Annotated in this window: 245 protein-coding genes, 12 tRNA genes, 3 other RNA genes and 4 pseudogenes (2 of these 264 cut by a window edge); 157 read left to right on the top strand and 107 right to left on the bottom strand. The window is 49.7% G+C overall.

Annotation, left to right across the window (positions count from 1 at the left end):
* The 7 genes in view from citT to citC are tightly spaced (at most 37 nt apart) and all read right to left on the bottom strand, a layout consistent with a single transcriptional unit that may run on beyond the window.
* Positions 1-39, bottom strand: the start of a protein-coding gene (citT, locus tag LDB27_RS15800) for a citrate/succinate antiporter CitT (RefSeq protein WP_000059039.1). The gene continues 1,425 nt to the left of window position 1, outside the view; only the first 39 of its 1,464 coding nucleotides appear in the window; its start codon is at positions 37-39; its stop codon lies beyond the left edge, outside the window.
* 37 nt (positions 40-76) lie between these two features.
* A complete protein-coding gene (gene citG / locus LDB27_RS15795; RefSeq protein WP_000982652.1) occupies positions 77-973 on the bottom strand; it encodes a triphosphoribosyl-dephospho-CoA synthase CitG in 897 nt (298 codons plus the stop codon).
* The gene (citX, locus tag LDB27_RS15790; protein ID WP_001238277.1) at positions 945-1,496 is read right to left on the bottom strand and encodes a citrate lyase holo-[acyl-carrier protein] synthase; all 552 of its coding nucleotides are present in this window, start codon (positions 1,494-1,496) and stop codon (positions 945-947) included. The genes citG and citX overlap by 29 nt, the downstream gene beginning before the upstream one ends.
* Before the next feature lie 3 nt (positions 1,497-1,499).
* A complete protein-coding gene (citF, locus tag LDB27_RS15785) occupies positions 1,500-3,029 on the bottom strand; it encodes a citrate lyase subunit alpha (RefSeq protein WP_000192323.1) in 1,530 nt (509 codons plus the stop codon).
* A 9-nt stretch (positions 3,030-3,038) separates the two neighbouring features.
* Positions 3,039-3,947: an aldolase/citrate lyase family protein gene (locus tag LDB27_RS15780; RefSeq protein WP_000622354.1), complete on the bottom strand. Its 909-nt coding sequence runs from the start codon at positions 3,945-3,947 to the stop codon at positions 3,039-3,041.
* On the bottom strand, positions 3,944-4,240 hold the full coding sequence (gene citD / locus LDB27_RS15775; RefSeq protein ID WP_000700679.1) for a citrate lyase acyl carrier protein: 297 nt from the start codon (positions 4,238-4,240) through the stop codon (positions 3,944-3,946). The genes LDB27_RS15780 and citD overlap by 4 nt, the downstream gene beginning before the upstream one ends.
* A complete protein-coding gene (gene citC / locus LDB27_RS15770; RefSeq protein WP_000467874.1) occupies positions 4,237-5,313 on the bottom strand; it encodes a [citrate (pro-3S)-lyase] ligase in 1,077 nt (358 codons plus the stop codon). Before citC ends, citD begins: the two co-directional genes overlap by 4 nt.
* Positions 5,314-5,698: 385 nt before the next feature.
* Here citC and dpiB point away from each other — a divergent pair, with 385 nt between their 5' ends.
* Positions 5,699-7,360 carry a sensor histidine kinase DpiB gene (gene dpiB / locus LDB27_RS15765; RefSeq protein WP_000121807.1) on the top strand — a complete coding sequence of 554 codons (1,662 nt, stop codon included), beginning with the start codon at positions 5,699-5,701 and terminating at the stop codon, positions 7,358-7,360.
* Positions 7,329-8,009, top strand: coding sequence for a two-component response regulator DpiA (gene dpiA / locus LDB27_RS15760; protein WP_000138778.1), 681 nt, complete (start codon positions 7,329-7,331; stop codon positions 8,007-8,009). The genes dpiB and dpiA overlap by 32 nt, the downstream gene beginning before the upstream one ends.
* Before the next feature lie 53 nt (positions 8,010-8,062).
* Here the strand turns inward: dpiA and dcuC are convergent, their stop codons facing one another.
* A complete protein-coding gene (gene dcuC / locus LDB27_RS15755; RefSeq protein ID WP_000958619.1) occupies positions 8,063-9,448 on the bottom strand; it encodes an anaerobic C4-dicarboxylate transporter DcuC in 1,386 nt (461 codons plus the stop codon).
* 378 nt (positions 9,449-9,826) lie between these two features.
* Between dcuC and pagP the strand changes: the two genes are divergently transcribed.
* A complete protein-coding gene (gene pagP / locus LDB27_RS15750) occupies positions 9,827-10,399 on the top strand; it encodes a lipid IV(A) palmitoyltransferase PagP (RefSeq protein WP_072101546.1) in 573 nt (190 codons plus the stop codon).
* Between the two features lie 187 nt (positions 10,400-10,586).
* Positions 10,587-10,796, top strand: coding sequence for a transcription antiterminator/RNA stability regulator CspE (gene cspE, locus LDB27_RS15745; RefSeq protein ID WP_000034826.1), 210 nt, complete (start codon positions 10,587-10,589; stop codon positions 10,794-10,796).
* A gap of 58 nt (positions 10,797-10,854) precedes the next feature.
* Here cspE and crcB read toward each other — a convergent pair whose 3' ends face one another.
* The gene (gene crcB / locus LDB27_RS15740; protein ID WP_000939753.1) at positions 10,855-11,238 is read right to left on the bottom strand and encodes a fluoride efflux transporter CrcB; all 384 of its coding nucleotides are present in this window, start codon (positions 11,236-11,238) and stop codon (positions 10,855-10,857) included.
* A gap of 90 nt (positions 11,239-11,328) precedes the next feature.
* Here crcB and LDB27_RS15735 point away from each other — a divergent pair, with 90 nt between their 5' ends.
* Positions 11,329-12,117, top strand: a complete 789-nt coding sequence (locus LDB27_RS15735; protein ID WP_060646972.1) for a deaminated glutathione amidase — start codon at positions 11,329-11,331, stop codon at positions 12,115-12,117.
* A gap of 128 nt (positions 12,118-12,245) precedes the next feature.
* Positions 12,246-12,449: a twin-arginine translocase subunit TatE gene (gene tatE, locus LDB27_RS15730; protein WP_000503938.1), complete on the top strand. Its 204-nt coding sequence runs from the start codon at positions 12,246-12,248 to the stop codon at positions 12,447-12,449.
* An 85-nt stretch (positions 12,450-12,534) separates the two neighbouring features.
* On the opposite strand, the gene lipA is transcribed toward tatE, so the two are convergent.
* The 11 genes from lipA to LDB27_RS15675 form a co-directional block, all read right to left on the bottom strand.
* The gene (lipA, locus tag LDB27_RS15725; RefSeq protein ID WP_000042640.1) at positions 12,535-13,500 is read right to left on the bottom strand and encodes a lipoyl synthase; all 966 of its coding nucleotides are present in this window, start codon (positions 13,498-13,500) and stop codon (positions 12,535-12,537) included.
* A 205-nt stretch (positions 13,501-13,705) separates the two neighbouring features.
* Complete coding sequence (locus tag LDB27_RS15720; RefSeq protein ID WP_001282817.1) at positions 13,706-14,659, bottom strand: YbeF family transcriptional regulator; 954 nt, start codon at positions 14,657-14,659, stop codon at positions 13,706-13,708.
* A gap of 301 nt (positions 14,660-14,960) precedes the next feature.
* The gene (gene lipB, locus LDB27_RS15715) at positions 14,961-15,602 is read right to left on the bottom strand and encodes a lipoyl(octanoyl) transferase LipB (protein ID WP_000284012.1); all 642 of its coding nucleotides are present in this window, start codon (positions 15,600-15,602) and stop codon (positions 14,961-14,963) included.
* Between the two features lie 99 nt (positions 15,603-15,701).
* Complete coding sequence (gene ybeD, locus LDB27_RS15710) at positions 15,702-15,965, bottom strand: DUF493 family protein YbeD (RefSeq protein WP_000850547.1); 264 nt, start codon at positions 15,963-15,965, stop codon at positions 15,702-15,704.
* A gap of 108 nt (positions 15,966-16,073) precedes the next feature.
* Positions 16,074-17,285 (bottom strand): D-alanyl-D-alanine carboxypeptidase DacA, encoded by a 1,212-nt coding sequence (dacA, locus tag LDB27_RS15705; protein WP_225519869.1) that lies wholly within the window; start codon positions 17,283-17,285, stop codon positions 16,074-16,076.
* Between the two features lie 139 nt (positions 17,286-17,424).
* Positions 17,425-18,558, bottom strand: a complete 1,134-nt coding sequence (gene rlpA / locus LDB27_RS15700) for an endolytic peptidoglycan transglycosylase RlpA (protein ID WP_001231286.1) — start codon at positions 18,556-18,558, stop codon at positions 17,425-17,427.
* A gap of 10 nt (positions 18,559-18,568) precedes the next feature.
* On the bottom strand, positions 18,569-19,681 hold the full coding sequence (gene mrdB, locus LDB27_RS15695; RefSeq protein WP_000131713.1) for a peptidoglycan glycosyltransferase MrdB: 1,113 nt from the start codon (positions 19,679-19,681) through the stop codon (positions 18,569-18,571).
* A 2-nt stretch (positions 19,682-19,683) separates the two neighbouring features.
* Positions 19,684-21,585: a peptidoglycan DD-transpeptidase MrdA gene (mrdA, locus tag LDB27_RS15690; protein ID WP_000828700.1), complete on the bottom strand. Its 1,902-nt coding sequence runs from the start codon at positions 21,583-21,585 to the stop codon at positions 19,684-19,686.
* A gap of 30 nt (positions 21,586-21,615) precedes the next feature.
* Positions 21,616-22,083, bottom strand: coding sequence for a 23S rRNA (pseudouridine(1915)-N(3))-methyltransferase RlmH (gene rlmH / locus LDB27_RS15685; RefSeq protein WP_000776107.1), 468 nt, complete (start codon positions 22,081-22,083; stop codon positions 21,616-21,618).
* A 3-nt stretch (positions 22,084-22,086) separates the two neighbouring features.
* The gene (gene rsfS / locus LDB27_RS15680; protein WP_001161670.1) at positions 22,087-22,404 is read right to left on the bottom strand and encodes a ribosome silencing factor; all 318 of its coding nucleotides are present in this window, start codon (positions 22,402-22,404) and stop codon (positions 22,087-22,089) included.
* A gap of 327 nt (positions 22,405-22,731) precedes the next feature.
* The gene (locus tag LDB27_RS15675) at positions 22,732-23,340 is read right to left on the bottom strand and encodes an adenosylcobalamin/alpha-ribazole phosphatase (RefSeq protein WP_001241925.1); all 609 of its coding nucleotides are present in this window, start codon (positions 23,338-23,340) and stop codon (positions 22,732-22,734) included.
* Between the two features lie 96 nt (positions 23,341-23,436).
* Here LDB27_RS15675 and cobD point away from each other — a divergent pair, with 96 nt between their 5' ends.
* Positions 23,437-24,531: a threonine-phosphate decarboxylase CobD gene (cobD, locus tag LDB27_RS15670; RefSeq protein ID WP_001173242.1), complete on the top strand. Its 1,095-nt coding sequence runs from the start codon at positions 23,437-23,439 to the stop codon at positions 24,529-24,531.
* Here the strand turns inward: cobD and nadD are convergent.
* From nadD to leuS, 4 genes are read right to left on the bottom strand one after another with little or no spacing between them, the layout of a single operon-like run.
* Positions 24,506-25,147: a nicotinate-nucleotide adenylyltransferase gene (gene nadD, locus LDB27_RS15665; RefSeq protein ID WP_001518902.1), complete on the bottom strand. Its 642-nt coding sequence runs from the start codon at positions 25,145-25,147 to the stop codon at positions 24,506-24,508. The genes cobD and nadD overlap by 26 nt on opposite strands.
* Position 25,148: 1 nt before the next feature.
* Positions 25,149-26,180 carry a DNA polymerase III subunit delta gene (gene holA / locus LDB27_RS15660; RefSeq protein ID WP_000620490.1) on the bottom strand — a complete coding sequence of 344 codons (1,032 nt, stop codon included), beginning with the start codon at positions 26,178-26,180 and terminating at the stop codon, positions 25,149-25,151.
* Positions 26,180-26,770 carry an LPS assembly lipoprotein LptE gene (gene lptE / locus LDB27_RS15655; RefSeq protein WP_001269950.1) on the bottom strand — a complete coding sequence of 197 codons (591 nt, stop codon included), beginning with the start codon at positions 26,768-26,770 and terminating at the stop codon, positions 26,180-26,182. Before lptE ends, holA begins: the two co-directional genes overlap by 1 nt.
* Before the next feature lie 14 nt (positions 26,771-26,784).
* On the bottom strand, positions 26,785-29,367 hold the full coding sequence (gene leuS / locus LDB27_RS15650; protein WP_001157919.1) for a leucine--tRNA ligase: 2,583 nt from the start codon (positions 29,365-29,367) through the stop codon (positions 26,785-26,787).
* Positions 29,368-29,603: 236 nt separating this feature from the next.
* Here leuS and LDB27_RS15645 point away from each other — a divergent pair, with 236 nt between their 5' ends.
* The 5 genes from LDB27_RS15645 (at position 29,604) to LDB27_RS15625 (ending at position 34,699) form a co-directional block, all read left to right on the top strand.
* A complete protein-coding gene (locus LDB27_RS15645; protein WP_001574029.1) occupies positions 29,604-29,945 on the top strand; it encodes a UxaA family hydrolase in 342 nt (113 codons plus the stop codon).
* 16 nt (positions 29,946-29,961) lie between these two features.
* Positions 29,962-31,134, top strand: coding sequence for a UxaA family hydrolase (locus tag LDB27_RS15640; protein ID WP_001670689.1), 1,173 nt, complete (start codon positions 29,962-29,964; stop codon positions 31,132-31,134).
* 49 nt (positions 31,135-31,183) lie between these two features.
* Positions 31,184-32,137 (top strand): 2-keto-3-deoxygluconate permease, encoded by a 954-nt coding sequence (locus LDB27_RS15635; RefSeq protein ID WP_000694477.1) that lies wholly within the window; start codon positions 31,184-31,186, stop codon positions 32,135-32,137.
* A gap of 67 nt (positions 32,138-32,204) precedes the next feature.
* On the top strand, positions 32,205-34,133 hold the full coding sequence (locus LDB27_RS15630) for a sigma-54 interaction domain-containing protein (RefSeq protein ID WP_001044186.1): 1,929 nt from the start codon (positions 32,205-32,207) through the stop codon (positions 34,131-34,133).
* A gap of 92 nt (positions 34,134-34,225) precedes the next feature.
* Entirely contained in the window at positions 34,226-34,699 is a 474-nt protein-coding gene (locus LDB27_RS15625; protein ID WP_001044886.1) for a zinc ribbon-containing protein, read from the top strand.
* 85 nt (positions 34,700-34,784) lie between these two features.
* Here the strand turns inward: LDB27_RS15625 and rihA are convergent, their stop codons facing one another.
* From rihA to miaB, 10 genes are all read right to left on the bottom strand, one after another.
* A complete protein-coding gene (gene rihA, locus LDB27_RS15620) occupies positions 34,785-35,720 on the bottom strand; it encodes a pyrimidine-specific ribonucleoside hydrolase RihA (RefSeq protein WP_001207417.1) in 936 nt (311 codons plus the stop codon).
* 116 nt (positions 35,721-35,836) lie between these two features.
* The gene (gene gltL, locus LDB27_RS15615) at positions 35,837-36,562 is read right to left on the bottom strand and encodes a glutamate/aspartate ABC transporter ATP-binding protein GltL (protein ID WP_000631369.1); all 726 of its coding nucleotides are present in this window, start codon (positions 36,560-36,562) and stop codon (positions 35,837-35,839) included.
* Positions 36,562-37,236, bottom strand: coding sequence for a glutamate/aspartate ABC transporter permease GltK (gltK, locus tag LDB27_RS15610; RefSeq protein ID WP_000272799.1), 675 nt, complete (start codon positions 37,234-37,236; stop codon positions 36,562-36,564). The genes gltL and gltK overlap by 1 nt, the downstream gene beginning before the upstream one ends.
* The gene (gene gltJ / locus LDB27_RS15605) at positions 37,236-37,976 is read right to left on the bottom strand and encodes a glutamate/aspartate ABC transporter permease GltJ (RefSeq protein ID WP_000020930.1); all 741 of its coding nucleotides are present in this window, start codon (positions 37,974-37,976) and stop codon (positions 37,236-37,238) included. Before gltJ ends, gltK begins: the two co-directional genes overlap by 1 nt.
* A gap of 159 nt (positions 37,977-38,135) precedes the next feature.
* A complete protein-coding gene (locus tag LDB27_RS15600; protein ID WP_001530371.1) occupies positions 38,136-39,044 on the bottom strand; it encodes an amino acid ABC transporter substrate-binding protein in 909 nt (302 codons plus the stop codon).
* A gap of 354 nt (positions 39,045-39,398) precedes the next feature.
* A complete protein-coding gene (lnt, locus tag LDB27_RS15595) occupies positions 39,399-40,937 on the bottom strand; it encodes an apolipoprotein N-acyltransferase (RefSeq protein WP_001530416.1) in 1,539 nt (512 codons plus the stop codon).
* A gap of 19 nt (positions 40,938-40,956) precedes the next feature.
* Entirely contained in the window at positions 40,957-41,835 is an 879-nt protein-coding gene (gene corC, locus LDB27_RS15590) for a CNNM family magnesium/cobalt transport protein CorC (RefSeq protein ID WP_001278612.1), read from the bottom strand.
* 157 nt (positions 41,836-41,992) lie between these two features.
* Positions 41,993-42,466: an rRNA maturation RNase YbeY gene (gene ybeY, locus LDB27_RS15585; RefSeq protein ID WP_000084477.1), complete on the bottom strand. Its 474-nt coding sequence runs from the start codon at positions 42,464-42,466 to the stop codon at positions 41,993-41,995.
* A complete protein-coding gene (locus LDB27_RS15580) occupies positions 42,463-43,509 on the bottom strand; it encodes a PhoH family protein (protein WP_001018045.1) in 1,047 nt (348 codons plus the stop codon). The genes ybeY and LDB27_RS15580 overlap by 4 nt, the downstream gene beginning before the upstream one ends.
* Positions 43,510-43,713: 204 nt before the next feature.
* On the bottom strand, positions 43,714-45,138 hold the full coding sequence (gene miaB / locus LDB27_RS15575) for a tRNA (N6-isopentenyl adenosine(37)-C2)-methylthiotransferase MiaB (RefSeq protein ID WP_001519200.1): 1,425 nt from the start codon (positions 45,136-45,138) through the stop codon (positions 43,714-43,716).
* A 143-nt stretch (positions 45,139-45,281) separates the two neighbouring features.
* On the opposite strand from miaB, the gene ubiF reads away from it, so the two are divergent.
* The gene (ubiF, locus tag LDB27_RS15570; RefSeq protein WP_000184643.1) at positions 45,282-46,457 is read left to right on the top strand and encodes a 3-demethoxyubiquinol 3-hydroxylase; all 1,176 of its coding nucleotides are present in this window, start codon (positions 45,282-45,284) and stop codon (positions 46,455-46,457) included.
* 132 nt (positions 46,458-46,589) lie between these two features.
* Here ubiF and LDB27_RS15565 read toward each other — a convergent pair.
* The 13 genes from LDB27_RS15565 to nagB all read right to left on the bottom strand — a co-directional run bounded on the left by LDB27_RS15565 (position 46,590) and on the right by nagB (position 54,829).
* A tRNA-Gln gene (locus tag LDB27_RS15565) sits at positions 46,590-46,664 on the bottom strand.
* Positions 46,665-46,707: 43 nt separating this feature from the next.
* Positions 46,708-46,782, bottom strand: a tRNA-Gln gene (locus tag LDB27_RS15560).
* Positions 46,783-46,828: 46 nt separating this feature from the next.
* Positions 46,829-46,905: transfer RNA gene (locus LDB27_RS15555), tRNA-Met, on the bottom strand.
* Between the two features lie 15 nt (positions 46,906-46,920).
* Positions 46,921-46,995: transfer RNA gene (locus LDB27_RS15550), tRNA-Gln, on the bottom strand.
* A gap of 35 nt (positions 46,996-47,030) precedes the next feature.
* Positions 47,031-47,105 (bottom strand) — tRNA-Gln (locus LDB27_RS15545).
* Between the two features lie 23 nt (positions 47,106-47,128).
* Positions 47,129-47,213, bottom strand: a tRNA-Leu gene (locus tag LDB27_RS15540).
* A 9-nt stretch (positions 47,214-47,222) separates the two neighbouring features.
* A tRNA-Met gene (locus tag LDB27_RS15535) sits at positions 47,223-47,299 on the bottom strand.
* A 184-nt stretch (positions 47,300-47,483) separates the two neighbouring features.
* Positions 47,484-48,739 (bottom strand): IS3-like element ISSen1 family transposase gene (locus LDB27_RS15530; RefSeq protein WP_086011181.1). Its coding sequence is split into 2 segments (ribosomal slippage): positions 47,484-48,388 and positions 48,388-48,739, totalling 1,257 coding nucleotides; the frame shifts between segments, so codons are not numbered across the junction.
* A 97-nt stretch (positions 48,740-48,836) separates the two neighbouring features.
* Positions 48,837-50,501 carry an asparagine synthase B gene (gene asnB / locus LDB27_RS15525; protein ID WP_000337032.1) on the bottom strand — a complete coding sequence of 555 codons (1,665 nt, stop codon included), beginning with the start codon at positions 50,499-50,501 and terminating at the stop codon, positions 48,837-48,839.
* A gap of 289 nt (positions 50,502-50,790) precedes the next feature.
* The gene (nagD, locus tag LDB27_RS15520) at positions 50,791-51,543 is read right to left on the bottom strand and encodes a ribonucleotide monophosphatase NagD (protein WP_000153143.1); all 753 of its coding nucleotides are present in this window, start codon (positions 51,541-51,543) and stop codon (positions 50,791-50,793) included.
* A gap of 46 nt (positions 51,544-51,589) precedes the next feature.
* Positions 51,590-52,810 (bottom strand): DNA-binding transcriptional regulator NagC, encoded by a 1,221-nt coding sequence (gene nagC, locus LDB27_RS15515; protein ID WP_000187578.1) that lies wholly within the window; start codon positions 52,808-52,810, stop codon positions 51,590-51,592.
* Between the two features lie 4 nt (positions 52,811-52,814).
* A complete protein-coding gene (gene nagA, locus LDB27_RS15510) occupies positions 52,815-53,969 on the bottom strand; it encodes an N-acetylglucosamine-6-phosphate deacetylase (RefSeq protein WP_000271186.1) in 1,155 nt (384 codons plus the stop codon).
* A 59-nt stretch (positions 53,970-54,028) separates the two neighbouring features.
* Positions 54,029-54,829, bottom strand: coding sequence for a glucosamine-6-phosphate deaminase (gene nagB / locus LDB27_RS15505; protein ID WP_001237059.1), 801 nt, complete (start codon positions 54,827-54,829; stop codon positions 54,029-54,031).
* 326 nt (positions 54,830-55,155) lie between these two features.
* On the opposite strand from nagB, the gene nagE reads away from it, so the two are divergent.
* The 4 genes from nagE to chiQ all read left to right on the top strand — a co-directional run bounded on the left by nagE (position 55,156) and on the right by chiQ (position 61,435).
* Positions 55,156-57,108 carry a PTS N-acetyl glucosamine transporter subunit IIABC gene (gene nagE / locus LDB27_RS15500; RefSeq protein WP_001023069.1) on the top strand — a complete coding sequence of 651 codons (1,953 nt, stop codon included), beginning with the start codon at positions 55,156-55,158 and terminating at the stop codon, positions 57,106-57,108.
* A gap of 210 nt (positions 57,109-57,318) precedes the next feature.
* Positions 57,319-58,986, top strand: coding sequence for a glutamine--tRNA ligase (gene glnS / locus LDB27_RS15495; RefSeq protein WP_001287186.1), 1,668 nt, complete (start codon positions 57,319-57,321; stop codon positions 58,984-58,986).
* Positions 58,987-59,646: 660 nt separating this feature from the next.
* On the top strand, positions 59,647-61,053 hold the full coding sequence (gene chiP / locus LDB27_RS15490; RefSeq protein WP_001258803.1) for a chitoporin ChiP: 1,407 nt from the start codon (positions 59,647-59,649) through the stop codon (positions 61,051-61,053).
* Between the two features lie 49 nt (positions 61,054-61,102).
* Complete coding sequence (gene chiQ, locus LDB27_RS15485) at positions 61,103-61,435, top strand: ChiQ/YbfN family lipoprotein (protein WP_000722260.1); 333 nt, start codon at positions 61,103-61,105, stop codon at positions 61,433-61,435.
* A 48-nt stretch (positions 61,436-61,483) separates the two neighbouring features.
* Here chiQ and tcuC read toward each other — a convergent pair whose 3' ends face one another.
* The 9 genes and pseudogenes from tcuC to ybfF form a co-directional block, all read right to left on the bottom strand.
* On the bottom strand, positions 61,484-62,788 hold the full coding sequence (gene tcuC, locus LDB27_RS15480) for a tricarballylate/proton symporter TcuC (RefSeq protein ID WP_000057014.1): 1,305 nt from the start codon (positions 62,786-62,788) through the stop codon (positions 61,484-61,486).
* Positions 62,789-62,838: 50 nt separating this feature from the next.
* Positions 62,839-63,978 (bottom strand): tricarballylate utilization protein TcuB, encoded by a 1,140-nt coding sequence (gene tcuB, locus LDB27_RS15475; protein WP_000811152.1) that lies wholly within the window; start codon positions 63,976-63,978, stop codon positions 62,839-62,841.
* Positions 63,965-65,368 (bottom strand): FAD-dependent tricarballylate dehydrogenase TcuA, encoded by a 1,404-nt coding sequence (gene tcuA, locus LDB27_RS15470; RefSeq protein ID WP_000228705.1) that lies wholly within the window; start codon positions 65,366-65,368, stop codon positions 63,965-63,967. The genes tcuB and tcuA overlap by 14 nt, the downstream gene beginning before the upstream one ends.
* A 97-nt stretch (positions 65,369-65,465) precedes the next feature.
* Positions 65,466-66,392 carry a tricarballylate utilization LysR family transcriptional regulator TcuR gene (gene tcuR / locus LDB27_RS15465; RefSeq protein ID WP_000423377.1) on the bottom strand — a complete coding sequence of 309 codons (927 nt, stop codon included), beginning with the start codon at positions 66,390-66,392 and terminating at the stop codon, positions 65,466-65,468.
* A 114-nt stretch (positions 66,393-66,506) separates the two neighbouring features.
* A complete protein-coding gene (gene fur, locus LDB27_RS15460) occupies positions 66,507-66,959 on the bottom strand; it encodes a ferric iron uptake transcriptional regulator (RefSeq protein ID WP_000131699.1) in 453 nt (150 codons plus the stop codon).
* A pseudogene (locus LDB27_RS15455) lies at positions 66,952-67,037 on the bottom strand (ryhB-regulated fur leader peptide). The gene fur and the pseudogene LDB27_RS15455 overlap by 8 nt, the downstream one beginning before the upstream one ends.
* Before the next feature lie 203 nt (positions 67,038-67,240).
* A complete protein-coding gene (fldA, locus tag LDB27_RS15450; RefSeq protein WP_001018621.1) occupies positions 67,241-67,771 on the bottom strand; it encodes a flavodoxin FldA in 531 nt (176 codons plus the stop codon).
* A gap of 150 nt (positions 67,772-67,921) precedes the next feature.
* Positions 67,922-68,215 (bottom strand): LexA regulated protein, encoded by a 294-nt coding sequence (gene ybfE, locus LDB27_RS15445; RefSeq protein WP_001040939.1) that lies wholly within the window; start codon positions 68,213-68,215, stop codon positions 67,922-67,924.
* 133 nt (positions 68,216-68,348) lie between these two features.
* Entirely contained in the window at positions 68,349-69,119 is a 771-nt protein-coding gene (gene ybfF, locus LDB27_RS15440; RefSeq protein WP_000773256.1) for an esterase, read from the bottom strand.
* A gap of 184 nt (positions 69,120-69,303) precedes the next feature.
* On the opposite strand from ybfF, the gene seqA reads away from it, so the two are divergent.
* Both seqA and pgm read left to right on the top strand, forming a co-directional pair.
* Complete coding sequence (seqA, locus tag LDB27_RS15435; protein WP_000848395.1) at positions 69,304-69,846, top strand: replication initiation negative regulator SeqA; 543 nt, start codon at positions 69,304-69,306, stop codon at positions 69,844-69,846.
* Between the two features lie 24 nt (positions 69,847-69,870).
* Complete coding sequence (gene pgm, locus LDB27_RS15430) at positions 69,871-71,511, top strand: phosphoglucomutase (alpha-D-glucose-1,6-bisphosphate-dependent) (RefSeq protein WP_000974372.1); 1,641 nt, start codon at positions 69,871-69,873, stop codon at positions 71,509-71,511.
* Positions 71,512-71,625: 114 nt separating this feature from the next.
* Here the strand turns inward: pgm and LDB27_RS15425 are convergent, their stop codons facing one another.
* From LDB27_RS15425 to kdpF, 10 genes are all read right to left on the bottom strand, one after another.
* Positions 71,626-72,111, bottom strand: coding sequence for a pyridoxamine 5'-phosphate oxidase family protein (locus tag LDB27_RS15425; protein WP_000070056.1), 486 nt, complete (start codon positions 72,109-72,111; stop codon positions 71,626-71,628).
* A gap of 64 nt (positions 72,112-72,175) precedes the next feature.
* Complete coding sequence (gene potE / locus LDB27_RS15420) at positions 72,176-73,495, bottom strand: putrescine-ornithine antiporter (protein ID WP_000042658.1); 1,320 nt, start codon at positions 73,493-73,495, stop codon at positions 72,176-72,178.
* Positions 73,492-75,690 carry an ornithine decarboxylase SpeF gene (gene speF, locus LDB27_RS15415; protein ID WP_001292402.1) on the bottom strand — a complete coding sequence of 733 codons (2,199 nt, stop codon included), beginning with the start codon at positions 75,688-75,690 and terminating at the stop codon, positions 73,492-73,494. The genes potE and speF overlap by 4 nt, the downstream gene beginning before the upstream one ends.
* A 380-nt stretch (positions 75,691-76,070) precedes the next feature.
* A complete protein-coding gene (gene speFL, locus LDB27_RS15410) occupies positions 76,071-76,175 on the bottom strand; it encodes a leader peptide SpeFL (RefSeq protein WP_015632840.1) in 105 nt (34 codons plus the stop codon).
* A gap of 277 nt (positions 76,176-76,452) precedes the next feature.
* Positions 76,453-77,130, bottom strand: coding sequence for a two-component system response regulator KdpE (gene kdpE, locus LDB27_RS15405; protein ID WP_000186053.1), 678 nt, complete (start codon positions 77,128-77,130; stop codon positions 76,453-76,455).
* The gene (gene kdpD, locus LDB27_RS15400) at positions 77,127-79,811 is read right to left on the bottom strand and encodes a two-component system sensor histidine kinase KdpD (RefSeq protein ID WP_000997487.1); all 2,685 of its coding nucleotides are present in this window, start codon (positions 79,809-79,811) and stop codon (positions 77,127-77,129) included. Before kdpD ends, kdpE begins: the two co-directional genes overlap by 4 nt.
* On the bottom strand, positions 79,808-80,392 hold the full coding sequence (gene kdpC, locus LDB27_RS15395; protein WP_001531010.1) for a potassium-transporting ATPase subunit KdpC: 585 nt from the start codon (positions 80,390-80,392) through the stop codon (positions 79,808-79,810). The genes kdpD and kdpC overlap by 4 nt, the downstream gene beginning before the upstream one ends.
* Positions 80,393-80,400: 8 nt before the next feature.
* On the bottom strand, positions 80,401-82,449 hold the full coding sequence (kdpB, locus tag LDB27_RS15390) for a potassium-transporting ATPase subunit KdpB (protein ID WP_000088039.1): 2,049 nt from the start codon (positions 82,447-82,449) through the stop codon (positions 80,401-80,403).
* Positions 82,450-82,469: 20 nt separating this feature from the next.
* Positions 82,470-84,149, bottom strand: a complete 1,680-nt coding sequence (gene kdpA, locus LDB27_RS15385; protein ID WP_000730068.1) for a potassium-transporting ATPase subunit KdpA — start codon at positions 84,147-84,149, stop codon at positions 82,470-82,472.
* A complete protein-coding gene (gene kdpF / locus LDB27_RS15380) occupies positions 84,149-84,238 on the bottom strand; it encodes a K(+)-transporting ATPase subunit F (RefSeq protein ID WP_001670793.1) in 90 nt (29 codons plus the stop codon). Before kdpF ends, kdpA begins: the two co-directional genes overlap by 1 nt.
* Before the next feature lie 336 nt (positions 84,239-84,574).
* Between kdpF and LDB27_RS15375 the strand changes: the two genes are divergently transcribed.
* Together LDB27_RS15375 and phrB are read left to right on the top strand one after the other, a co-directional pair.
* Positions 84,575-84,781 (top strand): YbfA family protein, encoded by a 207-nt coding sequence (locus tag LDB27_RS15375; RefSeq protein WP_000401437.1) that lies wholly within the window; start codon positions 84,575-84,577, stop codon positions 84,779-84,781.
* Between the two features lie 110 nt (positions 84,782-84,891).
* Positions 84,892-86,313: a deoxyribodipyrimidine photo-lyase gene (gene phrB / locus LDB27_RS15370; protein ID WP_001142020.1), complete on the top strand. Its 1,422-nt coding sequence runs from the start codon at positions 84,892-84,894 to the stop codon at positions 86,311-86,313.
* A 38-nt stretch (positions 86,314-86,351) separates the two neighbouring features.
* On the opposite strand, the gene LDB27_RS15365 is transcribed toward phrB, so the two are convergent.
* Positions 86,352-87,833 carry an MFS transporter gene (locus LDB27_RS15365; RefSeq protein ID WP_001041124.1) on the bottom strand — a complete coding sequence of 494 codons (1,482 nt, stop codon included), beginning with the start codon at positions 87,831-87,833 and terminating at the stop codon, positions 86,352-86,354.
* Positions 87,834-88,161: 328 nt separating this feature from the next.
* On the opposite strand from LDB27_RS15365, the gene ybgI reads away from it, so the two are divergent.
* The 18 genes from ybgI (at position 88,162) to nei (ending at position 104,830) form a co-directional block, all read left to right on the top strand.
* Entirely contained in the window at positions 88,162-88,905 is a 744-nt protein-coding gene (ybgI, locus tag LDB27_RS15360; protein WP_000798844.1) for a radiation resistance protein YbgI, read from the top strand.
* A gap of 15 nt (positions 88,906-88,920) precedes the next feature.
* Positions 88,921-89,577, top strand: a complete 657-nt coding sequence (gene pxpB, locus LDB27_RS15355) for a 5-oxoprolinase subunit PxpB (protein WP_001188367.1) — start codon at positions 88,921-88,923, stop codon at positions 89,575-89,577.
* On the top strand, positions 89,571-90,503 hold the full coding sequence (gene pxpC / locus LDB27_RS15350) for a 5-oxoprolinase subunit PxpC (protein ID WP_000932044.1): 933 nt from the start codon (positions 89,571-89,573) through the stop codon (positions 90,501-90,503). The genes pxpB and pxpC overlap by 7 nt, the downstream gene beginning before the upstream one ends.
* On the top strand, positions 90,493-91,227 hold the full coding sequence (gene pxpA, locus LDB27_RS15345; RefSeq protein WP_001017904.1) for a 5-oxoprolinase subunit PxpA: 735 nt from the start codon (positions 90,493-90,495) through the stop codon (positions 91,225-91,227). Before pxpC ends, pxpA begins: the two co-directional genes overlap by 11 nt.
* Positions 91,228-91,550: 323 nt before the next feature.
* Positions 91,551-91,682 (top strand): hypothetical protein, encoded by a 132-nt coding sequence (locus tag LDB27_RS15340; protein WP_001528846.1) that lies wholly within the window; start codon positions 91,551-91,553, stop codon positions 91,680-91,682.
* A gap of 59 nt (positions 91,683-91,741) precedes the next feature.
* Complete coding sequence (locus tag LDB27_RS15335; RefSeq protein WP_000824704.1) at positions 91,742-92,308, top strand: tyrosine-type DNA invertase; 567 nt, start codon at positions 91,742-91,744, stop codon at positions 92,306-92,308.
* 459 nt (positions 92,309-92,767) lie between these two features.
* Positions 92,768-93,103 (top strand): hypothetical protein, encoded by a 336-nt coding sequence (locus LDB27_RS15330; protein WP_077906418.1) that lies wholly within the window; start codon positions 92,768-92,770, stop codon positions 93,101-93,103.
* A gap of 1 nt (position 93,104) precedes the next feature.
* Positions 93,105-93,845, top strand: coding sequence for a hypothetical protein (locus LDB27_RS15325; RefSeq protein ID WP_001194233.1), 741 nt, complete (start codon positions 93,105-93,107; stop codon positions 93,843-93,845).
* Positions 93,846-94,130: 285 nt separating this feature from the next.
* The gene (gene glf, locus LDB27_RS15320; protein ID WP_001531005.1) at positions 94,131-95,282 is read left to right on the top strand and encodes a UDP-galactopyranose mutase; all 1,152 of its coding nucleotides are present in this window, start codon (positions 94,131-94,133) and stop codon (positions 95,280-95,282) included.
* Positions 95,279-96,175, top strand: coding sequence for a glycosyltransferase (locus LDB27_RS15315; RefSeq protein WP_000973917.1), 897 nt, complete (start codon positions 95,279-95,281; stop codon positions 96,173-96,175). Before glf ends, LDB27_RS15315 begins: the two co-directional genes overlap by 4 nt.
* Positions 96,176-96,187: 12 nt before the next feature.
* A complete protein-coding gene (locus LDB27_RS15310; protein ID WP_000824903.1) occupies positions 96,188-97,321 on the top strand; it encodes a glycosyltransferase family 4 protein in 1,134 nt (377 codons plus the stop codon).
* A gap of 128 nt (positions 97,322-97,449) precedes the next feature.
* Complete coding sequence (locus LDB27_RS15305) at positions 97,450-98,220, top strand: ABC transporter permease (RefSeq protein ID WP_000998822.1); 771 nt, start codon at positions 97,450-97,452, stop codon at positions 98,218-98,220.
* A gap of 3 nt (positions 98,221-98,223) precedes the next feature.
* Complete coding sequence (locus tag LDB27_RS15300; protein WP_000702852.1) at positions 98,224-98,934, top strand: ABC transporter ATP-binding protein; 711 nt, start codon at positions 98,224-98,226, stop codon at positions 98,932-98,934.
* A 93-nt stretch (positions 98,935-99,027) separates the two neighbouring features.
* Positions 99,028-100,806, top strand: a complete 1,779-nt coding sequence (locus tag LDB27_RS15295) for a glycosyltransferase (RefSeq protein WP_000273738.1) — start codon at positions 99,028-99,030, stop codon at positions 100,804-100,806.
* A 192-nt stretch (positions 100,807-100,998) separates the two neighbouring features.
* Positions 100,999-101,832 (top strand): glycosyltransferase family A protein, encoded by an 834-nt coding sequence (locus tag LDB27_RS15290; protein ID WP_023207388.1) that lies wholly within the window; start codon positions 100,999-101,001, stop codon positions 101,830-101,832.
* 57 nt (positions 101,833-101,889) lie between these two features.
* Entirely contained in the window at positions 101,890-103,785 is a 1,896-nt protein-coding gene (locus LDB27_RS15285; protein WP_077906419.1) for an HAD family hydrolase, read from the top strand.
* A gap of 67 nt (positions 103,786-103,852) precedes the next feature.
* Positions 103,853-103,990, top strand: a complete 138-nt coding sequence (locus tag LDB27_RS15280; protein ID WP_001519950.1) for a hypothetical protein — start codon at positions 103,853-103,855, stop codon at positions 103,988-103,990.
* Positions 103,991-104,038: 48 nt separating this feature from the next.
* On the top strand, positions 104,039-104,830 hold the full coding sequence (nei, locus tag LDB27_RS15275) for an endonuclease VIII (protein ID WP_001113961.1): 792 nt from the start codon (positions 104,039-104,041) through the stop codon (positions 104,828-104,830).
* A 54-nt stretch (positions 104,831-104,884) separates the two neighbouring features.
* On the opposite strand, the gene LDB27_RS15270 is transcribed toward nei, so the two are convergent.
* Positions 104,885-105,931 carry an AbrB family transcriptional regulator gene (locus LDB27_RS15270; protein WP_001122054.1) on the bottom strand — a complete coding sequence of 349 codons (1,047 nt, stop codon included), beginning with the start codon at positions 105,929-105,931 and terminating at the stop codon, positions 104,885-104,887.
* Positions 105,932-106,067: 136 nt separating this feature from the next.
* Positions 106,068-107,351 carry a citrate synthase gene (locus LDB27_RS15265; protein WP_000785811.1) on the bottom strand — a complete coding sequence of 428 codons (1,284 nt, stop codon included), beginning with the start codon at positions 107,349-107,351 and terminating at the stop codon, positions 106,068-106,070.
* A gap of 100 nt (positions 107,352-107,451) precedes the next feature.
* On the opposite strand from LDB27_RS15265, the gene LDB27_RS15260 reads away from it, so the two are divergent.
* The 30 genes from LDB27_RS15260 (at position 107,452) to pnuC (ending at position 131,955) form a co-directional block, all read left to right on the top strand.
* Positions 107,452-107,697 carry a hypothetical protein gene (locus tag LDB27_RS15260; RefSeq protein WP_001539488.1) on the top strand — a complete coding sequence of 82 codons (246 nt, stop codon included), beginning with the start codon at positions 107,452-107,454 and terminating at the stop codon, positions 107,695-107,697.
* Between the two features lie 393 nt (positions 107,698-108,090).
* Entirely contained in the window at positions 108,091-108,495 is a 405-nt protein-coding gene (sdhC, locus tag LDB27_RS15255) for a succinate dehydrogenase cytochrome b556 subunit (RefSeq protein WP_000263340.1), read from the top strand.
* A complete protein-coding gene (gene sdhD / locus LDB27_RS15250) occupies positions 108,489-108,836 on the top strand; it encodes a succinate dehydrogenase membrane anchor subunit (protein WP_000254356.1) in 348 nt (115 codons plus the stop codon). Before sdhC ends, sdhD begins: the two co-directional genes overlap by 7 nt.
* Positions 108,836-110,602, top strand: a complete 1,767-nt coding sequence (gene sdhA / locus LDB27_RS15245) for a succinate dehydrogenase flavoprotein subunit (RefSeq protein ID WP_000775561.1) — start codon at positions 108,836-108,838, stop codon at positions 110,600-110,602. Before sdhD ends, sdhA begins: the two co-directional genes overlap by 1 nt.
* Before the next feature lie 16 nt (positions 110,603-110,618).
* Positions 110,619-111,335: a succinate dehydrogenase iron-sulfur subunit SdhB gene (sdhB, locus tag LDB27_RS15240; RefSeq protein ID WP_001537859.1), complete on the top strand. Its 717-nt coding sequence runs from the start codon at positions 110,619-110,621 to the stop codon at positions 111,333-111,335.
* Between the two features lie 523 nt (positions 111,336-111,858).
* On the top strand, positions 111,859-114,660 hold the full coding sequence (gene sucA / locus LDB27_RS15235) for a 2-oxoglutarate dehydrogenase E1 component (protein WP_001181500.1): 2,802 nt from the start codon (positions 111,859-111,861) through the stop codon (positions 114,658-114,660).
* Positions 114,661-114,674: 14 nt separating this feature from the next.
* Positions 114,675-115,883 (top strand): 2-oxoglutarate dehydrogenase complex dihydrolipoyllysine-residue succinyltransferase, encoded by a 1,209-nt coding sequence (gene odhB, locus LDB27_RS15230; protein WP_000099858.1) that lies wholly within the window; start codon positions 114,675-114,677, stop codon positions 115,881-115,883.
* A gap of 141 nt (positions 115,884-116,024) precedes the next feature.
* Positions 116,025-117,191, top strand: coding sequence for an ADP-forming succinate--CoA ligase subunit beta (gene sucC / locus LDB27_RS15225; protein ID WP_001048590.1), 1,167 nt, complete (start codon positions 116,025-116,027; stop codon positions 117,189-117,191).
* On the top strand, positions 117,191-118,060 hold the full coding sequence (sucD, locus tag LDB27_RS15220) for a succinate--CoA ligase subunit alpha (protein WP_000114631.1): 870 nt from the start codon (positions 117,191-117,193) through the stop codon (positions 118,058-118,060). Before sucC ends, sucD begins: the two co-directional genes overlap by 1 nt.
* Positions 118,061-119,641: 1,581 nt before the next feature.
* Positions 119,642-121,210 (top strand): cytochrome ubiquinol oxidase subunit I, encoded by a 1,569-nt coding sequence (gene cydA, locus LDB27_RS15215; RefSeq protein WP_000884369.1) that lies wholly within the window; start codon positions 119,642-119,644, stop codon positions 121,208-121,210.
* 15 nt (positions 121,211-121,225) lie between these two features.
* Positions 121,226-122,365: a cytochrome d ubiquinol oxidase subunit II gene (cydB, locus tag LDB27_RS15210; protein WP_000568258.1), complete on the top strand. Its 1,140-nt coding sequence runs from the start codon at positions 121,226-121,228 to the stop codon at positions 122,363-122,365.
* 14 nt (positions 122,366-122,379) lie between these two features.
* The gene (gene cydX / locus LDB27_RS15205; protein ID WP_000270278.1) at positions 122,380-122,493 is read left to right on the top strand and encodes a cytochrome bd-I oxidase subunit CydX; all 114 of its coding nucleotides are present in this window, start codon (positions 122,380-122,382) and stop codon (positions 122,491-122,493) included.
* Entirely contained in the window at positions 122,493-122,786 is a 294-nt protein-coding gene (gene ybgE / locus LDB27_RS15200) for a cyd operon protein YbgE (protein ID WP_000148790.1), read from the top strand. The genes cydX and ybgE overlap by 1 nt, the downstream gene beginning before the upstream one ends.
* Positions 122,787-123,014: 228 nt before the next feature.
* Entirely contained in the window at positions 123,015-123,419 is a 405-nt protein-coding gene (gene ybgC / locus LDB27_RS15195) for a tol-pal system-associated acyl-CoA thioesterase (RefSeq protein WP_001046240.1), read from the top strand.
* Positions 123,416-124,108, top strand: coding sequence for a Tol-Pal system protein TolQ (gene tolQ, locus LDB27_RS15190; protein WP_000131318.1), 693 nt, complete (start codon positions 123,416-123,418; stop codon positions 124,106-124,108). The genes ybgC and tolQ overlap by 4 nt, the downstream gene beginning before the upstream one ends.
* Positions 124,109-124,111: 3 nt before the next feature.
* A complete protein-coding gene (gene tolR / locus LDB27_RS15185) occupies positions 124,112-124,540 on the top strand; it encodes a colicin uptake protein TolR (protein ID WP_000124676.1) in 429 nt (142 codons plus the stop codon).
* Positions 124,541-124,604: 64 nt separating this feature from the next.
* Positions 124,605-125,777 carry a cell envelope integrity protein TolA gene (gene tolA / locus LDB27_RS15180; RefSeq protein ID WP_001531001.1) on the top strand — a complete coding sequence of 391 codons (1,173 nt, stop codon included), beginning with the start codon at positions 124,605-124,607 and terminating at the stop codon, positions 125,775-125,777.
* 123 nt (positions 125,778-125,900) lie between these two features.
* Positions 125,901-127,193: a Tol-Pal system beta propeller repeat protein TolB gene (gene tolB, locus LDB27_RS15175; protein ID WP_001562341.1), complete on the top strand. Its 1,293-nt coding sequence runs from the start codon at positions 125,901-125,903 to the stop codon at positions 127,191-127,193.
* Between the two features lie 34 nt (positions 127,194-127,227).
* Entirely contained in the window at positions 127,228-127,752 is a 525-nt protein-coding gene (pal, locus tag LDB27_RS15170) for a peptidoglycan-associated lipoprotein Pal (protein ID WP_001176621.1), read from the top strand.
* Positions 127,753-127,761: 9 nt separating this feature from the next.
* The gene (gene cpoB / locus LDB27_RS15165) at positions 127,762-128,550 is read left to right on the top strand and encodes a cell division protein CpoB (RefSeq protein ID WP_000097551.1); all 789 of its coding nucleotides are present in this window, start codon (positions 127,762-127,764) and stop codon (positions 128,548-128,550) included.
* Positions 128,551-128,714: 164 nt separating this feature from the next.
* Positions 128,715-128,790, top strand: a tRNA-Lys gene (locus tag LDB27_RS15160).
* Between the two features lie 137 nt (positions 128,791-128,927).
* Positions 128,928-129,003, top strand: a tRNA-Val gene (locus tag LDB27_RS15155).
* Between the two features lie 3 nt (positions 129,004-129,006).
* Positions 129,007-129,082: transfer RNA gene (locus LDB27_RS15150), tRNA-Lys, on the top strand.
* A 142-nt stretch (positions 129,083-129,224) separates the two neighbouring features.
* Positions 129,225-129,300 (top strand) — tRNA-Lys (locus LDB27_RS15145).
* A gap of 33 nt (positions 129,301-129,333) precedes the next feature.
* Positions 129,334-129,409, top strand: a tRNA-Lys gene (locus tag LDB27_RS15140).
* A gap of 29 nt (positions 129,410-129,438) precedes the next feature.
* Positions 129,439-129,564, top strand: a non-coding RNA gene (locus LDB27_RS15135) — RtT sRNA.
* 29 nt (positions 129,565-129,593) lie between these two features.
* Positions 129,594-129,719, top strand: a non-coding RNA gene (locus LDB27_RS15130) — RtT sRNA.
* Between the two features lie 29 nt (positions 129,720-129,748).
* A non-coding RNA gene (locus tag LDB27_RS15125) (RtT sRNA) lies at positions 129,749-129,874 on the top strand.
* Positions 129,875-130,167: 293 nt separating this feature from the next.
* Positions 130,168-131,211 carry a quinolinate synthase NadA gene (nadA, locus tag LDB27_RS15120; RefSeq protein WP_000115352.1) on the top strand — a complete coding sequence of 348 codons (1,044 nt, stop codon included), beginning with the start codon at positions 130,168-130,170 and terminating at the stop codon, positions 131,209-131,211.
* A 24-nt stretch (positions 131,212-131,235) separates the two neighbouring features.
* Positions 131,236-131,955, top strand: coding sequence for a nicotinamide riboside transporter PnuC (gene pnuC / locus LDB27_RS15115; RefSeq protein WP_000345365.1), 720 nt, complete (start codon positions 131,236-131,238; stop codon positions 131,953-131,955).
* On the opposite strand, the gene zitB is transcribed toward pnuC, so the two are convergent.
* Entirely contained in the window at positions 131,952-132,890 is a 939-nt protein-coding gene (gene zitB, locus LDB27_RS15110) for a CDF family zinc transporter ZitB (protein ID WP_000951247.1), read from the bottom strand. The two genes, pnuC and zitB, sit on opposite strands and share 4 nt — an antisense overlap.
* 110 nt (positions 132,891-133,000) lie before the next feature.
* Complete coding sequence (locus LDB27_RS15105; RefSeq protein ID WP_000784380.1) at positions 133,001-133,387, bottom strand: YbgS-like family protein; 387 nt, start codon at positions 133,385-133,387, stop codon at positions 133,001-133,003.
* 319 nt (positions 133,388-133,706) lie between these two features.
* Between LDB27_RS15105 and aroG the strand changes: the two genes are divergently transcribed.
* From aroG to LDB27_RS15090, 3 genes are all read left to right on the top strand, one after another.
* Positions 133,707-134,759, top strand: coding sequence for a 3-deoxy-7-phosphoheptulonate synthase AroG (gene aroG / locus LDB27_RS15100; RefSeq protein ID WP_001109234.1), 1,053 nt, complete (start codon positions 133,707-133,709; stop codon positions 134,757-134,759).
* A gap of 153 nt (positions 134,760-134,912) precedes the next feature.
* The gene (locus tag LDB27_RS15095) at positions 134,913-135,992 is read left to right on the top strand and encodes a FecCD family ABC transporter permease (protein ID WP_052940442.1); all 1,080 of its coding nucleotides are present in this window, start codon (positions 134,913-134,915) and stop codon (positions 135,990-135,992) included.
* The gene (locus LDB27_RS15090) at positions 135,992-136,768 is read left to right on the top strand and encodes an ABC transporter ATP-binding protein (protein ID WP_001214714.1); all 777 of its coding nucleotides are present in this window, start codon (positions 135,992-135,994) and stop codon (positions 136,766-136,768) included. Before LDB27_RS15095 ends, LDB27_RS15090 begins: the two co-directional genes overlap by 1 nt.
* Positions 136,769-136,858: 90 nt before the next feature.
* Here LDB27_RS15090 and gpmA read toward each other — a convergent pair whose 3' ends face one another.
* The 8 genes from gpmA to modE all read right to left on the bottom strand — a co-directional run bounded on the left by gpmA (position 136,859) and on the right by modE (position 145,726).
* Complete coding sequence (gpmA, locus tag LDB27_RS15085; protein WP_000301554.1) at positions 136,859-137,611, bottom strand: 2,3-diphosphoglycerate-dependent phosphoglycerate mutase; 753 nt, start codon at positions 137,609-137,611, stop codon at positions 136,859-136,861.
* Between the two features lie 223 nt (positions 137,612-137,834).
* On the bottom strand, positions 137,835-138,875 hold the full coding sequence (gene galM / locus LDB27_RS15080; RefSeq protein ID WP_000931425.1) for a galactose-1-epimerase: 1,041 nt from the start codon (positions 138,873-138,875) through the stop codon (positions 137,835-137,837).
* Positions 138,869-140,017 carry a galactokinase gene (gene galK, locus LDB27_RS15075; RefSeq protein ID WP_001049372.1) on the bottom strand — a complete coding sequence of 383 codons (1,149 nt, stop codon included), beginning with the start codon at positions 140,015-140,017 and terminating at the stop codon, positions 138,869-138,871. The genes galM and galK overlap by 7 nt, the downstream gene beginning before the upstream one ends.
* Positions 140,018-140,019: 2 nt before the next feature.
* Positions 140,020-141,066, bottom strand: a complete 1,047-nt coding sequence (gene galT / locus LDB27_RS15070) for a galactose-1-phosphate uridylyltransferase (protein WP_000187473.1) — start codon at positions 141,064-141,066, stop codon at positions 140,020-140,022.
* Positions 141,067-141,076: 10 nt separating this feature from the next.
* A complete protein-coding gene (galE, locus tag LDB27_RS15065; RefSeq protein WP_001265457.1) occupies positions 141,077-142,093 on the bottom strand; it encodes a UDP-glucose 4-epimerase GalE in 1,017 nt (338 codons plus the stop codon).
* Between the two features lie 222 nt (positions 142,094-142,315).
* The gene (locus LDB27_RS15060; protein WP_000885524.1) at positions 142,316-143,224 is read right to left on the bottom strand and encodes a DUF2167 domain-containing protein; all 909 of its coding nucleotides are present in this window, start codon (positions 143,222-143,224) and stop codon (positions 142,316-142,318) included.
* Positions 143,225-143,394: 170 nt separating this feature from the next.
* The gene (modF, locus tag LDB27_RS15055) at positions 143,395-144,870 is read right to left on the bottom strand and encodes a molybdate ABC transporter ATP-binding protein ModF (RefSeq protein ID WP_000096921.1); all 1,476 of its coding nucleotides are present in this window, start codon (positions 144,868-144,870) and stop codon (positions 143,395-143,397) included.
* A gap of 67 nt (positions 144,871-144,937) precedes the next feature.
* A complete protein-coding gene (modE, locus tag LDB27_RS15050) occupies positions 144,938-145,726 on the bottom strand; it encodes a molybdenum-dependent transcriptional regulator (protein WP_001147418.1) in 789 nt (262 codons plus the stop codon).
* Between the two features lie 128 nt (positions 145,727-145,854).
* On the opposite strand from modE, the gene LDB27_RS15045 reads away from it, so the two are divergent.
* From LDB27_RS15045 to modC, 4 genes are all read left to right on the top strand, one after another.
* Entirely contained in the window at positions 145,855-146,004 is a 150-nt protein-coding gene (locus LDB27_RS15045; protein ID WP_000891513.1) for an AcrZ family multidrug efflux pump-associated protein, read from the top strand.
* Positions 146,005-146,170: 166 nt separating this feature from the next.
* Positions 146,171-146,944: a molybdate ABC transporter substrate-binding protein gene (gene modA, locus LDB27_RS15040; RefSeq protein ID WP_000951416.1), complete on the top strand. Its 774-nt coding sequence runs from the start codon at positions 146,171-146,173 to the stop codon at positions 146,942-146,944.
* Positions 146,944-147,633: a molybdate ABC transporter permease subunit gene (gene modB, locus LDB27_RS15035; RefSeq protein ID WP_000604026.1), complete on the top strand. Its 690-nt coding sequence runs from the start codon at positions 146,944-146,946 to the stop codon at positions 147,631-147,633. The genes modA and modB overlap by 1 nt, the downstream gene beginning before the upstream one ends.
* A 2-nt stretch (positions 147,634-147,635) precedes the next feature.
* Positions 147,636-148,694 (top strand): molybdenum ABC transporter ATP-binding protein ModC, encoded by a 1,059-nt coding sequence (modC, locus tag LDB27_RS15030; protein ID WP_000891710.1) that lies wholly within the window; start codon positions 147,636-147,638, stop codon positions 148,692-148,694.
* Here modC and LDB27_RS15025 read toward each other — a convergent pair.
* Positions 148,695-149,309: pseudogene (locus LDB27_RS15025) on the bottom strand (pyridoxal phosphatase); the annotation flags it as partial. It abuts the gene before it with no gap.
* Positions 149,310-149,378: 69 nt separating this feature from the next.
* Here LDB27_RS15025 and LDB27_RS15020 point away from each other — a divergent pair.
* The 35 genes from LDB27_RS15020 (at position 149,379) to LDB27_RS14850 (ending at position 180,188) form a co-directional block, all read left to right on the top strand.
* A complete protein-coding gene (locus LDB27_RS15020) occupies positions 149,379-151,253 on the top strand; it encodes a recombinase family protein (RefSeq protein WP_000597961.1) in 1,875 nt (624 codons plus the stop codon).
* 438 nt (positions 151,254-151,691) lie between these two features.
* Positions 151,692-151,844, top strand: a complete 153-nt coding sequence (locus LDB27_RS15015; RefSeq protein WP_001537402.1) for a hypothetical protein — start codon at positions 151,692-151,694, stop codon at positions 151,842-151,844.
* Positions 151,845-151,981: 137 nt separating this feature from the next.
* Positions 151,982-152,377 carry a hypothetical protein gene (locus LDB27_RS15010; protein WP_223152473.1) on the top strand — a complete coding sequence of 132 codons (396 nt, stop codon included), beginning with the start codon at positions 151,982-151,984 and terminating at the stop codon, positions 152,375-152,377.
* A gap of 405 nt (positions 152,378-152,782) precedes the next feature.
* Positions 152,783-153,286, top strand: a complete 504-nt coding sequence (locus LDB27_RS15005) for a hypothetical protein (protein WP_001064751.1) — start codon at positions 152,783-152,785, stop codon at positions 153,284-153,286.
* A 264-nt stretch (positions 153,287-153,550) separates the two neighbouring features.
* On the top strand, positions 153,551-153,862 hold the full coding sequence (locus LDB27_RS15000; protein WP_000768095.1) for a hypothetical protein: 312 nt from the start codon (positions 153,551-153,553) through the stop codon (positions 153,860-153,862).
* Between the two features lie 45 nt (positions 153,863-153,907).
* Entirely contained in the window at positions 153,908-154,309 is a 402-nt protein-coding gene (locus LDB27_RS14995) for a hypothetical protein (RefSeq protein ID WP_001536992.1), read from the top strand.
* Between the two features lie 66 nt (positions 154,310-154,375).
* Complete coding sequence (locus LDB27_RS14990) at positions 154,376-154,954, top strand: hypothetical protein (protein WP_000643709.1); 579 nt, start codon at positions 154,376-154,378, stop codon at positions 154,952-154,954.
* Between the two features lie 489 nt (positions 154,955-155,443).
* Positions 155,444-156,136: a hypothetical protein gene (locus LDB27_RS14985; protein ID WP_225519868.1), complete on the top strand. Its 693-nt coding sequence runs from the start codon at positions 155,444-155,446 to the stop codon at positions 156,134-156,136.
* Between the two features lies 1 nt (position 156,137).
* Entirely contained in the window at positions 156,138-156,500 is a 363-nt protein-coding gene (locus LDB27_RS14980) for a hypothetical protein (RefSeq protein ID WP_000719895.1), read from the top strand.
* Positions 156,501-156,518: 18 nt separating this feature from the next.
* Positions 156,519-156,848: a hypothetical protein gene (locus LDB27_RS14975; protein WP_000722133.1), complete on the top strand. Its 330-nt coding sequence runs from the start codon at positions 156,519-156,521 to the stop codon at positions 156,846-156,848.
* 311 nt (positions 156,849-157,159) lie between these two features.
* Entirely contained in the window at positions 157,160-157,888 is a 729-nt protein-coding gene (locus LDB27_RS14970) for a methyltransferase (protein ID WP_000135033.1), read from the top strand.
* 637 nt (positions 157,889-158,525) lie between these two features.
* Complete coding sequence (locus LDB27_RS14965) at positions 158,526-159,068, top strand: hypothetical protein (protein WP_001094742.1); 543 nt, start codon at positions 158,526-158,528, stop codon at positions 159,066-159,068.
* Positions 158,968-160,959 carry a terminase gpA endonuclease subunit gene (locus LDB27_RS14960; protein ID WP_001537313.1) on the top strand — a complete coding sequence of 664 codons (1,992 nt, stop codon included), beginning with the start codon at positions 158,968-158,970 and terminating at the stop codon, positions 160,957-160,959. Before LDB27_RS14965 ends, LDB27_RS14960 begins: the two co-directional genes overlap by 101 nt.
* A gap of 12 nt (positions 160,960-160,971) precedes the next feature.
* The gene (locus tag LDB27_RS14955; RefSeq protein WP_000124480.1) at positions 160,972-161,490 is read left to right on the top strand and encodes a hypothetical protein; all 519 of its coding nucleotides are present in this window, start codon (positions 160,972-160,974) and stop codon (positions 161,488-161,490) included.
* Complete coding sequence (locus tag LDB27_RS14950; protein WP_000264270.1) at positions 161,490-163,022, top strand: phage portal protein; 1,533 nt, start codon at positions 161,490-161,492, stop codon at positions 163,020-163,022. Before LDB27_RS14955 ends, LDB27_RS14950 begins: the two co-directional genes overlap by 1 nt.
* Positions 162,970-164,910 (top strand): HK97 family phage prohead protease, encoded by a 1,941-nt coding sequence (locus LDB27_RS14945; RefSeq protein ID WP_000031283.1) that lies wholly within the window; start codon positions 162,970-162,972, stop codon positions 164,908-164,910. Before LDB27_RS14950 ends, LDB27_RS14945 begins: the two co-directional genes overlap by 53 nt.
* A 4-nt stretch (positions 164,911-164,914) precedes the next feature.
* Complete coding sequence (locus LDB27_RS14940) at positions 164,915-165,238, top strand: hypothetical protein (protein WP_001201093.1); 324 nt, start codon at positions 164,915-164,917, stop codon at positions 165,236-165,238.
* Positions 165,239-165,243: 5 nt separating this feature from the next.
* Positions 165,244-165,645 carry a hypothetical protein gene (locus tag LDB27_RS14935; protein WP_001054520.1) on the top strand — a complete coding sequence of 134 codons (402 nt, stop codon included), beginning with the start codon at positions 165,244-165,246 and terminating at the stop codon, positions 165,643-165,645.
* A gap of 12 nt (positions 165,646-165,657) precedes the next feature.
* Positions 165,658-168,462: a tail fiber domain-containing protein gene (locus LDB27_RS14930; protein ID WP_001749692.1), complete on the top strand. Its 2,805-nt coding sequence runs from the start codon at positions 165,658-165,660 to the stop codon at positions 168,460-168,462.
* Positions 168,463-168,521: 59 nt separating this feature from the next.
* The gene (locus LDB27_RS14925; RefSeq protein WP_000224410.1) at positions 168,522-168,995 is read left to right on the top strand and encodes a phage tail tube protein; all 474 of its coding nucleotides are present in this window, start codon (positions 168,522-168,524) and stop codon (positions 168,993-168,995) included.
* 57 nt (positions 168,996-169,052) lie between these two features.
* Positions 169,053-169,352, top strand: a complete 300-nt coding sequence (locus LDB27_RS14920) for a hypothetical protein (protein WP_001053108.1) — start codon at positions 169,053-169,055, stop codon at positions 169,350-169,352.
* Between the two features lie 140 nt (positions 169,353-169,492).
* Positions 169,493-169,753, top strand: coding sequence for a hypothetical protein (locus tag LDB27_RS14915; RefSeq protein ID WP_223152474.1), 261 nt, complete (start codon positions 169,493-169,495; stop codon positions 169,751-169,753).
* Positions 169,737-171,959 (top strand): hypothetical protein, encoded by a 2,223-nt coding sequence (locus LDB27_RS14910; protein ID WP_000101572.1) that lies wholly within the window; start codon positions 169,737-169,739, stop codon positions 171,957-171,959. Before LDB27_RS14915 ends, LDB27_RS14910 begins: the two co-directional genes overlap by 17 nt.
* A 68-nt stretch (positions 171,960-172,027) precedes the next feature.
* Positions 172,028-172,594, top strand: coding sequence for a hypothetical protein (locus LDB27_RS14905; RefSeq protein WP_000002330.1), 567 nt, complete (start codon positions 172,028-172,030; stop codon positions 172,592-172,594).
* Positions 172,594-173,217: a hypothetical protein gene (locus LDB27_RS14900; RefSeq protein WP_000991131.1), complete on the top strand. Its 624-nt coding sequence runs from the start codon at positions 172,594-172,596 to the stop codon at positions 173,215-173,217. Before LDB27_RS14905 ends, LDB27_RS14900 begins: the two co-directional genes overlap by 1 nt.
* A complete protein-coding gene (locus LDB27_RS14895) occupies positions 173,217-173,612 on the top strand; it encodes a DUF6950 family protein (RefSeq protein WP_001009734.1) in 396 nt (131 codons plus the stop codon). Before LDB27_RS14900 ends, LDB27_RS14895 begins: the two co-directional genes overlap by 1 nt.
* A 2-nt stretch (positions 173,613-173,614) precedes the next feature.
* Positions 173,615-176,818 (top strand): fibronectin type III domain-containing protein, encoded by a 3,204-nt coding sequence (locus tag LDB27_RS14890; protein ID WP_000534918.1) that lies wholly within the window; start codon positions 173,615-173,617, stop codon positions 176,816-176,818.
* Positions 176,819-176,830: 12 nt separating this feature from the next.
* Complete coding sequence (locus LDB27_RS14885; protein WP_033904751.1) at positions 176,831-177,127, top strand: hypothetical protein; 297 nt, start codon at positions 176,831-176,833, stop codon at positions 177,125-177,127.
* Between the two features lie 9 nt (positions 177,128-177,136).
* Positions 177,137-177,793, top strand: a complete 657-nt coding sequence (locus tag LDB27_RS14880) for a hypothetical protein (RefSeq protein ID WP_000718760.1) — start codon at positions 177,137-177,139, stop codon at positions 177,791-177,793.
* Positions 177,794-177,826: 33 nt separating this feature from the next.
* Positions 177,827-178,090 carry a hypothetical protein gene (locus tag LDB27_RS14875; protein WP_000455003.1) on the top strand — a complete coding sequence of 88 codons (264 nt, stop codon included), beginning with the start codon at positions 177,827-177,829 and terminating at the stop codon, positions 178,088-178,090.
* Positions 178,090-178,542 (top strand): glycoside hydrolase family protein, encoded by a 453-nt coding sequence (locus tag LDB27_RS14870; RefSeq protein ID WP_000364297.1) that lies wholly within the window; start codon positions 178,090-178,092, stop codon positions 178,540-178,542. The genes LDB27_RS14875 and LDB27_RS14870 overlap by 1 nt, the downstream gene beginning before the upstream one ends.
* A gap of 1 nt (position 178,543) precedes the next feature.
* On the top strand, positions 178,544-178,975 hold the full coding sequence (locus LDB27_RS14865) for a hypothetical protein (RefSeq protein WP_000263509.1): 432 nt from the start codon (positions 178,544-178,546) through the stop codon (positions 178,973-178,975).
* Positions 178,975-179,544: a hypothetical protein gene (locus LDB27_RS14860; RefSeq protein WP_001107525.1), complete on the top strand. Its 570-nt coding sequence runs from the start codon at positions 178,975-178,977 to the stop codon at positions 179,542-179,544. Before LDB27_RS14865 ends, LDB27_RS14860 begins: the two co-directional genes overlap by 1 nt.
* A 1-nt stretch (position 179,545) precedes the next feature.
* Positions 179,546-179,881 carry a hypothetical protein gene (locus LDB27_RS14855; RefSeq protein WP_001192450.1) on the top strand — a complete coding sequence of 112 codons (336 nt, stop codon included), beginning with the start codon at positions 179,546-179,548 and terminating at the stop codon, positions 179,879-179,881.
* 10 nt (positions 179,882-179,891) lie between these two features.
* Positions 179,892-180,188, top strand: a complete 297-nt coding sequence (locus LDB27_RS14850; RefSeq protein WP_000253632.1) for a hypothetical protein — start codon at positions 179,892-179,894, stop codon at positions 180,186-180,188.
* A 434-nt stretch (positions 180,189-180,622) separates the two neighbouring features.
* On the opposite strand, the gene LDB27_RS14845 is transcribed toward LDB27_RS14850, so the two are convergent.
* Positions 180,623-181,465, bottom strand: a complete 843-nt coding sequence (locus tag LDB27_RS14845; RefSeq protein ID WP_000143911.1) for a pyridoxal phosphatase — start codon at positions 181,463-181,465, stop codon at positions 180,623-180,625.
* Between the two features lie 160 nt (positions 181,466-181,625).
* Positions 181,626-181,850, bottom strand: a pseudogene (locus LDB27_RS14840) (HAD-IIB family hydrolase); the annotation flags it as partial.
* 163 nt (positions 181,851-182,013) lie between these two features.
* Here LDB27_RS14840 and pgl point away from each other — a divergent pair.
* Positions 182,014-183,009 (top strand): 6-phosphogluconolactonase, encoded by a 996-nt coding sequence (pgl, locus tag LDB27_RS14835; protein ID WP_000815468.1) that lies wholly within the window; start codon positions 182,014-182,016, stop codon positions 183,007-183,009.
* A gap of 143 nt (positions 183,010-183,152) precedes the next feature.
* On the opposite strand, the gene LDB27_RS14830 is transcribed toward pgl, so the two are convergent.
* The 21 genes and pseudogenes from LDB27_RS14830 to LDB27_RS14730 form a co-directional block, all read right to left on the bottom strand.
* Entirely contained in the window at positions 183,153-184,436 is a 1,284-nt protein-coding gene (locus LDB27_RS14830; RefSeq protein WP_001094763.1) for a putative acyl-CoA thioester hydrolase, read from the bottom strand.
* A 134-nt stretch (positions 184,437-184,570) separates the two neighbouring features.
* A complete protein-coding gene (locus LDB27_RS14825) occupies positions 184,571-185,641 on the bottom strand; it encodes a tyrosine-type recombinase/integrase (RefSeq protein ID WP_225519867.1) in 1,071 nt (356 codons plus the stop codon).
* Positions 185,619-185,837 carry an excisionase gene (locus LDB27_RS14820; RefSeq protein WP_001556007.1) on the bottom strand — a complete coding sequence of 73 codons (219 nt, stop codon included), beginning with the start codon at positions 185,835-185,837 and terminating at the stop codon, positions 185,619-185,621. The genes LDB27_RS14825 and LDB27_RS14820 overlap by 23 nt, the downstream gene beginning before the upstream one ends.
* 20 nt (positions 185,838-185,857) lie before the next feature.
* Positions 185,858-185,944, bottom strand: a pseudogene (locus LDB27_RS14815) (DNA-binding protein); the annotation flags it as partial.
* A gap of 2 nt (positions 185,945-185,946) precedes the next feature.
* Positions 185,947-186,087, bottom strand: coding sequence for a hypothetical protein (locus LDB27_RS14810; RefSeq protein WP_157747414.1), 141 nt, complete (start codon positions 186,085-186,087; stop codon positions 185,947-185,949).
* A 68-nt stretch (positions 186,088-186,155) separates the two neighbouring features.
* Entirely contained in the window at positions 186,156-186,833 is a 678-nt protein-coding gene (locus tag LDB27_RS14805; RefSeq protein WP_001060562.1) for a DUF551 domain-containing protein, read from the bottom strand.
* The gene (locus LDB27_RS14800; protein WP_000185077.1) at positions 186,830-187,180 is read right to left on the bottom strand and encodes a DUF551 domain-containing protein; all 351 of its coding nucleotides are present in this window, start codon (positions 187,178-187,180) and stop codon (positions 186,830-186,832) included. The genes LDB27_RS14805 and LDB27_RS14800 overlap by 4 nt, the downstream gene beginning before the upstream one ends.
* Complete coding sequence (locus tag LDB27_RS14795) at positions 187,181-187,453, bottom strand: hypothetical protein (protein ID WP_000206020.1); 273 nt, start codon at positions 187,451-187,453, stop codon at positions 187,181-187,183. It lies immediately after the preceding gene.
* A 37-nt stretch (positions 187,454-187,490) separates the two neighbouring features.
* Positions 187,491-187,790 (bottom strand): hypothetical protein, encoded by a 300-nt coding sequence (locus LDB27_RS14790; RefSeq protein WP_000661511.1) that lies wholly within the window; start codon positions 187,788-187,790, stop codon positions 187,491-187,493.
* A 3-nt stretch (positions 187,791-187,793) separates the two neighbouring features.
* On the bottom strand, positions 187,794-188,384 hold the full coding sequence (locus LDB27_RS14785; RefSeq protein WP_052942525.1) for an ead/Ea22-like family protein: 591 nt from the start codon (positions 188,382-188,384) through the stop codon (positions 187,794-187,796).
* Between the two features lies 1 nt (position 188,385).
* Positions 188,386-188,685 (bottom strand): hypothetical protein, encoded by a 300-nt coding sequence (locus LDB27_RS14780; protein ID WP_000118152.1) that lies wholly within the window; start codon positions 188,683-188,685, stop codon positions 188,386-188,388.
* Positions 188,682-188,849, bottom strand: a complete 168-nt coding sequence (locus LDB27_RS14775; protein ID WP_072104056.1) for a DUF2737 family protein — start codon at positions 188,847-188,849, stop codon at positions 188,682-188,684. Before LDB27_RS14775 ends, LDB27_RS14780 begins: the two co-directional genes overlap by 4 nt.
* A 10-nt stretch (positions 188,850-188,859) precedes the next feature.
* Positions 188,860-189,156 (bottom strand): phage anti-RecBCD protein, encoded by a 297-nt coding sequence (locus LDB27_RS14770; RefSeq protein ID WP_225519866.1) that lies wholly within the window; start codon positions 189,154-189,156, stop codon positions 188,860-188,862.
* A 46-nt stretch (positions 189,157-189,202) separates the two neighbouring features.
* Positions 189,203-189,487, bottom strand: coding sequence for a sigma-70 family RNA polymerase sigma factor (locus LDB27_RS14765; RefSeq protein WP_052945355.1), 285 nt, complete (start codon positions 189,485-189,487; stop codon positions 189,203-189,205).
* Positions 189,487-190,194 (bottom strand): Rad52/Rad22 family DNA repair protein, encoded by a 708-nt coding sequence (locus tag LDB27_RS14760; protein ID WP_225519865.1) that lies wholly within the window; start codon positions 190,192-190,194, stop codon positions 189,487-189,489. The genes LDB27_RS14765 and LDB27_RS14760 overlap by 1 nt, the downstream gene beginning before the upstream one ends.
* A complete protein-coding gene (locus LDB27_RS14755) occupies positions 190,191-190,334 on the bottom strand; it encodes a hypothetical protein (protein ID WP_170873650.1) in 144 nt (47 codons plus the stop codon). Before LDB27_RS14755 ends, LDB27_RS14760 begins: the two co-directional genes overlap by 4 nt.
* Positions 190,324-190,512 carry a DUF5444 family protein gene (locus LDB27_RS14750; protein WP_000156731.1) on the bottom strand — a complete coding sequence of 63 codons (189 nt, stop codon included), beginning with the start codon at positions 190,510-190,512 and terminating at the stop codon, positions 190,324-190,326. Before LDB27_RS14750 ends, LDB27_RS14755 begins: the two co-directional genes overlap by 11 nt.
* Positions 190,493-190,651: a protease FtsH-inhibitory lysogeny factor CIII gene (locus LDB27_RS14745; RefSeq protein ID WP_006831706.1), complete on the bottom strand. Its 159-nt coding sequence runs from the start codon at positions 190,649-190,651 to the stop codon at positions 190,493-190,495. Before LDB27_RS14745 ends, LDB27_RS14750 begins: the two co-directional genes overlap by 20 nt.
* Positions 190,652-190,859: 208 nt before the next feature.
* Positions 190,860-191,060: a hypothetical protein gene (locus tag LDB27_RS14740; protein WP_001539177.1), complete on the bottom strand. Its 201-nt coding sequence runs from the start codon at positions 191,058-191,060 to the stop codon at positions 190,860-190,862.
* A gap of 68 nt (positions 191,061-191,128) precedes the next feature.
* Positions 191,129-192,193, bottom strand: coding sequence for a hypothetical protein (locus LDB27_RS14735; RefSeq protein WP_225519864.1), 1,065 nt, complete (start codon positions 192,191-192,193; stop codon positions 191,129-191,131).
* Positions 192,194-192,271: 78 nt separating this feature from the next.
* Positions 192,272-192,634 (bottom strand): antitermination protein, encoded by a 363-nt coding sequence (locus LDB27_RS14730; protein WP_225519863.1) that lies wholly within the window; start codon positions 192,632-192,634, stop codon positions 192,272-192,274.
* Positions 192,635-192,965: 331 nt separating this feature from the next.
* On the opposite strand from LDB27_RS14730, the gene fumD reads away from it, so the two are divergent.
* On the top strand, positions 192,966-193,175 hold the full coding sequence (gene fumD, locus LDB27_RS14725; protein WP_023229427.1) for a fumarate hydratase FumD: 210 nt from the start codon (positions 192,966-192,968) through the stop codon (positions 193,173-193,175).
* Between the two features lie 141 nt (positions 193,176-193,316).
* On the opposite strand, the gene LDB27_RS14720 is transcribed toward fumD, so the two are convergent.
* The 3 genes from LDB27_RS14720 to LDB27_RS14710 all read right to left on the bottom strand — a co-directional run bounded on the left by LDB27_RS14720 (position 193,317) and on the right by LDB27_RS14710 (position 195,356).
* Positions 193,317-194,075 (bottom strand): DUF1828 domain-containing protein, encoded by a 759-nt coding sequence (locus LDB27_RS14720; protein WP_031608838.1) that lies wholly within the window; start codon positions 194,073-194,075, stop codon positions 193,317-193,319.
* Positions 194,072-194,608: a hypothetical protein gene (locus LDB27_RS14715; RefSeq protein ID WP_024140157.1), complete on the bottom strand. Its 537-nt coding sequence runs from the start codon at positions 194,606-194,608 to the stop codon at positions 194,072-194,074. Before LDB27_RS14715 ends, LDB27_RS14720 begins: the two co-directional genes overlap by 4 nt.
* Positions 194,609-194,702: 94 nt before the next feature.
* Positions 194,703-195,356 carry a LexA family protein gene (locus tag LDB27_RS14710; RefSeq protein ID WP_079918903.1) on the bottom strand — a complete coding sequence of 218 codons (654 nt, stop codon included), beginning with the start codon at positions 195,354-195,356 and terminating at the stop codon, positions 194,703-194,705.
* A 109-nt stretch (positions 195,357-195,465) separates the two neighbouring features.
* On the opposite strand from LDB27_RS14710, the gene LDB27_RS14705 reads away from it, so the two are divergent.
* The 44 genes from LDB27_RS14705 to LDB27_RS14485 all read left to right on the top strand — a co-directional run bounded on the left by LDB27_RS14705 (position 195,466) and on the right by LDB27_RS14485 (position 227,915).
* A complete protein-coding gene (locus LDB27_RS14705; protein ID WP_001059982.1) occupies positions 195,466-195,675 on the top strand; it encodes a helix-turn-helix transcriptional regulator in 210 nt (69 codons plus the stop codon).
* A gap of 130 nt (positions 195,676-195,805) precedes the next feature.
* On the top strand, positions 195,806-196,096 hold the full coding sequence (locus tag LDB27_RS14700; protein ID WP_080187966.1) for a CII family transcriptional regulator: 291 nt from the start codon (positions 195,806-195,808) through the stop codon (positions 196,094-196,096).
* Positions 196,097-196,106: 10 nt separating this feature from the next.
* Positions 196,107-196,535 (top strand): HNH endonuclease, encoded by a 429-nt coding sequence (locus LDB27_RS14695; protein ID WP_080187965.1) that lies wholly within the window; start codon positions 196,107-196,109, stop codon positions 196,533-196,535.
* A gap of 215 nt (positions 196,536-196,750) precedes the next feature.
* A complete protein-coding gene (locus LDB27_RS14690; protein ID WP_225519862.1) occupies positions 196,751-197,449 on the top strand; it encodes a helix-turn-helix domain-containing protein in 699 nt (232 codons plus the stop codon).
* A 107-nt stretch (positions 197,450-197,556) separates the two neighbouring features.
* The gene (locus LDB27_RS14685; protein WP_225519861.1) at positions 197,557-199,437 is read left to right on the top strand and encodes a toprim domain-containing protein; all 1,881 of its coding nucleotides are present in this window, start codon (positions 197,557-197,559) and stop codon (positions 199,435-199,437) included.
* Positions 199,438-199,514: 77 nt separating this feature from the next.
* Positions 199,515-199,955 (top strand): recombination protein NinB, encoded by a 441-nt coding sequence (locus LDB27_RS14680; protein ID WP_225519860.1) that lies wholly within the window; start codon positions 199,515-199,517, stop codon positions 199,953-199,955.
* On the top strand, positions 199,952-200,479 hold the full coding sequence (locus LDB27_RS14675) for a phage N-6-adenine-methyltransferase (RefSeq protein WP_152652517.1): 528 nt from the start codon (positions 199,952-199,954) through the stop codon (positions 200,477-200,479). The genes LDB27_RS14680 and LDB27_RS14675 overlap by 4 nt, the downstream gene beginning before the upstream one ends.
* A complete protein-coding gene (locus LDB27_RS14670) occupies positions 200,476-200,652 on the top strand; it encodes a NinE family protein (RefSeq protein ID WP_043856233.1) in 177 nt (58 codons plus the stop codon). The genes LDB27_RS14675 and LDB27_RS14670 overlap by 4 nt, the downstream gene beginning before the upstream one ends.
* Positions 200,649-200,828: a protein NinF gene (locus tag LDB27_RS14665; RefSeq protein WP_023217803.1), complete on the top strand. Its 180-nt coding sequence runs from the start codon at positions 200,649-200,651 to the stop codon at positions 200,826-200,828. Before LDB27_RS14670 ends, LDB27_RS14665 begins: the two co-directional genes overlap by 4 nt.
* Positions 200,803-201,411: a recombination protein NinG gene (locus tag LDB27_RS14660; RefSeq protein WP_080187658.1), complete on the top strand. Its 609-nt coding sequence runs from the start codon at positions 200,803-200,805 to the stop codon at positions 201,409-201,411. Before LDB27_RS14665 ends, LDB27_RS14660 begins: the two co-directional genes overlap by 26 nt.
* Positions 201,408-201,611, top strand: coding sequence for a phage NinH family protein (locus LDB27_RS14655; protein ID WP_080187657.1), 204 nt, complete (start codon positions 201,408-201,410; stop codon positions 201,609-201,611). Before LDB27_RS14660 ends, LDB27_RS14655 begins: the two co-directional genes overlap by 4 nt.
* Positions 201,592-201,771, top strand: coding sequence for a hypothetical protein (locus LDB27_RS14650; RefSeq protein ID WP_000219139.1), 180 nt, complete (start codon positions 201,592-201,594; stop codon positions 201,769-201,771). The genes LDB27_RS14655 and LDB27_RS14650 overlap by 20 nt, the downstream gene beginning before the upstream one ends.
* A complete protein-coding gene (locus LDB27_RS14645) occupies positions 201,768-202,541 on the top strand; it encodes an antitermination protein (protein ID WP_001047567.1) in 774 nt (257 codons plus the stop codon). Before LDB27_RS14650 ends, LDB27_RS14645 begins: the two co-directional genes overlap by 4 nt.
* Before the next feature lie 424 nt (positions 202,542-202,965).
* Positions 202,966-203,238 (top strand): hypothetical protein, encoded by a 273-nt coding sequence (locus LDB27_RS14640; RefSeq protein ID WP_000781414.1) that lies wholly within the window; start codon positions 202,966-202,968, stop codon positions 203,236-203,238.
* Positions 203,238-203,735, top strand: coding sequence for a lysozyme (locus tag LDB27_RS14635; RefSeq protein WP_088389705.1), 498 nt, complete (start codon positions 203,238-203,240; stop codon positions 203,733-203,735). Before LDB27_RS14640 ends, LDB27_RS14635 begins: the two co-directional genes overlap by 1 nt.
* On the top strand, positions 203,732-204,193 hold the full coding sequence (locus tag LDB27_RS23840; protein WP_263857410.1) for a lysis protein: 462 nt from the start codon (positions 203,732-203,734) through the stop codon (positions 204,191-204,193). Before LDB27_RS14635 ends, LDB27_RS23840 begins: the two co-directional genes overlap by 4 nt.
* A 378-nt stretch (positions 204,194-204,571) precedes the next feature.
* Positions 204,572-204,781, top strand: coding sequence for a head fiber protein (locus tag LDB27_RS14620; RefSeq protein WP_088389707.1), 210 nt, complete (start codon positions 204,572-204,574; stop codon positions 204,779-204,781).
* Complete coding sequence (locus LDB27_RS14615; RefSeq protein WP_088389708.1) at positions 204,781-205,437, top strand: putative metallopeptidase; 657 nt, start codon at positions 204,781-204,783, stop codon at positions 205,435-205,437. Before LDB27_RS14620 ends, LDB27_RS14615 begins: the two co-directional genes overlap by 1 nt.
* Positions 205,438-205,466: 29 nt before the next feature.
* Complete coding sequence (locus LDB27_RS14610; RefSeq protein WP_088389709.1) at positions 205,467-205,952, top strand: DUF2280 domain-containing protein; 486 nt, start codon at positions 205,467-205,469, stop codon at positions 205,950-205,952.
* A 4-nt stretch (positions 205,953-205,956) separates the two neighbouring features.
* A complete protein-coding gene (gene terL / locus LDB27_RS14605; protein WP_088389710.1) occupies positions 205,957-207,615 on the top strand; it encodes a phage terminase large subunit in 1,659 nt (552 codons plus the stop codon).
* Entirely contained in the window at positions 207,616-209,130 is a 1,515-nt protein-coding gene (locus tag LDB27_RS14600) for a DUF1073 domain-containing protein (protein ID WP_088389711.1), read from the top strand.
* A gap of 52 nt (positions 209,131-209,182) precedes the next feature.
* Positions 209,183-209,872: a phage minor head protein gene (locus LDB27_RS14595; RefSeq protein WP_088389712.1), complete on the top strand. Its 690-nt coding sequence runs from the start codon at positions 209,183-209,185 to the stop codon at positions 209,870-209,872.
* Between the two features lie 12 nt (positions 209,873-209,884).
* On the top strand, positions 209,885-211,210 hold the full coding sequence (locus LDB27_RS14590) for a DUF2213 domain-containing protein (RefSeq protein ID WP_088389713.1): 1,326 nt from the start codon (positions 209,885-209,887) through the stop codon (positions 211,208-211,210).
* 2 nt (positions 211,211-211,212) lie between these two features.
* The gene (locus LDB27_RS14585; RefSeq protein WP_088389714.1) at positions 211,213-211,695 is read left to right on the top strand and encodes a hypothetical protein; all 483 of its coding nucleotides are present in this window, start codon (positions 211,213-211,215) and stop codon (positions 211,693-211,695) included.
* The gene (locus LDB27_RS14580; protein ID WP_088389715.1) at positions 211,695-212,729 is read left to right on the top strand and encodes a major capsid family protein; all 1,035 of its coding nucleotides are present in this window, start codon (positions 211,695-211,697) and stop codon (positions 212,727-212,729) included. Before LDB27_RS14585 ends, LDB27_RS14580 begins: the two co-directional genes overlap by 1 nt.
* Positions 212,730-212,732: 3 nt before the next feature.
* Positions 212,733-213,059, top strand: a complete 327-nt coding sequence (locus LDB27_RS14575) for a hypothetical protein (protein ID WP_088389716.1) — start codon at positions 212,733-212,735, stop codon at positions 213,057-213,059.
* A 2-nt stretch (positions 213,060-213,061) separates the two neighbouring features.
* Entirely contained in the window at positions 213,062-213,505 is a 444-nt protein-coding gene (locus tag LDB27_RS14570) for a DUF4054 domain-containing protein (RefSeq protein ID WP_088389717.1), read from the top strand.
* 2 nt (positions 213,506-213,507) lie between these two features.
* A complete protein-coding gene (locus LDB27_RS14565; RefSeq protein WP_088389718.1) occupies positions 213,508-213,960 on the top strand; it encodes a hypothetical protein in 453 nt (150 codons plus the stop codon).
* Positions 213,957-214,325: a hypothetical protein gene (locus LDB27_RS14560; RefSeq protein WP_088389719.1), complete on the top strand. Its 369-nt coding sequence runs from the start codon at positions 213,957-213,959 to the stop codon at positions 214,323-214,325. Before LDB27_RS14565 ends, LDB27_RS14560 begins: the two co-directional genes overlap by 4 nt.
* Positions 214,322-214,873 carry an LIC_12616 family protein gene (locus LDB27_RS14555; protein ID WP_176394089.1) on the top strand — a complete coding sequence of 184 codons (552 nt, stop codon included), beginning with the start codon at positions 214,322-214,324 and terminating at the stop codon, positions 214,871-214,873. Before LDB27_RS14560 ends, LDB27_RS14555 begins: the two co-directional genes overlap by 4 nt.
* Positions 214,874-216,352, top strand: a complete 1,479-nt coding sequence (locus tag LDB27_RS14550) for a DUF3383 domain-containing protein (RefSeq protein WP_088389720.1) — start codon at positions 214,874-214,876, stop codon at positions 216,350-216,352.
* Positions 216,353-216,793, top strand: a complete 441-nt coding sequence (locus LDB27_RS14545; protein WP_225519858.1) for a phage tail fiber protein — start codon at positions 216,353-216,355, stop codon at positions 216,791-216,793.
* An 8-nt stretch (positions 216,794-216,801) separates the two neighbouring features.
* Entirely contained in the window at positions 216,802-217,206 is a 405-nt protein-coding gene (locus tag LDB27_RS14540; RefSeq protein WP_088389721.1) for a hypothetical protein, read from the top strand.
* A 14-nt stretch (positions 217,207-217,220) separates the two neighbouring features.
* Positions 217,221-217,418: a transglycosylase gene (locus LDB27_RS14535; protein WP_088389722.1), complete on the top strand. Its 198-nt coding sequence runs from the start codon at positions 217,221-217,223 to the stop codon at positions 217,416-217,418.
* Positions 217,418-219,196 (top strand): hypothetical protein, encoded by a 1,779-nt coding sequence (locus LDB27_RS14530; protein ID WP_088389723.1) that lies wholly within the window; start codon positions 217,418-217,420, stop codon positions 219,194-219,196. The genes LDB27_RS14535 and LDB27_RS14530 overlap by 1 nt, the downstream gene beginning before the upstream one ends.
* Before the next feature lies 1 nt (position 219,197).
* A complete protein-coding gene (locus LDB27_RS14525) occupies positions 219,198-220,001 on the top strand; it encodes a hypothetical protein (RefSeq protein WP_088389724.1) in 804 nt (267 codons plus the stop codon).
* Entirely contained in the window at positions 220,001-220,306 is a 306-nt protein-coding gene (locus LDB27_RS14520; RefSeq protein WP_088389725.1) for a phage baseplate plug protein, read from the top strand. Before LDB27_RS14525 ends, LDB27_RS14520 begins: the two co-directional genes overlap by 1 nt.
* Positions 220,303-221,157 (top strand): hypothetical protein, encoded by an 855-nt coding sequence (locus LDB27_RS14515; protein ID WP_088389726.1) that lies wholly within the window; start codon positions 220,303-220,305, stop codon positions 221,155-221,157. The genes LDB27_RS14520 and LDB27_RS14515 overlap by 4 nt, the downstream gene beginning before the upstream one ends.
* Positions 221,157-221,858, top strand: coding sequence for a Gp138 family membrane-puncturing spike protein (locus tag LDB27_RS14510; RefSeq protein WP_088389727.1), 702 nt, complete (start codon positions 221,157-221,159; stop codon positions 221,856-221,858). The genes LDB27_RS14515 and LDB27_RS14510 overlap by 1 nt, the downstream gene beginning before the upstream one ends.
* Before the next feature lie 36 nt (positions 221,859-221,894).
* Positions 221,895-222,251 carry a hypothetical protein gene (locus LDB27_RS14505; protein ID WP_088389728.1) on the top strand — a complete coding sequence of 119 codons (357 nt, stop codon included), beginning with the start codon at positions 221,895-221,897 and terminating at the stop codon, positions 222,249-222,251.
* A gap of 8 nt (positions 222,252-222,259) precedes the next feature.
* Complete coding sequence (locus LDB27_RS14500) at positions 222,260-223,492, top strand: baseplate J/gp47 family protein (RefSeq protein WP_088389729.1); 1,233 nt, start codon at positions 222,260-222,262, stop codon at positions 223,490-223,492.
* Entirely contained in the window at positions 223,489-224,076 is a 588-nt protein-coding gene (locus tag LDB27_RS14495) for a DUF2612 domain-containing protein (protein WP_088389730.1), read from the top strand. The genes LDB27_RS14500 and LDB27_RS14495 overlap by 4 nt, the downstream gene beginning before the upstream one ends.
* Before the next feature lies 1 nt (position 224,077).
* Positions 224,078-225,313, top strand: coding sequence for a hypothetical protein (locus LDB27_RS14490; protein ID WP_225519857.1), 1,236 nt, complete (start codon positions 224,078-224,080; stop codon positions 225,311-225,313).
* Positions 225,314-225,350: 37 nt separating this feature from the next.
* On the top strand, positions 225,351-227,915 hold the full coding sequence (locus LDB27_RS14485) for a hypothetical protein (RefSeq protein ID WP_225519856.1): 2,565 nt from the start codon (positions 225,351-225,353) through the stop codon (positions 227,913-227,915).
* A gap of 30 nt (positions 227,916-227,945) precedes the next feature.
* Here LDB27_RS14485 and LDB27_RS14480 read toward each other — a convergent pair whose 3' ends face one another.
* On the bottom strand, positions 227,946-228,985 hold the 3' portion of the coding sequence (locus LDB27_RS14480; RefSeq protein ID WP_001531176.1) for an O-antigen polymerase. 184 nt of this gene lie beyond the right edge of the window; only the last 1,040 of its 1,224 coding nucleotides appear in the window; the start codon falls outside the window, past its right edge; it ends in the stop codon at positions 227,946-227,948.

Here is a 228,985-nt window from a genome sequence, read left to right as displayed (position 1 = left end):
GGCCAACAACTTCCATATATTATCTTTGGATAAAGACATAAATGACTCTCCGGAAAGGATATTTTCTATAATTGTGTTAATGATTAACTTGCGAAATTTGCGCTAAAAACCAGGTCACGATCAGCAGATCGGCGCTACCGCCTGGGCTGAGATTGCGTTCAATGCATTGCTGATCGAACCGGTGGAGATAAACGAGATCGTCAGGCGTCCGTATGCCGCCCTGATGTAATAAGAAAGCCGCCTGCTGCTGTAACCAGCGCAGACCGTCCGCCCCGCCGCGCGACGCGACGTTGGTATCGCCGTTAAGCGACATCAGCAGCAGTAAGGTATCAAGCAGCGCCAGTTCGGGATCGCGCCCCTGCGCCAGCAATGCGCGGTAGTGCGGCAACGCGTGGCGGATGACCAGCGGATAGCCTGCTTCCGCTTCGCCGCGCGCGCCGGTTAATCCCAGTTGCTGATACAACCGCTGACCTGCGGTGAGCTGTAGGTTGTTCTGGCGCAGTTCGCGCGTGGTCAGGCCGCGGCAAAAATCGGCGGCGGTAGCGCAGAGTGTTTCTGCGGCGATCGGCTGGCGTAGCTGATACAGGCGGCCAATGGCGGCGCACAGTAACCCCAGCGAGAAAATGCTGCCTTTATGGGTATTGACGCCCGCCGTTGCGCGAAACATCGCTGCTTCACAGGCCATCCCCAATGGACGCAGGCCCGCCAGAACCGACTCTGGCGGCAGGCGCGTGCAGCTGGCGCCATATTCCATAAAGCGCGGCAGCCAGTGTCGAATCGCCTCCGCGCTGCGGTGAAAATCCGCCAGCGCCATATCTTTGTGCGCGCCGCAGTTTAGTCGGTCTACCAGACCGGGTTTTGGCGATAAATTTACCTCGGTCAGCATGGCGCGCCAGGCCAAATCGGCCCAGGCGTCATACAGCGACTGAGGCTGAATGGAGGCGTTAGTCGGGTTGGCGGGAATCGGCATCATGCAGCAGCGCCTCCATATGAGTCAGTAAATCAGTCAGCGCGTGGGTTTTACCCCGCGCGCATTCAGCCGCGCTTTGCCCGCACAGCAGACAGCGGCGGGCGGGAAGCGCGAAATGGCGGCGGGAGAGTATTTCGCCTTCCGCCGTCAGGACATCGATATCCCACAGGCGCCCCAGTGGATAACGCTGTTCAAGCGCGATGGTCGCCTGTTTGAGCGCCTGAGCGGGCGCGTCAATCGCCAGCAGCCCTTCCGGCCCGCTGGCGGAAACCAGTGCAGCCTGCTCCCGGATAGTCCAGCCATACTCTTCTGCCAGCGTGTGCAGGGCAGCCACGCCGTGATTAAAGATCCGGCGGGTTAACGCGCTGTCTTTCATCGGGCCTGGCGCCACCACGGTAAAGGAGACCAGCGGAGTGGCGTGGCGCGTTAGCCAGGCGCGCTGTCTTGCTTGTCTCTCATCCCGGCTGGCGAGCAGCTCAGGAATAGAAACGTCGTGACAGGTGGCGAGTTCCGGAAGCAGGCGCATGGCTTATTCCTTCACCTGATGCACCACATCGATCACTGAACCGTCGCGATAACGCACGACAGCAATCACGCGGTCAGTGAATTCGATAGGGCGGGGCTGACCGGTAAGCAGTTGCGCGCGTTCGCGCAGCCACTCAATCGATACCACTTTCATTCCCGCTGCTTTCAGGCGTTCAGCCAGCTCCGGACGCGCCGGATTGACGGCGATACCGTGATCGGTGACCAGAATGTCAACGCTGGAGCCTGGTGTGACGCAGGTGGTGACGTTATCAACCAGCGTTGGGATGCGACCGCGCACCAGCGGCGCGACGATGATGGACAGCGCCGCCGCGACGGCGGTATCGCAGTGACCGCCGGACGCGCCGCGTAGAACGCCGTCGGAGCCGGTCAGCACGTTAACATTAAAGTGGGTGTCAACTTCCAGCGCGCTCAGTACCACCACGTCCAGACGGTCGACGGAAGCGCCTTTAGAGCCCCAGTTGGCGTACTGGTTAGCGCTGATTTCGATATGGTTCGGGTTGCGGGCCAAAGATTGCGCAGCGTTGCGATCGAAGCTCTGCACGTCAAGCAGTTTGCGGATTAAACCCTTTTCATGCAGGTCGACCATGGTGGCGGTGATTCCGCCCAGCGCGAAATTAGCCACAATGTTGCGGCTACGCATTTTGTCTTCCAGGAAGCGGGTGACCGCCAGCGATGCGCCGCCGGTGCCGGTTTGTAGGGAGAAACCTTCGTTGAAGTAGCCGGAGTGAGCAATGACTTCCGCCGCGCTGCGGGCGATCAGCAGTTCACGCGGATTAGTGGTCATGCGGGTCGCGCCAGCGCCGATTTTGTTTGCATCACCGACTTCTTCGATTTGCACGATCAGATCAACCTGATCCTGAGCGATGCTTGCCGGGTTATGCGGATACGGCAGCAGTTGCTCCGTCAGCATTACGACCTGTTTCGCGCTGTCGGCATCCACCATCGCGTAGCCCAGTGAACCGCAGCAGGCCTTGCCGGTATAACCGTTAGCATTACCGAATTCATCGCAGGAGGGCACGCCAAGAAACGCAACATCAATATTGAGTTCGCCGCTTTGTACCAGATGTACACGACCGCCGTGGGAGTGAATCTGAACCGGCTCAGCCAGCAGGCCGCGAGAAATTTCTTCCGCCAGCGGGCCGCGCAAGCCTGACGTATAGATGCGACTGACCACCCCGTTACGAATGTGTTCAACCAGCGGCGCATGGCAGTCGCTTAGCGAACTGGAGGCCAGGGTCAGGTTTTTGAAGCCCATCTTCGCGATGGTTTCCATCACCAGGTTAATCGTCAGATCGCCGCCGCGAAACGCGTGGTGAAAAGAGAGCGTCATGCCGTCGCGTAAACCGGAACGGCGGATGGCCTCTTCCAGGCTGGCGCACAGTTTGTGGTCGCGCGGTTTTTGCGCTTGTAGATCCAATTTTGCCGCACTTTGGTAAGCGCTCAGTTCGCTTTCAGCGTGGCGGCTCCAGGCTGCTACGCGATCCTGGCGTTGAGATTCATTTTTCTGCGTCATTGTTTTGCCTTATTCTTCGCGAATACCGGAAAGTTCTGCACGGGAGAGCACCAGACGGGCGCGTTCAATCACCGGACTGTCGACCATCTTGCCGTTAAGGGAAACGACGCCAAGACCTTCGCGGGCGGCGGCTTCTGCGGCTTCAACGACCAGACGCGCATGGACGACCTCTTTACGCGTCGGCGCATAAAGGTTGTGCAGCAGCTCTATCTGGCGGGGGTTGATCAGTGACTTACCGTCAAAGCCCAACTGTTTAATGTGGGCGGCTTCTTGCAGGAAACCGGCTTCGTTGTTGGCGTCGGAATAGACGGTATCGAAGGCCTGAATGCCGGCGGAACGCGCAGCCTGCAAAATGGCGCAGCGGGCGAACAGCAGTTCGGTGCCTTCCGGAGAGCGTTCGGTGCGCAGGTTGCGAACATAGTCTTCCGCGCCCAGCGCAATCCCGATCAACCGTTCAGAGGCGTGGGCGATTTCTACCGCGCGGGTAATACCCAGCGGCGATTCCACGGCGGCTAACAGGCCGGTACTGCCCGGTTCGCGACCGCAGGCGTTTTCAATGCGCAGAATTTCGTTTTCGATATCAATGACGTCCTGCGCGGTGTCGGTTTTCGGTAAACGCACCACGTCCGCGCCGCCGCGCACGACCGCTTCCAGATCGTTGACGCCCCATTCGGAGTCCAGCGCATTCACGCGGACGATGGTTTCGACGTCACGGTAAAGCGAGTGTTGCAGCGCGTGATATACCAGACGGCGCGCCGCGTCTTTTTCGCGTAATGCAACGGAGTCTTCCAGGTCGAACATCAGCGCGTCGGCCGGGTAGATAAACGAATTGCTCACCATCGCTGCGTTGGCGCCCGGTACGAATAACATACTGCGGCGGGTGCGGGTTTTACGTTGTTGCAGAGAGGCGGAAATCATTGGCGATCCTCCCAGGGCAGAGCGGCAATACCGCTGGCGCGCGCCAGTAGCGTTTCCAGTCGGGCGCGCAAAATGCAGTCCAGAGCGCCTTTATCATCGACGTTCAGTTGTACGCCGCGCACGTCGTAGCGAGAAAGCACCTCCAGGATGGTGGCGCGAATGGCCTCGCCAAACTGTTTTTCAACGCTACTGTTGATTTGCAGGTCAATATCCTGCGTATCGAGCGGCGCAATGCGTATCATCACATCGCCGGACTCAAGCGTGCCTGCGACGGCTAGCTGGTTTATTTTCATTTTTCACCTGTTGCTAATACGGGGGACTTTTGACGGGCTGCCGCGCTGCCCGGATGGCGTTCGACCATGCCCTGCAAATAGCGCAGGGTGGCGTCGGGAACCAGCGGCGCGATAGCCGTGAGATCGTGTTTAACCAGCAGCTTGCGTACCCAGGAGGCGGATATCGGCGTCTCCTGGAAGCAAAGCCGCTCTATTTCCACCAGCGTAATGGGTGGGGCGGGAAGCGTTGGCGTCTCCAGCCAGAAACGCATATCAAGGTTGTACTGGGCGGTAACGGTGCAAAACGGCTCCGTACCGACAAAGCGGTGTGTGATGCCAAGCGCGGGCGCCAGATACTGGCGGAAAATCTTCAGGTCGATTTCGGTATAACAGTGATTAATGACGCTCTGCTCTTTAATGAAATAGCAGGGGAACGTTGCCCGAGAGATAATGTATTCGGAGCCGCGGTGAACGGTTAAGCGCGGGATATCGGTGGTCCCTTTAAGGACCAGATCGAGTCGGTCTTCATAGGGAAAGCGTGACGTATCTTCTTTGACCAGGAACAGATGCAGCCAGTCGCACTGCGCAGCCGCCTGTTGGATCAGATAGCGGTGGCCGTTCGTGAAAGGATTGGCGTTCATCACAATACAGCCAATTTTCTTTCCCTCGTGACGTAATGTCGCCAGCGATTCCGCATACCGTTTCAACCGGGTCGCGCTATTTTCCATTAAGACCATCACGCCGGGGACGCTGGCTATCGTCGAAAAGCTGCACTGTTTAAACAGCGCTTCGTATTCCGTTTTGGTATAAATAAAAAGATGGGTGCAGTGCCGTTCCCAGGCGAGATTAATCAATTCCGTCGCTAGCGTTAACGCTAAGCCTTCGCCGCGTACTGATTCGCTAATGGCCACGCATTTAATGATATTTCCGGCAATACCGCCGCAGGCAATAAGACGGTCATCACGGCTGACGGTAATAAACACCTCTACAGTGGTATCGACGCTTAAATCATTCTCTTTGAGAAAGTGAGCGATCTCCGCCATTTTTTTATTTTCAGAGCGTTTTACCCGAGTGAATACATTATTGCCAAACATAGTAAGAAATATCCTGGTGATATGCTTGTTGCCACTTTTCTGTATATGTTGCGCTGTGTTGCAACTTGATAACTTTTTCTTTTCAGTCAGAGTAGGAGTGTTTTTATGACGAGTTATTTATTTTTTCTCACTGACGTATACATCGTAAGGAGTATTTTAGTGGTAAATTTTGATTTATTTCACAAAGCGTTAGATGGTTTTTAAGTGTTTTATGGTTTTAAGTTTTTTAATTAATTTAATCGCCATTCCGGCGATGGGTTTTAGTTGTTTAATTGATTTAATGTGGGGAATCTGTAACGATTGGTTTTTATAGGCTTCAAGATGCTCAAAACATTTTTATTACATTTGCGATAAATCTGCAGAGAAATACCCATAAGGAACCTTAATGTCCTATCAGAAAAATAAAAAGCTGTTTCCTTTTTTTCGGCAACTCGCGTTTCCGTTACGTATTTTTCTGCTCATTCTGGTGGTTTCTGTTTTCATCGTGGCAGCGTTAGCACAATATTTGTCTGCCAGTTTCGAAGATTATCTGGCGTCCCATGTTCGTGATATGGCGATGAATCAGGCAAAAATTATTGCTTCTAACGACAGCATTATCGCCGCCGTAAAAAACCGGGACTATAAACGCCTGGCGATAATTGCGAATAAACTGCAGCGCGGGACGGATTTTGACTATGTGGTGATAGGCGATCGCCACTCGATCCGGCTTTACCATCCGAATCCGGAAAAAATCGGCTATCCCATGCAGTTTACGAAACCCGGCGCGTTGGAAAGAGGAGAAAGTTATTTCATTACCGGTAAGGGCTCAATAGGGATGGCGATGCGCGCCAAAACGCCTATCTTTGACAACGAAGGCAACGTGATCGGCGTTGTTTCAATTGGCTATCTGGTCAGTAAAATCGACTCCTGGCGGCTGGACTTCTTATTACCGATGGCGGGGGTTTTTGTCCTGTTGCTGTTGGTATTAATGCTGCTTTCCTGGTTTTTCGCCGCGCATATCCGCCGACAAATGCTGGGCATGGAGCCGAAACAGATTGCGCGCGTGGTACGCCAGCAGGAGGCGTTGTTTAGCTCGGTTTATGAAGGGCTGATCGCCGTTGATCCGGAGGGACATATCACCGCGATTAACCGCAATGCGAGAAAAATGTTGGGGCTGCCGTCGCCGGGGCGTCAGTGGCTGGGCAAGCTGATAGCGGAAGTCGTCAATCCGGCAGACTTTTTTACCTGCCAGATCGCAGAAAGACGCCAGGACGTGATGGCCAACTTCAATGGCCTGAGCGTCATCGCCAATCGTGAAGCTATCCGTTCCGGCGAGGAGTTGCTGGGCGCTATTATTAGTTTTCGCAGCAAAGATGAAATCGCGACGTTGAACGCGCAGCTAACCCAGATTAAACAGTATGTTGAGAGCCTGCGCACGCTACGCCATGAGCACCTGAACTGGATGTCGACTCTGAACGGCCTGCTGCAAATGAAGGAGTATGATCGGGTCAGAGAGATGGTGCAGGGGGAGTCGCAGGCGCAGCAGCAACTTATTGATAGTTTACGCGGCGCCTTCGCCGATCGTCAGGTGGCCGGTTTGCTGTTTGGCAAAGTTCAGCGCGCGCGTGAACTGGGGCTCAAGATGGTGATTGTTCCCGGCAGCCAGCTACATCAACTGCCGGAGGGGCTGGATAGCACGGAGTTCGCCGCCATCGTCGGGAATCTGCTGGATAACGCGTTTGAGGCGAGTTTACGTACACAGGAAGGCGACAATACCATCGAACTTTTCCTGAGCGACGAGGGCGACGAGGTGGTGATAGAGGTCGCCGACCAGGGCTGCGGAGTTCCTGAAGCGCTGCGGGAAAAAATTTTTGAGCAGGGCGTAAGTACCCGAACCGACGAACCCGGTGAGCATGGTATCGGGTTATATCTGATTGCAAGTTATGTGGGGCGCTGTGGCGGGGTCATTACGCTGGAAGACAATGATCCTTGTGGCACCTTATTTTCTTTATTCCTTCCGAAAGTGAAAAAAAACGATGACAGAACCATTAACCCTATTGATCGTTGAGGATGAAACGCTGCTGGCGGAGATGCACGCAGAATATATCCGCCATATTCCTGGCTTTAAGCAGATATGGCTGGCGGGCAATCTGGCGCAGGCGAGAATGATGATTGACCGGTTCAAACCTGGATTAATTCTGTTGGATAATTATCTGCCGGATGGGAAGGGGATTACGCTGCTGCATGAATTAATGCAGTCGCGCTATCCCGGCGGCGTCGTGTTTACGACCGCCGCCAGTGACATGGAGACGGTAGCGGAAGCGGTACGTAGCGGCGCGTTTGATTATCTGGTCAAACCTATTGCTTATGAACGTTTGGGACAGACGCTGACCCGCTATCAACAGCGCAGACGTATGCTGGCGAGCGCGGATAGCGCAAGCCAGAAGCAGATAGATGAAATGTTCAACGCCTATGCGCGCGGCGAACCGAAAGGGGATTTGCCGACCGGTATTGATGCCTTAACCCTTAATGCGGTGATGAAGCTGTTTGCCGATCCAACCGTACGCCACACGGCTGAAACGGTCGCGCAGGCCTTAACAATAAGCCGCACCACATCCCGACGCTACCTGGAATATTGCGCGAGTCAGCACCTGATTGTCGCAGAGATTATTCATGGCAAAGTGGGCAGGCCGCAGCGTATTTACCACGGCGGCTAAGCTTGGTTTAAGATGCCGGGGCGACGTTTTCCCTCGCCCCGGCTTACTGGCTATCAGCCGCCAGTAACGGCGGAAGAGGCGCCTGGCACCATAATTTCCGTGGCGATAATGACGATCAACAGACCGACGATGACCGGAACGGACGTGCGCTTCACCACTTCAAACGGTGATATTTTAGCCATCCCGGCGACAGCGACCACCACGCCGGAGACCGGCGAAATCGTGCGCCCCAGGTTTGAGGCTTGCAGCATTGGGATGGATAAATAGGCTGGGTTGATGCCGGAGGAGTGCGCCAATTTAGGGATCATCTCAACAAAGGCGTAAAAAGGCGCATTGCCTGAACCGGTGGTCATCGCGGCCAGCATGGTTAAAATCACTAATACCAGCATCAGAATAATGCTGGCGGAGCCAAAAGAAGTGGCAATCGAGATCAGACTTTGGATAAAGCCAATGGTGCTCAGCCCCTGGGCGAAAACGCCCGCCGCGACCAGCAGCATCACGACGCCGGCAAACGCATCCGCCATGCCGCGATAAGCCACTTCCAGGCCGGAAAACACATTTTGCGTGTTGAAGCCGCGCACGAATTCCAGCACGGCGGCCAGCAGCATACAGATCACCAGGATGGTAATAATGTGCAACTGCGGCCCCCATTTACCGTCAAAAATCAGTACGCCGATAATGGGCGTGAACGGCAAAAGGGCATAAAACGCCGGGGCCGTGGTGGTAATCTCCGCAACGTCCAGCATCTCATGTGAAATGTTCTCTTTTTTATCCAGATAGCGTTGCCAGAAAAAGTGCGCAATCGCCATACCGATAATTGCGGCGATGGAAATCGGCAGCGTGGTTTTGAACGCGAAATCGATTAACGGCATCTCCGCCGCTTTTGCGGCTAAAACCACATCGCCAGACGTTGGCGAGAGGATGATGGCGGCCGGAGAGGCGCAAATAGCCGCCGCCGCGCCGCGGCTAATGCCGACGTTGACCATCACCGGGAAGAGAGTAGCCATGAGCAGTACGCCAAGCCCCGTCGCGGAAGAGACGGCCAGCGACATCAGGCAGGCGACAAAATAGGCGGCAATCATCAACAGGTAGGGCGAGTTTATGTACTGTAAAGGTTTCGACGCCAGCTTCACGACCATATCATTCGCGCCGATATGCGTCATATAAGCGGCAAAGCCGCACAGCATCATGATCATCATGCCAAGATCGCCGCCGCGACTCATGAGCAAAATTTTGATGTATTCAACAATATCTGTTGCGGTATAGCCGGTACTGGTTTCGCTGGCAGGTAATACCTTATGCCCCATCAGTGCGCTGATAATAAGCAGAACCAGACCGCCGACAAATAAAACGCCAGTGGCGGAATATCCCTTAATGATGTAGCGCGCTACACCCACAATAACGACGACTCCGATAAGGAGCTCTATAACTGTTAGCATTGTTTCCCCTGTCTTATCGACACCCAGAGTAAAAATAAGAACCACAAAAGTGGTATAAAAATGTACCGAATAAAGGATGGCGCCTTACTGATTAAAATCACGGCGCGGTTATTTTTTCATGTCATCGCTAAAGATGAAATATGCTTATACGAATTTTCTGTAGCGCTATAAGTATTAATTTATTGTTATTTTATTGTTTTGTTTGTTGTGCTTTGTTTTGTGTTTTTTGTGAAAACTTAGTAAGGAGAGCGCGACGGTTCTGAGTGCTAAATCAAACGCCGTTAACCCGATACTTTCTCAGATTATTCTCTGTTTATAGTTTGTTAAGATTTTATTCAGGTTAATGTTGTTATTATCACGGTCGAATTTTTGAACGGTATGGCTGTTGTGATGATTATCAGAAAGTATTTTCTTATTATTGCTCTCCTTGTTATGCCATGGCTGGCTATTCCTTCAGTCTCTGCGGCGGATAAAGGGTGGTTTAACACGTTTACCGATAACGTCGCAGAAACGTGGCGACAGCCTGAGCATTATGATTTGTATGTCCCCGCCATTACCTGGCATGCGCGCTTTGCCTACGATAAAGAGAAAACGGATCGCTATAACGAGCGGCCGTGGGGCGTTGGTTTTGGTCAGTCGCGCTGGGACGAAAAAGGCAACTGGCATGGCCTCTATATGATGGCCTTTAAAGATTCATTTAACAAATGGGAACCCATAGGCGGTTATGGCTGGGAAAAAACCTGGCGACCGCTGGAAGACGATAATTTTCGTCTGGGACTGGGCTTTACCGCAGGCGTTACCGCGCGCGACAACTGGAATTATATTCCCATCCCTGTACTGTTGCCTTTAGCGTCGATAGGCTATGGTCCCGCTACCTTTCAGATGACCTACATTCCGGGTTCGTATAACAACGGAAACGTCTATTTCGCCTGGATGCGTTTCCAGTTTTGACGGGGAAGGGCATTCTTCAGTTGTGAATAAAAAAGCCTTAAAAAACAATAAGTAGACAGGGTTAGCTAAAAATTAACGCGATATTTATCACTTTTTCGCAAAGTTCGACTGGACAAAATGCATCACAATTGTTGTACTGGTATCCGACACAGCATTTGTGTCTATTTTTCATGTAAAGGTAATTTTGATGTCTAAGATTAAAGGTAACGTTAAGTGGTTTAATGAATCCAAAGGATTCGGTTTCATTACTCCGGAAGATGGCAGCAAAGACGTGTTCGTACACTTCTCTGCAATCCAGACCAATGGTTTTAAAACTCTGGCTGAAGGTCAGCGCGTAGAGTTCGAAATCACTAACGGTGCCAAAGGCCCTTCCGCTGCAAACGTAACTGCTCTGTAAGCATACGTCCGACAGCAAGATTTCAAAACCCGCCCTTTCGGCGGGTTTTTTTTTGCGCTTAACGCGCCGCTGCGGCGGAAAATAGCCAGAATGCCAGCGCTGTCATGGCAAACGAACCCAACAGGTTAATCAGCACATTCAGCAGCGCCCAGCCAAAGCGCCCCTCTTGCAGCAAGAATACCACTTCAGCAGAAAAAGTAGAAAAGGTCGTCAGGCCGCCGCAAAAGCCGGTCGTAATGAGCACTTTCCACATCGGATCGATATGTGTCATGCGGTTAAACCAGGCGAACCCCATGCCGATAATAAACGCGCCAAGCAAATTTGCTGTTAGCGTACCGATGGGAATCGCCTGATGAAGCGGATTAAAACGCATACTTAGCATCCACCGGGCTACGCTCCCCGTTCCACCGCCGATAAAAACTGCTAAAAGAAGCTGTAACACTGCCGAATCCTTTATTTAATTGCTATACAGGAGGAGTGTAACGCCGAACACGCATAATTGGCGAGTCCTGACAGAGGTGTGGGAGGGGATATGTTCGTTGCAGCCGGGCAGTTTGTGGTGAGTTCTGTATGGGAAAAGAATGCGCAAGTTTGCGTTTCGTTAATGGCTCAGGCGGCGGGCCGCGGCGTATCGCTTCTGGTGCTGCCTGAGGGGATATTAGCGCGAGATGACATCGACCTTGACCTGCCGATTCGCGCCGCGCAGCCGCTGGATGGCGCGTTTATGACGCGGCTTCAGGAAGAAAGCGCTCATAATAATATGACGACGATATTCACTATCCTTGTCCCGTCAACGCCTGGACGGGCGGTTAATATGCTGGTGGCGCTACGGGCAGGTCACATTGTCGCGCGTTACGAGAAGCTGCATCTCTATGATGCGTTTTCGATGCAAGAATCCCAAAGTATTGATGCCGGAACCGCTATCGCGCCTGTGCTGGACGTGGAGGGGGTTAAGGTGGGGCTTATGACCTGTTATGACCTGCGCTTTCCTGACATGGCGTTAGCGCTGGCTTTACAGGGGGCTGACGTATTGGCGCTGCCGACGGGCTGGGTTCGCGGCCCGTTGAAAGAGCAGCAGTGGTCGACGCTGCTGGCGGCGAGAGCGCTGGATACCACCTGCTATATGATTGCGGCCGGGGAGTGTGGTAATCGTAATATTGGTCAAAGTCGTATTATCGATCCGTTGGGGGTAACGATAGCCGCAGCAGCCGATCGTCCGGCGCTGATCGTCGCGGAAATATTCAGAGAACGAATAGACCAGGTGCGGGAGCAACTTCCTCTTTTGCAGCAACGACGATTTGCGCCACCGCAATTATTATGATGTTTTTTTACGCAAAGCTTGATTCACCTTGTTACAGATTGCTATTGTGTGCGCGCGTCGAAAGACCGTTAATATTCTCAGGTTAATCCGGCGCGTTACGCAGCCTGTTTTTAGTGAAGAAGGTATCTATGGGTGAGATTAGTATTACCAAACTGCTGGTGGTTGCCGCACTGGTTGTTCTGCTGTTTGGTACCAAGAAGTTACGTACGCTGGGCGGAGACCTGGGCACGGCGATTAAAGGATTCAAGAAAGCAATGAACGATGAAGACGCGGGCGTTAAGAAAGACGTCGACGGTAGCGTTCAGGCTGAAAAACTCTCGCACAAAGAGTAATAGCGCGATGCGCTTGCTCCGCAGAGTAAAAAAACCGGCAAGTTGCCGGTTTTTTTTGCCTGAAATGTAAGCGTCTATTACACGATCATTTCACTTCCATGCCTTTGGCCTGGAGATCAGCATGGTACGAAGAACGTACAAAGGGGCCACAGGCGGCATGGGTAAAGCCCATCGCCAGGGCTTCCGCTTTCATCTCGTCAAACTCTTCCGGGCTGACATAACGCTGTACCGGCAGGTGATGGCGGCTTGGCTGTAGATACTGACCAAGCGTCAGCATGGTGACGCCATGACGGCGTAAGTCGCGCATAACCTCAATGATTTCCGCATTGGTTTCGCCTAAGCCCACCATCAGACCCGATTTTGTCGGAATTTCCGGGTGCGCTTCTTTGAAGCGTTCCAGTAATTTCAGCGACCAGTTGTAATCGGCGCCCGGACGAACCTGGCGGTAAATACGCGGCACGTTTTCCAGGTTGTGGTTAAACACATCCGGCGGCGTCGCGTTAAGAATATCCAGCGCGCGATCCATACGTCCACGGAAGTCTGGCACCAGGGTCTCTATTTTTATCTCCGGGCTTTTGGCACGGATAGCGGTGATGCAGTCAGCAAAATGCTGGGCGCCGCCGTCACGCAGATCGTCACGGTCGACAGAGGTGATGACCACATAGCGTAGCGCCATGTCGGCGATCGTTTGCGCCAGTTTCTGCGGCTCTTCCGCATCCGGCGCAACGGGGCGTCCATGGGCGACATCACAGAACGGACAGCGGCGAGTGCAAATGGCGCCAAGGATCATAAACGTAGCGGTACCGTGGTTGAAACATTCAGCCAGGTTTGGGCAAGACGCTTCCTCGCAGACAGAATGCAGGCCATTTTTGCGCATTGCGGCTTTGATGCCCTGGATACGGGTAGAATCCGCCGGAAGTTTTATTTTCATCCATTCCGGTTTACGTAGTAGAGCGTCGCGCTCTGTGACCACATTTTTAACCGGGATAAGAGCCATCTTATCGGCATCGCGGTATTTTACACCGCGTTCCATCACAATGGGTTTACTCATAGCGTGCGTGTTCCAGTTGCGAATAACGAAGGAAAGCGTTTCAATTCAAGGGAAAGTTGTATTTATCAACTATTTTTGAATTTGTGACACGCAGTATATCATTGATAAGGGCCATAAAGCAGCCTGACAGCCCGGCAAAATGTAAAATAGTTGTTGTTTTGTGCTGTTTGCCCATATCTTCCGTGACCTGAATGCAACATTTTTGTCAGAACGCCTCACGAATGATATCAATGACGTTCTCCAGCACCGGATCGCGCAGACTCAGTTTATTGTAATGCAGTGAGAACTCGACCTGTTCACTATTCACCGGCGCGTAGGGAAGGCGTTCAAGCGGCCAGCAGCGGCTAAATAAGTCGTAGAAGCGGGTGGGCATCAGTCCCAGCAGATCGCTGCTGGCGATCAGCGAGGCAATGGTAAAAATATTGTAGCTGCTAAAACTGATTTGCTGATCGGGAAATGTCTCCTGCAGTCGCTGGCGCAGGAGGGAAAGATGTTGTCCCTCCAGCATCAGAAAGGTGTGATCCGCGCTGTTCAGTCTCTCTTCAGTAATGGCGTTCGCCAGACACGGGTGATGCTGGCGGCAGACAATCTCAAGCGTATCGCTAAACAGGACGTGATGCTGGATGCTCCGGTTGTTATAGCTATGGGTATTGATAATGAGATCGGTCTGAAACTGACTAAGCTGGCTTTCGGCATCGTCTACCGGAATGTTGCGCAGCAAAAGCTGAGGATAACGCGGCCTGATGGCCTGGTAAATAATCGGCATCACTAGCGCGCCGACCGAAGGCGTCGTGCCAATCGTAATGGTGCGTTGCTTATCATAGCTGCCCGTAAGATCCAGGGCGCCAAGAATAGATTCCAGCCCCTGGCTGATGTATTCGTGCAGATGCGTAGCATACGTCGTGGGCGTTACGCCCTGGCCTTTGCGAATAAACAGCGGATCGGGAAATATAGTCCGTAATTTTTGAATGGACTGGCTGATGGCTGACGGCGTCAGGTTAAGAATTTTCGCGGCATTGACGATCCCTTTATGGACATATACGGCCTCGAAAATCGTCAACAGATTGAGGTCAATATTTCTCAGTGTTCTGAAAATTTGCGGTTTGTCTTGTAGATGTTGATCGGCCGGTTGTCTTTCTGCCTGATTATTATCACTCACGCTCTGGCTCCGAATTCATTCGTATTATGAATAATAGATGAAATAGTATATTTTGCATTTATGAGTTGGTTTTAAAATTACTCTTATGAATGTATTTTAAGTCATTTCAATAAGATAAGTAACAGCAAGGCCGGGATTTTGTTCACGGAAAATTCCTCATCATGAGGACTGAAGAGGCCATGCCGCCTGGCGGCTACAGCAGGGATATAACGAAAATATAGAAAGCGGGGGGAGAAGTAAAGCATTCAAATCATATATGATTAATGACCCATAAATTTCTTGGGCCATTATATTTTACGCATTAAGCAGCAATATATTCATACGGTGGATTATTTAGCAGAGCTAAAATATTCGCCAGCAAGCGGGGCGCAATATTATCTGTGGTAGCGTCTTTCTTCCACTGCGTTATTTTAGCCATTTCCATGCCGGCATAACCACACGGGTTGATACGCAGGAAAGGAGAAAGATCCATGTTAACGTTTAGCGCTAAACCGTGGAATGAGCAGCCGCGACGGATACGTAAACCCAGCGAGCAGATTTTCTTTTCACCCACATAGACGCCCGGCGCATCGGCGCGCGGATGCGCCTCAATACCAATTTCAGCCAGCGTATTCACCACGGTCTGTTCAAGTAGGGTGACTAAATCACGCACGCCCAGTTTACGTCGTTTCAGGTTAAGTAAAACGTACATTACCTGTTGGCCCGGACCATGATAGGTCACCTGTCCTCCACGATCGCTCTGCACAACGGGAATATCGCCAGGCATCAATATATGTTCCGCTTTACCGGCCTGGCCCTGGGTAAACACCGGGTAATGCTCAACCAACCAGATTTCATCATGGCTGTTTTCATCGCGCATATCGGTAAAGTTATGCATGGCCTGAGAGATAGCTTCATAGGGCTGAAGGCCGAGCTGGCGGACAAGGATTTTATCCTGATACAAAACGGCATCTCCGTAGAGAATGAAAAAAGAGAGGAAAGTATATCACAGCGGGGGAGGCGGGGAGTTACCCGGATAAGACCGGGTAACCGTCTGGATGTATTACAATACCATTCGCACGATATCAATATTGCCCAGTTCTTCGTACAGCGTTTCAACCTGTTCAATATGGGTGGCATTAATGGTGATAGAGACCGAGTGGTAGTTGCCTTTGCTGCTCGGTTTTACCGTCGGAGAGTAATCACCAGGCGCATGGCGCTGTACCACTTCAACCACCTGATCAACCAGCTCAGGTAACGCCTGCCCCATTACTTTGTAAGTAAATGGCGTAGGGAATTCAAGCAGTTCGTTAAGTTTGGTTTTCATGTCAGCTCCGGCATTACGTAAAAAAAATAACAACTCCCGCCACAGGGCGGGAGTTTTACTGATGCATAGTATATGGGGACGAAAATCACACTTTCAAGCGTTCAATTTTTATCCAAACCAGTGATGGAACATTAATTTAATGTAATCAATGCTTTTACCGAAGAAGTTCCCTTCCGGGATCTCTTGCAGTACGACCAGCGGACGCTGCTCGATGGTTTTACCGTCCAGCTGGAAGTTGATGGTGCCGACCACCTGGTTTTTCTGCAGCGGCGCGTGCAGTTCTGCGGTATTCAGTACATAGCTCGCTTTCAAATCTTTCATGCGACCACGAGGGATCGTCAGGTAAACGTCTTTATCGACGCCCAGCGAGGCGCGATCGGTATTACCAAACCAGGCGGGTTCAGAGGCGAACTCTTTACCAGCCTTCAGCGGATTAACGGTTTCAAAGAAACGGAAGCCCCACGTCAGCAGTTTTTTGCTTTCTGTTTCACGGCCTTTATAGGTCCGTCCGCCCATCACGGCGGAAATCAATCGCATCTGGCCTTCGGTTGCGGAAGCGACCAGATTATAGCCCGCTTTGCTGGTATGGCCGGTTTTGATGCCGTCCACATTCAGGCTGTTATCCCACAGCAGACCGTTACGGTTTAACTGGCGAATGCCGTTAAAGGTGAACTCTTTTTCTTTATAAACGGCATATTCGTTAGGCACATCGCGAATTAACGCCTGACCAATCAGCGCCATATCGCGAGCTGAACTGTATTGTCCGTCGGCGTCCAGGCCGTGTACGGTCTGGAAGTGGGTATTTTTCAGCCCCAACGCGTTCACATAGCTATTCATCAGCCCGACGAAAGCATCCTGGCTACCGGCGGCGAAATCAGCCATTGCCACACAGGCGTCATTGCCGGATTGCAGATTGATGCCGCGTATCAACTGAGAGACCGGTACCTGCATTCCCGGCTTGAGGAACATCAGCGAGGAGCCTTTAAATACCGGATTGCCGGTGGCCCAGGCGTCATTACCGACGGTAACCAGGTCGGTTTCTTTAAATTTACCCGCTTTCATTGCCTGTCCGATGACGTAACTGGTCATCATCTTCGTCAGACTCGCCGGGTCGCGACGTTCGTCAGCGTTTTGTTCCGCCAGAACTTTACCGGAGTTGTAGTCGATCAGGATGTAGGATTCCGCATCGATCTGCGGAACACCCGGGATCATAGTTTTGATATTCAGGTCATCGGCATGTGCGGTTGAGATAAACGCGGCACAAAGCGCCGTGGTGAGCGCCATGCGCTGCATAAAACGAGCGGAAAAAGTGGTCTTCATGGTCTGAACTACGACGTCCGTGATGAAATTAAAAAAAGAGCCCTACTATAGCAAAAGCATAACTGGCAGGCATCTGACTTTCCGCGTGACTTTGTTAATGTCATTTACAGAAATTGACAGTACAGATACCTGCGATCGGTTACTGCGCGCTGGCGATAAAGGACTGTAATTGTGCTTCTGTTTGCAAACGTTGCTGTAACGCGCTGGCTTCGGCTTTACTGGCAAAAGGCCCCAGTTGAATACGCCAGACCGCGCCGTTTTGTATTACGCGTCCTGGTACGCTGAACTGCTGGCTTAAACGCTGTTGGTACTGCTGCGCGCGCGTTTGATCGCTGACGGCGCCGACCTGGACGACGAAACGACCGCTCGCCGCGGCGGCAGGCGCGCTCACCGGGGCAGATACCGGGGCTGCGGCGGCAGGCGCGCTCACCGGCGTCGCAGTCGCTGGAGCCGTCACTGGCGCGGAAACCGGCGCTGGCTGTGGCGCCGGCGTCGGTTCATTACTCTCCAGCACGCCAGGCGCCAGCGTGGTCGGCGCGCCGAGGAAGCCGCTGCTGCTCACTGGCGCACCGGTGGTATCGTCACTTTTCAACGTGGAATTACTGACCGGAAGAACGTCGCCTTGCGGTTGCGCAGGCGCTGAAGAGGCGCTTCCCATTCCGCCGCTTAAATCAGGGCGCGGGGGCAGAGCGTAGGTCTGTTTCGCCACCGTCGTACAGGCCATCCCCGGGCCGGAGAGCGAACCATCCGGCGCCACGATAATAGGGTCAATCCGTACTTTAGTATTATTCGAGGTATTCAGACGATCCGCCGCCGCGCGGGACAGGGAGATGACCCGATCGGTGCCATAGGGGCCGCGATCGTTAATACGCGCGACGATCATGCGACCGTTGGCCAGGTTGGTGATTCGCGCATAGCTGGGGATAGGCAGTGTCGGATGGGCGGCGGTAAGCTGCATCGGATCGAACATCTCCCCGGAGGCGGTTAAATTACTGCCGGGTTCCGCATCATAAATAGCGGCCAGGCCAGCCTGGCTAAAGCGGGACGGGTCCTGAACGATTTTATAACTTTTACCGTCACGCTGATAATCCTGGTTTGCGGTCGGATTCAGAGGTTCATAACGCGGTTCCGCTCCGCTGATTTCCACAGTCGGACCATTACATACCGCAGGTTGCGGCGCGACGGTGGTTTGCTGCTGACCGCCGTCATTAGTACATGCCGCGAGTAGTACTATCCCTGCCGCGACGCAGATTACAGGCAACTGCTTACGCATTGCGCACCCCTTATACGCTTTTCGACAACATTTTTCTGTGGGTGTGGATCGACATCACAATCCCGAACCCGGCCATCAGCACAATCAGTGCGGAGCCCCCGTAGCTGACCAGGGGTAAAGGTACTCCAACCACAGGCAGAATACCGCTCACCATACCAATATTTACGAAGACATAAACGAATAATATTAACATTAATCCGCCAGCCATCACGCGACCAAATGTAGTTTGCGCTCTGGCGGCAATCCACAGACCGCGCATTATTAGCAAAATATAGAGCGCGAGCAGAATCAGGATGCCCACCAGACCGAGCTCTTCCGCCAGTACCGCGAAGATAAAGTCGGTATGGCGTTCGGGTAAAAACTCCAGCTGCGACTGGGTGCCGTGGAGCCAGCCTTTACCGCGCAGGCCGCCTGAGCCAATGGCGATTTTAGACTGAATAATATGATAGCCCGCGCCCAGCGGATCGGTCTCCGGATCAAGGAGCATCATGACGCGCTGGCGTTGGTAATCGTGCATCAGGAAAAACCACAAAATAGGAATAAATGCAGCGATCAATACAATGGCGACCCCAATTAAGCGCCAGCTCAGACCAGACAAAAATAGGACAAAGAGACCGGAAAGGGCGACCAAAATAGACGTCCCGAGGTCCGGCTGGGCGGCAACCAGCAGGGTAGGCATAAAGATTAATACCAGGGCGATGGCGGTATTTTTCAGCGAGGGCGGGCAGACGTCGCGGTTAATAAAGCGGGCGACCATCAGCGGCACGGCGATTTTGGCTATTTCCGAAGGCTGAAAGCGAACGATTCCCAGATCGAGCCAGCGCTGCGCGCCTTTGGATATTGCGCCGAAGGCATCAACGGCGACCAGCAAAATGATACAAATGATATAGAGATAGGGCGCCCAGCCTTCATATACGCGCGGCGGGATCTGCGCCATCACCACCATAACCACCAGCCCCATCGCAATCTGACCGATTTTACGCTCCATCATGCCGATGTCCTGGCCGCTGGCGCTCCAGATGACCAATGCGCTGTAAACCAGTAACGCCAGCAGAATGAGTAGCATCGTGGGATCGATATGAATTTTATCCCAGAAGGTTTTTTTGTTCGGATTATCCGTCATGATTATTGGTCCTCCGCCGCTGCAACCACCGGGTTTTCCGCAGGCAAATGGGTGTTGTTGTCGCCCAGCATGATGTGATCAAGGATTTGGCGCATGATCGTGCCTACTGCCGGGCCTGCGCCGCCGTTTTCAAGGATGATCGCGACGGCGACCTGGGGATTGTTATACGGCGCAAAGGCGGTCATTAATTTATGGTCGCGCAGGCGCTCGGCGATTTTATGCGCATTGTACGTTTCGTTGGCCTTCAGGCCAAAGACCTGCGCGGTGCCCGACTTCGCCGCGATTTTATAGGGCGCGCTGGCAAAATATTTATGAGCCGTGCCGTTAGGGCGGTTGGCGACGCCATACATTCCATCTTTCGCAATTTCCCAGTAGCCGGAGTGAATATCGCCCACCGGCGGCTCATGCGGCTGTACCCACGGCACCTGTTTACCGTTTTCCGCGGTGCTCATTAACAGATGCGGGACTTTAACTACACCGTCGTTAATAAGGATCATCAGCGCCTTACTCATCTGAATCGGCGTTGCCGTCCAGTAGCCCTGGCCGATGCCCACCGGAATCGTATCGCCCTGATACCACGGTTTTTTAAAGCGTTTCTGTTTCCACTCGCGGGTCGGCATATTACCAGAGCGCTCTTCTGCGAGATCAATTCCCGTATAGTGCCCATAGCCAAACTTACCCATCCATTCTGACAGGCGGTCGATTCCCATGTCATAGGCCACCTGATAGAAGAAGGTATCCGCCGACTCTTCAAGGGATTTGGTGATATTCAGATGCCCGTGGCCCCATTTTTTCCAGTCGCGGTAGCGTTTCTCAGACCCCGGCAACTGCCACCAGCCAGGGTCGAAAAGACTGGTGTTACGGGTGATGACGCCAGCGCTTAACGCCGATACGGCGACGTAAGGCTTAACGGTAGAAGCGGGTGGGTAGACACCCTGAGTCGCGCGGTTCACTAATGGCGTGTTCGGGTCGTTAAGCAGCCCGGAGTAATCTTTGCTGGAGATGCCATCCACGAAAAGGTTAGGGTCGTAACTTGGCATGGAGACCAGCGATAGCACGCCGCCGGTACGCGGATCGGTGACAATCACCGCCGCGCGACTGCCTGCCAGCAGCGTTTCAATATACTGCTGGAGCTTGAGATCCAGCGTCAGGTAGATATCGTGTCCGGCCTGCGGCGGCACCTCTTTGAGCTGGCGAATGACGCGGCCGCGGTTGTTGACTTCAACCTCTTCATAACCGGTTTGCCCATGCAGAATATCTTCATAGTAGCGCTCAATGCCCAGCTTGCCGATGTCATGGGTGGCGGCGTAGTTTGCCAGTTTGTTTTCTCTGTCGAGACGCTCGACGTCTTTATCATTGATTTTCGATACGTAGCCGATAACGTGGGTCAGCGCCGATCCGTATGGATAATAGCGGCGTTTATAGCCTTTGACTTCAACGCCCGGAAAACGGTACTGGTTGACGGCAAAGCGCGCGACCTGAACTTCCGTCAGGTTTGTTTTCACCGGAATAGAAGTAAAGCGATGGGATCGGGCGCGCTCTTTTTTAAAGGCGGCGATATCGTCGTCGTTTAAATCGACCACACTGCGTAGCGCATCCAGCGTTTGCTGAACGTTATCCACCTTTTCTGGCATCATTTCAATCTGATAGATAGTGCGGTTCAGCGCAAGGGGAATGCCGTTACGGTCGTAGATTATCCCGCGGCTTGGCGCAATTGGCACCAGCTTGATACGGTTTTCGTTCGAGCGGGTCTGGTAATCGGTAAAACGGAGGATTTGCAGATTATACAAATTGGCGATCAGTACGCCGGTCAGCAGCAAAATACCCAAAAAGGCGACCAGCGCCCGACGCACAAACAGTGCGGACTCAGCCGTATAGTCACGAAAAGAATTTTGTCGTTTCATCCGCTGCTTAATCTTCTCAAGACTTCACGATCACTCACGGTGATAAGGGTGGTTGGTTGTGATGCTCCACGCCCGGTACAAACTCTCCGCGACCAGAACCCGAACCAGTGGGTGAGGGAGCGTTAACGCCGAGAGCGACCAGCTCTGTTCCGCTGCCGCTTTGCAGGCGGGAGATAATCCTTCCGGGCCGCCAATCAGCAAACTGACGTCGCGCCCGTCCTGTTTCCAGCGCTCCAGCTCATTGGCTAACTGCGGCGTATCCCACGGCTTGCCTGGAATATCCAGGGTAACAATGCGATTCTTACCGGCGGCGGCCAGCATCTGCTCGCCCTCTTTGTCGAGAATGCGTTTGATATCCGCGTTCTTGCCGCGTTTGCCCGCAGGGATTTCGATCAGCTCAAAGGGCATATCTTTCGGAAAACGACGCAGATATTCCGTAAATCCCGTTTGAACCCAGTCGGGCATCTTCGTGCCGACAGCGACAAGTTGCAGCTTCACGCATTAACTCCAGAGTTTTTCCAGTTCATACAGGCGGCGACTTTCTTCCTGCATGACATGCACAATCACATCGCCCAGATCGACGACAATCCAGTCAGCCGCATTTTCGCCTTCGACGCCCAACGGCAGCATACCGGCCGCGCGCGACGACTGCACCACGTGGTCGGCAATAGACATAACGTGACGGCTGGAGGTGCCGGTACAAATAATCATACAGTCGGTGATACTGGATTTACCCTGAACATCTAAGGCGATGATGTCCTGACCTTTCAGGTCATCAATTTTGTCGATAACAAAATCCTGGAGTGCTTTACCCTGCAAGTTTTCCCCCTGGGTGAATAATTGCGTTATAACGATAGAAAAAGGCCAACAGGCTGGACCGGTAAGGCGTTGCGAGTTAACGCTAACCTTCCGGCGGGACGCCGTGTAGTATACCTGAATCAGCGGCGATACCGGGACTTATGTCGCCGGATCGGCGTTTAAAACCAGATTATCATCCCATCCCACGTCACAGAAAGCATCGCCATTTTTGTAAAACAATTTCTGCAAAGCTCTGCAAGGTGAAAAAAGCCTGGCTGCGGAGAATAACAGCCTGTTGGGGGCTGTCAATGGGCGAAACCGCTGCGGCGAGAAAAAACGGAAAATTCATCACTCAGGCCGCCAGACGGCACGACTATTTAATACTTTCAGGGTGGCGAACCCTTCGCATATGTCGATTGCGCTCCAGCATCCCTGTTCTACCCGGAAATGCCATAGCGAGGCGGCGGGCATCGCGAGCAGACGGGCAATCAACAGGCTGAGTACGCCCTGATGGCTGACGATCAGCAGGTTCTGGCAATCGCTAAACGCGTCGAGTCGCGAGATAAAGCGCTCTACGCGCCGGGTAAAAGCCTGAAAACCCTCGCCATTGGTCGGAACCGCATTCTGCCAGTCCGTACACCAGGCGGCATAGCTTTCGGCATCTTCATGGGTGAGGTCGCGGTGATGGCGCATTTCCCAGTCGCCAAAGTACATCTCATTAAGCTCAGGTAAGATGTGTTGCGGCACATCCCGGCCCTCCAGTACGAGCCGGGCGGTATGGCGCGCGCGCTCCAGCTCGCTGCATAACACCCTGTCAAATGGCACGTGGCGCAATAAAGTATGTAGCGTTTTCGCCTGGCCAATCCCTTTTTCCGTTAACGGCGTGGGAGCATGTCCGCTATACAACCCGGCGACATTGGCCTCGGTTTCGCCATGACGCACTAGCCACAATCGCATGGTATTCCTCATGAGGTTAAATGCGCAAAACATGATAATGCCCCTGATTGCGCAACGTTTTTTTCACTAAAATAGCGTTTTTTGACCGGAGGCATAATGGCGTTATTCAACAGCGCGCATGGCGGTAATATTCGGGAAGCCGCGACGGTGTTGGGCATCTCGCCTGACCAGTTACTGGATTTTAGCGCAAATATTAATCCGCTGGGTATGCCTGTCAGCGTGAAACGCGCGCTTATCGACAATCTGGACTGCATTGAGCGCTACCCGGACGCCGATTATTTTCATTTGCACCAGGCGCTGGCGCGTCATCACCAGGTGCCGGCATCGTGGATACTGGCGGGAAATGGCGAGACGGAGTCAATCTTTACCGTGGCGAGCGGTCTTAAACCGCGTCGTGCAATGATTGTCACGCCAGGTTTCGCGGAGTATGGCCGGGCGCTGGCGCAAATTGGCTGTGAAATTCGTCGCTGGTCTCTACGCGAAGCGGATGGCTGGCAGCTTACCGATGCCATTCTTGAGGCGTTGACGCCCGATCTGGACTGCCTGTTTCTGTGTACGCCCAATAATCCTACCGGCCTGCTGCCGGAGCGGCCGTTATTACAGGCCATTGCCGATCGCTGCAAATCGCTGAGCATTAACCTGATCCTGGATGAGGCGTTTATCGATTTTATTCCGCATGAGACGGGCTTTATTCCTGCTCTTAAAGATAATCCGCATATCTGGGTGCTGCGTTCGCTGACCAAATTTTATGCCATTCCCGGCCTGCGGTTGGGATATCTCGTCAATAGCGATGACGCGGCGGTAGCGCGGATGCGTCGCCAACAAATGCCGTGGTCGATTAACGCGCTGGCGGCGCTGGCCGGTGAGGTAGCGTTACAGGATAGCGCCTGGCAACAGGCGACCTGGCATTGGTTACGGGAGGAGGGCGCCCGGTTTTATCAGGCGCTTTGTCAGCTCCCCCTGCTGACGGTCTATCCCGGGCGGGCAAACTATCTGTTGTTACGCTGTGAGCGAGAGGATATTGATCTGCAGCGACGGTTGCTGACGCAGCGGATTTTAATCCGTAGCTGCGCTAACTACCCGGGGCTGGACAGCCGCTATTATCGTGTGGCGATACGCAGCGCTGCGCAAAACGAGCGTCTGCTGTCGGCGCTGCGCAATGTGCTTACCGGTATAGCCCCTGCTGATTGATGTAGTTCAGCACGTTTTCCGGCAACAGATCGTCGCAGGATTCGCCTTTTTCCAGCCGTTCGCGGATGAGGGTTGCGGAGATATTAAGCCAGGGCGTTTCCGCCAGGTAAATTTTACCGGCTGGCAACTGGTGCAGATCGTCCGGCGTATGGGTCAGATGCTGTTCCAGCCACTGCTGGTGTTGCGCCTGCGTCATTTCAAGGGGATAGCCCGGACGACGACAAACGATCAGGTGAGTGTTATCAAGGATGGTGTCGTAATCATGCCAGGTGGGGAAGTTAAGCAGAGAGTCCTGGCCGATAATAAACGCCAGCGGCGCTTCGGGACCCTGTTCTTCGCGCCATGCTTTCAACGTTTGCGCAGTGTAAGAGGGCGCGTTTCGCTGTAGCTCGCGTTCATCCAGCGTAAAAAGCGGCTTATCGGCGATAGCCAGCTCCAGCATATATTTACGCTGCGCGCTGGAAGCTTCCGGCTGGGGGCGATGCGGCGGCACATTGTTAGGCATAATAATCACCCGCGATAAGCCGATCAGATTCGCCAGCGTTTCAACAGGTTTAAGATGTCCATAATGCACCGGATCAAAGGTGCCGCCGAATAAAGCCTGTAACGATTTCATATCACCCATCAATAAATACGTCTGCCAGCGCCTTATGGCAGAGCAGGAGCGATAGCCCTTCAAGATCTGCCCATACTGACTGACCATAATCCTGTTTGAGCGTAATTTCTGTACGCGTCAGTAACTGCACGGCCTGGCGAAGCTGTGCAGGATGGAGACGCTGCAACGCGTCGCCGATCATGGGGCGACGGTTTTGCCAGACCCGGTGTTTATCAAACAGCGCGCGTAACGGCATATGCGCGGACTGACGTTTGAGATTTACCAGTAGCAGCAGCTCTCGCTGGAGGGTCCGCAGCAGAATAACCGGCTCGCTGCCTTCAAGGCGTAGCTGTTGCAGAATATGCAGCGCGCGTTTGCTTTTCCCCATCAGTAACGCATCCACCCAGTGGAAAGGGGTAAAGTGGGCGGCGTCATTGACGGCCTGCTCCACGCGAGGAAGCGTTAACTTACCGTCAGGCCAAAGCAGCGACAGCCGTTCCAGCGCCTGCGCCAGCGCCAACAGATTGCCCTCATAGCAATAGCACAGCAGTTGGTTCGCGGCGTCATCCAGTTGCAAATTCTGTGCTTTCGCTCTGGCGGCAACCCAGCGGGGAAGCTGCGCCTGCTCCGGCGTTTGACAACTGACCTGAACGCTACGGTCTGCCAGCGCGGTATACCAGGCGGCGTTTTCCTGCGCTTTGGTGAGCTTGTTTCCGCGTACTATTAATAACAGGTCGTCATGCAGCAGCTCGCTCAGCGTGGCGAGTTGCTCATTCATTGCCGCGTTAGGCCCGTTTTCCGGCAGTTGCAGCACCAGCGTTTGACGACTGGCGAACAGACTCATCGCCTGGCAGAGTGAGAAAAGCGATCCCCAGTCGGTACTGGGATCGAGAGTAAAAGCGTGGTGCTCTTCGAAGCCTTGCGACGCAGCCGCCAGACGAATAGCGTCCTGACTTTCCTGCAGCAGCAGCGGATCGTTGCCCAATAATAAATATGCCGCACGCAGCCCTTCGTTGAGCTGCGCGCGGAGTTGTTCAGGATACAACCTGATCATTAGTTACTCAGCGTAGTGGAGACGCGTGCTGGCGTAGAGGCGGGCGCCGCCGTCTCATTGTCGGCGGTAGCCTCCTCTTTCGTCGCCTGAATATCCGCCGCGCGGACGCTGGTCAGCTTACGAATCAGCTGTTCAGCGGCTTTGTCGTACATCTCCTGAACGATCATGGCCTGCTCGTTATCCTTCGCCAACGCCATCTGCGGGTTATCGAAGAACGAACGGTACACTTTCGTGCTGATAGGATAGATGTCATGGCCCGGAATCAATACCGAGGCATTGACGGTCATCACCATCTGATATTCCGCCGTCTGGCCGTCCTGGAACACTGACGCCGTATCCTGCGAAATAGTCACCGTTCCAAGCCGCAGAGACGGAACGTCTTTGCGCGTTGTGTCTTTATCAAGCAGGTTTACGTTATTCAGCCGTAACTGATTACGTACCGCACGACTTAGCGGACCGTTCGGATCGCCGGAATCGAGGATCATCGTTTTCATTGAAGCCGGAACCTGCGTAGTGCTACGCAGATGCCAGCCGCATCCGGCGGTGACCAGCACCGCCAGAGATAACAACAGTGTTACCAGATATCGCACGCTTCCTCCCGCGCTTAGCCAACAACCAGATTGAGGAGTTTACCCGGAACGTAAATCACTTTACGCACGGTAACGCCATCAAGATATTTTGCCACCAGATGTTCCTGGCCTGCACGTTCACGCACCTGTTCTTCGGTGGCATCCACCGCAACGGTGATTTTCCCGCGAACTTTACCGTTAACCTGCACGACAACCAGCGTGGTGTTTTCCACCATTGCCTGCTCGTCGGCAACCGGCCACGGCGCGTTGTCGATATCGCCTTCGCCACCCAGTTCCTGCCACAAGGTAAAGCAGACGTGCGGGGTGAACGGGTTAAGCATACGCACGACGGCCTGCAGCGCTTCCTGAAGCAGTGCGCGGTCTTGTTCGCCTTCCTGCGGGGCTTTCGCCAGTTTGTTCATCAACTCCATGATCGCCGCAATGGCGGTGTTGAACGTCTGACGGCGGCCGATATCATCGGTCACTTTGGCAATGGTTTTATGCACATCGCGACGCAGCGCTTTTTGATCTTCGCTCAGCGCATCGACGTTCAGCGCCGCGACAGAACCTTTAGCGGTGTGTTCGTAAACCAGCTTCCAGACGCGTTTAATAAAGCGGTTTGCGCCTTCTACGCCGGACTCCTGCCATTCCAGAGTCATATCCGCCGGAGAAGCGAACATCATAAACAGGCGTACCGTGTCCGCGCCATAACGTTCAACCATTACCTGCGGGTCGATACCGTTATTTTTCGACTTGGACATTTTACTCATGCCAGTGTAGACCAGCTCATGACCCGCTGCGTCTTTTGCTTTGACGATGCGGCCTTTTTCATCGCGCTCGACGATAGCGTCAACTGGCGAAACCCAGTTACGTTCGCCGTTCTCGCCGACATAATAGAACGCATCCGCCAGTACCATGCCCTGGCACAGCAACTGTTTAGCCGGCTCGTCAGAGGTGACCATGCCCGCATCGCGCATCAGCTTATGGAAGAAGCGGAAGTAGAGCAGGTGCATGATGGCATGTTCAATACCGCCGATGTAGATGTCGACCGGCAGCCAGTAGTTTGCCGCTTTCGAATCCAGCATTCCTTCCTGATACTGCGGGCAGGTGTAACGCGCGTAGTACCATGACGATTCCATAAAGGTGTCGAAGGTGTCGGTTTCACGCAGCGCCGGCATCCCGTTAACGGTGGTTTTCGCCCACTCAGGATCGGCCTTGATCGGGCTGGTGATGCCGTCCATGACGACATCTTCCGGCAGAATAACCGGCAGTTGATCTTCCGGCGTCGGCAGCACGGTGCCGTCTTCCAGGGTGACCATCGGGATCGGCGCGCCCCAGTAACGCTGACGGGAAACGCCCCAGTCACGCAGACGATAGTTCACTTTACGTTCGCCGACGCCTTTTTCCGCCAGTTTATCGGCAATTGCGTTAAACGCCGCTTCAAAGGCCAGACCGTCGAACTCACCGGAGTTAAACAGCACGCCTTTTTCGGTCAGCGCCTGTTCGGAAAGATCCGGCTCGGAACCGTCGGCGGCCAGAATCACCGGCTTGATGGTCAAACCGTATTTGGAGGCAAATTCGTAGTCGCGCTGATCGTGACCCGGAACGGCCATCACCGCGCCAGTGCCGTACTCCATCAGCACAAAGTTTGCCGCCCAGACCGGGATCTCTTCGCCAGTTAACGGATGAATCGCTTTATAGCCGGTGTCGACGCCTTTTTTCTCCATGGTCGCCATTTCGGCTTCGGCCACTTTGGTGTTACGGCATTCGTCGATGAACGCCGCCAGCTCGGCGTTGTTCGCCGCCGCTTTTTGCGCCAGCGGATGACCGGCGGCCACTGCCAGGTAGGTGGCGCCCATAAAGGTATCCGGACGGGTGGTATAGACGGTCAGGGTGTTATCGTAACCCTTCACATCGAAGGTGATTTCCACACCTTCAGAGCGGCCAATCCAGTTGCGCTGCATCGTTTTTACGGTATCAGGCCAGTGGTCCAGCTTATCCAGATCGCGCAACAGCTCGTCTGCGTAAGCGGTGATTTTGATAAACCACTGTGGGATCTCTTTACGCTCAACTTTGGTGTCGCAGCGCCAGCAGCAGCCGTCGATCACCTGTTCGTTGGCGAGAACGGTCTGATCGTTCGGGCACCAGTTAACGGCAGAAGTCTTCTTGTACACCAGGCCTTTTTTATACAGCTCGGTGAAGAATTTCTGTTCCCAGCGGTAGTATTCCGGGGTGCAGGTCGCGATTTCACGGCTCCAGTCATAGCCAAAACCCAGCGTTTTGAGCTGGTTTTTCATGTACGCGATGTTGTCGTACGTCCACGGCGCCGGCGCGGTGTTGTTCTTCACCGCCGCGCCTTCCGCCGGCAGGCCGAAGGCGTCCCAGCCGATTGGCTGCAGCACGTTTTTGCCCAGCATACGCTGGTAGCGGGCAACCACGTCGCCGATGGTGTAGTTACGTACGTGGCCCATGTGTAGTCGGCCAGAAGGATAGGGAAGCATCGACAGGCAGTAATACTTCTCTTTGCTCTCGTCTTCGGTCACTTCAAATGTGCGCTTCTCATCCCAGTGAAGCTGTACTTTGGATTCTATCTCTTCCGGGCGGTATTGCTCTTGCATGGCAGCCAGTAGTCCTGTTTTCGATACAGCTACAAATGTAGCTTTAGAGGTGGTGTTTAGATCCGCATAGCATAGCCCAAACACGCACGTCAAAACAGGGGGTAGAACATTTGTCGCGCCAGGCGTTCATGAGGAGGTGACGCAAAATGCGACACGACTGAGGCAAATTACCGCAGTTCCTGTCACCGCCAGATCGGTCTGTGAAAATAAAGTCATATAAACCAATAAGTTAAAAAATGGCACGCCTTTTGATTAGGGAAGACAGGACTAAAGCAAAGGAGTTAATCGTGAAAAAAAATGCAGTGGTGATTCACCCTCAGGATTGCGTCGCGACGGCTATTACGGCGCTCAAGGCCGGCGAAACCGCCACAATGTTCATTGGCGAACGCGAGATAAGCGTTGTGTTACATCAGGATGTGCCATTTGGCCACAAATTCGCCATCTGCGATGTGCCTTTTCATGGCGAAGTTTATAAATATGGCGAATCCATTGGCCGCGCCACTCAGGAAATAAAAAGTGGCGACTATGTGCACGTCCACAATGTGGAAAGCGAACGCGGACGTGGTGACTGGAAATAATATAAAACAAGGAAAAATGATTATGAGCAATGAGACTTTTTTGGGTTTCCGCCGCCCTGACGGCCGTTTTGGCATCCGTAATTATGTACTGATTTTACCTACCAGCGTTTGTGCGAATAAAGTTGCCCAGGATATTGCCCGGCAGGTAAAAGGCGCGACATGGGTGAATAACGATTTTGGCTGCTGCCAGGTGGCAGGCGATGCGCGTCTGACGGAAAAGACATTGATTAATGTGGCGAATAATCCCAACGTCGGCGCTATTGTGGTTGTGGGCTTAGGCTGTGAAGGCGCGGAGCCGCTGCGCATCGCAGAAGAGATTACCGCATTTGGCAAACCGACTTCCTGCATTACCATTCAGGAAGAGGGCGGCACGCTTAAATGTCAGGCCAGGGGGATTTCGCTGGCCCGCGACTATGCACAACAACTCTCCATGCAAAAACCGCAGCAAGCACCGGTTAGCGAGCTGCTGCTGGCGATGGAGTGCGGCGGGTCAGATACGACATCGGGGCTGGCGTCTAACCCTTCCTGCGGGGTCGCCTCGGATAAGCTGATACGCTGCGGCGGAAGCTCAATTCTTTCTGAAACGACGGAATTTATTGGCGCCGAGCATGTGATGGCGAAACGTGCGGTGACGCCGGAGGTTGGTCAACAGCTCATTGATTTAGTGGTCGGCTGCGAGGCGCGAGCAAAAGCGCTGGGCGAGGATATTCGCGGGGGACAGCCGACGCCGGGCAATATTAAAGGCGGGTTGACTACCATTGAAGAAAAATCGTTAGGCTGTATGCATAAAGCGGGTCATGCGCCGCTACAGGGTGTACTGGAATATGCCGATAGCCCAACGCATCCGGGCCTGTGGATTATGGATACCCCGGGGCAGGATATTGAATCTATTTCCGGCATGGTGGCGGGTGGAGCGCAGATCGTTATTTTTACTACCGGTCGCGGAACGCCTGCCGGTAACCCAATAGCGCCGGTAATAAAAATTACGGGTAATAAAGCAACGTGGGAAATGATGCAGGACAATATTGATATTGATGTGTCCGCCATTATGTCTGGCGAGGCTTCTATTACGCAAATGGGCGAGGAAATTTATCAGGAAATTTTACGCGTCGCGAATGGGAAAACGACTAAATCAGAAGATTTAGGTCATAACGAATTCTCTATTTATAAGATCGCGCCGACGTTCTGATACCAAATCGGGCAGCACCAGCTGTCCGGTTATCTCCTGGGAATAAGCTATGAAAATTAAAAAAACACTGGAACGTTTTCCTGGTGGTATGATGGTTGTACCGCTAATCATCGGCGCATTGTTTAAAACTTTTGCGCCGGAGGCGCTGGAAATAGGCGGTTTTGTCACCTCTATTTCGCATGGCGCAATGGCGATTTTAGGCATGTTTTTAGTCTGTATGGGCGCGGATATCCAGTTTAAAGCCGCGCCGAAAGCGCTGAAAAAAGGCGCTGCGATCACCTTTGCGAAATTTGCCAGCGGCGTGATTATTGGCATTCTGGTCGGAAAATTTTGCGGCCCGGATGGGTTATTAGGTCTGTCGGCTTTAGCGATTATTTCGGCGATGACCAACTCGAACAGTGGGTTATATGCCGCGTTGGTGGGGGAGTACGGCGATGAAACCGACGGCGGCGCGATTGCGGTAATATCGTTGAACGATGGTCCCTTTTTCACCATGCTGGCGTTAGGGTCGGCAGGCATGGTGTCGATACCCTTTATGAATCTGGTGGCGGTTATTATTCCCATTATCATTGGCATGATTTTGGGTAATCTGGATGAGGACATGCGCAAGTTTCTTAAACAGGGCAGCGTGGTAACGATTCCCTTTTTTGCCTTTGGGTTAGGATACGGTATTGATTTCGCAAGACTTATCACGGCAGGTTCTTCAGGCATTTTACTGGGACTCATGACGGTGGCGATTGGCGGATTTTTTAATATTTTCGCCGATCGTCTGACGGGAGGCAGCGGCGTGGCAGGTGCGGCGGTATCCACTACCTCTGGCAACGCCGTCGCGACGCCAGCGGCAATCGCGCTGCTCGATCCGCATTTTACCGACCTGGCGTCGACGGCGGCGGCGCAGGTGGCGGCCTCGACGATTATTACCGCTCTGTGCGCCCCCTTCCTGACCGTATGGATAAAAAAACGCTACGATCGTAAACTGAACCCAGCCGCCGCAGGCGGTTAGCGTTTCGGCGGAAAATAAATCACGACGGGCGGTCTCGCCCGTTCATAAACCAACAGGATGGTGAGTGATGAATAAGACGAAAGATATAGCCGCATCTCCTCTCTGTTTTGTCTCTCCTTACCCTCAACTGGCAAAGGCTGCCGAGGCGCTGGTCGCGCAGTTGGATTACGCCGTCACTATTCATCAAACGACGCTTAATCGTATCCTGGATGAGCTACCTTTATTAGAGTCCCGTGGGCACCAGGTACTGATTAGTCGTGGCGGCTGTGCGGAAATATTAAAAAAGCACAGTAAATTACCGGTAGTCGAAATTAAAATGTCCGGCTACGACATTCTTGATGCGCTTATCCCTTTTAAAGGACAAAAAGGCACTGTCGGTATTGTCGGCTTTTCCAGTGTGATCAAAGGATGCGCGCGCGTAGCGGAACAGTTAAATATTAACTATAAAATTTTTACCTTACAGGGAAATGATAAAGAAACGATTTCTTGCCTGAAGCGGCAATTAGCGTCCACGCCATTAGATTGCATTGTTGGCGATACCGTTTGTCAGGATTATTTTTCACCGCTGGGCTCGCAATTCCGTTTACTTGATTCCAGCCCCGCCTCAATAACCGAAGCTCTGGAAGAAGCCCGCTCATTATATCTGGCTTTTCGCAGCCAATTACTGGAGCGCCATCATCTGCAGCTGATTCTCGATCAGTTTGATAAAGCTGTTATCACGCTTGATGATACCGGCGCGTTACTGCATTACAATAAATATGCGAGCCAACTTTTTAAAGTTAACGCCTCCGGTGAAATTTATGACGCGTCTTTCCTGAAACAGGTATTGCACCAGGAGCGGCATACATTACGCGAGGGAAAAACCGTCAGCGCGAAAGTCGTCGATACGCCGCAAGGCGCGATGGTGGTTAATCTGTATCCGGTATTTGCGGCCAGACAGTTAAGCCGGGTAGTGTTGACGATGCAAACCGTCTCCAGTTTACAGGGGGCGGAACATCATGTTCGCCGCCAGGAACTGTCTCGCCGCGGCTTGAGCGCCCGCTATCATTTCGACGATCTGCTTACCGAAAACCCGGAAATGCTGCGTCGTCTGGCGATCATTAAAAATTATGCCGGTACGGACGCGACTATCTTAATTAATGGCGAAAGCGGGACGGGGAAAGAGGTGCTGGCGCAAAGTATTCATAATGCCAGCCAACGCGTTAACGGCCCGTTTGTCGCCATTAACTGCGGCGCGATGGCCCCTCAGATTCTGGAGAGCGAACTCTTTGGCTATGTCGCCGGCGCATTTACCGGCGCGTCGCCGAAAGGCAAAATAGGCCTGTTTGAATTAGCGCACCACGGTACCATTTTTTTGGATGAGATTAGCGAACTGGATAAACCGCTACAGACGCGCTTATTACGGGTATTGCAGGAGCGGCAGATTATGCGGCTGGGCTCAGACCAGATGATACCTGTTGATATTCGCGTGATTGCAGCGACCAATCAGACATTAACGAAGCTCATTGCGGACGGGACATTTCGCGAAGATCTTTACTATCGGCTTAACGTATTAAAAGTGACCACCATCCCGCTACGCAAACGTCCGGAGGATATCAAAGCCATCGGCCTGTCGCTGCTTACCAGTTTCAGCCAGCATTATAAACGCCCGGCACTAACGTTAACCCCGGCGCTGTGGCAAGAGCTTCAGCGCTTCGCCTGGCCCGGAAACGTCAGGCAGTTAAGCAATATTATCGAACGGCTGGTGCTCTCTATTGATCACTCCCCGGCAACGCTGGATGAGGGCCGCCTCTTGCTGGACGATCTGGAAGAGGGGAGCCGACGCGAGCCAAGTACCTGCCACGACTGCCAGATGCTGGCTGGCGATTATAAAACGATTCGCCTGCGTATTTTGAGAAAATTATTAGAGGCGGAAAGGGATAATAAATCGTTAGTGGCGAAACGATTAAATGTCGATCGTACCTCGCTGACGCGCTGGATACGTGAGTCGGCCTGACAAGAATTTACAGACTCTGTGGGCAGCCTTGCAAAGCGTAACGCAAATAACGTCTATTATTATAGACAGTTAACGATCCAAGAGGTGAAGTGATGAACAAGGTTGCTCAATATTACCGTGAACTGGTGGCCTCATTAAGCGAGCGTTTACGCAATGGCGAGCGCGACATTGATGCGCTGGTGGAGCAGGCGCGCCAGCGCGTGATGCAAACAGGGGAGTTAACGCGAACCGAGGTGGACGAACTGACGCGCGCTGTCAGACGCGATCTGGAAGAGTTCGCCATGAGCTACGAAGAGAGCCAGGAAGATAGCGTCTTCTTGCGGGTGATTAAAGAGAGTCTCTGGCAGGAACTGGCGGACATTACCGACAAAACCCAGCTGGAATGGCGCGAGGTGTTTCAGGATTTGAATCACCACGGCGTGTATCACAGTGGCGAAGTGGTGGGATTGGGGAATCTGGTGTGCGAGAAGTGCCACTATCATCTGGCGGTTTACACGCCGGATGTGTTGCCGCGCTGCCCGAAGTGTGGTCATGACCAGTTTCAGAGAAGACCGTTTGAGCCGTGAGTGGAAGAGCGCCGGTGCGTCTTATCCGGCCTACCAAAAATCGTTCACGTAGGCCGGATATGGCGAAGCTGCCATCCGGCAAATATTACGCGTAAAACTTCAGCCGTTCCGCCAGTAAATCGACAAATCCCTGGCGGTCTACATCGACCATCACCGTCGCATTCGGCTTATTCCCCGTCAGGAAATAATAATCCACCACCGTCATCCCCTGGGTGTATTTCCCCTGAGTTTCCACGCCAACCCAACGCTCAACGGTGGTGAAAATCTCCGGTTTCAGCAGCCAGGCGATGGTGCATGGGTCATGCAGCGGCGCGCCGACAAATCCCCATTTTTCGTCTTTGTGGTACTCCATAAAGAAGTCCAGCAGTTCGGCAACGATGGTGGAAATCGGGTTGCCAATAGCGCGAAAGCGTTCGATATCGGCGGCGTGAATCTGCGCCTTATGGGTGACGTCCAGCCCGGCCATCACCACCGGAATGCCTGACTGGAAGACAATTTCTGCCGCTTCCGGGTCGACGTAAATATTAAATTCCGCAGCGGGCGTCCAGTTACCCAATCCCATTGCTCCGCCCATGATCACAATGCGGGCGATTTTCGTATGCAGTTCCGGATGGCTATTCAGCAGCAGCGCCACGTTGGTCTGTGGGCCAGTGGAGACGATGGTGACTGGCTGTGAACTCTCACGCAGTGTTTTTGCCATCAGCTCAACGGCAGTGCCGCTTTGCGGGGCGAATGACGGCTCGGGCAGCGCCGGGCCGTCAAGACCACTTTCGCCGTGAACGTTATCGGCGATAATCAGTTCGCGCATGAGAGGTTTCACCGCGCCGCCCGCCACCGGAATATCCGGGCGTTTGAGCAGTGTCAGCATCCGCAGCACGTTGCGCAGGGTCTTATCCGGCGTCTGGTTGCCGGCGGAAGAAGTGATCGCTTTCACTTCCAGTTCAGGGGAGGCGAGGGCGAGAACGAGGGCGATCGCGTCATCATGACCCGGATCGCAATCAATAATAATGGGCAGTGCCATTGTGGCTCCTTGTAAGCGGTACTTTGTGACAAGGTTAACGCCCGGCTGGATACGTTTCGAGAAGCGAAGAAGTAAAGCGTGAGATAGCGCGCACTCTGACGTGCGCGCCGGGAAGATTAGTGCAGGATTTTCGCAAGGAAGTCTTTTGCGCGATCGGAACTGGGGTTAGCGAAGAACTCCTCTTTTGGCGAATCTTCGACGATTTTACCTTCATCCATAAAGATCACCCGGTTAGCCACTTTACGGGCAAAGCCCATTTCGTGCGTCACCACCATCATGGTCATCCCTTCGTTCGCCAGTTCGACCATCACGTCCAGCACCTCGTTGATCATTTCCGGATCGAGCGCGGAAGTCGGTTCATCGAATAACATGGCAATGGGGTCCATGCACAGCGCACGGGCGATGGCGACACGCTGCTGCTGACCGCCGGAAAGCTGCGCCGGGAACTTGTTGGCATGCGCAGACAGGCCAACGCGCTCCAGCAGCTTCAGGCCTTTATCGCGGGCGGCGGCCTTATCGCGTTTCAGCACTTTCACCTGCGCCAGCGTCAGGTTTTCGATGATCGACAGGTGGGGAAACAGCTCGAAGTGCTGGAATACCATGCCCACGCGGGAACGCAGTTTCGCCAGATCGGTTTTTTTGTCGTTCACAATAATGCCGTTAACGGTAATTTCGCCTTTTTGCACCGGTTCCAGACCATTGACGGTCTTAATCAGCGTGGATTTACCGGAACCCGATGGCCCGCAGACTACCACCACCTCACCTTTTTTCACTTCTGTTGAACAATCGGTCAGCACCTGAAAGTGACCATACCATTTTGAAACATTTTTCAGGGTAATCATTAAACTGTCCTTTTCTTCAAATAGCTGACCAGCAACGACGCGCTCAGGCTGATAACAAAATAAACGGCGCCGGCGAACAGAATCATTTCGACCTGAGTTCCGTCACGCTCGCCGATAGTCGACGCGGTGCGGAAGAAGTCCGCCAGGCTGAGTACATAAACTAAAGAGGTGTCCTGAAATAGCACGATGCCCTGCGTAAGCAACAGCGGCACCATCGCCCGAAACGCCTGCGGCAGAATAATGAGCTTCATCGACTGCCAGTGGGTCATCCCCAGCGCCAGCGCGGCGCTGGACTGCCCGCGGGAAATACTTTGAATACCGGCGCGAATAATCTCGGAATAGTAGGCCGCTTCAAACATAGAGAATGCCACCATCGCGGAGATCAGGCGGATATCGGTTTTCGGCGATAGTCCCAGCACGTTTTGCAGAAAGCCGGGTACAATCAGATAGAACCACAGCAAGACCATCACCAACGGGATGGAACGGAAAACGTTAACATACGCTTTAGCAAACCAGGCGATAGGGGCAAAGCTTGAGAGGCGCATGACGGCCAGAATGGTTCCCCAGACTATTCCCACGACAACGGCGGTGACGGTGATCTTCAGCGTGATGACCAACCCGGCCAGCAGGTAAGGCAGTGAGGGGATAATCGAACTCCAGTCAAATTCGTACATTATTTGCTCCCCACGTTGCCCGGCAGGCGGACTTTGCGTTCAACCAGGCTCATGACCAGCATGATAACGGCGTTAATCAGCACATAGGCCAGCGTAATGGCGGTGAAGGATTCCCAGGCGTGCGCCGAGTAATCCAACAGTTTGCCTGCCTGCGCCGCCATATCCACCAGGCCGATGGTTGAGGCAATAGCCGAGTTTTTCACCAGGTTCATCATCTCTGACGTCATTGGCGGCACGATAACGCGATAGGCATTCGGCAGCAGGACATAGCGATAAGCCTGCGGCAGCGTTAGCCCCATCGCCAGCGCCGCGTTCTTCTGCCCGCGAGGCAAAGACTGAATCGCGGCGCGCACCTGTTCGCAAACGCGGGCGGCGGTAAACAGTCCCAGACAGATCATTGAGGAGAGGAAAAACTGAATATTGGGATCGAGTTCCGCCTTAAACCACATGCCAAGATCTTCCGGCAACAGTTCAGGCACCACCAGGTACCAGGTGAAGAATTGCACGATCAGCGGCACGTTACGGAACAGTTCTACGTACAACGTGCCCAGTCCGGAGAGGAAACGGTTGGGAACGGTACGTAAAATGCCGAAAATAGATCCTACCAGGAAAGCGATAATCCAGGCGGTAATCGAAAGGGCTACGGTGACCTGAAAACCACTCCATAGCCAGCCGAGATAGGTGGTATTGCCGAAGGGGGCTTCCTGTAAAAAAATACCCCAGTTCCAGTCTATTGACATACATCTACTCCGAAAAAAAAGGGTAGCAGTGCTACCCTCGAAGATTGTTGCCCGGCGATTTGCGGTTTCAGGCCCGATGGGGAACGACCATCAGGCTTATAGTCTGTCCGTGCTGAGCGACAATCGAGAGGACAGGAGTCCCGTCCCATTTAGTTTTAGTTAGTTAAGCGCTTTATCATTCGGTGCTTTGAACAGGGCTTTCATCTCGTCAGACAACTCGAAATTCATGTTCAGGTTTTTCGGTGGGATCGGATTTTTAAACCACTTATCAAACCACTTTTCCGCTTCGCCGGAGGTTTGCGCCTGGGCGATGGTATCGTCCATCAGCTTTTTAAATTCAGGGTCGTTTTTACGCAGCATACAGCCGTAGGCTTCCTGGGACTGCGGTTTACCGACAATCTCCCAGTTATCCGGTTTCTTGGCTTTGGCGCGCTCGCCGGCCAGCAGCGCGTCATCCATCATAAAGGCGACGGCGCGACCGCTTTCCAGGGTGCGGAACGAGTCTCCGTGGTCTTTCGCGCTAATAATACGCATCCCCATCTTTTGCTCTTCGTTAAGCTTATGCAGCAGAATTTCAGAGGTCGTCCCGGAGGTGACGACGACCGCTTTGCCTTTCAGATCCGGGAAATCTTTAATATCGCCGCCTTTTTTAGTCAGCAGTCGCGTCCCGACGACGAAAATCGTATCGGAGAAGGCGGCCTGTTTCTGGCGCTCAAGGTTGTTAGTCGTTGAACCACATTCAAAATCGAAGGTTCCGTTTTGCAACAGCGGAATACGGTTTTGCGAGGTGATCGGAATCAGCTTCACCTGCAGATCCGGCTTGTTAAGTTTCTTTTTTACCGCTTCCACAATGGCGTTGGAGTAGTCCTGGGAATAGCCGACCACTTTCTGCTGGTTGTCGTAATAAGAAAAGGGCACAGAAGATTCGCGATGCCCGACGACGATCACGCCATTTTTAGCGATCTTGTCCAGGGTGCTACCAGCGGCAGGCGCGCCATCTTCTGCGTGCGCAAGGCCCGCAGACAGTCCCATGACCAGCATTGTTGTGGTTAGCTTACGTAATTGCATATCCAACTCCTTTATCATCTGCGCCGTCGACGCATTGATAGCTATTGTGATGTTGTTATTGCCTGCAACTTGCGCGTGCAGTGTTATGTGTGTTTGTTAACATTTAGTGTGGCTTGTTGTAAATATTTTGCTGCGATATTGTTTATTTTTGCGAAGTGCGCCGCACCGTTCAGAGGCAAAAATCCTACATTGCACCGTTCAGGTGCTACCGATGATCGATTTTGGTGCGACCAGGTTGCACAAGCAGCCAGAACAGGTTTGCCATGTTTAACAAAGCAATAGACGTGCCAGAATGGGGGAAAAAGGAGGATTTTCAGGCCAGATAAATGAAGCGCTATCCGGCCTGGGGAGATATTATTTCCGTCGTTGTCGCAGACTCATCACTACCGCGCCAAAAGCAAACAGCGCGGTCAGTACCCATAGCGGCCAGTTGCCGGTACGAGCATAGGGAGTTAACCCCGTGGTCGGCGTGACTTTGGTGGTCAGCACCTGGCGTGTGAACTGCGGGATCATCGCCTGAATTTCGCCCTGCGGGCCAATCACCGCCGTAATACCGTTATTAGTACTGCGCAGTAACGGACGCGCCAGCTCCAGCGAACGCATCCGCGCCATCTGGAAATGTTGCCACGGGCCAATGGACTTACCAAACCAGGCGTCGTTAGAAATCGTCAGCAGATAGTCGGTGTCCGGGCGGAAGTTATCCCGCACCTGTTCGCCAAGAATAATTTCATAACAGATTGCCGCCGTCAGCTTATAGTCGTGCGCATGTAACTGCGGCTGGATATAAGGGCCGCGGCTAAAGGAGGACATGGGCAGATCGAAGAACGGCGCCAGCGGACGCAGGATAGACTCCAGCGGAACGAACTCGCCAAAGGGCACAAGGTGATTTTTATTGTAGCGATTGGGCGAGTCATAACTGTATGGATTATCCTTGCCCAACGTAATAATCGTATTGTAGGTGTCGTATCGATTCTGTTTATTGAGACGCGCATCGACAATACCGGTGATCAGCGTGCTATTTTTTTCGCGTAACATCTCGTCCAGCGAACGAAGGAAAGGCTGCTGATTGATTTCGAGATCCGGAATCGCCGACTCAGGCCAGATAATAATCTGTGATTTGCCTAACTCTGGGCGAGTTTCGTTGAGATAAATTTTTAGCGTATTCAGTAGCTGGTTTTCGTCCCACTTCAGCGACTGCGGGATATCGCCCTGCACCAGCGATACCTGGGTCGCTTTGGCCGGTTCCAGCGTAAACCACTGGATATAACGTAGCGGAAAGGGCAAAGCAAACAGAATCACGGCGACAGCCAGCGGACGCCAGTTCCGTGTCGCCAGTGCCAGCGCTAACAGGCCGCTGACCATCATCAGCAGGAAGTTGATCGCTTCGACGCCCATTACCGGCGCCAGGCCTTTTAGCGGGCCATCGACCTGACTATAGCCAAATTGCAGCCAGGGGAAGCCGGTCAGCACCCAGCCGCGTAAAAATTCGGTGATTTGCCATACTGCAGGCGCGGCGATAGCGACGCGCAGCCAGTTGGTTTTTGGCCACAGGCGCGACAAAATCCCGGCAAACAGTCCGGTATACAGCGAGAGATAAGCTGCAAGCAGCACCACCAGAAAAACGTTAACCGGGCCCGGCATGCCGCCAAACTGCGCGATACTGACATAAACCCAGTTAATCCCGCTACCGAAAAGTCCGAGTCCCCAGCAATAGCCGATGGCGGCAGACTGGAGCGGGCGGCGATTAAACGTTAAGGCCTGCAGCCCGATAAGCGACACTATCGCTGCGGGCCAGACGTCATACGGAGAGAAAGCCAGTGTTCCGCAGGCGCCGAATAATAACGCCAGCAGCAGGCGAATACGCTGGCGTTCAATTAACGAGGCAAATGCCATTTTTAGTCCACTATTGCTGTTATTCGTCCAGTTTTGGCTGGGGCGAGTCATCCGGGATCCTGACATGCACCTGAATAATACGACGACTATCGGCCATCGCCACTTTGAACTGGTAACCATCAATGTCAATGGTTTCGCCGCGGGCCGGTAAATGGCCGAACGCCTGCATCACCAGCCCGCCGATGGTATCGACCTCTTCATCGCTGAAGTGGGTGCCGAAAGCGTCGTTGAAGTCTTCAATCGACGCCAGCGCACGAATCGTCCAGGTATGGCGGCTAAGCTGACGGAAGTCGATATCGTCTTCTTCGTCATACTCATCTTCAATTTCACCGACAATCAGTTCGAGGATGTCTTCGATAGTCACAAGGCCGGAAACGCCGCCAAACTCATCGATAACGATGGCCATATGGTAGCGCTGGGAGCGGAACTCCTTGAGCATACGGTCAACCCGTTTGCTTTCCGGTACGACAACCGCGGGGCGTAACACTTTGTCCATGCTGAAGGCTTCGGCATCGCTGCGCATAAACGGCAGCAAATCTTTGGCCATCAGAATCCCTTCAATGTGATCTTTATCTTCGCTGATCACCGGAAAACGCGAGTGGGCGGACTCGATGATAACATCGAGACATTCGTCCAGCGTCTGGTTGCGTTTCAGGGTAATCATCTGGGAGCGCGGGATCATAATATCGCGAACGCGCTGGTCGGCGATGTCCATTACGCCTTCGAGCATATCGCGCGTATCTTCATCGATAAGCTCGTTCTGCCCGGAATCACGGATCAGCGCCAGCAACTCATCACGGTTTTTAGGTTCCCCGTGGAAAAGCTGGCTGAGTAGCAGGGAAAAAAATCCCTTTTTACTGTTTACTGTGTCACTACTGTGTGAATTGTCGTCGCTCATGGCGTCGTATGGGTTCTCATGTTAGTTAATACAAAGCTCGTCATGCGTATACTCAGCTGTGACGGCATGTTTTGCCTGATGGCGCTACGCTTATCAGGCCTACAAAAGGCATGAATGTAGGCCGGATAAGGCGCAAGCGCCGCCATCCGGCAAGCTACTATTCTGCAATCTTCTCGGCAATGTACGGATCCTCATAGCCCATAGCAAGCATAATCTCCGTTTCGAGAGACTCCATCTCTTCCGCTTCGTCATCGTCGATATGATCGTAACCCAGCAAATGCAGGCTACCGTGCACGACCATGTGCGCCCAGTGCGCCTCCAGCGGCTTGCTCTGTTCCTGCGCTTCCTGCTCCACGACCTGACGGCAAATAATCAGATCGCCCAGTAGCGGCATTTCAATGCCGGGGGGCGCTTCAAACGGGAAGGAGAGAACATTAGTGGGTTTATCTTTCCCGCGGTACGTTAAATTAAGGTCGTGGCTTTCGGCCTCATCCACCAGACGGATTGTGACTTCCGCCTCTTCCTGAAACTGCGGAATAACGCCGTCCAGCCAGCGTTGAAACTGAGCTTCATCCGGAAGGCCCGCGTGGTTTTCACAGGCCAACTGTAAATCGAGGATCACCTGGCTCATTTCTGTTCCTGCTCCTGGGCTTCACGCTTACGCTCTGCCGCCAACGCCGCTTTGCGTTTTTGTTCTGCCTCTTCCCAGGCTTCATAGGCGTTAACAATGCGGGCAACGACCGGATGGCGCACCACGTCTTCGCTGTGGAAGAAGTTAAAGCTGATTTCATCGACTTCCGCCAGCACTTCAATGGCATGACGCAAGCCGGATTTGGTGTTGCGTGGCAGGTCAATCTGCGTCACGTCGCCGGTGATCACCGCTTTCGAGTTAAAGCCGATACGCGTCAGGAACATCTTCATCTGTTCGATAGTGGTGTTCTGGCTTTCATCCAGAATGATAAAGGCGTCGTTTAATGTGCGTCCGCGCATATAGGCCAGCGGCGCGACTTCAATCACATTGCGTTCAATCAGCTTCTCGACTTTTTCAAAGCCGAGCATTTCGAACAACGCGTCATACAGCGGACGCAGGTACGGGTCCACTTTCTGACTTAAATCGCCTGGCAGAAAGCCCAGTTTTTCGCCCGCTTCCACCGCCGGACGGGTCAGCAGAATACGGCGAATCTCCTGGCGCTCCAGGGCGTCTACCGCAGCGGCGACCGCAAGATAAGTTTTACCGGTACCCGCCGGGCCGACGCCAAAGGTAATATCGTGATCGAGAATATTGGCGATGTACTGCGCCTGGTTCGGGGTCCGCGGTTTAATCACGCCGCGCTTGGTTTTGATATTAATCGCTTTGCCATAGTCAGGCACGCTTTCCGCGCTCTGTTCCAGCACCCGCGCTTCTTTGATCGCCAGATGAATTTGTTCCGGTTCGATATCCTGAGTCTGGCCGCGCATCGGTGCGGTATCGACATACAGACTTCGCAAAATATCTGTCGCCGCGGTCACGCAAATCGGACGACCGGTCAGTTTAAAGTGATTGTCACGGCGGTTGATTTCAATACCGAGACGACGTTCGAGCTGTTTAATATTGTCATCAAACGGCCCGCAAAGGCTCAACAGACGGGCGTTGTCTGCGGGCTCAAGGGTAATTTCGCGAGTGTCTATATTCAAACTGTTCCTCTTGTGTCTGTATCGCCGGACGCTGAACATTTACCGGCATCTAAGGAAATTATTCACGCCATAGGGAAAAGGCGCAAGCATTGCAATGAAGATGGGGATGAAGAGAGAAAATTGCAAGGCCCGTCGGGCGACAGGCCATGACCAGGAAGCCCGACAGGCGTAGCACCACCGGGCATTATTGCCTTTCCTGCAGGATTAAGGCTGGTAGAATCCTACGCCCAGCTCATTTTCTTTACGGGTACGGGCAATGACGGACTCCGGCGTTTCGGCGACGCGCAGACCCATTTCATCTTCGGTACGCACCACTTTTCCGCGCAGGGAGTTCGGATAGACGTCAGTAATTTCCACATCGACAAACTTACCAATCATCTCCGGCGTGCCTTCAAAGTTCACCACCCGATTGTTTTCGGTACGGCCAGACAGTTCCATAATGTTTTTACGTGACGTGCCTTCCACCAGAATGCGCTGTGTCGTGCCGAGCATACGGCGGCTCCATGCCATCGCCTGCTGATTGATACGCTCTTGCAGAATATACAGACGCTGCTTTTTCTCTTCTTCCGGTACGTCATCAACCATATCGGCAGCCGGCGTTCCCGGACGCGCAGAGAAGATAAAGCTGTAGCTCATATCAAAGTTGACGTCGGCGATAAGCTTCATGGTTTTTTCGAAATCATCGGTAGTTTCGCCTGGGAAACCGACGATAAAGTCAGAGCTTATCTGAATGTCCGGCCGCGCCGCGCGCAGTTTACGGATGATTGCTTTATATTCCAGCGCAGTGTGGGTGCGCCCCATCAGATTCAACACGCGATCGGACCCGCTCTGTACCGGCAGATGCAGGAAACTGACCAGTTCCGGCGTATCGCGATATACCTCGATAATATCGTCGGTGAACTCAATCGGATGGCTGGTGGTAAAGCGAATACGGTCAATGCCGTCGATGGCGGCAACCAGACGCAGCAGATCGGCAAAGGTGCCGGTGGTGCCGTCGTAGTTTTCTCCGCGCCAGGCGTTAACGTTCTGGCCCAGCAGGTTGACCTCACGCACGCCCTGCGCCGCTAACTGGGCGATTTCGAACAGGATATCGTCTGAGGGACGGCTGACTTCTTCACCGCGGGTATACGGTACCACGCAGTAAGTACAATATTTATTGCAGCCTTCCATGATAGAAACGAAAGCGGTCGGGCCTTCTGCGCGCGGTTCCGGCAAACGGTCGAACTTCTCGATTTCCGGGAAGCTGATATCGACCACCGGGCTGCGGTCGCCACGCACGGAGTTAATCATCTCCGGCAGGCGGTGTAAGGTTTGCGGGCCAAAAATAATGTCGACGTAATGGGCGCGTTGACGAATGTGCTCGCCTTCCTGGGAAGCCACGCAGCCGCCGACGCCGATAATCAGATCGGGATTTTTCTCTTTTAACAGTCTCCAGCGACCTAATTGATGGAAGACTTTTTCCTGAGCCTTCTCGCGGATTGAGCAGGTATTCAACAGCAGCACATCCGCCTCTTCCGCCACGTCGGTCAGTTGATAGCCGTGGGTGGCGTCCAGCAGATCGGCCATCTTCGATGAATCGTACTCGTTCATCTGACAGCCCCAGGTTTTAATATGGAGTTTTTTAGTCATCGACTTGCTCTTGCGAAATAGTGGCTGAAAAGCAGGGCGCATAGTGTAATGCTTTGGCGCGGTTGTGACCAGTATGACTGACGTCAGCCCTAATGGGTAAAAAATCCTGTAAACTTGTCTAAAACGTAACAGGATGAATGACCATGACAAATCAACCAACGGAAATTGCCATTGTCGGCGGGGGAATGGTCGGCGGCGCGCTGGCGCTGGGTCTGGCGCAGCAAGGGTTTACGGTGATGGTAATAGAACATGCCGCGCCTGCGCCGTTTGTGGCTAACAGCCAGCCTGACGTGCGGATTTCGGCCATTAGCGCGGCATCCGTGGCGCTGCTCAAGGGACTGGGCGTTTGGGAGGCGGTGCAGGGGATGCGTAGCCATCCTTATCGGCGACTGGAGACCTGGGAGTGGGAAAACGCCCATGTGGTGTTCGACGCCGCTGAACTCAAGCTGCCGCTGTTAGGCTATATGGTGGAGAACAATGTCCTGCAACAGGCGCTATGGCAGGCGCTGGAAGCGCACCCCGGCGTGACGCTGCGCGTTCCGGCTTCACTGTCGGCATTGCACCGCCGCCACGATGGTTATGCGCTGGAACTGGCCGACGGCGAATGGGTAACGCCGAAGTTAGTGATTGGCGCCGACGGCGCGAATTCGCAGGTTCGGCAAATGGCGGGAATTGGCATTCATGCCTGGCAATATGCGCAGTCGTGTATGCTTATCACCGTCAAGTGTGAAAATGCGCCAGGCGACAGCACCTGGCAGCAGTTTACGCCGACGGGGCCGCGCGCCTTTTTGCCGCTGTTCGACGATTGGGCGTCGCTGGTGTGGTATGACGCTCCGGCACGTATTCGCCAGCTACAGAGTTTATCGATGACGCAATTGCAGGTGGAAATTAACCAGCATTTTCCGGCGCGTCTGGGGGCGGTGATGCCGGTCGCGGCGGGCGCGTTTCCGCTAACCCGTCGTCACGCGTTGCAGTATGTACAACCGGGACTGGCGCTGGTAGGCGACGCGGCGCATACCATTCATCCGCTGGCCGGGCAGGGCGTCAACCTGGGGTATCGGGATGTTGATGCGTTGATTGATGTGCTGGCGAGTGCCCGTAGCTATGGCGAGTCCTGGGCCAGCCATTCGGTGTTGAAACGCTATCAGACGCGGCGCATGGCAGATAATTTTATGATGCAAAGTGGAATGGATCTGTTTTATGCCGGGTTCAGCAATGAACTGCCGCCGCTGCGTATTTTACGCAATATGGGGCTGATGGCGGCGCAGCGCGCAGGCGTGCTAAAACGTCAGGCGCTGAAGTATGCGTTGGGGTTGTAGTTTGTGTTATGCCGGGTGGCGGCAATACCTTACCCGGCCTGTATTCGCCCGTAGGCCTGATAAGCGTAGCGCCATCAGGCAGTCCGAATTGCCAGAAAAGCAAAAAGCTCGCCGAAGCGAGCTTTTTAAAGGTGGCTGGGGTACGAGGATTCGAACCTCGGAATGCCGGAATCAGAATCCGGTGCCTTACCGCTTGGCGATACCCCAATTGTCGTACTTCTTGCGCTCATTAGCAGAGCGTCTTTAAAACTGGCTGGGGTACGAGGATTCGAACCTCGGAATGCCGGAATCAGAATCCGGTGCCTTACCGCTTGGCGATACCCCAACAAATTATTTTCGAACCGGTCGAATACCTCGACGCATTCTGAATATGGTGGCTACGACGGGATTCGAACCTGTGACCCCATCATTATGAGTGATGTGCTCTAACCAACTGAGCTACGTAGCCAGATGATTTCTTCGATGGCTGGGGTACCTGGATTCGAACCAGGGAATGCCGGTATCAAAAACCGGTGCCTTACCGCTTGGCGATACCCCAATACCGTCGCGGTGAACCGCAAACTCGAAGAAATATGGCTGGGGTACCTGGATTCGAACCAGGGAATGCCGGTATCAAAAACCGGTGCCTTACCGCTTGGCGATACCCCATCCGTACAACGCTTATCGGTGAATGGTGCGGGAGGCGAGACTTGAACTCGCACACCTTGCGGCGCCAGAACCTAAATCTGGTGCGTCTACCAATTTCGCCACTCCCGCAAAAAAAGATGGTGGCTACGACGGGATTCGAACCTGTGACCCCATCATTATGAGTGATGTGCTCTAACCAACTGAGCTACGTAGCCATCTTTTTTTCGCGTTACCTTATCGGCGTTGCGGGGCGCATTATGCGTATTGAGCCTTGAAGCGTCAACCTCTTTTTCATCGAAAAACGTCGGAAAGTGTCTGTTTGGTTAGGTTGCGAACAGCGTGGCGCAATATTCGGCAATTATTGGTTATTAATCGTTTTTCCGAAAGTGGTTTGCTTGACTAGTCCTGATATAGGTTGACAGTTTTTTGTCTGTAAAACGCCTGATGAACATCATCGGGCGTTTTGTATTTCAGGGCCAGGTGTGGCCGTTCATGGTTATAAATTGCCACGGACTCTTTTACTATTTCCCGCGCTTGCGCCAGGTCTGCAGGACGCGAGAGTAAAAACTCATTTTTCAGTATCCCGTTTATTCTCTCAGCCAGCGCATTCTGGTAGCAGTCGTAACCATCGGTCATTGAACAGGTTATTCCGTTTCGCTCATGAACTGACTGATAAAGTACCGAACAGTATTGCAGTCCTCTGTCAGAGTGATGTACCAGCGGACCTGTCGTTTTTCTCCGCCTCAGAGCCTGCCTGAACGCCTTTACCACATTTTCTGTCTGCAGGTTTTCCCCGACATGGTAACCCACGATTTTTCTGGAGCAGGCATCGGTGACCAGACTCAGATAGGCCGTGCCGCTGCGTAGTGGAAGATAAGTAATATCGGCGACCCAGACCTGTTCTGGCTCAAGGGCGGTAACCTGTTCAGGGCCGGGTTTCAGCAAGTTAGGATGCCGGTAAAAGCGATGATGGCTGTTGGTGGTTTTGTGATATGCCCGTTTCACGGGTACCAGGAGCCGGTATTCACCCAGCAGATTAAACAGACGGTCCCGTCCGATATTCAGCGTTTTATCGGCCTGCATGTTCAGCAGATAGTGCAGTTTACGCGTACCGATTCGCGGCTGACGGCACCGGGTACGGGCAACAAAATCAAGAACCTGAGCATGATGCTCCTGCCGTTTATTACATCTTGTATTGTACTGGTACCACGCCTGTCTGCTGTGCCCCAGGAACTGACATGCACGCGTAACTGTTATTTTGGGGGCCTGACTTTGCGTGAGGACTTGCCGGGCCGCTTTTTTACAACACTTACCCCGTAATCATTTTTCAGGACGTTGATAACGGACTCAAAAAACTCAGCTTTCTGGTTTGCCAGCTCAAGCTGTTCTTCAAGTTCCCTGATTCTTTGCTCGGGTGTCAGCGGGATAGTTGTCTGAGCCACAGGCAGTTTCCTCTTCACCAGGTCAGGAAGTCCGGGTCTCCAGTCAAGCCGGCCATATTTACGCAGCCAGACAAGTACGGTGGAGCGCCCCTGAATGCCATATCGCTGCCGGGCCTGTTTATAGGTCATCTCGCCTTTTTCGACCTGCTCAACGACGGCTATTTTAAAGGATAGAGGATAATCGCGTTGGGTGCGTTTGAACTCAGTCATCATCACGTTCTCCGGATTTAAGTCTGGAACGTGTCAACGCTATTCAGGACGGGTCAGCTATAAAAAAAGAGCCCCTAAGGGCTCTTTCGTCATCGTTAATTTACTGGTACGCCGACTGATGCACGCCGACCGCGCGGCCTGATGGGTCATCCATCGTTTTGAATGCTTCATCCCACTCAATGGCTTTGGCGGAAGAACAGGCGACGGACGGGCCGCCGGGTACGCATTCCGCCGCGCTTGGCACCGGGAACAGCTCTTCAAAAATTTCCCGGTACAAGTACGCTTCTTTAGACGACGGCGTGTTGTATGGAAAGCGGAAGCGGGCGGTTTCCAGTTGTTGATCGGAAATCTGTTTCGCCGCCACCTCTTTCAGCGTATCAATCCAGCTGTAGCCTACGCCGTCAGAGAACTGCTCTTTCTGACGCCACGCGACGCTTGCTGGCAGATAAGACTCGAAGCACTCGCGCAGCACGTGTTTTTCCATCTTGCCGTTGCCGCACATTTTATCCTGTGGGTTGATACGCATCGCCACGTCGAGGAATTTTTTATCCAGGAACGGTACGCGCGCTTCCACGCCCCAGGCGGACATCGCTTTGTTGGCGCGGGCGCAGTCATACATATGCAGCGCCTGTAGCTTACGGACCGTCTCTTCATGTAACTCTTTGGCGTTCGGCGCTTTATGGAAGTACAGGTAGCCGCCAAACACCTCATCGGAGCCTTCGCCGGAGAGCACCATTTTGATGCCCATCGCTTTGATCTTACGCGACATCAGATACATCGGCGTTGAGGCGCGGATAGTGGTCACGTCATAGGTTTCGATGTGGTAGATAACATCACGAATGGCATCAAGGCCTTCCTGCACGGTGAAGTGAATTTCATGATGCACGGTGCCGAGGTGGTTAGCCACTTCCTGGGCCGCCTTCAGGTCAGGCGAACCTTCCAGACCGACCGCAAAAGAGTGCAACTGTGGCCACCAGGCTTCGGAGCGCTCCTGATCTTCGACGCGACGGGCGGCGAATTTTTTGGTGATAGCCGAGATAATCGACGAGTCCAGACCGCCGGAGAGCAGCACGCCGTAAGGGACGTCGGACATCAGGTGGCTTTTCACGGATTCTTCCAGCGCCTGGCGCAGCGCGTTTTTGTCGGTAACGTTGTCTTTTACCGCATCGTAATCGAACCAGTCGCGCTGATAGTACTGACGAATTTCGCCGTCTTTGCTCCACAGGTAGCTGCCCGCCGGGAACTCTTTAATGGTGCGGCAGACCGGGGTCAGCGCTTTCATTTCTGACGCTACGTAGAAGTTGCCGAATTCGTCATAGCCCATGTAGAGCGGAATAATACCGATATGGTCACGACCAATCAGATAAGCGTCTTTTTCGCTGTCATACAGGGCGAAGGCGAACATCCCCTGTAAATCGTCAAGGAAATCCGGCCCTTTTTCCTGATATAGCGCGAGGATAACTTCGCAGTCGGAGCCTGTCTGGAACGCGTAACGATCGCCATACTCCGCGCGTAACGTCTGATGGTTATAAATTTCACCGTTCACCGCCAGTACGTGGGTTTTTCTGGCGTTATACAGGGGCTGGGCGCCGGCGTTAACATCAACAATCGACAAGCGTTCATGTGCGAGAATCGCGTTATCGCAAGCGTAGATGCCGGACCAGTCCGGGCCGCGATGGCGCATCAGGCGTGACAGTTCAAGGGCTTTTTTACGCAGTTCCGCTGCATCTGTTTTGATATCGAATACGCCGAAAATAGAACACATAGCCTTCTCCGTTAATCTGTTGCGTCGTACTTTTTGTGTTTGTTTGACTAAAAAATGCCGCAAAGGCGTGGAAGGCGCAAGGGGATTACGGTCTGAAAAATGAAAAATGCAATCGTCATTGTTGATTAGTGAAAAATGATTACGTATTGCGTGGATTTATTGATGGATCTTCAGTTTTATCGTGGTTTAATTGAATTATGTTTTTCCTGATGGCGTTTCGCTTATCAGACCTACAATGTTGTTCGAACCGTAGGCCTGAAAGCGGCGCGTCATCAGGCAGGGGACAGGTTTAGATAACGTCGATCTCAGCGACGGAAGGGTAAATCCAGCTTGGGCGGAACGGCATACTGTCAATATCATTGATTGTTGATACGCCTGAAAGCACCAGAATGGTCTCCAGACCGGCCTGGAATCCCGCCAGAATGTCGGTGCGCAGGTTGTCGCCGACGATAACGGTCTCTTCCGAGTGCGCCTGCATTTTGTTTAACGCCGCGCGGATGATCCACGGGCTGGGTTTGCCGACATAAAACGGCTTCCGGCCGGAAATTTTTTCAATGCCTGCGCACAGCGCGCCGCAGGCCGGATAAAAGCCGCGACCGTGGGTATCCGGATTGGTGGCGATAAAGCGCGCGCCATTGGCGACGAAAAATGCCGCTTTATGCATCATGTCCCAGTTGTAGGAGCGGGTTTCTCCAACGATGACAAAATCAGGGTTCACATCGGTAATGGTAAAACCCGCTTTATAGAGCTCGTGAATAAGCGCGCCTTCGCCCACGACATACGCTTTCTTACCTTCCTGACGGCGCAGAAAATCGGCTGTCGCCATTGCTGAAGTATAAAACACGCTGTCCGGCACGTTAACGCCAGCGGTAGCAAAACGGTTCGCCAGATCCTGGCCGGTTTGCGACGGGTAATTGGTCAGCAGCACCAGCGGCAGACCTTTTTCCAGAATCCCCGTCAGAAATTCCGCCGCACCGGGTACGGCTACGTTGTCGTGCATCAGCACGCCGTCGATATCGCAGATTACATTCTTGATGGTCATGAACTACCCAGGGAATTTGTGAATAATCCGATACTATAAGAGCGCATCAACTTTCCAGCAAACGTTGCAGCAATGTTCCGTTGAGCATGGCGCGTTTAACTAAGGCAAATGCGCCGATAGCAGAACGGTGATCCAGCGTGGAGCGTACCACCGGCAAATTTTTGCGAAATGCCTTTAACGCCTGCGTATTGATACAGCTTTCGATAGCGGGCAACAGGACTTTATCGGCTTCAATGATCTCGCCGGCAATGACGATTTTTTGCGGATTAAACAGGTTGATAGCAATGGCGATCGTTTTGCCCAAATGGCGACCAACATGCTCAATGACTTCCGAGGCCAGGCTGTCGCCCCGGTTTGCCGCCTTACAGATGGTTTTAATCGTGCAGTCGTCAAGCGGAACACGGCTTTGATACCCTTGTTTAAGCAAATTCAGCACCCGTTGTTCAATCGCCGCATTGGCGGCAATGGTTTCCAGACAGCCGAAATTACCGCAGTGGCAGCGCTCGCCCAACGGCTCCACCTGAATATGCCCAATTTCGCCAACGTTGCCGTTACGGCCAATGAAGATGCGTCCGTTGGAGATAATCCCGGCGCCTGTACCACGATGAACGCGCACCAGAATCGAGTCCTCGCAATCCTGACTGGCGCCGAAGTAGTGTTCCGCCAGCGCCAGGCTACGGATATCGTGTCCCACGAAACAGGTAACGTGAAACCGTTTTTCCAGCGCTTCGACCAGTCCCCAGTTTTCAACCTGAATGTGCGGCATGTAACGAATCACGCCGCTTTCCGGATCGACAAGCCCTGGCAGGATCACCGAGATAGCGATCAATTCACGAATTTTACGCTGACAGCTATCAATAAAGACGGCGATGGTGTTGAGCAGCGCATGTTCCAGCGTCTCCTGAGTGCGCTCCGGTAGCGGATAATGCTCCTCAGCGACCACTTTACTGCTCAGATCGTAGAGCGTTAAAGTGGTGTCATGACGCCCCAGGCGAACGCCAATGGCATGGAAGTTGCGGGTTTCCGTGACGATAGAGATAGCGCGGCGGCCTCCGGTAGAGGCCTGCTGATCGACTTCTTTGATCAGCCCGCGTTCAATGAGTTGACGCGTAATTTTCGTTACGCTGGCGGGAGCAAGCTGGCTTTGCTCGGCAATTTGTATGCGCGAGATAGGACCATGCTGGTCAATCAGGCGGTAAACGGCCGCGCTGTTAAGCTGTTTTACGAGATCAACGTTACCTATCTGAGCTTGTCCGCCTGGTGTCATATTCTCACTTACTCAAGTCAACGACCTCGTCACCATTAACGATGGTCTTGATAATTTTAAAATCGTGGGTGAACGCGGTCAGGTTGGCGACTTTACCCGGCGCAATGCTACCGAGATGTTTATCAACGCCGATAGCGCGTGCCGGATAGAGCGTTGCCATGCGCAGCACTTCATCCAGCGCGATGCCGCAATGCGCGACCAGGTTACGTACGCCTTCAATCATGGTTAAGGACGAACCGCTCAACGTACCGTTTTCATCCACACACAGTCCATTGCGGTAGTATATTGTTTTACCTGCGAAAATGAACTGCTCAATATTGGCCCCCGCCGGTGCGGTGGCGTCTGTCACCAGACAAAGTTTGTCGCCTTTAAGGCGTTTGGCATTGCGAATGTTGGCGTAGTCGACATGCAGACCATCGGCGATAACGCCGCAATAAATATCCGCTTCGTCCAGAACAGCGCCAGCAAGGCCCGGCTCACGCCCTGTAATGTACGGCATCGCGTTAAACAGGTGAGTCGCAAAGGTAATCCCGGCGCGGAAGCCCGCTTTTGCCTCTTTTAACGTCGCGTTGGAGTGGCCTGCGGAAACCACAATGCCCGCATTCGCTAGTTTAGCGATTACGTCAGCAGGCACCATTTCCGGCGCGAGTGTAACTTTGGTGATGACGTCGGCATTATCGCACAAGAAATCGACCAGCGCAGCGTCTGGTTTACGCACGAAATCAGGATTATGGGTGCCTTTTTTTACCAGATTAAGCCAGGGGCCTTCCAGGTGGAGACCCAGCGCCTGGTGCGGATGTTTTTCCAGGTATTCGCGCATGACGCGAATACCCTGTTTCATCAATTCGTCGCTGGTAGTGATAAGCGTTGGCAGAAAGTTAGTACAGCCCGATTTTTCATTGGCTTTCTGCATAATTTCCAGCGTTTCAACGCTGACGGCTTCTGCGGTATCGTTAAACTGCACGCCGCCGCAGCCGTTTAACTGCACATCAATAAAACCGGGGGAGAGAATGGCCCCATTCAATGAGCGTTGTTCTATTCCCGGCGGCAGTTCGGCCATCGGACAAACGCGGTCAATCAGGCCATTAGCGACAACAAGCGCATGGTCATCAAGAATTTCGTGACCGGTAAAGATCCGGCCCTGGGTTAAAGCATACATTCTGACCCCCGATATCAAAAATTTACCGCCCCGCATTGACTGGCGGGGCGGAGACAACATTACAGACCTTTAATATTTTCTGCTTCTAATTCATTGAAATATTTCAATGTTTTAACTTTAAGTTCCATTGTGGACGGCTCATCGCATACCACAACCGCTTTCGGATGGAGTTGCAGGCAGCTAATAGTCCACATGTGGTTGACGTTGCCTTCAACCGCCGCCTGCAGCGCCTGGGCTTTCTGATGGCCCAGCACCAGAATCATCACTTCTTCCGCATCCAGCAGCGTGCCCACGCCTACCGTCAGCGCGTATTTCGGCACCTGGTTTACGTCGCCGTCAAAGAAGCGGGAGTTCGCTACGCGAGTATCATGGGTTAACGTTTTGATACGGGTACGGGAAGCCAGGGAAGACGCCGGTTCGTTAAAGGCGATGTGACCGTCGTTGCCGACGCCGCCCATAAACAGATGGATTTTACCGTAAGAACGAATTTTTTCTTCATATTGACGGCATTCTGCATCGATATCCGGTGCGTTACCGTTGAGAAGATTGATGTTTTCTGCTGGAATATCAACGTGATCGAAAAAGTTACGATGCATAAAGCTGTGGTAGCTTTCCGGGTGCTCTTTCGGCAGGCCAACATATTCGTCCATATTAAAGGTGACCACATGCTTAAAGCTGACCTCGCCCGCTTTGTGCATCTCAACCAGCGCTTTGTACGCCGTTAGCGGCGTGCCGCCGGTAGGCAGTCCAAGGACAAACGGACGATCGGCGGTCGGTTTGAACGCATTAATACGGTTAACGATATGGCGAGCGGCCCATTTGCCAACCTGTTCTGCGGTACTCAGGGGGATCAGTCTCATTCTTCACCTCAATAATCAATGTCAAAATTTGGCGGATCGTATTAAGCGTAACCTGGATATCCAGGGTTCGTGTTCAATCCGTCCTGATTTTTTGAATCATAAAATAAGTTTTCCGTGTTAGCCAGTGGATGGTGGGGGTGATTACGATATTTAGTGATTATAATCACAAAAAACACCCGTTTAATTTGCGAGGCGAATTAATTTTCCACACACTCTGCAGAAGATGATCTCACCGTTCGATTACAGAACATCACGTTTTTAACGTTTGCAGCACAATAAAAAACGGCTTCAAAGAAGCCATATCGGCGTCTCGTAGGGGGAATAAGATGAATATTTTAGGTTTTTTCCAGCGGCTGGGTAGGGCGTTGCAGCTCCCTATCGCCGTGTTGCCGGTGGCAGCGTTGTTGCTGCGATTCGGCCAACCAGATTTGCTGAATATGCCGTTTATCGCGCAAGCGGGCGGGTCTATTTTCGATAACCTGGCGCTGGTTTTCGCTATCGGCGTGGCATCCAGTTGGTCTAAAGATAGCGCGGGCGCGGCAGCGCTGGCGGGAGCCGTGGGTTACTTCGTCATGACCAAAGCGATGGTGACGATTAACCCGGAAATCAACATGGGCGTGCTGGCGGGGATTATTACCGGTCTGGTCGGCGGCGCGGTTTATAATCGCTGGTCTGGTATCAAACTGCCTGATTTTCTCAGTTTCTTCGGTGGAAAACGTTTTGTGCCGATCGCAACGGGCTTTTTCTGTCTGGTGCTGGCCGCTATTTTCGGTTACGTCTGGCCGCCGGTACAGCATGGCATCCATGCGGGCGGTGAATGGATCGTTTCCGCAGGCGCGCTGGGTTCCGGTATCTTTGGCTTCATCAACCGTCTGCTGATCCCAACCGGTCTGCATCAGGTACTGAACACCATCGCCTGGTTCCAGATTGGCGAATTCACCAATGCCGCAGGCACTGTATTCCACGGCGACATCAACCGCTTCTATGCTGGCGACGGCACGGCGGGGATGTTTATGTCCGGCTTCTTCCCGATCATGATGTTTGGTCTGCCGGGCGCCGCTCTGGCGATGTATTTCGCCGCGCCGAAAGAACGTCGTCCGATGGTGGGCGGTATGCTGCTGTCTGTCGCGATTACCGCGTTTCTGACCGGCGTAACCGAGCCGCTGGAATTCCTGTTTATGTTCCTGGCGCCGCTGCTGTACCTCCTGCACGCCATTTTGACCGGTATCAGCCTGTTCGTCGCGACGTTGCTGGGTATCCATGCGGGCTTCTCTTTCTCGGCAGGCGCGATCGACTATGTTCTGATGTATAACCTGCCAGCGGCCAGCAATAACGTCTGGATGTTGCTGGTGATGGGCGTTGTATTCTTTATCATCTACTTCCTGCTGTTCAGCGCGGTTATTCGTATGTTTAACCTGAAAACGCCGGGCCGCGAAGATAAAGTTGATGAGATGGTAACGGAAGAAGCCAACAGCAACACCGAAGAAGGGTTAACGCAACTGGCGACCAGCTATATTGCTGCGGTTGGCGGTACGGACAACCTGAAAGCGATCGATGCGTGTATTACCCGTCTGCGCCTGACCGTGAACGACTCTGCTCGCGTCAACGATGCGGCCTGCAAACGCCTCGGCGCTTCCGGGGTGGTTAAACTGAACAAACAGACCATTCAGGTTATTGTCGGCGCGAAAGCGGAATCGATTGGCGATGAAATGAAGAAAGTGGTGGCGCGGGGACCGGTCGCGGCAGCGTCTGCTGATGCGGCTCACGTTGCAACACCTGCTCCGGCGGCCAAACCCCAGGCGGTGCCGAATGCGGTGACTATCGCTGAACTGGTCTCTCCGATTACCGGTGAGGTAGTGGCGCTGGATCAGGTACCGGATGAAGCTTTCGCCAGCAAAGCGGTCGGCGACGGCGTAGCAGTGAAACCCACCGATAAAACCGTGGTTTCTCCGGCCGCGGGTACTATCGTGAAAATCTTCAACACTAACCACGCGTTCTGTCTGGAAACCGAAAAAGGCGCGGAGATCGTTGTCCATATGGGTATCGATACCGTCGCTCTGAACGGTCAGGGCTTCAAGCGTCTGGTAGAAGAGGGGGCGGAAGTCACGGCGGGTCAGCCGGTTCTGGAACTGGATCTGGACTTCCTGAATGCCAATGCGCGTTCCATGATAAGCCCGGTTGTTTGTAGCAACAGCGATGACTTCAGCGCTCTGGTCATCAAAGCGGATGGTCACGTGGTAGCGGGTCAAACGCCACTGTACGAGATCAAGAGCAAATAATCGCTTCCTGGCCGGATAAGGCGTAAGACGTCATCCGGCGATATCACAGAAAACATAAGCGGCAGAGGGGAACCTTCGCCGCTTTTTTTTACCGCAATTAGCCCCAATATTTTCTGCAAAGCCACTTTTTAAGTAACTAAAGGTTGTCAGTCTGTCCGGCTTATAAGATCATATGCCGTTATACGTTGTTTACGCTTTGAGGAATCCACGATGAGTGAGGCTGAAGCCCGCCCGACTAACTTTATTCGTCAGATTATTGATGAAGATCTGGCGAGTGGTAAACATACCACTGTCCATACCCGTTTTCCGCCGGAGCCGAATGGCTATCTGCACATCGGCCACGCGAAATCTATCTGCCTGAACTTTGGCATCGCGCAAGATTATCAGGGCCAGTGCAACCTGCGTTTCGATGACACCAACCCGGTAAAAGAAGATATCGAGTACGTTGATTCGATCAAAAACGACGTCGAGTGGTTAGGCTTTCACTGGTCTGGCGATATTCGCTACTCCTCCGATTACTTTGACCAACTGCACGCCTATGCGGTCGAGCTGATCAATAAAGGCCTGGCCTACGTTGATGAGCTGACGCCGGAGCAGATCCGCGAATACCGCGGTACGCTGACCGCGCCGGGTAAAAACAGCCCGTTCCGCGATCGCAGCGTGGAAGAAAACCTCGCGCTATTTGAAAAAATGCGTACCGGCGGTTTTGAAGAGGGTAAAGCCTGTCTGCGCGCTAAAATCGACATGGCGTCGCCGTTTATCGTGATGCGCGATCCGGTGCTGTATCGCATTAAATTCGCCGAGCATCATCAGACCGGCACGAAGTGGTGCATCTACCCGATGTACGACTTTACTCACTGCATCAGCGATGCGCTGGAAGGTATTACTCATTCTCTGTGTACGCTGGAGTTCCAGGACAACCGTCGTCTGTACGACTGGGTACTGGACAACATCACCATTCCGGTTCACCCGCGCCAGTACGAATTCTCGCGGCTGAATCTGGAATACACCGTGATGTCCAAGCGTAAGCTGAACCTGCTGGTGACCGACAAACACGTCGAAGGTTGGGACGATCCGCGTATGCCGACTATTTCCGGTCTGCGCCGTCGCGGCTATACCGCGGCTTCTATTCGTGAGTTCTGCAAACGCATCGGCGTCACCAAGCAGGACAACACCATTGAGATGGCGTCGCTGGAATCCTGCATTCGCGAAGATCTGAACGAAAACGCGCCGCGCGCAATGGCGGTAATCGATCCGGTAAAACTGGTTATCGAAAACTACCCGCAGGGTGAGAGCGAAATGGTTACCATGCCTAACCATCCGAATAAACCGGAGATGGGCAGCCGTGAAGTGCCGTTTAGCGGTGAGATCTGGATCGATCGCGCAGATTTCCGCGAAGAAGCGAACAAGCAGTACAAGCGTCTGGTGATGGGCAAAGAAGTGCGTCTGCGTAATGCCTACGTCATTAAAGCGGAGCGCGTAGAGAAGGATGCCGAAGGGAATATCACCACCATCTTCTGTACCTATGATGCCGATACGCTGAGTAAAGATCCGGCTGACGGGCGTAAAGTGAAAGGCGTAATCCACTGGGTTAGCGCAGCACATGCGCTGCCGATTGAAATTCGTCTCTACGACCGTCTGTTCAGCGTGCCGAATCCAGGCGCCGCGGAGGACTTCCTGTCCGTTATCAACCCCGAATCATTAGTGATTAAGCAGGGTTATGGCGAGCCGTCACTGAAAGCGGCGGTAGCAGGGAAAGCTTTCCAGTTTGAACGTGAAGGCTACTTCTGCCTCGACAGCCGCTATGCAACGGCCGATAAGCTGGTCTTTAACCGCACTGTGGGCCTGCGTGATACCTGGGCGAAAGCGGGCGAATAAGCACTGCGCCAACAGGCGAATGCTGTAAAAATACCTTGTCAACGCCGCGTTCTGCGGCGTTTTTTCTCTGCATTTCCAAGAGCCTATCCCATTAGGGCTATTTTACTTGCCATTTTGGACCTGGGCAGTGCTCGCCAAAACGCGTTAGCGTTTTGAACGCCGCTAGCGGCGGCCCGAAGGGCGAGCGTAGCGAGTCAATCCTCACGTACTACGTGTACGCTCCGGTTTTTGCGCGCTGTCCGTGTCCAAACTGGCTGCGCCAATAACGCCTGGTGGGATAGGCTCTAAGTCGATTCTCTTTTTTGCGAGGCGAATTAATTATTCTCTGAAAATTATTGATCTGATAAATGATTATTAATCTAAATGTTATAAGCGTCAGGTCAACAGGAGACAATTATTTTCATGCCTATGGAAAACAAGTCAATTTTCTTTCTGGCGGTCTGCTTCCCCCACCAGCAGTCGAATGTAACAGAAAGCAATTAAATATGTGCGGTTGCTCATATTATTACATACTGGTTACAGAAAGAGATTGATAATTCGCATCGCGAAAAATAGTCTATTTAACGTAGTAAATGAGGTTTCTCAGCGCTACTTTTTATTTTTATTTTTTCGCTGTTCGCTTTTGTCGGCAGCAATTTATACGTCAAAGAGGATTAACTTATGCGTACGTTTAGTGGCAAACGTAGTACGCTGGCTCTGGCTATCGCCGGTATCACAGCAATGTCGGGGTGGATCGTTGTTCCGCAGGCGCAAGCCTCCGGCTTTTTCGACGACTCCACGTTAACGGGCGGCATCTATTATTGGCAGCGTGAACGCGATCGCAAAGATGTGACCGACGGCGACAAATATAAAACTAACCTTTCTCATGCGACCTGGAACGCTAACCTGGATTTTCAGTCTGGTTACGCTGCGGATATGTTCGGTCTGGATATCGCAGCGTTTACCGCGATTGAAATGGCAGAAAACGGCGACAGCGGTCATCCAAACGAAATTGCCTTCTCGAAAAAGAATAAAGGCTACGACGAAGACTATTCCGGCGATAAGAGTGGTATCAGTCTTTATAAAGCCGCCGCGAAATTTAAATATGGCCCGGTCTGGGCGCGCGCCGGTTATATTCAGCCTACCGGTCAGACGCTGTTAGCGCCGCACTGGAGTTTTATGCCGGGTACTTATCAGGGGGCGGAAGCCGGCGCCAGTTTTGACTATGGCGATGCGGGCGCGTTAAGTTTTTCCTACATGTGGACTAACGAATATAAAGCGCCGTGGCATACCGAAATGGATAAGTTTTATCAGGCGGATAAAAAAACCAATGTGGATTATCTCCACTCCATCGGCGCGAAGTACGACTTCAAAAATGATCTGGTGCTGGAAGCGGCGTTTGGTCAGTCCGAAGGCTATGTCGATCAATATTTCGCGAAGGCCAGCTATAAATTTGATTTAGGCGGCAATCCGTTCACCACCAGTTACCAGTTCTACGGCGCGCGCGATAAAGTAGACGATCGCAGCGTGAATGATATTTACGACGGTACGGCCTGGCTGCAGGCGTTGACCTTCGGCTACAAAGTCGCGGAAGTGGTTGACCTGCGTCTGGAGGGCACCTGGGTGAAAGCGGACGGTCAGCAGGGCTATTTTCTGCAACGTATGACGCCAACCTACGCCTCTTCAAACGGTCGTCTGGATATCTGGTGGGATAACCGCTCCGACTTTAACGCTAACGGTGAAAAGGCGGTTTTCTTCGGCGCGATGTATGACCTGAAAAACTGGAATCTGCCGGGCTGGGCTGTGGGCGCGTCTTATGTTTACGCCTGGGATGCTAAACCGGCAACCTGGCAAAGTAACCCGGATGCTTACTACGACAAAAACCGCACTATCGAAGAGTCCTCATACAGTCTGGATGCGGTTTATACCCTGCAGGAGGGGCGTGCCAAAGGCACCATGTTCAAGCTGCACTTCACCGAATATGACAACCACTCCAATATTCCAAGCTGGGGCGGTGGTTACGGCAACATCTTCCAGGATGAGCGTGACGTGAAATTTATTGTTATTGCGCCATTCACTATTTTCTGATGTCAGATGCGGCAGGCTGCCGGTCTGCCGCGCTGTTGAGGAACGACCTATGAAAAAAATTTTACTCATCGCCAGCATGACCGCCGGTTTGACGGCCTGTGCGTCATCACCCGCGCCGGAAGAAGATAGTCGGCTGAAAGAGGCGTACAGCGCCTGTATCAATACCGCACAGGGCTCGCCTGAGAAGATAGAGGCCTGCCAAAGCGTACTGAATGTCCTTAAAAAAGAGCGCAAACATCAGCAATTTGCTAACGAAGAAAGCGTGCGGGTACTGGACTATCAGCAGTGCATTCAGGCGACGCGCACGGGTAACGATCAGGCGGTCAAGGCTGACTGCGATAAGGTCTGGCAGGAAATTCGCAGTCATAATAACGTGCAATAAAACCCTGCCTTGCCACCCACGGGCGAATGTTTTCCGCCCGTGGTTTTTTCAGGCTTTATTTTCTGCCGCGATATAGCCGCGACTCAGACGTACAAACAGCATCGCCGTCGCGGCAAGTCCACATAACGCTGCGCACATCAGCCACCAGCCGGGCGAGCTTTTATCGCCGGTTAACTTTACCAGCGCGGTAGAGATGGCCGGCGTCAGGCCGCCAAAAATCGCCGTCGCCAGGCTAAAGGCCAGCGAGAAACCAACGGTACGCACATAGACTGGCATCACTTCGGTTAACGCCGCGACCATTGCGCCGTTATACATGCCAAAAAAGAAAGAGAACCACAGCAGTACCAGCGTCATGCGGGTAAAGTCGGGCGCGGCGGTCAGCCACTGCATGACGGGCCAGGTGGTGATCAGCGCCAGCAACGTAATGCCCATTAACACGGCGCGACGGCCAATCCGGTCGGAAATCGCGCCGCCAATGGGTAACCAGATAAAATTGGACACCCCCACTAACATGGTGACGATCAAACTGTCCCGCGCGCTGAGATTAAGCACGGTTCTGCCATAGGTCGGCGTATAAACGGTGATAAAATAAAACGTTGTGGTGGTCATCGCCACCAGCAGCGTTCCGGCTGTAATAATGCGCCAGTTTTTGGCGATAGTTGCAAAAATTTCCCTGGTGTCGGGGCGATGCTTGCGTTGTAAAAACGCTTCTGTTTCTTGTAATGAACGACGTAAAACAAAAATCAGCGGAATGATCATACAGCCGATAAAGAACGGAATTCGCCAGCCCCACTCCGATATCGCGTCGTGTCCCAGCGTGATATTCAGGCTATAACCAATCAACGCGGCGACAACGATCGCGACCTGCTGACTGGCAGATTGCCAGCTGGTATAAAACCCTTTATTGCCTGGCGTTGCGATTTCGGACAGATAGACCGAGACGCCGCCTAACTCAACGCCCGCAGAAAATCCTTGTAATAACCGGCCCAACAGCACCAACGCAGGCGCTGCCAGGCCGATCGTTTGGTAGCCGGGGACGAGGGCGATGAGCAACGTACCGCAGCCCATAATCGCCAGCGTCACCATCAGCCCTTTACGGCGTCCGATTCTGTCAATATAGGCGCCAAGCACAATCGCGCCGACGGGGCGCATTAAAAAACCGGAGCCAAAGACGGCAAAGGTCAACATTAATGAGGCAAATTCGCTTTCCGCCGGAAAAAACGTTCTGGCGATATAGGTGGCGTAAAATCCGAACAAGAAAAAATCAAACTGTTCAAGAAAATTGCCGCTTGTCACGCGCAGTATTGCGCCGAACGTGCCGGCGCGCGATGTTGCAGGTGTGTGTTGTGCCATAGGGTTTGCTCTCCACTGTCTTTATTGTTTTATAGGTAAGATGTTGCGGGTCAGTTGCCTGTATCCCCCGCATGTTTTCCGCGTCGTTTCTCAACTGCCCATTTGAGTAAGGCCGCGCAGCGGAAAAATCCGTGGGCGAATTTTCCGTAGGGAAGGGTGAGAAAGAGCGCCATCACCACGCCTAAATGGAGCGCCAGCAGTATGCCCATTCCGCTGGTGTCTCTGCCTGCCAGCAGCGCCAGCCCGGTAAGACTGGTTAAGAACAGCAGCAGAATAAAGCTGCGATCCATGGGTTTCTGGCGCGCATCGCCATGTAACGGCGACCGCCGCAGATTGAGCCACAGTAGCCCGGCCGGGCCGATAAGCAGACCGATACCGCCCAGCGTGCCGAGCATGACCGGCAGGCTAAAAAACGGGTAGGGCGCTTCCCAACCGGCGACATAGTGATAGCCCGTCGCCACGACCGTGGCGGCAAAACAGAGCATAAAACCGTAGAAGGTAAAGTGATGAAAGCGACGGCGCAGCAGCGTGAACGCATCGTCCGCTTCGTTACAACCTTTGCCGTGACCGCCGTCGAGATATTTCAGCGTTAACGCATTGTGCGACGCTTCGGCAATCTCCGCCGAACGCGGTACGCCCGGCGAGATCTCACGCCAGAAGCGAATTACGCCCGCCATAAGCAAACCGATTGCCAGCACAAAAACTGAGCCAAACATCCATGCCAGCAGGCTATGCGGAAAAATTTGATAGAAGTCACCGGCCAGCGGTGGATGAATCAGCGACCCTTTCAGCGCCATCGCCAGTAATAAAAAGAGCGTCAGACCGACTATCAGCGCCAGCGCGACGGTGATCCCCGCCCGACGGTATAACGCGCCAAAAGCCGCCGGTTGGGCATACTGTTGATATGTCTCCAGGCGGGCTTGCGCCATCGCTTTCGGCACGTTAATGGCAAATTCATGGGGTGGCGCGTACTGGCACGCGTGCAGGCAGGCGCCGCAGTTATGACATAAATTCGCCAGATAATGAATATCGGCTTTACCGAATTCGAGCCGCTGGGTCATCGCCGGAAATACCGCGCAAAAACCTTCGCAGTAGCGACACGCGTTACACACTTGCATGACGCGTTCGACCTCGACTTCCGGTTCGGTAAGCACGGTGGCCTCAATGATTAATTTTTCAAGCTGTTTCATGCTGCGCCTCCTTGTGCGCCGCGCGGGCGGCTTCTATTCCCGCAATGCGGCCAAAGGTTGTGCCGATAGACATGCCTACGCCTGCGGTATACCCCTTGCCCAGAACATTTCCTGCCATCATCTCGCCGGCAACAAACAGGTTGCGGCTTGGATGACCGGCAAAATGCACCGCGGCACGTTCATTGACTTTCAGACCCAGGTAGGTAAACGTGATGCCGGGTCGCAGCGCATAACCGTAGTAGGGCGGCGCATCAAGCGGGCGCGCCCAGTGGGTTTTCGCCGGCGTCAGGTTTTTAGTAGCGCAGTCATCAAGCAAGGTATGATCAAAATGACCGGGCTGGCAGGCCTGGTTATACTGCGTGACGGTATGGGTAAATTTTTCCGCGTCCAGCCCCAACTGGCAGGCCAGCTCAGCCAGCGTATTGGCCTGCGCGCCAGGAAAAACCGGCGGCATAAAGTGGCCGATGGCTTTGCTGTCAATAATCGAATAGCCAATTTGTCCTGGCTGTTGAGCCACCAGCCGCCCCCAAATGGCGTAACGCTTCGGCCAGAAATCTTCGCCTTCATCATAAAAACGTTCGGCGTCGCGATTCACGACAATACCCAGCGATACGCAATCCACGCGAGTACAAATACCGCCGTCGTACAGCGGCGCCCTGGCATCAATCGCTACGCAGTGCGACTGGGACGGATCGCCAATGATATCCGCGCCGGCATCCATCATAAATTTGAGTAATACGCCCTGGTTAAAACGCGTGCCGCGAATCAGGAAATTATCCGCGGGCCATTCGCCGCGGGCGTTTTCTCCCCAGGCTTCCCGCAGCCATTCACGGTTTGATTCGAAACCGCCAGCCGCTAATACGCAGGCTTTGGCGGTAATACGTTCGCTACCCGCCAGCGCTGCTACGAATTCGCCGTCATGAAGTTCAAGCGCGTGAACCGGCGTGTTATAGCGAATCTGTACGCCCAGCCGTTCGGCGCTACGGTAATAGGCATTGACGAGCGCTTTCCCGCCGCCCATAAAAAACGCATTGGTGCGCGCAACGTGGAGCGCCCCAGACAGTGGCGGTTGAAAGTTAACGCCATGTTTGCGCATCCAGTCGCGGCATTGCGAAGAGGTGCGAATGACCAGCCGCGCCAGCGCCTCGTTGGTGTTGCCGTCGGTGACTCGCCACAGATCCTGCCAGAATTCCTCTTCAGGATAGCTTTCTACCAGCACATCCTGCGGCGCATCATGCATACAGCGCAGGTTTCGTGTGTGCTGAGAATTTCCGCCGCGCCATTCCCGCGGGGCAGCCTCCAGCAGCAGAACCGATGCGCCCGCTTCCCGTGCGGTCAGGGCGGCGCATAATGCGGCATTGCCTCCGCCTATCACCAGTACATCAACCATCTTATACTCCCGTACCATTTAACTATTTGTTAAATTTGTAATTGAAATGTATACGGATAAATAAGCGGCGCGCTATCAGGTAGCGCTAAACAGGGGTTTAGTAAGCGTAAAGGGTTGCGCCTGGCCATTCACCGGCGTCGACTAACTGACGCATAACTTTGGTAAGGACTACTCTGGCGGCAAGGCCGGCGGGCGTCAGTTCATCATCCGACAGGCTGACTAAAAAATTGGGGCGGCTGAGTACCGGATTATGGACGCCGATCACGCGTAGCGCGTCGTTATCCAGATGAGAAATCGCCGCGCCGGGCTGCAACGTGGCGCCAAGACCGTCGCGCACGGCGCGCATCAACAACGCCAGGCCGTCAATTTCCGCGACGATTTCAACGTTAAGCGCATGTTCCTGGCAGACAGCGTCCAGCCTGCCGCGCAGCCCGTGTCCCTGGCTTGGCATAATGAGCGGAATGCCTGCCAGTTGTTCAGGTGTGAGCGGGTTATCAGGAAGCACCGCGAGCAGGGCATGGGAGCCAATCAGAAAAAGCTGTTCTTCAAGGATCGGTCTGGCGCTCCAGCGCAGGATTTTATCTTTTTGAAAGACAACGGCTAAATCAATCTGGCGGGTATTGATCATTCTTTCCAGATTACCGGACAAGCTTTCCACCACATGCAGTCGGACATCGGCATAGTTTTCCTGCATGGCATGGATAAACGGTATACCCAGTATGGAGGCGGTACTGGGGGCCATTCCTACGCTCACATGACCGGAAAGGCGCGCTTCTCTGGCGGCGAGAATCGCATCGTCGGCATGACGCAGGGCGAGTTGCGCCTGCGAATAAAAGGCCAGCCCGGCGTTGGTTGGCGTTACGCCGCGCGAGGTGCGCTGCAACAGACGGATGGCGAGCTCGTTTTCCAGACGGGACATCTGTTGACTTAATGCTGAAACGCCAATATCAAGATCCTGCGCGGCGCTGCCCATACTGCCGGTTTCAATAATACGCACGAAATAGCGTAACTGGCGAAGCTCCATTCCTGCTCTCCTGAGATGCGATAGCGTTTTTTACATTAAATCAACATCAAGCGGCAGGAAAGAGGAGGATATAAAAAAGCCAACCGGGCGGTTGGCTCTTCGAAAGATTTACACTTATTTAGTCGCGTCATCGTGCGCGTGCTCGTCTTCGCGGCAGTCGCCTTCAGCGCAGTGGCCGTAAAGATAGAGGCTGTGATTAGTTAAACGAATACCGTGTTTCGCCGCAATTTCACGCTGGCGCGCTTCAATAGAGTCATCACTAAATTCAATCACTTTTCCGCAGTCAAGGCAGATAAGATGGTCGTGATGATGCTGTTGCGTCAGTTCAAAAACGGATTTACCGCCTTCAAAATTATGGCGGGTCACGATACCGGCATCGTCAAACTGGTTCAGCACACGGTATACGGTTGCCAGACCGATTTCTTCACCCATGTCGATCAGGCGTTTGTATAAATCTTCCGCACTGACGTGATGGTTATCTGGCTCCTGAAGAACTTCCAGAATTTTTAAACGAGGAAGCGTTACTTTCAGGCCAGCCTTCTTTAATGCGGTATTGTTGTCAGTCATGCGGAATCTGTCCTGTTGCTAAACGATTCACTTCATTAGAGAAGTGACAGAAATTGCACTCAAGATAATGCGTATCATTATAGGACTGCCATGCCGAAATGAAAACCGCAAGTCTCTCGCAGATGTTAATAAAACTGTGGTTTTGCCTGCAAATTCTGGCGCCACCTGATTACACCCGGACATTGTACAGGGATGGGTGCGAAAGTTACAAATTTGTAGCAATTATTTTGATTGGTCTTGTCTATTGATGCGGCGCAGATATAACGCTGCGCCGCATAAGATTAGGCGTTGAGGATGTCGTCGAGGTGCAATTCAGCTGAAACTTGCTTAACCCATTTTTCAACACGCTCGGCGGTCAGTTCAGGCTGACGGTCTTCGTCAATCGCCAGGCCGACAAAATGATCGTCGTCAGCCAGACCTTTAGAGGCTTCAAAATGATAGCCTGCGGTTGGCCAGTGACCCACAATCGTGGCGCCGCGCGGCTCAATAATGTCGCGAATCGTGCCCAGCGCATCACAGAAGTATTCCGCGTAGTCTTCCTGATCGCCACAGCCAAACAGCGCCACCAGCTTACCGTTAAAGTCAATCTCTTCGAGAGTCGGGAAGAAGTCATCCCAGTCACATTGCGCTTCGCCATAGTACCAGGTTGGGATGCCCAGCAGCAGAATGTCATACCCTTCCAGGTCTTCTTTACTGCTTTTTGCAATGTCATGCACATCGGCAACGTCTTTACCAAGCTGTTTTTGAATCATTTTTGCGATATTTTCGGTATTACCGGTGTCGCTGCCGAAAAAGATGCCAGTGATTGCCATGAGTAAAATAACCTCTTGAAACTTATTGAAATGGTGGTGGCGAATTGCCCACGGATAAGGGCAATCATAGCAGAACAGGCAGATATGCGGAAACAGCAATCACGCGGGACTGCACGCTCTGCTACACGAAATATGAAACAAAACTTATTTTCAGACTAAACCCTGGCCGCGCAGCGCCATAAGCTGCTTCATTAATATTTCTTCAATGAGCTCGCTGCGGCTAATGTTGCGCGCTTCGGCCAGCTCATTCAGCGCGTCAACCGCTTGTGCGTTGAGTTTTAATTCGACACGCTTGAGGCCACGAACTTTGTCGCGTTTTAACTGGTTGCGCTTGTTGATGCGTAACTGTTCATCGCGCGAAAGCGGATTCGTTTTAGGTCGTCCCGGGCGACGCTCGTGCGCGAACAGATCTAATGTCGTACGGTCCGTTTGTTCTTTGGCCATGATTTTGGTGACTTCGGGGGAAACAATCAGCCAGGCTTATGCCCGGATGGATAGCGCGCCATCATACATCAGCGAGGAAGCGACGCCAACGCCCGCGCGCGTAATCGCGCACAGGCGATGAGTTTTTAATCAGTTAGCGTTTATCGTGCAGATAACGGCGGATGGCGCGCAGAACCGCCTCTGGTTTTTCAGCATGTACCCAGTGGCCCGCGCCGGCGATCACATGCGCGCGCGCCAGAGGGAATTGCGCCAGCAGCGCGTCGCGGTACGCTTCGGTCACGTAGGGCGAGTTACCGCCTGGAATAAACAGCGCCGGATGTTCCCAGGGCGGAATGGTTTCCCAGCCGACGATATGCGGATACTGTTCCCATAATACCGGAACATTAAAACGCCATTCGCCTTCAGCCCAGGATTTTAACAGAAACTGGATCACGCCTTCTTCGTTGAGGTGCTGGCGCATAATCCCTGCCGCCTGTTGGCGGGATGTCGCGTCGGATTCGCTGACGGCGTTAATAGCCGCGAAAATGCGATCGTGGCGGCGAACGTGATAATCCACGGGTGCGATATCAATCGCGACCAGACGATCGATGCGATCGGGCGCCAGCGCCGTCAGCGCCATTACCGCTTTTCCACCCATGGAATGACCAATAAACGTCGCTTTTTCAATCTGCTGCGCGTCAAGCGTATCCAGAAGATCCTGGGCCATTGTCGGGTAATCCATGACCGGATCGCGCGGCGATAAACCATGATTGCGCATATCGACCTGAATAATGTCGTGATCGGTCACCAGATCGCGCGCCAGTACGCCGAGGTTGTCCAGGCTGCCAAACAGGCCATGAACGAGAACGATGGGGGAATTATTGTGCAGGTTTTGTGCAGATTGCGCTCGGATGTTTAATTTCATGGCAAAGTTCTTTTTTTCGCTCTGTCGGGTTAGGGTATTATGTTGACCATTCTGCCACTGGGCTGCAACCTCTAAGGTTTACTCCGAGTTTTTTTGTCAGCCGGGCTTAACGCTATCCGCTGTTGGGATTTGTTCCTATAATCCCAATGACTTGTATTCAGCAAAGACATCGCACTGGATTAAGATGAAAACGATTGAAGTTGATGATGAACTCTATAGCTATATTGCCAGCCACACCAAGCATATCGGCGAGAGCGCATCCGACATTTTACGGCGTATGTTGAAGTTTTCCGCCACGACACAGCCAACGGCTTCAGCGGTGAAGGGGACGCCTGCGGCGCAACCCGTTGCCGAAGCGAAACCGGTCAACCCGGTAAAAGACAAAGTTCGCGCGATGCGTGAGCTGCTGTTGTCTGACGAATATGCCGAGCAGAAAAAAGCGGTCAACCGCTTTATGCTGATTCTGACTACACTCTATTCACTGGATCACCACGCGTTTGCGGAGGCGACGGAGTCGTTGCATGGCCGCACGCGCGTCTATTTTGCGGCGGATGAACAAACGCTGCTGAAAAATGGGAATCAAACTAAACCTAAGCACGTTCCCGGCACGCCGTACTGGGTGATCACCAACACCAACACCGGCCGTAAATGCAGCATGATCGAACACATCATGCAGTCAATGCAATTCCCGGCGGAATTGATTGAAAAGGTTTGCGGAACAATTTAATCCTTGCATTAGAAGGACCAGGCAATGGCAATCCACAACCGCGCAGGACAACCCGCGCAACAGAGTGATTTGATTAACGTCGCCCAACTGACGGCGCAGTATTATGTACTGAAACCGGAGGCAGGGAATGCAGAACATGCCGTGAAATTTGGCACTTCCGGCCATCGCGGTAGCGCAGGTCGTCACAGTTTCAACGAACCGCATATTCTGGCGATCGCCCAGGCGATTGCTGAAGAGCGGGCGAAGAATGGCATTACCGGCCCCTGCTATGTGGGGAAAGACACCCATGCGCTCTCGGAACCGGCCTTCATTTCCGTGCTGGAAGTGCTGGCGGCAAACGGCGTAGACGTTATCGTGCAGGAAAATAATGGCTTCACGCCAACGCCTGCCGTGTCAAATGCTATCCTGGTCCATAACAAAAAAGGCGGCCCGCTGGCTGATGGTATTGTCATTACGCCGTCGCACAACCCGCCGGAAGATGGCGGTATTAAATATAATCCGCCCAATGGCGGCCCGGCGGATACCAACGTTACTAAAGTGGTAGAAGATCGCGCCAATGCGCTGCTGGCGGATGGCCTGCAAGGCGTTAAGCGCATCTCTCTGGATGCGGCAATGGCCTCGGGCCACGTTAAAGCGGTAGATCTGGTACAGCCGTTTGTCGAAGGGCTGGCGGATATCGTTGATATGGCGGCGATTCAGAAAGCCGGTCTGACGCTGGGCGTTGATCCGCTGGGCGGCTCCGGTATTGAATACTGGAAACGTATCGCAGAGCATTACAAGCTTAACCTGACGTTAGTCAACGATCAGGTTGATCAAACCTTCCGCTTTATGCATCTGGATAAAGACGGCGCGATCCGCATGGATTGCTCCTCCGAATGCGCGATGGCGGGTTTGCTGGCGCTGCGTGACAAGTTTGACCTGGCCTTCGCCAACGACCCGGACTACGACCGTCATGGCATTGTGACGCCTGCAGGGCTGATGAACCCGAACCATTATCTGGCGGTCGCCATTAACTATCTGTTCCAGCATCGTCCGCTGTGGGGCAAAGACGTGGCTGTCGGTAAAACGCTGGTCTCTTCCGCGATGATTGACCGCGTGGTGAATGATTTGGGACGCAAGCTGGTAGAAGTGCCGGTTGGCTTCAAATGGTTTGTTGACGGTTTGTTCGACGGCAGCTTTGGTTTCGGCGGGGAAGAGAGCGCGGGCGCTTCGTTCCTGCGTTTCGACGGTACGCCGTGGTCTACTGATAAAGACGGTATCATCATGTGCCTGCTGGCGGCAGAAATCACCGCCGTTACCGGGAAAAACCCGCAAGAGCATTACAATGAACTGGCAGCGCGTTTTGGCGCGCCGAGCTATAACCGTCTGCAGGCGGCAGCGACCTCGGCCCAGAAAGCGGCATTGTCTAAACTGTCTCCGGAAATGGTGAGCGCCAGCACGCTGGCAGGCGACCCGATCACCGCGCGTCTTACCGCAGCGCCGGGTAATGGCGCATCGATTGGCGGCCTGAAGGTAATGACCGATAACGGCTGGTTCGCCGCGCGTCCATCCGGTACGGAAGACGCTTACAAGATCTATTGCGAAAGCTTCCTGGGGGAAGAACATCGCAAACAGATTGAGAAAGAAGCCGTTGAAATCGTTAGCGAAGTATTGAAAAACGCCTGATGGGCGATATGGAAGAAAAAGGAGCCTTACGGCTCCTTTTTTATATTAACGGCGCTGTGCTTATCAGGCCTGTAAATCGCCTCCAGGCCGGATAAGGCGCTTGTGATATCTGACTTATTCGCTCTGAGTCGCCAGATGTCGGCGGCAGGTGAGGGCGTCGCATTCGATACGCACCACGCAAACCGCTTTCATCATATCTTCCCGATAACTGAAGGTTTTTCCCGGATCGGTCTGGCGCATAATGACGTCCAGGCCGTAGCGCATCTCCTCGCGTGTTTGCAATATCGATGCCAGCCCGGTGGCGAAAACGCTGGTGTAGGCGTAGCTATAATCACAGGGGTCATCGGCACGTAGTAATGCATGGTCGCCGTCCATTTCAATGCATACTGCCGGGTTCTTACGTAACAGACGCATCTTTTTCCCGGTGCGTGCGCCGTGAAAATAAAATATCCAGCGTCCGTTCTGATACTCGTAGCCAAAATTTACGGGGACAACATACGGACAGAGATTGTCGTTAAACCCTATTCGACACACTTCGTGTTTACTGAGAATAGCCAGTATTTCTGCTATATCAGTGACTTCCCGTTCTGGATTACTCATTTCTATTATCTTATTCAAAGAGTGAAAATGCCCGGACTACCGTTACCGCAGCCCGGGCGCGCCATCAGCCGTGTTTATTTTTCAATTCAAAACGCGGTGAGACCAGGCCGTATAACGTCCAGCCGAGGAAGGTCACAATTGAGCCGTACAGCATGGCTTCTTCACCGGAGGAATATAGCGCGTAGAAGCTATACATGGCGCCAACGAAGGCCACGAAGTTAGCGACTTTCGCTTTTGATGACGGCACATTCGCCATTTTCTGAATGATAACCAGCGCGGCCATCGACAGAATATACGGAATAATGTTCGTCACCACCGCCAGGTTAACCAGGACGTTAAACTGACTATTCAGCGACGGGCTAATGGTCATCAGCGACAGGCCAGTCTGAATAATCACAATAATCAACATCCCCTGAACCGGCGCGTCGACTTTCGTTACACGAGAGAAGACTTTCGGGAAATAGCCTTCGTCAGCGGAGGATTTAAAGACCTGAGCGATAGTGAACTGCCAGCCCAGCAGCGAGCCGCAGCAGGACATTACCATCAGCGCCATGATCACTTTACCTACCGCAGGCGTGAACATCTGTGCAAACGCCAGACCAAACGGCGCTGTGGAGTTCGCCAGATCCATGTTCGGCACAATCCCGGCAATCACGTTAGTCGAAACGATATAGATGACCGCCGCGCCCAGCGTACCGCCCAGTACCGCAATGGGGACGTTCTTTTCCGGATTCTCGACCACGTCTGCGTTGGCGCAGGCGGATTCCAGTCCAAGAAATGCCCACAACGTCATGGCGATGGAAGAACCGACCGCGCTAAAGAACGGAACATGGTGCGGGTTCCATGACGCTACGTACATGCTGGGGCTAAACCAGAACCAGCCAATGATGCACAGGCCGACAACCGGAATGATGACGCCCCAAACGGTAACGCTACTGATCTGTCCGGTAATACGCGCGCCGCCAAAGTTTGCGATGGTACAAACCCACAATACGGCGATAGTCGCCAGACCGATCTGGAGCGGCGTCAGCGCGGCGCCGAACAGTTCGGTGCCATAGCCGACAGCAGAGATGGCGATAGCCACGTTGGCGATCAGCAGCGAGACGCCGTAGGTATAGTTCGCCATAAAGTTGCCGGATTTACCGAAGGCATATTCGGCGTAACCGCCCATGCCGCCGGATTTACGGCTAAACATACCGCATTTCGCAAACGCCCAGGCCAGCGCCATCGAGCCGACGGCGGTGACCAGCCAGGAGATAATGGATATCGTGCCGACTTCAGACAGTTTGGTCGGTAGCATGATGATCCCGGAGCCCATCATGTTGACCATAGTCAGAATTGTGAGCTGCACGACACCCATTTTATTGGATTTAGGTTTACTCATAATTTTTCCTCCTTCAGCAGGGAGCGCTGCGCGTCACGAGGTTTAATGACGTAGCACCAGACCTGCTTACGGCCGTCGTGTTCTTCGATATAAACGCCCTGCAGTTCAGGCGCAAAGCCCGGCAGCAGGTTGATCCCTTCTTCCAGGGCGCTGAAGTAACGCAGGACAGAACCGCCCCAGATTTCACCCGGAACTACACACAGCACTCCCGGCGGGTAAGGCAGAGCGCCTTCAGCCGCGATACGACCTTCCGCTTCCGGCAGGCGAACCAGTTCGACCTCGCCGCGCAGATAGGCATAGTTGGCCTCTTGCGGATTCATACTGACTTTCGGGAAATGCGATTTACGGAACATCTCTTTTTGCAGCTGTTTCACGTTGTGCCGCGCATAGAGATCGTGCATCTCCTGGCAAAGCTGACGCAGGGTGTAGCCGGCATAACGCGCTTCATGCTGTTTGTAGATGGACGGTAATACTTCCGCTAACGGCGCATCAGCTTCCAGCAGTTTTTCGAAACGAGCCAGCAGGGCGACAAGCTGTTGTAACTTCGCCATGTCTTCTGCCGGCGTCAGCAGGAACAGAATGGAGTTGAGGTCGCATTTTTCCGGCACAACGCCGTTCTCGCGCAGGAAGTTGGCGAGGATCGTGGCAGGAACGCCAAAGTCTTCATATTCGCCGCTCGCTGCATTAATGCCCGGTGTGGTGAGCAGCAGTTTGCAAGGGTCGACAAAGTACTGATGTTCGGCATAGCCTTCAAACGCATGCCAGTGTTCTCCCGGAACGAAGTGGAAGAAGCGCAGATCGCTGGCGATCTCTGACGTCGGGTATGACTGCCACGGCTTACCATCAATCAGTTCCGGTACGAACGGACGGATGTGATGACAGTTTTCGAGGATCAATTTACGGGCATCGATGCCGTTAACCACGCAATCCATCCACATATTGCGACCGCTGACGCCTTCGTGCATTTTGGCGTTAACGTCCAGCGCGGCGAACAGCGGATAGAACGGGCTGGTGGAGGCGTGCATCATAAAGGCGTTGTTCATGCGCTTATGCGGAACGTAGCGCGATTGCCCTTTGATATGGCTATCTTTTTTATGGATCTGCGAGGTCTGGGAGAAACCGGCTTGTTGTTTGTGAACGGACTGCGTCACCAGAATACCCGGATCGTTTTCGTTCAGTTCCAGCAGCAGCGGCGAACAATCGGCCATCATCGGAATAAATTGTTCATAGCCGACCCAGGCGGAGTCAAACAGGATGTAGTCGCACAGATGACCAATTTTATCGACGACCTGACGGGCGTTATAAATGGTACCGTCGTAGGTGCCTAACTGGATGACGGCCAGACGGAATGGACGTGCTTCGCGGGCACGCTGCGGCGCGACTTCGCTAATCAGCTCGCGCAGGTAATCTTCTTCGAAGCAGTGAGCGTCGATCCCGCCGATAAAACCATACGGGTTACGTGCGGTTTCCAGATAAACTGGCGTTGCGCCCGCCTGCAATAATGCGCCGTGGTGGTTAGATTTGTGGTTGTTACGGTCAAACAGTACCAGATCGCCCGGCGTTAACAGCGCGTTGAGTACGACTTTGTTAGAGGAGGAGGTCCCGTTCAGCACAAAGTAGGTCTTATCGGCGTTAAAGACTTTCGCCGCATGTTGCTGCGCAATGCAAGGCGCGCCTTCGTGAATCAGCAGATCGCCCATCGCCACGTCCGCGTTGCATAGGTCGGAGCGGAAGAGCGTTTCGCCAAAGTATTCCACGAACTGATTACCGGCAGGATGACGGCGGAAGAATTCGCCGCCCTGGTGCCCCGGGCAGTCAAATGCGCTGTTGCCCTGGTTGACATAATCCACCAGCGCGCGGAAAAACGGCGGACGTAACTGCGTTTCGTAGTGGCTTGCTGCGGTTTCCAACTGACGACCATAGAAGGCAGTACGGGATTCATTATATTCGAATACACCAGAGATACGCGGCAAATACTCAGGCGGTACGCGCCCTTCGTCATGAGTCGCGACAAACACGGGAATACCGTAACCCGTTGCGTCGATTTCATCGAGTTTTCCGTGTTCAATGTCGTCGATGGATAACACGATGGCAGCCACGTCGATGAAACGACTCTCATCAACATTTACAATATTACGGTGTGTAGAAAAACAATCCGGGCAATGACGGCTAACGGCAATTTTTAATTCTGACATTTTTTCATCTCTTTATTTCAGGTAATAGCAGGCCCTCAATTTCTCGCATGAGAAACTGATTCTTCCGGAAAAAATCAAAGCTATCCCGCTGATAAAAAAATCAGTAAATTAGCTTTATTTTAGATGTAATAAATCCCAACCCGTCCGGTTGCAGGAAATTCAGGATTTAAGGAGTTGAGTACTACGATATACAGGCAGAAACCGTGATAACTAAAATTGCGCTGAGTCGGAATTTCTTCTATCAAACCAGATGGTTAGCTGGCTTGGTGTAAAGGAATTACCGTGCTGTCGCTTTTAACAATTCGAGTTATTTAGGCAATAGACCTGAATGACATAAGGGTCGGAAAGACCTGTATGCTGAAGTACCCGTAGCAGAAAAACTACCGGGCATTAAAGAAATGAAAATCGAAACTATTACGGTGGGCAAACATCATAATATGCGTTGTCCGCCTTATATGGGGCATAAAACGATTATTATTTTCCATTTTGAGGTCCTTTCATTGATTTATTGAAAGCATGGATATTTTATCCAGGGAGCGCCAGCGATCTGTGAACCAGATCAACAAAAAACGATCATTTGAAAAATAATTAGTCGGCGATTATGCATATCGTGCTGTGAAATAACGGATTGTTTCTTAAATGTTAATTATATGTTTTTTATATCCTTCATAAAATATAATATCGCCGCGAAAATAATTATTCGCGACGCCGAAAATAAATGACATAAAAATTAGAAGTTATTTAAAAATAATGAATGGCTATTCACGGCATAAAGCGATAGCCAATTCCGGTTTCGGTAATAAAATGGCGTGGGCGGGTGGGATCTTGTTCCAGTTTCTGGCGTAAATGTCCCATATAGATGCGCAAATAGTGGCTATGCTCCACGGCGTTAGGGCCCCAGACCTGGTTTAATAACTGCCGTTGGGTTAATACCTTGCCGGCATTATTGAGTAATACCGCCAGCAGGCGGAACTCAATCGGCGTCAGATGGATTTCTTCGTCGCCACGGTGGATCAACCGTGCGGCGAGATCGACCGTCACGCCGGAAAAGCGGACGATCGGATCGGCGCAAGGGCTGGCGGCGTGCCGTCGCAGCGCGACACGCAAACGCGCCTGCAACTCGCCAATGCCGAATGGCTTGCTCAGGTAATCATCAGCTCCGGCGTCAAGCGCGGCAATCTTATCGCTTTCTTCGCTGCGGGCGGAAAGGACAATCACCGGTATTGCGCTCCACTGACGCAGGTCGCGAATAAAATCGATTCCATCGCCGTCCGGCAGGCCGAGATCGAGAATAATCAGATCGGGCTTTCGCGTGGCGGCTTCCAGTAAACCACGTTGTAATGTTTCAGCTTCATACACGCGCAGGCCGTCGCCTTCCAGCGCAGCGCGCAGAAAGCGGCGGATGGCCTGTTCATCTTCAACAATCAGAACGTTTGTCACATATCCTCATGAAAATCATCAAGTTCAGGTGGCTTTCCTTGCGGCAGCGTCACACGGAAACAGGCGCCGCCCTGCGGTCGATTATAGGCGGTAAGCGTGCCGCCGTGTACCTCTACGATAGCATGGCAAATCGCCAGCCCCAGCCCCACGCCGGGGACGGCGGACTCTTTGTTGCCGCGGGCGAACTTATCGAAAATCTTCTGTTCTTGCCCCGCAGGAATACCCGGCCCGTTATCCCAGACATCCAGTTGTAAACGATCGTCCTTAACCGCAGCATCAATGCCGATACTGGCCTGCGGCCCGGCGTACTTAACGGCGTTTTCCAGCAAGTTGATCAGGACACGCTCAAATAAGGGGCCATCGACATGGATAAGCGTTAACTGTTGCGGCAGCGACAATGTAATCGGATGCAATAAACCCGGCTCTAACATCTGTAACGCGCTACCGACGACCTCTTCCAGCGTCAGCCACTCTTTTTTAAGATTAAACCCGCCGGACTGAATACGCGCCATATCCAGCAAATTATTCACCAGCCGGGTGGTGTTGAGAATATGCTGGCGGATTTCACTGGCCTGACGCGCGTGGGGCGATCCTGCGCTGGCTAAATCCAGCGTCAAAATTTCCGCCTGGCCGAACAATACCGTCAGCGGCGTGCGTAAATCATGCGACAGCGCCGCCAGCAGAGCGTTGCGAATACTTTCTCGCTCGCTGGCGAGACGCGCCTGTTCTTCGCTGGCGGTCAGCGTCAGTCGTTCCAGCGCGTTGGCGACAAGCAGAGTAAATGTTTCCAGCAGGCGTTGCTGCTCCGGCACCATTAACTGACGCAAATTACCCGGTTCGACGATAGCCAGACCGTATGTTTTATCGGCGCTTTTCAGCGGCAGGATTTGATAAGGCACGCCAGGGAGGGTATCGGTGCCTGCGCCGGCAGGCTGGCCTTTATCAAAACTCCAGCGCGCAATTGCGTCGTCCCACGGCGTCATGCCTTGCTGGTGGGTGAGAGGCAGCAACTTACCGTTAGCATCAGGTAATAAAATTTGGCTGCGCGCCTGAAACGTCGAGGCGATAAACCGCTCGCTGGTCGCGGCGATATCATGTTCGCTACGCCCGACGGCCAGCGCTTTAGACATTTCATATAAATGACGGGTACGCTGTTCCCGATAACGGGCGACGCGCGCCTGATAGCGCACCCCGGCAGTAAGATTGCCAATCACCAGACCTACCGTCAGCATCACGGCAAAGGTCAGCAAATACTGCACGTCCGAAACGGCGAGCGTACCGCGTGGCGCGATAAAAAAGAGATCGAAACTCGCCACGTTAATCACCGTCGCTACCACCGACGGCCAGCGTCCGTAAAGCAGCGCAATCACCACTACGCCCAGCAAATAGAGCATCACCAGATTGGCGGCGTCGAAGGTGACAAGCCACTGCATAGCGATAAGCGTGGTGATGGCGCAAAGCGCCACGGCGACCAGACAGCCCTGAATCTGCCCACGCCATTTCTCTTTAAAAGGTCGGTTATCAGGCGTTTGCGCCAACGCGCGGGCAGGCGGTTCTTCCAGCGCGACGATCACCTGATCGAGATCCGGCGCGCGCCTGGCAAGACGGTCGGCGAAAGCGTCACGTCGCCACCAGCGTCGCGACGCCGGGCGGCCCATGACGATTTTCCCCAGATTATGCTCGCGGGCATAGCGCACGACCGCTTTCTCTTCGGCGGGATCGGACAGGGTGGCGGTTTCCGCGCCAAGCTCCTGAGCCAGGCGCAGCGCGCTTAAAATGGCCCGTCGTTGCTTTTCCGGTAAGCGGTGTAACGTTGGCGTTTCGACATAGACGGCGTGCCAGACGCTGCCGAGCCGGGAGGCCAGACGCGCCGCGGTACGCACCAGTTTTTCGCTGCCGGTGTTATGCCCGATACACAGTAAAATCGCATCGCGGGTATGCCATACTTTTTCTTCGCCCGGATGCGCGCGCCAGGCGCGCATCTGATCGTCCACGCGATCGGCTGTCCGGCGTAGCGCCAGCTCGCGGAGGGCGATCAGATTGCCCTTGCGGAAAAAATGTTCAATAGCGCGTTCCGCCTGACCGGCGATATACACTTTACCTTCGTTGAGTCGTTGGCGCAGATCGTCGGGCGGCAGATCGACCAGTACGACTTCATCGGCGGCATCAAAAAAGGGATCGGGGACGGTTTCGCGCACCTGAATCCCCGTGACGCCGCTCACCACATCGTTCAGACTTTCCAGATGTTGTACGTTCACGGTGGTGAAAACGTCGATTCCCGCTTCCAGCAGCTCTTCAATATCCTGCCAGCGCTTAGGATGGCGTGAGCCAGGCGCGTTACTGTGCGCCAGCTCATCCATTAAAATCAGCGCCGGACGCCGGGCGAGGGCGGCATCCAGGTCAAATTCGCGGATTTGCCGCCCCCGGTGCGAGTGACGTTTTGGCGGCAGAATGGTCAGCCCGTCAAGTAGCGCGGCGGTCTCTTTACGGCCATGCGTTTCTACCACGCCGATCACCACATCCAGCCCCTGCGCTCGCAGCCGCTGCGCTTGCGCCAGCATCGCCCAGGTTTTTCCGACGCCTGCGCAGGCGCCGAAGAAAATTTTCAACTTCCCCCGGTGGGGCGGGGGCGTTTGTTCCAACAAGCGATCCGGATCAGGACGCAAGGGTTCGTCGTTCATTTCGCTCTGTGTCCCTGTAGCGCATCCAGCGCCAGATTAAGCTTAACAATATTCACCACCGGTTGCCCAAGAAAGCTCGCCAGCGGCCTGTGCGTATATTCTGCAACCAGTTGCGCGACCTGTTCAACGGGAAGCTGGCGAGCCGCCGCCACGCGGGGGATTTGCCATGCCGCGGCGCCGGGCGTCAGATTATTATCCAGCCCGCTTGCCGATGCTGTCGCCAGCTCAACCGGAACCGCGGAGCTCGCCTGGGGGTTAGCGGCGCGTAGCGCGGCGACGCGGGCCTGTATTTGCGCATCCAGTTCGGGATTGCTGGCGGCCAGGTTGCTTCCGCCCGACGCCAATGGATTATAAGGCGTATCGGCGGTGGCGGAGGGCCGGCCATGAAAATAGCCCGCGGCGGTAAACGATTGTCCGATAAGCGCTGAGCCGCGTATCACATTGTCTTTATGAATCAGCGAGCCATTAGCCTGCCAGGGAAACCACCACTGCCCCAGCGCCGTGGTCAGAAGCGGATACACGCCGCCGGTCAATAACAGCAGAAATAACATTGTCGAAAAAGCAGGACGTAAACCGATCATCATACACCTCACGCCAGACCCAGCAGGGTCAGCAGCACATCAATCACTTTGATACCAATAAACGGCACCACCAGACCACCCAGACCATAGATCCATAAATTACGGCGCAGCATGGCCGATGCGGAAAGCGGCTTATAACTCACGCCTTTTAATGCCAGCGGGATCAGAAAAATAATAATCAGGGCGTTAAAGATCACCGCGCTCAGAATGGCGGAGTTCGGCGAATGCAGCCCCATCACGTTGAGCGCGTTTAGCTGCGGATAGGTAGCGGCAAACGCGGCGGGAATAATGGCGAAATATTTCGCTACATCATTCGCGATACTGAAGGTGGTGAGCGAGCCGCGCGTCATCAGCATCTGCTTACCGATATGCACCACTTCAATCAACTTGGTCGGGTTAGAGTCCAGATCCACCATATTACCGGCTTCTTTTGCCGCCTGGGTGCCGGAGTTCATCGCCACCGCGACGTCAGCCTGCGCCAGCGCCGGGGCATCGTTAGTGCCGTCGCCGGTCATGGCGACCAGCCGTCCTTCCGCCTGATATTGACGGATCAGCGCCAGCTTGGCTTCCGGCGTGGCTTCGGCAAGAAAATCGTCCACACCGGCTTCGGCGGCAATCGCTGCCGCCGTCAGGCGGTTATCGCCAGTGATCATCACCGTTTTAATGCCCATCTTTCGTAGCTGGGCGAAACGTTCTTTAATGCCGCCTTTAACGATATCCTTGAGGGCGATAACACCCAGTACGCGCGCGCCTTCCACGACCACCAGCGGCGTCGCGCCCAGACGCGCCACGTTCTCGACGTTTTGCTCGACATCGGCGGGAAAATGGCCGCCATTGCTCTCGACATGACGCCGAATCGCGTCCACCGAGCCTTTACGGATCATCCGGTTATCGATATTAATCCCGCTCATGCGGCTTTGCGCGGTAAACGGAACAAAGGTGGCATGAAGCGACTGCACATCGCGTTCACGCAGGTTAAAGCGCTGTTTGGCGAGGATCACAATGCTGCGGCCTTCCGGCGTTTCGTCGGCCAGCGAAGCGAGCTGCGCGGCGTCAGCCAGCGTGCGTTCGTCCACCCCTCGGGCGGGAATAAAATCGGACGCCTGGCGATTGCCGAGCGTGATAGTGCCGGTTTTATCCAGCAGTAACACGTCGACATCGCCCGCGGCTTCTACGGCGCGGCCGCTGGTGGCGATGACGTTCGCGCCCAACATTCGGCTCATTCCGGCTACGCCAATGGCGGAGAGTAGCCCGCCGATGGTAGTGGGGATCAGGCACACCAGCAACGCCACCAACACGGTGACGCTGACCGCATTACCGCCCCAGGCGGAGAAGGGCCACAGAGTGGCGGTCGCCAGTAAAAAGACAATGGTCAGGGCAATGAGCAAAATCGTCAGGGCAATCTCGTTAGGCGTTTTTCGCCGCTGCGCGCCTTCCACCATCGCGATCATCCGGTCAAGAAAGGTTTCGCCAGGATTGACGCTACAGGCAATCACCAGCCAGTCGGAAAGAATTCGCGTGCCGCCGGTGACAGAAGCGAAATCGCCGCCGGACTCACGGATCACGGGCGCGGATTCGCCGGTAATCGCACTTTCATCCACCGAGGCGCCGCCTTCGATGACCTCGCCATCGCAGGGAATAATATCGCCCGCTTTGACCAGGACAATGTCGCCTTTCCGCAGTTCAGCGGCGGGCACGTTATCGGCCTGCGCATCATGGCGCGGGGCGCGCAGGCGGCGAGCGAACGCGGTCTTTTTCACCCCTTTCAGACTGTTTGCCTGGGCTTTGCTGCGGCCTTCCGCGAGCGCTTCGGCAAAATTGGCGAACAGTACGGTGAACCATAACCACAGGCTGATCACCCCTGTAAACAAGGCGCTTCCCGTTATTTGTCCTGTTACCATAGCGAGCGTTAACAGAGTGGTTAGCACGCTGCCGGCCCAGACCACAAACATCACCGGGTTACGCCACTGGGCGCGTGGGCTTAATTTTTTTACGGCATCCGTTAGCGCCTGTACGAGTAAAACAGGTTCAAACAGCGCCAGTTGCTTGCGACTCATATCAATGTACTCCGCATCGCTCAAGGTAAAGAGAAATGTTCCGCTACCGGGCCAAGCGCCAGGGCAGGAATAAATGTCAGCGCGCCGACCAGCAGTACCGTGCCGATAAGCAGTCCAATAAATAGCGCGCCGTGGGTCGCCAGCGTTCCCTGACTGGCCGGCTGTACTTTTTTACTGACCAGCGATCCGGCGATGGCCATGACAGGAATAATCACGCCGAAACGTCCGACGAACATGCAGAACGCCAGCAAACAGTTCCAGAAAGGCGAGTTAGCGCTCAGACCCGCAAAGGCGCTACCGTTGTTGTTGGCGGCAGAGGAGACGGCATATAGCACTTCGCTAAAACCGTGCGGGCCAGGGTTTAGCATTGCGCTGCGTCCGGCATCCGTCATCATCGCCAGCGCCGAACCCAACAAGACCAGCATCGGCGTGACCAGGATCGCCAGCGCGGTCATTTTCATTTCGCGCACGTCGATTTTTTTCCCCAGATACTCCGGCGTGCGACCGATCATCAGTCCCGCGATGAACACCGCCAGCAGGACAAACAGCAACATGCCGTACAGGCCTGAACCGACGCCGCCAAAGACCACTTCGCCAATTTGCATCAGCCACATCGGCACCATACCGCCCAGAGCGGTAAACGAGTCGTGCATGGCATTTACCGCCCCGCAGGACGCCGCGGTCGTGACGACGGCAAACAGGCTGCTGGCCAGCACGCCAAAGCGTGTTTCTTTACCCTCCATGTTGACGCTACTGTCCGCGCCTGCCGCCAACAGATGTGGATTTCCCTGAACTTCCGCCCACATCACTACCGCTACGCAGACCACAAAAATGAATGACATTGCCCACAGTAGCGCGCGTCCCTGACGGCGATCGCCCGCCGCTTCGCCAAAGGCGAAACAGAGCGCGGCTGGAATCAAAAATATCGCCAGCATCTGCGCCAGATTAGTGAGCGCGGTGGGGTTTTCGAACGGATGCGAAGAGTTGGCGTTAAAGAAACCGCCGCCGTTGGTGCCAAGCATTTTGATCGCCTCCTGCGAAGCAACCGGACCCATCGGCAAGAGTTGTTTAGCGCCTTCAAGAGTGGTGATGGGCTGATAAGCCGACAGGTTTTGCGGTACGCCTTGTTGGATAAAAAACAGCGCGATAATTAACGCGACAGGAAATAATATCCATAGCGTAATGCGTACCAGATCTTGCCAGGCATTACCCAGCGTGTGCACATTCTGGCGCGTAAAGGCGCGGATAAGTGCAAAAACCACCGCAATCCCGGTCGCCGCCGACAGGAAATTTTGCACCGTCAGCCCCGCCATCTGGCTAAAGTAGCTCAGCGTGCTTTCGCCGCTGTAGGCTTGCCAGTTGGTATTGGTGACAAAGCTGACGGCGGTATTCAGCGCCAGATCCCAGGACAGACCCGGTAGCCGCTGCGGATTTAAGGGCAGCCACTCCTGCCAGAACAGCAGGCAAAACAGGATGCCTAGTCCCAGCAGATTGAGCGTCAGTAGCGCCAGTAAATACTGACGCCAGTTCATTTCGTGGTCGGTAATGCCAAGAGTCCGCCAGAGGATACGCTCAATGCCAGCCACGCCCGGCAACGGAACGGCGGCGATGAGCCTTGCCAGGCCCGAACCCAACGGTTTCGCCAGTACTAATAAAATCAGTAAAAAACTGGCGATCAGTAAAAATCCTTGCGCGGCCATCAGAACGCCTCCGCATTAATCAGGGCATAGACCAGATAACCTAAAAGTAAGAAAACCAGCACGATGCCGGTTATCACGCCTGCACTCACAGAGCACCTCCAGTGGCATTGTTTTACTCCTGAGAAAGGTAATTTTTTGGCTGCAAAGATTTCGCAAAAATTGGCGGGCGGAGTGTAAAAAAAGTATAAAAATGGCAAAGACCATTATTTAACTAATGATTAGTATTAATTTAACCTTTTTGTAACTAATTTACGCTTTGAATGTAAATCTGCTGGAAAAGCGTGAAAATAAGTGGTCGGATGAGTAGTAAAATTACACCGAAAGCGGTACTATTTTAATCAGGTAACGAGGTTCAATTTTTCGGTGCTATTCACCGATTCAATCTATACCGGGGCGGGTAGCGTCGGTATAAAGGGGGGAAACGTATGGAACACTATAAAGACTATCCGGCGCATGTCATTTTTGTCCGTCGTGCTTTCGCGGTGATCGCAGGCGTGTTGGCGCTGCCGGTGATGCTCTTCTGGAAAGACCGTGCGCGTTTTTATAGTTATCTGCACCGTGTCTGGTCGAAAACCAGTGATAAACCGGTATGGATGGCGCAGGCTGAAAAAGCCACCTGCGACTTTTATTAATCGCGACCAGCCTGAAAAACCGTCAGCCGCCACGCTGGCGGTTTTTTTATGCGCCAGGGTCTACACTGTTTAACGCTATTCGCCGTGACGTTTCATCTTTCAGGAGTTGTATGCCCACCCATTTAGTCTGGTTCAGGCGCGATCTGCGTTTACAGGATAACCTTGCGCTGGCCGCCGCCTGCCGCGATGCATCCGCGCGAGTGCTGGCGCTTTATATTTCCACCCCCGCGCAGTGGCAGGCTCATGATATGGCGCCGCGGCAGGCGGCATTCATCAGCGCGCAGCTCAATGCGCTACAGACGGCCCTTGCAGAGAAAGGGATTCCGCTGCTGTTTCATGAAGTGGCGGATTTTAACGCCAGTATTGAAACGGTCAAAAACGTTTGCCGACAGCATGACGTCAGCCATCTGTTTTATAACTATCAGTATGAGTTTAACGAGCGTCAGCGTGATGCGGCGGTGGAAAAAACGCTGCCCTCTGTCATCTGCGAAGGCTTTGACGATAGCGTGATTCTGGCGCCCGGCGCGGTGATGACCGGCAATCATGAAATGTATAAAGTTTTTACGCCGTTTAAAAACGCCTGGTTGAAACGGCTAAAAGAGGATATCCCGCCGTGCGTTCCGGCCCCGAAGATCCGGGTGAGCGGCGCGCTTTCTACACCCTTAACGCCAGTCTCGCTTAACTACCCGCAACAGGCGTTTGACGCCGCGCTTTTCCCGGTGGAAGAAAACGCGGTTATCGCGCAGCTACGTCAGTTTTGCGCGCAGGGCGCAGACGAGTATGAGTCACAGCGGGATTTCCCTGCGGTCGACGGCACCAGTCGGCTTTCCGCCAGCCTGGCGACGGGTGGCCTGTCGCCGCGACAGTGCCTGCACCGATTACTGGCGGAGCAGCCGCAGGCGCTGGACGGCGGACCGGGAAGCGTCTGGTTGAATGAACTCATCTGGCGGGAATTTTACCGTCATTTAATGACCTGGTATCCGGCATTATGCAAACACCAGCCGTTTATCCGCTGGACAAAACGCGTCGCGTGGCAGGAGAACCCGCACTATTTTCAGGCATGGCAGAAAGGCGAAACCGGTTATCCCATTGTCGATGCGGCGATGCGCCAGCTTAACGCGACGGGCTGGATGCATAACCGTTTACGCATGATTACCGCCAGCTTTCTGGTAAAAGATCTGTTGATTGACTGGCGGTTGGGGGAGCGCTATTTCATGTCGCAGCTTATTGACGGCGATCTTGCCGCCAATAATGGCGGCTGGCAGTGGGCCGCCTCAACCGGTACTGATGCCGCGCCTTATTTTCGTATTTTTAATCCCACGACTCAGGGAGAGAGGTTCGATCGCGACGGCGAATTTATCCGCCAGTGGCTACCGGCATTACGCGATATCCCTGGAAAAGCGATTCACGAGCCGTGGCGGTGGGCGGAAAAAGCGGGAGTCGTGCTTGATTATCCTCGGCCCATTGTTGAACACAAACAGGCGAGAATCGCGACGCTTTCCGCCTATGAGGCGGCGAGAAAAGGGGCGTGATACAGGCCCGGTAGCGCAAACTACCGGGCCTTCTGCTATCAGGATTCGACGGCCAGCGCGCGGCTTTTGAATTTGAAGGACTGATACAGCCAAATCAGCAGGACAACCCCTACGCAGGCTAACGCGCCCCAGGTGATCTGTTCAAAAACATCCACATAGGCGTTGATGGCGTAATTAACCGCGCTGCTGGCGTCGAAGGCGCTTTGCGAGGTCTGGTCAGCGATGACGCCTGCCAGATAGTTAGCTATCGCGCCGGACAGCAGCATATAAATTCCGGTTAATACGCCGGTGACGCCGGGGATATCAATGCGCGTAATTTGCGACATGGCGACCGGGTCGATAAACAGCTCGGCAAAGCCCATCACCGCCAGTCCCAGCACCATTAGCGGCATTGAAGAGTGTCCGTAAGCGGCGGACCAGCGTGCGCTCAGGGTCAGAATACAGAATCCGGCGCTCATCAGACCGAGACCCAGCGCGAATTTGCCCCAGATACGCACGGTGCGATTACCGCTTACGCTCTCTTTAACCAGCCAGGCCAGGACGACCCCACACAGCATCACGGCAAAGGCGTTCACCGACTGGAACATGGCGGTAGGAACGGAATAGCCCAGAATATCGCGGTTCACAAAGCGGTCGATATACAGGCTGATAGAACTGCCGCCCTGCTGGGCAAACGCCCAGAACAGCATACTGAACAGGGTCAGGGTGACAATCAGCCCCAGTTCTTTGCGCTGTTTGGCCGTTTGCGCCTGACGATAAATTTTTGCCAGCACGACCAGGCCGATCGCGGTCGCCACGATTAAGGCATAGACAGACCATTCTTTCCAGAACAGAACGGTAATCAGCAACGGCGCCGCTACCAGCAGAATTAACAGCCAGCCCCAGTTCGGCAGCAGGTAGTTTCTGGCGCACAACACGGCTTTATTCACGCCGGTGGTGTGGGTGAAATGACGATTTCCACACAGGAAGATCACTAACCCCGCCAGCATACCAATGGCGGCGAGCGCAAAGCCCATCGCCCAACTGTACTCCTCTTGCACATAGCCGCAGGCGATAGGCGCCACGATCGAACCAATATTGCCCGCTGCGTAAAGCAGCGAGAACCCGCCGTCGCGGCGCGGATCTTCCGGCTGGTACAGTTCGCCCAGCAGGCAGCTAATATTCGATTTAAACAGGCCGTAGCCGCAGACAATGATCGCCAGCGACAGATAAAGGAATGTCGGCGCGATCTCACTGGCGCCCAGCACTAAATGACCTATAGCCATTAAAAATGCGCCCAGCATGACTGCCATTCGGTTGCCAAGCACCTTATCCGCCAGATAGCCGCCAAGAATCGGCGTTACGTAGACCAGCGAACAATAAGCGCTGAATAACTCATAGGCGTGGTTATCGTCGTATTTTAGCTGATTGGTGAGATAAAGAATCAGTAGGGCGCGCATACCATAAAAGCTGAAGTACTCCCAAATTTGCAGGGCGACAACGTAGTAAATAGCGCGGGGTTGAGATGCTTGTTTATTCATCGTATTTCCGGGATAGAGACGCTGCGGCAAGAACGCGGCATTCTCAGATAATGCCTTTCTTTGTGGGCTTATTAAGCCTGCCGTATCGCCGTGTTTCCTTAAAGTTACCAACATGATACAGAACTGATTTTTTCTGCAATATGCGTTCTGATTGCATAAATATACATGAAACCGATCGTGTTTTGCTAAGTAATTTGCGCCAAACCCGGGGGTGATTGTTTCTTGATGTGTCAAACAAATGTTTATCGACGAACGGCTAACGGGAGGCTATGTTAACGGAGACTGAACCCGTAACGGGAAAGTAGAACGTGGGTTAAAGGGAGCGATGATGAAAAACACCGAGCTGGAACAACTGATTAACGACAAGCTGAACAGTGCGGCAATAAGCGATTATGCGCCGAATGGTTTACAGGTCGAAGGAAAAGAGACGGTACAGAAAATCGTTACCGGCGTGACCGCAAGTCAGGCGCTGCTCGATGAGGCGGTGCGTTTGCAGGCCGATGCGGTCATTGTTCATCATGGTTACTTCTGGAAAGGCGAGTCTCCGGTTATTCGCGGTATGAAACGCCGTCGCTTAAAAACGTTACTGGCAAATGATATTAACCTTTACGGTTGGCATCTGCCGCTGGATGCGCACCCTGAGCTGGGCAACAATGCGCAGTTGGCGGCGCTATTGGGCATTACCGTGAAAGGAGAAATTGAGCCGCTGGTGCCGTGGGGAGAGCTCTCAATGCCGGTGCCGGGGTTGGAACTGGCCTCATGGATTGAAGCGCGTCTGGGGCGTAAACCGCTATGGTGCGGCGATACCGGGCCAGAGAATGTTCAGCGTGTCGCCTGGTGTACCGGCGGCGGGCAAAGTTTTATTGATAGCGCCGCCCGCTTCGGCGTGGATGCTTTTATTACCGGCGAGGTGTCTGAACAGACCATTCATTCCGCGCGCGAACAGGGGCTGCATTTTTATGCCGCCGGGCACCATGCCACTGAACGCGGCGGTATTCGCGCCCTGAGCGAATGGTTGAACGAAAACACGGCGTTGGATGTGACGTTTATTGATATCCCTAACCCGGCATAACTGAGAGGTAATAAAGTGCAGCGAGCGCGTTGTTATCTGTTAGGCGAAACAGCGGTCGTCCTGGAACTTGAACCGCCGATTACGCTGGCGAGCCAGAAACGCATCTGGCGTCTGACGCAGCGTCTGGTCGATATGCCGAACGTGGTGGAAGCCATTCCCGGGATGAACAATATCACCGTGATCTTGCGGGAACCGCAAACCCTGGCGCTGGATGCGATTGAGCGTCTGCAGCGCTGGTGGGAAGAGAGCGAGGCGCTGGAGCCGGACTCGCGTTCGATTGAGATCCCGGTGATCTATGGCGGCGCAGGCGGGCCGGATCTGGCGGCAGTGGCACGGCACAGCGGTTTGAGTGAAAAGCAGGTCGTGGAGCTACATGCCTCCGTTGAATATGTCGTCTGGTTTTTAGGCTTTCAGCCCGGCTTTCCCTATCTTGGGAATTTACCAGAACCGCTCCATATGCCCAGACGCGCGGAGCCGCGCCTGCAGGTTCCGGCTGGTTCTGTCGGCATCGGCGGCGCGCAGACGGGGATTTATCCATTATCCACGCCGGGCGGCTGGCAGCTGATCGGCCTCACGCCGTTGAAGTTATTCGATCCGATGCGGGAGCCTCCGGTTCTGCTACGCCCTGGCGATAGCGTACGCTTTGTGCCGCAAAAGGAGGGAATATGCTGAATATTATTCGCGCGGGGATTTACACCTCCGTGCAGGATAGCGGACGTCACGGCTTTCGTCAGTCGGGGCTGAGTCACTGCGGTGCGCTGGATAAACCCGCCTTTCAGACCGCTAATCTCCTGGTCGGGAACGATGCGAATGCCCCGGCGCTGGAAATCACTCTCGGTCAACTGGTTGTCGAATTTGAAAATGAGACCTGGTTCGCTCTTACCGGCGCAGGCTGCGAGGCGCAGTTGGATGATCAACCGGTCTGGACAGGCTGGCGATTGCCGGTAAAAGCGGGTCAGCGCCTCACGTTGCATCGACCGCTTCACGGGATGCGTAGCTATCTGGCGGTAGCGGGCGGTATTGCTGTGCCGGAGGTGATGGGATCGTGTAGTACCGATCTGAAGTCCGGTATCGGTGGGCTGGAAGGACGGCTGCTAAAAGATGGCGATCGGCTGGCGACGGGTAAACCATCGCGACAGTTTAGCGGGCCGCAGGGCGTGAAGCAGTTACTGTGGGGGAATCGCATTCGTGCGCTGCCGGGGCCGGAATACCGTGAGTTCGATCGCGCCTCGCAAGAAGCGTTCTGGCGTTCGCCGTGGCAACTCAGTCCGCAAAGTAATCGCATGGGCTATCGGTTGCAGGGACAATCGTTAACACGGACAACGGATCGCGAACTGTTGTCGCACGGTTTGCTGCCCGGTGTCGTACAGGTGCCTTACAACGGTCAACCTATTGTGCTAATGAATGATGCCCAGACAACTGGCGGCTATCCGCGCATTGCCTGCATCATCGAGGCAGATATGTACCATCTGGCGCAGATTCCGCTAGGGCAACCGATCCATTTTGTGCAATGTTCGCTGGAAGAGGCGCTCAACGCGCGCCGCGAGCGTCAGCGCTATCTGGAACAGCTTACCTGGCGACTTCAGCATGAACATTGATTTAAATGCGGATTTGGGCGAAGGTTGCGCCAGCGACAGCGAATTATTAACGCTGGTCTCCTCCGCCAATATCGCCTGTGGTTTTCACGCCGGTGATGCGCAAACCATGCTGACCTGCGTGCGCGAGGCGCTGAAAAACGGCGTGGCGATCGGCGCGCATCCCAGCTTTCCGGATCGGGATAATTTTGGGCGGACGGCGATGGCTTTGCCGCCGGAAACGGTATACGCCCAGACGCTGTACCAAATCGGCGCGCTGGGGGCGATTGTTCAGGCGCAAGGCGGCGTGATGCGCCATGTCAAACCGCACGGTATGCTCTATAACCAGGCGGCGAAAGATCCCCATCTGGCACAGGCGATTGCGAAAGCGGTACACGACTATGATCCGTCACTGATACTGGTTGGACTGGCGGGAAGTGAGCTGATCCGGGCCGGTGAACGCTATCGCCTGGTGACGCGGCAGGAGGTGTTTGCCGATCGCGGCTATCAGGCCGACGGTAGCCTGGTGCCGCGCACGCAACCTGGCGCGCTGATTCACGACGAAGAGCAGGCGCTGGCGCAAACGCTGGATATGGTGCAAGCCGGGAGAGTGAAAAGTGTTACTGGTGTGTGGACGACTGTCACGGCGCAAACGGTGTGCATTCATGGCGACGGCGAATATGCGCTTGCATTCGCACGCAGGCTACGCGCCGCGTTCAATGCGCGTAATATACACGTTATTGCCTGAGAGCCAGACGATTGAAGCTATTATATTACGGCTGCTAAAAATTATCGTGTTCTGTCCTCTTAATGTCAGGAAGAGGGATTTATTCAATACTATATAAATCCCTTTATAATATATTATTTTAAAAATAACCAAGTGATGCTGTAATAGCCAGTATGATGAGCTTATTGCTGTTAGCAGCAGAATTTTTGAAAATCACTATGATATTGTTAGCTATCGCCATCTAATCAAACCTCCGGGGCGGGTAAACTACCTGACTCTCTATTACCCCTTTCTGATTGATTTACCTCACGATAGCCTCATTTTTAGCATTTATATTCCTCGTCATGACAACTTATCAGGAGACTGAAGCCAGATTGATTCGCTGTTTCACTATCACGTCATGGATAGCGTGCCAGATTGTCAGCTATATGGATTTTAAGCTGTTTACGCATAGCAACTTTTTTAGCGAAAATTAAACTCATCTGATCAGTGATTTTTTAGTATATTACTCATTTTGTTATGATGGATTTGTTTTGTGAAAAGAAAATATCTTACGCAAGAAGAGATTGAAAAACTGCTGTCAGCGACCGACAGAATGCCCTTCCCGGAAAGAAACCGCTGCTTAATCCTGATGGCGTTTATTCACGGCTTCCGGGCCAGTGAGCTGCTGGGGCTGCGCTTGTCGGATATTGATCTTGCAGGAAGACAGCTTTATATCCGGCGCCTCAAAAATGGCTTTTCAACGTGTCACCCCCTCCTTCCCGATGAGTATAACGTACTGAAAAGTTGGCTCAGGGCCAGGAAGTATCTTGAGAAAGGGGCTGACGGAGACTGGCTGTTCCTGTCGCTGCGACGGCATCCGCTCAGCAGGCAACAATTTTTTTACATACTTCGTGAGGCAGGGCGGTTAGCCGAATTAACGATAGCGCCACATCCTCATATGCTGCGACATGCCTGCGGCTACGCCCTTGCTGATAAAGGGATTGATACTCGGCTCATACAGGACTATCTGGGGCACAGGAATATCCAGCACACCGTAAGATACACCGCAAGTAACGCCGGGCGTTTTCATGGAATATGGCGAAAAAAACGTCGAGTATAACCGTACGTTCTGATTCAAAAAGTTAAGTCCGCTTCGCGCTTTCATCATCCTCTCAGATTTACCCCTTCCACACAAGAGTCATGCAATCGTAATCTCTTGCTTATTAAGGAGTTATCCATATAACAATAAAAAAAATAAGGGAAAATTTACCTGGTCCAACCAGCACTATGCTGTATCCATTTTTGTCCTGCCTGCACAAAATGTTAATTTTAAGTGTTAAAAAAACGTATTAAATAATATTTAATGCTGATTAATAATCATATCAAAGAATTAAATACTTTATTTAACTTTTTGAATCATATTGTTAAATCACAGAGAAGTCTGTTCAGGGAAAGCTGATTTACATAATAAATATATAAATCAATAGATTACTGTGTTTTTTATTTGTCATTTTGTACTCCGCACAGGGCAGAATTACCCTGCGGCAGGAGCATTTACTACCAGGGGGACTGACGGCCTGTGCAGCCGAAAAGCAGAACCGGACAGGGTGTCAGAGTGCTGTGTTTAGATAGGGCCAGACGTCATTTTTCATACAGACATGGAATGGCTCCCGGTCCACGAAAGGGTGCGGACATGTTGTTTCCACAACACGAAGCTGCCGTTGCTGGCGCAGTGCCGGGTCGGCAATGGCCAGAGGAGAACAATCTGATGACGCAAGAATATGCGGAAATGTCCACCGGAAGGGGGGGCACCAGTAAGTGTCGGTACAGTATGGGCGCGAAAATATTTTTGCTCCTGCTGTCGGTCTCCACCGTCGCAGCGTTGTTCAGCCTGTACCAGGTTCTGACGTACTGATATGCAGACGTTAACCAGAGTACTGCCGCCTCTCCGGCTGATTATGTTTTGTCAGTCAGGCGAAAATCCTGCGCAGTTTCCGGATACCGGTGGCCTTTGCGTGGAGGACTGCGTTCGTCTCAGGACACCAGAAGGGCTGCTGGATCGGTTGCGTCGGTGGCCCGGCGCGATGGTGATATCCGCCGGACGGCCATCAACTCAGCTTCTGCTGTGGCAACAGGTTTTTCAGCGTTATCCGCGGACAGTGGTTTTTTGCAGCAGTAACGCGTTTTTACCGGTTGACGTCAGCGTGGAAGGTTATTTCCGCCATCTGAGGTTGATTAAACGCGCTATGTCGGTAAGGGTTCTGGCCAGAATGGCTGAGCTTGCCATATGGTCATCACTACAGATATCGCCTTACGAGGAGGAGATGAAAAACGCGTTGAGCGTACCGGAGCTGGTGATGGAGATAAACAGCCGCACGCTGGTCAGGTTACTGTCAGAGCGTCTGCCAAAACAGGGACGGCGGGTGCTGGGATTACTGTTGTCAGGCTGTAGCCCGGAAATGACGGCCCGTATGCTGGGAACCGGCGTGAGGCAGGTCTGGCTCGCGGAGCAGACGCTGAAACAACGCTGGGATATCCCGACAGGAGTACCGCTATCTGATGCGGTAAGAATAAGGATACCGGACGTCGGCCCGGACATCAGTCAACAGAGTGCGTTGGTAAAAACTGGGGCCGGTAACGCACCGGATTTATGCTGACAGCATATTTACATCATGCCGCGCGGTATTCAGACCCGTTATGTTGCGTTCTGAATGAGTTATCTTCGCAAAATAAATATGGCAATCATCGTTGTCCGGAAATACCGCATAACGTGTGACATTAATGAATCTGTAATCAGTGCGAGGGTTTACGCGCTGTGGCGGTAGCGTGGAATTATCTGGATGCGTTGAGTAAATTTCACTTTACCCTACTGATATAAATGACAATGATTCTGGATAAACCATCTAATATTATCTGTGTCTGCGAACAGAGTGACAAAAATAATGCAACGTAAAAAGATACTAATTGTAGGTGCGGGCCTTTCAGGCGCAGTAATAGCACGCCAGTTAGCCGAGCAGGGACATGTGGTCAATATTATTGATCAACGTTCGCATATCGGTGGTAACGCTTATGATGCCCGAGATGAGCACACGGGTATTATGGTGCACGTTTATGGTCCTCATATTTTTCATACTGATAATGAAACTGTATGGAATTATGTAAATAAATACGCTGAGATGATGCCTTATATCAATAAGGTTAAGGCTACAGTAAATGGTCAGGTATTTTCTCTACCTATCAATCTTCATACCATCAATCAATTTTTTGGTGTCGCCTGCTCACCTGATGACGCCAGGAAATTACTGCTTCAAAAATGTGATAGCACCATTCTGGAACCACAAAATTTTGAGCAACAGGCCTTGCGTTTCATTGGCGAAGAGTTATATGAAGCCTTTTTTAAAGGTTATACCATTAAACAATGGGGGCTTCATCCTTCCGCGTTACCCGCTTCTGTATTGAAACGTATCCCTGTTCGCTTTAATTATAATGATAACTATTTCAATCATAAGTTTCAGGGAATACCAAAATTTGGTTATACACAAATGGTCAAGTCCATTGTCGAACACGAAAATATCGCTGTTGAACTATGTCGCTCCTTCACTCAGGAAATGCGGACAGATTATGATCATGTTTTTTTCAGTGGCGCGCTGGATGCCTTTTACTCCTGTCAATATGGCCGGCTGGAATATCGTACATTAGACTTTAAAAAAATAATTTGCCAGAGTGATTATCAAGGATGCGCAGTAATGAATTATTGTTCAATAGATACTCCTTATACTCGGATTACTGAGCACAAATATTTTTCTCCGTGGGAGAGACATGAAGCTTCAATATGTTATCAAGAATATAGTCGGGAATGTGAAGCTGGTGATATACCCTACTATCCTGTTCGCAGGGCAGATAAAATGGATTTACTGAATAAATATCTGTCGCGGGCTAAAAAAGAAAAAAATATTACTTTCATTGGTCGTCTTGGCACTTATCGTTATCTCGATATGGACATCACGATAGCTGAAGCATTACAGACGGCGGACGTATACTTAACGTCGCTATATGAACAAAAAGAAATGCCAGCTTTTACAGTTACCGTTTGATGAAGTGTACAGCGCTAATCGTAACTTTTAACCGTCTTGAAAAATTAAAAAAAAGTGTGCGAGAGACTGTTAAGGCGGGTTTTTCCTCTATTGTTATCGTTAATAATGGCTCAAGCGACGGTACCAGGGAATGGCTTTCTTCATTAAGTGAACCTGGCATCACGATACTTAATCTTAAAGATAATCTTGGTGGTGCTGGCGGATTTAAAGTAGGTAGTCAATATATATGCTCATATAGTAATGCCGATTGGGTATTTTTCTATGATGATGATGCTTACCCGGAAATTAATATTTTAAAGCATTTCTCGTTATTAGATACCTCAAGATACCGTATATTTGCGTCGCGAGTTCAGGACACCTATGGACGGTCTTGTCGGATGAATTTGCCTTTCATCAGGGTTCCATCTACGGTGTTTGAGACTATTTATTATGTGATACGCCCAGAGAGGTTTTCTCCAGTAAGAACTCAGGTTACTGATGTTCAAACTGTGTCATTCGTTGGTATGATTATTGATCGAAAGGTATTGAATAACCATCTTAACGATATCCATGATGAACTTTTCCTTTATTATGATGATTTTTTCTTTGGTTATAAGCTAGTATTGTCCGGGCAGAAAATTCGTTACTCCCCAGAAATTAAATTTATTCATGATATCTCTATTCATGGAAAGTGTATCTGTCCCGAATGGAAAGTATATTATCTTTGTAGAAATTTGTTGCTGTTGAGAAAACTTTTACCCGTTCCCAGGATATTCAGTGTTCTTTCTATAGTTTTACGCCTCTCTAAATATCTCGCCATTTTGCCATGGCAGCGTAAGAAATTTCTTTATCTATATTTTATCTGGCAAGGAATACTTCATGGACTTAAAGGTATTAGCGGGAAATATCATTAGCAGGAAGAAGAGATGAAAAGGTTATGTTATTTTGTAAATTCAGACTGGTACTTTGATTTACATTGGACAGAACGTGCGATAGCGGCAAGGGATGCGGGTTATGAAATTCATATCATAAGTCATTTTATTGGTGAAGAGATTATAAAAAAATTCAAAACGCTTGGTTTTATTTGTCACAATGTGTCTCTTGTTGCTCAGTCATTTAATATGTTTGTTTTTTTTAGAGCATTCCTTAACGCTCGGAAAATTATTAAAGAGATTAATCCTGACTTATTGCATTGTATTACGCTCAAACCTTGCCTGATTGGTGGGGTTAGCGCCAGGAGAAGTAATAGTCCAGTTGTTATCAGCTTTGTCGGACTTGGTCGAATCTTTTTATATAATACCGTGCCAATGAGAATATTGCGTGCGTTAACCGTTTTGGTTTACAAATACATTGCCGGTAATAAGCGTGGTGTTTTTGTTTTTGAACATGATAAAGATCGACGAAAAATATCGCGTTTAGTAGGTATTGATTATCATAAAACCATCGTTATCGAAGGTGCTGGAATTAACCCGGATATTTATAAATTCTCTATAGAGAAAAAACATGAGATACCGATAGTCCTTTTTGCAAGCCGAATGTTATGGAGTAAAGGTCTTGGCGATCTCATTGAAGCAAAAAAGATCCTCAGACAAAAAAATATTCATTTTGTTTTAAATGTTGCAGGTATATTGGCCGAGGACGATAAAGATGCTATCCCTTTGGAGCTCATTCATCACTGGCATCATGAAGGGCTAATTAACTGGCTGGGACGCTCTTCGAATGTATATGAGCTTATTCAGAAATCGAATATCGTTGCATTACCATCTATTTATCCGGAAGGAGTACCACGGCTTTTATTAGAGGCATCATCTGTAGGACGTGCATGTATTGCTTATGATACCGGCGGATGTGATAGCTTGATTATTCATAACTATAATGGGTTGATCGTGAAAAGTAATTCAGCTCAGGAGTTAGCGGTAGAATTAGAGTATTTGTTAAAAAATCCACAGATTCGCTTAGAGATGGGGGCGAATGGAAGAAAACGTGTAAAGGAATTGTTTTCCAGCATATTAGTCATTAATAAGACATTGCAAATTTATAAAGACACTATTGGTTGCTAACACCATAAAGTGCTTATGAAGTGGGTCAGTGTTTAGATAAATAGTATGTAAATATTATAGAAAATAAATAAGTTATATTTTCATATCGTTAAAGAATAAGTTCTTCAGGTAAAGGTGACACGGAAACAATGAATGATTTGAAAGAAGCTCTGGCCAGGCACCAACTTTGGATTTCGCTAGGTTGGAATGATGTCCTGGGACGATACCGGCGATCGGTGTTAGGGCCTTTTTGGATAACGATTTCGATGGGGGTCACCATATCAGCAATGGGACCTCTTTACGGTTCGCTGTTCAGTTCTGGTTCCGAAAATTTTATCATGCATCTTACTTTAGGTATGATCTTTTGGGCCTTTCTATCAGCAACTATTAATGAGTCATGCGGAATATTTAATGAGTCCGCATCAATTATTAAACAATCTGACCTTCCGCTATATTTATATATATTACGTGTTTTCTATCGGCAGTTTATGATTATGTTGCATAATTTTATCATTATACCTTTCGTGATTTTTTTTACCAATACATCGGTAAATCTTGATATTCTCCTTTTTATACCTGCAATTATAATAACATCCATCTCATTAATTTCTACAGGTATGATTCTCGCCATTTTTTGCACAAGATATCGTGATATGGGACCGGTTGTTCAAAGTGTAGTAACGTTGTGTTTTTTTATAACTCCTATCATCTGGACATCGGAACAATTACCAAAGGGAAGAAAGGAATTTGTTGATTATAATATTTTTTATTACTTTATGGAGATGCTCAGGAAACCACTAATGGGAACTGTACCAGATGTAACTATATGGTTTTACACAATAATAACCTCTATTATTATGTTGATGGTCTCAACCTTAGTGTTGACTAAATATCGCTCAAGAATCGTATACTGGTTATAATTAATGAAAATCTCTTGCAAAAACGTTGGCGTAATACTCCCTATATTTAACTCCAGCCACCGTTCATTTAAAAAAACTTTTTTACAGGCTGCTTCAGGTGGACGAATTGGCTCATCGAATACCGGGGTTATTGAAGTAGAGGCATTAAAAAAAATTGATTTTACGCTTACTGAAGGTAACCGTCTTGCGCTTATTGGACACAATGGTTCGGGCAAAACCACTCTTCTGAGAGTACTTGCAGGGGCCTATAAACCAACTTCAGGGAAGTATGAATGTATCGGTCGAGTCACCAGCCTCATTGATCCCATGATGGGAATGGATGGTGAGCTTACCGGCCTGGAAAATATAAAACTGAGGGGACTATTTCTCGGTCTGTCAAAAAATGAAATAAAAAATATTACAGAAGATGTCATCGAGTTCAGCGAGTTAGGTGATTTTATTAAAATCCCCGTTAGAACGTATTCTAGTGGTATGGTTCTGAGGCTTGGTTTTTCTATTTCTACTGCAATTAATCCTGAAATTTTACTGATGGATGAATGGATGAGCGTGGGTGATAGTGATTTTAAAAGAAAAGCAGAGATGAGATTAAATAGCTTTATCTCTAAAGCGGGCATTATGGTAATGGCCACTCACGATGATGAACTGGCTAAATCTGTATGTAATAAGTTCATCAGGCTTGAGCACGGTGAGATAGTTAGCAAAGGTGGATTTTAATATTCTTATTGCAGTATTTATATCACTACGCGGTGAGTAATTTACTATTTTATAATAGCGTTACCCCAGATAATATAAATTTATAGGTTCGTTATGTATTTTTTACTTCAAAAAGTAATTTTACCAAACATTGATCTATGCACGGAAGAGCAGCTTTATTTCAGAACTCAGGGCGGGAAGTATAACTATACCTCACGTAACTTACTTGTTCCGCGTCATAAGGTTGCATATTTTGATACTTTTTTTAATGCATTCTCAATTAAGAAATGGAAAAAATATACAACCTTAACATCACTTTTTTTGCGGGTTAATATAATTGGTCGCGGAACTATAACTGTAAGGCATAAAGAGAATGGTGTCATTAGAGTATTAAAGCAAATTGATTTTAAATCGTCATGTAATATTAGTGATGAGATTGAAATTGATATATCAAAAATAAATTTTGGATATATCTATGTGGAGTGGCAATCAGACGAAGACTCTGTTTTAAATGGATTTGAATTTCTGACTAAAGATCATGTTAGTAAATCATCTATGGCTTTAGTTATAACAACTTATAATAGAAAAGAAGCTGTTACTAAAACAATCAATAGAATTAATAAAACACTCTTAACCCAGAGCGAATTTAAAGATCGTTTTAAATTGATTGTCGTTAATAATGGTGAGGCGATTAATCACCCGTCAGGAAACGGCGTTATGGTTATCAATAATGAAAACCTCGGTGGGTCAGGCGGGTTTATGAGAGGTTTGATAGAGGCAGGGAAAATCAACGATGTCAAACATGTCATATTTATGGATGACGACGGCTCATGTGAAATTGAATCGATTTGTCGAACTCATGCTTTTTTACTGATGGCTAAAGACAAAAATACAGTTGTTACTGGCTGTATGCTTTTTGAGGATAACCCGGCAATCATACATGAATCTGGTGCCATATGGCATAGAGATTTTTTACATTACCCGGATAAACATTATCTGGATGCTCGGGAAATAGATTCTTTAGATACTTTTGATAATGAAAGAAAAATAGGCTACGGTGGATGGTGGTTTTTTGCCTTTAATATTAACGCTATTGAATATTACTCATTTCCTTTCTTTGTTCGTGGTGATGACCTGCTATTTGGATATATGCATAAAAAACATAATATTGTCACACTTAATGGTGTGGCTTCGTGGCAAATGGATTTTGAAAGAAAAATATCGGTTCTAAATAGCTATTTGAACTTCAGGACTGTTGCTGTACCTGCATTAATTAGTAAAAGAAAGTTTGCTGCACTACTGTTAAGTGTTTTCTTTGTGCGGGAAGTCTTTCTTGCGAGTTTTTCATGCCGCTATGAACTTGCCAGAGCAATGATTATGTCATATAACGATTGTCTTTCTGGGCGGGAGTTTTGGGAAGATAATGTAGATCTTCTGGAGATAAGAAAAAGAATTAATGCAATAACTCATAATGAAAAATTCAATGTAGAAGGTATTGATATTGTTAATGGTTGTGTTGATTACCCATGTTCTGGTAAAGAAAAAGCCATCTACAAATTTTTTAGATGCATAACCCTTAATGGACACTTAATTCCAGCTTTCTTTTTAATTAAAAAACCAATCGTGGTTGATTATCGTCATTATCACCCTACTAAGTTTTCATTCCGGAGAATTACTATCTATCATTTAAATATAGAAAATGGCAAATTATTAAAACTTACCCACTCAAAAATGGAGTTTTTTAAAGTTATTATTAATGGTTTGTTTACGGCAGTCAAAAATTTTTATCGGTTTAAATCTGCAAAAAAAGAGATGAAAAATAGTTTGCCCTATCTTACCTCAAAGCTCTTTTGGTATAAAAAATTCAATAAAAAATCTGAAGATAAATATTAAACATGATGTAAGTGGTGTTGATGAGAATTATACCGATTTTTTAATTATATGACTATGATAATCTTAGGTATGGTTCTGTTGCTACACCTTATCTGGTGTCAGTCTAATAAAATATTATAATCCTTACCCAATGTCAGCATTCATTCATAGGGTGTTAATTTTTATATATACCGTAAAACGCGAAATCAGAATATGGAAAAGAGTCTTTTAGTTATTGTCCGACATAAACCTGGGCGTACTCGTCTATTAATGCGGGCCCTGCAATCCATTAATGACCAGACGTTCAAAAAAATAAATATCATCATTTTCTGCATGGAGGAAGAATTGAAATGTCACAATGTGGATGATTTTTATCTGAAAGAACTGTCAAATATATATAGTGTTATCTACGACGAAAACTGTATCTTTAATGCTATTAAGATGTCTGAATCTAATTATTTATGCTTTATGGATGATGACGATTCCTGGGCCCCTGAATATGTGTCAAGGCTACTCAGTGTTTTGGCGAATATACAGTCAATGTATTCATCTGTAAATGCAATAGCATGCCATACAAATAAAGTTGCTGAGATTGCGGAAAATAATAGAATAATTATAAATTCAACGCAACCATGGAACCACTATTTAAATGCTGGCCCTGTTAGTTTTGATGTTATTTATTACAGGAATTCTATTCCACTTTCCTCGTGTTTATTCGATAAAAATTCTGTTATCGATGTGATTGAAAGTCATAAATTATCCTCTCCTGCATTTTTCTGGCCTTTTTTTATTCATTACCTGGCAGAAAATGATGTTTGGATCTTACCTGAAGCACTGGCATTTTATCATTTCAGAGAAAATGATGACTTTGAATTTGGCAATTATACCGTAATTAACAATGAGTTATTTGATATAGAATGCAAAATTGCAGAAAATAAAATGATGAGAAGTATTGATGACTCATCATTGCTCAATGTGTTACTTTCAAATATTGCTAACAATAGTCTTTTTCATAAAATTTCTTATATTGAAAATAAGATTAAATAAAATATGGATATGAACTTTAAAAAATACAAGACCGTAAGCTTTGATATCTTTGATACATTGGTTAGCCGGAGGATTTACCGTCCCAGAGATTTGTTTTCATTAATGCAATCAACTTTAGCCACTGAGAAATTTTTTATATCAGCGTACGAGATTGGTATTATTGATAATTTCCCAGAGATAAGAGTTGAGGCGGAAGTAAGTGCCAGAGAGAATAGGGTCAGGCGTTTTGGCGGCGAGCCGGAAATACTTATATCTGAAATATACGATGAAATTTTAAAAAAGCATCCGCAGCTTTCACCAGCGACAGTAAAAAAGATAATCGATCTGGAAATACAAATGGAGAAGATTGTTTTATATAAAAATGCGCGTGGAAGCTGTTTGTTTGAAAAGGCTATTAGTGATGGTTGTAAAGTCATTTTAATTAGTGATATGTACCTTCCATCAGCAATATTAAAGGAGTTGTTAACATCATGTGGCTATGATATCAGTAACATTCCAGTTTATTCATCTGGCGAAGAGCGGTACTCTAAAAATAGTGGTAAATTATTTTCAATAGTCAAGAAAAATGAAAATGTAGATATTGCATCATGGATGCATGTTGGCGACAATGTTCATGCTGATATTCTGAATGCTAAAAAACTCGGCATAAATACTCTCCATGCTGATTGGTCAGAGTATAATCATGGGGTATCTAATCATTGGAAAACTAAAGATATTATTGGTGAATCTATTTGTAAGACTTTATTACTTAAACAAGTTTCTGCTTTCCATCAAAATGATCCTTTAAATGAGATAGGATTTAAAGTATTTGGTCCGTTATTATTAGGTTATGTATCCTGGTTAGCGAATCAGTTAAAGATTCATAAAATTGATAAAGCGCTTTTTTTAGCACGCGATGCTCACTTAATCTATAAAATTTATAATGAATATTTTTCAGAAGAACATGTAAAATGTGAATATTTATATATATCCCGCGCATCAGCTTATATGGTGGGGATGACTGATTGGCCGATGCACAGGATTTGGCATCTTTTTGGTGGTAAGAATAAGAAAAGTATTAAAAAGATACTTGCTATCGCGGGGTTAGATGCGAGTGAGCATATTTCAGATATACATCATGTTGGCTTTCCTGACGAGGAATATATTCCTGTTTCAGGAGAGGAACATAAGGTTCACTGGCTTATAAATAAATTATTTCCATATATTTTATTAAAAAATACTCAGCACAGGGAGGTTTACGCTGATTACTTTAAGACGGCCTGTGAAGGTTATAAAAATATAGCACTTATCGATGTAGGATGGATGGGTAATATTCAATCAGTATTTGCTCGTTCTTTAGGTGCGCAATGGGCAGAAAAACAAATACATGGGTTTTATTTGGCAACTTTTGCTGGCGCCAATGATAACCGATCTATTTATAATAAGATGTTTGGTTGGCTAACCAACTATGGCCATCCCCACGACAAATGTGATCTTTTCTTATCAGGAGGGGTGGAAATAATGGAGTTCGCTATGGCTGACAATACCGGGTCAACAATTGGTTATAAAAAAACGGATAATGGAATAATTCCTGTACGTGAAGATAGCAGTGGTTCTGAAATTGAGTATTTAAAAAAAGCGGCAAGATTGCAATCAGGGATTATTTCTTTTTTTGAGTACGTCAAACCGCTCATACAAAAAGGAAATTATGCAGCACTTAGTAGTGTTGTATTGTCAGAACCTTTTTTTGAATTGATAGCCAGACCCTCAAGCGCTCAACTGGACGCCTTATCTTCCCTCACACATTCAGAGTCCGCGGGATCTAACGCAGAAAGAATCGTGCTAGCCAAGAAACTGCCTTTAAAGGATAAACTTTTTCCCGGAGAAAATTATATCAAAGAGTTGAATGCCAGTTATTGGAAAGAAGGCTTTAAAAGGATCAACAGAAAAAAATTTTGGGCAAAATATAACTAAGCGTCATTTAATTCCGGTAGGCAGACAATCATTATTGGGCGCTCGCCCGACAAGGGCTGAGTCGATTATGCCCTGGCGCGATCATGTTAACCCTGACGGGGAAGTGGTCTCGTGCTGCGATAATGTTATTATCACTGGATACCACCGCCTGTTTGTCCATCCGCTGTGGATGTTCATTATGGTGTTCGATGTGCATTCCCGATAGTCAGAGGCGGTGTAGTCCATTAATCAACTGTTAACAAAGGATATTATCATGCCTGAAGGCCCGGAAATTCGTCGTGCGGCGGATAATCTGGAGGCGGCAATCAAAGGCAAACCCTTAACCGATGTCTGGTTTGCCTTTGCACAGTTAAAACCGTATGAATCGCAGCTTACCGGTCAAATTGTTACCCGGATAGAGACGCGGGGAAAAGCGTTATTGACCCACTTTTCAAATGGCCTGACGCTCTACAGCCACAATCAACTCTATGGCGTATGGCGGGTGATCGATACTGGTGAAATACCGCAGACCACGCGTATATTGCGCGTCAGGCTACAAACGGCGGATAAAACTATTCTGCTTTATAGCGCGTCTGATATCGAAATGCTGACAGCAGACCAGCTCACGACGCACCCTTTTTTACAGCGAGTCGGCCCGGATGTGCTGGACGCGCGTCTCACTCCGGAAGAGGTTAAAGCTCGATTGCTGTCGCCGCGTTTTCGCAACCGACAATTTTCCGGGCTGTTGCTGGATCAGGCCTTTCTGGCGGGATTGGGGAATTATCTTCGCGTTGAAATCCTCTGGCAGGTAGGGTTAACCGGACAGCATAAAGCGAAAGATCTCAACGAGGCGCAACTGAATGCGCTTTCTCACGCGCTGTTGGATATTCCGCGCCTGTCCTACACGACTCGCGGTCAGGCGGATGAAAACAAGCATCATGGCGCACTGTTTCGCTTTAAGGTTTTCCACCGTGACGGCGAAGCGTGCGAGCGGTGCGGCGGCATTATTGAAAAAACAACACTTTCCTCACGACCGTTTTACTGGTGCCCGCATTGCCAGAAATAGCCGGAACCGCCATCGGCGAGCGGCTATTGTCTGATGGCGCGACGCTTATCAGTCCTACAAAGGTTGTCTGGGCGCATAGGTTGATATAAAACGGGCCACTGCTGGCCCAGTTAACAGAATGCTGAACAGTCGTAGGGTTTGCATTGCCATGATGAGCGCCATATCGGCACTGCTTCCTGCCGCGATCGCGGCAACCGTATCCAGACCACCGGGACTGGTGGCGAGATAAGCCGTCATAAAATCAATCTGCATGTAGTAAGCCATTCCCCACGCCATCGCGGCGCAAATCGCCATCAGCGCGAAAATTGACAATAAGATTTGCGGCAATGGCCGCAGCGCCATAAAAAACACCTGTCTGTCAAAACCCAGCCCAATACGCCAGCCTATCGCCATATACGCCACGGCCAGCAGCCATTCGGGTAATTCAATCTCAATGATGCCTTGCGAATGGAGAAGCGCGCCTGCCAACATGGGGAGCAGCATCGTGCCGGAAGGGATACGCATCAGGCGACCGGCAATGCCCGCCACGATCGCTAATAGCAGCGTCGTCAATAAATTACCGCTAAGCGGCGGAAACCAGATCACCTGTTGGCTGACCGCTGCCGCGCTGTCGCCGAGTATCAGGCGTGTCACCAGCACCGCCGCGCCAGCCACAAACAGTACCCGTAGATACTGCATAAACGCCACCAGGCGGATATCCGCCCCGTAATCTTGCGCCATCGCTACCATTGCCGCTGCGCCGCCCGGCGATGACCCCCATGCGCCGGTGTTGCCGGGCAGCGAGCTGTAGCGTACCAGCAGCCAGCCGACTATCGCGCTGGAAAGCAGCGTCACCAGCAACACTAAAAGCACGACCGGCCAGTAGAGGGCGAGGGTGGTCAATATCGAACCGGTTAGATTTTGGGCGATCATACAGCCGAGAATCGCCTGTGCGGCGAGAAAAATACCGCGCGGAAGTTGTAGCGTACTACCTCGCAAACTCAACACGATACCCGCAATCATTGGACCGAGCAGCATCGCCGCCGGAAGGTGCAGATAGAGAAAAATAAGGGAAATGAGCAGCGATAACAGGAACAACAAAAACCACTGCAGAATCGGCATTCCATGCTCCCTGAATGATATTTAGCGAAACCTTAATTAATCATAGAGAGTAACGGGGTAAGAATAAAATAATGAGGATAAGAAAAAAGGGAAAATGTAACGGATGGCGAGGGTTGCGTCGCCATCCGGTTGTCAATTAACGCTTCAGCGCCGATTTAAAGTCGCGTTTATCGTAGCCGGTATACAGCTGACGAGGACGGGCGATTTTCATGCCGTCAGTGTGCATTTCATTCCAGTGTGCAATCCAGCCAACGGTACGCGCCATGGCGAAGATCACGGTGAACATGGAGGACGGAATGCCCATCGCTTTCAGAATGATGCCGGAGTAGAAGTCTACGTTCGGGTACAGTTTCTTCTCGATGAAGTACGGGTCGTTGAGCGCAATGTGCTCAAGCTCCATCGCCACTTCCAGCAGATCGTCTTTGGTGCCCAGCTCTTTCAGCACTTCATGGCAGGTTTCACGCATCACGGTGGCGCGCGGATCGTAGTTTTTGTAAACACGGTGACCGAAGCCCATCAGGCGGAAAGAATCATTCTTGTCTTTCGCACGGCGAACAAATTCCGGAATGTGTTTAACAGAGCTGATTTCTTCCAGCATTTTCAGCGCGGCTTCGTTGGCGCCGCCGTGCGCGGGTCCCCACAGGGAGGCGATCCCGGCGGCAATGCAGGCGAACGGGTTGGCGCCGCTTGAACCTGCGGTACGTACCGTTGACGTAGAGGCGTTCTGCTCATGGTCAGCGTGCAGGATCAGAATACGGTCCATCGCGCGCTCCAGTACCGGATTCACTTCATAGGTTTCACACGGCGTGGAGAACATCATGTTCAGGAAGTTACCGGCGTAGGAAAGGTCGTTGCGCGGATAAACAAACGGCTGACCGATGGAATATTTGTAACACATCGCCGCCATGGTCGGCATTTTGGACAGCAGGCGGAACGCCGCGATTTCACGGTGGCGCGGATTGTTCACATCCAGCGAGTCGTGGTAGAACGCCGCCAGCGCGCCAGTGATCCCGCACATTACCGCCATCGGATGTGAGTCGCGACGGAAAGCATGGAACAGGCGAGTGATTTGCTCATGGATCATCGTATGGCGGGTGACTGTCGTTCTGAACTCGTCATACTCTTCCTGCGTCGGTTTTTCGCCGTACAGCAGGATGTAACAGACTTCCAGATAGTTGGAATCGGTAGCAAGCTGGTCAATCGGGAAACCGCGATGCAACAAAATGCCTTCGTCGCCGTCGATGAAGGTGATTTTAGATTCGCAGGATGCGGTAGAGGTGAAACCAGGGTCAAAAGTAAAAACTCCTTTTGAACCGAGACTACGAATATCAATAACATCTTGACCGAGTGTACCTTTTAGCACATCCAGTTCAATAGCAGTGTCACCAGTAAGGGTGATTTTTGCCTTTGTATCAGCCATTTACGGTCTCCTTAGCGCCTTATTGCTTAAGACTGCCGGAACTCAGACTTGCCTTCTCCACGTCATCTTCCTTGTCGTTAGTGCAGGGAAGATTCTGTGTATGCATCAATCAACCGTTACCAGTTTGTTATTTGGCTCGCCGCTCTGTGAAAGAGGGGATGACCTGGGTACAGAGCAATGGGCGCTTGCAGGTAACGGCTTGATTAATTTCGAATTAGCAGCAAATCAGGAACGTAGCAATCCGAGTAATGTAACCTGTCTATCACTAATAACTGTCCTGAAAGAATGGGTCAATATCATTGTACTGTTGCATAACTTATTAACAGGTGAAAGAGTGACCCCATAACTTTTACGCATTATATGCTTTTTCTGGTGTCGTTTGTAACAATTTTGTTTAATGTTTGTCAAATCAGATGATTGAAAATTAAAAAAATGTTGTTATCGTGACCTGTGTCACTGTTCAGGATAAAACCTGACAAACTATATGTAGGTTAATTGTAATGATTTTGTGAACGTCCTATACTGCCGCCAGGTCTCCGGAATACCCTGCAATCCCGAGCCACCCAGCGTTGTAACGTGTCGTTTTAGCTACTGGAAGCAGTGTTTTACATGACGCGCAGTTATAGAAAGGACGCTGTCTGACCCGCACGCAGACCGGAGGAAGGAAATCCCGTCGTCTTTCTGGCTACAGGTAGATTCACCTCTGTAACCGAAGTCTTAAGGGAATAATAAGAACAGCATGTGGGCGTTATTCATGATAAGAAATGTGAAAAAACAAAGACCTGTCAATCTGGATCTACAAACGATTCGGTTCCCCATCACAGCGATAGCGTCCATTCTCCATCGCGTATCCGGTGTGATTACTTTCATCGCAGTCGGCATACTACTGTGGCTACTGGGCACCAGCCTCTCTTCTCCGGAAGGATTCCAGCAGGCCGCCGACATTATGGACGGCTTCATCGTTAAATTTATCATGTGGGGCATCCTTACCGCGCTGGCGTATCACGTCATCGTGGGAATTCGTCACATGTTAATGGATTTTGGCTATCTGGAAGAAACATTCGAAGCGGGTCAACGCTCTGCCAAAATCTCTTTTGTTATCACTGTCGTGCTTTCACTTCTCGCAGGAGTCCTCGTATGGTAAGCAACGCCTCCGCATTAGGACGCAATGGCGTACATGACTTCATCCTGGTCCGTGCTACCGCTATCGTTCTGACGTTATACATCATCTACATGGTGGGTTTTTTCGCCACGAGCGGCGAACTGACCTTTGAAGCCTGGACCGGTTTCTTCTCATCGGCCTTCACCAAAGTCTTCACCCTGCTGGCGCTTTTTTCCATCTTGATTCATGCCTGGATCGGCATGTGGCAGGTGTTAACCGACTACGTTAAACCACTAGCAGTGCGTCTGATACTGCAACTCGTTATTGTTGTTGCGCTGGTGGTTTACGTCATCTATGGATTTGTTGTGGTGTGGGGTGTGTAATGAAACTGCCAGTCAGAGAATTTGATGCTGTTGTGATTGGTGCCGGTGGCGCAGGTATGCGCGCGGCGCTGCAAATTTCCCAAAGCGGCCAAACCTGTGCGCTGCTCTCGAAAGTCTTCCCGACCCGTTCCCATACCGTTTCCGCGCAGGGCGGTATCACCGTGGCGCTCGGCAATACCCATGAAGATAACTGGGAATGGCACATGTACGACACCGTAAAAGGGTCGGACTACATTGGTGACCAGGATGCCATCGAATATATGTGTAAGACCGGACCGGAAGCGATTCTGGAACTGGAGCACATGGGGCTACCGTTCTCCCGTCTTGATGATGGACGTATCTATCAGCGCCCGTTCGGCGGCCAGTCGAAAAACTTTGGCGGCGAGCAGGCGGCACGTACCGCGGCAGCGGCTGACCGTACCGGTCACGCCTTGCTGCACACGCTGTATCAACAGAATTTGAAAAACCACACCACGATTTTCTCCGAATGGTATGCGCTGGATCTGGTGAAAAACCAGGATGGCGCGGTGGTGGGGTGTACCGCACTGTGCATCGAAACCGGTGAAGTGGTGTACTTCAAAGCCCGCGCGACGGTGCTGGCGACCGGCGGCGCAGGCCGTATCTACCAGTCCACCACCAACGCTCATATCAATACTGGTGATGGTGTCGGTATGGCGCTGCGTGCCGGTGTCCCGGTGCAGGACATGGAAATGTGGCAGTTCCACCCGACCGGTATCGCCGGGGCGGGCGTGCTGGTGACAGAAGGCTGCCGCGGCGAAGGCGGTTACCTGCTGAACAAACACGGCGAGCGCTTTATGGAGCGTTATGCGCCGAACGCCAAAGACCTGGCGGGTCGTGACGTGGTGGCGCGTTCCATCATGATCGAAATCCGTGAAGGCCGCGGCTGTGATGGTCCGTGGGGGCCGCACGCTAAACTGAAACTGGATCATCTGGGTAAAGAGGTGCTGGAATCTCGCCTGCCGGGTATCCTGGAGCTGTCCCGCACTTTCGCTCACGTCGATCCGGTGAAAGAGCCGATTCCGGTTATCCCGACCTGCCACTACATGATGGGCGGTATTCCGACTAAAGTGACCGGTCAGGCGCTGACCGTGAACGAGCAGGGCGAAGATGTGGTGATTCCGGGGCTGTTTGCGGTAGGCGAAATCGCCTGTGTATCGGTTCACGGCGCCAACCGTCTGGGCGGTAACTCACTGCTGGATCTGGTGGTCTTTGGCCGTGCGGCGGGGCTGCATTTACAGGAATCCATCGCCGAGCAGGGCGTGCTGCGCGACGCCAGCGAGTCTGACGTTGAAGGTTCTCTGGAGCGCCTGAATCGCTGGAACAATAACCGCAATGGCGAAGATCCGGTGGCTATCCGCAAAGCGTTGCAGGAGTGTATGCAGCATAACTTCTCCGTATTCCGTGAAGGCGACGCGATGGCGAAAGGGCTTGAGCAGTTGAAAGTGATCCGCGAGCGTCTGAAAAACGCCCGTCTGGATGACACGTCCAGCGAGTTTAATACCCAGCGTGTTGAGTGTCTGGAGCTGGATAACCTGATGGAAACTGCCTACGCCACTGCCGTATCAGCCAACTTCCGGACGGAAAGCCGCGGTGCGCATAGCCGCTTCGATTTCCCGGAGCGTGATGATGCCAACTGGTTGTGTCATACCCTGTATCAGCCGCAAACGGAATCCATGACGCGCCGAAGCGTCAATATGGAACCGAAACTGCGTCCGGCGTTCCCGCCGAAGATTCGTACTTATTAATTGCGGAGACAGGATGATGAAACTCGAATTTTCGATTTATCGTTATAACCCGGATGTCGATAACGCTCCGCGTATGCAGGACTACACCCTGGAAGGCGAAGAAGGGCGTGACATGATGCTGCTGGATGCGTTAATCCAGCTTAAAGAAAAAGATCCAAGCCTTTCTTTCCGCCGTTCCTGCCGCGAAGGTGTGTGTGGTTCTGATGGTTTGAATATGAACGGTAAGAATGGTCTGGCCTGTATTACCCCTATTTCGGCGCTGACTCAGCCGGGTAAGAAGATTGTGATTCGCCCGCTGCCCGGTTTGCCGGTGATCCGCGATTTGGTGGTAGACATGGGGCAATTCTACGCACAATATGAGAAGATTAAGCCTTACTTATTGAATAATGGGCAAAATCCACCGGCTCGTGAGCATCTGCAGATGCCGGAGCAGCGTGAAAAACTCGATGGGCTGTATGAATGTATTCTTTGCGCCTGTTGCTCAACATCCTGCCCGTCATTCTGGTGGAACCCGGATAAGTTTATCGGTCCGGCGGGTCTGCTCGCGGCGTATCGCTTCCTGATCGATAGCCGTGATACCGAGACCGATAGTCGTCTGGAAGGGATGAGCGATGCATTCAGCGTATTCCGCTGTCACAGCATTATGAACTGCGTCAGTGTATGTCCTAAGGGACTGAACCCGACGCGCGCTATCGGCCATATTAAGTCGATGCTGTTGCAGCGTAGTGCGTAAGTAGTTGTAGTGGTTGCCGGATGGCGACGTACCGTCTTATCCGGCCTACAGGCGCAATCCCGTAGGCCTGATAAGCGCAGCGCCATCAGGCAATAGAAGTGCAGGAAACCTCTAAAAACTGCCATATGATTAGTAATAATCGAGATGTTCAGAGCGAGACAAGGCGCGGTCTGAACGAATCTTCGGGAGCATAGTTAACTATGTGACCGGAGTGAGCGAAGGCCGCAACGCAGTCGTAGCCTGAACAGCGAAGATTATTAGACAGTTTTTAAAGGTTCCTTAGCGGACGCAGATGACACGACAGTCCGCAACAAGTGAACCCCGGCACGCATACAGCGTATGCGTGGTTAGTATCCACGGCGAAATACTCGTCATAGATCACGTTGCATGTGCGTTGGCTGCACTTGCTCACCCCGGTCACTTACTGGATGTAAGCTCCCAGGGATTCGCAAGCTTGCCGCCTTCCTGAAACGTGACCTATTTAGAGTATTAAATAAGCAGAAAAGATGCTTAAGGGATCACGATGCAGAACAGCGCTTTGAAAGCCTGGTTGGACTCTTCTTACCTCTCTGGTTCGAATCAGAGCTGGATAGAACAGCTCTATGAAGACTTCTTAACCGATCCTGACTCGGTAGACGCTAACTGGCGTTTGACGTTCCAGCAGTTACCTGGTACCGGAGTCAAACCGGATCAACTCCATTCAAAAACACGTGAATATTTCCGGCGGCAGGCGTTGGCTGGCTCACGTCACTCTTCTACGATTTCCGACCCTGACACCAATGTGAAGCAGGTTAAAGTCCTGCAGCTTATCAACGCTTATCGTTTCCGTGGCCATCAGCATGCAAACCTCGATCCGCTGGGACTGTGGAAGCAAGAACGCGTGGCGGATCTGGATCCTTCTTTCCATGATTTGACCGAGGCCGATTTCCAGGAAACCTTCAATGTCGGCTCCTTTGCCAGCGGCAAAGAGACGATGAAGCTGGGCGAGCTGCTCGACGCGCTCAAACAGACCTACTGCGGCCCGATTGGCGCTGAGTATATGCACATCACCAGCACCGAAGAGAAACGCTGGATCCAACAGCGCATCGAATCCGGTCGTGCGGCCTTTAGCGCTGACGAGAAAAAACGCTTCCTGAACGAACTGACCGCCGCTGAAGGGTTGGAACGTTATCTGGGTGCCAAATTCCCCGGTGCGAAACGTTTCTCGCTCGAGGGGGGAGATGCGCTGATACCCATGCTGAAAGAGATGGTTCGCCATGCGGGTAACAGTGGCACTCGCGAAGTGGTGCTGGGGATGGCGCACCGCGGTCGCCTGAACGTGCTGATCAACGTACTGGGTAAAAAACCGCAGGATCTGTTCGACGAATTTGCCGGTAAGCATAAAGAACATCTGGGTACTGGCGACGTGAAGTATCACATGGGCTTCTCGTCAGATATCGAAACCGAAGGCGGTCTGGTTCACCTGGCGCTGGCGTTTAACCCATCGCATCTGGAAATTGTGAGCCCGGTGGTGATGGGTTCCGTGCGCGCCCGTCTGGACAGACTGGACGAACCGAGCAGCAACAAAGTGTTGCCGATCACTATTCACGGCGACGCCGCGGTGACCGGCCAGGGCGTGGTTCAGGAAACCCTGAACATGTCGAAAGCGCGCGGTTACGAAGTGGGCGGTACGGTACGTATCGTTATCAACAACCAGGTGGGTTTCACCACCTCTAACCCACTGGATGCGCGTTCAACGCCTTACTGCACCGATATCGGTAAAATGGTCCAGGCGCCGATTTTCCACGTCAATGCGGACGATCCGGAAGCCGTCGCTTTTGTGACCCGTCTGGCGCTGGACTTCCGTAATACCTTTAAACGCGATGTGTTCATCGATCTGGTGTGCTACCGCCGTCACGGCCACAACGAAGCCGACGAGCCAAGCGCAACCCAGCCGCTGATGTACCAGAAAATCAAAAAGCATCCGACGCCGCGTAAAATCTACGCCGACAAACTGGAAGCTGATAAGGTCGCAACGCTGGAAGATGCCACCGAAATGGTCAACCTCTATCGCGATGCGCTGGATGCAGGCGAATGCGTGGTGAAAGAGTGGCGTCCGATGAATATGCACTCGTTCACCTGGTCGCCGTATCTAAACCACGAATGGGATGAAGCATACCCGAACAAGGTAGAAATGAAGCGTCTGCAGGAGCTGGCAAAACGTATCAGCACCGTGCCGGAAGCCATTGAAATGCAGTCTCGCGTGGCGAAAATTTATGGCGACCGTCAGGCAATGGCGGCAGGCGAGAAATTGTTTGACTGGGGCGGCGCGGAAAATCTGGCTTACGCCACGCTGGTCGATGAAGGCATTCCGGTGCGCCTGTCCGGGGAAGACTCCGGTCGCGGCACCTTCTTCCATCGTCATGCGGTGATCCACAACCAGACGAACGGCTCAACGTATACGCCGTTGCAGCATATTCACAGCGGTCAGGGACAGTTTAAAGTCTGGGACTCCGTGCTGTCTGAAGAAGCGGTGCTGGCTTTTGAATACGGTTATGCCACGGCGGAACCACGTACCCTGACTATCTGGGAAGCGCAGTTTGGCGATTTTGCCAACGGCGCGCAGGTGGTGATTGACCAGTTCATCTCCTCCGGAGAGCAGAAATGGGGCCGGATGTGCGGTCTGGTGATGCTGTTGCCGCACGGCTATGAAGGGCAGGGCCCGGAGCACTCCTCCGCGCGTCTGGAACGTTATCTGCAACTTTGCGCCGAGCAGAATATGCAGGTTTGCGTGCCGTCCACCCCGGCGCAGGTCTACCATATGCTGCGCCGTCAGGCGCTGCGCGGGATGCGTCGTCCGCTGGTGGTGATGTCGCCGAAATCGCTGCTGCGTCACCCGCTGGCGGTTTCCACGCTTGATGAACTGGCGAACGGTTCCTTCCAGCCGGCCATTGGCGAAATTGACGAGCTGGACCCTAAAGCCGTAAAACGCGTGGTAATGTGTTCTGGTAAGGTTTATTACGACCTGCTGGAACAACGTCGCAAAAACGACCAGAAAGATGTCGCTATCGTGCGCATCGAACAGCTCTATCCGTTCCCGCATAAAGCGGTGCAGGAAGCGCTGCAACCATACGCTCACGTCCATGATTTTGTCTGGTGCCAGGAAGAGCCGCTCAACCAGGGCGCATGGTACTGCAGTCAGCATCATTTCCGTGAAGTGATTCCGTTTGGGGCCGCTCTGCGTTATGCAGGTCGCCCGGCCTCCGCCTCTCCGGCGGTAGGGTATATGTCCGTTCACCAGAAACAGCAACAAGATCTGGTTAATGACGCGCTGAACGTCGATTAAATAAAGGATAAATAATGAGTAGCGTAGATATTCTTGTTCCCGACCTGCCTGAGTCCGTAGCGGACGCGACCGTCGCCACCTGGCATAAAAAACCGGGTGATGCGGTTGTTCGTGACGAAGTGCTGGTAGAAATCGAAACTGACAAAGTGGTACTGGAAGTACCGGCATCAGCGGACGGCATTCTGGATGCGGTTCTGGAAGAGGAGGGGACCACTGTCACCTCTCGCCAGATCCTGGGTCGCCTGCGTGAAGGCAACAGCGCGGGTAAAGAGACCAGCGCGAAATCTGAAGAGAAAGCGTCTACGCCGGCACAGCGCCAGCAGGCGTCGCTGGAAGAACAAAACAACGATGCGCTCAGCCCGGCGATCCGTCGCCTGCTGGCTGAACACAATCTGGAAGCCAGCGCCATTAAAGGCACTGGTGTGGGTGGGCGTCTGACCCGTGAAGATGTGGAAAAACATCTGGCGAAAGGCGAGTCTAAAGCACCCGCTGTTGAACCTGCAGCACAACCCGCTCTGGGCGCGCGCGGCGAAAAACGCGTGCCAATGACCCGCCTGCGTAAGCGCGTGGCCGAGCGTCTGCTGGAAGCGAAAAATTCCACCGCCATGCTGACGACCTTCAATGAAGTCAACATGAAGCCGATTATGGATTTGCGTAAGCAGTATGGCGAAGTGTTTGAAAAACGTCATGGTATCCGCCTGGGCTTTATGTCCTTCTACGTGAAAGCGGTAGTGGAAGCGCTGAAGCGTTATCCGGAAGTGAACGCCTCTATCGACGGCGATGACGTGGTGTATCACAACTACTTTGATGTGAGCATGGCGGTGTCTACGCCGCGCGGCCTGGTCACGCCGGTCCTGCGTGACGTGGATACGCTGGGCATGGCTGACATTGAGAAAAAAATTAAAGAACTGGCTGTCAAAGGCCGCGACGGCAAGCTGACCGTAGAAGACCTGACCGGCGGTAACTTTACCATTACCAACGGCGGCGTATTCGGTTCGCTGATGTCTACCCCGATCATCAACCCGCCGCAGAGCGCGATTCTGGGAATGCATGCTATTAAAGACAGGCCGATGGCGGTGGATGGCAAGGTAGAAATCCTGCCGATGATGTACCTGGCGCTCTCTTACGATCATCGCCTGATCGATGGTCGCGAATCCGTGGGCTTCCTGGTCACCATCAAAGAGTTGCTGGAAGATCCGACCCGTCTGCTGTTGGACGTGTAGTCAGCAAGAGCATCACCTGCTACCTGTAGGCCGGACAAGGCGTTCACGCCGCCATCCGGCGATGGTGTAATGCCTGATGGCGCGCAGCTTTCAGGCCTACAGGTCTAAAGATAACGATTACCTGAAGGATGGACAGAACACATGAACTTACATGAATATCAGGCAAAACAACTTTTTGCCCGCTATGGCTTACCGGCGCCGGTGGGTTATGCCTGTACTACTCCGCGTGAAGCCGAAGAAGCCGCGTCTAAAATCGGTGCCGGCCCGTGGGTAGTGAAATGTCAGGTTCACGCTGGCGGCCGCGGCAAAGCGGGCGGTGTGAAGGTAGTAAAAAGCAAAGAAGAGATTCGCGCCTTTGCGGAAAACTGGCTGGGCAAACGTCTGGTGACCTACCAAACAGACGCTAATGGCCAACCGGTAAACCAGATTCTGGTTGAAGCGGCGACCGACATCGGCAAAGAACTGTACCTCGGCGCGGTGGTTGACCGTAGTTCTCGTCGCGTGGTCTTTATGGCGTCTACCGAAGGTGGCGTAGAGATCGAAAAAGTTGCGGAGGAAACCCCGCATCTGATCCATAAAGTCGCGCTCGATCCGCTGACCGGCCCGATGCCGTATCAGGGACGGGAACTGGCGTTCAAACTGGGTCTGGAAGGTAAACTGGTGCAGCAGTTCACCAAAATCTTTATGGGCCTGGCAACCATTTTCCTTGAGCGCGACCTGGCGCTAATCGAAATTAATCCGCTGGTGATCACTAAGCAGGGCGATCTGATTTGCCTCGACGGCAAGCTGGGCGCTGACGGCAACGCGCTGTTCCGCCAGCCGGATCTGCGTGAAATGCGTGACCAGTCTCAGGAAGATCCGCGTGAAGCGCAGGCGGCGCAGTGGGAACTGAACTACGTCGCGCTGGACGGCAACATCGGTTGCATGGTGAACGGCGCGGGCCTGGCGATGGGCACCATGGACATCGTTAAGCTGCATGGCGGCGAACCGGCTAACTTCCTTGACGTGGGCGGCGGCGCAACCAAAGAGCGCGTCACCGAAGCGTTTAAAATCATCCTCTCGGATGACAACGTGAAAGCGGTTCTGGTTAACATCTTCGGCGGTATCGTCCGTTGTGACCTGATTGCCGACGGTATCATCGGCGCGGTGGAAGAAGTGGGCGTTAACGTTCCGGTGGTGGTGCGTCTGGAAGGCAACAACGCTGAACTCGGCGCGAAGAAACTGGCTGACAGTGGCCTGAATATTATTGCAGCGAAAAGTCTGACGGATGCAGCTCAGCAGGTTGTTGCCGCAGTGGAGGGGAAATAATGTCCGTTTTAATTAATAAAGATACCAAGGTTATCTGCCAGGGCTTCACCGGTAGCCAGGGGACTTTCCACTCCGAACAGGCGATTGCTTACGGTACGCAGATGGTCGGCGGCGTAACGCCGGGCAAAGGCGGCACCACGCATCTGGGTCTGCCGGTGTTCAACACCGTGCGCGAAGCGGTAGAAGCTACCGGTGCGACCGCATCCGTTATCTACGTGCCGGCGCCGTTCTGCAAAGACTCCATTCTGGAAGCGATCGACGCAGGCATCAAACTGATTATCACCATCACCGAAGGTATTCCGACGCTGGATATGCTGACCGTGAAAGTGAAGCTGGACGAAGCGGGCGTACGCATGATCGGCCCGAACTGCCCAGGTGTGATCACCCCGGGCGAATGCAAAATCGGCATCATGCCGGGTCACATTCATAAGCCGGGTAAAGTGGGTATCGTTTCCCGTTCCGGCACGCTGACCTATGAAGCGGTTAAGCAGACCACCGACTACGGTTTCGGCCAGTCCACCTGTGTGGGTATCGGCGGCGACCCGATTCCGGGCTCTAACTTCATCGATATCCTGAAGCTGTTCCAGGAAGATCCGCAGACTGAAGCGATCGTGATGATCGGCGAGATCGGCGGCAGCGCGGAAGAAGAAGCGGCGGCTTATATTAAAGACCACGTGACCAAGCCGGTTGTTGGCTATATCGCGGGCGTTACCGCGCCGAAAGGCAAACGTATGGGCCACGCTGGCGCCATCATTGCCGGTGGTAAAGGTACCGCTGATGAGAAATTCGCTGCTCTGGAAGCGGCTGGCGTGAAGACGGTTCGCAGCCTGGCCGATATCGGCGAAGCGCTGAAAGCAATTATAAAATAAAAACTCGCTGTTCCTGCGGGAACAGATAAATGTCCGTTTTCGACATGGTTGGCCACCTTTACGGTGGCCTTTTTTATGGCTTTATTGTTTGTGGCAGAGTACGGGTGAAGCATCCGGGATATAAAATTATTGGCTTTGTAAATATTGAGCTATAGGAAAATGATGCCTCAGTAAAAAAACATGGTGGAGTCTAAAAATAATTGATAATAACCGTCTGGCAGCGGCAGTAAATTTACTCAGTTTGCCGGTTAACTCTTTTTCAGCAAATACAGATGCTGTCTTAGTGAAAGACCTGCCGACCTCACTGGAGACGGATTATGCGCTTTTCTCCATGAAAAAAACGCATTGCAGCATTACACTATGTTGACGCTAACCTCTATAGTAAATTGACGCTTGACTCTGTGGCCGCGCATGTTTGCCTGAGTGCGAACTACATGCCTCCTCAGATGTATCGCGCTTACACAGGCTGCTTGTTTAATGGCAGAATAAAACAGCTATTTTAATCATAAGAGTACCGGCATTATTTCCCTGAAGTATTAAAGATATCGTTTAATAAATTATATGAACTTTTGCTGGTTAAAAGAGGTTAACTTCAAAAATTATTAAGAACTTATTGACACTATTCGTTCGTGATTAATCATGTTTAAAGGGTATTTATGGCTGCGAATAAACAGAATTATCACTATGAGTGACGTAGAAATTGAGGGTGAATCTGTGAAGGTGATAACAGAATCTTCGCTATAATAATTATAGAGAGGTAAATACGGTGTTATTGAAATAAAAAAATTAGCGAATAAAATGTTTGTTTCTGGCTATCTGGAAAGCTTATTAGCGATAATTAAGGCGATAACCTGGCAAGATGATCCTGGCCGTTAGTCGTCGGGAAAGGGAAGTTGGGGCAGGGTAATCCCGGTGGGATGATGGCGCGTGTGCAATGAGATAGTTTCTTTGCGGTGTTAATTATAAGTAAAATAAAAATAGATTAAATGTATAAAATAATAAGTGTTGATAACCTACAGAAAAAATCTGTGAGCTATTTAGCAATAATTGAACATCAATGTGCAATGTTTTTTACGGGATGCGGGGCAGTAAAAAACGCACAAAATGTTTAGCCTTACCGAATAAGCCTCTTTTTACAGGGAGTTTGAAATTACTCTTTGCAAAAACAAAAAGTTAACAAAAAATTCACCATGCATTCAATGAATAAACATTATTAACATTAACTTCAAAAATTGATTTTAATCAATATTTAAATGTTGGAAAAGAGCATCAAAACTGGTTAAATTGTCCGTGATCAAATTCCCTGAAAAGCGATAGATTAGCCATAAATTGATCGCTGTCGAAAAAAGCAAATCTGACCCACTAAAAACCTGTTTATTGTAAGGGTTTTACGGCGTAATATATTTGCGGGATCAATTTGGGTTTTTTATTAACATGTTTGTAACCTTTCATCATTACTGTTTCCTTCCCGAGGGGATAGTACGATGAGAGGCCGCAAATAAATTTGTATTGGGGCATGCGTGTGACCCTTTCTAACGGGGTTCACTCTCGGAGTCTTCATGCGATGAGCAAGGAGTCATGATGTTAGATATAGTCGAACTGTCGCGCTTACAGTTTGCCTTGACCGCGATGTACCACTTCCTGTTTGTGCCGCTAACGCTCGGTATGGCGTTCCTGCTGGCCATTATGGAAACGGTATACGTCCTTTCCGGCAAACAGATTTATAAAGATATGACCAAGTTCTGGGGCAAGTTGTTTGGTATCAACTTTGCTCTGGGTGTGGCTACCGGTTTGACCATGGAGTTCCAGTTCGGGACAAACTGGTCGTACTACTCCCACTATGTTGGGGACATCTTCGGTGCGCCGCTGGCCATCGAAGGTTTGATGGCCTTCTTCCTCGAATCCACCTTTGTAGGTCTGTTCTTCTTCGGCTGGGATCGTCTGAGTAAAGTTCAGCATATGTGCGTCACCTGGCTGGTGGCTCTGGGGTCCAACCTCTCCGCGTTGTGGATTCTGGTAGCGAACGGCTGGATGCAAAACCCAATCGCTGCGGATTTCAATTTCGAAACCATGCGTATGGAAATGGTGAGCTTCTCTGAACTGGTGCTGAACCCGGTAGCACAGGTGAAATTTGTTCACACTGTGGCGTCCGGCTATGTCACCGGCGCGATGTTCATCCTCGGTATCAGCGCTTACTACATGCTGAAAGGTCGTGACTTCGCCTTTGCTAAACGCTCCTTTGCTATTGCCGCCAGCTTCGGTATGGCTGCCGTACTGTCCGTTATCGTACTCGGCGACGAATCCGGTTACGAAATGGGCGACGTGCAGAAAACCAAGCTCGCTGCGATTGAAGCTGAATGGGAAACGCAACCTGCTCCGGCCTCCTTTACCTTGTTCGGTATTCCTGACCAGGACAAACAGGAAAACCATCTGGCGATTCAGATCCCTTATGCGCTCGGTATTATCGCTACGCGTTCCGTGGACACGCCGGTTATTGGCCTGAAAGATCTCATGGTTCAGCATGAAGAGCGTATCCGTAACGGGATGAAAGCCTATGAACTGCTGGAACAGCTGCGCGCCGGTTCTACCGACCAGGCCGTTCGCGACCAGTTCAACAGCATGAAGAAAGATCTCGGTTACGGCCTGCTGCTGAAACGCTATACGCCTAATGTGACTGACGCGACCGAAGCGCAGATCCAGCAAGCGACGAAAGATTCCATTCCTCGCGTTGCGCCGCTGTACTTCGCTTTCCGTATCATGGTGGCGTGCGGCTTCCTGCTGCTGGCGATCATCGCACTTTCCTTCTGGAGCGTGATTCGTAACCGCATCGGTGAGAAAAAATGGCTGTTGCGCGCGGCGCTGTACGGTATTCCACTGCCGTGGATTGCGGTTGAAGCAGGTTGGTTCGTCGCCGAGTATGGTCGTCAGCCGTGGGCGATCGGCGAAGTGTTGCCGACAGCCGTGGCGAACTCATCGCTGACCGTGGGCGATCTGCTGTTCTCCATGTTCCTGATTTGCGGCCTCTATACCCTGTTCCTGGTGGCAGAATTGTTCCTGATGTTCAAATTTGCACGCCTTGGCCCAAGCAGCCTGAAAACCGGTCGCTATCACTTTGAGCAGTCCACCGTGACTTCTCAGCCGGCACGCTAAGACAGGAGTCGTCAAATGATCGATTATGAAGTACTACGTTTTATCTGGTGGCTGCTGGTTGGCATTTTGCTAATTGGTTTCGCTGTCACCGATGGGTTCGACATGGGGGTGGGGATGCTCACCCGTTTCCTCGGTCGTAACGACACCGAACGTCGAATTATGATTAACTCTATCGCCCCGCACTGGGACGGTAACCAGGTGTGGTTGATCACCGCGGGCGGCGCGTTGTTTGCTGCCTGGCCGATGGTTTACGCTGCGGCGTTCTCCGGTTTCTATGTGGCGATGATCCTGGTGCTGGCGTCTTTGTTCTTCCGTCCGGTCGGTTTTGATTACCGTTCCAAGATTGAAGACCCGCGCTGGCGCAACATGTGGGACTGGGGCGTGTTCATCGGTAGCTTTGTGCCGCCGCTGGTGATTGGCGTGGCCTTTGGCAACCTGTTGCAGGGCGTACCGTTCCATGTGGATGAGTATCTGCGTCTGTACTACACCGGTAACTTCTTCCAGTTGCTGAACCCGTTTGGTCTGCTGGCGGGTATCGTAAGCGTAGGGATGATCATCACGCAGGGGGCGACTTACCTGCAAATGCGTACCGTTGGCGAACTGCACCTGCGCGCGCGCGCCACCTCGCAGATTGCGGCGCTGGTGACATTAGTGTGCTTTGCGCTGGCGGGCGTTTGGGTAATGTATGGTATTGATGGTTATGTCGTGACATCCGCGATTGATCATCATGCCGCCTCTAACCCGCTGACTAAAGAAGTGGCGCGTGAAGCTGGCGCCTGGCTGGTGAACTTTAATAATGCTCCGATCCTGTGGTTGGTTCCGGCTCTGGGCGTGGTTCTGCCGCTGCTGACTATCCTGACTTCCCGTATGGAGAAAGGCGCGTGGGCATTCCTGTTCTCTTCGCTGACCCTGGCCTGCATTATTCTGACGGCGGGTATCGCTATGTTCCCGTTTGTGATGCCGTCCAGCACGATGATGAATGCCAGTCTGACCATGTGGGATGCGACATCCAGCCAGATGACGCTGAACCTGATGACCTGGGTTGCGGCGGTGTTCGTACCGATCATTCTGATCTACACCAGCTGGTGTTACTGGAAAATGTTCGGTCGTATCACTAAAGAACATATTGAAAGCAACACCCACTCTCTGTACTAAGTAAGGAGCTTAAAATGTGGTATTTCGCATGGATTCTGGGAACGCTTCTTGCCTGTGCATTCGGGATCATTACCGCCCTGGCGCTTGAGCACGTTGAAGCGGGTAAAACCGGTCAAGAAGAAAGCTAATGACCCATATTATCGCAAAACTGTATGCGGTAATGGACAAGCGCCCGTTAAGGGCGCTTTCCTTCGTGATGGCGATAGTGCTGGCAGGATGTATGTTCTGGGACCCGTCACGGTTTGCCGCCAGGACCAGCACGCTTGAAATCTGGCACGGATTACTGCTGATGTGGGCGGTTTGCGCAGGCATAATCCACGGCGTGGGTTTTCGCCCTGAATCCGTACACTGGCAAGGGATTTTTTGTCCGCTCCTTGCGGATATTGTCCTTATCGTCGGCCTGATTTTCTTCTTCTTGTGAATAAGAAACCTCCTTAAAAATATAGGGGCTTGCATAAGCCCATATATTTTTACTCTCCCTTAACTTCCCCCCATTCCCAAGCCTCATTCCCGCGCGTATAGTAGCAACGTTTAAAAGCTCTACTTTTGTTGCATTACCGGGATGTAAAGTGAATACAAGGCGATATACAACGGCATTCTTGAGGCATTACGGCGGCAAGCGGATGACGCCAACAAAGAGGCTGCAGGGATGAATAAGTATATGTTTCGATGGCCAATTCGAGTTTATTACGAAGACACGGACGCCGGCGGTGTGGTTTATCACGCCAGCTATGTCGCTTTTTATGAAAGAGCGCGCACGGAGATGCTGCGTCACCATCACTTCAGCCAACAGGTGCTGCTGGCGGAGCGGGTCGCCTTTGTGGTGCGCAAGATGACGCTGGAATACTATGCGCCTGCGCGGCTCGACGATATGCTTGAAGTTCAAACAGAAATTACGTCAATGCGTGGCACCGCTTTGGTTTTCACGCAACGCATTGTCAACGCAGAGAACACGCTGCTAAATGAAGCAGAGGTTCTGATTGTTTGCGTTGATCCACTCAAAATGAAGCCTCGTGCGCTTCCTAAGTCTATTGTCGCGGAGTTTAAGCAGTGACTGACATGAATATCCTTGATTTGTTCCTGAAGGCAAGCCTTCTGGTTAAACTTATCATGTTGATTTTGATTGGTTTTTCAATAGCATCCTGGGCCATCATTATCCAGCGAACGCGTATCCTGAACGCCGCTGCGCGTGAGGCGGAAGCGTTTGAAGATAAATTCTGGTCCGGAATCGAACTATCGCGTCTGTACCAGGAAAGCCAGGGGAGACGCGATAGTCTGTCGGGCTCGGAACAAATCTTTTATAGCGGGTTCAAAGAGTTTGTCCGGCTCCATCGCGCCAACAGCCATGCACCGGAGGCCGTGGTAGAGGGGGCGTCGCGTGCGATGCGCATCTCCATGAACCGAGAGCTGGAAACGCTGGAAACGCATATCCCGTTTCTTGGCACGGTAGGCTCTATCAGTCCTTATATCGGTCTGTTTGGCACCGTATGGGGGATTATGCATGCGTTTATCGCCCTGGGCGCGGTGAAACAGGCTACTCTGCAAATGGTTGCGCCGGGTATTGCCGAAGCATTGATTGCCACGGCGATTGGTTTGTTTGCCGCCATCCCTGCGGTTATGGCTTACAACCGACTGAATCAGCGCGTGAACAAGCTGGAACTGAATTACGACAACTTTATGGAAGAGTTCACCGCGATTCTGCACCGCCAGGCGTTTACCGTAAGCGAAAGCAACAAGGGGTAAGCCATGGCCAGAACGCGTGGACGAGGTCGTCGCGAACTTAAGTCCGAAATCAATATTGTACCGCTGCTCGACGTACTGTTGGTGCTGCTGCTGATCTTTATGGCAACCGCGCCGATCATTACCCAGAGCGTGGAGGTCGACTTGCCGGAGGCGAATCAGTCGCAAGCGGTCAGTAGTAACGACGATCCACCGGTCATTATTGAGGTTTCCGGAGTAGGGCAATACAGCGTAGTGGTTGATAAAGATCGAATGGATCAACTGCCGTCTGAACAGGTGATCGCAGAAGTAAAGCGTCATCTGCAGGCTAATCCGAAAACAGTCTTTTTAATCGGCGGCGCGAAAGAGGTGCCGTACGATGAAATAATTAAAGCGCTGAACTTGTTACACAGCGCGGGCGTAAAATCGGTTGGCTTAATGACGCAGCCAATCTGAAGTCTGCGTCCCGTTGGCTTGAAAGACGGCGAGTAACAGGCGAACAGTTTTTTGGGAACCGAGAGTGTCAAAGGCAACCGAACAAAACGACAAGCTCAAACGGGCGATAATTATTTCAGCCGTGCTGCATATCATCTTATTTGCAGTGCTGATCTGGAGTTCGTTTGATGAGCATATAGAGGCTTCTGCCGGCGGCGGCGGTGGTTCCGCTATCGACGCGGTGATGGTCGATCCTGGCGCCGTTGTGCAGCAGTACAACCGTCAGCAGGATCAACAGGCCAGCGCCAGACGCGCGGAAGAAGAGCGTAAAAAGCTGCAACAGCAGCAAGCAGAGGAGCTGCAGCAGAAGCAGGCTGCCGAACAGGAGCGGTTGAAACAACTTGAGAAAGAACGTTTAGCGGCTCAGGAGCAGCAAAAGCAGGCTGAAGAAGCGGCAAAACTGGCACAACAGCAACAGCAACAGGCCGAAGAAGCGGCGAAAGTGGCGGCGGACGCGAAGAAAAAAGCGGAGGCCGAGGCGGCGAAAGCGGCGGCGGACGCGAAGAAGAAAGCAGAGGCCGAAGCGGCGAAAGCGGCGGCGGATGCGAAGAAGAAAGCAGAGGCCGAAGCGGCGAAAGCGGCGGCGGATGCGAAGAAGAAAGCAGAGGCCGAAGCGGCGAAAGCAGCGGCGGAGGCGAAGAAGAAAGCGGAAGCCGAGGCGGCGAAAGCGGCGGCGGAGGCGAAGAAGAAAGCAGAGGCCGAGGCGGCGAAAGCGGAGGCGAAGAAGAAAGCGGATGCCGAGGCGGCGAAAGCAGCGGCGGACGCTAAGAAGAAAGCGGCTGCCGAAAAAGCGGCCGCCGCAGAAGGCGTCGACGATCTGCTTGGCGATCTCAGCTCGGGTAAGAATGCGCCGAAAACCGGCGGCGGCGCGAAAGGGAATGGTCAGCCATCGAAAGATAGCGGTACATCGGGCGCTAACGGTGGGGCGACAGGCGCTGATATCAGCGCCTACGCGAAACAGATTCAGGTTGCCATTCAGAGCCGTCTGTATGATGCGAGCCTGTACCAGGGCAAACAATGTGTCTTGCATATTAGCCTGGCGCCGGATGGCTCATTAAAAAGCATTACGTCTGAGGGCGGCGATCCGGCGCTTTGTCAGGCGGCGTTAATGGCGGCAAAAACCGCGAAAATTCCTAAACCGCCAAGCCAGGCTGTTTATGAGAAAATAAAGGATGCCAAACTAGACTTTAAACTGTAGATACTTTTCTTTATGGAAGTTGGAGCAGTTGAGTTGTTACTGGTCCTGGTGGTTTTGTGTATTTGAGTTTGTTAACATTCTGCTAAATTATCGTGGGTCGCAGGCCCAGGTATGGGAGATATGATGAAGCAGGCATTACGAGTAGCATTTGGTTTTCTGATGCTGTGGGCGGCGGTGCTGCACGCAGAAGTCCGTATCGAGATCACCCAGGGGGTGGACTCGGCGCGACCGATTGGCGTTGTGCCTTTTAAATGGGCCGGGCCGGGCGCTGCGCCTGAAGATATCGGCGGCATCGTGGCGGCAGATTTACGCAATAGCGGTAAATTTAATCCGTTAGACCGGTCCCGACTGCCGCAGCAGCCAGCCACCGCTCAGGAAGTTCAGCCTACCGCATGGTCTGCGCTGGGTATTGATGCCGTCGTCGTTGGGCAGGTCACGCCGAATCCGGACGGTTCCTACAATGTTGCTTATCAGCTGGTTGACACTGGCGGCGCGCCGGGGACTGTACTGGCGCAAAACTCTTATAAAGTGAACAAGCAGTGGCTGCGTTATGCAGGCCACACTGCCAGTGACGAAGTCTTTGAAAAACTGACGGGCATTAAGGGCGCGTTCCGTACTCGTATCGCCTATGTGGTACAGACTAACGGCGGTCAGTTCCCGTATGAACTGCGTGTGTCGGATTACGATGGCTACAATCAGTTCGTAGTGCACCGTTCTCCGCAGCCGTTGATGTCTCCGGCGTGGTCTCCGGACGGCTCAAAACTGGCTTACGTGACATTTGAAAGCGGTCGCTCCGCTCTGGTTATCCAGACGCTGGCAAACGGCGCAGTGCGTCAGGTTGCGTCCTTCCCGCGTCACAACGGCGCGCCGGCCTTCTCGCCGGATGGGACGAAACTGGCGTTCGCGTTATCGAAAACCGGAAGTCTGAACCTGTACGTTATGGATCTTGCTTCCGGCCAGATTCGTCAGATAACGGACGGGCGTAGCAACAATACGGAGCCGACCTGGTTCCCGGACAGCCAGACTCTGGCCTTTACCTCTGACCAGGCTGGACGTCCGCAAGTGTATAAAATGAACATTAACGGCGGTGCGGCGCAGCGTATTACCTGGGAAGGTTCGCAAAACCAGGATGCGGATGTCAGCAGCGACGGTAAATTTATGGTAATGGTAAGCTCAAATAACGGGCAGCAGCACATTGCCAAACAAGATCTGGTGACGGGTGGCGTACAGGTTCTGTCGTCAACGTTCCTGGATGAAACGCCAAGTCTGGCACCTAACGGCACGATGGTAATCTACAGCTCTTCTCAGGGGATGGGATCTGTGCTGAATTTGGTTTCTACAGATGGGCGTTTCAAAGCGCGTCTTCCGGCAACTGATGGTCAGGTGAAATCGCCTGCCTGGTCGCCGTATCTGTGATAATAATTAATTGATTACTAAAGGAATTAAAGAAATGCAACTGAACAAAGTGCTGAAGGGCCTGATGATTGCCCTGCCTGTTATGGCAATCGCGGCATGTTCTTCCAACAAGAACGCCAGCAATGACGGTAGCGAAGGCGGCATGCTGAACGGCGCCGGCACTGGTATGGACGCTAACGGCAACGGCAACATGTCATCTGAAGAGCAAGCGCGTCTGCAGATGCAGCAGCTGCAGCAGAACAACATCGTTTACTTCGATCTCGACAAGTACGATATCCGTTCTGACTTCGCGGCAATGCTGGATGCGCACGCTAACTTCCTGCGTAGCAACCCGTCTTACAAAGTCACCGTAGAAGGTCACGCGGACGAACGTGGTACGCCTGAATACAACATCTCCCTGGGCGAACGTCGTGCTAACGCCGTTAAAATGTACCTGCAGGGTAAAGGTGTTTCCGCTGACCAGATCTCCATCGTTTCTTACGGTAAAGAAAAACCTGCCGTACTGGGCCACGACGAAGCGGCTTACGCTAAGAACCGTCGCGCTGTACTGGTTTACTAAGAGAATTGCATGAGCAGTAACTTCAGACATCACCTGTTGAGTCTGTCGTTACTGGTTGGCATAGCGGCCCCCTGGGCCGCTTTTGCTCAGGCGCCAATCAGTAGTGTCGGCTCAGGCTCGGTCGAAGACCGCGTCACTCAACTTGAGCGTATCTCTAACGCTCACAGCCAGCTTTTAACCCAACTTCAGCAGCAGCTCTCCGATAATCAGTCCGATATCGATTCTTTGCGCGGCCAAATCCAGGAAAATCAGTATCAACTGAATCAGGTGATGGAACGCCAGAAGCAAATTATGCTGCAGCTGGGGAGCTTAAATAATGGCGGCGCAGCGCAGCCAGCAGCTGGTGACCAGAGTGGGGCGGCAACCGCTGCGACCTCCGCTCCGGATGCCGGTACGGCAACCTCAGGGGCGCCGGTACAAAGTGGCGATGCGAATACCGATTACAATGCGGCAATTGCGCTGGTGCAGGATAAGTCTCGCCAGGATGATGCGATTGTGGCGTTTCAGAACTTCATCAAGAAATACCCTGATTCTACTTATCAGCCGAACGCCAATTATTGGCTGGGCCAGTTGAATTACAACAAGGGTAAAAAAGATGATGCCGCCTATTATTTCGCCTCGGTAGTAAAAAACTATCCTAAGTCGCCGAAGGCTGCGGACGCGATGTACAAAGTTGGCGTTATCATGCAGGACAAAGGTGATACGGCAAAAGCGAAAGCGGTTTATCAGCAGGTGATTAACAAATATCCTGGCACTGATGGCGCGAAACAGGCGCAGAAGCGTCTTAACGCGATGTAATGCGTACCATGCGACCAGAAAACGCCTTTTTTCTGGTCGCGTCGTGCGATTCCTAAGCAGTTGAGCCCTCTGCGTCGAAATTTTTGTTGCGCTCAAATCTGAAATCAGTAATATATGCCGCCGTTGCCACGGGATATTAAACAACTCGAAAGCAACGTAAAAGTGGGTCGTTAGCTCAGTTGGTAGAGCAGTTGACTTTTAATCAATTGGTCGCAGGTTCGAATCCTGCACGACCCACCAATCGTTCGGTGGAAACGAGAATAAAGCGTGAAGGATAACGTTGCATCAGCAACGGTGCCGTAGGGCGAGGCAAAGCCGAGTCATCCTGCACAACCCACCACTAACTTCGGTTAGTCAGTAATATCCAGCGTAGTATCGGGTGATTAGCTCAGCTGGGAGAGCACCTCCCTTACAAGGAGGGGGTCGGCGGTTCGATCCCGTCATCACCCACCACTCGGGTCGTTAGCTCAGTTGGTAGAGCAGTTGACTTTTAATCAATTGGTCGCAGGTTCGAATCCTGCACGACCCACCAATTTAACATCAAACTCAGATGTTGAACGTGAAGGATAACGTTGCGTCAGCAACGGCCCGTAGGGCGAGGCGAAGCCGAGTCATCCTGCACGACCCACCATCTTTAGATGGTCCGAGTAAAATCTTTCAGGCAGTACCCGTATGGGTCGTTAGCTCAGTTGGTAGAGCAGTTGACTTTTAATCAATTGGTCGCAGGTTCGAATCCTGCACGACCCACCATCCTGAATGATTGAAGCAGTAACCCTTATCAAGGGGTCGTTAGCTCAGTTGGTAGAGCAGTTGACTTTTAATCAATTGGTCGCAGGTTCGAATCCTGCACGACCCACCAATGTAAAAAAGCGCCCTAAAGGCGCTTTTTTACTATCTGCAATATGGAAGATTCGAACCTGCCGCAGGTTTGGGTCTCACGCAGTGAGACAACGGAGCCGCTTGCGGCGACGGCCCGAAGGGCGAGCGAAGCGAGTCATCCTGCACGACCCACCAATGTAAAAAAGCGCCCTAAAGGCGCTTTTTTACTATCTGCAATATGGAAGATTCGAACCTGCCGCAGGTTTGGGTCTCACGCAGTGAGACAACGGAGCCGCTTGCGGCGACGGCCCGAAGGGCGAGCGAAGCGAGTCATCCTGCACGACCCACCAATGTAAAAAAGCGCCCTAAAGGCGCTTTTTTACTATCTGCAATATGGAAGATTCGAACCTGCCGCAGGTTTGGGTCTCACGCAGTGAGACAACGGAGCCGCTTGCGGCGATGGCCCGAAGGGCGAGCGAAGCGAGTCATCCTGCACGACCCACCAATGTAATAAGGCGCCCTAAAGGCGCTTTTTTGCTATCTGCAATATGGAAGATTCGAACCTGCAGCAGGTTTGGGTCTTGCCTGATGCGCTGCGCTTATCAGGCCTACAGACGGCACCGCTCACGTAGGCCAGATAAGACGTTACGCCGCCATCAAACACGGGCTACGTAATTATTGTGACTTTCCTTATTGAATCAGCTATCTTGTTTAGCATATAAAACAAATTAACCGATTGTGGCGTTTATTACGCTTTCATTCGGTTGTTTCGTTAAGTCAGTAAAACGAGAAACCACGATGAGCGTAATGTTTGACCCACAAGCCGCAATCTACCCGTTCCCGCCGAAACCAACGCCGTTGAACGACGATGAAAAGCAATTTTATCGTGAGAAAATCAAACGACTCCTCAGCGAACGGGATGCGGTGATGGTGGCGCACTACTACACCGATCCGGAAATTCAACAGTTGGCAGAAGAAACCGGCGGCTGTATTTCCGACTCGCTGGAAATGGCCCGTTTCGGCGCGAAGCACGCCGCATCCACGTTACTGGTAGCGGGCGTACGGTTTATGGGGGAAACCGCCAAAATCCTCAGCCCGGAAAAAACCATTCTTATGCCTACCCTGGCGGCGGAATGTTCGCTGGATTTAGGCTGCCCAATAGACGAATTTAGCGCTTTTTGTGATGCGCATCCTGACAGAACCGTAGTGGTCTATGCTAACACCTCGGCTGCTGTTAAAGCGCGTGCGGACTGGGTTGTGACCTCCAGTATCGCCGTAGAACTGATTGAGCATCTGGATAGTTTGGGGGAAAAAATTATCTGGGCGCCGGACAGACACCTGGGGAATTACGTGCAAAAACAGACCGGGGCCGATGTACTGTGTTGGCAAGGGGCGTGTATCGTGCATGACGAGTTTAAAACCCAGGCGTTGACCCGTTTAAAAAAAATCTATCCCGATGCCGCTCTTCTGGTTCACCCTGAATCGCCGCAGTCCATTGTCGAAATGGCCGATGCGGTGGGCTCCACCAGTCAGCTTATTAAGGCGGCAAAAACGCTGCCGCACAGACAGCTTATCGTGGCGACCGATCGCGGCATCTTCTACAAAATGCAGCAGGCGGTGCCTGAAAAAGAGCTGCTTGAAGCGCCCACGGCTGGCGAGGGGGCGACCTGCCGTAGCTGCGCGCACTGTCCGTGGATGGCGATGAATGGCCTGAAAACCATTGCTGAAGGGCTGGAGCAGGGAGGCGCGGCGCATGAAATACAGGTTGATGCGGCGCTACGCGAGGGCGCATTACTGCCCCTCAACCGAATGCTGGATTTTGCGACTACACTTCGGGCGTAAAGACGGAAATCTTTGGGGGAGAGAATGGATTTTTTTAGTACGCACAACATACTGATTCATATTCCGATTGGCGCTGGCGGGTACGATCTCTCGTGGATCGAAGCGGTAGGGACCATCGCCGGCCTGCTCTGTATTTGGCTTGCCAGTCTGGAGAAGATCAGCAACTACTTTTTTGGACTGGTTAACGTCACCCTGTTTGCGATTATTTTCTTTCAGATCCAGCTTTATGCCAGCCTGTTGCTGCAACTCTTTTTCTTTGCCGCCAATATTTATGGCTGGTATGCGTGGTCGCGGCAAACAAAGGATAATCAAGCCGAGCTTAAAATCCGCTGGCTGCCGTTGCCAAAAGCAATGGCATGGCTGGCGATATGTGTGATAGCTATCGGTTTGATGACGCGATATATCGATCCCGTATTCGCCGTCCTGACGCGCGTGGCCGTCGCCATTATGCAGATGCTGGGGTTACAGGTGACAATGCCCGTACTGCAACCGGACGCTTTCCCGTTCTGGGACTCTTGCATGATGGTGCTGTCTATCGCGGCGATGATTCTGATGACACGCAAATATGTCGAAAACTGGCTCCTGTGGGTGATAATCAACGTGATCAGTGTGGTGATTTTTGCTTTGCAGGGCGTCTATGCGATGTCGCTGGAATATCTGATCCTGACATTTATCGCCGTGAACGGTAGCCGCCTGTGGATAAACAGCGCGCGGGAGCGAGGATCGCGCGCGCTTTCCCGTTAATGGTGATGAACATGCCCGGATGGCGTCTGATTCAGATGACAGTCCGGGCCGTGACACACTTGATACTCCATCTGAATCGTAGCGTGCGCAATATGGTATTCGTGCATCAGAAAATCCTGGATACGTTCCAGCAGCGCATCATGGTCGTGTGGCGGAATGACCTGAGCGTGCAATGTCATGATCGGTTTTTCGCCGACCATCCAGACATGCACATGGTGTACGTTGCGGACTTCGGGGATTTCCCGGCTTAAATGGCGCTGTAAGGCATTAATATCCAGCGAAACCGGTGCGCCTTCCAGCAATTCGTTGACGCTATCTTTTAACAAACGCCAGGCGCTGCGTAGCACCAGTACCGAAACCAGAATAGAGAGAATCGGGTCCGCTGGCGTCCAGCCCGTCCAGATAATGATCAGCGCGGCGACTATTGCGCCGACGGAACCCAGCAAATCGCCCATCACATGTAGCGCGGCAGCGCGCACGTTCAGGTTTTTTTCATCGCTTCCCCGATGGAGAATCCAGAATGCAAACAGGTTCGCCAGCAGACCCGCGACCGCAATCACCATCATCAGATTACCCGCCACCGGACGTGGCGTGTAAAAGCGCTCTATCGCTTCCCAGACAATGAGAAGGGTAATGACCACCAACGCAATGGCATTCACAAAGGCCGCCAGTGTGGTGAGTCTTAGCCAGCCAAAAGTGTGGCGAACAGTCGGAGGACGACGGGAAAATTGAACCGCCAGCAGCGCAAAGAGAAGGGCCGCCGCGTCGGTGAGCATATGTCCCGCATCCGCCAACAACGCCAGAGAGCCGGAGAGTATCCCGCCCACCACCTCAAGGAGCATAAATCCGGCAGTGACGATAAAGGCGAAAAGCAGGCGACGAGCATTATTATCTTTCGGCAGGTGTGAATCGGCATGAGAGTGTGAGTGCGCCATAACGTCATTCCTTTGTTATTCTCATCAATACTGTAGACATCATACTGATTTTTCGCTGACAAAATAAAAAGGAGAGCGAAAGCTCTCCCGTTATCAGACTTTTTTCTGCATTACTGTGTGGTACCGTCGGTTTTGGTATTCACGTCATTATTGACGCCATTACCGGTTTCCACTTTTTTATTAATATCCGGGCAGCGACCGTCTTTACACATGGTATTTTTATGCTCTTCATCCTTGGTCATTCCGTCATGATTCATGGTTGAACCGTCCGGATGCTGCATCGTGCTGTTAGTATTGCCGTTGGTATTGATGTCGTTGTTATTCACATCATTTGGCGCCACATTCTGGCGGGCGTCCGGGGCAACCTGACCGGCATTTGCCGCCGAGTTCGCCTGGCCATTACTGGATTGCGCGTTAGATTCAGCAGCTAACGCTGCGCCGCTGGCAAGGCCGAGGGTAGCGGTCAGTAAAAGCGTAGTCAGTTTTGTCATTTTCATAAGATGCTCCTGTTATGGTGGATATGTCGGATAACCTCTTCCAACAGTGCACGTGTCAGTCAAATCCTCAAATAAGGGATAAAAAGCGTTCGCCGCCGCGGGTTAACGCAGCAGAGAATCTTGCAATAATTCATAAACAGAGTGGTTACAGTTAAAAAGTGTAGGTTAGATCCCATTTTTCGCTACATTTGTGCGTTTTTTTCCTGAATTCCAGGATTATTCCGTTCAAAGTGTAAAAGCCCGTTTACACTATTTAATTGAAGAGATAGATTGGAGGGATTGCATTCATTGGGATAAGTACGGCAACACTGGAATAAACATGAATTATCAGAACGACGATTTACGCATTAAAGAAATCAACGAGTTATTACCTCCGGTCGCGCTGCTGGAAAAGTTTCCCGCTACGGAAAATGCAGCGAATACCGTTGCTCACGCGCGCAAAGCCATCCATAAAATTCTCAAAGGCAATGACGATCGTCTGCTGGTGGTGATCGGTCCTTGTTCAATTCATGATCCGGCAGCGGCGAAAGAGTATGCCGCCCGTTTGCTGGCGCTACGCGATGAGCTTCAAGGCGAGCTTGAAATTGTCATGCGCGTCTATTTTGAGAAACCGCGTACTACCGTCGGCTGGAAAGGGCTGATTAACGATCCGCACATGGATAACAGCTTCCAGATTAACGACGGTCTGCGTATTGCGCGCAAACTGCTGCTGGATATTAACGACAGCGGCCTGCCTGCCGCCGGCGAATTCCTCGATATGATCACGCCGCAATATCTGGCCGATCTGATGAGCTGGGGTGCCATTGGCGCGCGGACTACTGAATCCCAGGTTCATCGCGAACTGGCGTCTGGCCTCTCTTGTCCGGTCGGTTTTAAAAATGGTACTGATGGCACGATTAAAGTCGCCATTGACGCCATCAACGCCGCCGGCGCGCCGCATTGCTTCCTCTCCGTCACTAAATGGGGTCATTCGGCGATTGTGAATACCAGCGGCAACGGCGACTGCCATATCATTCTGCGCGGCGGTAAAGCGCCAAACTATAGTGCGCAACATGTTGCTGAGGTGAAAGAAGGCCTCACCAAAGCGGGACTGACGCCGCAGGTCATGATCGATTTCAGCCATGCCAACTCCTGTAAGCAATTTCAAAAGCAGATGGAGGTTTGCGCCGATGTCTGTCAGCAGATAGCGGGCGGTGAAAAAGCGATTATTGGCGTGATGGTAGAGAGTCATCTGGTAGAAGGAAACCAGAGTCTGGAAAGCGGTCAGCCGCTGACCTACGGTAAAAGCATTACTGACGCCTGTATTGGCTGGGAAGATACCGATGCGCTGCTTCGTCAGTTGTCGGCAGCGGTAAAAGCCCGTCGTGGTTAATCTTCATAACGTCTTAAACCGGCCCGTAAGGCCGGTTTTTTATTTGGAAACCGGTGAGATAGGCCACCGTGTCATCAATCGAAATATAAATAAATATATAACGAAATAATTCGGCGCTATAATTCTCCTCTGATTAATAACGTAGCCCGAACCATGACCTGTCAGGACAAATCACTTTTAGCCCCCGGTCTCGCTTCCACGCCCGTCATTCCGCGCTATCGCCAGCTCATACGCAAACGGGCCGTGCTCATGTTAGCTATTGCGCTGGCGATGATGGCTTCACTGATGGTGGATGTAACCTGTGGGTCTTCTGGTTTACCGCTCAGTGCGCTGTGGCAGGCGCTTTTCCAGCCGGAAAAGGTGAATGCGGGCATACACGTTATTGTCTGGGATATTCGTTTACCCTATGCCCTGATGGCCCTACTGGTGGGCATGGCGTTAGGGTTAGCGGGCGCCGAAATGCAAACCATTTTAAATAATCCGCTGGCGACGCCGTTTACCCTCGGCGTATCGTCCGCGGCGGCTTTTGGCGCTGCGCTGGCGATTGTGTTGGGGATCGGTATTCCCGGTATTCCAGCCGCCTGGTTTATCCCGGCCAATGCGTTCATCTTTGCGCTTTTATCCGCGTTACTACTGGACGGTATTACCCGTTGGACAGGCGTCGCCGCATCCGGAGTGGTGTTGTTCGGCATTGCGCTGGTATTCACCTTTAACGCGTTGGTCGCCATTATGCAGTTTGTGGCTGATGAAGATACGCTGCAGGGGCTGGTATTCTGGACGATGGGGAGCCTGGTCCGTGCGTCGTGGGAAAAATTGGGCGTACTGGCCGTGGTGTTTATTGCTGTGCTTTTTTGCGCGTTACGAAGCGCCTGGCAACTCACGGCATTACGTTTGGGCGAAGAGAGGGCGATGAGCTTTGGGATTCATGTCCGCCGTTTACGCCTGCTGTCATTGTTGCGTATCAGCTTGTTATCAGCGCTGGCGGTAGCTTTCGTCGGGCCGATTGGTTTTATTGGTCTCGTTGCACCGCACATTGCGCGAATACTTTTGGGGGAAGATCACCGTTTCTACCTTCCGGGCAGCGTGCTGATAGGCGGGCTGGTGTTATCGCTGGCCTCTATTGCGGCGAAAAATAGTGTTCCGGGCGTCATGGTGCCGGTGGGGATTGTCACCTCGCTGGTCGGGGTTCCGTTCTTTTTAAGCATTATATTGCGACATCGGGGGAGTCTCTGATGCGCGGGTTAATGCTCCGCTCATTTAGCGCCGGCTATTCCACTCAGCCGGTTATTGCAGATCTCAACGTTCCCTTACTGCCGCGCGGGAAAATTACCATTTTGCTGGGGCCGAACGGCTGTGGTAAATCGACGTTACTACGTTCGCTGGCCGGGCTGAATAACGCTGACGGCGAGGCGCTGCTTGATGGCGAGGATCTCATGTCGTTATCGTTTGCCGAGCGGGCGCAGAAAGTTGTGTTTTTGCCGCAGTCATTACCGCAGGGCGTGCATCTGCATGTACTGGAGTCGATTATCGTGGTACTGCGGGCATCAGGCGGCAGAGACAATGCGCAGGGCAGAGCGCAGATGCTGGCTATCCTTGAGCAATTGGGCATAACGCATCTGGCGTTGCAGTATCTCGACCAGCTTTCCGGCGGTCAGCGGCAGTTAGTGGGGCTGGCGCAATCGCTGATTCGTCGCCCTGAACTTCTGTTGCTGGATGAGCCGCTCAGCGCGCTGGATTTAAACTATCAGTTTCACGTAATGGATCTCGTGCGTCGGGATACCCAGGCGCAAAATAGGGTAACGATAGTCGTGGCGCATGACATTAATATTGCACTGCGTCATGGTGACCATGTCCTGATGCTAAAAGACGGCAGGCTGGTCGCCAGCGGCGCGCCGGAGACGGTGATTACTGCGGAGCGTCTGGCTGAAGTGTACCGGGTACGAGGACGCGTGGAGCGCTGTTCGCAGGGGAAATTGCAGGTGGTGCTGGACGGCGTGATCGCTGTTTAAGACATATTGCCTGATGGCGCTGCGCTTATCCGGCCTACCCATTGCTCGTAGGCCGGATAAGGCAGTTATACCGCCATCCGGCAAAGGTGATTACTTCGCTTTACCCTGATTCGCCACGGCAGCCGCTTTCGCAGCGATCTCGTCAGCGTTGCCCAGATAGTAATGTTTGATCGGCTTGAAGTTTTCGTCGAACTCATACACCAGCGGCACGCCGGTCGGGATGTTTAACTCAAGGATCTCATCTTCACTCATGTTATCCAGGTATTTCACCAGCGCACGCAATGAGTTACCGTGAGCGGCGATGATCACGCGCTCACCGCTCTTCATACGCGGCAGGATGGTGTCGTTCCAGTAAGGAATAACGCGGTCGATGGTCAGCGCCAGACTTTCGGTCAACGGCAGCTCTTTCTCGCTCAGTTTGGCATAACGTGGATCGTGACCCGGATAACGCTCATCATCTTTGGTCAGTTCCGGCGGCGTCACGGCAAAACCGCGGCGCCACTGCTTAACCTGCTCGTCACCATATTTTTCTGCCGTTTCCGCTTTATTCAGCCCCTGCAACGCGCCGTAGTGACGTTCATTGAGTTTCCAGGATTTTTCCACCGGCAGCCACGCCTGATCCAGTTCATCCAGTACGTTCCACAGCGTATGGATAGCGCGTTTCAGTACGGAAGTGTAGGCAAAATCAAAGCTGAAACCTTCTTCTTTTAGCAGTTTACCCGCTGCTTTTGCTTCGCTTACGCCTTTTTCAGACAGGTCAACATCATACCAGCCGGTGAAACGGTTCTCTTTGTTCCATTGACTTTCACCGTGACGTACCAGAACCAGCTTAGTTACAGCCATACTCTCACTCCTATAAATCATATGTAATGATAATAATTCTCATTATATTGCCGCGAGGTGTTGGCGGCAATGCTTACGCATAACCATAGCGAAAATAGTGGCGCAGTGTAAGGTTCTTGTGAACTCAGAGTTGCGATTTTGTCTTTAAGTGGTGGAGGTTTGAGCAGGGCAATGGCGCGTAGGCCCGATAAGCTTGCGTCATCGGGCATGTAACGGCATATCGTTAGAACGGAATAAACTGATACTCGGTCAGGCTGGCGTACTCCTCGCCAGGGCGAAGGATACAGTCAGGCTGCGGCCATTCAGGATGATTCGGGCTGTCCGGCAGCAGTTCGCTCTCCAGCGCCAGCCCTTGCCAGTCGGCATAAGGTTCCGGTCCGCGGGAAGGTGTACCCGCCAGATAATTGCCGGAATAAAACTGTAGCGCCGGGGCGGTGGTGTAAACCATCATTTGTAGCTTTCCATCCTGTGACCACAGACGGGCCGCCGGCTTTTTGCCATCACCCTGCGTCTGTAGCAGGAAAGCATGATCGTAGCCTTTAACCTTGCGCTGATCGTCATCGGCGAGAAATTCGCTGGCAATGATTTTTGGCATCCGGAAGTCAAACGAGGTATTGGCTACCGATTTTAGCCCCTGGCGTGGAATACCGGATTCATCTACCGGCAGATACTCATCCGCCAGAATTTGCAGCTTATGCTGGCGCACGTCGGTCCGATCGCCGTCCAGATTAAAATAGACGTGGTTGGTCAAATTCACCGGACAGGGTTTATCGACCGTCGCCCGGTAGGTGATGGAGATTCTATTGTCATCGGTCAGACGATATTGCGCCGTGGCGCAAAGATGGCCAGGAAAGCCCTGGTCGCCGTCATCAGAGGTGAGCGCGAATAATACCTGGCGATCGTTCTGGTTCACAATTTGCCAGCGGCGCTTGTCAAAGCCTTCCGGTCCGCCGTGTAGCTGGTTCTCGCCCTGGCTTGGGCTTAACTGTACGGTTTCGCCGGCAAACGTATAGCGGCTATTGGCGATACGGTTCGCGTAACGGCCAATAGAGGCGCCGAGGAACGACGTCTGTTCAGGGTAGTGTTCCGGGCTGGCGCAGCCCAGTAATGCTTCCCGAACGCTGCCGTCAGACAGCGGTATACGGGCGGAAAGAAGAGTGGCTCCCCAGTCCATCAGCGTTACCACCATCCCTGCGCTGTTGCGCAGGGTTAGCAGGCGGTACGGTTGACCATCGGGGGCCAGTGCGGGCGTTTCATTTAGCACTGTCCTGCTCCTTGTGACGGTTTGCATACATAAAAGGTTTCTTTGATTCCGGTTTTCGCTTCGTACTGTTGCGCAACGGCCTGCTGAACAGCGGGAACCAGATCTTCCGGGATCAGCGCGACAACACAGCCGCCGAAGCCGCCGCCGGTCATGCGCACGCCGCCTTGATCGCCGATGGTCGCTTTGACGATGTCTACCAGCGTGTCTATCTGCGGGACGGTAATTTCGAAATCATCGCGCATTGAGGCATGGGACTCCGCCATCAGTTGGCCCATACGTTGCAAATCACCTTTCTCCAGCGCGCTTGCCGCTTCAACGGTGCGCGCATTTTCGCTCAATACATGGCGAACACGTTTTGCGACTACCGGGTCCAGTTCGCTGGCAACGGCATTGAACGCCTCAAGGCTGACATCGCGCAGGGCCGGCTGCTGGAAGAAACGGGCGCCGGTTTCGCACTGTTCACGGCGGGTATTATACTCGCTGCCCACCAGAGTGCGCTTAAAGTTACTATTGATGATCACCACGGCGACACCTTTCGGCATGGAAACCGCTTTGGCGCCGAGCGTACGGCAATCAATCAGCAGCGCATGATCTTTTTTGCCGAGCGCAGAGATGAGCTGATCCATAATGCCGCAGTTACAGCCGACAAACTGGTTCTCGGCCTCTTGTCCGTTGAGCGCAATTTGCGCGCCGTCCAGCGGCAGGTGATAAAGCTGCTGGAAGACGGTGCCCACCGCCACTTCCAGCGAAGCGGAGGAGCTTAACCCGGCGCCCTGCGGCACATTGCCGCTGATGACCATATCCACGCCGCCAAACGCGTTGTTACGCTGTTGCAGGTGTTTCACTACGCCGCGCACATAGTTAGACCACTGCTGGCTATCGTGGGTCACGATCGGCGCCTCCAGTGAAAATTCGTCCACCTGATTGTCGTAATCGGCGGCAATCACCCGTACGGTACGATCGTCGCGCGGCGCACAGCTAATTACGGTCTGGTAATCGATAGCGCAGGGCAGAACAAAACCATCATTGTAATCAGTATGCTCGCCGATCAGATTGACGCGGCCTGGCGCCTGAATCGTGTGGGTGGCAGGGTAGCCGAAAATTTCAGCAAACAGCGCGCGCGTTTTCTCTTTCAGATTCATTTTTATACTCCGGATTCGCGAAAATGGATGTCGCTGACCGCGCGCAGGCGTTCAGCCGCTTGTTCTGCGGTTAAATCACGCTGGGTTTCCGCCAGCATTTCATAGCCGACCATAAATTTACGGACGGTCGCAGAGCGCAGCAGCGGCGGATAAAAGTGCGCGTGCAACTGCCAGTGTGCGTTTTCTTCACCGTTAAACGGCGCGCCGTGCCAGCCCATTGAGTAGGGGAAGGAACACTGAAACAGGTTGTCATAACGACTGGTCAGCTTTTTCAACGCCAGCGCCAGAGAGTCGCGCTGCTCGTCGCTTAAATCGGTAATGCGCAGGACATGCGTTTTGGGTAACAGTAGCGTTTCGAACGGCCACGCCGCCCAGTAAGGCACCACCGCCAGCCAGTGTTCGGTTTCGACCACGGTGCGGCTGCCGTCCGCCAGTTCCCGCTGGACATAATCCACCAGCATTGGCGAGCGCTGCTCGGCGAAGTAGGCTTTTTGTAAACGATCTTCGCGTTCGGCCTCATTCGGCAGGAAGCTGTTGGCCCAGACCTGTCCATGCGGATGCGGGTTCGAACAGCCCATCGCCGCGCCTTTATTTTCAAAGACCTGCACCCACGGATAGGTTTTGCCTAACTCGGCGGTCTGCGTCTGCCAGGTTCTGACGATTTCCGTCAGCGCGGGCAGGCTCAACTCCGGCAGCGTTTTACTGTGATCGGGAGAAAAGCAGATCACGCGGCTGGTGCCGCGCGCGCTCTGGCAGCGCATCAGCGGATCGTGGCTGTCCGGCGCATCCGGCGTGTCGGCCATCAGCGCCGCGAAATCGTTAGTAAAGACGTAAGTCCCTTTGTAATCGGGATTTTTATCGCCGGTGACACGCGTATTGCCCGCACACAGGAAGCAGTCCGGATCGTGGGCCGGCAGCATTTGCTGAGACGGCGTTTCCTGCGCCCCTTGCCAGGGGCGTTTTGCGCGATGCGGCGAAACCAGAACCCACTGGCCGGTAAGCGGGTTATAACGGCGATGCGGATGATCGATGGGATTAAATGGGGTCATAACAACGTCCTTAATCTGGGTATCCCTGCGGATGGCGTGACTGCCAGTGCCAGGTGTCCTGCGCCATTTCGTCAAGCGTGCGGGTGACGCGCCAGTTCAGCTCGCGATCGGCTTTGCTGGCATCTGCCCAATACGCCGGGAGATCGCCGTCGCGGCGCGGCGCGAAGTGGTAATTAATGGGTTTACCGCAGGCTTTACTAAAGGCGTTGACCACATCCAGGACGCTACTGCCGACACCCGCGCCGAGGTTATAAATATGTACGCCGGATTTGTCCGCCAGTTTTTCCATCGCCACGACGTGCCCGTCGGCTAAGTCCATAACGTGAATGTAATCGCGTACGCCGGTGCCATCCTCGGTCGGGTAATCATTGCCGAAAACGGCGAGCGATTCGCGACGACCCACGGCGACCTGGGCGATATAGGGCATCAGGTTATTCGGAATACCTTGCGGATCTTCTCCCATGTCGCCCGACGGGTGCGCGCCGACCGGGTTGAAATAACGCAGCAGCGCAATACTCCACTCCGGCTGGGCTTTTTGCAGATCGGTGAGGATCTGTTCTACCATCAATTTACTTTTGCCGTAGGGGCTTTGCGGCGTGCCGGTAGGAAAACTTTCGACGTAAGGGATCTTGGGCTGATCGCCATAAACGGTGGCAGAGGAGCTAAAAATAAGGTTTTTAACGTTGGCCGCACGCATGGCGCTGATTAACCGTAGCGTACCGTTGACGTTGTTGTCATAGTACTCCAGCGGCCTGGCGACCGATTCGCCGACGGCTTTCAGGCCGGCAAAGTGAATCACGGTATCAATCGCGTGATCGTGCAGAATTTCGGTTATAAGCGCTTCGTTGCGAATATCGCCTTCGACAAAGGTCGGGTGCTTACCGCCCAGACGTTCAATAACGGGCAGCACGCTGCGCTTGCTGTTGCAGAGGTTATCGAGGATGACGACGTCATGACCATTTTGCAGCAATTGTACGCAGGTATGACTTCCAATGTAACCGCTACCACCTGTAACCAATACTCTCATAATTCGCTCCGTTAAGCCTATGGTATGGAATAACCATAGCATAACAAAGATGCGAAAAGTGTGACATGTAATAAATTAGTGGAATCGTTTACACACTGGTGATTTTACGCATTTATATCAATTAAATGATTACAAATCATCTGGCTTGAGAATGCTTCTGCTTTTTATCCGAAAAAAAGGCGCGTTACGCGCCTGGGAATGAAACGGACGGGGCAGGAGCTGTCAGTCTTTTTTACGCGAGAGTAGCTTCCTGGCGAGCGCCCCGACAGCGACGACGCCGATGGCGGTCACTTTCCAGAATTTAAGCAACGCGATACCGAGCATAGCAAGCAGTCCTACTTTCTTGGCCGCGATACCGCCAATCAGCGCGGCGAGCCCATACTCCGCTATTTTGTCCGTTGATTCGTTGAAGTCAGCGTAGCGTTGTCCAGCGTTGAACTTGACGGAACTGAGAATTCTTTTCGCCAGAGGGATTTCATGGTCAACAGAACCTCTGACGGTCACCAGATTTAAAGAAAAATAACCTTCACGTCCCAGCAGATAGGTGTTGTAGTTCACGCCTTGTTCATTCAGTGGTTCGTTGGTGCCGATATCCTGGATGGCGGCGGACCAGATCAGACGATGATTGGTTGCATCGTAGGTAGGCTTCTCGATCCAGCTAATAATTTCTATCGGCTCAATGCCTTTTGCAATACGATCTTTATTCGCTTCTTTTGTGCCTTTGCGCAGGTTATCCATTAATTCATCGGCATCCCAATTTTTTGCATCATCATCTTTTACATAACCAGAATCATCATATTCGATAGAAATAAATCCATTCATTTCCTTTTTAAATACGAGACCGTAAAAATATTCATCGTCAACATAGTTACCAATTTCACGCATAAATACCGCCGCTTCTTTTGCGGGTATCCAGGTAAATCCTTCCGGCAGATTAAGCGTGGCTTTACCACCTAAACTAATTTTTGTCGGACCCGCAACGGCGGCGCGACTCATGCCTTCAACAGCGACCTCAACGGCGGTTTTACGCGCTTCCTGCGCAGCGGTCGGCTTTTGCTCAGCATAACTGCCGGGGCAAAATAACATGGCTGCCAGTAAAAATAGTATTATTTGTGGAAAACGAAAAGCCATAATAAATCCCTTATATTCACATACGACATCATTGTCGAAAATTTCAGGATTATTATGACAATGAGGCGGTCAGCGATTCAAGAGATAGTAAGCTTATCGACCGTTATTATTATTCATAATAAAAGGAGAGTGGTTCCAGAATGGCGCGCGGCGCCATTCTGATAATACATTTAATTATTGCATCGTCCGGAAACGTACTTATAGCTTTCGCCCTCTGGTACAAATTCCAGTCGGTGGGTAATACAGGCAGGCGCATCCTCTGCATGATGGGAAACGAACAGCAGTTGGGTCTCTCCCTGGCGAATTAATACATCCACAAAACGGCGTACCAGTTGGCGGTTCAGCGGATCCAACCCTTGCAGCGGTTCATCCAGAATCAACACTGTCGGATGTTTAACCAGCGCGCGCACGATCAGCGCCAGCCGCTGCTGTCCCCAGGAGAGACTGTGGAAAGGGGCATCCGCCGTGCGCTTATCGATTCCCAGAATATCCAGCCACTGTTGCGCCAGTTTTCGTTGCCTGTCTGAAACGGCCTGGTAAATGCCGATAGAATCGAAATAGCCGGAGAGAATGACATTGCGTACCGTGGTACTGACGCGGTAATCCAGATGTAAACTGCTGCTGACGTAGCCGATATGTTTTTTGATATCCCAGATTGTTTCGCCGCTTCCTCGCCGCCGCCCGAACAGCGTAAGATCGTTGCTGTAGCCTTGCGGATGATCGCCAGTAATAAGGCTAAGCAACGTAGACTTACCCGCTCCGTTAGGACCGACGATCTGCCAGTGTTCGCCTGGATTTACTCGCCAGCTTAGGTGGTGGAGGATAGGGCGATCGTTATACGAGACTACGCCATCGTTAAGTACGATCCGTGGTTCGCCATCGGGTAACGCATGGCGGGCGGAAGGTTGGTCCGGTTCGGGTAATTGTACGTCTGTCAGACGCTCGCTGTGCGCGAGTTGAGCGACCAACGCCCGTTGCAGTAACTCTGTCGTCGTTCCGGTTTCCGCCAGCGTACAGTCGGCAAGCACGCCGGCAAACTGCACGAAGTCCGGGATTTCATCAAAACGGTTGAGTACCAGCGCCAGGGTAATACCCGCCTGGTTCAACGCCGTCAGGCGTTGCGCCAGTTGTTGACGGGCGGTCACGTCAAGCCCGTCGAACGGTTCATCAAGGATCAATAACTCCGGCTCAGACATCATCGCCTGACACAGCAGCGCTTTTCGCGTCTCGCCGGTAGAAAGGTATTTAAAACGCCTGTTGAGTAAAGCGGAAATGCCGAACTGCTGCGCCAGCATCGCACAGCGGGCAGGATGGTGAACATCATCCTGAATAATTTCCGCGGTAGTGCGCCCGGTATCGTCTTCGCCAGGACTGAGCATATCGGTGTTATTACGTTGCCATTCATCGCTGACCAGCTTTTGCAATTGTTCAAAGGACAGACGAGTAATGCGGGTAAACTGACACTGGCGCTCGCCTGTTAATAATGGCAGTTCACCCGCCAGCGCGCGGGCGAGCGCCGACTTCCCGCTCCCGTTAGCCCCAACGAATGCCCAGCTATCGCCCGCATTGAGCGTCAGCGAATCCAGATGAAGTGTTTTTGTATCGCTCAGACGAAACGTGCCTTGCGAAATTTGCAACGATGACATTTTGCATCCCATTTTTTGCAGCGATGAATGACAGGGATACGTCTTTCGGCAACGGATGTCAATGTGCTTAGCACAACGTTGCAATAATCACTCTGTCCGCATTAAACCAGGCAATCACGTCATCGCCTTCCTTTAACGTGGCGGCATCTGAAGTCGGTATCGTGGCGCACAGCGTCTGGCCGTCCGGCAGCGCCATCAACACTTCACACTGTTCCGCGCCGCGCTCGATATGGCTGATCGTTCCCGACAACTGATTGTCAGCGGCGCGCGCAACGGCTGCATCCCGGGTAATGCCAACCCACGGCGCTTTTAGCAGGATCAGCACTTCTTTACCTTCCTCCAGGCCGAGACGCTCGCCGCTTTGCGCCGTCAGCGCGACTTTAAGCCGCGTTTTGCCGTCGGCCAGCAGCACATCGACATGCTGTTGCACCTGATCGCGATCGCGGGCGGTAATGGTGCCGAACCACTGATTTCGGGCGCTGGTTTGCAGTGAAAAGCGGGAAATAGCGGCCAGCAGACTGTCAAGCGGCAGGGCGTCATCGTCGCTTAACACATCGAACGCTTTTTGCTGAATTTGGCCCAGCAAATCGTAAAGCTGGATCAGACGCTGACCATAGCGGGTTAATACCGCGCCGCCGCCGCCTTTGCCGCCCGTTGCGCGTTCAACCAGCATATGTTCACTAAGCTGGTTCATGTCGTTTATCGCATCCCAGGCGCTCTTATAGCTGATTCCCGCGTCTTTCGCGCCCTGACTAATCGAGCCGGAAAGCGCAATGTGTTTCAGCAGAGAGATACGTCGGGGATCGGCAAAAAGCTTTTGCTGAAGTTTCAGGGTAAGAAGGATTTCGGCCTGCATAACCAGCTCCTGGTAAAAAGACTATTGTGACTGAAAAGCGCGTCAGCGCAAAGCCGACCGCACAAAAGGGGAGTGCTTTTCTGTGTGATGCGGTTAAAATACAAAAAGGACTATATCTGGAGTTGCCCATGTTAGAGTTATTAAAAAGTCTGGTATTCGCCGTCATCATGGTACCGGTAGTGATGGCCATCATCCTCGGTCTGATTTACGGTCTGGGTGAGGTGTTCAACATTTTTTCCGGTATCGGTCAGAAAGACCAGTCCAGACAGAACCGCTGATTTCCCCAAACGCCCGCTCAGTCGGGCGTTTTTGTTACTCAAGATCCTGCTTTTCCTGCCGATATTTTCTGTGTTTAATCGTTAATGGGTATGAATAACCGCTGGGAAACCCCTGAGATTATCGTTATATTGTCGTTTACATAACGAAACGCACAAGGAGTTACAGATGGCGCATTCCTGGTTACGCCTGGTCGCAGGGGCGACATTATCTTTCGTCATCGCTGGTCATGCGCTGGCGGATGAAGGCAAGATCACCGTATTTGCCGCCGCGTCGCTAACGAACGCGATGCAAGACATTGCGGCAGAATATAAAAAAGAGAAAAATGTGGATGTGGTCTCCTCATTCGCCTCCTCTTCAACGCTGGCGCGCCAGATAGAAGCGGGCGCGCCGGCGGATCTGTTCATCTCTGCTGACCAGAAATGGATGGATTACGCAGCCGATAAAAAAGCGGTGGATACCACGACGCGCGAAACATTGCTTGGCAATAGCCTGGTGGTGGTGGCGCCGAAAGCCAGCGAGCAAAAACCGTTTACCATCGACAACAAAACGGACTGGATTCGTCTGCTGAACGGCGGACGTCTGGCAGTGGGCGATCCGCAACACGTACCGGCGGGAATTTATGCCAAAGAAGCGCTGCAAAAGTTGGGCGCATGGCAAACGCTTGAACCGAAACTGGCGCCGGGCGAGGATGTGCGCGGCGCGTTGGCGCTGGTCGAACGTAACGAAGCGCCTTTGGGCATTGTATACGGTTCTGATGCGGTCGCCAGCAAGGGGGTCAACGTGGTGGCGACGTTCCCGGAAGATTCACATAAAAAAGTGGAATACCCCATCGCTATCGTGGAGGGGCATAAAAATGCGACCGTCAGCGCGTTCTATGATTACCTGAAAGGACCGCAGGCCTCGGCAATCTTTAAACGTTATGGATTTACGACGAAGTAATGATACTGACCGATCCAGAATGGCAGGCTGTCCTTCTTAGCCTGAAAGTGTCTTCCCTGGCCGTGCTGTTTAGCCTGCCGTTTGGGATCTTTTTTGCCTGGTTACTGGTGCGATGCCGGTTTCCGGGCAAAGCCTTACTTGATAGCGTCCTGCATCTGCCGCTGGTGCTGCCGCCGGTGGTGGTCGGCTATCTGCTGTTGGTGTCGATGGGGCGACGCGGGTTTATTGGCCAGTGGCTGTATGACTGGTTCGGTCTCACGTTTGCCTTTAGCTGGCGCGGCGCCGTGCTGGCGGCGGCGGTGATGTCCTTCCCGCTGATGGTGCGGGCCATTCGGCTGGCGCTGGAGGGGGTGGATATCAAGCTTGAACAGGCCGCCAGAACGCTGGGCGCCGGGCGCTGGCGCGTTTTTCTGACTATCACCTTACCGCTTACCCTGCCGGGCATTATTGTCGGTACGGTGCTGGCGTTTGCCCGTTCGCTTGGCGAATTTGGCGCAACCATTACCTTTGTTTCCAATATTCCGGGCGAAACCCGCACCATACCTTCCGCCATGTATACCTTGATCCAGACGCCGGGCGGGGAGAGCGCGGCGGCGAGGCTGTGCGTGATTTCGATTGTATTAGCGCTGATTTCGCTGTTGATTTCTGAATGGCTGGCGCGGATTAGCCGTGAACGGACGGGGCGCTAACCATGCTGGAGCTTAATTTTTCCCAGACGCTGGGAACGCACTGTTTAACCCTCAACGAAACGCTGCCAGCCAGTGGGATCACGGCTATCTTTGGCGTCTCCGGCGCGGGAAAAACCTCGCTGATTAATGCCATCAGCGGTTTGACTCGCCCGCAAAAAGGACGCATCGCGCTGAATGGCCGAGTGTTGCATGACGCGGAAAACGGTATCTGTTTAACGCCGGAAAAGCGCCGCATCGGTTATGTTTTCCAGGATGCGCGCCTGTTCCCCCATTACAAAGTACGCGGCAATTTGCGCTACGGCATGGCGAAAAGCATGACCGGTCAGTTTGATAAGCTGGTGTCGCTGCTGGGAATTGAAGCGTTGCTTGATCGCCTGCCGGGGAGCCTGTCCGGCGGAGAAAAACAGCGCGTAGCGATAGGCCGGGCATTGCTCACCGCCCCGGAGTTGCTGCTGTTGGACGAACCGTTGGCCTCGCTGGATATCCCGCGAAAACGCGAATTACTGCCGTACCTGCAACGGCTGGCGCGGGAAATCAATATTCCCATGCTGTATGTCAGCCATTCTCTCGATGAAATTCTCCACCTGGCGGATAAAGTCATGGTGCTGGAGGATGGACAGGTTAAAGCGTTTGGCCCGCTGGAGGAGGTCTGGGGAAGCAGCGTTATGCACCCGTGGCTGCCGAAAGAGCAACAGAGCAGTATTCTGAAAGTCAGCGTGCTGGAGCATCACCCGCATTATGCCATGACCGCTCTGGCGCTTGGCGACCAGCACCTGTGGGTAAATAAACTCAATCAGCCGCTGCAATCCACACTGCGTATTCGTATACAGGCGTCGGATGTCTCGCTGGTACTACAGCCGCCGCAGCAGACCAGTATCCGCAACGTATTGCGGGCAAAAGTGGCGAATTGTTATGACGATAACGGACAGGTGGAAGTCCAGCTTGAGATAGGCGGCAGAACGCTGTGGGCGCGAATAAGCCCGTGGGCCAGGGATGAGCTGAATATCAAGCCTGGCCTGTGGCTTTACGCGCAGGTGAAAAGCGTTTCTATCACCGCCTGACTATAGCAGGTGGGTGTAAATAAATTTGGCGATGCTATCGGTAGTGTTATCGCCGATCACAACGTCAGCGCGCGCTTTCACCGCCTCATCGGCGTTGCCCATCGCAACGCCGGTGCCTGCCGCCTCCAGCATACTGATGTCGTTGTAGTTATCGCCGAAAGCGATCACATTTTTCATTGACCCTCCCTGCGCTTCTATCCACTGGGTAAGGCGCTTGCCTTTACTGTTGCCTTTGCGCGCGATATCCACCTGATCGTGCCATGACCATTCGCACTCCAGGCCAAGCGCCTGTTCAACATGCTGACCGAACCGCTGTAGTCTGGGAATATCTTCATCGGTAAGCGCAAACTTCCACACGGCATTCACGTCGCGCGCCGCCTGCGCCAACGAAGAGACCTGTGTAAAGGTCGGACGTTGCTCCGGCGGCAAGGTCTGCGCCCACCGGGAGGTACGCACGACGTGACCGGTTGGGTGTTCGTAAAGCATAGCGTCATCAACATACATCAGGCCGTGAATCTGATGCTCATCCAGTAAATCAATCAACTGCAACGCCTTATCCACGGGCATAGGATCGGCATCCAGGACAGTTTTAGCTTGATAATCATACAAATGAGTTGATCAAAATACAAAAAAATGGCACCCTAATCCGAGTTGAGATTATACCGTTATCGGGGTGTCGTTATCATGATAAAAACCTTCATATATAGCCGTGTTTCTAGCCAAGAACAGTTAAGTGGGGGCGGGTTAGACCGTCAAGAAACGGACGTTCGCGAGTACGTCACCCGTAACGGATTAGACCAGTACGAAATAGTGGCAATGGTAGATCGCGGCATATCTGGCTATGACGGTAGTAATATGCGTGATGGTGAATTAGGTAAATGGTACAAAGATGCGATTACGGGTATGTATTGGGGTAGTCATTTAGTATTAGAAGCGATTGACCGTTTTAGCCGCCGTGATCCTATGCTGGCAATGGAAGATTTTACCGTATTAGTTAATAAGGGCGGTATTAAAGTACATATAGTAAAATTTAATACATTCATCAATGGCGATAACTTGCCTATGTTATCTATGATGATGAATCTTGCACATAGTGAATCTAAACAGAAAAGTGATCGTATTAGTAAAGGTTGGCAACGTCGCCGCCGGATGGCATTAGATAACGGTACTGCTATTACCGCACGTACACCATATTGGATCGATGTAAGGGATAATGAGTACCGTCTTAATAATAGTTCTATTGCAGTAGTAGAAGCGTTTGCAATGTACAAACAAGGTTTATCATGTGGATTAATTGCAAAGAAACTAAATGAATTGAAACATTACTTTCCGTATATGTGGACTAAAACCGCAGTACAACATATTGTCGATGGACTTAATACATCGGGTATCATCGATGCACCACGTGCCATTAAAACTATTAAGGCATTTTATAAATCTGGTTTTAGTGTCGAAGATATTGCAAAGAAAATGAATGCAGAATTCCAATTCATGAAGGAATGGAACGCACCCGCAGTACACAAACTACTACAAAATAAATCGGTAACTGGATTAGTAGAGATTCAGAAACGCAAACTTATTCAGGAGTTTGATAGCGACGGGAAGCCACTAGAATTACGTACTAAAAGCGAAGGTGAAAAGTACTTTGAATCTATATATCCACAGATCATTAGTATCGATGATTTCGAACTAATTCAAAAATTATTGGAATCAAATCGTAAAGTAGATACCAAGACCGGAAAGGGACAAACAACGGGCGGTACTGTTACGCAAAATGAAGACGGTGAATTAGTTAAGCAATTCATTCTTTCGTCATTATGCCGTTGCTATAAATGTGGTGGTGCAATGTTCAATAACATTGTGCGGTCGAAACGTAAGAACGGCAAAGTAGATACCTATTCGTATTTGCGTTGCCTCAATGAACGCGATGCACACTGCGACGTTAAAGCATTAAACTACCCCGTAATCGAAAGGGCGATTATAGAACACGTCAAGGGATTGAATTTTGATACCATGTTCAAGGGTACTAATAACAGTGAACTAGAATTACTCAAAACACGAGAAGTAGAACTACTACGCGATATAGCCACGTATGAAGACGCTATAGCCGCTAGGAAGGCCGCAGGAAAAAATACTAGTCCTGTACTGGTTACATCATTAGTCGATGCACAAGACGATTTAGAGGCGTTACAGAAGAAGATTAGAGCCATATCGGGCGTTACCGTAAACGCCGAGGAACTAACGAGCCTGAATGAATCCGTATTCGATGTAGCAGAGTATGAATTACGTAACATGGTAGAACTAGAACTACAGAAGATCATTAAACGCATTACCTTTAATTGTACTGAAAAGAATATCTACTTTATTACCATTCAGTACAATACAGGTACAGTTCTACAGCATGGACTTAAAGTAGATAAGAAGAAAGGCGTAATAGAAACTTATGAACTTCATGAAGGGAATAAGGGTTATGTAAGTAATGGAGAAGTAATTACACCTGCATTAATAGAAGCCGCAGAAAGTAAAAATATTGGAATTTTCGAAGGTAAGGTTATGTAAAGAAAATTTACAAAAAAAACGGTAATTCGGGAATAATTACGAAGATCTTTATTTTTGATCACCGCAATAATAAACTATTCCAATTGGTGATAAGGGGCATATATGCCCCATTTTTTTGTTTTCCCTAAATAGATTAAAATAGTAGGAAAATACTTATATGGAATGGCTAATTACAATACTTGTACTTTTAATCGGATTTACCATTATGGTAACTGGATTCATTAAGTACTTGTTTATTTTATTCATGATTTGGCTTATTTGGGACGGTTTTTTACGGATTTTGATAAATAATCGTAGAAAGTTGGGACAAAATGCGATTCATGAGCTATTATAGATATGGGAAATAAATATAATAAATCAGACGTAGTTAAACACGCCTCGCAAGGGGCGGTTTTTTTGCACGTAAAAAACATAAAAATGAATGTCAAAGGAGTATTCATGAAAGACACTAAAGCAAAACAAATAACAGTACGCATTACCAAAACACAAGAAGATACTTTACAAAGAATGGTAGATAGTGGTGAACATAAATCTATCGCCGCCGCCGTACAGTACCTTATCAATAAAGAAGCAGCCTTAAAAAGCAATTAACAAAAAAAAGTGGGTAACTGCCGAAACAGTTAACCCACAGGAGAATATTATAATGTATAGGAGTATTTATAGTGAGTAGACCCCGTAAGATTTACGACAATAGCGAGTTAGTACAGATCATGAAAGGTTATTCGTACTTGAACCAATTGACCAACGAAGGACAGAAGATCATTAGTGATGCAATAGATTCGGTACTTTCAAGTAGTAGAAACAAAGTAAGTAAGAAAGTAATATTCAAGATGGTATGTAAAATAGAAAGTCTCTCTACCAGTGAAGTAGAATCATTCTTAAACTTTGAAAAACAATTTAAGGGTGAAAAGAAGTTGGCTAAATCATCCATCTACAATTACCGCAATATAGCCCATCGTGCAGCCGTCGAACTACTGGAAGCATACAACCACGGAGTAATGATTAAGTACACTCTCAATGGTGATGCACGTAACCTAACGAGCGACGAAACGAACAAACTAAAACAGATGCTACATGACGGTACGAGCCTAATGCGTATCAAGGCATATATTAATAGCTTATGAGTTTTTCCAACAGTTTTAAGTGGATTTTTAAAAAATGGAAAAACTATTGGAAAAATCAACGGTAGAATGCGGCTTACAGGGGTGTTTTTGGGGTTTTTCCAACTATATTAATATTATTTTGAGTTTTAATGGAATAACAAAGTTTTTTCTTTAGCGAAGCAGATTTATTTCATATTCTGAATGTCTACCGCAAGCGTTAGCCATTGAAAATATATAATTAATAAGAGCGAAACTTGCCCGTTTTGGCAATCGCAAGCGATACCAAACCCGATCCCCGTTACTCCCCTTTAATTAAGTACAGAAGTGACTTAGGACAAAGTATTTTTGAGTTATGCCCCGAAGTCACCGCCGCCACCGAGCCGAGCCGATCCGCCCGCCGAGGGCTTAATATGAGGAAATAAAGAAATGAATAACCAACAACTTTACATTATGGCAGTAGAAGGAAGTAACACACTTTTAAAAGTAGGACTACATAATGATCCAGTAGAACAACTTTTCGAGTACCAAAGCAATGCAACCAGTACAATAACATTGATGGTAGTAAGTGACAGTATGACTTTTGATAAAGCATATGGTTTATATGAATCCATAATGAATACTTTACCAACTATACCGCCAGAATTGGGAACTAAATTTCATAATCAACAAAACCAATCACTTTTAGAACTAACACAATTAGAGAACATCATGACAATGATCGGTAATGTATATGAAATAATGAAACGCACAATAGACTATTCACCAATCCAACAAACTTACTACAATAACAAGATTATACAAAAACAATGCAATACGCCAGTAAGTGAAATAGCAAATACTATGCCCGAATTTAAATCTACGGGAAATAAATCTGTCGATGATGTGATGATGAAAATTCGTGGTGGTCGTACTGAATCATTTAAACTATAGGAGTAATACAAATGAAAAAGAATTGGCACAAAGGAAACATAACCAATAACTACCGTAAATTTGGTGCAGATAAGAATGGGATGTACTCAAAGCCAGTACAAACCCCATTGACCGATACACCCCCCGTAGGTGAGGAACTACAGGAATGCATATGCCAGTACATAAGCACCTACCGCAAAGAACACGCCCAGACACCCGCCTATACGCATCTAAACCGCCGCTATGGGCTTAGAGCAACAAAGGCATACTACAGAGGACTAGACAATGAAACTTAAAGAAGAAGACGACAGGATCACGCACAAGATACGCAAGTACGAAAGCGGCGAAACCATCACCGTATACCCACAGGTACTAATATACTACGGACAGGACGATCTAAGGATCGTCTACCATATGTACAGCAAAGTGTTTAGCCAGGAGTACATAGAAGAAGGCCGAAGCCGCCATTTACCTACATTCGTAGGTATGAGTGAGGCCGAATTGTTCCAACAATCGGTACTATATGACGTAGAAAAAATCATTACTATTCAACAAGAAATGATTTTTATAGAAAATAGTAGTTGCAAGCCAATATAGTAGCTACTACTATTGAAACTCCAGCAACAACACGGAGTGACAAACATGAAGAAGTACAAAAGCTTCACTGCTAACTACGTAAAGGATTTAAATGAATCCTCAATGGGTTTTTATGCCAACGTAGAAGTACAGACCCACGACAACGGTACTACGGCACAAATTAGTACCTATGCAATGGATAATCCAAACTACGCATTCTTTGCATTTGAATCGGGTTTACAGGTATCCGTAGACTATAACAACGGGATCATGAAAATCGGTACTACCGATAATCATGTAGAACGTGATTTACGTACTCACCCTTGCTATGCAGGTAAACAACGTAATGCACTTATTCGCGTATACATTCGTTTCATATTGGGACGCATCGCCAGCCACGCCGAACAAGAAGCATTATCCGATTTCGTAATTAATGAATTGGCAGGTGATCATGATCATTACATTTAAAATCACTGCCGAGCGTGTTTTATTCGTACTATTAATGATTATTTTCGTACTAACTGGACAATATTAATGAAAGCAATCGATGTAGTTTATTCTGTTTTAGCACAATCGAATATTTCTACCATCGTTAGGGAAGTGATCGCGTCACCGCTTCCCGCCTACCAACGCCACGCACTGGTACAGAATATTGAACAATGTATCAGTACATGCGAGGGGGCGTTAGACGATGGCTATCAAGTACAAGACTTGCCCCGCGTATTGGGTGGTAAAGGTACATTGTTAGATGTTTTCAAAAGCTATGCACGTACATTAGAGGAACAATATAAAATGACTTTACAAGAATATATCCCCCTGCAAAATGCCGTAGATGCCGCGACCTATGGTTATGCCGAACGCCGTAACATTACTATCGAAGAATCGATGGTAGATGGAATGCACGTAGTTGTATTTGGCATGAAAGGTTATATTCAGCCTTTATTTGTACTCTATGCATGTCAGGACGGATCATTTAGTTGGAAACAAAATATCAGCCTTGCACCGAGTGTTAAGGAAGAATTACCCGCATATTATCAAAACTGCAAAATGCTTAGGGTAATGATTGAGTACGTAGCCAAAGAACATAGCTACGAAATTAATGCTAAAAAATGAGACTCAATATAATTGCTGGTGGTCTAATTACCGAAGTGTACGACGATCACGATAAAAAGGTAGGTAGCGTTTCAATGAGTAAACAGGAACGCCACCGCAATAAACCATATACCGATGGTAAGCAATTCTACGCATCATTTAACGAGGCATTACTTGCACTACTAACACGTAAGAAGGTTAACATCCATAATGTTTTCTGATCCAGCTATGGAAAAAGTACGGCAAGAAGTAAGGGAACTAAACGAAATAGTAATTACTGTTATACGTTCCCTTTCTACCGAAGATGTACTAATACTATTTGGTGATAGTATTATTGGAGATACTATTAATCTAGTCAAATCCATTAAAGAGGAAAATCTATATAAACTAATAGAAACTAATCAAACACTACTTTCATTAAATTATGAGGTACTGAAAAACATGTTACGGGGTAGCTAATACCCCAATACATTGATACATTGCATTCTTAAATCACATGGAGACTAAAGAATGAAAACCATTACTACTAAGTTTATCGCTACTGTACTGAATGATGACTATACCCCCGCAATGTTACAGGCGGACGGCGACCGCCGTAATGAGCTGGCGAACATGGACACGAACGAACTACAGACGCTGATAGATCGCCTTGCAGACGTCATTCCAATGGTCAACGAGATACGCGGCCAGAAGCGACAAGAAGCAATGAAACTCTTAGAAGGTGTGGTAGAGACGGGATCTTTTGCAAGCGTACAGGAGCTACTACAGGCCGTTACAGGCGGTACTACTAGTGCTACCGAAGAACCACGGACAAAGGCAAAGACCAAACAAAAGACTACGACCAATAACAACCGAGTCTACAGGGTGGAGATCTACGACAATGCAGCAGACGAACGCCGTACATATACCATCGTGAATAATGTACTACCGCCGACACTACAGAAAGATCCGGCATACATGGCATTGGTCGCAAAGAATCCAGAACTTGCCGACCCGACAGAATTACTTATGGCATACAGTACCGAATATCGTGATACACATCCGATCAATGCTAAATATGAAAAGGTAGAATTTCATATCAATGAACGCGGTCGCCTGAATGCAAAGGCAATGAAATTTTACGAACAATATAAAAAGAAAAACCCAAACGCAACTACGAGCGAATTTAAAACCGTAGTAATGGATAACTATAAGAAGGTGTAAAATGAAAAAGATCATTGCAATGGGTATTGCTGTACTAATTACTGGCTGTAGCAATAATCATTACGCATTCATGGACGATGCAGTAGTAGGAGATATAAACGGGCGTACCCTAGTTATGTTCCCGATTGGTAATGATCAGTACCGTCCACAGTTCGCTAGTGATTGTCCACCCGTACTATTGGGTGAAGATCGTCCTAGCACTGGTGGCTGTATCATCGACGGATACCGCCTAGCTAATGTTCACTCATTCAATGAACACAAAGCCCACGGTAGCCACACGAACGCCACCACAGCACCACAACGCCCCAATATGATTGGGTTAGATGTGCCAGCGTCTACTATTTCAATTCCCGATAACATCTAATACGAGGACAGCGTAATAATGAAAAAAATATTACTCGCACTATTATTAATATCGTCCTATAGCTATGCCGATCGCTATGATAACTGCAATGCACAGGTGTATAGAGACGGTAAACCCGTAGATAAAGAATTTCAGGTAGATGTACTGGACTATAAAAACCGTTTTGAATTAAGACAGGGAAGTACTTTTATCGGTGCATCGCCAGTACTTGAATCTACCAATAGATATAACGGCAATATGAAACGCATCACCAATGAGGCCGAATGGCGTATAGATGATAACGGTACTAAAACCTATTCCATCGAATACTACGCCACTAAATCAACATTAAAAGTAACCTGCAAATAAGGAAATATACATTAAAAATATATTCAAAGAAATAGGCCAAGTACAATCACATGAACAAGGATTCACTTTCATCTACAAAGGAAAGGAATTTAAATACCATAAAGAAAATGATTGCTTAGTCTATCAGGACAAAGACCTAATAGTAATCGTAACCTGTAAGGAATTGGAACTAGACCGACTTCCGGTAGATGCACCACTACCACAGGAATTTATAGACTTAGATAATGAGTTGAACAAATACCGCTAACATAAAGCCAGCCTAACCGCTGGCTTTTTTTATGCCTAAATACTTTCATAACTGAGGGTAATTTATGGCAAGAGTAACTAAAAAAGAATCGGCAAATCATAATAAGGTAATGGATCTAATTCATTCCGACCGTGAACTAACATTCGATGATAAAGAATTCATATTCAAAAATTATAGAGGCGATGGCATTGGTGCAACGGGTGCATTTTTTACGCCCGATGGGTTAGCGTGTGATTTTGTATTAGATGCTGGCTGTACTGGACAATGCATAGAACTATGTGCAGGTATCGGTATTCTAAGCTACTATCAGTACCGCCGAAATAAACCCAAACATATTACTTGCATAGAAATAAATCCCGAATACGTTCAAATCGGTAAACGTATCCTACCACAAGCCGAATGGATCACAGGAGACGCCCTAGAATACACTCCTACGCGTTTTTATGATGTAGCCTATGGAAACCCACCATTTGGTAATATAAAGACGTCACAGAGCGTTACAGGCCGTTATAGAGGATCTGAATTCGAATACAAGATCATCGACAGGGCAAAAGACTATGCATCATACGGGGCGTGGATAGTCCCACAGTCAAGTGCAGGCTTTAAGTATTCAGGTCATACCTTCTATGACCGTTCGATACAGTCTACTAAGTACGGACGATTTGAAAGGGAAACGGGGCTTGTACTACACGGAGGTGTAGGAATAGACACGAGCATATACAAGGATCAATGGAACGGTACGACCGTTATATGTGAATCCGTGATAGTGGATTATGACGGTACTAATTTATAGGGAAATAACATCATGCAAACATATATTCATTTCAGCAATGGAACTACTACAATTGACACGGACGGCAACAAATCAGGATATGAATATACCCGCCACGATCTAAATAACATATTAGATATTCATCTAGTATTGGGTAGTCCCTATTACGTACACGTACACATAGGTAATGACTATCTAATACTACGACATAAATACATTACATTTAACTATCACAATAATTCAGTACAGATCGGTAATAAAACCTACGCAATGGAACGATACCGAGGAACGGAACAAACACACATCCAGCAATTGCAATCACTCGCCATTGAAATGACCGACAACGGGACGATATACGGGCAACGTTTACCCTATGACATATGCATAACAATTCATTTTAATCATGAATGCACAATTCTGTACTGATAGGTAAAAACTATCACATATGGCACGAAATGTTCAAAATAGATATTGACAAATCAAAATATATAGGTTCTCCCTCGTGATTTAGGAAAATCGAGAGTTTCCGCCGCCCGTTGTAACTTTAATACGAAAGTTTTTGAAAGTTAAATAATCAAATTCGAGCATAAACGCTCACAAACGAACATCGCGATAGTTTTTATCAATCAACGCGAAATGAATAAAGAGTGAATAAAAAATGAATACATTAAGTCTTAAAACAATCCAAGACCGCTACGGCTATGAACTATCGCAGATTAGCCGCTGGCAAGACGAGGGATTAGATCTTACATGGCCTGAGAATCAGATCAATAACTGGATTGTAACAAATAAAATTAATCCCATGAGAAAAGGCGACCCCGCATTAAAGGCCGAAAAGATGCAGGAAGAAATACGCCTAACACGTGCAAGAGCCGACCAACAAGAAATAGACACAATGAAAGCTAGTGGCGAAATGGTACTAGTAAATGACGTTGCCGGCGAACTAGCAAAATATTGCTTACAGCTTAAAACAGCAATTAGAAATATTCCCCTGAATGTATATTTGCAACTTGCCGAAATTGCCGATGATCCGTTAGCAATGAAAAACTTATTAAGTACAAAAATCGATGAGGTACTATTAGAATTAGGAACGATGAAATATGAAGAAGGATTTACACCTACACCTACAGAACAAACTACAGAAGATACTACGAGCAGGAAACGAAGCACTAAAGCCACCAAGAAAAATAAAGCCGAGTAAATGGGTAGAAGAAAACACCTACTTTATTTCCGGCCCCTTACGTGGTAATCGTACTACCTTATTTGAATTTCAGAAAGAACCACTAGACACTATTATAAATCCAAAAGTACGAAAAGTTGTTTTAGTATCAAGTGCACAATTACTTAAGACTTCTACATTAGTAAACGCCAGCTATTATCTAATGGCAAATAATCCCGCCAATATGCTACATGCATCAATTACGGGACAAATGCTAAAGAAATTTAAAACAGGTAATTTCGAACAAGGAATTAAAGCAAGTCCTACACTACAGGAACTAGTAACAAAGAAAACCGATAAGACTAGTACAAACGACCAGTATCAAACAGAATGCCGCGACGGGACGATGATCTACTATGCGTCATTGGGTGCACCTTCACAGCTACGTAGTGTAACGGCAAAGTACTTATTCTTAGATGAAATATCAGGAGCCACAGAAACCGACGAGGGCGACCCGATTGCATTGGTAGAACAACGTGCAACTACATTTGCCGACAGTCTAATAATGATGAGTAGTACGCCCGTCACGCCCGACGATCCCGTAATGGTTGAATTTAATAAAAGTGATCAACGTCATTTCTATGTACCGTGTCCCCATTGTGGCGAGTACCACACCCTAGAATGGAAGAATGTAAAATTCGATTGGGTAATTGTCGATAACGGACGACGCAAGCGAGCCGACCCCGAAACGGCAAAGTTACATTGTCCACACTGCAACCACGCAATAACAGACGTAGAACGAAACCGAGCCGTAACAAAGGGATATTGGAAAGCAGACCGACCAGAAATTACGGACGTGGTAGGATTTCAGATTAGCCGCCTTTATTCACCACTAACTACGATTAAGAAAATAGTACAAGACTTTGCCGACGCACATTATAACTTTGACCTACGATCATTCTATAACCTTAGTCTAGGACTACCATATGAAGATGAACACAATAAACAAATTGATCTAACACTATTAGAAAACCAACGCGACTATTCAATCAATATTAAAAAAATACCGGACGATTGTTTAGGGTTATTTGTGGGAATTGACCAACAATTAGATAGATTGGAATGTACTACAATCGGTATTACGGACAATGAGAAAAAGATATATGTACTAGATCATAGAACCTTTTCGGCAATCGATACGACGAAAGTAGAATCACCTGCATATAAAGAGTTAGTACAATTCCTTAAGTACCCATTCAAGACAATGAACGGCAAACCCCTACGCCGCTTTGCTGCATTTATCGATAGTGGTAACGGTAACGCAACTTCTACGGTATATCGCGTATGCGGTCAATATCGACAGAATGGCGAGAAGATATTAACGGCAGTTAAAGGTAGTGGACAACCACACACCGAACTATTCCGCAAATCTAAAACAGCAGGTAAAGAATTTATTCTACTAAACGTCAATGAAGGTAAAAACTATATAGCCAAATTGATTTCACAATCTGTTAGTGCCGAGCATGAAAACTTTGCCAATAACATTTATTTCAGTGGCGATCTACCGGACGATTATTTTATTCAGTTAACTAGTGAACGTAGAGTATTCAGGGGCGGTAATTACGTATGGGAAAAAAGAACCAAATCAAATAATGACCGTAACGAAATGTTAGATACATTGAACTACGCATTAATTAGCGTCAAGTGGGTACTAAGTCGATTGGGTGCACATCCATTTAAGGAACTACGAATATATAACGCCAATCAATTACGTAAAGTACAATCTGAATTCGACAACGATATAGATTTTAGTAACATCGATACCGAAGATACACAACCACAACCAATAAATACTAAAGCAACTACACAACCAATAAATAAAAGAAGGCGTACTAGTTTTATTGCTGGTGGACGTAGTTATAAATTTAAATAAGGAAAAATACAAATGGCAAGAAGCAGAAGTACGAAAGCACAGAACGCCAGACCAGTAGATTTTAAATCTGCAATTTATATCGGTGAGGACGTAATGCCAGCATTCCCCGAAGGATCTAGTATTGAAATTATTCTACCCAATGGAAATAAAGAATCATATGCATATCCATATGATCCAGTTAGTACCGCTACATGGGTAGAAGGTATGGCAACCGTAATTATCAAAGACGGTAATCAATCGGTAGAACATTTCCAGATCGTTGACCCTACGAACATTGCAAATAACTATAACCAGTTAATGGGAATTCTCAAAGACATTGACGCCGTAATAGAATCACGTCTAACTGGTGGTGGCATTCTACAAACTACTATAAATAACAAAACATTGATTAGTGAATCTCTAAGCTCACTCTATGCCATTCGTGCGGCATACGTAAAAAGAATCAATGCAGAATTAGCCAAGATTAATAAGACCAATCCCAATAATCCGATTAAGTCTATTAGTCGTTTCAATAGAGGATATAAATTTTAATGTGGTTTAAGAATAAAAAAGCCGAACCAAAAACCAAAAAGGAAGTACCGACAATTAAAGGTGATATTCGTACAAAAGAACGTCTAATCAAAAATCCTACTTTCAAACGATCATTGGGATCGGCAATGACAACAAAACAGGCAATCGACACGGCACTAGGACTAGGGGCAAGTTTCGTAACTGCCGATGTAAACGGACTAATTAACCGTAGTCTAGCGTCAATGGTAATAGCTAGCCGTGACTTAAGCATTAATAACCCAATTGCTAAAAAGTACTTTACCGAAACCGCTAGCGGCGTAGTAGGTAGTCAGGGTATCTATGTTCGTCCCGATGTACATCTATACGAAGACGAACAAGAAAACATCCGAATCAGTCAGGAACTAGAATCACGTTTCTATGACTGGTGCGACAATCCCGACCGTTTTGATATTAATGGTGTACTAGATTTTAGTACATTCCAAAACCTTGTAGAAAAAGAACGAGCTATCGGCGGTGAAATTTTCATTCGTATTCATAATATCAATGGCAATATTAAAATTGAATTAATCAATGGTATCCGTTGCCCGACCAATAACAATATGTTATTTGCCGACGGTCACTATATTTCAAACGGCATTGAATATAAAGATGGTAAACCTATTGCGTACTATTTCATGCGTTATAATCCAATTACCTATAGCTATGATTATGCAAACCCCGAACGCGTAGACGCAAGCGAAATACTTCATTATTTTCAACAAGAATTTCAATGTAACCAAGAACGCGGAATACCCGATCTAGTATGTGCCGAACCATTACTAAGTGAATTAGATAGTTTCCTAGAAGCAAGTCTAGTTACTAAGAAAGTAGGATCGGCGGTAATGGGCTTTATCGAAAATGATGCATCCGAAAGTGATGATATTTCCCTAGACGATGGAACACCAAACTATTTCGATAACGAAGCCTTAGAACCGGGGGCACTTGTAGAACTACAGCCAGGACAACGCCTAAAAGATTTCAGCCCAAAGGCCGCTACTGACGGTATTAGTGAGTATGTAGATCAACAAATGACACTAATTTCTATGGGACTAGGAATTACCCGCCAAACATTAACGGGCGATACTTCATCGGCTAGTTATTCGGCAAGCCGTCTAAGTGACAAGATTCAACAAAATACATATGCATCCCGTACAAATCTATTAAAAGTAAAAGTACTTAAACCGTTATATCGTTTATGGTTGCGTCAAGAATTACTAAATAATAGTAATGAGATGGGATTAAAGTTTAGTGATTTTAATGCACTTCTAGAAGCACAATATCATACACAACGTCCCGTTAGTTTAGATCCGCTAAAAGATGCACAGTATGCCGTAATGATGCTAGATGCAGGATTAGCAAGTAAAGCCGAAATTATTGCAGAGTCTGGTAGAGATCCCGCCGTAGTATTAGCCCAAATTGCAAAAGAAAAAGAGGACGCACAATTACAGGAAGTAAAACAGGATGAGCAAGGAAGCGAAACCGAAACTAATCAAACCCCAGACGAGGGAAATTAATGTAACACAAATCAGTAATGCAATTGATGATAGTACACGTACCGTTGAAATTGCATTCATGAGTGAAGAACCAGTAGTACGCGATATTGACGGTACTCTATATAACGAAATTATTCTAACTACTCCCGACAATGTAGATCTATCGCGACTAAATAACGGCGGTGCACTTCTATATAACCATAATATGGATTGGTTAATCGGTGTAGTAGAAAACGCCCGTATCGACGAAGACCGCGTAGGACGTGCATTAGTACGATTCAGTACCGGAACATTTGCCGACCAGAAATATAAACAAGTACAGGAAGCCGTACTAACTAAGATTTCATTTGGATATAACATCCTAGATTACTATTTCGAAGGTAATAACTTAATCGTTACGCGAGTACAGCCATATGAAATTAGTTTCGTGTCTGTACCTGCCGACGATTCTGTAGGCGTAGGTCGATCACTAAATACAGAAGAAAACAACGCCTATAAGGATTATTTAAAAATGGATGAAAAGGATATTCAAGAAGTACAGGAACCAGTAGAGCAAGAAGCCGTACTAGAACCAGTAGAAGAAACCGTAGAAGCAGAAACAGAAACTAAAGCCGAAGAATCTGTAGAAGAAATTGTAGTACCAGAAGTAGAAGTAGAACTAGAAGTAGAACGCCAGCTACAGGAAGCAAAGGACGCTTTAAAAGTAGCTCAACGTACTATTGAAGTTGAAAGCGAGCTAGAAGAAGTACGCAAACAACTACAGGCAATTGAAGACGCAAAAGCCGAACAACTAAATAAAGAAAGAATTCGCGAAATTGAATCTATTGCAAAAGTATTTGAAGTAGATCCGAGCGAAGCAATAAATACAAATGTGAGTGTAGAAGATTTCAAACGTGGAATTGAAACACAAAAAGAAAAATCAAATAAAAATCTTAACGTTAAGGATGATAATAAGATGAAACAAAAACGTACTATCGACGCACTAGTAGAATTTGCAAAAGGCGATCACAATGCACTAAATGATCTAGAAATGGGATCACGTGGTTATGCAATCGCAGAAGGTGAATTCGCACTAGCACGTGCAAACACTACTACCGTCACAGCAGCAGGTGCAATTCAAACTGAATATTCAGATGATTTTATTCGCCCACTACTAGCAGAATCTATTTTAGGCCGTCTAGGTCTAGAAGTGCTAACTGGCATGAATAACCGTGAATTTACCATTCCTCGCCTAACTTCCCTAGATGATAAAGCTAGCTTTAAATTCTATAACGAAGGTGAAGCAATTGCAGAAACCGTAGCTAATTTTGATAACGTAGTTCTAAAGCCACGTCTATTTGCTGGTGCAATTCCCGTAACTAAATCTCTAATGCTATCTAGCCCAGATATTGGTACATGGGTACAACGTGCACTACTTGAAAACGTTGCTAACTCCCTAGAAAAAGAAGTAATTGCAGAAGTAGAAGCAACTGCTACTAAAATGGAAACTGCCGCTTCCGGCACTCTATCCGATGCAGATATTGAAGCAGCACTACAAAAACTTCTAGAAGCAAATATCCGCAGCCGTGAATGTGTTGCAATTGTTTCCCCACAAATGTATGCACGTCTACGTCAAACTGCATTCCTATCTAACGTAGCTGGTGTTGCACTTGCTCAAGGGATGCGTTTTTCAGATAGCCAATGGTTGTGTGAAGAAATGCCGCTAATCGTTAGCACTTTCGTAGCAGATGATACTATTCTAATGGGTAATTTCTCATTCGTTACTATTGCTAACTGGATTGGAAGTACTCTAGATGTGGATACCACTACTTACCGTAGTTCACTAACTACAGTATTCCGTAACTATCATTATCTTGATATTGTACAGAAACATCCAGAATCTGTAATTCAACTAAAAGTTAAAGCGTAATATTATGAGAGCATTTAATAGTATCCAGCAGGATATTTTCTTAAATGCTTTCAGTCAAAATATAATTCTAATCTCTAATGGGGCGGGCTTTCGCGGGATCGTGGAATCTCGCCCCATTGTCATTGATGGATCGGACGGACTAATAGAAAGTACAGAATTATATTTCACTGCAAAGAAACAAGAAGATATTGTTTTAGGTAGTCAAGTTTCATTAGTAATTGACGATGCACAGGCCGAAGTAATACCAAGCCCACTAAATACCTATACCATTTATAACATTGAAAACGATTTAAGCGGGATGATTAATTATTATTTCCGCATGGAGTAATAAAAATGAATCTTACCGAAAAGATCAAGGCAAAAACGATAGAAGTACTTGAAAATATCCAGCCCGTCACACCAAGCCTAACTACAGGCCGTCAACGTGATGTATTTTCCCTTGTCACATATGACTATCAATTAGAATCCGCAAACTATGCAGGGAATAGCCGCCTAAAGGGGCAATTCGATATGCAATTCCTAGTTAGCCCATATACAGGTCAGAAACAGCCGCTATCAAGCTACGACGAGATTGTAACGTACTTTAATAGTAACTATGCACCAGTTTTTAAAGCCGCTGGTATAACCGTTCTATGGGTTAATTTCGGTAACAGTACATTGGTAACGGATAAAACTACAGGAAGTAGTTCTATTGTTTTCACAATAAATATTGAAGCAATAGAGAAAACCAGATAAGGAAATAAATTTATGGCAGACATTTTTAACGGTAAAGACGTTAAGGTATATTACAACGATGATACGGGAAATAGAGCCGTAATTACTGGTGGTAATATTCAGATTAACGAGTTAGCCGCATACCCATCTTTTAGTATGGGAACCGAAGTACAGAAGATCGAAACATATAATGATGAATATAGCAATGCCATCGAAGGACAGAAAACCGTAGATAATGTGACGCTAGTAGTTAATTATATTCCTACCGATCCAACGCATGAGTACTTAGATAAAAAATACGATAACCAAGAAGAATTCCAAATTACTATTTTTGTCAATGAAAATAACGAAGCCGGACGTTTAGAAAGTGTAATGCTAAATGGTGTACTAGGTAGTCGTATGCTAAATGGTGATAAAGATTCTGTAGTTACTATGACCTACGATTTTGTACCTACCGAAGTAATTAGCTATGCACCCCGTGATATTCCCCCAGTATTACGCCGTGGTGATTTCGGCGTAGGATCGGACGGTAGTATAGACTATCCGCAATATCAACCAGATCAAGCAACGGGCAACGCCTTTGTAAAAATTTCTGCATCCGATATTGATAACCCAAGTGGTGTAGATCTAATGGGTATTGAACTAGTAGATCAACAAGCAGAAAACACCAATATCATGATGACAACAACGGGCGACCTACGTTTATATGCACGTAATGCTACTACGCCGTGGACACGTCTATATACCAGTGGTGAAGCCGATACACGTTATCTAATTAAGTCCAATAACCTAAGCGATTTAACTAACTTTGAATCAGCACGTAGTAATTTAAGCGTATACAGTAAATCCGAAACTGATAATAAATTCATGATCGGCCCGAATAACTTAAGTGAATTAACTAACGTTGTAGTAGCTCGCCAGAAATTGGAAGTATATAGCCAATCGGAAACGGATGCTAAATTTCTACAGGCTGCAAATAATCTAAGTGATATTGTCGATACTGCAATTGCCCGTACCAATTTAGGAATTAATAGTACTCTTGAAAATGATGCAAAGTACTTACAAGTAGAAAATAATCTATCCGATGTTAAGGACGTTGCAACGGCACGTACTAATCTAGGTATTAACAGTACAATCGAAAACGATGCAAAGTACTTGCAGGTATCAAATAACCTAAGTGATGTATCCGACGCAGCCGCAGCACGTACCAATATTAGTGTTTATAGCAAGGCCGAAAGCGATGCTACATACGTCCCTAAAACAACCACAGTCAACGGACACGCCCTAGACTCTAATGTAACCGTATCTAAGGCCGATGTAGGCTTAGGAAGCGTTACAGACGACCCACAGCTAAAGATCAGTGCAAACCTAAGCGATCTATCGAACGTTGCAAAGGCACGTACTAATTTAGGTATTAACAGTACAATCGAGAACGATGCAAAGTACTTGCAGGTATCAAATAACCTAAGTGATGTAGCGGACGTTGATACTGTAAAACAAAACATTGGTTTAGACAGATTTAAACAGTCGCCATCCGAAACTATGATATATCCATCTAGTGGGCAAAATCCTTATCGTATCACTATCAGACCTAACGGTGATTGGGGAACTTGGCGTGATGATACTGGAACATGGGAACCATTAAAGATTGTTGCCGGTGGTACTGGTGCAACAAATAAAAAAGACGCCAGATTAAATCTTAATATCCCAGCAGCTTATAAAATAATTCCTGATGGAACTAATATTCTTGGTTGGTTTATAGAAAACAATGAATCAGGATTTTTCTCATCTGGAGAAAATGTAATTAATAAGCCCGCCGACGGTCATGGTTGGTGGACTTATAATTTTAAGATACATCTAAGGAATCAAGAAGGAAAACCAGAATTCGGAGTTGTAGAAGCAACGTCGGCAGCAAATATCATGTACATCATTGTGCTTACAAATGGTCAATGGCCGCATGGATGGTTTAAAATTGTTCGTGAGAATGATAATGTTCAATTGCGAGACTTGAAATTAACACAATATGATACTGGGTTTAGCGGTCATCTTGAACTTTATAACATACAAAACAATAATCCAAAAGGTCTTACGCAACTTTATAATGAATTTCAAGACGGTGTGCTAAAGACTACCCTTCGCACTGGAAACCTAGAAAATAACAGGAACTCGTATTTGCAGTGGGATGAAAACGGATCTCTTTGGGGTGTTGTTAACATCCTTTCCAATGATTTGTATTTCGGCCCGCATAGCGTTAGAAAGCTTCACACTCGACACGGAACTATGCTTGTTGATGGTACGGCAACTCCATATTATTACACATTTGGCAATCCTGATGGTAGACGTAGTGTAACTGAGTTCGGAACTGTAGAAGATGGATGGATATTTTACGGACAAGTAAACAGAGATCTATCTAAACAGCTCGATGTAAATGGTGTTGTAAATGCATCGGCATTTAATCAGGCATCCGATAGAGATCTAAAAGAAAATATCGAGGTTATTAGTAATGCTATAGATAGAGTGAGAGCTATTGGTGGATATACTTATACATTGAAGGAAAATGGTATGCCACATGCTGGTGTTATAGCTCAAGAAGTAAGAGATGTATTACCAGAAGCAAGTGGTTCTTTTACTAAATATGTTGATTTACCGGGGCCAACACAAGATGGTACTCCACTTCGTGAAGAGGAAAGATTCTATTCAGTTGACTATGCCGGAATAACGGCACTTCTTGTTCAAGCCTTCAAGGAAATGGACGAAAAGATAACCAAACTTGAGGAACAACAAAAACAAATCGATGAACTAAAAGAATTAGTACAGAAACTTTTGGACAATAAATAAATATAAAGTACGGATATGCTTTCCGTACTTAAATTAACTTATATAAGGAAATATATAAAATGGCAACTATGGATATTTTTGCAGGTGCTAACCTTACTGTAGAAGTAGGCACACATACCCCAGGATCTAAAACCCCCGCTACTGATTTCGAAGAAATTCCAGAAATTGGTGCATTCCCTACCGTTGGTGCGGAAAACGTAGTAATCGATGTAGTTACTTATAATAACGCATATAACCGTAAACTATTGGGTACTAAATCCGTACCAGATATTACGCTAACCGTTAACTACCTACCCGATAATAAGATTCACCAAAAACTATTGGAACTAGAAGAAAACCAACAACGTGCACAATTCCGTATTACTTATTATGAAGATGCAACGCATACCCAATCATATAGTATTACCTACGTAGCTTTCGTTTCTTCTTCCGTAACTAGTGGTGATAAAGACCAAGTAGTAACACGTGATTTCGTTCTAGCCGTCGATGGTGGCCCGATTGAATCTAAAGTAACAGTAGTACCAACACCATAAATAAAAGCGATGGGGGAAGTATAAGTACTCCCCCAATTTTTTTAAATGGAGAAAGATATGAATCTACAGGCACTAAAACAAGCATTAAAACCAAAACTACATGAAACTAAAATTGACGGATTCACGGTATATATTCATCGTCCATCAATTAAAGATGCAAGTAATTGTACTACCCTAGAAGCCGTTCTAGTTTATTGTGTTAAGGATGAAAACGGTAAACCTATTTTTGCACTAGAAGATGATAACGATCTAATTAATGTTTCGGAGATTGATCAAGTGCTCGCCAATGAAATTTACATTAAGGTACTTGCCCTAATTTCTACCGAAGACGAAGTAGATTCTACCGAAAAAAAATAAGAACGGACTCACAGCTACGCTTTACATTAAAGATGCTACATAAGCGTGGACTATCCCTAGAAGAAATAGACACCATTGACCCTGATATTTTTAATGCCCTTTATATATACGACACCTTAATAGAGCCAAACGGGGCAAGAATGGAAATGATCAAGTACGCAAATCTTTGTAACTTACTCTTAATGACTTCCCAATCAATAACCCCCGAAGCACGTAAAAAAGCAAAGGTTAGTGATTGGGATTTCGCAGATCTTCTAAGTGATGTTTCGTTAACAATGCGAGAAAAAGCATTAAAAAGGGAAGAACAAGAAATAGAAAACAGTCGCAATAATATTAAATCTATTGGCGATATGATCAAACGTCAAATAAGCAATGAGGGCAAAAATGGCAAGAAAAAATGAAAGAATTATAGTAGAGGTTGACGGTGATACTACTGGCTTGCAAAAGAAACTAAATCAAGCCGAAGATTCTATAGGTAAATTTGGTAAAAAAGCGGGTGGATCAATTGGTGGTGCTGCCGATTCTATTGCAAGTGGTTTAGGCCGTATTAGTGGTGGTTTCGTTGGTATTGTAGGTGCAGTGGGTGTAGCTGGTACTGCATTAGCTGGATTGGCAATAAAACTAAATGACAACGTAAGACAACTTAATCAATTAAGTATGCAAAGCGGATTGACCGTTACCGAGTTACAGAAACTTGATAAGGCATTCTATCGTACTGGTGTTAATGCCGAGAAACTAGCAGATATAAACCAAGATACCTTAGATAAATTGGGCGATGCATTTGCAAATGGTGGTGCTATTTCCGATGATATTAAATCCGTAGGATTGGATATTAATGATTTTACCAAATACCTAAATCAAGCCGATGGTGGTATTAAAGCCGTAATCGATACTTTCTATAAATTGAAAGATGCAGGAAGGACTACGGGCGAAATTACATTCTTATTAGAAAGTATGGGTAGTGATGCTAGCCGCCTAGTATCAGTACTTAATGAAAGTGCCAATAGTCAAGAAGCATGGAATAAGATTAATAATGAATCTGTAATTATCAGTGAAGATACCGCCGCAGCATTCCAGAAATTTGACGATAATTTGCAGAGTGCAACCAGAACGGGGCAATCGTATCTCTATGACTTCATGACACCAGTTATAAAGGAATTTAATGATCTTTATGAATTGGTTAATAAGGATTGGACGGGAAGCGATTTTATGCAAATGCTATACCGTGGTGCAGATAATTTCGTATTGGGTGGTAAAGGTGCTATTCCAGACTTTCTAAAGAAATTGTTAGGTAAAGATTCATTAGATTCTGCATTTATTGCCGGATCAAATGAATATGATTTCGTAAATGCTTCACGTGCAGGATATGAAGCCAATAAGGGTAAATGGAAAACTAACCCCCGTAATACTGGTACAGCAGATCCAAAAAGTGGATGGGGTGCTAAACAGGAAGCAGAGAAGGCCGCAGCAGCCGCTAAGAAAGCACAGGAAGCCGCAGCACGTAAAGCCGAGGCCGCAGCCAAACAAGCAGCAGCGAAGCGTATACAGGCCGAGAGAGCGTTAGAAGTGGCATTGTCGCAAGTAGCAGAGAACGCCGGAGAACAACGCCTACAGGTATTCGACCGCCAACAAAACGAACTATTGAAGACAATCGAAACTACTGCAAAGACTGTAGGTAAAACTGCATCCGAAATTGAAGCATTACTAGATCGTGCTAGAAAGTCCGGTGCACGTGCACGTACTGAATTAATCGATAGCATGATTGGATATACTGACCCCAATCAAGATTTAAAAGACCAAGTTAATATATCTGGTATGGGTATTAATAAAACCCAATCTAATTTTTTATCTGACCAACAAGCACAGCGTTTAAATGGTGATAATCCTTTTGCCTATGACAATACACAAAAGCTATTGGAAGAAAATAAAAAACGTGAAGAATTAGAACTACAGTTAAATGCCAATCTATTACAAAGTACAGAAGACTTTGAAAAACGTAAGGCCGATATACAGGCACGTTATGCAGCACAGGCAATGCAGATTGCACAGCAAAACACCAACGCACAGATGAATATATTAGCTACTGCCGCTGGTGATATGGGTAATGTACTTGCAGGTGTATTTGGTGAAGGTAATAAAGCCGCTGCCGCAGCCTTTGCGATCCAGAAAGGGATCAATATGGCACAAATTATGATGAATATGCAGGTAGCACTATCCGAAGCACTTGCTACGCCATTCCCCGCAAATATTGCCGCATACGGTCAAATATTGGGTATGGGTGCACAGCTAATTAGTACAGCACGTGGTACTAACATCAGTGGACAATTCCACGGCGGGGTAGATAGTCTAGATCCGTCGATGGATAATAAATCATTTGTACTAAAAGCAGGTGAACGCGTAGTACAGCCAGAAGCCAACAAAAAACTAACTGAATTTTTAGATAACAATTCCGGTAGTAATAATTATGGTGGCGATACTACGATCTACGCACCATTGATTGTACAAGGCAGTATAGGCGACGATGACGCTAAATTTAATGAAATGTTGAAGAAACATAGTCAATCAGTAAATCAAGCAGTACGAGACGCACAAAAGAGAAGTACATAATAATAACGGGGGCATTGCTCCCGTTTTTTATTCCCTAAATATATCTATAAATCAATGAGGTTTAAAATATGGCAAACTTAACATTTTCAAATAATATTAAATTATCGGACTTTACGTTATCGAGTAAATCACCACAATATAGTAATCAATCGTGGACGGGTGCACTTATTCAACGTAGTACGGGCGTACAGTGGTATACATTTAATTTCACACTTAATTTCAACCAACGCGATAGACAGGAAGTTCTTGCATTTATTGCGGAGTATTCACAGGGCAAGCTGTTTACTATTCCATTGGGACACCTATCGACCTATAAAGGAAAACAAACAGGTGCAGTAAGTGTAAAAAATGATGTAAAACGTGGTGTATATAAATTTACTACGGCATCGGCACAACAACTTGAAGTAGGAACGATGATTCAATTTGGTAATCATAAAAAGATTTACCAGATCGTAGCCAATACAGGTACAGAAGTTTCTATTTTTCCCGCACTACAGGCCAATATTCAAGCCAATGAAACAGTTTTCTACAATGGCCTTGTAATTGAAGCACGTCTAGACGTAGATAACGATTTTCAAATGCCCGTAACGAATCTAGTAGCAATTACTTTTAAATGTACGGAGGTTGTACGCTAATGAATGCAGGAGTTTTTACCAATCCCGATCTATTGGAATATTGGAATGTTTTTAGAGGTGGCAATAAAAAACAACTAACATTAACAGAAGTACTTTCTATGGGTATACATGTTAAATGTTTCGACGTTATTCCAAAGGCAATTGATTCTATTCACTGGACAGATGGACTAGGGGAAGTAACGCTAGGTGGTACTTTATATGTACCTTTTCCCGACTTAATCACCGATTCATTACCATCATTTACCGAAGAAAAACAAATTACCAATACAAATATTAATTTCAAGATCAGTAATGTTTCCAATACTACACGTATTCTTGCATTGGGCGGGGCGTTTAAAGATGCGAAAGTAAATATCTATCTTGCGATTCTTAACCCCGCTACGGGCGATGTACTGGACTACGATCTAATGTATTCGGGCTTTATCGATTACATCGAAGCCGAAGCCGATCCAATGAATGAAAAGAATGAATTAACAGTACAGTTAAATAGTGTATATAAACAACTAGACCTACAGACCCGTACACTATGTGCAAATAGTGTCTATCAATCTTATTTTCCGGGCGATCAAATTATGTCCCTATTGGGCGTAGTTAATAGTGGTCAAACATGGAAGTACAAATAATGAATTTTAAAAACAGTAATGAACTATATGAAATATGCGAAAACTCACTTAATAAAGAATATCGTTTCGGTAGCAATGATTGCAATATTCTATGCCTACGTGTACTTGATCTAAAGCATGGTACAGATTGGGCAGAAGTAGCTAACTACAATTCCGTAATTGACGGTGTACGACAATTAAATGAATTAGGTTTTAAAAGTACACAAGAAATTATTAAACAATATGCCGATGAAACAAAACACCCAATCGATGGTGATATTTGGCTAGATACTGAAAACCCCTTACTAATGGCAGTGGTTTTTAGTAATCGCTTGATTGGCGTAAATGATGAACATACACAATTTAAATTAATTCCCCTGAAGGATCACGGGAAGTATTACAGAATAAGGAAATAATTATGGGTAGTAAAGGTGGTGGAATTTTCGGAGCCATTATTACGGCGGTCGCAGTATTCGCAGCAGCGTATACGGGCGGTGCATCACTCTATGCCGCTGCCGCATGGGGTGCAGCCGCAGGTGCACTAAGTTTTGTTGCATCTAGTGCATTGGCACAATTGGGTACTACGGGCTATGACGACGCAGCAACGAGCGTAAGCCGCAGTACAAGTCCCGTAACAGGTCTACCCGTTCTATTGGGTGGTGAATTGCCCCACAAGAACGGCGTAAGCAATGGTAGCTTTATTATGTGCGGTACGGTCGTACCGTGGTACAACGTCAAGGATTCAGAATCACAATATCTTTTCACCGAACACGTAGTAGCATTGGGCGGTACTGAAAAATGGATCGAACAGATTTATATTGACGATGAACCTGTACTAGTAAATCCAATTAAAGCCGATGGACGCGTAGCAACCGAATCTATTGTTGCAAAATATCAAAAGTACTTACAATTGGAAGTACGTTTTGGGGGATCATATAGTAATAGTAAATCCCTACCAATGGAATATGCCGGATCTCGCTGGAATAATAATTTTCGTGGCGATGGCGTAGTTAGTATTAGTTGCGTTATCAAGAAAACCCAAGATTCATTGGAAGACAGTATTTTAGTCAATGACAACTATATTATGAAAGTTGAAATGAAAGGACTAATGATTACTGACCTTACCGATATGACCCGTAAAGCGTCCAGTAATCCCCCGTCACAGATCTATGAACTATTGACAAATACACTTTGGGGAATGGGCTTAGACCCTGCATTAATTGATCTAGATAGTTTCCGTACTACGGCACAGTATTGTAAGGATATGGAATTTTATAGCAATGGCAACATGTCCTATAACGATACCTATAAACAAACTATCGAAGCCATTCTACAGACGTTTAGCGGATTGCTTTATATCAATGCAGGTAAAATTTGTTGTGGTGCGGATCGTAAATCACTTTCAGTACATACATTCGACGAAACCAATATTACGGGATCATTGAAAGTAACAACCAGTGGTAACACGGACTATGCCAATACAATCGATGCAAAATATACTGCCGTAGGTAATAACTACGGAAATGATGTAGTACGTTTTCCAAGTGACATTAGCAATGACGATGTAATTAGAAGCGACGGTAGAGTAATTACACAGGCACTAGATTTTACATGGATCTATGACCAATCGCAGTTAGCATTTTTGGCAAACCGTGAATTACTTAAAATGAAGTACGCACAAAATACCATTACCTTTACTACTCCCGATGCATGGGATCTACAGGTATGGGATTGCGTAGATATTAATGTTAAAGAATTTGATATTAGCGGAAAGTACCGAATAGTAAGTAAAGAAATTAGCACAGCACAAGATACATTAGGTTTTATCAATCTAGTATGCGTCCAGACCAATGACGGCATTTATGACGGCAAAGATCCCGGTATTTGGACACCAGACGGATCTATTAGTAGCGTGATTGGTGTACTACCGCCAAGCAATCTAGAAGTAGTTCGCCGTGGGAACGTTGTAAGCGGGAACATTGTAGATCTAACGTGGACAGCTAGCCCCGATGGTAATTTACGTGGCTATTACATCTACTACCGCAAATCTGGTAACAATGCGTGGACGTTTGCAGGAACTACGACCAAGTACGAAATAAGCTACGCTCTATATAGTCTACAGTCTGACCAGAAATACGACTTTGCAGTAGCGGCCTATAACAACTTAGGATTCGTAAGTAGTAAAGTAACGGTAGATGGTTTAATTCCACAATATGATTTTGCATTACCTGCCGTAACGGGTATCAAACTTTCGAATAGTACAGAATCGGCCTATGTAACCGATGCACCAGATTTTAACATCGCATGGGACGATCAAAGCAATCTAGTTATTAATGGGCGTCCATTTAGTGAGTACTTAAAATACTATGAGATTCGTCTATATGACGGTGAAGCATATATTAAATCTTTCTATTCACCTACCAATGCATTTAATCTAACACTTGCACTAAACGAAACAAAGATTCGTAAACCAACGTTAGGTGTAATTGCACAGGGATATAGTACAGGTACATACTCACCAGAAGTTAAAATTACCGTAGAAAATAAGCAATGTAAATTAGCCACTGGCTTTACTATTGCAGGTGGATTCGGGAACTTATTCTGTAGTTGGAAACAATCGGACGAACGCGACTATGCAGGTGCAGTTATTCAATTAACAAGTGGTTTAGTAAATACTCAGTACATTTCCAATAAACCAGAATTCGATAGTATTCCAAATATTCCCGACGGTGAATATAAAGTTAAGATGGGCTTTTTCGATGTATTTGGCATGGATAACATACAATATACTGCCGAACAAACAATTAGTATCAATAGTAAGTATCAATTTACCGAAGAAGATGCAGCCGATATTAACGATATTCTTGATTTAAATAATCGTCTAGATGATATTCTTTCGAATGCAGTTAATGAAAGTAATGAATATACCAATACAAAGATTGCGGTACTACAAAATACTATCGACAATGACGTAACGGCAAAGATCACCGAACTAAATCAAACCATCGTCAAGAACGAAGAAGCCACAGCACAGCAAATTACACAAATCAAATCGACCGTAGACGGGAACCAAGCCAGCGTAAACCAACAACTAATTACAAAGGCAGATAAAGGTACAGTAGACGCACAATACAGCCTTTCAGTGCAGGCTAACGGTACTGTAGCGGGTATTCGTCTAGTAGCGTCCGAAGGTGCAAGTAATAACAGTGCAATCTATTTTGCCGCCGATAAATTTGTTATCAGTGGATCGGATACCGCGACTGTAGGAGGACAAGCACCATTTGCATTAATCAATGGTACTACTTATCTAAAAACGGCAATGATCCAGCAAGGTAGTATAGGTACAGCTTATATTTCCGATCTAAGTGTTACTAACTCTAAGATTGCAAATGCCAGTATTAACAGTGCCAAGATTATAGATGGCGAAATTACAAACGCGAAAATCGGGAACGAAATTTATAGTAATAACTATGTATGGCAACAATCAGGATGGTATATAGGCAAAAACGGCGAAATGTACATTAACGGTAGTGGCGGTACTGGACGTATGACAATCAATAATAACTTGATTCAGATATTCGACCAGAACGGAACACTACGCGTAAGAATGGGCTTATGGTAAGGAGTTTAAATTATGGCAAGTGGTTTACAGTGCTGGAATGCTAGCGGTGTATTGGTCGCAGATCTCACAGATTATAATATGCGTTATGTAGGGACTACTACATTAGGAATTGGTACAGGAACTACTACATCATGGAATGTTGGGTGGGGCGGTATGCGTCCCACTGGATGGTTAGCAATCGTCCGACAAACTTATAATTCAAATGATTTTTATTGTATTCCCTATAATGATTCATTTGTCGTGCAATATTTGCCAGTCAGTGGAGTCTATGCACAAACATTAATAATTGATATATACACTTTCGAATAAGGGGGAATTATGGCCGCAGGCTTTCAGGCATTTAATGCACGTGGTGCATTAACAATTGATAGTACCAATAAATCTATTGTTACTAGTCAGGTATTAGGAATGCAGCGTTTAATTGACGTTGGATATTATATTTTCGGTAATAACAGTATCGGCAACGGTCAAACATTGGGTTTTACTGGTCTTAATCAATGGCCTACTAAAGAAGGTATTCGCTGGTGCCAACTTCTAGTAGATGGTACTTACTGTTTTCCAGGAGCAGAATTATACGAACAAGACCGAGCAAGATTTATGATTTCCAGTAATACAACGCCGCTACAGTCGGGATATTTGGACGTATTCAATGCAAGCGGTCAATTGGTATGGAGTGCCGCAAGTGCCGGTACTATGCCCCGTATACAAGATTTCTTTAATGTGCCTGCCGGACACGATCTAGGAACCGCAATTACATTAAATACTAGCTTTCCTAATCCGTGGTTTTGCGTTTCTCAGTGTCCCGGCAATATTTCGGACGATGGAACGGTAGCGGGATATTCAGGAATATTGATTAGGCGAAACAATGCACAATCTTTTACCCTGCAATATATAAACCGAAACCAAAAAAACTATACTCAAGCAATGGGGAATAATGGTATCAGAATTGCCCTAGCAAGTGTAACGGGTTACTAAATAAAAGTAACTAATAATAAAAAGGAAATATAAATGGAATGGTTAGCAATTGGAGCACTTGCCGCCACCGTAATTGGGCTAATTGGTAAGTTTACCAATTGGACTTTTTCGGGCGTCAAACGCTACGAACATAGGATCGGTATGATTGAATCCAAATTAAAATTATTGGAACAACGGACGGAGACTATCGAAGACGATATTTTAGAACTTAAGTTAGTAGTTAAGGAAATTAGCGATATTAAGGTAGAGCTAGCACAAATTAAAACTATCTTAGAGGTTTTAGAAAGGAAGATTTAATGGACTTAATCACACAATTAAAAATATTCGAAGGTACTAAAGAGTATCAAAAGTATATCGGTTATTACCGAAATGGACGCTTTCAAGTTTATAAAGATCATTTGGGTTATCCAACAATTGGATACGGACACCTAATTAAAAAGGGTGAATCATTTCCCAATGGACTAACGGACGAAGAAGCCGAAGCATTGCTAATTAAAGATATTGCAATTGCGGAAAATGATTACCGTACTTTAAATCTTAATCTACCTTCCGTTAGTCGATGGCATGACTTTATGATCATGATGTTGTTTCAAGTGGGACTAACTAAAACGCGTGGCTTTAAAAAAGCTTTACAGGCGTTACGTGATGGGCGTTATAACGACGCCATTGCAGAATTTAAAAATAGTAACTGGTACAGACAGACACCCAATAGAGTGAATGAAATGATTAGTTACGTAACTAAGGGCTAATATGTGGGATATGTTTTTCAAGGATGATTGGGATATAAGCGAAGTAACAGACGGTAACTATAGTGCATTTGTTTATGTAATTCAGTTCCCAGACGATGGTAGTTTTTATTTCGGTTTTAAACAGATTTTTCGACGTATCAAAGATGCAAAGAAAATAAAGGGAAGTACCGTACTAAATGAGTCCGATTGGAAAACATATTCCAGTAGCTCTAAGACAGTACAACAACGTATAGACAATGGCGAACACCATACAAAACATATTCTATGGTGTTTTGCCAGTAATACCGAAGCGACGTTAGTAGAGACTGCATTGATTGCGTTATACGGTACGCGTTACGATTGCTTGAATAAAGCGATTATGGCAAAGACCAAACTACGTAAAGACAAGGGATTACAACTGGACGTTATACGCCGTATTATGGAGTGTTTTTAATGGCAAAAAATAATTTAATTCGTGTCAAAAACACACAAGCAGTACAGAAGTACTTAAACAAAGAAGGGAAGAATTTTAATAATGATTTCCGCAATGAAATGATCGTAAAGATGCGAGACATTAGCAAGGAACTACAGACGGGTATCAACAATGCCGCCGCAGGTGGTGTAGTGCCATTTACGGGCAATGCAATGTTATATTTCTTCAATAAACGTGTAACGGGCGTTACCTGTACTATTCAGGTAAAAGACATACAAGCCCAATACCTATACGGATCATTAGTAAAACAAGAAAGTTTAGATAAGTTTATTCCTACCAGTAAGACCAAACTAACAAAGCAAGGTAACATTACGGGACTAAAATCTAATCTTAAGAGTGGTAAATATAAGGTAGTCGAATCAAAGGGCGTTAAACGTATCGTAGATACACGCAAAAAGAAAGATCGCGTAATTGCGACCAAAGACACTAAGACACGTAAAATAATTTTTGATTTCTATAAGGAAGCAGATAGCCGTATATTGAAAGTAATTAATAATATGCGTGGAGAATATAGCATAAGGAAAAAATAAGATGCAGACAGCAATTAACCAAATGAGCCAACATTACGACACACAAACACCATACATTCTAGTAGATAACGTTACGCCTATTATGAATAGTCTACCGTTTCCACGTGCATTGATGGGTAATAAGAAACTTAAAAAGATTCTCAAAGCACATCCATATAATGACAAAGTAGATAGCATTATGAATATTGCTTTCGAACGTCCACAGCTAGGTGAAGTAGGTGAAATTATCGAATGGTCATTACGTGATACTTCTATTCACGTGGTTGTACTTTCGAATGAAAAGGCATTCGTAAAAGGTACTTATATTTGGTTAATGGTAGTAGGTATCATCGAATAAGGAAAATGGAATGGTAAGCATACTTTATGACTTAATAAAATCTGGTATTAATTTTTTCACTAAAACTAAAACCATAGAACAGGAAGTAAAATCCGAAAACGCCGAAGGGCAAATAGAAGTTAATAAGATTGAGATAGAAAAAACTACAATTCACTGGCGTAATGTATTGGGACTAGTCCTAACACTTATCGTACTATATAGTTATATCATTATTCCATTCTTTGATTATTTCGGGATTGTGTTAATAAATTTACCACTGGAACCGATTTTCAAGCTACTTTTTGTACTATTGGGTACACCAATGTAATAGATAAAGGAGAGGTAATACACCTTTCCTTTTTTATGAGGTCACAAAATGCCTAATTCCATACACACATAAAGTAAATGCACATGACTTTTTAGTGTAGATTTAACACATCCGGCATATATTCAAAATGCCGATCCGATACATTTAGTATTAGATACTTCGCTAGGTGGTGATAGTGGTTTACATGTAAGTAATAACCGTTCTATATACGTAGAAGCCGGTACAATTGAAGTGTATAATAAGAATAATTATACAGTATCATTTATTATTAGTTACACACCACGCTACACCGACGCACCAGTTAGCGTTAGTCCCGTACCAACTTTTTGTAGTCAATACTGGCATTGTTCCAGTAAACATTGCAGTAATCGAAGTACCCGCCTAACCTAAGCCCGCTTCTAGCGGGCTATATTATTAAATGACTGAAATTTAATTTACGGAATAAACTTCAATGTTTCATTGTTATAATGAGCATTTAATATTTCAGCAATACTAGGTTCCGTATTAGAACCAATTACCAGATCGGCACAGGCTTTTACTTCATCGACGGCGTTACCCATAGCTACACCTAAGCCCGCACTTTGTAGCATACTCACATCATTTAAGTTATCACCAAAAGCGATAACATCCTTCATTGATAAACCCATAGACTCAACCCATTGTGTAAGGCGTTTACCTTTACTGTTACCTATTTGGGCTATATCTACTTGATCATGCCATGACCATTCGCAGGTAAGACCGATCTCACTTTTAACTATTTGAGCAAAGTTTTTTAATTTATCAATATCACTACCAGTTAGGGCAAACTTCCATATATTATCCACGTCATGGACAGCCGCCCCTAAAGAATTAACGTGTTTGAATACCGGGCGTTGATGTTCAGGTAAAGATCTAGCCCACGTTTCAGTACGGGTAATGTGTCCAGTTACTTGACTGTAAAACATTACATCGTCTGCATACATCAAGCCATGAACATTGTGTGCATCCAAAAGTGATACTAATTGCGTAGCTTGTTCTGGATGTAGGGTGTCAGAGGCCAACACCCGTTTTCCTACGTAATCGTAAAGCAATGCCCCGTTACAACATATAGTAGGTGTATCTAAATCCAATGCCTGATAAAAGGGATGGATTGCTACATGATGTCGTCCGGTTACTATCACTATCTTTGCACCAGATTTACGGGCATTCTGAAGGGCTAGTATGGATTCAGACAGGATTGTTTTCTGTGGGGTAAGTAACGTGCCGTCGAGGTCAAGGGCAATAACTTGAAAGGTCATTTCATGTACACATATGAAGTTGATAGATAAACTGATAGTACATGAATGGGGATAGGTCAAAAAGGCAGAAGTAAAATTACTTAAAAATCAATTGGTTAGTTTTATTTAATCGGGAACTAGGATGTTGTTATATTTCAATGACCTAGATTTTTTGTATAAAGTGCAACCTATACAAATAGGTGCCGTTGCAGCAAATAGCAGGTGTTTCCAGCGCCAGCGCCTGATAAAAAGGATGAATAGCAACGTGATGGCGACCAGTGACAATGATAAGTTGAAAGCCCGCCTCTTTGGCGCGTGATAGCGCGTCAAGCGAGGAGGGGAGTAAGGTTTTATGCGGGGTTAATAACGTTCCGTCTAAATCGAGGGCAATCACGCGTGCAGTCATAATTTTTTCCAGATTAAGAGTAATAATTCCGTCTGTCGGCATGGTACACCGGGACGGTAAGCAGACAAAATTCTGCGTCTGAATTCAGCATTCGCCGTCAAAAGCGACTACGTTAAGCTGTGTCCTGTTATTGCAGCTACATGCCATATGCAAAGGAGTATTCATGAAACAAACAGTCTATACCGCCAGCCCTGAGAGTCAGCAAATTCACGTCTGGAGCCTGAACCACGAAGGGACGCTGACGCTGGTGCAGGTCGTGGATGTGCCCGGTCAGGTTCAGCCGATGGTGGTCAGTCCGGATAAACGCTACCTCTATGTCGGCGTACGCCCGGAGTTTCGTGTCCTGGCGTATCGTATTGCGCCGGATGATGGCGCGCTGACGTTTGCCGCCGAATCCGCCCTGCCGGGTAGCCCGACCCATATTTCTACCGATCATCATGGTCGTTTTGTCTTTGTCGGATCGTATAACGCCGGTAATGTCAGCGTGACGCGCTTACAGGATGGCCTGCCGGTTGAGCTGGTGGATGTGGTGGAAGGGCTGGACGGCTGCCACTCGGCAAATATTACGCCTGATAACCGTACCCTGTGGGTGCCTGCGCTAAAACAGGATCGCATTTGTCTGTTTACGCTAAGCGATGACGGCCATCTGGTGGCCCAGGAGCCGGCGGAAGTAAATACAGTTGAAGGGGCAGGCCCGCGTCATATGGTCTTCCACCCGAATCGACAATATGCGTATTGCGTCAATGAACTGAACAGTTCGGTGGATGTCTGGCAGCTTAAAAATCCGCATGGCGAGATAGAGTGCGTACAAACCCTGGATATGATGCCCGCCGATTTTTCCGATACCCGTTGGGCGGCGGATATTCATATTACGCCGGATGGACGGCATCTGTATGCCTGTGACCGCACCGCCAGTCTGATTACCGTCTTTAGTGTCTCCGAAGACGGCAGCGTACTGAGCGTTGAAGGCTTCCAGCCGACGGAAGCCCAACCGCGCGGCTTTAATATCGACAACAGCGGGAAATACCTGATTGCTGCGGGTCAAAAATCACATCATATCGCGGTCTATGAAATTACGGGCACTCAGGGGTTGCTGACGGAAAAAGGCCGTTATGCCGTCGGCCAGGGGCCAATGTGGGTTGTGGTGAACGCGTACTAAAGCGCTGTGTGCCGGAGGGCGGCGGGCTGGAGCTCACCAGGGCAGGATGCCTGATTAATTTCAATAAACATCGCTTGCAGTAAAACCACGGGTCGCCACATCTGCTGCGGCGGCCCGTTTATAAGCCTGAACCGGAACGGCGATTACTGCTTAGGTTCTGCCACCACTTTACTGCCTACACCGCGGTTGTTGTATTCCCACATGCGGTTGTAGTTAGTGTCGTTCAGATTACGCAGCACCTCGCCTTTGTCATCCACGGTTCCCGTATTTCCGGCAAACGGACGTTTCGAGATGACCGCGTCGGCCCACGGTTTGGCAACGTTGAAGCCCTCGTTAATCACGCTGTCGCGGATCACTACCTGACCGTTGGTGTTGGCGTCGACATCCAGCGAGCGGCCAAGCTGCGCAACGCCATCGCCGGAGGCGTTAAAGCGGCTGTTGATCGCCAAAAAGCCATAGTAAATATTGGACAGCGTCGCCGGGGCGAAGACGTAGGCTTCCTGCTGTGTGCGGGAGTTGACGACCTGGAAGTTGGTGTTATCGAACACCACGGCGCCGCGTCCGGAAACCATATCCACATCGCCTTCAATATAGCTGTTCGTCACCAGCGTACGCGGCTGACGATCGGTTTGCAGACGGTTCTGCACGCCGCTGTTGGTCACAAAGAAGGTGTTCTGGCGGCCAAGGATATTGACCTTGTTAATCTGGACTTTGTCGCCATCGGTACGCAGCGCCACCGCCGGATGGTTTCCGGCATCGACACTGTCGCCCAGCGTGTTCTCGATGGTCAGATTTTGTAGCTGCAGACCGTTATTCTGCGACCAGAACGCGGCAGAACACATCACACCGATCGTCGCGGCGTGTTTGCTTTGGCAGTTATCGAACATATACCAGGCGGGTTTACCAGGCATATATTTCCCGCCGGGATTCACCGCGCGGCGCCAGTCAGCGACGCTCATTTCACCATCAATCGCCATCCCTATTTTCACATCGATCGGTTTTTCACCGGTCCCGTACAGGGTCAGACTTCCCGGCGCGGCGGGAACATACACGGTCCCCTGATAGTCGCCCGGCATAATAGCAATGTACTGGCGTTTGTTCGTGCGTTTAACCATTGCCGCATCGACCGCGGCCTGAATTGAGGTGTGCGTAACGCCTGGCGTACCTGCCGGCCCCACCACAAAGTCAGGCTGTGCGGGCAGGGTAATCGGCGACGGTGACCACGGGGCGGTATTCGGCGTCAGGGAGGCAAAATAGTGCGCCGCAACGAAGTTTTTCGCTTCATTTGCCGACAGAATTGGGCGCGAGGCGGTGCCAGGCGCGGTTTGATCGGAAGGGATCTGATCGGGTGGCGTAGAGCTACAGGCGCTCAGCGTCACGCCAAAAGCCAGTGCCAGCGCCAGACGGGAAACCGATAATGTATTCACAGGTTGCTCCGGGCTTGAAAAAGTTAAATGACATCCATTGAAGCCTGCTTTTTTATACTAAGTTGAACGTATAAAAAAGTCTTTCTGTTCAAAATTTTACGCAACGAAGGTCACTATTAGTCAAAATAAAATCACTAGCTGATTTCTATTCTCTCCCACTCTCTCCCGCGATCGTTCCTGTATTGCGCAGCCATGCTATCAGACTTATGTCCGAGAAGGTGCTGCGCAAATCTTTCGCCATACTGTTTCTCATAGAGCCTTGCAGACAGGCTGCGTATCTCATGAAATGTTGGCGGTTCTCCGCTGAAAGAAAGTCCAGATTCCTTGCGTGCGCGCATAAAATACCTTGATACCGTCCCTGATGAAAGCGCTTCGCTTCGTGTAGAGGAAATTATTGTTTCTCCTTGCGAGAGTGATTTACATCTCTTCAGCGTATCTGAAAGCGAAAGGTTAGCTGCATCAATCTTAATCGTTACCGGTATCGCCAGTTTTGCTCCTGTCTTTTGTTGTTGTACGTGTAGAAATCCTTCTGAAATGTCAACCCATTTCATTGCACAGATATCACTAACACGCTGCCCGGTAAGTAATGCTATCTCCATAGACAGTTTCACCCATGGCGGCTGCTTCCCGGCAGCATCATATATTTTCATGAATTCATCGGTGGTTAATCTGACCCTTTTAACTTCAGATTTAGCGGTCCTTGTGGCCGTGACTGGGTTTGAGTGTATGAAGCCTTCAGCTATAGCTTCTCTGAAAATGTCATTCAACGTCGATCTGATTAACTTTGATGTGGCCGACTTTCCTTCTGAAACATAATCATTGAGAATGGTGGCAATATCCCTGGTTGTTATATCTGACAATGGAATGTCCTGAAACCGCTCCTTTATGGCTCTTATTTTGCTTCTGTAATCAGCAAGTGTTTTAGGCCTGAGTCCTCTGACTGATATGATGCTGTCATATTTTTCCAGCCATGCGTGCATAGTCATTGCATCTTCATTATTGATCCGCGACGTAAGACTTTTTCGCTCAGCGCTGGAAAATAACTCAATGTTCGCCTGAACTGCTTCAGTTACTGCGATTCTCCGGTCGCGACCTAACCCAAACTCCTTACCCGTCCTTGGGTCTCGATAACAATAATAACCGTTGTTCCTGATATACAAGTTTGGAGGCAAATCACGGCGTTCATGGCTTCGCCTTCTTCCCATCTCTAATCCTCTTCAAAAGTCTGCCTGTTGGCTTATTTTTAACGTCGATTTTTACTGCGTTCTCATGAAACAGATACTCCCTTCCATCCTTAAGCGGAGGAGGGGAGATTCGACACTCTCTAACCCAGCGTCGAACTGTCTCAAGGCTTCTTGGCCTTGGCTGTCGCTGGTTCCATTCTGGAAGCGTTAAGTACATCTCATTACCTCTGCAAATTCACGCAAGAAAAAACCAGCGCAAGGCTGGTTATTGGATATCTTGAGAAATGCACAGGCCTCATCGAGTGTGAGACTGTGTGATTCCATGGTTACCTTCCTAATACTGAAGCGAGAAGAGCAATCTCTACAAGAAGCTCAATAAATCCGAAAATTGCTATACCTGCGTAAACCGCGCCATCAATATCCCCGCGGCGACAAAGATAGGTGGCACTGATCACAAGAATCATCATTCACTCCATAAAACAAAACTCGCCGTAGCGAGTTCAGATAAAAGAAATCCCCGCGAGAGCGAGGATTGTTATTGCTGCGGCGGATTTGGAAGTGGTATCCAGTGAGTTACTCTTGGCTCACCTGCTGTATTTACCGTATTCGGCCCGATTCGAAATGTGCTGCCGGTATACTCAGCATCTTTGATAAGTGGCGTAACCACATTGCTATTAAATTCGACAAACGCAATAAGTCGCTGTCCTTTCTCCGGTAGTTGATCGCTTACAGGAATCCAACAATCCGGAGTTGCCGGAGAGTTCAACTTGTTAGTTTCACTTACAGTCTCGTTAAGTTTTGCTGAATTGAGCATTGCGTCTCGGCAGTCGTTCCAGCCCTCCGCATACGTCTCATTGACGCCATCTAAATGACAGGTCTGCAGATCCATCGCATCAGGCGCTACCGGCGCTGGCTGGGCGGTGTAAAAATACGGACTGATAGTCCACTTTTTATTCCAGAAATCTCGCGTTTTCTTGGCTTCCTCTAGCGTTGCAACACTACAGCCAACTTTTCCGCACTCTCTGACGACGTGGTAGCCGGCTGGCTCTTGGTTATCAGCCTTGCGGCGTTCCTGTAGCTCGCGCAGCGCCAACAGCTCGATATCCTCAGGATAATCCCAATCACCGTCCCAAAAATCACGGCTGGCAGAACGTCGGTCCTCAATCGCGTTAATTCGCGCTTTGATCTTCTCGTCTGTTAGTTTGTTATTCATTCCGGGAACCTCATCCAGTGCGTAACCTCATCGCCTCCCATTTTGTAAACAGGAAACTCGTCGGGATAAAAACAATCATCGCTAAAATCAGCAACCCATTGCACACCATCAATATTTTTAACGATTACTGTTGATTCATCCTCTGGCAATTCCTCATCAATTGAAATCCACCGAAATGATTTGCGGCGTTCCTGTAGCTCTGTGACAGCGCAGGCCGCTTTATTTAGCAATTCAGCCATAGTTTTTGCGCCTGCACGTCGGCCACTTTGAAAATAAAAAGTGGAACCGTAGAATAATTTCAAAGCCAGCTCATTGATTTCTTCGTCTGTTAGTTTGCTATTGGTCATTTAAAAATCCCCGTCGCCTATAGATAAGTAGTGGCTAGCTGATAGGGCGACCATCAAACTACCCGCTTCAGAATCACCCAGCAGCAAGTTAAACCCACCCGACGCTGTGTAATAATTCGCGTCCGGGAACTCCTGTTTAACCTCGTCCAATAGCGCCGCCAACGCCTTCGTCAGCCGATTAAATCGGCGCTCAATATTCGGTAATTTCTCATCTAACAGCCTGTACGCCTCGCCCCAGTCGTCGATACGTTCGATTAATTCTTCTGTAGTCATTCTGTTACCGCCCTTATGGGGCGATCTCCGTTAATTATTATTCTGGAATTACCAGTTCAATATCGTCAGGTGCCTGGATAGCGAGCATTGGGCTATAACCGTTTTCATAAACACTGTATGAAACAGGCCAGGAAGGTAACGGGCAATTCTCAATAACCTGGCTTATGCCAATGCTCCACAGACCAGAATCCATGTAAAAGCCAACAACCAGCATCTCGCCATCGCCTGATTTCAGGTGATAAATACCCGGCTCTCTGTAACAGCCAACTTCCTCTCTGATTGCACCTTCGCATTCGAGCAAGTCATCACTTGCGCCGTAAAATCTTAGTTCTTTCATCTGTCACTCCCCATTCACGCCAATGACAGCGTCGGCCAATGCTGCGTTAACCTCCGCCTCCGGATATGCATAAATCTCTCGATGCGCATCTGTGAAATCTCGGCGATGAAGGACGATAATGGGTTCCGGTAGTATCACGGTCCGCGCCTCCAGTTCTGCCACCCGGTGAGCTTCACGGGTTGCAATTCCCGCGTATTCAATCAGGCGTTTGTCCAGCTCGGCGATGCGCTTCTCTGCGGCTTCCAACTTCTTGTAGAGAGCATCCCAGCTTGTTGAGTTATCAAGAACCAGCTTTGTAACTCGCTCTTCACGTGATTTGTAATGCTCCAGTTCATCCAGCAGCGCCAGCACTGTAGCCGGATTGGCTGCAGCGATGAATTCAGCATTGGCCTGCTGTTCCATTTGGAAATCTTCATCGAAACCGCTTTCAGGATGCGCTCCTTCAATTATGCAAATAGGAAGATATCCAACAACTTCACGATGAATTAGCGCATCACCAGCATCAAGTTTCTCCTCTCCATATTCGAGCGACCACACACCACACGTTGCTTTCTCTGCCTTTTCACGCAGTGCCTGATAGTTAATTTTGGTCATATCACATCACCCTGAAGCCGTTGCATTTACGTAAGAAATCGCAGATATAGCCCTTCATTTTTTCATGCCAATCTCGATCATTCCCATTGCACCAACCATCAGGTGGAGTCCAGTTTTCTATCAGAGCAGCCATTTTCTTTGCTTTCGCCGGAGTAGCTGTTGCGGTATCGCAGTAATGACGAGTGTCAACCAACGCATCCATACCATCGATATCAAGTACGCAAAACCATGTGTGATTCGGAATTCCTACAGGTGGTATTTGTTGCCCACGTCGACGTTTATCAATAAGATATACACTCACTGGTTGCCTCCTTTGCGCCACATCGCATTCAGATATTTGTTTTGATTCACTGACAGAAAAGAATTTCTCTTAAGCAATTCCTCTCTCGATGGCATTGGCTTTACGCGTTGGCGAATAATCATTTCTGCCGGAAGAATGCCGGGATTGTATGCAAGTCCTCTCATGGAAAATTCCTCAGTCATTACTGATAGCGCCATAGCGTGAGCGGTAATTACGCAGGAGCGGGTCGATATATTCAGGGAAGTGGGTATATGTGGCTTTGCGGAATGGTCGGATTGATGTCTGGTAAATTCGCTCTCGTTCTTCTTTCTCTGCAAGCCATATACAGTGGCGAAATTCCTTTTCCTCTTTCGTTTCCTGCGGTAGCGACATTATCAGGTCGTAGTTCTTTCTGAATTTTTCCAGCACCTCCGATACGGAATTGCCGGAACAGCGGCGCGGGTCATCCGCACCATATAGAGGCGCTGGCATAATTTACTCCAGGGTAGGTTATCCGAATAATGTGGTACGTATAGGGTTATTTCTTTCGTAAACGTGATAGCCTGCTTTTTACCGACTCTTCACTTCGCCCGAGAATTTTTGCTACATTTCTTTGTGTATAGCCTGATGAGATAAGCGTCTGCATTCTTTTGTCTTCGTCGTCGCTCCATCTTGGCTTAACGAATGCCGTTTTTAATGACAGTTTTTTTGCTATGTAATAAAACTGATTTATGTTTAGGCCCAGATGTTCTGCTGCACGGCAAGCTACCATGCTACCGCAAACTGACTCCATCTCCGCTGGAGTTATGTTTAATCTTCTCATTAAGCCACCTGTTTAAGCTCATTTATTCTGATATTCATTACCTGAACGCATTTTGTCTGCGCATCATCGTGACCATCCAATAATTGCCAGTCATGCTGATAACGCTCAATTAGCTTTTTCTTGTCAGTTTCTGTTGCTGCATAATCGCTGAAGTCTTTCAGGATTTGTTCGCAGTCAACCGATGGAGATTTCTGGTTGGTATTTTCTGGTGATGGTTGATTGCATGATGCTGGCATGGCCCAGTCCGGCAGCGATGGAGGGAGCCAGTAAAATCCTGTTCCATCCTTCAGTTTGGCCCTGTGCCATCCTTGTTTCTTATCACTGGATATCTGCGCAAAACCTTCCTCAAGGTTATACAGATACCGACCAATTCCCCACTGAACGGCAGCACGCTTCATTGCGCCGGAGCGACCACCTTTGACGGCTTCTACCTGTGTGTTTTCAGCAGCATCCCATTTAGTTACCCATTCGGAATCAATCTTGATTGATATGCCGCATTCAACGCCACCGTTGTTGGGAATATCGCGGTATTCATTGCGCCATCCTGCTTTGCCGCAAACATCGTCCAGGCGTTTCATGATTGCCCTGTTCGTGACATAAGCCAGCACCATAGCCCACACTTTGCCATCGCGTGTTTTACCGCTTTGCTGTATTCGCCACTCAATATCTTCAGCTGCGAACGGTTCATCTAACTGATCCAGATTCATGAGTAATACCCCGCAAATTCATCCCAGCTAATAACCGGATTCTGCCGTTCTGCGGCTAAGTTAATTTGCTGCTCCACTTCCTCATCAATTTCAGGAGAAATGAGAGAAATAAATTCTTCATCATCAAAATCATGCAACATGACGCGCCTCCCATTCTTCGTCCTGCCACTTATCCCAACCAAGAGCTATTCCGGCAGCCCATGTATACGCATCAGACATTCCCTGTTTTGTATCCGGAAATACTTTCTCATATAGCTTGTTGAACTCCCTGTTTCCTTGCTGAACAAGAATTGTTCCGTTAACAGGCGTAATAGTCATGGCGTGGCACTCCTGGCTGATTAAGAATTTCACCGAGACGTTTCCATCCGGCCCGTAATTTTCTGGTTATACGCTCTAAAAGTGATTCATTAAGTTGGGCGATACCCATGACGGCACCGCCCGCGATAGCAAATGTCATCGTGGGATTCTCCATTTTTATTTATTGGCATAGCGAAAACGCCTCGATATGAAGCGCTGTGGATATGCGATAAAAAAGCCGCCCTGACTGCGAGCGGCAAATAACATCAAGGGATGATTTTTCGATTAACCAGAACGAGTCGTCGTCCTCGTTTGGTTACGAGCGATATTGCTCCGTGTATTCACTCACTGGAATGAATACACAGTGCTTATTCGCTTTCTATCTCTTCAAACCCCCAATCCATTCTTTCCCATGCAACATCCTTCATAATTTCATCCTTATCCCCTTCACTGTATGAGTCCCATTCATCATCAGAGATACCAAGATCCTCTTCAATGTCAATTTCCTGCTTATAGCAGGAATGAATATTTGCGCCTGAATCTAGCCAAACTTTAAATTTTCTGCCCATTTAAAATTTCTCATCATATTTATGCGATATTGCTCACATAGCAGACTGCGCAATCTGCTATAGGTGCATCACTCACACGCTACAAACTCACCATCTTTATCCAGTTGATACCATGTATTCGGCATAATACCGTTCTCGCCAACTTTGCTTGCTCGGATATGAATTAACTCGCCTTCTTCATCTCGATAGCAAAGCACAATAGCTCCGCCTTCAGATGCCCTGGCTTTCCCTTCTATTCCGAGTGATGCCGCTACGGATTGCGATCCAGACACTTCCGCTGCTGACTGGTTGCCAGTGTTGGTTGCTGCTGACCAGTCGCCAGTGTTGGTTGCTGCTGACTGGTAGCCAGTGTTGGTTGCTGCTGACCGGTAGCCAGTGTTGGTTGCTGCTGACCGGTAGCCAGTGTTGGTTGCTGCTGACTGGTTGCCAGTGTTGGTTGCTGCTGACTGGTAGCCAGTGTTGGTTGCTGCTGACTGGTAGCCAGTGTTGGTTGCTGCTGACCAGTCGCCAGTGTTGGTTGCTGCTGACTGGTAGCCAGTGTTGGTTGCTGCTGACTGGTTGCCAGTGTTGGTTGCTGCTGACTGGTTGCCAGTGTTGGTTGCTGCTGACTGGTTGCCAGTGTTGGTTGCTGCTGACTGGTAGCCAGTGTTGGTTGCTGCTGACTGGTAGCCAGTGTTGGTTGCTGCTGACCGGTAGCCAGTGTTGGTTGCTGCTGACCAGTCGCCAGTGTTGGTTGCTGCTGACTGGTAGCCAGTGTTGGTTGCTGCTGACTGGTTGCCAGTCATGATCTGCTGTTCCAGCGATTTATCAATCTTGCTCCAAATCCACTCAATACCACGCTGAATGAACTGAGGTAGTGTTAACTCAGCTTTAATAGTAATGCTTGCGCTGGCGATTTTTGTGTCGCCACCTTCTTCTCGGTCAGTAACACCAAAAGATATTGTTTCCGCATAGCGGCTTTCTGCAGGCGGATAATAACTGAAAACATCGAAAGGACATTCACAGGCGTGAAATCCAGAACCGCAAGCCTCTACTTTTCCATCGTGATGGAAGGTTTCACCGATTGCAAACTGAAAGCCACGGCACTTTAGGTCTTTGTTAAATCCCTTGAATGTCACAATTTCTTTGGTCATGTTGTTATTCCTTAAATTTTGGCAATAAAAAAGGCCGCATTGCGACCTGATTAGATGAGAGGTTTGCTGCCTGAATAATTATCTAGCGGTAATTTGCCCGCACTTACGATGACCTGCTGCGTAAAGCGCTACGTCTGGAAGACACACGCCAGTTTCTGGTGGCTTATGTCCAAACTCATTTGCGTATACAATGGCTGCCCGCTCCAGATGGCGTCTGTACTCTTCCAGTTGCCAGAATGCATCTTTCGCCATGAACTGAAGTGATTTTGCGTCTTCAATACGTTTTGGCGTTTCATGTTTTCCTTTGGCCTGAATCTGTACACGGCTAAGGGTGGGGCGGTGTAATACTTCTGAACTGGCTGTAGTCTCATTCTGAAGCGCAGCGCGACGTTCGCGGCGACGACCTGATGCTGAACCATTGAAAGCTGTTCTGCGTGTCATAGTGACCTCCTGATGAACTTTGGTGATGCGATGCCAGATGCTTATCTTCTGGTTGCCTCGATGGACTGCAATTCATCGCATCCCAAAGCTCACTTTGGTCGTTCCGGCTTTTCAGCCGCGTAGATTCATCACTGAATCGTTGTATGTTCACCGTCCTAGTGAGTAGTGCGTCCTGTTGATGGGTTTAGTATACGGATAGTAAACATCATTGCAAATACATTTTGTATCCTATTCGCAGTTTTGTTTACAATGTGTTGATTTATAAAGTGATTTATTTTTATAAGCCCTCTATGCCATACTGTTCTGAACAAAAAACGAGCTAGGTATCAGTATGAAAAGCGAAGAGCTGGCGCAGTTGCGCTATCAGGAAATGTGCAGGATTGTCGGTGATGTCGTTTTTGCTATGGTTGCGGAGGGTCATGAGACTAAGCGAGTGGCTATAGCTGACGTGATACGAACTGAGTTAGCGAAGGGGCTGGACAAGTGGGATATTGACCAGATTCAGGTTATGGAACTAGCGGTGAAGCTACTGGAAGAGTAGGTATCTGGGTGGTGACAAAGTGGCGGGAAAATGGATGAAATAGCGATGCGTTGGCATAATTATCAATGAGTTACGTTGACGGGCGAATGGTTGACGTAGGGATCGGCAGGAAAAGTAAACCCGGCGCGGTGGCCGGGTTACTTATGCAGCTAATTTTGGAAGCCATAAACTTCTGCTTTCGAATGGAAGAACTTGGCTTACGTCGTTGAACAGCAGTATCAGTTGCTGCATTTGCGAGCCGATAGATTCATTGTCAATAACTACGTATCGATTGTTAACAGCGTTGTTGGCCTGATAAAGATCCATCAGCTTTCCAAGCAATGAATATGCGCTGTTCCATGATCCACCTTCTTTAATGCTTGAGGTAAATATGTATTTGGGCATTGCGGTTTTAATGGTAACAGGTATGACAATATTGTGACCACTCATGCCACTGACTTCCTCTCGAAGGGACATTAAATTTGATAGTGAACTTTTTGAGATGAAATCAATCACTTCAGCTTCAAATCTTTTAGATTGGTTAGATGAATACCAATCGATGGACATAGCTGAAGCAAGAATACCAGCCCTAATAACATCTGATGTTACCTTTCCAAGCTCACCTTCATCATGAGCCCACTTAAGAATTTCGCCTCTTTCATTTAGCTCAGCGCCTTCTCGCGCGAGTGCCTGCCTGATCACATCAAGGCGACTTTGGTTAAGTGAAATTCCACGAGCCTCCATGTTCATAAGTGCGTCGCATCGATCAGTTACTTTGAAACTCCCATTAATATGCTGTACGAATGCGCCAACATGCTCCCCATCGTCACAATAGGGAAACGGACTGATTATTCTCAAGGACTCTTCACCTATGGGTAGGCATTCATAGCCGAGTCTGGAAATTATCGTTGAGCACATCATAGCAATGGAATTTGTCCCGAATCTTCTTGGGTCGGCAAAGGCAGTATTCCTTTGCATGTAACATTCAGTTTATAGCAGAAAAAGCGCCAGTGTCCTAACAAGTCATCCGGGGCTATCTTCTCGCGTATGATCAGACCTATTTCATACGGCAACGCTGATTCAAAGTAAAGGTGATAATGTGGGCCAAGAATGCTTTCAGCATAGTCAGGATGGCATACCCGGACTCTGTTAGTATGTCTATCATTTGGGTAAGAGTCCACACCAAAAATTCTTCGACCAAAGTAAAGCGCCACCATCTGAATTTTAGGGGAATCTCCGTATTCATCAGCTGGTCGCCACTGTAAAACAAACTTTAGGCCAGGCAAAGGTGAGCCATCCTCATAAGGTGTGATAGCCGTTTGTAACCACATCGGTGACCTGCCAGGTGGCGGCTTCTTACCCCATTTTATGCTGCTAACATCCACTATTTTCTTGGAGTTTATGACGCGATCAACATCCGACTGTAACAGAGGACTCTCGTTTTTCTTTGCCACTAGATATCCGTTTGCCTTTCTATGTTAGCCCATTGAATTAGTTAACAGAACCCAATCTTCTTGAATATCACCCAAACATCGCTTCAGTCCATCATCACCCGAATATCTCATCAGGCCACTGGCTGGCTACAACCTTACCTACAACCCTGCATTGTTCGTTACATGGCATTATTGGGAACTGAGGGTTTAGCGGTTGTAGGAATACTTGTCCGCTGTCTTTGATGAGCTTCTTAAAAGTGAACTCATCACCACATAACCTTGCAATGCAAAAATCGCCTGGGTCTACAGGATCTTCTGGGTCTACAAGAATCAGCATTCCTTCAGGAAAGCTTGGTCGTGATCCCGCTGGAGCCGTCATTGAGTGGCCTTCAACTTCAAGCCAGAAAGCTGCCTCACTGGCCTTTTTGGTTGTACTTACCCATTCCTCAGCATCTAGTTGAGTGAAGGTTCGAAATTCTGGTGTAAACATTCCAGCCTGAACATGAGAGAAGAATGGGTATTCAAATTGAGGTTTAACAGGCTTTTGTTCTGTTGACTCGCCAACGCTAAAGGTTCCGTCAGCGTTGAACCTCGCGTCTGTAACGCCAAGATATTGAAATATAGCTCCAATTTCTTGTATTGATGGGTTCCTTCTCCCGTTAAGCCAATGGCTAACAGCACCTTTGGTTACACCAAGGTGTTCAGCAACTTTATCCTGACTCAATCCAAGCTGATCAATCCTTTGCTTCGCTATGTCATACCAGTTCATTTTCATCCTTAAATTATACAATTTGTATCAAACAAGAACAGTCACAACCCGTAAACTATGTATTGCGATATTGAATACGATGTGTATACTCCTTGGTAAGGAGGAGCTTATGAATAATATTCGCAATTTTCGCGAGCGCTTCGGTTTAACGCAGGAAGATCTTGCGAAAGTACTAGGTTGTACGCGTGGTGCAGTTTGTCATTACGAGACAGGCAGAAGGGGAATGGATATCAATCTTTGTCGCGCTTTTATCAATGCGTTCAAAGAATACGGTTATGAACTAACCATAGACGATCTTTTTCCACCAAAGGCTGCGTAAGCAACACCACTCACAACGGACACTCGTCCTACGTCGCTGAAAAGCGAACTCCAGATAACAAATCAACCACAGGTTTATGCGCCAGTGCGCATAGCCACAACTAACTATTAACTACAGGAAATACTAAGTAATGGAACTCACAAATCACAGCAAAAAGATACGCGAAGTGGAAACAGAGCTTCGCGCCCGACTCGTATCAATGGGGCAGACAAATTTCGCAAAGATGGCGGGATGGTCTGATTCAAAAGTTAGCCGCCTGAACATTCAGGATATGGCGGTGACGTTCGTGCTTCTGGAGAAGGTATGGGAGACGAGCTTAATCAGGGAAGTAGCAAGGCAGGCAGTGGAAGCTGTGATGCCGGGAAATAAAAAACGCCCGGCGGATATTTTCGCTGAGAATCAGTTAACCATGAATTTTTAAGGATGGTCTTATGACTCCGTGTTTGGAATTTGGCGGTTTAAAGGACAGCAAGGGTTATGGAAGGGTTTGGATTAATGGGAAAAAAGTATTTGCTCATAGATTTGCTTATTGTGTGGCAAAAGGGATCCAGATTGAAGATATAGATGGCTTAGTAATTCGTCACGCATGTGACAATCCTTCTTGTATTTTACCTTCTCATTTATGTGCTGGGACAAGCCAGCAAAACGCAAATGACATGGTGGAGAGAAAAAGGCAGGCATTTGGAAGCAGGAATGGTAGGGCAAAATTAACTGAAGATGATGTAAGAAACATCATTAGTGAATATATACCAAGACACCCCTTATTCAACACAAGGGCATTATCAAAAAAATATGGAGTAACGCCAAATTATATAGCTGCTATTTGCAGAGGTGAAAAATGGAAGCACATAAAAAAATAAAACGCTCAGTGTGCAAGACCGAGCGTTCTGACCAAATCCAGATGGATTTCTAAGGGTATCAGGAGAGGTAATTATATGCGAAAAACTCCGGAAAATAAACGCGTTAATCACCAAAAAGATTTACTGCGTGACCAGTTTTATCAGGGTGTTAATCCTGCAATAGCCGCGCCACTGAGAGAAATACTTAACAAGTACAAAACTTCGGAGAAGTCAAAATGAGCATGAACTTGATGGCGAAGGCCATGAGCATAAAGGTTGGCAACCCATTGAGAAAACTGGTTCTTATAAAGCTTGCCGATAACGCCAATGATGAAGGAGAGTGCTGGCCTTCATATCAACATATCGCTGACCAATGTGAGGTGAGCAGATCAACCGTAAAAAGCCACATTAGAGCACTTGAAGATATGGGGCTCCTGAAAAGGGAGTTCAGAAGAAAAGGAGAGCTTAACCAGTCAAACGTTTTTTATCTGACGCTGGATAATGCACAACAAATTCCACCAGAATCAGGTGGGGTAGGAGCTGACCGGGGTGGGGTAGGAGCTGACCGGGGTGGGGCAGGAGCTGACCTAGGGGGTGGGGCAGGAGCTGACCCCAGAACCTATCACTCTTTTGAACCAGTCAAGGAACCTTTAGAACGCAAGAAAAAACCATCTTCGATGCCGGAAGGATTTTCACCATCGGCATCACATCAGAAAATGGCAGAAGAGTTCGGGATATCCTTACAGGATGAGTTTGATAAATTTACCGACCATCACCTCAGCAAGGGGAGCAAATTCATTGACTGGAGTCGCGCCTTAAATACCTGGCTCAGAAATGCCAGGGGATTCCAAAAATCTCGCGCTTGTAACTCTTTCTCAAGGCCATCATCCGCAATCACTGTATCGAAAACTGGCTACGTGTTTTTCGACAGGTGAACCATGAAATCAAAAATCAAATCGCTACTGGTCGCTGGTTATAACCACGGCTGGTTAAGTATTTCGTTTGTCGATTTCTGGTTTAAAAATCTCAATCTGAGGGAATTATGACACCGAGTGAACTTAGCAACCTGCTTTGGGCGCAGGTTGACAGGGTGGCTCCTCACCTGTTGCCAAACGGCAAGAAAGAGGGGCATGAGTGGGTTGCCGGTAACGTCAACGGTGACAAGGGAAACAGCCTTAAGGTCAACCTTAGCGGCAAGAAAAAATGGGCTGATTTCGCTGAGGGAGACGGCGGTGACATGCTTGATTTGTGGATGGCATGTCGTGGAATTAACCTGCATCAGGCTATGCAGGAAGCGAAAGCATTTCTCGGTATCAAGGATGACGATCACCATTTCGATGCCAAACGTGAGAAGAAATTCTCCAGACCTGATCGCAAGAAAATCGCCCGCTACGTTACCAGAACAGAATCCCATCTTGAGTACCTGCAATCGCGTGGCATATCGCCAGAAGTCGTAAAGCGCTACGAGGTTGTCAGCGGAAAGGTGTGGAATGGAGAACGAGAACTGGATGCTCTGGTGCTTCCGTACAAACGCGATGGTGAGTTGTTGCAGGTCAAGCGAATCAGCACTGATCGCCCTGACGGGAAGAAAGTCATTATGGCAGAAGGTGATTGCGAACCTTGTCTGTTCGGATGGCAGGCTCTGGACGCTGGCGTGAGGGCGGTTGTACTTTGCGAAGGCGAAATTGATTGTATGAGCTATGCGCAATACGGCATCTCGGCGTTATCCGTGCCGTTTGGTGGCGGGAAAGGCGCCAAGCAACAGTGGATTGAGTTCGAATACCACAACCTCGACAGGTTTGAAGAAATATTCATTTCGATGGACGTTGACGATGTCGGGCGTGAAGCAGCAAGGGAAATCGCAAGCCGACTTGGTGAGCATCGCTGTCGTCTGGTTACACTGCCACACAAAGATATCAACGAATGCCTGATGAACGGCGTCACTGAGGATGAAATCTGGCAGTACATCGGGACAGCGTCATATTTCGACCCAGAAGAGCTTTACAGCGCCCGTGAGTTTTATCAGGACACCATCAATGCTTTCTACGGCAAGCAGCAGTATCTGTTTAACCCACCGTGGGAAACGCTGGCTTACAACTTCCAGTTCCGTGAGGCGGAGTTAACTCTTGTCAATGGCGTGAACGGTCACGGAAAAACGGAGGTTGTCGGGCATATGGCACTTGAGGCCATGAGGCAGGGGGTAAAAACATGCGTCGCATCACTTGAACTGAAGCCCGGGGTTTTGCTTAAACGCCTGACCAGGCAGTCAACATGCTGCAAAATGCCACCAGTACTGGAAATCGAATCAGCATTTAAGTTTTACGATGACCGGCTCTGGTTATTTGGCCTGACAGGTACAGCCAAGGCTGAACGCCTGATTGAAATTTTCACATACGCCAGACGGCGATACGGCATCCAGTTATTCATCATCGACAGCCTCATGAAGTGCGGTATTGGCGATGACGATTACAACGGGCAAAAGGCGTTTGTTGATTCGCTGTGCGACTTCAAGAATAAAACCAACTCTCACATTATCCTCGTCACTCACTCCAGAAAGGGAGACAGCGAGGAGAAACCTACCGGAAAGATGGACGTAAAAGGCTCAGGAGCGATTACAGACCTGACGGATAACCTGTTTATCATCTGGCGCAATAAAGCTCGCGAGAGAGCGTTACAGCGCGTTCATGCTGGAGAGCAGATTAACGAGAAAGACCAGCAACTTCTTGCTGCGCCCGCATCTGTTTTAATGCTTGAGAAGCAGCGAAACGGGGAAGGGTGGGAAGGTGGTGTGCCGCTATTTCTTGACGAGCAGTCTCACCAGTTCCTGCAAATGGAAGGTGCGTCACCATACAACTATATCGCTAACATGCCGAAGTCGGAGTATGACGAAGTGTGGCGGCAGGAGAACGTTACGGAGTACTGAATGACCATCTACATCACTGAGCTTGTAACAGGCCTGCTGGTAATCGCAGGCCTTTTTATTTGGGGGAGAGGTAAGACATGAAAAAACTAACCTTTGAAATTCGATCTCCAGCACATCAGCAAAATGCCATTCACGCAGTACAGCAAATCCTTCCAGACCCAACCAAACCAATCGTAGTAACCATTCAGGAACGCAACCGCAGATTAGACCAAAATCGGAAGCTTTGGGCTTGCCTTGGTGATGTCTCACGTCAGGTTAACTGGCATGGACGATGGCTTGACGCTGAAAGCTGGAAGTGTGTGTTTACCGCAGCATTAAAGCAGCAGGATGTTGTTCCTAACCTTGCCGGGAATGGCTTTGTGGTAATAGGCCAGTCAACCAGCAGGATGCGTGTAAGCGAATTTGCGGAGCTATTAGAGCTTATACAGGCATTCGGTACAGAGCGTGGCGTTAAGTGGTCAGACGAAGCGCGACTGGCTCTGGAGTGGAAAGCGCGATGGGGAGATCTGGCTGCATGACTATCAAATCAAATACGCCAGCACACGACAAGGACTGCTGGCAAACGCCGCTTTGGCTTTTTGATGCACTGGATGTTGAGTTTGGATTCTGGCTGGATTCGGCAGCGAGCGACAAAAATGCTCTGTGCGCTCACTGGCTAACTGAGGCCGACGACGCGCTCAATTCTGAGTGGGTAAGCCACGGTGCAATCTGGAATAACCCACCGTACAGCAATATCAGGCCGTGGGTGGAAAAAGCCGCTGAGCAGTGCATACAACAACGACAGACGGTAGTGATGCTTGTGCCAGAGGATATGTCAGTCGGATGGTTCAGCAAGGCTCTGGAGAGCGTCGACGAAGTTCGCATTATCACTGATGGACGGATTAATTTTATCGAACCATCGACAGGGCTGGAGAAGAAGGGAAACAGCAAAGGCTCCATGCTGCTGATTTGGCGACCGTTCATCAGTCCTCGACGGATGTTTACTACCGTATCCAAAGCGGCATTGATGGTGATCGGGCAGGGCGTCAGGAGGGCGGCATGAGACGACAGCGACGAAGTATCACCGACATAATCTGCGAAAACTGCAAATACCTTCCAACGAAGCGCTCCAGAAATAAACCAAAGCCAATCCCCACAGAAAGCCAGGTCAAGACATTCGATTATGTCTACGGATTGTTGCAGTCCAAGTGGAACCGCATGAGGAAAACGCGATGATTGACCCCAATCGAAGTTATGAGCAAGAGAGCATAGCAAGGGCAATGTGCGCCGGATGTAACAAGCAACTGGCACCTGATGAAATTTACGCCTGTGCAGAATGTGTTAACGAATGGCTGGTATATCGCGATCCGAATGGAGATATGTCGAATGAGGAAGGTAAGGCGGCGTTGTAAGAACGAAGAGTGCAGGGAATGGTTCTTCCCGCAATTTCAGAACCAACAGTGGTGTTGTGTTGATTGTGGTACGAAGTTAGCACTCGAACGACGAAACAAAGAACGCGAAAAAGCGGAAAAAGCAGCAGAGAAGAAACGACGACGAGAGGAGCAGAAACAGAAAGATAAACTGAAGATTCGAAAACTCGCACTACAACCCCTCAGCTACTTCCACAAACTTACCCAGCAAGCCTTTAACGAATACATCCGCACCCGAGATGTGGGAGATCCCTGCATAAGCTGCGGCAGGCTTACCGGCGCAAAAATAAACGCAGGTCATTTCCGTACTGTCGGCGCATCACCAGAAACCAGATACGACGAAACCAACTGCCACGCTCAATGTGAGCATTGTAATTCGTATCTGTCGGGGAACATCGGCGCATACCGACCAAGGTTAATCGAAAAAATCGGACAGGAAGCCTACGACAGGTTAATGGGTCCACACGAGCGGAAGAAATGGACGCGAGAAGAGTTACAGGAACTGGCGAAGTATTACAGGCAGAAAACGAAAGAGCTGCGCAACAGCAGAAGTGAGGCCGCATGACTTTCTTAGTAAAAACCATTCCAGACATGCTCATAGAGACATACGGGAACCAGACAGAAGTCGCCCGGCGCTTATCGTGCCACCGCAACACAGTAAGGCGTTATCTGTACGACAAAGAAGCCAGGTATCACGCCATCGTTAACGGCGTTTTAATGATTCATCAGGGCGGGAGAGGTGTCTATGACCGTAACCAGCATTAACCAGGCGAAACAGCAGCGTGAACGTGACGAGGCTGAATTACGCAGCGTCAGAGAGATGACGGAGCAACACCAGAAGGCGATGGATTATCTGCATGAGCGAGAGCGTGAACTGGTGAACCGGCTTGGATTGAACAAGACATCGGGAGGCGATGCTGCATGAATTTGGAAAACACTGTGAAATTCCACTCTCCGAAGTCTCCTCAACTATCAGATTCACCGAGAGCAACGGCATCAGACTCACTGACTAATACCGATGTGATGGCAGCATTTGGTATGGTTCAAAGTCGCGCTCCGCTCGGGTTCAGTGCTTTCAGCGGCAAAATGAACCTGAGCGATAACGACAAACGGAAGGCAATTCAGTTACTGGTACAGCATGGTATGAAGCATTGCGACAAGGTGGCTGCCTTACGCAAACTTGATACCAATGTTAAAGGGAAAGTAGTGCAAACGCTCGCAACTTTCGCGTATCAGGATTACTGCCGATCGGCGGCTAGTAATGCCATGTGTTCTTGCTGCAATGGGCGCGGAGTCTTAAGGAAAAAGGAGAGAATCGTTAAGCATCCCGGGTGTGGTGAGAAAACTCCTGCAAGGACGGCTGTGGAGGTAACGGAATCACTATGCACTAAATGCAATGGCGCAGGTGTTGTATCTACATCTTGCGTTAAATGCCGCGGGCGTGGCGTAGCGCTGGACAGGAAGAAATCAGAACTACAGGGCGTTCCAGTTTATTCATCCTGCAAGCAGTGCTCAGGGCGTGGGTATGAGCGCATACCCGCGGCTTCATGCTTTCGTGCAATATGTCAGTTCACCGATGCAATTTCACCAGGCGTATGGGATAAGGCTATTAAGCCATTCTATGAGTCATTAATTAGCAAGGTTGAAATGGAGGAGTCTGCTGCAAATGTAGTTTTATCGAAAGTTACCAGCTAAGTTTTACTCCGATAACGATTGCATCTTGCAAAATGACGAAAAGTAGAATATCATAACCCTAACAGTAGAAATCCGTCCTTTGTTAAGATGGATTAAAAAGAAAGCCCGAGGCAAAAACCACGGGCTTTTTGCATTTCTGGCGCGACATTTCTGAAAGCGCCCTCCCAAACACCAGAACATCTCAGATGCCTTCTAACTTTCGTGGTTACGGGTAGGGCGTTTTACACATATGAAAAGCCCAGCACTATGGCCGGGCTTCGTGAAGTGGGCGGCAAGAGACTGCGCTAACAGCCTCCTGCCTGATTTGCTCACGCCGTTAATCGCGAACAAACCACGTTACTGATAAACGTATCCTGGATTTGTTCACTCAACAACCACGTTAATTCCTAAATTGAACAGATCCCCGCACTCAGGGGGTGAGAAAATGAAGATGGACGAAAGATACAGCAATGCTTCATACGGTAGCGCTGGTCTTGCGGCTTTCTTTGCCAGTCTTTCTCTACAGGACTGGGGCTTCATCATTGGCGTCGCGTTCAGCATTATCCTCGGCGTTCTGACTTACCGGCTCAACAAGCGTGAGCAAATGAAGCGAACGAAGATACTGCAGGACATTTTGAATAAAACCGACTCCAGAAATCCATCAGCTACAGCCACGGTTATCGCCGAACTCGGTCAGAAAGCACCAAAGGAAATCTGATGAACAGCACCCTTCGAAAAAGCGTACTGGCAGCCGTTGGTGGTGGGGCTATCGCAATAGCTTCTGTACTGATTACTGGGCCAACTGGTAATGATGGTCTGGAGGGGGTCAGATATAAGCCATACCGCGATGTTGTTGGTATTTGGACAGTTTGTTACGGGCATACCGGGAACGACATCATGATCGGCAAGACTTACACAGAATCTGAGTGTAAGGCGCTGCTGAATAAAGACCTGAACACGGTCGCCAGGCAAATTAACCCGTACATCAAAGTCGATATACCGGAAACAACGCGCGGCGCTCTTTACTCGTTCGTTTACAATGTTGGCGCAGGAAACTTCAGAACATCGACACTTCTTCGCAAAATAAATCAGGGTGATATCAAAGGCGCATGTGACCAGTTACGTCGCTGGACGTACGCTGGCGGTAAGCAATGGAAAGGGCTGATGACTCGCCGTGAGATTGAGCGTGAAGTCTGTTTGTGGGGGCAACAATGAGCAGAGTAACCGCGATTATCTCCGCTCTGGTTATCTGCATCATCGTCTGTCTTTCGTGGGCTGTTAATCACTACCGCAATAACGCAATCGACTTCAAAAAGCAGCGCGATGATGCAACTCACAGCCTGAAGCTGGCGAACGACACGATCACCGACATGCAGACCCGGCAGCGCGATGTCGCCGCACTGGATGCCAAATACACCGGAGAACTGGCTGATGTTCAAAGCAAGCTGGATGATTTGCAGCGCTGCGTTGCTGCTGGTAAGTGCGGGCTGCGCATCAACCTCGCAACCTCAAAAGGTAACACCGCCACCACCTCCGGTGTGGATGATGCAACAACCGCCAGACTTGCTGACTCCGCTCAACGGGATTATTTCACTCTCCGACAGCGAATCGAAACCAGCAACAAAATGATCCTCGGTCTTCAGGACTACATCAACTCGCAGTGCCTGAAATGATTTGTGCAACCCCGCAAGGATGGTGATCACATCTTAATGGCTGTGACGACAGCAAGTGGCTAAGCATTTCTGAGAAGCAGAGCAAACGCTGCGCACCAGTAAGAACAGCGCCGTATCGTCGCCGGGCGCATGCATCAGCAATGACCGCAGCTCTCCCTTCTGCGTGAGCGTGCAGGCTGAGTCAAAAACGATAAATACCAGGTTATACGATTTCCCTTCATGGTCGCGCACTCAAGCGATGGTAGAAGAATTGAGTTTATAAAATTCTGCAAATGGTGTCGGTAAAGCGCCATTGACAGAGCTTTATATAAGTTTTTAGGTTAAGTGGTATCGGCTATCGCCGGTAGGATATCAAACCAACCAGCAGGAAATTCCAAAATGACCAAGCGTGCTATGTCTACCGGTGGCTATCCGATCGAAGTTATGACGCCAGCTGACCCGGTAACAATCCCGGCCGCCACCACATCAGCAATTGGCGGCGTAAAGAAAATGGCCTCTCAGGCAAACTCCACTGCGACCGACGTTGCTGGTTTGCTGGCAGACTTCAACGCGCTGCTGGCTAAAGCCCGCGCCGCAGGGATGATGTGATGGCCAAGCTCACAGACAAACAAGAGCTGTTTGCCCGTGAGTCCAGACCCGTTCCGGATGAAAGCTTTCTCTCAGCTTTTTACCCCTATAACCGGCTGATGCCAGCGGAAGGAGTTCACGCCTGGGTAAACAGCAACATCATTTCTCCTTCTGGCGTTATTCATAACCCCGATCATGCACACCTTGAAAGTGCCGATATTGCTTTCCTATGGGCTCAGCATGGATTCACGAAGAAAGGACGAACCGTTCTCGGCCAGGCTGAAGAAGTGATGTTCCGCGCCGGTGGGTGGCAAAAGGCTCGCATGGAACAGCAGATGAACGACTGGTTCGGCCATCAGCCGGATTATGTCATCACGCTGGCAGCTGACTTCTGCGCCCAGTGTTCTGATCTGGAGTTCTGCGCGCTGATTGAGCATGAGCTTTACCACATTGCCCAAGAGGTTGATGAGTTTGGCGCTCCCAAGTTCTACAGAGACAGCGGATTGCCGAAGCTGTGCATTCGTGGGCATGACGTCGAAGAGTTCACTGGCGTGGTTCGCAGATACGGAGCAAGCGCTGATGTGCAGGAGATGGTCGACGCTGCAAACAATCCCGCCGAAGTGGCAAAAATTAACATAGCCAGAGCATGCGGCACATGCCTCATGAAGCTGGCTTAATCTGGACTGCATGAGACGAGTGGTGATTTATGGCAGCACTTAAACCTGACGTGAAGGCTTTCATCGTTCAGGCTCTCGCCTGCTTTGACACACCGTCTCAGGTTGTAGAGTCTGTCCAGAAGGAATTTGGCATCTCAATAACCCGGCAGCAGGTCGAATCTCATGACCCGACAAAGGCCAGCGGCAAAGGCCTGGCTCAGAAGTGGGTTGATCTGTTCCACGACACCCGTAAGCGTTTCCAGACCGAGCTCAGCGACATCCCGATCGCCAATAAAGCATATCGCCTGCGTGTGCTCGACCGCATGATGAACAGCGCGGAGAAGATGCGAAACATTGCGCTGGCGACCGAGATTATTGAGCAGGCCGCCAAGGAGTGCGGCGACGCTTACACCAACAAGCATAAATTTGAGCACTCTGGGCCAAATGGCGGGGCAATGGAGGTGATGAGTTACACCCCTGAGCATTACGCCAGCGCGCAGAAGGCGCTAGAGGGGAAACTAACCGGCCTGGACTGATCCTATGAACGAAATCCTCGAATGGGATGACCTGTCATTCCCTGAGCGCGTCATCATTCGTTCGAAGTCCACGAAATCGTTCCTCAACTTCACCCGCCTCTGGTTTGAGTTGATTCAGGGCGATCGGCTTCTGGTTAACTGGCATCACCGCCTGATGGCATCGAAGATTGATGACCTGATAGCGGGGCGGCTGGAGCCGGGCAACCTGATAATCAATATCCCGCCCGGCGGCACAAAGACAGAATTCTTCTCCATTCACTTTCCTGCCTACGTCAACGCACTGGTGCAGGAGGGTCGATTAAAGCGCTTCCGTAACCTGAACATCTCTTTTGCTGACACACTGGTTAAGCGCAACTCGCGCCGCACCCGCGACATCATCGCCAGCAAGGAGTATCAGGAGTTCTGGCCGTGCTCTTTCGGTGTGAACCAGGCGGAAGAGTGGGAGATAAAAGACGATCGCGGTCGCTCAATCGGGCAGACCGTGTCGCGCTCCAGTAACGGGCAGATTACCGGTGGGCGTGGTGGCTACTTCGGCCCTGAATTCTCCGGCATGGTTATGCTGGACGACTACAACAAACCGGTCGACATGCTCAGCGAAACCAAGCGGAACAGCGCCAACATGCTGCTGGTCAACACCATCCGCTCGCGCCGCGGTGATAAGTCGAAAGACCACCCGACGCCATTCGTGAGCATTCAGCAGCGGCTACACACCGATGACGCCACTGGCTTCATGTTATCAGGTGGCATGGGTGTCGACTTCCATCACGTCGCTATCCCGGCCCTGATTGACGAAAAATATATTCAGTCGCTTCCTGAGCCGTGGCGCTCCCTTTGTTGGGAAACCGTGAAGGACACGGAATCAGTTGAGGTCTCCGGCACGCGCTACTGGTCATACTGGCCGCAGATGGAAGATGTGAACGACCTCGTCGCCCTGTGGGAGCGAGACCGTTACACATTCCTGTCTCAGTACCAGCAGAACCCGATGGCGCTGACAGGTGGCATCATTGATACCGACTGGTTCCAGACTTACACCACGCTGCCAAAACTCACCCACCGCGCCGTGTACGTTGATACCAACAGCGGCAAAGTAGAGGACTGGCTCGACTACACCGTGTTCACGCTTGTCGGCATGGGCGTTGACGGCAACCTCTACATCATCGATGTCGTGCGAGGCCGCTGGGACCCGGAAGACCTCCTGAAGAAAGCCGAAGAGGTGTGGGAGAAATGGAGCATGCAGGGATCACTTCGAATCATGCCAATGCGTCATATGGCAATCGAAGAGAAGCAGGCCGGGCAAGGCCTGATAACCACTCTCAGGAAGCGCAACAACATACCGGTGAAAGAGATTCCCCGCGGTGCCGGACAGAACAAACTGGTGCGCTGCCTCAACGTCATTCCGCAGATAAAGACCGGCAAGGTGTTTGTGCCTGCAACGCATGACGCCAGTGGGACAGCAGTGCTCCACACCCATTACGAGGACGGCACTATCGCCGGGACAACATCATGGGTCATCACGGCCATGACGGAATGCGCCGCCTTCTCTGCCGACGACAGTCACGACAATGACGACATCCTCGACACCTGGATGGACGCCATTGACGACAACCTTATTTCTGGTCGCCAGCCAATGGTCATCGACCCGAGCCAACTCAGGAGAATTTAAGTGTGGCCGTTTAAGAAAAAACAAGTCGCCGCGCCTGAGCCGGTGAAAGAGCCTGTAAAGGCGAAGATGGAAATCAGGGGTGAAGCGGTAGCAGCGATCGCCCCTAAGCCGCCGAGAGAGTTTGCTCAGTACGTCCCGCCAAAAGGGGTCATCCCTGAGACCATCGAAAAGGGCATTCTCGCGATGGACTCAACGCCATACGATGCCCTGAACAACGCCTACATGGGTTACACCTACGGCTATCCCGATACATTCCCCGGCTATCCATATCTCGCCACGCTGGCGCAGAAGCCGGAATACCGGAAGATGGTCGGCACCATCGCCGAAGAGATGACCCGCAAGTGGGTGAAGCTCAAAACAATCGGTGATGACGATAAAGCCGATCGCGTGCGGCATCTGTACGCAGCGATGGAGAAGTTCCGCGTTAAAGAGAAGTTCCGCGAGGCAGCAGAGCACGACGGGTATTTCGGTGGCGGGCAGATCTACATCGATGTGAAGTCGGCCAAAGGCGCGTCAGCCTGGACTGATTCGGTTGAGTTGCAGTCGAAGCTATTCATCTCCGACAAGAAGATTACTAAAGGCTCACTGATTGGCTTCTCAGTGGTTGAGCCGGTCTGGACTTACCCAGGTGTCTACAACACCGATAACCCGATGAGCCCCGACTTCTACAAGCCTACCGAGTGGTTTGTGATGGCTAAGACGGTGAACGCCAGCCGCATGCTAGATTTCGTATCGCGGCAGGTTCCCGACCTGCTGAAGGCTGCCTATAACTTTCGAGGGCTTAGCCTGACGCAGATGGCCGAGCCATACGTCAACAACTGGCTGCGCACCCGTGACAGTGTCAGCGACATGATTCACTCCTTCAGCATCCCGGTGATCGGCACGAACATGAGCACCGTCTTGCAGGGTGGTGGCGCAGAGAGCCTGCTGTATCGCCTCCAGATGTTCAATCAGTGCCGGGATAACCGGGGTGCGTTCGCGAAGGACAACAGCCCTGATGCGCCGGAAACGGTTGAGTTCGTCAATGCCCCGCTGAGTGGCCTTGATGCACTCCAGGCTCAGGCGCAGGAGCAAATGGCCGCTGTCTCCAGCATCCCGCTGGTCAAGTTGCTTGGCATCTCACCTGCTGGCCTCAATGCTTCATCAGATGGCGAGATTCGCGTCTTCTACGACTACATCCACGCCCTGCAGCAATCCATCTTCAAAGACAACCTCAAGCGCGTGCTGGACATCATTCAGCTCTCAGAGTTTGGCGACATCGACCCGGACATATACTTCGAGTTTGAGCCGCTGTACGAGATGAGCGAGAAAGAGCGCGCTGAGATTCGCAAGATGGACGCTGACACTGACGCGGTGTACGTCACGACCGGCGCGCTGACCAACAATGAGGTCAGGGAGAAGATTGCATCGGACCCCGACAGCCCGTACCACTCACTGGATCTGAGCGATGACATCGAAATCGAAGAAGAAGTCGACGACATCGACGGTGAAGACGATCCGACCGACAAGGCCTAACGCTGGCGTTGAGGCCTGGTATCGTCGTCAGCTAGACAATCAGGTAAGGAAGATGCAGAAGTCCGTTGTCTACTGGCTTTCCGCTAACTACAAAGCGAGCGGCGCGGCGGTGGCAATGGACGCATCTCCGGCGGTGTTCATGCGTGACGCAATGCGGAAGTTGGCCCGGCGCTGGACAAAGTCTTTCGACAGCATCGCGCAGAAGCTTTCCGAAAGGTTCGCTGGTGACACGCTGAAGAATGCTGACGTTTCGCTGCACAACGCCCTGGACACCGCCGGATTCACCGTCGAGTTCAAGATGACCGAGCCGATGAACAATGCGCTGCAGGCGACCATAACCGAAAACGTCGGGCTGATACGCTCCATCCCGGAGAAGTATTTCACCGAGGTCGAAGGTCTGGTCATGCGCTCTGTGGCGCGTGGGCGTGACCTGTCATACCTCACCGATGAACTTGAGAAGCGTTACGGCATCACGCGCCGTCGTGCTGCCCTCATTGCCAGAGACCAGAACAACAAGGCCACCTCAGTTATGCAGGCGGCACGTCAGCAGTCGCTGGGTATCACCGAAGGCATCTGGCGTCATTCCCACGCAGGTAAAGAGCCACGTCCCTCACATGTTAAAGCTGACGGGCAGAAGTTTGACCTGTCGAAAGGGCTTTATCTGGATGGCGAGTGGGTCATGCCAGGCGAAGAGATCAACTGTCGTTGCACATGGAGCCCGGTTATCCCCGGCCTCGGTTAAACGGTAAAGAAAATGAGAACAACTGAACGGTTGGCATTTGACCGCGCCTCCGTGCGCAAGCTCGATAATGTCGGCAGGCTTCAGGTAGCGGTCAGCAACATCAGCAAAGCGAATGTCTGCCCCTACTACGGGCGAGAGATTCCAGGGTGGGAAGAGTTGGGGCTTGACCCTGACAAAATCTACCAGATGTACCGCGACCCCGAAGAGCTGAAGAAAGCTGCCGAAACCTTCAACAACATCCCGATCCTCTGCATCCACACCCCAGACTTTCCCGGCGACCCGCCGCGCGAGTACCGGGTTGGTTCTACGCACTCAAGCGCTTCATTCGACGGCACGTACCTGACCAATGGCCTGTCCATCTGGGACAACTCAGCGATCGCAGGTATCGAGACTGAAGAGCAAAAAGAACTGTCATCGTCGTATCAGTACGTCGCTGACATGACTCCCGGCGAATCACCAGCCGGCGAGGCCTATGACGGCGTCATGCGTGACATCGTCGGCAATCACGTCGCACTGGTCGAAACCGGCCGCGCAGGTCCCGACGTTGTCGTCGGGGATTCACTCCCACTGGAGCTTAAATACATGAAGTTAGACCGCAAAGGCGTTGCCATCCGTGCCGCGCTGGGCGTGTATCTGAAGCCGCGTCTGGCTCAGGATGCAGCACCCAAAGAACTTACCGCCATCCTGAACGCAAACAAATCGCCGAACGCGATCGCACAGGCCGTGGCGAAACTCTGCAAATCCCGTCTTGCTGCTGACATGGAGATTGAGCCGGAAGATCTGGTTGAAATCATCGAAGCATCCGAGCAGACCGTAGAGCCGGAAGAAGAAGTAAAAGTGACCGGCGACGGCGACAACGAAGCGATTATCTCTCTGCTGCGTGAAGCTGGCGTGTCTGAAGAAGTGATCGCCAAAATCGCTGCGTCTCTGGCCCCCGCTGCGGCGATGGATGAAGACAAAGAAGACGATAAAGACGACAAAAAAGAGAAAGACAAAGTGGATAAACCCGCAATGGATGCCGCCATCCGCCTGGCCGCTGATGCAGCAACCAAAAAGGCCGCCGAAAACTTCCGCGCCGTGCGTGAAGCTGAGCAGGCTGTTCGCCCGCTGATCGGCGACGTCGTGGCAATGGACTCCGCTGAAGACGTCTATCGCACTGCGCTTGAGCAGGCTGGCGTGGATATCGACGGCGTGCACCCGTCGGCCTTCCCGTCTTTGGTCAAAATGGCGATCAGCCAGAAAGACAACAAACGCCCTGTCATCGCGCAGGATTCCGCATCGGTCAGCGACTTCGAGAAGGCTTTCCCGACTGCTGGCAAACTGAAACGAGGATACTAAAGATGACTGGTTTTCAGAGTGTAATCAATCAATACCCGGCTCCCGGCGTCGAAGGTGGCTTTGCGAGCACCAACCCTCACGCGACATTCCTCGCAGGTGAAGCTGCGCTGGTTGCCGGTACCGGCGGCCTGACTATCGGGCGCTTTGCGTGGGCCGTGAACGGCGTGGCAACCAACGCCGGCACCGGCGCGCCGTCCGGCTTCGTTCATCGCGACGGGCAGGCCGCTATCACCGAATGGCTGGGCGCTGCTTCCAACGTCATTCAGGTTGGTCGTGAAGTCACGCTGATGGTTGCTGGCGACTTCTGGGCCCGCACCGCTACGGCGGCCACGCGCGGTCAGAAAATCTTTGCCGTGCTGGCTGATGGCACCATTAAGACCGGCGCTGCCGGAGCAACCATTTCCGGCGCAGTTGAAACGCCTTTCTTTGCTGGTAGCGCTTGCGACGCGGGCGAACTGGTCAAAATCAGCACCTGGAGCAAGTAATGAACGAATTTCAGAAACACTATGCCGCGGCGAGCGGTAAATACGGCATTGTCCTGCCGGGCGCGAAAGACTACCTGAAGCCGGAGTTTGCAGAAAACTTCGCCTTGGCGATGGATGCGCAGCCGACCATGGTTACCACCGGTAGCGCAGGCATCCCCGCCTACTTCACCAACTACGTTGATCCGGAGCTGATCCGCATCCTGGTAACCCCGATGAAGGCCGCACAGATCATCGGCGAAGTGAAAAAAGGCGACTGGACTACGCTGACCGCGCAATTCCCGGTTGTTGAAAGTGCAGGTGAAACCAGCTCCTACGGCGACTTTAACAACAACGGCATGACAGCCGCGAACGTTAACTGGGTGCCGCGCCAGTCCTACCACTACCAGACCCACACCCGCTGGGGTGAGCGAGAGCTGGATATGTACGGCGCTGCGCGCATCGGTTACGCCGCTGAGCTGAACGTTGCTTCTGCGCTGGTGCTGAACAAGTTCCAGAACAAGAGCTATTTCTACGGTATTCAGGGTTTGCAGAACTACGGCCTGCTCAACGATCCGTCTCTTCCGGCACCAATTACCCCTAACGCCTCCGGCGCGGGTGGTGCGGTTACGTGGTCGACCAAAGACGGGCAGGCTGTCTATGACGACATCGCCAAGCTGTATGGGCAGCTGGTCGCACAGACCAAAGGCCTGATCGAGCGTGATTCGCCGATGACGCTGGCTATGTCTCCGACCGCAGAAGTAAACCTGACCAAGACCAACATGTACAACGTGAACGTGTCGGACTTGCTGAAGAAAAACTTCCCGAACCTGAAGATCGAAACCGCGGTGGAGTACTCCACTGACGCGGGCGAGATGGTTCAGCTCATCGCCGACAAACTTGGCGAAACCGATACCGCTTATGCAGCGTTCACTGAAAAGATGCGCGCGCATGCAGTTGTGGTCGAAGAGTCCAGCTGGAAGCAGAAAAAATCAGGCGGCACCTGGGGTGCAATCATTCGTCAACCTCTGGCTATCGCCAGCATGATCGGGGTGTAACAAATGGCAGAAACTATCGTTGTAGGCTGCAAGCTTCCTAACGGACTGGTCGTAGATCAGGATGGCTACACAGTAACGCTGAGCGGCGCCAACGCATCAAATGTGATTGGCGGCTACGGCCTGACCGAGGGCGTCGATAAAGACGCCTTTGAAAAGTGGCTGGAAGTGCATAAGAACCAGCCCTACGTCAAAAACGAGCTGGTTTTTGCTCAGGCCAAAGCCAGCAGCGCGCAATCCAAGGCATCTGAGAACGCCAGCGTGAAAACTGGCCTCGAAGGTCTGCCGCAGGATAAGCCGGCTCCGGGCATCGAGAAAGCGGACGGTAAGTAATCATGGCGATCGTTGTTTTCGACATTACCGCATTCCGTGAGCGTTACCCCGAGTTTGCCACGGTAAGTGACACGCTGTTGAATGCTTATTTCGCTGAGGCAACGGTCTACCTTGATAACTCAGATTGCAGCCCGGTACAGGATGCTTCTGTGCGGGCTGTTTATCTGAACATGCTCGTCGCTCACATTGCAGCGCTCAATTCCGGGGTGGGTGGTCAGAAGCCATCCGGCCTGGTCGGGCGCATCTCCAGTGCGTCTGAGGGCTCTGTTTCGGTGTCCACTGGTGAGGTTCCTGTCAGCCAGGCCTCATGGTGGTATCTGCAAACGCCGTACGGTGCCTCTTACTGGAATGCAACTGCTCAGTACCGGACGTTTAAATATGTCCCCGGATCATCTCCTTCACTTTACCCCGGCCATTATTACCGGAGGCCAATCACGAGGAGGTAGTTATGGCCACATTCAGCGGTGGCGATGCTCTGGAAGCAAAACTGGCAGAGATAGCGGCAAAGCTTGGTGAGGGTAAAACACTGCGTGTTGGTTTTCTCGAAGGGGCTACATACCCTGATGGGCAATCTGTTCCGATGGTTGCTGCAGCCAACGAATATGGCGACCCGGCAATGAACAGGCCGCCACGACCATTCTTCAGAAACATGATCGGCGAAAAGTCGCCTGAATGGCCACAGGACATTGCGAAGATAGCAGAGGCAACTGGCTATGACGCAGAAACGATGCTGGGGCTGATGGGTGAGCATATTAAAGGGCAACTACAAGGCTCAATCAGAGATTTGATGGAGCCTGCCCTGTCCCCGGTAACCATTGCCAAAAAGGGCTTCTCTAAGCCACTCATTGAAACCTCCCACATGCTAAACAGCGTCGATTACGACATTAAGGATGGCGTATGAACCTGAGAGGCATAGCCAATAGCGCTACGAGAACAATAAACCAAAACGTTGATGGCGTGTTCCGGATTAATACCGGATTCACTACGTTACCTGGTGGAAAGCGAGAGCAGACGTACAGCAACGTTGATGTTGAAGTGCAGATGCAGGAGCTATCGTCCACAGACCTACGCCAGATTGATGCTATTAACATTCAGGGCATCCTCAAAAGTGCGTATCTGAATGGGAATTTCAACGGTGTTAACCGACCAGAGCAAAAGGGTGGAGACATTCTCATAGTTGATGGTCAGGAGTGGCTAACCGTCAAAGTGCCTGAATTGTGGCCTGACTGGTGCCGAGTGATTGTTAACCTGCAGAGGTCGCCATGACAGCCACAGTAGACATCACCGAGCTTGACCTGCGCATTGCGCTGCAGGCGTTTCTGATGGATATCACCGGCCTCACCATCGACAACGTGCTGGTAGGTCAGCAGAACCTTACGCCAATGCCGCTTAATGACTTCATCATCATGACACCGCTGAAGCAGATAGGGCTGTCTACCAACCGCGTCAAATATGACGACAATGGCGTGTATGGCGAAGGAAAGCAACTCAACCAGCGCAGCACTCAGTGGCCTTGCCAGATTGATTGTTACGGAGAAGGTGCGGCTGATAACGCAGCAATAATCGGTACGCTAATCCGCTCTGATTTCGCCTGTGAGTGGTTCAGGCAGAACGGCAATGTCATTACCCCTCTTTACTGCTCTGACCCTCATCAGACAACGATGATAAACGGCGAGCAACAATACGAAGGCCGCTGGACGCTGGACTTTATCGGGCAGTTCAACCCGTCAGTAACCACACGTCAGGACTTCATGGACAGCATTACAGTCGGCATTATCGCCGCAGATTTAAAATACCCTCCGGAGAGTGCATAAATGGCAATCCCATTACGCAAAGATATCCAGATCAACCCTGGCGTTTTGCCTGCTGGCGGTTCAGCGCTTGACCTGAATGGCCTAATCCTTACCGACAGCGCTTATGCTCCGGTTTGGTCAGTGATTTCATTCACTACCAAAGAGGATGTGGCTTCGTACTTCGGCAGCGCGTCTACAGAATACGCTATGTCTGAAGTCTATTTTCAGGGTTATGACAACTCAACAAAAACACCAGGCGCGTTGCTGTTCGCCAGATTCAACCCGACAGATGCAGCGGCATGGCTGCGTTCTGGTTCAATGGCGTCCGTAACGTTAGACCAACTAAAATTGCTGAGTGGCGTTTTGACGCTGACCGTTGATGGCACAGAACATACGTCTGCGAGTATTGACCTGAGCACGGCTACGAGCTTTGCACAGGCGGCAGACCTGATTGAAACTGGCATTGGCTCAAGCGTAATTGTTACGTTTGATACCACACAGAAGCGTTTCATCATTACCAGCGCGACTGACGGCGCAAAAAGCACAATCACCTATGCTACCGGAACGCTGTCCGCTGGACTGAAGCTGACAGCAGCTACTGGTGCTCAGTTATCGCAGGGTGCAGATGCGGCAGTCGTTACCGATACAATGCAGAAGGTTCTGGATGCGTCGCAGAACTGGGCGATCTTCACTACTTCTTTCGCGCCGACTGAGCAACAGGCTTTGAACTTTTCTGCTTGGGTAAATAGCCAGAATTTCCGATTCGGTTATGTACCTTACACGCTGGATGAATCAGCGCTGGTTTCTGGATCAACGGAAACGCTGGCGTACAAAATCATCGTGGTGAACGACTACGCGAACGTAGTCCCTGTTTACGGCAGTCAGGCACATGCAGCAAATGTGCTGGGTTATGCAGCATCACTGGATTTTGATCGTCAGGAAGGTCGAGTTCCTTTTAAATTCCGATCACTTTCAGGCCTGTTGCCGGAAGTTGATACGTCAGCAAGCTACGATGCGTTGATTGCGAACAAATATAACTTCTACGGCGCGTACACAGCGAATAACTACGATACACGCTACTGGGCAGACGGGACAATCAGCGGTGACTTCAAATGGTTCGATTCTTTCTGCTTCCAGATCTGGCTGAACGCCAATCTGATGCAGGATGCTATCGAATTGTTCAAGTCCAACCGTAGCATCCCATACAACGCGCGTGGTAAAGCGATCATTGAGGCGTCCTTCTCCGACACGTTGAACCAGGGGATTACCTTTGGCGGCATCCGCACCGGCGTGAATCTTTCAAGTTCTCAGATTTCTGAGATTCAGAACGCAGTAGGTGCTGACATTTCTCCATCTCTGATCGCCAAGGGTTACTACCTGTATATCGCCGATGCCACTCCTACTCAGCGTCAGGAGCGTACAAGCCCTAGCATGACCCTGTGGTACTGCGACGGCGGTTGCGTACAGAAAATCACTCTTGCAAGCATTGAGGTGCAATAAATGTCCAACACTATTACAAGCGCTGATTCTATTTTTGCCCTCACTGTTACCAACCTTTTCCCAAGCGCTCAGACGCTGGAGGGTTACGCAGCTGATGCGATGTTTGCTCTGGGTGATACCGAGATGGCAGTTTCCGTTCGTGGCGCTGACGGTAAGCTATCAGGTGGTTTCGTTTTCGGAGAGTATCTTCAGACGATCACAATCATGCCAGATAGCCCTTCCCGTGAACTGTTTGAAACATGGCAACTGACGTCTCTGACCTCAAAAGCAGTGTTCCGCTGCAACGCAACAATCATTCTCCCCGCGATCAGTCGCAAGTTCACTCTCACCAACGGCATTCTACAGCGCGTTAAAGCCATTCCAGATGCGCAGCGCGTATTGCAGGCGATGACTTACCAGATCAACTGGGAAACGGTAGTGGGCGAAGCGTACAACGCGTAAGGATCAACATGGCACGCAAAGAGATTTTCTACACCATTGAAGATAAAGGCCGGGATAATGGCAAGGTGTTCTACATTCGGGAAATGGCTGCTTCTCAGGCTGAATGGTGGGCAATCCGTGCCGGGCTGGCGATGGCTAAGAACGGCGTTAATCTTCCGGATAATTTTTCTGATATGGGCATGGCAGGCATGGCAAAGGTCGGCCTCGAAATGGTGGCTAAGATTCCACCAGAGGATGCACGGCCTTTACTGGACGAGTTGATGAAATGCGTACAGGCAGTTCCTGATCCGTCAAACCAAAGTATCAAACGCCCGCTTATTGATGATGACACGGAAGAGGTTATGACTCGCCTCAAACTTCGCGGAGAGGTGTTCAAGCTCCACGTAGATTTTTTAACCGCCGCCGCCAGTTAGACATCCCCCCGGTAATGGGTCAGCAAATCGCTGGCCTGGCCGACTACGCCAACGTTCCAAAAACAATAGCGACAGTTATGTCTTCGGGTAAATGCTCGCTGACGGAGCTAAGTTCAACGCTAGGCGTAGAGGATTTATGGTGGTGGCTGGAAGTTATAACAGTCGATAATTACAACCAAATGGTCATCAACAGGTCTCAGGAGAAAGGCTGATGCCGACGATTATTGAGTCACTGGTAGTCACGTTAGGCCTCGACCCATCTGGTTTCAAAAAAGGCCAGACAGAAGTTAAAAAAGGCCTGGACGATACCAGAAAGAATGCTGACCAGACAGCGAAAGAAATGGAGGCCGCGGGTAAAAGAGCGGCCTCTTTTTTTGGCTCTATCCGCACTGAATTACTTGCACTGGTAGGTGTAACACTATCAGCACAGGGAATTAAAACCTTCATCGTCGATATGACGAATAACCTTCAGCAACTCGCTATCGGTTCGAAGTCACTCGACATGTCAGCTAAGTCCCTTGATGGCTGGCAGCGTTCAGCAGAAGCCGCAGGTTCAAGCGCCGAAAAAATCACCGGCACGCTTAGCGCGTTTCAAAACACGCTGACGAAAATCCGTACTGGTGGCGCACAGGGCGATCCGTTATTTGGTGCGCTGGCATCTTTTGCTGGGGCAACCGGTGCAAACTTCGATTATCAGAACGATAACTCCGAAGCCATTATGCGCAAGATTGCTGCCAACTGGAGCAAGTTGAGCAAAGATGCGCAGCGCCGGTTTGGTTCAGAGTTTGGCTTCGATAATGCCACTCAGCAGGGGCTTGCAAACGGCAATCTGGTACGCGATGCAGATCGCTTTGCGAAAATCTCCAGAGCAACTGACGATGCAACAAGGAAAGCGCAGGAGTTCAATCGGCGACTGGTAGAGATGAAGCAAAACTTCTCTGCTGCTGCGCAGGTGCTCTATGAGGCGCTGATTCCTTATGTTGAGAAGCTCATTCCACTGATTGAAAAATTTGGTAACTGGATCGCCACACACGGACCAGAAATTAGCAAGTTCTTCTCTGATTCAGCCGCTGAGGTAAACAAGATTGTTGACACGGTTGGAGGCCTGCAAAACGCATTTGCGATACTTGCGACATTCGTGGCCGGAAGCTGGGCGCTAAAAATGCTCTCAGGAATTACCAAAGTTGGTAAGGGGTTTGGCCCCATCCTTGCAGCAATGGCAACAGTAAGTGCATGGAATAAAGTAGGAGAGGCTCAGGAAGAGGCGAAAAAAGAGGGGATCAGCGTAGGTGAGCTTCTCATTAAAAGGATGAAGGACAAGGATAACGAAAGGCTGAGTTCAGGTGATACCATTTCAGACCGGATCATGAACTGGTGGAAGAGCCTCCCGGATGCGGATAACACATACACTGCATACGGAACTGCGCCGCGAGGAGTCAGAAATAATAACCCTGGCAATCTCAATTATGTCGGACAGGCAGGAGCCACTAAAGAGGGTGGAGCGAACGGTCGTTTTGCCGTTTTCCCCAGCATGGCGCATGGAATCTCCGCACTGTACAAACAGATTCAACTCTACTTCAAGCGCGGCATCAACACTATCTCATCCATAGTCAATAAGTATGCACCGGCCGGTGATGGCAACGATGTTGCGTCATACATCTCTGCGCTGGTGAATGCTACAGGGAAGGGGGCTAATGACGCACTGGATGCAGGTGACACGCCGACAATTGCAAGACTAATGAAGGGCATTGTCGACCATGAGAATGGTAAGGGTTATATCAGCTCTTCTGACATCATGGGTGGCATTCAGCTTGGGTCAAGTGCTTCTGTTTCTGGCATGGCGGGTGCGGCCGGGAACAAAACCGAGATTAACATCGGTGAAATGAATATGCAGACCTCATCCTCGAATGTGAATGCGCTTGGTAATGATATTCAGCGCCACGTTAACCGCAATCGCCTGGTTACTCCGGCTATGTCAGGGCAGGGATAATATGGCTTTCTCACTGAATGAAACAACACTTCTCAGCGCGATAAACAGCGGGAATATCTTCTCAATAATTAACAGCACCCTTTCGCCTGGCTACGGGATTTATCTGAAGTCAGGCTTAAGGGCGTTGTCTCCGACATCCTTTCTTGGCATTGAGTTTGGTGCGGATGCGTCCGTGGTATCTGCGCCAATAGAGAATGGATCCTATAACTCATTTAACAAGGTGAAGCGCCCGCCAGTTATCAGAGTGCTGTTCACGCTTGAGGGATGGACAGGTTTTAGCGGAAGCATTCCTAACCTGACAAATTTCACACTGACCAGTCGTTCTGACATGCTGGCCGCACTGGATGCTATGGTTGCTGATGCTCAGGTGTACGATATCGAGACGCCTGACACCACATATGAGGATTACGACCTCATACGATATAACTACCGAACATCAGATCGGGATGTAACGTTACTGACGGTTGAGGCAATATTCCAGTCTGTGCTGCAGGAGGCAGAAGTCACCCTTACCAGCACCACAGCCAATAGCAGTACAACGTCAAATGCAGACAGCAAGGCTGCCAGCGCTGTGACAGAAAAGGCAAACTCCACAGCTACAAATTCAACACTTGAAGATGTGAAGGGCGCTTTGACCGGGCTTAAAGAATCACTTTCCAGTGCATCGACGGCCGTCGCTACGTCAGTAAGCAATGCTGTGAGTTCCGCCACATCCGGCGCAACAAGTGCAATCAACGGCGCGGCCACGTCAGCAATCAATAACCTGTCATCAACGGTCAGGGAACTTGTAGCGGGGCTATCCTGATGCAAAACATCTCTCTCAAGCCGCTGAAGGCTCAGGAAGTGAGCGTTAACCTCGACGGTCAGGCGGTGACTTTGCGGATCGTGCAGAGAACAACTGGTCTATTCATGGATGTTGGCGTTGATAACCTCTGGATAGCCCAGGGAGTTCTTTGTCTGAACTGCAACAAAATAGTTCGCTACCCCTATCTGAAGTTCAGAGGTGAGATTTTCTTTGCTGACACCAAAGGAAGTCTGGATCCTGTTTATGATGAGCTTGGAACGAGGTTTAAACTGTTCTACGCCACTGAAGAAGAGATGGCGGCATGACCTACAAAAAACGCTCGCTTAAATTTGAGTTCACGCTCAAAGAAGGTGCATTCGATGAATCAGGAAATAACATTCTTACCATCGATAACATCAAGGCAGAAGTTGAAATAGGCGCTTACGGCGGAATATCAGGAACCACACTAGAAGCGCGAGTTTTTGGCCTGAGCATCGATAACATGGCATTGCTCAGCTACAAGGGTATTCAGCTTAACGGGGCCAAACAGAACATGATGAAGGTATGGGCAGATGGACGGCCTGTGTTCTTTGGTTCCATCACTAACTGTTTCGCAGATCTCAATCAGATGCCGGATGCGCCACTGATTATCAGCGCGTTCTCTACCGGGTTCGATCAGTCGATCACCGCCGCACCATTCTCTAAAGAAGGTGTTGCAAGTGTTGCTGAAATAATCACCACCATAGCAGCCAGCATCGGTTACACGGTAGTAAATAATGGTGTGCTGGCAAAACTGGAAAATCCTTATTTCGAAGGTAATCCGATCACACAAATCCAGCAGTGTGCTCATGCCGCCGGTATCGAAATAGATTTCCGTCTTGGGGCTATTTATATCTGGCCGCAGGGAGGAAGTATTGATGAAACTATCCCGCTCGTTTCACCACAGCATGGGCTTATTGGATACCCGGTATTCAGCAACTACGGCATTAATTTTCAATGTCAGTACAGCGATCTGATACTTCGCGGCCGTAAGGTTCAACTGGAAACATCCCTGCCAAATGGAAGCGGTGTCTACACCGTCCAGTCGGCTATTCACCATCTGTCGACATGGACAGAAGGCGGGCCATGGTCGACCATCGTATGGGCTTCTATAGGACAACTGACAGTGAGGCAGTAATGAACTTGTTTACGAACAGGCCTCAGGACACCGCAACAGATGCGAACTCGCAACAGTTTTTGATGCATCAGTTCCTGATGGGCAAATCATTCATCACGCTGGCGATCGTAACTTCGGTTAGTGATTCTGGAGAAGTTGTGTCAGTGAAGCCAATGGTGCAGGGATTCACTGGAGGTGGAGACATCATCCCGAACTCAGCGATTCACGGCGTGCCGGTATGGCGATTGCAGCGTGGAGCCAGTGCCGTAATTATGCCTCCAGTCGAAGGCGACATCGGTCTGATAGCCATTTGCGATCGAGATATCACAGCAGTTAAGAAGACAAAGCAATCTGCATTGCCAGGGTCGAATCGCACGCACAGTTACTCGGACGCCATCTATCTCGGCGGGGTGTTGAACGCCGAACCAAGCCAGTATGTGAAGTTTGCCAATGACGGAATTGATATCGTTTCACCTCTTGTGGTGCAAATTAATGGCAACACAGTAGTGGTCAATGCAGAGGATAAAATCTCACTTAACTCCCCGATTATTGAGGCCAATGGTCAGCTAACTCAGGGTTCAGGAAGCTTCGCAGGAAATGCCACATTCGGCGGAACAATAACTGCAACAGGAGAGATAACCGGCAACGGAATCCACCTATCCACGCACAAACACGGCGGCGTAGACCGAGGAAGCGACAACACAGACACCCCATCGAACTAACCCGCTTCGGCGGGTTTTTTATTGCCCGGAGTTTATATGCTTACCAGGTCATTTCTTCTCACTGACAAGTGGGATATCTCTCTGGATGACACAGGAAATATGGCGGTAACAACCAACCCTTATGCGGTGGCGCAGGATGTGGCGTGCGCCTGCTCAACCTTCATGGGTGAGCCGTGGTATGACACCACGCTGGGGATTCCTTATTACGAGCGCATTCTCGGTCACTGGCCAGGAACTCAACTCATCAACACCAAGATGGCGACAGAGGCCAAAAAGCTTCCGTATGTCCAGTCAGCATTCTGCACCACTACGGTTGGCAAAGCAGATCGCCTTGCATCAGGCGTGATGACCATAACAGACACGAACAACGTTCAGACCACAATCCAATTCTGAGGTAACAAATGGCTGAAGTAACAGTTAGCACAGCCGTCCCCTCTGTCACGTTTTCCGCTACCGGCATTGCCGTTCCTGATGAGATCGACATTCTCAACGGGCGTTTAACTGACCTTGACACCGCAATGGGCGGAGGGATGAGTAAGAGTCTGACGACTCCGCAGGGACAGATTGCCATGAGTGACACGGCAATCATCGGAGACAAGAACGACAATCTGGCATGGCTGGTTAACCAGATTAACCCTGACTTTGCTGAAGGTCGTATGCAGGACGCCATTGGGCAGATTTACTTTATCGATCGCCTTCCTGCCATTGGCACCACTGTAACGGCAACATGCACTGGTTTAGTTGGCACCGTTATTCCTGCAAACAGCATCGCTCAGGACACCAGTGGTTATCTTTATTACTCCCTTGCGGATGCAGTTATCCCTGCTTCTGGTTCAGTAAATATTGTATTCCAGAATCAGGCGACCGGACCAATTGCATGTCCGATTGGTGCATTAAACACGATTTACCGTGCCATTCAGGGATGGTCTGGAATTACCAATGCGACAGCAGGCGTGCTGGGTAATGAAGTTGAAAGCCGGGCTAACTTTGAGTATCGCCGTAAGCAATCGGTAGCGGGTAACTCCAACAATCAGCTTGTGGCTGTGTACGCAAACGTGCTGGCCGTCAATGGTGTAACTGATGCATACGTGACGCAGAACAACACAAGTCTTACAGTCACGAAGGGCATCACCAACGTATCACTGGATCCACACTCCCTCTATGTATGCGTGTACGGTGGCACGTCTGCAGATATCGCAAAGGCGATCTGGCAAAAGCTTCCCCCTGGCCCGCCAATGGTAGGCAACACAACACACACAGTGGTTGACGATGTTAACTATGTTCAGCCGTATCCTGAATACGAAATAAAGTGGCAAACACCATCAGCCGTAAGTGTTTATTTCAAAGTTGAACTTGCGAACAATAATTCCCTTCCGGGAAATATCGCAACACTGGTACAGAGCGCTATTATCAGCGCATTTAACGGTGAGGATGGCGGAACAAGAGCACGTATTGGCTCAACTATTTATGCAGGTCGTTACTATGCTGGCGTGCAGTCTATTGACTCAGAAAATGTCGACATCTTCAGTATCACCATCAGTCGTGACGGCACAGCATATCAAACTTCCGCATCCTTTGGCATTGATGAAGTGCCAACCCTGGATGCATCAAACATATCGGTGACACTGGCATGATAAACGTCGCGGATACCATACTGACGCAATATGCAGACAGCCCGAAACTGAAATCCCTGATTTACTCGTTCAATAAAGCTGTAGGTATCGAAGGTTTTCTTGATGATTTCTATGACGTGATATGGAACATCCAGACGGCAGACACCTACGGGTTGGACGTGTGGGGGAAAATCGTGGTTGTCAGCAGGCAGCTGACGGTGACAGAGAACAAAATATATTTCGGCTTCAATGAAGCATCATCAGATCCGATACTCGTTGATAATCCACAGCCATTCAACCAGGCACCTTTCTATTCCGGCGAGCTTCTGACTTCTACTGTGACACTCACTAATGATGTGTACAGGAAGCTGATCATGATGAAAGCGGCTGCGAATATTTCTGACTGTACAATGCCAAATTTGAACAAACTACTTAATTTCATGTTTGGCGATAAAGGACGCTGCTACGTCAGAAATGATGGAGAGATGGTAATGAGTTATGTTTTTGAATTCCAACTTTCCACATCAGAGCTAGCCATTGTGCAAAGCTCAGGTGCGCTACCTTCCCCAATTGGGGTAACAGTTAATATTGTTCAGCAGGTATGACATGAACTCTTCTGATATTCCATCTCGCCTGAATAAAGCATTTGCGATTAATGGCCTTAAAAATGTTATTGCCGTTGATTCAAGTACAACAACAGATAATACAGGAACAGCCACATTTGATAAAGGCTTCCCGCCAATAACAATGCAGCCATTAAGTGCCGGAGGCATTCCTCCATCAGGGAAGGATATGAATGGGGTTTTATATACAAGCACACTGAAACAGCAATGGGGAGATGCAGGTGGCGCTTATCCATTCAGCCAGGCATTTGCTACAGCCATTGGTGGCTATCCTCAAGGCGCTGTAATTCCAGCAACAAACCTGTCAGGACAATGGCTAAATCTTTTAGATGGGAACACTACTAATCCAGAAGCATCAGATTCATCAACAACCGGGTGGGTTCCATTAAGTTTCTATGGGGCAACAAACATATCAGGACTATCCGGGGTAAGTATTACCCTGAATTCTCTTCAGGCAGCCAGAGATATTCTCATACTTTCAGGTTCATTAACGTCCAACATTAATATCATCCTCCCTTCGTGGGTAAAAATATGGAGAGTTATTAATAATTGCTCTGGTAACTTTCAGGTGACACTGAAAACACTTACAGGAACTGGAGTTCAGTGCCCTCAGAAAAAAACAACTCTTATACGAGGTGATGGATCAAATATTTTGAGTGATGTCTCTATTCAGAGAGGATGCCAGACATTCACCTCCAATGGATCATTTACAGTCCCTGATGGAATTACAACGCTTTACATATCGGCCAGTGCCGGGGGCGGTGGTGGTGGTGGTGGATATACCTCTTCTAATAGCGGTGAGGGAGGTGGCGGAGGACATACGATCGTTAAACAACCTTTTCAGGTCAACCCAGGCGACACATTAAGTATTTCAATCGGCCAGGGTGGAGCAGGTGGTGGAATTGGGTTGGCTGGAGCCAATGGTGGTGTTACTACCATTGGCTCATTAATAACACTAAACGGAGGAATAGGAGGAAATCCAGGCACAGCATCTGAGGGAGGTAAGTCTGGAGGGTATGCCGGTGGTGCTGGTGCAATATCCGGTGAAGATGCTGTATTTGGCGTCCCTGGCTCTGGAGGTCCAACTCTGCTGGGTCCGGGCGGAAGCAAAAGAACATCTGCGGGAATATCAGGATTAAACGGAGGTGGTGGATCGGGTGGTTACGTTGGCTGGAAAGGTGGCGATGGTGGCGCAGGCATCGCAATCATTGAGTGGTAAAACTAAATAACGGTGGATTATGAGCCTATCAGAAACAATGAAAGCGAAACAGTACGCAGCAAATGCAGCCGTGTCAGCAGCCGAGTGCGCCATTTACGCAAATAACCTTAAAAACGCACCAGACTATGCAGCGGCAGCTGCAGCATCAGCAGCTGCATCTGCGCAGTCGGCATCTTTATCAGCAACTAACTCTTCCAATGCACAGGAATATGCCAATTCTGCATCTTCCTCTGCATTGAGTGCTTTTGAGTCTTCTCAAACAGCCGGTAATGCGGCTGCTGCAGCGGTAGGGCAATGTATTCGTGTGCCAACAGGTGAATTGACTAGCCCTCTCCCTGCAGCAATAGACAGAAAAGAAAAAGCTCTTATCTTTGATGAGGATGGAAATTCATCCGTTAAACCACTAACCGATTTTGCACTCCTGGATAGCGATGGGAAAATACCAGCGTCACAGATTCCATCTATTGCAATATCTCATATCTTTGTTGTTTCAAACCAGGCAGAAATGCTTGCTCTTAATGCAAATGCTGGTGATGTGGCGAAAAGAACCGATCTTGGCTTCTCTTTAATGCTGAGCCAGACACCGGCAAGTACTCTGATAAACTGGATTAGACTAAATGATGACATTTTAGCTGAACTTGCCCAATCGACCGGGTCAGACCTCATTGGTTCTCCATACGGAACAATGACCAGCGTTGCTGCTGATGTACAGAATAAAGTCAGCAAAAATTCCCTGGCAAGTAGCGCAGGCCTTTCTTATGTCGGCGTATGTCCTGACGTGGAGACTTTGCGCACATTATCCGTTCCCGCCGGGAAAAAAGTTCAACTTCTTGGATATTATTCCAGCAGCCCAGGAGAGGGTGGCGGAATTCTATATGCTTCTGCAACAAGTACGGCCCTTGATGATGGCGTAAGGGTATTTGTAACAAATGATGGAACAAGATTGGTACGCGAGACTAATGGAGAATTATACGCCTCATGGGCAGGTGCAGTAGGTGACTGGAACGGAAATACCGGCACGGATAACAAAGCGGCAATAGAACGGCTTATCGCTGCATCAGGGACTAAATATAAGTGGGTTATTGACCTAACAAATGTTGGCGTAAGTTCTGTGGTTATCGACAGCAAAGATAACTGGAATGGCCACATCAATGGCAGCGTAGTCAATATTTCAGCCAAGCCTGCTCCTGGTGCAGTTGATCGTAAAGACCAGGATGGTGGCGTACATCCAACATTCAAAATAACCAATTCTGATGGGTGGAAGTTAACAGGCTCGTTCGTCGATAACCGTTATCGGGAGGCTTTCTACGTAGAGAACTGTGATTACTTTGAGCTTGGTTGCTCTAATATTGGGAGCGGAATTAACGATAACCTTACAGCCAACCACTTCAGGTATTGCAACCACTTTACTTTATCAGGTGTAAGGATTGAGAAATCAGGTTTCATCCCAGCAACTGGATATTATGACTGGGTTCAGGCCGCCAGATTTTGGGATTGTAGCGGTTTTGTTATAGATGGATATGTTTCCCGCGAGAACGCTGGAAATGGATTATACATTGCAAGTAACTGTAAGGATTATGTAGTTACAGATTTCGACATTACAGGCAATGCCATGTCCGGAATTCAGCTTGCATGGTCAGGTTTTGGTATAATGCCAATTCGGGGTGTTATCTCTAACGGAACTATTACAAGAAACAGGGCTGATGGCATAGACGTTAATAATACCAGCGGTGTCCAAGCCAGAGTTGATCTAATAATTACTGGTGTCGTAAGTGCAAATAACGGTTATAACCAAGACGGCACAGCAACTGTTGACGGTTCTGGATTGGGTACATTCATTCAGGTTACACATTTTACAGTTTATGGCTGCTCCACAACATCGCCAGCTAATACAGGGGTGGGGGCGAGTAACTGCTCTAACTTTAAAATAAACGGTATAATTAAAAAAGATCAAACATCTAACAGCAAAGGGCATGGGGTATACATTGAAAACAGCACTGACGGTGAAATAAACGTTGATGTAATTACTGACTCGGAAAATCCAGAAATGTTCTCTATTAGAACGTTTGGCTATCTAGAAAACATTCATTTTTCAGGGAAATATATTGGATATAGTTTGTTCGGAGATGATGCAACTTATGTTAACTGTTCATTACGCAACGCATCCATTATATCTCCAACCACAGTTGGAAATAGATTTTACTGGGAGGGTGTGAACACAGTTGTTGCGGGTTCAAACGCTGTTGATATTAAATCAAAAATGAATGATTGCCGTTGCGTTTCCAATAACGGTCACGGAGGAGTAGTTTCTGCTTCCAGCATAGACATCCAAAATACTGAATTCATTGGTACAGATGGCGGCTTATATGTATCCGATAATATGGAAATGATCCGCATCAGAGGAGGTATAGCGCAGGGGGTAACATCGGCAGGATTAAGAATAAGTGGAGGTGAAAAGCATATCATTGAAGGGATTACTACAAAATCAACATCAGGAAATTCAAGCGCTATTATTAGGGCATCAAAAGTAATTTACGTAGGTAATTATGATTCAGCAAACCCTACGGACTTTACAGGAACAACTTTCACGCTTCAGAACTAAATAAAAACGGCGGCATAGCCGCCGTGATATTTATGCACTATTCTTAAGAAAAACGAACTTTTTTCTATTGAAAAATACGAAAGAAGATGCAATGTATACCATAAATGCCACCATTAAATGCTCAGGGAAAAGCCAGCCCATACTTACAGGTATTATACTTATGCCAATACAAAAAAGGAACATTATGAAATAATGAGCCGATTTATTCTCTTGTGTCTTATTGGAGAAATATTTTGCGAGAATACCCTTAAATACACCTGACACAATAAGCCAGACAGGTGTGAAGAGCCCAAAATCAGCATATAGCTCACCGTAACCAAATGCTGGAGCACCCTCATTTCTGTAGAATGCATCAGGGAAGAATACCTTTGCCAGATGCAACGCGCCAAAATCATCAGGTTTACTAGGCCATATGGCTCTCGGAATCCTTGAGTAAACCTCGCTCTCCATCAAAAGCTTTCCATACATGAAGTCAAAGTTTGATGATGCAACCAGAACAGCATTACGGGTATAGTCAGAGTAATTTGCCATGTTCTCAATAGGGTTTCCGTCAGTAAAAGTATAAGCAAAAAATGCTGTAACAATGAAAGCTATGACAGCAAACGATTTAACTAGGAACATGAATCTAATTCTTTTATTTTCAATATAAGAAAGATAAAGAATAAATGCTATAAATATGCTAAATATAGGTCCTTTGTTGCCGTGAAGGAATATAAGAACGCAGTTAATTAAAACAATAGCAACGCAAAATAACTTTGATTTTTTGTGTGTGAAAAAAGCACAAATAGAAGCTACCAGTGAAAACATTAATGAAGGATAAAAATAAATACCATACCCTGTACGTGTTAGTTCATAAATCCTGCGAGGGATCAGTATGTACTCTCTGAACTCAATAAGAACCGGAAGATAGAAAAAGAATGCAAGTAGCGTGAATAAAATAGATGAGAATACGTACCTTGGATCATTACTTATTTTTGTAACGCTATCTACTTCCTTTCTTTGAGAGTAAAGATATGAAAGTACGAATGATGCTATATAAAGCACATAACAAGTATAGAAAAATAAATATT

The sequence above is a fragment of the Salmonella sp. JXY0409-18 genome (genome assembly GCF_020268625.1).
GTDB classification, from domain to species: domain Bacteria; phylum Pseudomonadota; class Gammaproteobacteria; order Enterobacterales; family Enterobacteriaceae; genus Salmonella; species Salmonella enterica.
Note: the sequence above shows the minus strand (reverse complement) of the source record. Positions and strands in the feature narration are given on the sequence as shown.

Coding starts and splice junctions, on each gene's coding strand:
- citG (WP_000982652.1), bottom strand. CDS start 973: ATGATGCCGATTCCCGCCAACCCGACTAACGCCTCCATTCAGCCTCAG.
- citX (WP_001238277.1), bottom strand. CDS start 1,496: ATGCGCCTGCTTCCGGAACTCGCCACCTGTCACGACGTTTCTATTCCT.
- citF (WP_000192323.1), bottom strand. CDS start 3,029: ATGACGCAGAAAAATGAATCTCAACGCCAGGATCGCGTAGCAGCCTGG.
- LDB27_RS15780 (WP_000622354.1), bottom strand. CDS start 3,947: ATGATTTCCGCCTCTCTGCAACAACGTAAAACCCGCACCCGCCGCAGT.
- citD (WP_000700679.1), bottom strand. CDS start 4,240: ATGAAAATAAACCAGCTAGCCGTCGCAGGCACGCTTGAGTCCGGCGAT.
- citC (WP_000467874.1), bottom strand. CDS start 5,313: ATGTTTGGCAATAATGTATTCACTCGGGTAAAACGCTCTGAAAATAAA.
- dpiB (WP_000121807.1), top strand. CDS start 5,699: ATGTCCTATCAGAAAAATAAAAAGCTGTTTCCTTTTTTTCGGCAACTC.
- dpiA (WP_000138778.1), top strand. CDS start 7,329: ATGACAGAACCATTAACCCTATTGATCGTTGAGGATGAAACGCTGCTG.
- dcuC (WP_000958619.1), bottom strand. CDS start 9,448: ATGCTAACAGTTATAGAGCTCCTTATCGGAGTCGTCGTTATTGTGGGT.
- pagP (WP_072101546.1), top strand. CDS start 9,827: ATGGCTGTTGTGATGATTATCAGAAAGTATTTTCTTATTATTGCTCTC.
- cspE (WP_000034826.1), top strand. CDS start 10,587: ATGTCTAAGATTAAAGGTAACGTTAAGTGGTTTAATGAATCCAAAGGA.
- LDB27_RS15735 (WP_060646972.1), top strand. CDS start 11,329: ATGTTCGTTGCAGCCGGGCAGTTTGTGGTGAGTTCTGTATGGGAAAAG.
- tatE (WP_000503938.1), top strand. CDS start 12,246: ATGGGTGAGATTAGTATTACCAAACTGCTGGTGGTTGCCGCACTGGTT.
- lipA (WP_000042640.1), bottom strand. CDS start 13,500: ATGAGTAAACCCATTGTGATGGAACGCGGTGTAAAATACCGCGATGCC.
- ybeD (WP_000850547.1), bottom strand. CDS start 15,965: ATGAAAACCAAACTTAACGAACTGCTTGAATTCCCTACGCCATTTACT.
- dacA (WP_225519869.1), bottom strand. CDS start 17,285: ATGAAGACCACTTTTTCCGCTCGTTTTATGCAGCGCATGGCGCTCACC.
- rlpA (WP_001231286.1), bottom strand. CDS start 18,558: ATGCGTAAGCAGTTGCCTGTAATCTGCGTCGCGGCAGGGATAGTACTA.
- mrdB (WP_000131713.1), bottom strand. CDS start 19,681: ATGACGGATAATCCGAACAAAAAAACCTTCTGGGATAAAATTCATATC.
- mrdA (WP_000828700.1), bottom strand. CDS start 21,585: ATGAAACGACAAAATTCTTTTCGTGACTATACGGCTGAGTCCGCACTG.
- LDB27_RS15675 (WP_001241925.1), bottom strand. CDS start 23,340: ATGCGATTGTGGCTAGTGCGTCATGGCGAAACCGAGGCCAATGTCGCC.
- cobD (WP_001173242.1), top strand. CDS start 23,437: ATGGCGTTATTCAACAGCGCGCATGGCGGTAATATTCGGGAAGCCGCG.
- nadD (WP_001518902.1), bottom strand. CDS start 25,147: ATGAAATCGTTACAGGCTTTATTCGGCGGCACCTTTGATCCGGTGCAT.
- holA (WP_000620490.1), bottom strand. CDS start 26,180: ATGATCAGGTTGTATCCTGAACAACTCCGCGCGCAGCTCAACGAAGGG.
- leuS (WP_001157919.1), bottom strand. CDS start 29,367: ATGCAAGAGCAATACCGCCCGGAAGAGATAGAATCCAAAGTACAGCTT.
- LDB27_RS15645 (WP_001574029.1), top strand. CDS start 29,604: ATGGCACGCCTTTTGATTAGGGAAGACAGGACTAAAGCAAAGGAGTTA.
- LDB27_RS15640 (WP_001670689.1), top strand. CDS start 29,962: ATGATTATGAGCAATGAGACTTTTTTGGGTTTCCGCCGCCCTGACGGC.
- LDB27_RS15635 (WP_000694477.1), top strand. CDS start 31,184: ATGAAAATTAAAAAAACACTGGAACGTTTTCCTGGTGGTATGATGGTT.
- LDB27_RS15630 (WP_001044186.1), top strand. CDS start 32,205: ATGAATAAGACGAAAGATATAGCCGCATCTCCTCTCTGTTTTGTCTCT.
- LDB27_RS15625 (WP_001044886.1), top strand. CDS start 34,226: ATGAACAAGGTTGCTCAATATTACCGTGAACTGGTGGCCTCATTAAGC.
- rihA (WP_001207417.1), bottom strand. CDS start 35,720: ATGGCACTGCCCATTATTATTGATTGCGATCCGGGTCATGATGACGCG.
- gltL (WP_000631369.1), bottom strand. CDS start 36,562: ATGATTACCCTGAAAAATGTTTCAAAATGGTATGGTCACTTTCAGGTG.
- gltK (WP_000272799.1), bottom strand. CDS start 37,236: ATGTACGAATTTGACTGGAGTTCGATTATCCCCTCACTGCCTTACCTG.
- gltJ (WP_000020930.1), bottom strand. CDS start 37,976: ATGTCAATAGACTGGAACTGGGGTATTTTTTTACAGGAAGCCCCCTTC.
- LDB27_RS15600 (WP_001530371.1), bottom strand. CDS start 39,044: ATGCAATTACGTAAGCTAACCACAACAATGCTGGTCATGGGACTGTCT.
- lnt (WP_001530416.1), bottom strand. CDS start 40,937: ATGGCATTTGCCTCGTTAATTGAACGCCAGCGTATTCGCCTGCTGCTG.
- corC (WP_001278612.1), bottom strand. CDS start 41,835: ATGAGCGACGACAATTCACACAGTAGTGACACAGTAAACAGTAAAAAG.
- ybeY (WP_000084477.1), bottom strand. CDS start 42,466: ATGAGCCAGGTGATCCTCGATTTACAGTTGGCCTGTGAAAACCACGCG.
- miaB (WP_001519200.1), bottom strand. CDS start 45,138: ATGACTAAAAAACTCCATATTAAAACCTGGGGCTGTCAGATGAACGAG.
- ubiF (WP_000184643.1), top strand. CDS start 45,282: ATGACAAATCAACCAACGGAAATTGCCATTGTCGGCGGGGGAATGGTC.
- asnB (WP_000337032.1), bottom strand. CDS start 50,501: ATGTGTTCTATTTTCGGCGTATTCGATATCAAAACAGATGCAGCGGAA.
- nagD (WP_000153143.1), bottom strand. CDS start 51,543: ATGACCATCAAGAATGTAATCTGCGATATCGACGGCGTGCTGATGCAC.
- nagC (WP_000187578.1), bottom strand. CDS start 52,810: ATGACACCAGGCGGACAAGCTCAGATAGGTAACGTTGATCTCGTAAAA.
- nagA (WP_000271186.1), bottom strand. CDS start 53,969: ATGTATGCTTTAACCCAGGGCCGGATCTTTACCGGTCACGAAATTCTT.
- nagB (WP_001237059.1), bottom strand. CDS start 54,829: ATGAGACTGATCCCCCTGAGTACCGCAGAACAGGTTGGCAAATGGGCC.
- nagE (WP_001023069.1), top strand. CDS start 55,156: ATGAATATTTTAGGTTTTTTCCAGCGGCTGGGTAGGGCGTTGCAGCTC.
- glnS (WP_001287186.1), top strand. CDS start 57,319: ATGAGTGAGGCTGAAGCCCGCCCGACTAACTTTATTCGTCAGATTATT.
- chiP (WP_001258803.1), top strand. CDS start 59,647: ATGCGTACGTTTAGTGGCAAACGTAGTACGCTGGCTCTGGCTATCGCC.
- chiQ (WP_000722260.1), top strand. CDS start 61,103: ATGAAAAAAATTTTACTCATCGCCAGCATGACCGCCGGTTTGACGGCC.
- tcuC (WP_000057014.1), bottom strand. CDS start 62,788: ATGGCACAACACACACCTGCAACATCGCGCGCCGGCACGTTCGGCGCA.
- tcuB (WP_000811152.1), bottom strand. CDS start 63,978: ATGAAACAGCTTGAAAAATTAATCATTGAGGCCACCGTGCTTACCGAA.
- tcuA (WP_000228705.1), bottom strand. CDS start 65,368: ATGGTTGATGTACTGGTGATAGGCGGAGGCAATGCCGCATTATGCGCC.
- tcuR (WP_000423377.1), bottom strand. CDS start 66,392: ATGGAGCTTCGCCAGTTACGCTATTTCGTGCGTATTATTGAAACCGGC.
- fur (WP_000131699.1), bottom strand. CDS start 66,959: ATGACTGACAACAATACCGCATTAAAGAAGGCTGGCCTGAAAGTAACG.
- fldA (WP_001018621.1), bottom strand. CDS start 67,771: ATGGCAATCACTGGCATCTTTTTCGGCAGCGACACCGGTAATACCGAA.
- ybfE (WP_001040939.1), bottom strand. CDS start 68,215: ATGGCCAAAGAACAAACGGACCGTACGACATTAGATCTGTTCGCGCAC.
- ybfF (WP_000773256.1), bottom strand. CDS start 69,119: ATGAAATTAAACATCCGAGCGCAATCTGCACAAAACCTGCACAATAAT.
- seqA (WP_000848395.1), top strand. CDS start 69,304: ATGAAAACGATTGAAGTTGATGATGAACTCTATAGCTATATTGCCAGC.
- pgm (WP_000974372.1), top strand. CDS start 69,871: ATGGCAATCCACAACCGCGCAGGACAACCCGCGCAACAGAGTGATTTG.
- LDB27_RS15425 (WP_000070056.1), bottom strand. CDS start 72,111: ATGAGTAATCCAGAACGGGAAGTCACTGATATAGCAGAAATACTGGCT.
- potE (WP_000042658.1), bottom strand. CDS start 73,495: ATGAGTAAACCTAAATCCAATAAAATGGGTGTCGTGCAGCTCACAATT.
- speF (WP_001292402.1), bottom strand. CDS start 75,690: ATGTCAGAATTAAAAATTGCCGTTAGCCGTCATTGCCCGGATTGTTTT.
- speFL (WP_015632840.1), bottom strand. CDS start 76,175: ATGGAAAATAATAATCGTTTTATGCCCCATATAAGGCGGACAACGCAT.
- kdpD (WP_000997487.1), bottom strand. CDS start 79,811: ATGAACGACGAACCCTTGCGTCCTGATCCGGATCGCTTGTTGGAACAA.
- kdpC (WP_001531010.1), bottom strand. CDS start 80,392: ATGATCGGTTTACGTCCTGCTTTTTCGACAATGTTATTTCTGCTGTTA.
- kdpB (WP_000088039.1), bottom strand. CDS start 82,449: ATGAGTCGCAAGCAACTGGCGCTGTTTGAACCTGTTTTACTCGTACAG.
- kdpA (WP_000730068.1), bottom strand. CDS start 84,149: ATGGCCGCGCAAGGATTTTTACTGATCGCCAGTTTTTTACTGATTTTA.
- LDB27_RS15375 (WP_000401437.1), top strand. CDS start 84,575: ATGGAACACTATAAAGACTATCCGGCGCATGTCATTTTTGTCCGTCGT.
- phrB (WP_001142020.1), top strand. CDS start 84,892: ATGCCCACCCATTTAGTCTGGTTCAGGCGCGATCTGCGTTTACAGGAT.
- LDB27_RS15365 (WP_001041124.1), bottom strand. CDS start 87,833: ATGAATAAACAAGCATCTCAACCCCGCGCTATTTACTACGTTGTCGCC.
- ybgI (WP_000798844.1), top strand. CDS start 88,162: ATGAAAAACACCGAGCTGGAACAACTGATTAACGACAAGCTGAACAGT.
- pxpC (WP_000932044.1), top strand. CDS start 89,571: ATGCTGAATATTATTCGCGCGGGGATTTACACCTCCGTGCAGGATAGC.
- pxpA (WP_001017904.1), top strand. CDS start 90,493: ATGAACATTGATTTAAATGCGGATTTGGGCGAAGGTTGCGCCAGCGAC.
- LDB27_RS15340 (WP_001528846.1), top strand. CDS start 91,551: ATGACAACTTATCAGGAGACTGAAGCCAGATTGATTCGCTGTTTCACT.
- LDB27_RS15325 (WP_001194233.1), top strand. CDS start 93,105: ATGCAGACGTTAACCAGAGTACTGCCGCCTCTCCGGCTGATTATGTTT.
- glf (WP_001531005.1), top strand. CDS start 94,131: ATGCAACGTAAAAAGATACTAATTGTAGGTGCGGGCCTTTCAGGCGCA.
- LDB27_RS15310 (WP_000824903.1), top strand. CDS start 96,188: ATGAAAAGGTTATGTTATTTTGTAAATTCAGACTGGTACTTTGATTTA.
- LDB27_RS15305 (WP_000998822.1), top strand. CDS start 97,450: ATGAATGATTTGAAAGAAGCTCTGGCCAGGCACCAACTTTGGATTTCG.
- LDB27_RS15300 (WP_000702852.1), top strand. CDS start 98,224: ATGAAAATCTCTTGCAAAAACGTTGGCGTAATACTCCCTATATTTAAC.
- LDB27_RS15295 (WP_000273738.1), top strand. CDS start 99,028: ATGTATTTTTTACTTCAAAAAGTAATTTTACCAAACATTGATCTATGC.
- LDB27_RS15290 (WP_023207388.1), top strand. CDS start 100,999: ATGGAAAAGAGTCTTTTAGTTATTGTCCGACATAAACCTGGGCGTACT.
- LDB27_RS15280 (WP_001519950.1), top strand. CDS start 103,853: ATGCCCTGGCGCGATCATGTTAACCCTGACGGGGAAGTGGTCTCGTGC.
- nei (WP_001113961.1), top strand. CDS start 104,039: ATGCCTGAAGGCCCGGAAATTCGTCGTGCGGCGGATAATCTGGAGGCG.
- LDB27_RS15270 (WP_001122054.1), bottom strand. CDS start 105,931: ATGCCGATTCTGCAGTGGTTTTTGTTGTTCCTGTTATCGCTGCTCATT.
- LDB27_RS15265 (WP_000785811.1), bottom strand. CDS start 107,351: ATGGCTGATACAAAGGCAAAAATCACCCTTACTGGTGACACTGCTATT.
- LDB27_RS15260 (WP_001539488.1), top strand. CDS start 107,452: ATGCATCAATCAACCGTTACCAGTTTGTTATTTGGCTCGCCGCTCTGT.
- sdhC (WP_000263340.1), top strand. CDS start 108,091: ATGTGGGCGTTATTCATGATAAGAAATGTGAAAAAACAAAGACCTGTC.
- sdhD (WP_000254356.1), top strand. CDS start 108,489: ATGGTAAGCAACGCCTCCGCATTAGGACGCAATGGCGTACATGACTTC.
- sdhA (WP_000775561.1), top strand. CDS start 108,836: ATGAAACTGCCAGTCAGAGAATTTGATGCTGTTGTGATTGGTGCCGGT.
- sdhB (WP_001537859.1), top strand. CDS start 110,619: ATGAAACTCGAATTTTCGATTTATCGTTATAACCCGGATGTCGATAAC.
- sucA (WP_001181500.1), top strand. CDS start 111,859: ATGCAGAACAGCGCTTTGAAAGCCTGGTTGGACTCTTCTTACCTCTCT.
- odhB (WP_000099858.1), top strand. CDS start 114,675: ATGAGTAGCGTAGATATTCTTGTTCCCGACCTGCCTGAGTCCGTAGCG.
- sucC (WP_001048590.1), top strand. CDS start 116,025: ATGAACTTACATGAATATCAGGCAAAACAACTTTTTGCCCGCTATGGC.
- sucD (WP_000114631.1), top strand. CDS start 117,191: ATGTCCGTTTTAATTAATAAAGATACCAAGGTTATCTGCCAGGGCTTC.
- cydA (WP_000884369.1), top strand. CDS start 119,642: ATGTTAGATATAGTCGAACTGTCGCGCTTACAGTTTGCCTTGACCGCG.
- cydB (WP_000568258.1), top strand. CDS start 121,226: ATGATCGATTATGAAGTACTACGTTTTATCTGGTGGCTGCTGGTTGGC.
- cydX (WP_000270278.1), top strand. CDS start 122,380: ATGTGGTATTTCGCATGGATTCTGGGAACGCTTCTTGCCTGTGCATTC.
- ybgE (WP_000148790.1), top strand. CDS start 122,493: ATGACCCATATTATCGCAAAACTGTATGCGGTAATGGACAAGCGCCCG.
- ybgC (WP_001046240.1), top strand. CDS start 123,015: ATGAATAAGTATATGTTTCGATGGCCAATTCGAGTTTATTACGAAGAC.
- tolR (WP_000124676.1), top strand. CDS start 124,112: ATGGCCAGAACGCGTGGACGAGGTCGTCGCGAACTTAAGTCCGAAATC.
- tolB (WP_001562341.1), top strand. CDS start 125,901: ATGAAGCAGGCATTACGAGTAGCATTTGGTTTTCTGATGCTGTGGGCG.
- pal (WP_001176621.1), top strand. CDS start 127,228: ATGCAACTGAACAAAGTGCTGAAGGGCCTGATGATTGCCCTGCCTGTT.
- cpoB (WP_000097551.1), top strand. CDS start 127,762: ATGAGCAGTAACTTCAGACATCACCTGTTGAGTCTGTCGTTACTGGTT.
- nadA (WP_000115352.1), top strand. CDS start 130,168: ATGAGCGTAATGTTTGACCCACAAGCCGCAATCTACCCGTTCCCGCCG.
- pnuC (WP_000345365.1), top strand. CDS start 131,236: ATGGATTTTTTTAGTACGCACAACATACTGATTCATATTCCGATTGGC.
- zitB (WP_000951247.1), bottom strand. CDS start 132,890: ATGGCGCACTCACACTCTCATGCCGATTCACACCTGCCGAAAGATAAT.
- LDB27_RS15105 (WP_000784380.1), bottom strand. CDS start 133,387: ATGAAAATGACAAAACTGACTACGCTTTTACTGACCGCTACCCTCGGC.
- aroG (WP_001109234.1), top strand. CDS start 133,707: ATGAATTATCAGAACGACGATTTACGCATTAAAGAAATCAACGAGTTA.
- LDB27_RS15095 (WP_052940442.1), top strand. CDS start 134,913: ATGACCTGTCAGGACAAATCACTTTTAGCCCCCGGTCTCGCTTCCACG.
- LDB27_RS15090 (WP_001214714.1), top strand. CDS start 135,992: ATGCGCGGGTTAATGCTCCGCTCATTTAGCGCCGGCTATTCCACTCAG.
- gpmA (WP_000301554.1), bottom strand. CDS start 137,611: ATGGCTGTAACTAAGCTGGTTCTGGTACGTCACGGTGAAAGTCAATGG.
- galK (WP_001049372.1), bottom strand. CDS start 140,017: ATGAATCTGAAAGAGAAAACGCGCGCGCTGTTTGCTGAAATTTTCGGC.
- galT (WP_000187473.1), bottom strand. CDS start 141,066: ATGACCCCATTTAATCCCATCGATCATCCGCATCGCCGTTATAACCCG.
- galE (WP_001265457.1), bottom strand. CDS start 142,093: ATGAGAGTATTGGTTACAGGTGGTAGCGGTTACATTGGAAGTCATACC.
- LDB27_RS15060 (WP_000885524.1), bottom strand. CDS start 143,224: ATGGCTTTTCGTTTTCCACAAATAATACTATTTTTACTGGCAGCCATG.
- modF (WP_000096921.1), bottom strand. CDS start 144,870: ATGTCATCGTTGCAAATTTCGCAAGGCACGTTTCGTCTGAGCGATACA.
- modE (WP_001147418.1), bottom strand. CDS start 145,726: ATGCAGGCCGAAATCCTTCTTACCCTGAAACTTCAGCAAAAGCTTTTT.
- LDB27_RS15045 (WP_000891513.1), top strand. CDS start 145,855: ATGTTAGAGTTATTAAAAAGTCTGGTATTCGCCGTCATCATGGTACCG.
- modA (WP_000951416.1), top strand. CDS start 146,171: ATGGCGCATTCCTGGTTACGCCTGGTCGCAGGGGCGACATTATCTTTC.
- modB (WP_000604026.1), top strand. CDS start 146,944: ATGATACTGACCGATCCAGAATGGCAGGCTGTCCTTCTTAGCCTGAAA.
- modC (WP_000891710.1), top strand. CDS start 147,636: ATGCTGGAGCTTAATTTTTCCCAGACGCTGGGAACGCACTGTTTAACC.
- LDB27_RS15020 (WP_000597961.1), top strand. CDS start 149,379: ATGATAAAAACCTTCATATATAGCCGTGTTTCTAGCCAAGAACAGTTA.
- LDB27_RS15015 (WP_001537402.1), top strand. CDS start 151,692: ATGAAAGACACTAAAGCAAAACAAATAACAGTACGCATTACCAAAACA.
- LDB27_RS15005 (WP_001064751.1), top strand. CDS start 152,783: ATGAATAACCAACAACTTTACATTATGGCAGTAGAAGGAAGTAACACA.
- LDB27_RS15000 (WP_000768095.1), top strand. CDS start 153,551: ATGAAACTTAAAGAAGAAGACGACAGGATCACGCACAAGATACGCAAG.
- LDB27_RS14995 (WP_001536992.1), top strand. CDS start 153,908: ATGAAGAAGTACAAAAGCTTCACTGCTAACTACGTAAAGGATTTAAAT.
- LDB27_RS14990 (WP_000643709.1), top strand. CDS start 154,376: ATGAAAGCAATCGATGTAGTTTATTCTGTTTTAGCACAATCGAATATT.
- LDB27_RS14985 (WP_225519868.1), top strand. CDS start 155,444: ATGAAAACCATTACTACTAAGTTTATCGCTACTGTACTGAATGATGAC.
- LDB27_RS14980 (WP_000719895.1), top strand. CDS start 156,138: ATGAAAAAGATCATTGCAATGGGTATTGCTGTACTAATTACTGGCTGT.
- LDB27_RS14975 (WP_000722133.1), top strand. CDS start 156,519: ATGAAAAAAATATTACTCGCACTATTATTAATATCGTCCTATAGCTAT.
- LDB27_RS14970 (WP_000135033.1), top strand. CDS start 157,160: ATGGCAAGAGTAACTAAAAAAGAATCGGCAAATCATAATAAGGTAATG.
- LDB27_RS14965 (WP_001094742.1), top strand. CDS start 158,526: ATGAATACATTAAGTCTTAAAACAATCCAAGACCGCTACGGCTATGAA.
- LDB27_RS14960 (WP_001537313.1), top strand. CDS start 158,968: ATGAAGAAGGATTTACACCTACACCTACAGAACAAACTACAGAAGATA.
- LDB27_RS14955 (WP_000124480.1), top strand. CDS start 160,972: ATGGCAAGAAGCAGAAGTACGAAAGCACAGAACGCCAGACCAGTAGAT.
- LDB27_RS14950 (WP_000264270.1), top strand. CDS start 161,490: ATGTGGTTTAAGAATAAAAAAGCCGAACCAAAAACCAAAAAGGAAGTA.
- LDB27_RS14945 (WP_000031283.1), top strand. CDS start 162,970: ATGAGCAAGGAAGCGAAACCGAAACTAATCAAACCCCAGACGAGGGAA.
- LDB27_RS14940 (WP_001201093.1), top strand. CDS start 164,915: ATGAGAGCATTTAATAGTATCCAGCAGGATATTTTCTTAAATGCTTTC.
- LDB27_RS14935 (WP_001054520.1), top strand. CDS start 165,244: ATGAATCTTACCGAAAAGATCAAGGCAAAAACGATAGAAGTACTTGAA.
- LDB27_RS14930 (WP_001749692.1), top strand. CDS start 165,658: ATGGCAGACATTTTTAACGGTAAAGACGTTAAGGTATATTACAACGAT.
- LDB27_RS14925 (WP_000224410.1), top strand. CDS start 168,522: ATGGCAACTATGGATATTTTTGCAGGTGCTAACCTTACTGTAGAAGTA.
- LDB27_RS14920 (WP_001053108.1), top strand. CDS start 169,053: ATGAATCTACAGGCACTAAAACAAGCATTAAAACCAAAACTACATGAA.
- LDB27_RS14915 (WP_223152474.1), top strand. CDS start 169,493: ATGGAAATGATCAAGTACGCAAATCTTTGTAACTTACTCTTAATGACT.
- LDB27_RS14910 (WP_000101572.1), top strand. CDS start 169,737: ATGGCAAGAAAAAATGAAAGAATTATAGTAGAGGTTGACGGTGATACT.
- LDB27_RS14905 (WP_000002330.1), top strand. CDS start 172,028: ATGGCAAACTTAACATTTTCAAATAATATTAAATTATCGGACTTTACG.
- LDB27_RS14900 (WP_000991131.1), top strand. CDS start 172,594: ATGAATGCAGGAGTTTTTACCAATCCCGATCTATTGGAATATTGGAAT.
- LDB27_RS14895 (WP_001009734.1), top strand. CDS start 173,217: ATGAATTTTAAAAACAGTAATGAACTATATGAAATATGCGAAAACTCA.
- LDB27_RS14890 (WP_000534918.1), top strand. CDS start 173,615: ATGGGTAGTAAAGGTGGTGGAATTTTCGGAGCCATTATTACGGCGGTC.
- LDB27_RS14885 (WP_033904751.1), top strand. CDS start 176,831: ATGGCAAGTGGTTTACAGTGCTGGAATGCTAGCGGTGTATTGGTCGCA.
- LDB27_RS14880 (WP_000718760.1), top strand. CDS start 177,137: ATGGCCGCAGGCTTTCAGGCATTTAATGCACGTGGTGCATTAACAATT.
- LDB27_RS14875 (WP_000455003.1), top strand. CDS start 177,827: ATGGAATGGTTAGCAATTGGAGCACTTGCCGCCACCGTAATTGGGCTA.
- LDB27_RS14870 (WP_000364297.1), top strand. CDS start 178,090: ATGGACTTAATCACACAATTAAAAATATTCGAAGGTACTAAAGAGTAT.
- LDB27_RS14865 (WP_000263509.1), top strand. CDS start 178,544: ATGTGGGATATGTTTTTCAAGGATGATTGGGATATAAGCGAAGTAACA.
- LDB27_RS14860 (WP_001107525.1), top strand. CDS start 178,975: ATGGCAAAAAATAATTTAATTCGTGTCAAAAACACACAAGCAGTACAG.
- LDB27_RS14855 (WP_001192450.1), top strand. CDS start 179,546: ATGCAGACAGCAATTAACCAAATGAGCCAACATTACGACACACAAACA.
- LDB27_RS14850 (WP_000253632.1), top strand. CDS start 179,892: ATGGTAAGCATACTTTATGACTTAATAAAATCTGGTATTAATTTTTTC.
- LDB27_RS14845 (WP_000143911.1), bottom strand. CDS start 181,465: ATGACCTTTCAAGTTATTGCCCTTGACCTCGACGGCACGTTACTTACC.
- pgl (WP_000815468.1), top strand. CDS start 182,014: ATGAAACAAACAGTCTATACCGCCAGCCCTGAGAGTCAGCAAATTCAC.
- LDB27_RS14825 (WP_225519867.1), bottom strand. CDS start 185,641: ATGGGAAGAAGGCGAAGCCATGAACGCCGTGATTTGCCTCCAAACTTG.
- LDB27_RS14820 (WP_001556007.1), bottom strand. CDS start 185,837: ATGTACTTAACGCTTCCAGAATGGAACCAGCGACAGCCAAGGCCAAGA.
- LDB27_RS14810 (WP_157747414.1), bottom strand. CDS start 186,087: ATGATGATTCTTGTGATCAGTGCCACCTATCTTTGTCGCCGCGGGGAT.
- LDB27_RS14805 (WP_001060562.1), bottom strand. CDS start 186,833: ATGAATAACAAACTAACAGACGAGAAGATCAAAGCGCGAATTAACGCG.
- LDB27_RS14800 (WP_000185077.1), bottom strand. CDS start 187,180: ATGACCAATAGCAAACTAACAGACGAAGAAATCAATGAGCTGGCTTTG.
- LDB27_RS14795 (WP_000206020.1), bottom strand. CDS start 187,453: ATGACTACAGAAGAATTAATCGAACGTATCGACGACTGGGGCGAGGCG.
- LDB27_RS14790 (WP_000661511.1), bottom strand. CDS start 187,790: ATGAAAGAACTAAGATTTTACGGCGCAAGTGATGACTTGCTCGAATGC.
- LDB27_RS14785 (WP_052942525.1), bottom strand. CDS start 188,384: ATGACCAAAATTAACTATCAGGCACTGCGTGAAAAGGCAGAGAAAGCA.
- LDB27_RS14775 (WP_072104056.1), bottom strand. CDS start 188,849: ATGAGAGGACTTGCATACAATCCCGGCATTCTTCCGGCAGAAATGATT.
- LDB27_RS14770 (WP_225519866.1), bottom strand. CDS start 189,156: ATGCCAGCGCCTCTATATGGTGCGGATGACCCGCGCCGCTGTTCCGGC.
- LDB27_RS14765 (WP_052945355.1), bottom strand. CDS start 189,487: ATGAGAAGATTAAACATAACTCCAGCGGAGATGGAGTCAGTTTGCGGT.
- LDB27_RS14760 (WP_225519865.1), bottom strand. CDS start 190,194: ATGAATCTGGATCAGTTAGATGAACCGTTCGCAGCTGAAGATATTGAG.
- LDB27_RS14755 (WP_170873650.1), bottom strand. CDS start 190,334: ATGTTGCATGATTTTGATGATGAAGAATTTATTTCTCTCATTTCTCCT.
- LDB27_RS14750 (WP_000156731.1), bottom strand. CDS start 190,512: ATGACTATTACGCCTGTTAACGGAACAATTCTTGTTCAGCAAGGAAAC.
- LDB27_RS14745 (WP_006831706.1), bottom strand. CDS start 190,651: ATGACATTTGCTATCGCGGGCGGTGCCGTCATGGGTATCGCCCAACTT.
- LDB27_RS14740 (WP_001539177.1), bottom strand. CDS start 191,060: ATGGGCAGAAAATTTAAAGTTTGGCTAGATTCAGGCGCAAATATTCAT.
- LDB27_RS14735 (WP_225519864.1), bottom strand. CDS start 192,193: ATGACCAAAGAAATTGTGACATTCAAGGGATTTAACAAAGACCTAAAG.
- LDB27_RS14730 (WP_225519863.1), bottom strand. CDS start 192,634: ATGACACGCAGAACAGCTTTCAATGGTTCAGCATCAGGTCGTCGCCGC.
- fumD (WP_023229427.1), top strand. CDS start 192,966: ATGAAAAGCGAAGAGCTGGCGCAGTTGCGCTATCAGGAAATGTGCAGG.
- LDB27_RS14720 (WP_031608838.1), bottom strand. CDS start 194,075: ATGATGTGCTCAACGATAATTTCCAGACTCGGCTATGAATGCCTACCC.
- LDB27_RS14710 (WP_079918903.1), bottom strand. CDS start 195,356: ATGAACTGGTATGACATAGCGAAGCAAAGGATTGATCAGCTTGGATTG.
- LDB27_RS14705 (WP_001059982.1), top strand. CDS start 195,466: ATGAATAATATTCGCAATTTTCGCGAGCGCTTCGGTTTAACGCAGGAA.
- LDB27_RS14700 (WP_080187966.1), top strand. CDS start 195,806: ATGGAACTCACAAATCACAGCAAAAAGATACGCGAAGTGGAAACAGAG.
- LDB27_RS14695 (WP_080187965.1), top strand. CDS start 196,107: ATGACTCCGTGTTTGGAATTTGGCGGTTTAAAGGACAGCAAGGGTTAT.
- LDB27_RS14690 (WP_225519862.1), top strand. CDS start 196,751: ATGAGCATGAACTTGATGGCGAAGGCCATGAGCATAAAGGTTGGCAAC.
- LDB27_RS14685 (WP_225519861.1), top strand. CDS start 197,557: ATGACACCGAGTGAACTTAGCAACCTGCTTTGGGCGCAGGTTGACAGG.
- LDB27_RS14680 (WP_225519860.1), top strand. CDS start 199,515: ATGAAAAAACTAACCTTTGAAATTCGATCTCCAGCACATCAGCAAAAT.
- LDB27_RS14675 (WP_152652517.1), top strand. CDS start 199,952: ATGACTATCAAATCAAATACGCCAGCACACGACAAGGACTGCTGGCAA.
- LDB27_RS14670 (WP_043856233.1), top strand. CDS start 200,476: ATGAGACGACAGCGACGAAGTATCACCGACATAATCTGCGAAAACTGC.
- LDB27_RS14665 (WP_023217803.1), top strand. CDS start 200,649: ATGATTGACCCCAATCGAAGTTATGAGCAAGAGAGCATAGCAAGGGCA.
- LDB27_RS14660 (WP_080187658.1), top strand. CDS start 200,803: ATGAGGAAGGTAAGGCGGCGTTGTAAGAACGAAGAGTGCAGGGAATGG.
- LDB27_RS14655 (WP_080187657.1), top strand. CDS start 201,408: ATGACTTTCTTAGTAAAAACCATTCCAGACATGCTCATAGAGACATAC.
- LDB27_RS14650 (WP_000219139.1), top strand. CDS start 201,592: ATGACCGTAACCAGCATTAACCAGGCGAAACAGCAGCGTGAACGTGAC.
- LDB27_RS14645 (WP_001047567.1), top strand. CDS start 201,768: ATGAATTTGGAAAACACTGTGAAATTCCACTCTCCGAAGTCTCCTCAA.
- LDB27_RS14640 (WP_000781414.1), top strand. CDS start 202,966: ATGAAGATGGACGAAAGATACAGCAATGCTTCATACGGTAGCGCTGGT.
- LDB27_RS14635 (WP_088389705.1), top strand. CDS start 203,238: ATGAACAGCACCCTTCGAAAAAGCGTACTGGCAGCCGTTGGTGGTGGG.
- LDB27_RS23840 (WP_263857410.1), top strand. CDS start 203,732: ATGAGCAGAGTAACCGCGATTATCTCCGCTCTGGTTATCTGCATCATC.
- LDB27_RS14620 (WP_088389707.1), top strand. CDS start 204,572: ATGACCAAGCGTGCTATGTCTACCGGTGGCTATCCGATCGAAGTTATG.
- LDB27_RS14615 (WP_088389708.1), top strand. CDS start 204,781: ATGGCCAAGCTCACAGACAAACAAGAGCTGTTTGCCCGTGAGTCCAGA.
- LDB27_RS14610 (WP_088389709.1), top strand. CDS start 205,467: ATGGCAGCACTTAAACCTGACGTGAAGGCTTTCATCGTTCAGGCTCTC.
- terL (WP_088389710.1), top strand. CDS start 205,957: ATGAACGAAATCCTCGAATGGGATGACCTGTCATTCCCTGAGCGCGTC.
- LDB27_RS14595 (WP_088389712.1), top strand. CDS start 209,183: ATGCAGAAGTCCGTTGTCTACTGGCTTTCCGCTAACTACAAAGCGAGC.
- LDB27_RS14590 (WP_088389713.1), top strand. CDS start 209,885: ATGAGAACAACTGAACGGTTGGCATTTGACCGCGCCTCCGTGCGCAAG.
- LDB27_RS14585 (WP_088389714.1), top strand. CDS start 211,213: ATGACTGGTTTTCAGAGTGTAATCAATCAATACCCGGCTCCCGGCGTC.
- LDB27_RS14580 (WP_088389715.1), top strand. CDS start 211,695: ATGAACGAATTTCAGAAACACTATGCCGCGGCGAGCGGTAAATACGGC.
- LDB27_RS14575 (WP_088389716.1), top strand. CDS start 212,733: ATGGCAGAAACTATCGTTGTAGGCTGCAAGCTTCCTAACGGACTGGTC.
- LDB27_RS14570 (WP_088389717.1), top strand. CDS start 213,062: ATGGCGATCGTTGTTTTCGACATTACCGCATTCCGTGAGCGTTACCCC.
- LDB27_RS14565 (WP_088389718.1), top strand. CDS start 213,508: ATGGCCACATTCAGCGGTGGCGATGCTCTGGAAGCAAAACTGGCAGAG.
- LDB27_RS14560 (WP_088389719.1), top strand. CDS start 213,957: ATGAACCTGAGAGGCATAGCCAATAGCGCTACGAGAACAATAAACCAA.
- LDB27_RS14555 (WP_176394089.1), top strand. CDS start 214,322: ATGACAGCCACAGTAGACATCACCGAGCTTGACCTGCGCATTGCGCTG.
- LDB27_RS14550 (WP_088389720.1), top strand. CDS start 214,874: ATGGCAATCCCATTACGCAAAGATATCCAGATCAACCCTGGCGTTTTG.
- LDB27_RS14545 (WP_225519858.1), top strand. CDS start 216,353: ATGTCCAACACTATTACAAGCGCTGATTCTATTTTTGCCCTCACTGTT.
- LDB27_RS14540 (WP_088389721.1), top strand. CDS start 216,802: ATGGCACGCAAAGAGATTTTCTACACCATTGAAGATAAAGGCCGGGAT.
- LDB27_RS14535 (WP_088389722.1), top strand. CDS start 217,221: ATGGGTCAGCAAATCGCTGGCCTGGCCGACTACGCCAACGTTCCAAAA.
- LDB27_RS14530 (WP_088389723.1), top strand. CDS start 217,418: ATGCCGACGATTATTGAGTCACTGGTAGTCACGTTAGGCCTCGACCCA.
- LDB27_RS14525 (WP_088389724.1), top strand. CDS start 219,198: ATGGCTTTCTCACTGAATGAAACAACACTTCTCAGCGCGATAAACAGC.
- LDB27_RS14520 (WP_088389725.1), top strand. CDS start 220,001: ATGCAAAACATCTCTCTCAAGCCGCTGAAGGCTCAGGAAGTGAGCGTT.
- LDB27_RS14515 (WP_088389726.1), top strand. CDS start 220,303: ATGACCTACAAAAAACGCTCGCTTAAATTTGAGTTCACGCTCAAAGAA.
- LDB27_RS14510 (WP_088389727.1), top strand. CDS start 221,157: ATGAACTTGTTTACGAACAGGCCTCAGGACACCGCAACAGATGCGAAC.
- LDB27_RS14505 (WP_088389728.1), top strand. CDS start 221,895: ATGCTTACCAGGTCATTTCTTCTCACTGACAAGTGGGATATCTCTCTG.
- LDB27_RS14500 (WP_088389729.1), top strand. CDS start 222,260: ATGGCTGAAGTAACAGTTAGCACAGCCGTCCCCTCTGTCACGTTTTCC.
- LDB27_RS14495 (WP_088389730.1), top strand. CDS start 223,489: ATGATAAACGTCGCGGATACCATACTGACGCAATATGCAGACAGCCCG.
- LDB27_RS14490 (WP_225519857.1), top strand. CDS start 224,078: ATGAACTCTTCTGATATTCCATCTCGCCTGAATAAAGCATTTGCGATT.
- LDB27_RS14485 (WP_225519856.1), top strand. CDS start 225,351: ATGAAAGCGAAACAGTACGCAGCAAATGCAGCCGTGTCAGCAGCCGAG.